The following is a 224,338-nucleotide window of genomic DNA, read 5'->3' as shown; positions in this document are numbered from 1 at the left end:
GTAGAGGTCCAGGATCGCGGGGCGCTCCGCGACTCCCGGTCCGCCTGCCCCTATCCAGTCCGCGATGTCCTCGGTGGCGTCAGCGTCGTTGACCAGGCCGAGCCACACCGGTCGTGCTCCGGCCGCCCGACCGGCGGCGGAGGGCTGTACGACGATGACATTGGCCTGATCGCAGACGTCCAGGCACTCGGAGATCCGTGTCGGCGCGATCCGGCGCAACCGCGCCGTCTGCGCGGCGTGATCACCGTCGACCTTGACCGTTCCGCAGCAGCAGTCGCGGCACACGACCACGCGGCACGGAACCGCCCGGTCCGCCGCGGGGGCCGTCGCTTCGGCTTCGGCGAGCCGTTCGGGCATGCCGCATCCTCCCTCTCGCCGGGGAGTTCCGCCCCGGATCGCTTCGAGGGGGCGACAGCGTGAGTCTCCTGGCTCTCGGGTCCGTGCTCGTCCCGGCCTTCCCACCCTCGCGGGGGCAGTGGCTCTCCGGGATCCGCTCGCCGATCACAGTGGCGGTACCGCACCGGATTCGCACCGGTTTCCTCGGGCCGCCGTCGCCCGTGTTCACCGTCATCATGCCATCCGGCGAGGAGCTGCCGACGGGCCGGACGTTGTGGCGCCTCCCGGGCGCGGACCCGTAGGGTGAACGACGTAGCTGGTTCGCCCCGCCCGCCAGACGGGGTGTCGTAAGAGGGAACCCGGTGGGATTCCGGGACTGCCCCGCAGCGGTGAGTGGGAACGACCGCCGTCATACGCACTGGGCCCCGGAAGAGGGGTCTGGGAAGCGACGGTCACTAGGTGTCCGCCCTTTCGGGTGGGCGTGCCCGCAAGTCCGAAGACCTGCCAACTGCCCGTGCACGGACGACACGTGCGCGGACATCTCGGTGACCTCGAGGGCGGGTCGGCGTACACATACCGGCGAAAAGATCGTGCCTCGCAGCGCGCGGTCACCGCTCCGGTGGTGTCACTCCTTCGCGCCGCAGAGGCCTTCCGGGATCTCAGGGATACGTCTCTCGAAGGAGAATTCCGTGACCACCAGGACCGCGGACACCACGACCGCGCACACCGGGACCGAGCCCGCGCGGGCCACCGTGTACGGCTACCCTCGCCAGGGCCCGGACCGGGAACTGAAGAAGGCGATCGAGGGCTACTGGAAGGGCCGCGTCGACGCCGACGGTCTTCGCTCCACCGCCGCCGAACTCCGCCGTGCCAACTGGCGGGAACTGGCCGCGTCCGGCATCGACGAGGTGCCGACCGGCGACTTCTCGTATTACGACCACGTCCTGGACACGACCGTCATGGTCGGTGCGGTGCCCGAGCGCCACCGGGCCGCCGTCGCGGCGGACGCCCTGGACGGGTACTTCGCGATGGCACGCGGCACCCAGGACGTCGCCCCGCTGGAGATGACCAAGTGGTTCGACACCAACTACCACTACCTTGTGCCGGAGTTGGGCCCGGACACGGTGTTCACCACCGATTCCACCAAGCAGGTCGCGGAACTCACGGAGGCCCTCGCCCTCGGCCTGGACGCCCGCCCCGTACTGGTCGGACCGGTCACCTACCTTTTGCTGTCGAAGCCCGCTCCCGGCGTGGCCGACGACTTCGATCCGCTCACCCTGCTGGACCGCCTGCTGCCCGTCTACGCCGAGGTTCTCAGCGACCTGCGGGCCTCGGGCGCCGCCTGGGTGCAGCTCGACGAGCCCGCCCTGGTCCAGGACCGCACTCCGGCGGAGCTGAACGCCGCCGCCCGCGCCTACCGTGACCTCGGCACGCTCGCCGACCGGCCGAAGCTCCTGGTCGCCTCGTACTTCGACCGACTCGGCGAGGCCCTGCCGGTGCTCGCCAAGGCGCCCGTGGACGGTCTCGCCCTCGATTTCACCGGTTCCGCCACCGCCAACCTGGAGGAACTCGCCGCCGCCGGAGGCCTGCCCGGCAAGCGTCTCGTCGCCGGTGTGGTCAACGGCCGCAATGTGTGGGTGAACGACCTTGAGCGGTCACTCGCCACGCTCGGCACTCTGCTCGGACTCGCCGACCGCGTCGACGTGGCCGCTTCCTGCTCGCTGCTGCACGTTCCGCTGGACGCGTCCGTGGAGCGGGACATCGAGCCGCAGGTCCGGCGCTGGCTCGCCTTCGCCCGCCAGAAGACCACCGAGGTCGCCACCCTTGCCAGGGGCCTCACCCGAGGAACCGGCGTGGTCGAGGCCGAACTCGCCGCCAACCGCGCCGCGTTGAGTTCCCGGGCCACCTCGCCCATCACCCGTGATCCGGCGGTGCAGGCCCGCGCCGCCGCCGTCACCGAGGCGGACCTGCGCCGCTCGCAGCCGTACGCCGAGCGGACCGCCGCCCAGCGTGCCCTGCTGAACCTGCCGCTGCTGCCGACGACGACCATCGGCTCGTTCCCGCAGACCGGCGAACTCCGCGCCGCGCGCGCCGATTTGAGGGCCGGACGCATCGACAGCGAGGGGTACGAGTCCCGCATCAGGAACGAGATCCGTGAGGTCGTCTCCTTCCAGGAGAAGGCCGGTATCGACGTGCTCGTGCACGGCGAACCCGAACGCAACGACATGGTCCAGTACTTCGCCGAGCAGCTGGACGGCTACCTCGCCACGCAGCACGGCTGGGTCCAGTCCTACGGCACCCGCTACGTCCGCCCGCCGGTCCTCGCGAGTGACATCTCCCGCCCCGCAGCGATGACCGTGCGCTGGACGACGTACGCCCAGTCCCATTCCAGCCGTCCGGTCAAGGGCATGCTCACCGGCCCGGTCACCATGCTCGCCTGGTCCTTCGTCCGCGACGACCAGCCGCTGGGTGACACCGCCCGGCAGGTCGCCCTCGCCCTGCGCGACGAGGTCGACGACCTGGAGGCGAACGGCACTTCGGTCATCCAGGTCGACGAACCGGCACTCCGCGAGACCCTCCCGTTGCGCGCAGGCGACCACGCCGCCTACCTCGCCTGGGCCACCGAGGCATTCCGCCTCACCACCAGCGGCGTCCGGCCGGACACGCAGATCCACACCCACATGTGCTACGCCGAGTTCGGTGACATCGTGCAGGCCATCGACGACCTCGACGCCGATGTCATCAGCCTGGAGGCCGCCCGCTCCCACATGCAGGTCGCACACGAGCTGGCCGAGCACGGCTACCCGCGTGAGGCCGGTCCGGGCGTGTACGACATCCACTCGCCACGCGTCCCGAGCGTCGACGAGGCAACCGCATTGCTACGTAAGGGACTTGAGGCCATCCCCGCCGAGCGGCTGTGGGTCAATCCGGACTGCGGGCTGAAGACCCGCGGCTGGGCCGAGACACGGGCCTCCCTGGAGCACCTCGTCGCCGCCGCACACGCCGTCCGTGAGGAGCTCGGGACGACCGCGTAGCTCTTGAGGCCTCGCCTCTGGTGCCGATACTCCGGCACCAGAGGTGAGGCGCCCACTCCACCTACGTCAGTCGATCGGCGCGTACGTGCGCCTGCCCCTCCGGTACGCGATCTCGCCGAGCGCGATGTCGCAGAGCATGAACGCCGCGAGCGGGATGCCACTACATGCGGTACCCCCACACGACGAGGAGCACCACGTCCGTGACCTCGCCGCTCATCGGGTCGACGGCGACGGCGTCCTGCTTCTCCGGCCAACTCCGCTGGATCTGCTGGACGACGTACCCCGAGGACGCGTCGGCGGGCGGGACGATCTCGACGGGGTTCGAGAGACCCTCGGCGCGGGCCGCTTCCAGCCTGTAGTCGGGGCTACCCGCAGAGCAGCCAGACCGATGCGGGAATCCGCTTGGGTGCCCGCCGCGTTGGATCGACAGCCGGCCGCACGCCCCCGCTTCGTCCCCCCCATCCGCTTCAGCCGCTCCATCCGCTTCATCCGGGAGACACCCCTCATGTCAGAGCCAGAGATCGATGCCCTTGTGTTCGACGTGCTGGGCACACTCGTCGACGAGCCCGCCGGAATCCGCACCGGAATTCGTCAACTCTCCCCAGCGCAGGCCGACTCCGAGGTCGACAAGCTCTTGGCGCTGTGGCAGCAGCACGTCGAGCACGAGCAGCAGCGGGTACTCGACGGTGGCAGGGCCTACCTCGCGAGCGACGTGCTCGACCGGGAGGCCGCCCGGCTCGTCGCCGACGCCGCCGGGGTCGACGATCCGGCCGCGGTGGCGGAGTTGGCCCTGGCCGGGCGCAGGCTCCCGCCGTGGCCGGACACGGTGGCGGGGCTCGCCCGGCTTGCCGAACGGTTTCCGTTGATCGGGCTGTCCAACGCGAGCCGGACCGCGCTCCTCGGCCTCAACGCGCACGCGGGGCTGCGCTGGCACCAGGCGCTGTCCGCCGAGGACGCCCGGACCTACAAGCCGGACCCGGCGGTCTATGCGCTGGCCGTCACCGTCTCCGGACGGCCGCCGGAGCGACTGCTGATGGTCGCCACGCACGCCTGGGACCTGCGCGCGGCCCAGGCCCTCGGCCTGCGCACCGCCTACGTCGCCCGTCCCGTGGGCGACCCGCCCGTCGCCTCGGACCGGTTCGACCTGTACGCCGACGACCTGGCCGGGCTGGCCGCCCAGATCGGGGCGTGAGCGGCCCCGCTTCAGGAGTGCGTCAGGAAGTCGGCGATCTCCGCCGCCACAGTGTCGGGGACGAACGACGGCGCGAAGTGCATCTGGCCGGGGATCGCCGTGTACGTGACGTGCGGCAGCGCGGTCGCGAGCCGGTCGAGGGTCGCCGGCATCGGCTGCCAGGTGTCGGCGCCCCGCATCAGCAGGGTCGGGACGGTGACATCGGACCAGCGCTCCACGTCCGCCGAGTCGGCGATCAGCGATTCGAGGTCACGACACCAGCCGGGCGTGTCATCGGGTTCAGCGCCTGGTTCGGTGTCGCTGGTGTCTCCCGACTCCATCAGGTCCAGGAGCGCGGCCGGGACCCGGGCCACCTTTTCGGCCAGCAGTCGGTCGGCGCGCCGCCGATCGCCGCGCGCGGTCAGCTTCTTGAACTCCTCCAGTACGGGGGCTAGTTCGGGGCCCGCCGCGTACAGCGGCGGCTCCCACAGCACCAGCGAGCGCACCGGCAGACCGGCCGCCGCCGCGTGCAGGGCGACGTTGGCGCCGTAGGACATGCCGACCAGGTGGACGGGACGGCCGATCTTCGTGATGAGCGCCTCGATGTCCGCCACTTCGTCGGCGAAGCGCTTGGGCGCGTGGCCCGGCCCGCTCGGGGCGTAGCCGCGGCGGGCCGGCGTCCAGAGTTCGAAGCGGTCCGCGAGGCATTCGGCCACCGGCTGCCAGGAGTGCAGCCCACCGCCGGAACCGTGGACCATGACGACCGGTGGGCCGGCGCCGAACTGCCGGTAGGCGACGGCCGTCCCGTCGGCGGACTCAAGTGACGCGATGGGCCCGAGGCGGGATTCGGGTGACTGGAACTCGTTCGGCATGCCAGGACCCTCGCACGCCACGTCGGAACCGGGCCACCCCATTTCGCCGCTCGCGCCGAGCAGCGCAGGAAGCGACACGGCCCCGCGCCGCCCTCCCCCACGGGACCCGTAGGTGACACTGAACCGACCATACGAAGCGGAGAGGTTGGATCATGACGCACACGGTTGTCGCAGAGCTTGACGGAATTCGGGACGACCTGGCCGATCTCTACCGGGACCTGCACGAGCACCCGGAGCTGTCCTTGCAGGAGAAGCGGTCGGCCGAGCTGCTCGCGCGGCGGCTGCGGGCCGCGGGTGTCGACGAGGTCGTCGAACACGTCGGGACGACCGGCGTGGTGGGTGTGCTGCGCAACGGCGAAGGACCTGTGGTCATGCTGCGCGCGGACTTCGACGCGCTTCCGGTGGAGGAGAAGACCGGGCTGTCGTACGCCAGTGTCGCCCGCGGTGTGGACCACGAGGGCAAGGACGTGCCGGTGATGCACGCGTGCGGGCACGACATGCACGCGGCCTGTCTGATCGGGGCGGCGAGCCTGCTGGCCGGGGCGCGCGACCAGTGGCGGGGCACCGTGCTGCTGGTCTTCCAGCCCGCGGAGGAGCTGGGGTGCGGCGCCCGCGGCATGATCGACGACGGGTTGTTCGAGCGCTTCCCCACGCCGGAGGTCGTGCTGGGCCAGCATGTGGGGCCGCTGCCCGCCGGGTTCATCGGCCACGGCAGCGGTCCGGTGATGGCCGCCTCGGACTCCCTCGATGTCACCCTGCACGGTCGCGGCGGGCACGGCTCGCGCCCGGAGGCAGCCATCGACCCGGTCCTGATGGCCGCCCACGTCGTGACCCGGCTGCAAGGTGTCGTCGCCCGCGAGGTGCCCCCGGCGGAGACGGCGGTCGTCACGGTGGGCCGACTTCAGGCCGGCACCAAGGACAACATCATTCCCGACGCCGCAGAGTTGGGCATCAACATCCGCTCCACGACGGCGGCCACCCGCGACCTTCTCCGCTCGGCGACCGAACGCGTCGTCCGCGCCGAGGCCGCGGCAGGCGGCGCCACGCGCGAACCCGACCTCGACTGGACCATCAGCGTTCCCGCCCTGGTCAGCGACCCGGATGCCACCGCCACCACGCTGGCGGCGTTCGTCGGTCACTTCGGCGAGCAGCGTGTCTTCCCGCTGCCGCCGGTCAGTGCCAGCGAGGACGTGGGGGTGTTCGGCGAGGCGATCGGGGTGCCGACCGTCTTCTGGTTCTGGGGCGGCCTCGACACCGGGACCGCCCTCGCCGCGCTCCAGGCCGGCAAGCTCGACGACCTGCCGGCCAACCACTCCCCGCACTTCGCCCCCGTGGTTGAGCCGACCCTGAGCACGGGCGTGGAGGCGCTCACGGTCGCGGCGCTGACCTGGCTGGGCACTCCGTGACACGGGCGCTGGCGGGACCCGCTAGTAGTACCCCTTCGACCCGTCGATGAGTTCCCGCACGATGTCCGCGTGGCCCGCGTGCCGGCCGGTCTCCTCGATGAGATGGATGAGCATCCAGCGGAGGTCGATCTTGCCGTCGCCGTACTTGGGGTGGCGGCCGGTGGCGTCGAGGGAGGCCGTGGCGGCGATCTCGTTGCTGCGGGTGCACTGGGACTCGTAGTCGAGCAGCAGTTGTTCGAGGGGGACGCCGTCTGTGCGCCAGTCGGCGTCCTCGTCGTCCGACTCGCCGAAGGACGGGTTCACCTTCTCGTCGCCGCCGAGGAACAGCACCTCCAGCCAGGTGTGTTCGACCCAGCGCATGTGGCTGATGAGACCGGCCATGGTCATCGCAGGCGATGTCGGGACGACACTGCGGCGCGCGTCCTCCTCGCTCAGTCCCGCGCACTTCCATCGCAGGATCCGCCGCTGGAGGTCCAGCCATCCGATGAGTGCCGTGCGTTCGTCCGCCTGGAACGGAGGGCGTTCAAGTGAAGGGGCCATGCCCATCGACGCTAGCGCGCCGCGCCCCGGGCGTCTTCGGGTTTTCGGCGGGAGCATGAAAGCGGCTGGGCAGGGTGCGGCGCGTGCATGTAACACCCACCGGTCGCTCGGCGCTGTCCCCCACAGGGACTCCTCGGCAGTCGGCGGCCGAGGAGTCCCTTTCGTTGCTCGGACTTGGGTGCGGGGCGGGTGGTGGGCCGCCACCGACACGTCGGCCGACCACCCGCCCCGCTCATGCTCGCGTCCACCGGCCCGCGGGGGAGGGCGGGCTCGGTGGAGCGAGCAGCTCGGAGGAAGTCCGAGGCGTTCTAGGGCGTGTATCGAAAGTCCCGTCGTCCGCCCGAAGGGCGGGCCACGCGGCGTCCGGTGCGTGCGATCGCAAGGCGCCGGAGCGCCCTAATAGCGGAGCTATTCGGGCGTTTCGGCAACGCCGCGAGCGTGCGTGCCAGACGCCGCGTGACAGGCGGGACTTTCGATACACGCCCTAGGGCAGTCGGGGCCGCGCGGCGCCCTGAGTGCCGGGGTGACGGCTTCCGCCCGTGGTGCGGGACGACGCGGCACGCACGGAACGAGCCCTTCTGCGGGTCCAGTTGGCCGTTCGCGCGGTGAACTGCTGCCAGGCGCGGGCGCGTCGGGAGGCGCGTAGGTCCTCGAAGAGGGTGTCGTAGCGTGCCACGACCGGTTCGGGGTCGTAGCGGTGCGCGGACTCCAGGGCGGCGGCGCTCATCTCCTTGCGGCCCGCCTCGTCCCCGATCAGGTCGAGCATCGCCGCGGCCAGGGCACGCGCGTCGCCGACGGGGACGAGCCGCCCGTCGACGCCGTCCGTGATGATCTCGGCGGGGCCCAGCGGCGCGTCCGTGGAGACGACGGGGACGCCGCAGCGCATCGCCTCGACCAGCGTCATCCCGAAGGACTCCGCATCGGAAGCGCTGACCACCAGCGAGGCACGGGCGAACTCGGGCTCCACCGGCGCGACGGCGCCCATCAGTCGGGCCCGGCCGCCGAGCCCGAGGGCGGTGACCAGCTCGCGCAGCCGCTGGTCCTCTCCCCCGGCCCCGTAGATCCGCAGCTCCCAGTCGGGCGCCTGCGCCGATACCTCGGCGAAGGCCTCGAGGAGCAGGTCGTAGCGCTTGCCCGGCGCCAGCCTGCCCGCCGCCGCGATCACCTTCGACGTGCCGTCAGAGGCCGGCACGGGCACCGACGGCACGATGTTCGGCACGCACCGCACGCCGACACCGGGCAGCGGCATCCGCTCCCGGTACACCCGCGCGTCCGCCTCCGTCATCGTCACCACCGCGTCGAGCGAGCGGTAGTGGCGGCGCAGCACGGCCCGCAGCTTCTTGCTGTGCGCGTCGTGGCGGAGGTGCTCCTGAGCGATCCGCAGCGCGCGCTTCGGGCCCCACAGCGACACGTACACATTGATGCCGGGCCGGGTGCCGATGACGACATCCGCGTCGCAGTGCCCCTCCAGGTACTCCCGTGCGCGCTGGTCGTGCAGGAGCGTGTACTGCTTGTGGCGCTTCTCGGCGGCCGGGAAGTCCCGCGCGGGGCTGCCGAACGCGGCCAGTCGGGTGTCCTCGCTGTCCGCGCGCGTGTCCACCAGCGGTACGAGGGTGATCCGGGGGTCGACCGCGAAGCGGGGGTTGGCCCGGTGCCGGGACATCGAGACGATCTCCACCTCGTGGCCGCCGTGCTCGGCGAGCGCGGCGGCGAGGTTGAGCGTGGTGCGCACCGTTCCGCCTATGGCGTACGCGTTGTGCAGCAGGAACGCGATCTTCATGTGCAAATGCCTTCCTCGGCGGGCGCACGGCGCGGGCCCGTACGGCTCCCGATGTCCCTCGACATCGGTGACAGCGTGCGCGGCGCGGGTAACGGAGCCGCCCCTCGCCGGTGAGAGGCGGGTAAGAAGCCCTCCGGTCGGCGGCCGAGCGGTCGATCCGGGCAGGCCACGGGGGCAGACTGGGGAATGTGTCGCCACAAGCCGTTTCACCAGCCGCCCGGCCGTCCGAGGCGCTCGCGCCCGCGGTGCTGCTCGCCGAGGACGACCGGGCGATCCGGCACGCCCTCGAACGCGCCCTGACCCTGGAGGGCTACACCGTCACCGCCGTCGCCGACGGTGTCGAGGCCCTGGCCGCCGCACACCGTGCCCGCCCCGACATCCTCGTCCTGGACGTGATGATGCCCGGCATCGACGGCCTGCAGGTGTGCCGCGTGCTGCGCGCCGAGGGCGACCGCACGCCGATCCTCATGCTCACCGCTCTCGTCGAGACCCCCGACCGGATCGCGGGGCTCGACGCGGGCGCGGACGACTACGTCGCCAAGCCCTTCGACGTCGAAGAGGTCTTCGCCCGCCTGCGCGCCCTCCTGCGCCGCACCGCTCCCGTCCCCGACGAGCCGGCCGACCACCGGATCACCGCCGCCGACCTGCGCATCGACCCCGCCGCCCGGCGTGCCTGGCGCGGCAGCCGCGAACTCGAGCTCACCCGAACCGAGTTCGACCTCCTCGAACTCCTCGCCCGCAACAGCGGCATCGTCCTCGACCACGCCACCATCTACGACCGGATCTGGGGCTACGACTTCGGGCCGGGCTCCAAGAACCTCGCCGTGTACGTCGGCTATCTGCGCCGTAAGGTCGAGGAACCGGACGGCCCGCCCCTCATCCACACCGTCCGGGGCGTCGGATACGTCCTGCGGGAGGCGTGAGATGCGGGAGCCCGAAGGCACCGGGGAGAGAGCTGTGCCCGTGGGCCGGCGGCCCAAGCGGTGGCGGGCCCGCAGCCTGCGCACGACGCTCGCCATAGCGTTCGCCCTCGTCGCGGCCGGTGTCACCGCACTGGTCGGCGTCCTGTCCTACGACTCCGCCGCCCGCCTCGTCCGCGTCGACCAGGAGGCCGTGTTCGACGAGGTCGTGCACGATCTGCGCTCCCAGGTGCGCCAACAGGCCCTCACACCAGGCGACTTCACCTCCGCCGACCCGGACCACGACGGCCCCCGCGACGACCTGACCCGCCCCGTAGGCACCGACGTCCAGATCCTCGGCCCCGGTGGCACACTGATCGACAAGGGCAGTCCGCCGCTCCCGGTCGACTCCGATGCCCGCCGGATCGCCGACGCGGACACCGCCGGTTCCCACGTCGAGGACGACGACGTGCCGGTCGCCGACGACGAGTACCGGATGGCGACGGTCGCGCTGGGTGACGGACGCGGCGCGGTGCAGGTGGCGCAGGAGTTCAGCGACACCGAGGACCTGCTGCGGGAGCTGCAGAAGCGCACGTTGCTGTTCGCCGCCGCGGTCGTCCTCGCGGCGGGCCTGTTCGGCTGGTGGCTGGCGCGCCGCATCACCTCGCGCCTCGTGCGCCTCGCCGAGACCGCCGAGCGCGTGGCGTCGACCGGGCGCCTGGACGTCGCGGTGCCGGTGACCGGCAGGGACGAGGTGGGCAGCCTGGGCCGCTCCTTCGACCGGATGCTCGGCCGGCTCGCCCGTTCCAAGGACGACCAGCGCCGCCTGGCGCAGGACGCCGGCCACGAACTGCGCACACCGCTCACCTCGCTGCGGACGAACATCTCCCTCCTGCGCCGCATCGACGAGCTGCCGCCCGCGTCCCGCGACGAGCTGGTGACCGACCTGACCGACGAGTCCCGCGAACTGACCGATCTGGTCAACGAGTTGGTGAACCTCGCGGCGGGCCACCAGGACGACGAGTCACCCGTCGACGTGTCGCTCGCGGAGATCGCCGAGGACATCGCGGTCCTGGCCCGCCGCCGCACCGGCCGCACGGTCACCGTAGGCGCCGATCCGGACACGACGATCACGGGCCGCCCCGCCCAGTTGCAGCGCGCCCTGACCAACCTGGTGGAGAACGCAGCCAAGTTCGACGCCGACGGCTCCGCCCCGATCGAGATCACCGTCACCCGCATTCCGGGCGCCGGGGTCCGTATGGAGGTCCTCGACCGGGGCCCCGGTCTCGCCGAGGTCGACACGGAGCGCATCTTCGACCGCTTCTACCGGGCCCCCGCCGCGCGCAGCCACCCCGGTTCGGGGCTCGGGCTCTCCATCGTGCGGGAGGCGGCGGCGGCCCACGGCGGCGTGCCGTTCGCGGCGCGGCGGGACGGCGGCGGCGCGGTGATCGGCTTCACGGCCCGCGAGGCGGCACCGGACTGAGCCGTGGGGCGGCGCGCCGCCCTCTCACAGGCTTTGGTGCTCCTTCTGCCTCAACTGGTCGGACGAACTCTCGGCCATCGGTGTCCAGTTGGGCTCCTGCTGCCGGACGTGTGCGCTGCCGGAGTTGATGGCCCAGCGGGCGATGACGAACGAGAGGGGCGTGGCCAGTACGCCCGCGACCAGCGCCGTGATGTTCTTGTCCGTCCCCAGCGAGTGCACGCCGAGGTAGAGGAGAGCGCCGCTGCACACCATGTTCACGAGGCTCGACAAGGGGAAGCGGAAGAAGCCCTGCCAGGTCGGCTTCGTGCGGCAGGTGATGTAGCTGTTCAGCAGGAAGGAACCGACGACGCTGACCATGAACCCGATGACGTGCGCGATCAGATACGGGATCAGGCGGTTGAGCGACACGTAGACGGCCATGTACACGGCGGTGTTGACGATGCCGATCAGGCCGAAGACGACGAACTGCCGGAAGGTCCGCAGACCGGCCGTTGACCGGACCGGCTCCGTCGGCCGGACGATCACGTCCACGGTGAGCGGGAGTTCACTTCCGGGAGCGGGCACGGTACCGCCCCCGCTCACCTTCTCCTCGGTCTCGCGCACCACATAGGGCGGGCGGCGCTTTGTCTCACCGTAGATCCGGCCCACGTATTCACCGATGACACCGAGCGTGGCGAGCTGGATTCCCCCCAGGGCCACAATGGCGATCAGCAATGTGGCGAATCCGGGTACGTCCACTCCGTGCATGACCACATTGGCGGCGATCCACAGCGCATACGCGAACGCGGCGAAAGCAAGCCCAAGGCCCATGTAGATGACCACGCGCAGCGGACGGCTGTTGAAGGAGATCAGTCCGTCGATCCCGTAGTTGAGGAGGCGCCGTCCGCCCCATTTCGACCGGCCCGCGGCGCGGTTGACATTGTGGTAGGTGAAACTGACGGTGTCGAAGCCGATCCAGGAGAAGATTCCCTTGGAGAACCGGTTGGTTTCCGGCAGGGCGAGCACCGCGTCGACGGCACGCCGCGACAGCAGTCTGAAGTCCCCCTCGCCGTCGACGACATCGACGTCCATGCAGCGTCCCATGGCCTGGTAGTACGCCGAGCTGACGGTCCTTCGCAGCAGTCCCTCGCCGGACCGGTCCCGGCGGGCAACGACCTGGTCGTAGCCGTGTCGGCGCAGTTCCAGCATCCGGTACAGGAGACCTGGGGGGTGCTGCAGATCGGCGTCCATGAGGGCCACGGAGGCACCGCGTGACATGCGAAGGCCCGCGAGCATGGCCGCTTCCTTGCCGAAATTCCTACTGAAGGATGTGTAGCGGACGCGATGGTCCTCGGCGGCCAGGGCGCGCAGTTGGGCACGGGTGGTGTCGCGGCTCCCGTCGTCGACGTAACAGATCTCGAAGGAGCGCCCCGTTCCTTCCAGGACATCCATCAACGCACAGTGGAATGTGTTGATCACTTCTTCCTCATTGAAGCACGGCACAACAACTGAGATCTGGCACGCTTCCATTCGCCACCCCGGCAGGTGTGATTCCAGCATTTGCGACTACGGCCACCACCATGACCCATCAGGTCAAGACAACGGTAAGAAGGCAGGCCGAACGCGCCGGGAGCAACCCGTACCGCGTTATCTTTCGATCAGGCGGACCGGCGAAACCGAACGCCAGCACACTGCAAACCGTATTTTCGTGCCGCGGGAGATTCTTTCCCGGCACCGACCGAGAAGGGGCGGCCTGTGGTGCACGCACCGGAGAAGGCTGTTCGAGACGAGCGAGCCGATGTCGCTCCGGAGGAACGGACGGCATGGTGGCGGACGGCCGCACCGCTGGGGATTCTCTCCCTGCTGCCGCTGGCCGCGCTCGGCTACGCCGCGTGGAACGCACGCCTGGTGCGCACCGGCGGGGACGACTGGTGTTTCCTGCCGGTGGTCCAGGACGGCGGACTGCCCGCCATAGTGGAGAAGTTCTACCTCCATGACAACGGACGGATCGTCAACGCCGTGCTGGTGTGGGCGTATGCGCGTTTCGGTGAGGCGGGCCAGCAGTGGTTCGCGCCGGTCAGTGGTGTGCTCGTACTCGTGCTCCTGTGGGCCTTCACGGCCGCCGTGCTGCGTGCCGCACGGCTGCGAGTCCCCCGGGGTGTGCCGCTTCTGGTGGCGGCCATGGTGACGGCCTTGTTCCTCTTCGGCTCCCCCAACACGTACAAGACGTTCTACTGGCCGGCCGCCTCCGTCTCGCACACCCTGCCGCCGGTGTTCGTCTGCGCGGCGGCCGTCCCCGTGCTGCGCGCGACATCACGGCGCGGCAAGTTTCTCGCGCTGGGCACGGTCGCCCTCGCGGGGGTGTTCCTGGGGCTCGTGTCGGAGGAGACGAGCGTCGTCGCGCTGACTGTCCTGGCGTGCGCGTTGCTGATCAGCGGCCGTGTCTTCCCTGGAGCACGGCGGCGGTTCCTGCGCCTGTGCTGCACGGCCGGCATCGCAAGCATCGTGCTCGGCACGCTGATCCTCTACACCTCCCCCGGTGCCACGCGCCGCCGCGAGCGCAAGCACGCGTCGACGATGTTCACCCCCGACTCGCTGCTGGGCGCCCTGCACGGCTTCCTCGAGATCGCCGCCACGGTGCTCACGACCTGGTGGTACCTGGGAGCCGTCGTGGTGGGTGTCGTCGTGGGCGTGGTGTCCCCCGGCGTCATGGGCCGGGTCGCGCCCGCAAGGAAGCAGCTGCCGGTCCTGGCCGCGGGTGTCGGCGCGCTGCTCGTCTCCGGCTACGTGTGCACGGTCATCACGTACCCCGTGTTCAAGCACCACATGGTGTCGTCGACCCGCCTGTGGAACGACTACCTGCTGCTGTACCTCCTGTTCCTCGTCTTCGTCGGCGCCCTCGCCGGGCACGGCGTGCGGGGCCGGGTGCGGCGGACGGCGCCGGTTCTGGCCGCCGGGGGCGTGCTGTACGCCGTCGTGTGCGTCGCCCTGACGGCGTCACTCGCGGGCCTCGGGACCACGATGCAGGCGCATGCCCAGGACTGGGACCGCCAGGACCGCTGGATGCGCGGTCTGGCCGCGACCGGCGCCGAGGTCCTGCCGTACAAGCGGCTCCCCCAGAGCAGGATGACCGAGCCGTTCCGGCACGGCGGGAGGGCGACGTGGCCCGCTTCCTGCATTGCCACCTATTACGGCGTGCAACGCATCGAGCAGGCCCACGAGTTGCCGTGACTCAGCCCGTCCGCCCGGCCCGGCCCAGGAGGCGTCGGGCCCGTTCCAGGACGGGCTTGTCGACCATCTGTCCGTCGACGGTGGTGACGGTGTCTCCCACGGCAAGTACGGAGCGCGCCCAGGTCAGTTCGGCTTCGGTGGGCGCGAACCCTGCCGCCACGGCAGGGAGTTGGGCCGGGTGGATGCACAGCTTGCCCGCGAATCCGAGACGGCGCCCGTGCGTGACATCGGCGGCGAGGGCGTCGGCGTCCCGTACGCCGGTGGTGACTCCGTCGATCGGCGGGCACAGGCCGGCGGCCGCTGCCGCGAGCACCACCTGTGAGCGGGCGTGTGCCAGCGCTAGGTGGTCGTCGTGCGCGACGCCGAGGTCGGCGGCGAGATCCACGTTGCCGAAGGCGAGACGCACCACGCCCGGCACCCGGCTCACCTCGTGGGCGCGCAGCACCCCGCGCGCGGTCTCGATGAGGGCGACGAGCGGGCAGCGCCCTGCGGTCCGCGCCGCGATGTCCGAAAGGGCCTCCGGATCCTCGGACTTGGGCACCATCACCGGGCAGCCGTGTTCCGCCGCCATGGCCAGGTCGTCCTCGGACCAGGGGGTGCCGGGGGCGTTGACGCGCACGACCGGGCGGCGGCCCGCGATCAGCCAGGCGGCGGCATGTGCGCGCGCCGCGTCCTTGTCGGCAGGGGCGACCGCGTCCTCAAGGTCGATGATGACCAGGTCGGCGCCGGAGGCGTGCGCCTTGGCGTAGCGGTCGGGGCGGTCGCCGGGGACGAAGAGGAGGCTGCGCGCGGCTGTTGTCGCCGCGCGGCCCTCGTCGAATGCGTCGGTCATACGAAGGTCACCTCCGCGGAGGCGTGCCGCGCCTCCCGGTGCGTGGCGACGGCGAGTTGGGCGTGCTCGCCCTCAGGGACCCCCGTGGCCAGCAGGTGTTCCCCCGCGAAGGCGGGGCGGTGCAGGCGGTAGGAGAGTGAGCTCACCTGCCGCTGCGGCGCGTTGCGACGCACCAGGTCCAGCATCAGCAGCGCGAGGAGCGGGCCGTGGACGACGAGGCCCGGGTAGCCCTCGACGTCGCGGCAGTAGGGGGCGTCGTAGTGGATGCGGTGGGCGTTCGCGGTCAGGGCGCTCACCCGGAACAGCTGGCGCTCGTCCGGCTGGGCGCGTAGTTGCCACGGCGCCTCGGAGTGCGGGAGGGTCGCGGCGTCGACCGTGGTGGGGTGGCCGGCCGCCGCGCTGCGGCCCGAGCGGTAGACGATGTCCTGCTCCTCGACGAGGCAGGTGCGGCCCGCCTGGCGGAACTCGCGGCGCTCCGTGACGAAGAGCAGCTCGCCGCTGCGGCCGCTCTTGGGTGTGACGGAGGCGAGGCTGCAGATGCGTTCGGCCGGTTCGCCGAGGCGCAGCGGCTCCTCTACGTTCACGCGGCCGCCCGCGAACATGCGCTGCCGGTCGGGGATCGGCGGCAGGAAGCGGGCGTCGGCGAGGTGTCCGTCGGGGCCGAGTTCGCTCTGCGCCGGCCACTCCAGGAAGTACAGCCACTGCCACAGCGGGGGCAGCACGTCCCCCGACTTGGCGGCCGGTTCGGGCAGGTCGAGGACGGCCGAGAGGGCGGCGGCCGGGCCCGGGGGCAGGGTGTCCTCGTCCGTCGTCGCGGAGGGCGCCCAGGACTCCACGTAGGAGCCGAGGGACGGTGTGGAGGCGGCGGGTTCCATGGCGGGGCTTGCCTTCCGTTGAGGGGCGGATGTCACGCGGGGGTCGTGGCGGAGGGCTTGGCGGTGGCGGCCGGTTCGGTCTCCAGCTGGGAGTCGCGGGACGGTTCGCGCACGAGGAACGTGGCCAGCAGTGTGAGGCCGACACACCCGGTGACGTACCAGAAGAAGACGGTCTCGTGCCCGTTCTGCTTGAGGGCCAGCGCGATCGGCTCGGTCAGTCCACCGAAGGTGGCGGTGACAAGGGCGTGCGGGAGGCCGACGCCCAGGGCGCGCACCTTGGTGGGGAACATCTCGGCCTTGACGATGGCGGCGAGGGCCGAGTACCCGGTGACGAAGGCGAGGGCGAGGGTCATCAGGAGGAAGGCGACCCACGGGTTGCCGGTGTGTCCCAGGAAGGTCATCACGGGGACCGTGAGCACCATGCAGCCGATCGAGAAGCCGAACATGACGGGCCGCCGGCCCACCCGGTCGGACAGCGCGCCGATCAGCGGTTGCAGCAGCATGTACACGAAGAGGGCGGCGAAGCCGATGACCGTGACGGTCGACTGGGGGATGCCCGCGGTGTTCACGAGGTACTTCTGCAGATAGGTGGTGTACGTGTAGAAGGCGACGGTGCCGCCGATGGCGAGGCCGAACACGGCGAGCAGTTGGCGCGGGTACTCCTTGAACAGGGCGAAGAGCCCCTTGCGTTCGCCCTCGGTGGCGCGGGCCTGCTCCTTCTGGAAGTGCGCGGACTCCTCCATGGTGCGCCGCAGGTACATGACGGTGAGTCCGGCCACCGCCCCGACGACGAAGGGGATGCGCCAGCCCCAGTCGGCCAGTTGGGCTTCGGTGAGTGAGTTCTGCAGGACGATCGCCACGAGCAGGGCGGAGAGCTGGCCGAGCACGATGGACACGTACTGGAAGCTGGAGTAGAAGCCGCGCCGTCCGGGAGGCGCCACCTCGGAGAGGTAGGAGGCGCTGGAGCCGAACTCGCCGCCGACAGAAAGTCCCTGGGCCAGCCGCGCCACGACGAGGAGGGCGGGCGCCCACAGGCCGATGACATCATGTCTCGGCGACAGGGCGATGACGAGGGACCCGGCGCTCATCAGCAGCACGGAGAGGGTCAGTGCCCGGCGTCGACCGAACCGGTCCGCGTAGGCGCCGAGCAGCCAGCCGCCGAGCGGGCGCATCAGGAAGCCGACCGCGAACACCACGGCGGTGGACAGGAGTTGGGCGGTCCGGCTGCCCTCAGGGAAGAACACCGGTGCGAAGTAGACGCTGAAGGTGGCGTAGGCGAACCAGTCGTACCACTCGATGAGGTTGCCCAGACAGCCGCGCACGACGTTCGCGGTGACGCGGGAGGGTGGGCTCGATGCTGGTGTCTGACTCATCCGTGGCGTCTCCGTACTCAGTGCTCGATACGCGGTGGTCGGGCGGCTCAAAACGCCACTCATCATGAGCGCTGATGTGGGATGCGGAACAATAGAAACTCGTGATGCGTCCATGCTGTCGGCGCATGGGAGTCGGCGGGCACGGCGGTCCACCGGGTTCCCTTACATCGGAGCCCCCTTGAGAAACGCGAGGACCATCTCCCCGGCCTCCTCACGGCACTCCTCGAAGTAGGCGTGGCGCGCGTCGGGGAACAGTCGCGTCGTGGCGTCGGGGATGCGGGAGGCGAGCAGCGGCACATTGTCCGGCGGGGTGAGCCGGTCCTGTTCGCCGTGCAGGATGAGGGTGGGCGCCATGATGTACGGCAGCGCGTCCCACGCGTCGTGGCCGGTGCTGGCGCGGAGGTGGCCGCGGCGGGCGTGCGGCGGCATGCCGGGGTCACCGAGCGTGCCGTACGGGCCGGGGTGGGCGGCGCGCCAGGCGGGTGTGTACATGAGGTCGGTCAGCGCCTCCTCGGCGGCGCCCGGTTCGGTGCGGGTCAGCGCGCGGCGCACCTCCTGGTCCCGCTCCACGGCGTGCAACCCGCCGGGCGACGTGCAGCCGAGGACGAGCCGCCGGATCCGCCCGGGGTGCCGTGCGGCGGCCCACTGCGCGACCCGGCCGCCCATGGAAGTGCCGTACAGGTCGGCGCGCTCGATGCCCAGCGCGTCGAGCACGGCGATCACGTCGTCCGCGAACTGCCAGGTGGAATACCCGTCTTGGGCCTCGGGCTTGCCACTGTCACCCGTGCCCCGGTAGTCGACGGTGATGGTGCGACGGGCCTGGTGGAAATCGTCGCGCACCGCGTCCCACCAGTGGTGGTTGTTGGCCTGTCCGGCGAGGAGGACGAGCGGGTGTCCGGTGCCACGTGTCTGGTAGGCGAGGGTGGTGCCGTCGGCGGCCGACGTGGTGGCTTCGAGGCGGTCGGTGTCCGGCATGGTTCTCCTGGGTTGCTGATCGTGGAAGGTTTCGTGGTCGTCTGGTGTCATCGTTTCGCCGCCTCGTCCTCCGCCTCGGGAAGCCGCGCCGAGGGCCATCTGCCGCTCTTCACGGCGGCGTTGACCTGGCGCACGAGCTCCAGCGCGACGACGTTCACCGCGGGTGGTGTGCGCCCGGTGCGGGGTGTGCCCAGCACGATGGAGCGCCATGCGGCGGGCTCGCACAGCGGCGCCGCGCTGAGCTCACCGGCCGCGACATCCTCGGCGACGCCCACTCCGGGCAGTACGGTCCAGCCGTGTCCGGCCCGCGCGAGCTGCTTCTGTACGGGCATCGAGTTGGTCTGCGCCGCCACCTCGATGCGGACGCCGGCGCGGGCCGCCGCCGATTCGATGAGCGCGCGCAGCGCGTGCCCGGACGTCGGCATCACCAAGGGGCGCGCCGCCGCCTCGGCGAACGGGACCGGGCGCTCGGCGCTCAGCCCGGCCGACGGCGGGGCCGCCACCCACAGCCGCTCGCGCACCAGGGGCCGTACGTTCAGGGAGGGCGCGCTGTCGAGGTTGTAGAGCAGCGACAGATCGAGGTCGCCGTCGTCGAGCCACTGCTGCAGATGGCCCGAGTACGCGGTCAGCACCCTCAGCTGCACCCCCGGATGGGCCTCGCGCATGGCCGTCACCAAGGGCTCCGCGAGCAGTCCGAGGGTGCTCTCCAGCAGGCCGACGGTCACGATGCCGGACACCTCACCGGGCGTCGGCCGCACTTCCGCGCGGGCCCGCTCCAGCTCGTACAGCGCCCGCCTGGCCCGCCCCACGACGACCGCCCCGGCCTCGGTCGGCCGCATGCCCTGCCGGGTCCGCTCGAAGAGCGGCACACCCAACTCCTCCTCCAGGGTGCGGATCTGGCGGGTGACGGCGGGCTGCACGAGGTGCAGGACCGTCGCGGCCCGCGTGACACTGCCCACCTCGGCCACCGTCACCAGCGCCTTGAGCTGTTTGATGTCCAACTCGCCCCGCCCCTCCCCTGCCATCCGCGCCACGCATGACGGCATCACGATTTGCTATTTCCCGAGCATTGCCATGAAGACCCATGATGTTAGTCGTCACGGAGCTGCCGCCGCCCGGCGCCCCGTGCACCCCACATGACCACCCTCGCACCTGGAGGTCACCGCATGACAGGGCCGACCGATCGCGCCGCCGCGCCGCCGCAGCACCCGCTGTCCGGGATCACCGTCGTCAGCCTCGAACAGGCCGTGGCCGCCCCCTACGCCACCCGCCAGCTGGCCGACCTCGGCGCCCGTGTCATCAAGGTGGAGCGGCCCGACGGCGGCGACTTCGCCCGCCGCTACGACACCACCGTGCACGGCGAGTCGAGCTATTTCGTCTGGCTGAACCGCGGCAAGGAGTCGCTGACACTGGATGTGAAGTCACCGGCAGGACGCGAGGTCCTCGACGAACTCCTCGCGGACGCCGATGTGTTCGTGCAGAACCTCGGACCGGGCGCCGCCGCCCGCCTCGGCCTGGACACGGCCGCGCTGGCCGCGAAGTACCCGCGCCTGATCCCGTGCACCGTCTCCGGCTACGGCACCAGCGGCCCCTGGGCCGACCGCAAGGCGTACGACATGCTGGTGCAGTGCCAGACCGGCCTGGTCTCGCTCACCGGCACGGCGCGGGAGGCCGCGCGGGCGGGTGTGTCGATCGCCGACATCGCCGCCGGGATGTATGCGTACACCGGCATCCTCACCGCCCTGTTCACCCGCGCGACCACAGGTGTCGCGCGCGCGGTGGAGGTGTCGCTGTTCGAGGCGCTCGCGGAGTGGATGGGCCAGCCCGCCAACTACACCCGCTACGGCGGGACGCAGCCGCCGCGCATCGGCACCCAGCACGCCACCATCGCCCCGTACGGCGCCTACACCGCCCGCGACGGCAAGCAGATCCTGATCTCCGTACAGAACGAACGCGAGTGGCAAGCGCTGTGCGAACAGTTCCTTGAGCAGCCGGAGTTGACCACGGACCCGCGCTTCGCCACCGGCTCCGAGCGCGTCACCCACCGCGACGAGCTGAACGTCATCATCGCCGAGCGCTTCCTGCGGTGCGACGGCGCCGACGCCGCCGAGGCGCTCGACGCGGCGGGCATCGCGAACGCGGGCGTCAACGACGTCGCCGAGTTCCTCGACCACCCGGTTCTCGCGGAACGTGGGCGCTGGCACGAGGTCGGCACGCCCGGCGGCGCCGTCCAGGCGCTGCGTCCCCCGGCGGACCTGGCCGGAATCGCCCCGCGGATGGACCCGGTCCCCGCCCTCGGCGAGCACACCGAACGACTCCTGGCGGAGCGGGGACGCACCGCCGAGCAGATCGCGAGCCTGCGCGCGGCAGGCGCGATCTGACACCGCGGGCACGATCGCACGCCGCCCCTCCCCGGACACCGCGACAAGACAGCAAGCAGAGGAGAAGAACCCGTGAGCACCCTGGACGCCCTGGACACCGACGAACGGTTCGTCGTCGAGACCGTGCACGACTTCGTCGACAAGCACGTCAAGCCGGTCGCGCAGGAGTTGGACCACTCCAACACCTATCCGGAAGCCCTCATCGAACAGATGAAGGAGATGGGCATCTTCGGGCTCGCCGTCCCGGAGGAGTTCGGCGGCACCCCGGTCTCCATGCCCGCCTACGTCCTGATCACTGAGGAGCTCGCACGCGGCTGGATGAGCCTCGCGGGCGCCATGGGCGGCCACACCGTCGTCGCCAAGCTGCTCACCCTGTACGGGACCGAGGAGCAGAAGGCGGCGTATCTGCCCCGCATGGCGACCGGCGAGCTGCGCGCCACGATGGCGCTGACCGAGCCGGGCGGCGGCAGCGACCTCCAGGCGATGCGCACCACGGCCCGCCGCCAGGACGACGGCACGTATGCCGTGAACGGTTCCAAGACGTGGATCACCAACTCCCGCCGCTCCGGCCTCATCGCCCTGCTGTGCAAGACCGACCCGGACGCCGCGCCGACCCACCGGGGCATCTCGATCCTGCTCGTCGAGCACGGTCCCGGCCTGACCGTCTCCCGTGATCTGCCCAAGCTGGGCTACAAGGGCGTCGAGAGCTGCGAGCTGTCCTTCGAGGGGTACGTCGCCGCCGCCGGCAGTGTCCTCGGCGGGGCGGAGGGCCAGGGGTTCGGCCAGATGATGAAGGGCCTGGAGACCGGCCGTCTACAGGTCGCCTCACGCGCACTCGGCGTCGGCCGTGCCGCTCTGGAGGACTCGCTCGCCTACGCGCAGGAGCGGGAGTCGTTCGGCAAGCCGATCTGGCAGCATCAGGCGATCGGCCACTACCTGGCCGACATGGCCACCAAGCTGACCGCGGCCCGCCAGCTGACCCTGCACGCGGCCCGGGAGTACGACGCGGGCCGTCGGGTCGACATGGAGGCGGGGATGGCGAAGCTGTACGCGTCCGAGGCGGCGATGGAGATCGCGCTCAACGCCGTGCGTATTCACGGCGGTTACGGCTACTCCACCGAGTACGACGTCGAACGCTACTTCCGCGACGCGCCGCTGATGATCGTCGGCGAGGGCACGAACGAGATCCAGCGGAACGTGATCGCGGCTCAGCTCGTCAAGCGAGGGGGCCTGGACTCGTAAGAGGGGCCCAGGTGTAGCGGACGCGCACGCCGTGGTCCTGGAGCCAGCTGGTCTCTCTGTGCCGCAGTTCGTGCGCGGACTCCGGGGCGATGGCGCTGGGCCACCGGACCAGGACCGCGGTGACGTCGCCGGTCTGCACCAGCTGCCGCACCCGGCGCCAGCCGGTGCGGCGGGCCGGGTCCGGCTCGCCGTAGGTGTCGGTGACGACCTCGGCGATCGTCAGGCCGCGCTCCTGGGCGAACGCGCGGCCTTCGGTCTGCGCGCACTGCACGGCCGCCCCGGAAGCGCCCGGGGCCCGGTCGGCACATACGTACAGCACGGCCGGTGAAGCGGTGTCGACGTGGGGGGTCATGGGCGCCTCCTGTAGATGGATCGAGGAGAATGGATTCCTCGCCGCGCGAAGGTGAAAGGGCGGGGCCGGGCGGCCCCTGCCGGTCTCCATGGGCTCAGGAAAAGGCCGTCAACTCGGCCCAGACGACCTTTCCTTCGGCCCGTGTCGAGCGCGCCGAGCCCCAGCGGTCCGCGAGCTGCTGGACGAGGAACAGGCCCCGCCCGCCCTCCTCGCCGGGTCCGGCACGGCGCTCGGGCTGCTGGACCGGAGTCGGGTTCTCGTCGTGGAGTTCGATCCGCAGACTCCGCTCGTCCCCGGTCAGTTTGAGGCCGCACAGGACCTGGTCGCTGTCGGTGTGCAGCAGCGCGTTCGTGGTCAGCTCGGACACCAGCAGCACCGCGTCGCAACAGGTGTCGCCGGGCACCTGCCAGGATCGGAGCCGCTCCCGCACGGTGTCGCGGGCCGATCTCGCGCTCGTGCGCAGCGCGGGCAGCCCGAACCAGAACTCCCGGCCGGGCGCGGTGGTGGCTAAGGCGGGGGACGGTGCCGGGGCCAGGGGCGTGGGGAGAGTCACGAATGTCGCCTTCCAGTGCCTTCCGCGGGGCGGGCGCGGTGTGGGGGTGCGGGCTACAGCTCGAGCTGTGAGCGGCGCAGGCCCAGGCGGGCACCCCGGGGTGGGACGCCCACGACGGCATCGGCATCGCGGGTCCCCGCAGGGGCGGATGCTGCGTCAGAGCCGTGACTTGACCGCTCACAGTGCAACTATGCGCGTGATCGTGCTCACGCTGCAACCGACTCCCTGATAATTTCATCTTGCGGGGTATCACTCTGGCGTCATCATCAAGTCGCTGCAAGAATGGTCTTGTTGATGAACTCTCAGGAGGTTGGGCGTGAGTGAGGCCCGTTCTGGTACCAGCGCACCGACAGTGCTGCGCATGATCCTCGGCCGCCGGCTGCAGGACATGCGACTGGCTGCCGGTGCCTCGTTGGAGGACGCGGCAAGAGCTCTACGTGTGAAAACGCTGACGATCCGTCGGCTCGAAAAGGCCGAAGTCGCCCTGAAGCCTCTCTACGTGGAGAAGCTCCTGGAGACCTTCGGCGCGGACCGCCAGGAGATAGACGAGTTCGTCGACCTGGCCGAGCGGGCCAACGAGCCGGGCTGGTGGCACTCCTACCGGGACGCCGTCCCCGGCTGGTTCACCGCCTACGTCAGCCTGGAGACCGACGCCAAGACTCTGCGCACCTACGAACCCCAGTACGTCACGGGCCTCTTGCAGACCCCCGACTACGCGCGCGCGGTGCTGCGCGGCGGACTGCCGAACGGCAGCGAGGAGGACCTCGATCGCCGCGTGGAGCTGCGGCTGCGCCGCCAGGGCCTCCTGGACAAGGAGGACGCCCCCACGCTGTGGGTGGTCATGGAGGAGGCCGTCCTGCACAAGGAGGTGGGCAGCGCCGACGTGATGCGGGAGCAGATCGAGCGCCTCCTGGACTTGTCCGAACTCGCCCACATCAGCCTGGACGTCGTGCCCTTCTCCGCGGGCGCGCATGTGGGGGCTTGCGCCCCGTTCACGTACTTCCGGTTCGAGGAACCCGAGCTGCCCGACATCGTCTACAGCGAACTCCTGTCCGCATCCGTCTATTTGGACCAGCGCGCGGACGTGGTCGCCCATCTTGAGGCGCATTCGCGTATGTCGCTGCTGACGTCGTCGGATGACAGCAGGGCGCTCTTGAACCGTATGCGCAAGGAGTACTCAACATGACGGTCGTCGAAGAGGGCGTCTACAACGGGATGCCGGCCCGCCAACTCGGCGAGCAGGGCTGGGAGCGTCCCTGGAGCGGGCCCAACGGTGGGCAGTGCGTCGAGACGAAACTGCTCGCCGACGGCCGCGTGGCCGTACGGCAGTCGACCGATCCGGCCGGCCCCGCACTGATCTACACGCCTGACGAGATCGCCGCGTTCGTCCGCGGCGTCAAGCAGGGCCTGGCCGATCACCTGGCCGCCGGATGAACGGGCGGGCGGCGACGGGGACGCCGACACCGGTCGCGTTCCCGGCCCGCGGATCGACCGACATACAGCCGACAGTCACACCTATGAAGGGGAGCACATGACCACCAGGCAGTCCGGCCGGGACCTCGACACGAGCAAGGCCCACTCGGCCCGGATGTACGACTACTTCCTCGGTGGCAAGGACCACTTCGAGGTCGACAAGGAGGCGGCCATGGTCGCCGCCAAGGCCCACCCCGGCCTGCCTGTCACCGCCCGCGAGAACCGCGCGTTCATGCACCGCGCCACGCGCGTGCTGGCGCGGGAGCACGGCATCCGCCAGTGGCTCGACATCGGCACCGGCATCCCCACCGAGCCCAATCTGCACCAGGTCGCCCAGTCCCTCGTCCCCGAGGCCCGCGTCGTGTACGCCGATAACGACCCGCTCGTCCTCAAGTACGCCGAGCGCCTCATGCGCAGCACCATCCAGGGACGCACGGCCTACGTCGAGGCCGATGTCACCGACCCGGACTCGCTGATGGACGCCGTGCAGGACGCCGAGGTCCTGGACTTCGACCGGCCCATCGCCCTCACCCTCAACGCGCTGATGCACTTCGTCACCGACCCGCACGACCCGTACGCCATCGTGCGCCGGCTGCTCGAGCCGCTCGCGCCGGGCAGCGCCCTGGCCATGAACCACTGCACGCCCGACTTCGACCCCGAGACGTGGAACGGGGTGGCGGAGGCGTACACCAACTCCGGGACGCCGGTGCAGTTCCGCTCGCACAGCGACGTCCGCCGGTTCTTCGACGGGCTCGACCTGATCGAGCCGGGCATCATCTGCTGCCACCGCTGGCGCCGCGACAACCCCGAGGACGGCACGGAGATCGCGGACGCCGAGATCAGCCTGCTGGCGGGCGTGGGCATCAAGCACTGAGCGGGACGGGGGGGCGGGGCCGCGTGTGCGGCCCTCAGCCGCGCCGGTTCCTCACGTACCGGCGCGCCAGCACCGCACCGGCCGCGAAGACCACGACGCCGCCCGCGACCGCCCCGCCGATCGCCAGCGGGGAGGTCCGCTCGCGGCCGTTGATGTCGGTCGACAGCGTGACGCTGTCGTTGCCATGGGTTCGGTCGTACTTGCCGATGACTCGGACTGTGCCGCGCGCACCGGGCATGTTGTCGTCGATACGGATGCGGACGGTCACGGTCGTGCGCGCGCCCTTGCGGCCGTCGATCTGCTCGAACGCGTCACTGCTCAGGCCGCACCGCCACGCGCGCGATCCCTTGGCCGGGCGCTTGCACCCGTTGTCCATCGGATCGCCGTCCACCGTGTAGGGCGTGCCGGTGATCGTGGTGCCCTCGGGCGGGACGATCTCGAAGCGGTCCGGGCTGATGCCGGGCAGCTTGCCTCCGTTGACGTTGCGTGCCCCGATGCGCACCGTCACGGTCTGTCCGACCTTGCCGCGGACGGCGCCCTCGACGACGGGGGCGTAGTCCAGCTGCGCGGTGCCGCGAACGATCAGTGAGCCCGAGGTGGTGTCCGACGTGATGTCGCCCGCGGGAACGCGTTCCAGCTTCAGCTCGGGACCGCTCCCTCGCCGCGAGTAGGTCGCCTTGTCCCGTACTTCGTAGGGCAGTTGATAACGGACACTCTCCGCAGGCATGTCCTTTTGCAGGTGGCCGATCATCGGCTGGGCGATCCGCCAGGCGCTGTGCGGAGGCAGTGGTGTGTCGAACTCGCACCAGGCGAGGTCATTCCCATGGGGCTCCTCGTCCACGGGCCCGTCGTTGCCGGCGGTGTACCAGCAGTTGCGATACTTCCGATCCACTGTCATGTGGCCGCCATAGGTGCCCAGCTTCAGCGCGAACCGGTCGGCCCGCCGGCTGCTCTCGTTGGCGAGGCCCGGCCGCAGTTCGATCGGCTCCCCGGGCTTGACGAGACCGGGCACCCGCTCCACCCCGGCGGAGGTCAGGTCCGGAGGCTGGACCTCCATCCGCACGTCCGCCCGCACCGCTTCGGCGTTGTCGGCGCGCGCGGTGAGGTGCACGGTCCCGCCGTCCCCCGGGGCGGCGCCGTCCTTGCCGCGCAGATGGAACGGGCTGAAGTGCGTCGCGTAACGCAGGGAGCGCGGGTCGAAGCGGCAGCGGAACACGTCGTCGTCACCTGTGCACCGGTGCCCGGGAGTCATCGTGCCGGCGTCCCTCAGTTCCCGGGCGTCCACGGTGATCTCGACGTTGCGGGCCACGCCGCCGTGCGGCTCCACCAGCATCTTGGGAGCGTCGAATCTCGCGTCGGCGCCTTCGTCCGCGTCGTACAGTCGGGACGCCTCGGGCACGTCGAGCGTGAGCCGGGCCCGGCCGTCCGGGCTCTCCGCGGCGAGGACCGGTGCCACCGCCGCGGTCGTGGCCAGCAGCGCCCCTGTGACCAGTGCCGCGGCCCGGGCCCCGAAGCGTCGGCCATGTCCGCGTATCCGCAATGCCACTCCCCCCGTGCTCACTCCTTCAACAGCCCTGTTGATCCACGAGGCTTCAGAGCACCCTACGAGACACCGTCCGGGCAACCGATGACTTTCGGCGCACCGGACGGTCCACACCTTCGAACGACTGGAACGCGCGACAGCGCCCGCATCCTCCGGAGGTCCCATGTCCACCACCACCGGCAACGCCCTGCCGCCCGTCGTCGACCGCTCCACGTGGGAGAAGGAACTGGCGGCGCTGCGGGTCCGTGAGAAGGCCGCCACACGGGAGCTCGACGCCATCGCCGCGCAGCGGCGCCGACTGCCGATGATCGAGATGCCCGACTACGTACTGGAGGGCGAGGACGGCCCGGTGCGGCTCGCCGACGTCTTCGGTGAGCACCCGCAGTTGATCGTCTACAACCACATGTGGCACGAGGGCGAGGAGTGGCAGTGCGGCGGCTGCACCGGCTTCACGTCCCAGTTCACGCGGCTCGCGGGGCTCGAGAAGTTCGACGCCCGCTTCGTGATCGTCACGCAGGGGCCGATCGACGAGGCGCTCGCGTACCGGCGCAAGGTCGGCAACACGATGGACTGGTACTCCACCGCGAACAGCCCGTTCGGCGCCGACGTCGGCGCACCGCCGAACGCCGGGTTCGCGGTCAACGTGTTCCTGCGCGACGGCGACACCGTGTACCGCACCTGGCACACGGACGGTCGCGGCACCGAGCAACTGAGCTATCTGTTCGGCCTGGTCGACCTGCTGCCGTACGGCCGGCAGGAGGAGTGGCAGGACTCCCCCGCGGGTTGGCCCAAGTCACCGACGTACAGCCGGTGGGCTTCACCGCAGGAGATCGCGGCGGCGTACGGCGAGCACGCCTGAAGCCGGGCCGACGTCAGGCGTCCTCGACACCGAGCACGCGGTGCACGGTCTGCTGGGCTTCGTAGAAGTCGGTGTCGGAGACGTCCGGGTCGTCCTCGGTCTGCTCGAGCCAGTCCGACATCTCGTCGGGCGACCAGCGGTCGAAGTCCTTGGGGATGTCCAGTGTCGTGGTGTTCATGCGCAGCCGGGCGACGGCTGTCGCTTCCTCGACGCTGATGGTGTTCACTTCGGTCATCGCGCCCCTCCCATCGGGTCTTCACGGGATCGGACGGGTGACCTTGCCAGACGCGCCCCATGAGTGTCCAACTGTGACGTCACGCACAGTGAGGAGCGTCCGCCGAGTCCCGGCCCGGAGTGCCCGGTTGACCTCCACAAAGCCCGTTGGCAGCCCTGCCCGTGATCATCCGCGCAGATAGCGCGTGAGCATGGCGGCCAGCTCGTTCTCCAGCCGGTCGACCGGTACCGGGTGCGGGTCGGCCATGAGCTGATGCGTATTCAACTCGACCGTTCCCACCACCAATTGTGCGGCCACGTCGAGGTCCAGTACGCAAACGTCCGGGTGCCGGTCGAGCACGTCACGGATCTGGGCGACCCGCGCCTCGCCGTGCCGGTCCATCGCCTCGATCAGCTCGCTCGAGACCGGCGCCTGCTCGATCATGATGCGCAGCAGTTCCGGGTCGTCGCGATGATGGTCGATGGCGTCGCGGACCAGGGCCCGCACCGTCTCCTCCAGGCTGCCGGGGGCGAGGTCGAGCTCATCGGCCCCCGTCCAGGCGCCTCGGTCGATGTGCCGCACCAGAAGCTCGGCGAGGATCGCGTCCTTGTTGGGGAAGTACTGGTACAGCGAGCCGATGGACATACGGGCGTGGTCGGCGATGCGGTTCGTGGTCCCCGCCGCGTAGCCGTACTCCGCGAAAACGTGAGCAGCGGCGGCGAGGATGCGCTCGCGGGTGAGCTCGGCACGCACCTGGGTGGGCCTGCGACGTGGGGTGAGACGGCGGTCGGAGGACGACATCCACTGATCCTTCCGGGGCGCGAAAAGCGAGTGGCGAAAGAGGTGAGCTTTTACTCAGAATACTGCCATGACCTGCGAAAACAAGAACATCAGCGCAACCGGGCCCCGGCCGTGAACCCCACCGAGCGCCCCCGAACCGGCGACGTCCCTCCACCGCACCCCACGCATCGCCTCACCTCCGCCGAAGAGGTCGAGGCCGTCATCGGCCGGCCCGCCGCGATGATCCTGCGCAAGGAGATCGGCGCCCTGGACGAGGGCTGCCGCGCCGTCCTCGCCCACAGCCCGATCGCCGCCTTCGGCTACCGGGACGCCGACGGCGCCGCCCGGACCACCTTCGTCGGTGGCACGCCCGGGTTCACGCGCGTCCACTCCTCGGCCCGGATCTCCTTCGCCGTCCCTGGACCGCGTGTCTCGCGCGGCCCGGTCTCGCTGTACTTCCTGCTGCCGGGCGTGGGGGAAGTGCTGCGCGTCAACGGCACGGCGACGGCCGGCAGGGGCGCGGAGACGACCGTGAGCGTCGCTCAGGCCTATGTGCACTGCGCGCAGGCGGTCATCCGCTCCGGCCTGTGGGAGCCGCCCTCCGGCGCCGCGGTGGCCGCACCGGTGTCCGGGGAGGGCCCGTTGAGCAGTCCCGGCGTGGCCGACTTCCTGGCGGCCTCCCCCTTCCTCGCCCTGTCCACCTGGGACACCCGTGGAGGCAGCGACACCAGTCCGCGCGGGGACCGGTCGGCGGTGGCCCGCACCCTGGACGGCCGTACGCTCGTCCTCGCCGACCGCAAGGGCAACAAGCGCGCCGACTCCCTGCACAACCTGCTGGAGGACGACCGGCTCTCCCTCGCCGCGCTCGTGCCCGGCCGCAGCGGCGTGCTGCACCTGCGCGGACGCGCCGCGATCACGGACGATCCCGCTCTGCTCGAGACGATGGCACTGCGCGGGGCGCCGCCCCATCTGGCGCTCCTCATCGACGTCGAGCACGCCGAGGTCGGGACCAGCGAGGCCGTGGCGGCGGCGCGCCTGTGGGCCCCGGAGGGACGGCGCGGTCGCGGCCCGGCGCTCGACATGATGGCCGTGGGCAGCGCCCACCTCTCCGCCAACTCCGGCCGCACGTCCGCACGCCTGGTCGGGCTCGTCACCTCCCTCCCCGGCGTCAACCGGCTGCTCCGCAAGGCGATCGACCGCGCCTACGTCGCCGGTCTGCGCAAGGAGGGCTACGACGGCGTCCGCTCCCCCATGGGTGCCGGGCACGGCGACGGCGCACCGGAGGCCGGGACACCCGAGAGCCCGCTGCGGCAGGTGCGCATCGCCGAGGTCCGTGAAGAGACGCCGAGTGTCCGCACCCTCGTACTGGAGGACGCGGCCGAGGACCGGAAGCCGTTCGACTTCCGTCCCGGCCAGTACTTCACCCTCGTCACGGACATGGAGGGCACTCCGGTGCGGCGCGCCTACTCGGCCTCCTCGGCTCCCGGCAGCACGCGCCTGGAGATCACCGTCAAACAGGTCGAGGGCGGCCGGGTCTCCACCCACGTACACCGCGCTCTACGCACCGGGGACCGCCTCGCCCTGCGCGGACCCTCCGGCACCTTCCACACTCCGGAACGGCCCGCCGGACAGCTCGCCCTCATCGCGGCGGGAAGCGGCATCACCCCCATGATGAGCATGCTGCGCGCCCACCTGTCCGCCCCAGAGGCCGACGCCCGCATCGCCCTCCTGTACAGCAGCCGCACCTCCGAAGATGTCGTCTTCGCGGCGGAGTTGGCCCGCATGGAGCGGGAACACCCCGACCGGCTGACGGTCACCCACGTGCTGAGCCACCGGGACGGCCGCCTCGACGCCGACAGCGTGTGCCGATGGGTCATCGCCCTGCCCCCGGACAAGGACACCCACCACTACGTCTGCGGACCCGAACCGCTGATGGACACCGTCCGCGACGTGTTGCAGAACCTCGGCGTACCGGACGAGCGCATGCACCGAGAGCGGTTCACGGGTGCCGCAGCCGTCGCCCCAGCGGAAGCCACGACACCACAGGAGTTGACCATCGAGCACGATGGCGACCTCGTGGGCACCGCCGTGGTCGAGCCCGGCCAGACCCTGCTGGACGCGGGCCTCGCCGCAGGACTGTGGATGCCGTACTCCTGCACGATCGGCAACTGCGGCGAGTGCCTGGTGCGCCTGCTCAGCGGGAAGGTCACGCAGCCCGAAACCACGAGTCTCACAGCGGAGCAGCGGGCAGCGGGGTACGTGCTCGCGTGTGTCGGCTGCCCGCTGACGAGCGTGACCCTCGACGTGGCGGACCCGTCGGGCTCCGACTGACGGCGGACCCGCGCTCCTGCCGAGTGCCGACCTCACACACTCGACAACCAGGCGCAACTGCCAAGGCTTGTGCACCGATCGAGGTGTCGGCGCACCGCCCTGGGCGACCCCATCGCCCCGCACGACGCGGTCACCGTCGAACAGGCCCTGTACGCCCACACGGTGGGCTCAGCGCACGCCGTCCGCGAGGAGCACCGTGGGGCGCCCTGCGTCGCGGCATGCTCGCCGACTTCGCGGTCCTCGACGACGACCCACGCGTCGCGCCCGAACGCATCCAGGCCGTGGGGGTCGTGGGCGACGGTGGTCGGGCGGGGAGGTCGCGTACGCGGAGGAGCGGCTCGCTACGGGGGGACGCAAGGACCGTGGCGTTGGGGCGTGCCCGCGCTGCCGGGTCAGCGGTGCTTGATGCCGGGCCGGGCGTTGGGGGCGAGGGTCGGCCGGGTGACGGGCGCGTCGCCGAGGGCCTCGTCGACGGCGACCAGCAGGTCGGCGGACAGGTCCACGCCGGAGGCCGCGGCGTTTGCGTGGACCTGTTCCGGGCGGGAGGCGCCGGTGATGGCGGACGCGACCTCGCCGCGGCGCAGGACCCAGGCCAGGGCCAGGGTGGGCATGCTGATCCCGGCGTCCTCCGCGATCGGGACGAGCCGCTGGACGGCTTCGAGGATGGCGTCGCTGTAGACGAGGTCCTGCGAGACGGCCATGTCCGCGGAGGCGAACCTGCTGCCCTCGGGGACGGGCTGTCCGGGCTTGTACTTGCCGGTCAGCACGCCTTGGGCGAGCGGCGACCAGACGATCTGGGAGATGCCGTTGCCGGCGCACAGGCCGAGGACCTCGGTCTCGGGGGCCTGCCAGAGCATGGAGTACTGCGGCTGAGAGGAGACGAACAGGTCGGGTCCCGCGATGTCGATCGCGGCCTGGATCTGCTCGGGGGTCCACTCACTGAAGCCGAGGTGGCGCGCCTTGCCCTGTTCGACGACCTTCTGCAATGCCTCGATCGTGTCCTCGATCGGAACGTCGGGGTCGAAACGGTGCGCCTGGTAGAGGTCGACGTAGTCGGTCTTCAGGCGGGTGAGGGAGGCGTCGATCTGCTTGGCGATCTGCGCCGGGGACAGCCCCTGGTCGGCCGGGTCGTCGGACATCCGGCCCCACACCTTGGTTGCCAGGATGTACGAGTCGCGGGGGTGGCCGGAGAGGATCTCGCCCCAGGCCGTCTCCGCGGCGCCCTGCCCGTAGACGTTGGCGGTGTCGAAGAAGTTGATGCCCGCGTCGAACGCCGCCTCCGTGCAGGCACGGGTCTTGTCGGCCTCGATCCCACCGGCGAAGGTGAGCCAGGATCCGAGCGAGATCTCCGACACCCGGAGGTCCGAATCGCCGAGCTTGCGGTACTGCATGGTTGCTCCTTCTTACTTGTGCAATGGCGCGGTGGCGGTGCGGTGCCGTGCGGTGGGAAGAGTCGGGCCGTGAACCCGTCCAGCGACATCGCCCTGTTCATGACCACTTTGCCGGTGCCTGGTGCAGGGCGAGCATCGCCTCGCCGACCGCACCGACGTCCGCGTCGCGGATCGCGGTGGCGGCCTCATCGAGGACGAGTAGCCGTGCCCCGGGAATCTCGCGCGCGATCGCCTCACCGTTGCCCACAGGGAAGAACGGGTCGCAGCGGCCGTGGACGACGAGCGTGGGCACCTTGATCTCCGGCAGGCGCTCGCGCCAGCGGGGTGTGCAGTCGAGCCGGGAGAACACCATGCCCAACTGGTTGGCCATCTGGACCTGGGGCGCGGTGCCGGGCGTGCGGTCCCAGACACGCGCGGCTACTGCGCGCGCGGCGGCGGGGTCATTGCCGAGGACCTCCGCTCCTGCGGCGGCGAACTCCGCGACCGCCTCCCGGTCGGCCCAGTCGGGCATCGGACTGGAGAACATCCGGCCCATCGTCGCCTGGTCGTGATCGGGGAGGTCGTCGTCGACCGGTCCGGGCGCGACCGCGCGGGTGCCTACCAGGGTGAGCGCCGAGAACGCTTCCGGATGGTCGAGCGCGCCGACCTGCGCGACCATTCCGCCGACACCGATCCCCGCGAGGTGCGCGGGGCCGCCGCGTCGGCTGCCAGGTCACGCAGCGTGTAGGCGGGCGCTTCCGGGTCCCCGGTCGTGGACTCGCCGCTGTCGCGCAGGTCGTAGCGCACCGCACGGCGCCCGCCCGCGGCGAGGCGTTCGCACAGCGCGTCGGGCCAGGACAGCATCGTCGTGCCGCCCACGAGCAGGACGAGTGGCGCGTCGTCGGCCCCGAACGACTCGATACCCAGGGTGATGTCATTGGCGTTGACAGTGGTCATACCAGGGCAGACCCCGTCCGATGCCCGAAATCATCGCTCGGTGTCGTACTGACCCTTTGACCTAGGTCTTCGGGCCTCGTCCGGAAGTCCGCGGCCATCGTTCACGGGGCCGATGCAGTGCGCGGCCGGAGCGGGCAACCTTGCGGTGGATCGGACCTGCCGACAAGGAGCACACCATGTCGTACTTCCCGAACATGCAGTACCCGGAGCCCCGCTACCACGGCGACAAGGGAGAGGTGAGCGCGTCCTTCCGCCCGGCCGACACCCCGCCGGAGGTCTCCTCACCCGGCGGATCCACCGGCTACCTCGCCACCCAGGAGTCGACCGGCGGCGAATTCGGGCTCTACAAGGGCGTGTTGGGCCCGCGGTCCGCGGGCGCGAAGACCCACTTCCACCGGGCGATGTCGGAGTCGTTCTATGTCCTGTCCGGCGAACTCGAGCTCTATGACGGCGACAAGTGGGTGACGGGCCGGGAGGGCGACTTCCTGTACGTACCGGCCGGCGGTCTGCACGCCTTCAAGAACGTGACCGACGACCCCGTGTCCATGCTCATGCTCTTCGCCCCCGGCGCTCCGCGCGAGGACTACTTCGAGCGGGTCGCGGAGATGTCGCAGCGCAGCCCCGAGGAGCTCAAGGAGTTCCGCGTCCGGCACGACAGCTACTTCGTGGAGGACTTCGACTTCGGGGCAGGGCGGGCGCCGTCCTGAACCGCGCGCGGTGAGCGCGCATGGCGTAGGCAGACTGGCCCGCCCGGGCGACGGCACGGAGGCTGAGGGGCACCGACCCCGTCGCGCACAGGAGGCACTCCCCCGTATGGACGCCACCTCACCGGTGCCCGACGCCCGCACACACCTGGCGCTCCAGTCCATCCGGGAACTCCTGCGGGCCCAGCGACGACGGATCAGGAAGTACGCGGAGTCGTATCAGGAACATGCGCAGGACCAGGAGCAGGAGCAGGAGCAGGAGCACGACCGGGATCGGGACCAGGGCCACGGCCATGAGCACGACACGGTCGCGTCGACCGCCCCCGTCTCGTCCACCCCCCTGCCGCCCTCCCCCTCCGACCGCGAGGTCCTCGACGCCATGCCCGTGCCGACGCTTCTGGTGGCCCCGCTCCGGGACGGCGAAGGCCGCATCCGAGACGCCCTCTACGTCGCCCAGAACGCGGCGGCCCGCACCTACGCCGCCGACCGCCTCCCCCATGGGGGTCTCCCACGGTGGCAGGGCCCCTTGTCGCTGTTCGAGCGGTTCCCCTCCCTGGCCGGGACTGCGCTGCCCGGCATGCTGGCCGATGCCCTGAACGAGCGTTCCCCGCAAGGGCCCACATTGATCGAATGGGTCGTGAGCACGTCGCGCGGGCCGGTCCGGGTCAATGATCAGGTCCGGGTCGCCCCGTGCGGAGAGCAGCACCTGCTGATCACCTGGGACCGCGGCCACCGCGTACACATGGCGGCCGCCGCCCAGCAGCTGGTGCGGACCTGCTGGGCGGAGTGGAACCTGGGTGACGGCGGCGTCGACCCCTCGCGCGGATTCCGGCGGGTGCTGGGCCTCGGCAGTCAGGCGGCCGTCCCCACGCTGTCCGGCCTGGCGGCGGCCGTGGCTCCGGACAGCCTGCCCGACCTGTACCGGACGCTCTACGACGTCATCCTGCGCAAACGCACGGGCGTCTGTGAGCTGCGCCTGAACGGAGCCGGTTCCCGCGTGATCCGGATGACCTCCGAGCCCGTGAGCATCGCCCCCGGCAGCCTGGTGTGGGCGCTGCGGGCCGTGCTCACCGACGTGACCGCCGAGCGGCGCCGCCGCGCGAGCGCCGAGCGTGCGGAACGCGAGGCGCGGCGCCAGCGCGAGCGCGCCGAGGCCGTCGCCGAGGTCGCAGGCGTGCTGCGCGAGGCGATCCTCCCGCATTTCCAGGGCGAACCGGCCGCCTCCGGCCTCGAGGCCACCGCCGTGTACCGGCCCGACGCCCGGGAGGCCGGGGTCGGCGGCGACTGGTACAAGGCGCGCACGCTCCCCGGCGGTCGCCTGCTCGTCGCGCTCGGCGACGCCCGTGGGCACGGTCTGGCCGCGGTCACCCTCATGGCGAAACTCCGCTACGCGCTGGCGGGCCTCGCCTACACCGAGCAGCGCGTCGAACAACTCACGCAGTGGCTCAACGAGTTGGCCTGCGCCGACGGCGTCGAGTCCACCGCGACCGCGATCATCGCCAGCTACCACCCGGAGCGGGCCCTGCTGCGCTGGACCTGCGCGGGCCATCCGCGCCCGGTCCTCGTCCGCGACGGTACGGCCTGCCAACTGCCGGACCCCGAGGGCGGCCCCGGCCTTCCGCTGGGTGTCCTGCCGGGTACGCCGTACACGGCGGCGGGGGCGCACCTGCGCGTGGGCGACATCGTCCTGATGTACTCCGACGGGCTGACCGAGCGCCGCGACAGCGACCCCGACCTCGACACGCGCCGCTTCCTCGACGCGGCGCAGCGGTGCCTGGACGGCGCCGCTCCCGGTGCGGGGCACGAAGCGCTCCAGGAGTACGCGGAGTGCCTCGTCGGCGAGCTCGACGGCCCGCACCGGTCCGACGACGCGACACTCCTGGTCCTCCGGCGTACGTCGACGTCCCCCTCGGCGCCTTAACGACCGCTCAGCACCCACCCCCGCGACGTCGGCCCACCTGGCCGGAACAACCACCTTTCGCGCCATGGGGGTTGTCGGGGGGCCGTGGGCCTCTTAACGTTCGATCAGTCCTGGATCGGGCCCCCGCACAGGCCGTCGCGGCGGGGTGACCCGGGCCGTCCGGCAGCCGTCGACGGGAGACCGCGTGTCCTTCGTGCCCGACACACGTGACGCAAGTGCCGCAACTCATGCAGCCGACGCAACCGACTCCTCAGGTTTCACGACTTCGCTCAACGCCGGTCGCCGCCTCTCCCTCGCCCACCAACTGGCGCGCCAGGCGCGGAGAACGCCCACCGCCCCCGCCTTGCGCCACCGCGGCCGGGAGATCGTCTACGCCGCCCTCGACGCGCGGGTGAACCGCCTCGCGCGCGCCTACGCGGCGCGTGGCGTCGGGCGAGGCGATCGGGTCGCAGCGCTCACCACCAACCGGATGGAGACGGTGGAGGTGTGGTTCGCCGCGCTGCGGCTCGGCGCGATCGCCGTGCCGATCAACTTCCGCCTGGTGCCCGCCGAAGTGGCCCACGTCCTCGTCGACTGCACGCCGACCGTGTTCGTGGTCGACGAGCAGCTGACCGAACTCGGCCTTGAAGCGAGGCGCCTGGCGGGCTCCGACGACTGCCGCGTGCTGCACCTCGGGGACGGCGAGGACAGCGCGCCGGACGGCACGGAGAGCCTCACCGCGGTGCGCGACGCGTACGACGACGGGCCCGTCGAGGCCGACGTCGACGAGAACGATCCGGCGTTCCTGATGTACACCTCGGGAACCACGGGACGTTCCAAGGGCGCCGTGCTCAGCCACCTCAACCTGATCGTGAACACCCTGCACATGGTGGAGGTGCAGGCACCGCAGCCCACCGACCGGAGCCTGCTCAACATCCCGATGTTCCACATCGCGGGCGTCGACTCGGTCGTCGCTTCCATGCTCTACGGCACCTGCACGGTCATCGGCGCCACCGTCGGCTTCGACGCCGCCGAGACGGTCGACCTGCTGGAGCGGGAGCGGATCACCGGCTGCTTCCTCGTGCCGAGCCAGTGGAAGGCGATCTGCGAGGTGCCGGGCATCCGGGACCGCAAACTCGTGCTGAACAGCCTGAGTTGGGGTGCGTCCGTCGCCCCGCCGTCCGTCCTTGAGGCGATGAACGAGACCTTCCCCGGCGTCGTGATCCGCAGCGCCTTCGGCCAGACCGAGATGGCTTCGGTCACCTGCTACCTCGGCGGCGAGGACGCGGTGCGCAAGCTCGGCTCCGTCGGCAAGCCCGTGCGCCACGTGGACGCGCGGATCGTCGACGAGGAGATGCGGGACGTGCCCGTGGGCGAGGTCGGCGAGATCGTCTACCGTGGCGGCAACCTCATGCTGGGCTACTGGAACAACCCGGAGGCCACCGCCGAGGCCTTCGAAGGGGGTTGGTTCCACTCCGGCGACCTGTGCCGGATGGACGACGAGGGCTACATCTACGTAGTCGACCGCAAGAAGGACATGATCATCTCGGGCGGCGAGAACATCTACTCGGCGGAGGTCGAGTCCGTCATCGACCGGCACCCGAAGGTCGCCGAGGTGGCCGTCGTGGGCGTGCCGCACCCCGAGTGGGTGGAGACCCCGCGCGCGTACGTCGTGCCGAGGGATCCGGCCGACCCGCCCACCGAGGCGGACATCACCGAGCACTGCCGCGAGCGGCTCGCCTCGTACAAGAAGCCGACCTCGGTCGCCGTCATCGAGGCACTCCCGCGCAACGCCGCCGGGAAGGTGCTCAAGGTGCGGCTGCGCGAGGCCGCCCGCGACTGACGGCACATCCCCTCCCTCTTCCCGGCTGATGGGAGGCACCCGCCCCCGCTCCCGCCCTCCGACTGGACGGATCCGCATGCCTGACCGGACACATGAAGACCTGACGGAACTGCGCTCCCGCATGGCCGCCTTCATCAACGACGAGGTGATCCCCGCCGAGAAGGCCCTCGGCGGCCGCACCCCCGAGGCCCGCGCCACGCTCGCCACCTTGCAGGAGCGGGCGAAGAAGCTGGATCTGTGGATTCTCGGCCACCCGGTCGAACTCGGCGGCAAGGGACTGCCGTTGTACGACTTCGCGCTCCTCAACGAGATCATCGGGCGCTCCGAGTACGGGCAACTGGCCGTCGGCACGTACACCATGCAGGACTCGATCATGCTCGACCTGTACGCCTCGCGGGCGCAGCGCGAGCGCTGGCTGGGGCCACTCGCCAACGCCGAGCTCAGTCCTAGCGTCGGCCTCACCGAACCGGAGGTGGCCGGGTCCGATCCCACCCGGATCGCGACGACCGCCGTGCTCGACGGCGACGAGTGGGTGATCAACGGCCACAAGTGGTTCACCACCGGGGCCAGCCGGGCCGCCTTCACCACGGTCTTCGCGCGCACCGACGAGGACGCCGCGAGCCCGCACGGCACGGTCTCCGCGATCATCGTGCCGGCCGGTACACCGGGCCTGGAGATCTCCCGCGTTCTGGAGACGATGGGTGACACCGAGGGTGACCACTGCGAGCTGCGCCTGACGGATGTGCGGGTGCCCGCCGACCATCTCCTCGGCGAGCGCGGCGAGGGGTTCACCATCGCGCAGCGCCGGCTCGGGCCCGGCCGCATCTTCCACTGCATGCGCTGGCTGGGACAGGCCCAGCGCGCCTTCGAGTTGATGGTCGCGCGCGCCAACACTCGTTACGCGCACGGCTCGTTGCTCGCCGAGAAGGGCGAGATCCGGCGTTACGTCGCCGAGTCGGCCGCCGAGATCCAGGCGGCCCGGCTGATGACCCTGGACGCGGCACGCCGCTACGACCAGGACGGGCAGGCCCGCCTGGAGATCAGCATGGTCAAGTTCTGGGGCGCCCAGGTGCTGCACAACGTCGTCGACCGTGCCATCCAGGTGCACGGTGCGCTCGGTGTCACCGCCGACACACCGCTGGAGGCCATGTACCGGCGGGCCCGCTACGCGCGCATCTACGACGGTCCCGACGAGGTGCACCGCATGGTCGTCGCGCGCAAGCTGCTCGCCGATGTGAGCAGGGCGCCGTGGGCGGGGCTGCCCGCGTGAGTGAACGGTTGGAGGAGGGACTGCGGGCCAGGCTGGCCGATTTGTGGGGCGAACCCGTGTCCGTGGAGGGCTGGCGGCGCCTGTCCGGTGGCGCCAGCCGGGACACCTTCTCCCTCGATGCCACGGTGGCCGACGGCGCCTCGCACCCTCTGATCCTGCGCTGCGACCCGCCGGTCAAGCCGAGTCCCGAGGTGATGGCGCGCGAGGCCGCGGTGCTGACCGCCGCGGCGGAGGCGGGGGTACCCGTGCCCCGCCTCGTCGACCATGGCACGGGGCTCGGTCGCGCCTACCTGGTCATGGAGCGCGTCGAGGGCGAGACGATCCCGCGCCGCCTGCTGCGGGACGCCCGGTTCGCGGCCGTGCGACCGAAGCTGGTGCGGGAGCTAGGCCGGATCCTCGCGCGCATCCACACGATCCCGGCCACGTCCGTCCCCGATCTGCCCGAGGTCGACCCGCTGAACCAACTCACCGACCTCTACGGCCAGTTCGACGACCCGCGTCCGGCGGTCGAACTCGGCCTGCGTTGGCTGGCCGACCACCGCCCACCGAACGCCCGCCCCACCTGCGTCGTGCACGGGGACTTCCGCAACGGCAACCTGATGGTCGACGAGACCGGCGTACGCGCCGTCCTCGACTGGGAGCTCACCCATCTCGGCGACCCCGTCGAGGATCTCGGCTGGCTGTGCGTGAAGGCCTGGCGGTTCGGCTCCGCCGAGCCGGTGGGCGGCTTCGGACCGCGCGAGGAGCTGCTCGCCGGGTACGCCGAGATCGCCGGGACCCGCCCGAGCGAGGCCGAACTCCACTGGTGGGAGCTGTACGGCACGCTCCGCTGGGCAGTGCTGTGCCGCATACAGGCGGAGCGGTTCCTGTCCGGCGCCGAACAGGCCGTGGAGTGGGCCGTGTTGGGGCGCAAGGTCTGCGAACAGGAGTACGACGTGCTGCTCGCGCTCGGCGTCACCGAACCCGCCCCCGTACCCGACGTCCTCACCGGCCGCGACGGGACCGCCGCCGCTCCCCCGCACGACCGGCCCGGCGCCGACGCACTGCTGCGCTCCGTCCAGACCTTCCTCACCGAGGAAACGGCGGGCGATCCCCGACTGCGCTTCCTGTCGAAGGTGGCGGGCAACGCGGTCGCCATCGCCCGCCGCGAGGCCCTGCTCGCGCCCGCCCAGGCCGAGGCGCACGCCCGCCGCCTGTCCGCGCACGGCCTCGCCGACGATCGCGCCCTCGCCGAGGCGATCCGCGACGGCGCCGTGGCGGCGGACGACGCGGCGGTGGTCGACGCCGTACGCGGGGGCGTCCTGGACAAGCTGACGGTCGCCAACCCGGCGTACGCGGCACAGACGGCCGGGTGAGCACACATACCCGTACACGCACAGAGAGCTTGAGGACCCACGCATGACAGACACCCACCAGGCCGCCACCGCGACCGGCACCGAGCCCGACTTCACGGAGATCCGGTTCCAGGTCGCCGACCACATCGCCACCATCACCCTGCACCGGCCCGAGCGCCTGAACGCCTTCACGCACACCATGGCCGCCGAACTCATCACCGCCTTCGACCTGACCGACGCCGACGACGACGTGCGGGCCGTGGTCCTGACCGGGTCGGGGCGTGGCTTCTGCGCGGGCGCGGACCTGGCGGGCGGCGCGGCCACGTTCGACCACGACGCCGCCGGGCGCGCCGGCGGGCGCACGGACTTCGGCACCATCGACGGCGTGCCGCGTGACGGCGGCGGGTGTGTGGCGCTGCGCATCGCCGAAAGCGTCAAGCCGGTCGTCGTGGCGGTCAACGGCCCGGCAGTGGGCGTCGGTTCGACGATGACGCTGCCCGCCGACATCCGCATCGCCGCAGAGTCGGCCCGCTTCGGCTTCGTGTTCGCACGGCGTGGCTTGGTGCCGGAGGCGGCGTCGAGCTGGTTCCTGCCGCGGGTCGTGGGGATCTCGCAGGCGATGGAGTGGGTGGCGACGGGCCGCGTCTTCGACTCGGCGGAAGCCCTTGCCGGGCGCCTCGTCTCACGCGTCGTCCCCGACGCCGAACTCCTCACCACCGCCTACGCGTTGGCTGCGGAGATCGCCGAGAACACCTCGGCCGTCTCGGTCGCGCACTCACGCCGGCTGATGTGGTCGATGCTCGGCGCGTCCTCCCCCTGGGACGCGCACCGTCTCGACTCGGCGGCCATGCAGCGACTCGGCCAGGGGCCCGATGCCGCCGAGGGCGTCATGTCGTTCCTGGAGAAGCGGCCCGCGAAGTTCCCTGCGATGCTCGCCGACCACGAGGACACCCTGCCGTCCTGGCCCGGCCGCCCGGAGGACGTGCGGTGAGCGCGGCACCGGAGCGGTGACCTACCGGCCGTCGAGGTCGCGCACCGCCTCGTGCGCGGCCTCGCTCTGCCGCAACACCTGCCGCCGCAACTCCCCGACCGGAAGCTCGTTCTCGCCCATCACCCCGGCCGCGAACCGGGCCGCCACCCCGGATCCGATGCACGCCGAACGCCACCGTGAGAACGCCACGTAGTACGGCAGGTCCGACACATCGAGCCCCGACAACTTGGCGTAGGCGTCGACGAGTTCGGCCCGGTCGCAGAAGCCGGGCGCCGCACTCGGCCCGTCCGTCGTAGGCGGCACCGTGTCGCCCGGCTGCTCCCACGTGGAGACGAGCCAGCCGAGGTCCGCCAACGGGTCGCCCAGCGTGGCCAGTTCCCAGTCGAAGACGGCGACCACCGTGCCGTCGGGACCGAAGGACAGGTTGCCGGGCCGGAAGTCACCGTGCACGATGCCCGAGCGCTGCTCCGGCACCCGGGCGAGCAGCGCGTCGTGCACCGTGTCGAGGAGCTCCAGGTCGGGTGCGCCGGAGCGGTGCACCTGCCTTTGCCAGCGGTGCAGTTGGCGTTCCACGTAGCCGCGGGGGCGGGCCATGTCGCCGAGGCCGGCCGCGAGCGGGTCGATCCGGTGCAGGTCGGCGAGGACCTCGACGAGGCTCGTGCCCGCCCGGCGCCGGGCGTCTTGCGGCCAGTCCTCCACGGCGTCCCGGTCCGCGCCCACTGTGCCGTCGACGAAGTCCATGACGTAGAACTCCGCGCCGGTCACCGAGGCGTCCGCGCAGTAGGCGAGCGGTTCGGGCACCGGTACCGCGGTCGGCGCGAGAGCGGTCTGGAAGCGCCACTCGCGGCTCATGTCGTGCGCGGTGCTGAGCACGCCGCCGGTCGGCGGCCTGCGCAGCGCCCGTACGGTGCCGATGGCGTCGGTGACCCGGTAGGTGAGGTTGGATCGGCCGCCGGAGACGAGGTCGAAGGTGAGCGGTGGCACGAGGCCGGGGACGTGCGCGGCCAGCCACTCGCCGACCGCGGGCTCGACACCCGTGCTCATGAGTACCGCGCCTTGAGTTTTCCCTTGACCAGCTTGCCTGTTGGGGTGCGTGGCAGCTCGTCGACGAAGTCCACGCTGCGGGGCGCCTTGTAGTGGGCGATCCGTTCCCGTACGTACGCGATCAGGCGCTCCTCCAGGTCGGGGTCCGGTGTCACGCCGGGGGCGGGCTGTGCCACGGCCTTGACCGCCTCGCCCATCACCGGGTCGGGGACGCCGATCACCGCGACATCGGTGAGGTCGGGGTGGAGCGCGAGGACGTTCTCGATCTCCTGCGGGTAGATGTTCACCCCACCCGAGATGATCATGAAGCTTCTGCGGTCGGTGAGGAAGAGATAGCCGTCCTCGTCGAGGTGGCCCACGTCGCCGAGGGTCACCCAGTCCGCGTGCTGCGGGTGCTGCGCGCCCTTGGTCTTGTCGGGGTCGCCCAGGTACTCGAAGCTGCCGTCGCCCTCCCGAGCGAAGTAGACGGTGCCGGTCTCCCCCGCGGGCAGCACGTGCCCCTCGTCGTCGCAGATGCGCGGCTGTCCGAGGATGGGCCGGCCGACCGAGCCCGGTTTCGTGAGCCACTCCTCGGAGGTGATCAGCGTCATGCCGATGCCCTCGGTCGCGGAGTAGTACTCGTACAGCTTCGGGCCCCACCAGTCGATCATCGCGCGCTTGACGTCCGGCGGGCACGGCGCGGCGGCGTGCACGACGACCTTGTGGCTGGAGAGGTCGTAGGCGGTGCGGGTCTTTTCGGGAAGCCGCAGCAGACGGATGAAGTGGGTCGGCACCCATTGGCTGTGCGTGATCCGGTAGCGCTCGATGGCGCGCAGCGCGTCCTCGGGGTCGAAGCGCTCCATCATGACGACCGTGCCGCCGAGCGCGTGCACGGAGGCGCCGTAGCGCAGCGGCGCGGCGTGGTAGACGGGCGCGGGCGACAGGTACCTCGCGTCCTGGTCGAAGCCGTAGAACAGGCGCAGGAGTTCGACGAGCGTGTCGCCGGGCTCGCCGACCTGGCGGTCCGGGAGTTCGGGGCGGATGCCCTTGGGGCGGCCCGTGGTTCCGGAGGAGTAGAGCAGGTCGGCGCCGCGCGGCTGGTCGGCGGGCGGTTCGGCGGATGCCCCGGCGAGGGCGGTCGCGTAGTCGTCGTAGCCTTCGACGGCGCCGCCGTAGGCGAGCCGTACGCGGACGGAAGCGGGGACCTGCCCGGCGACGTCCCGGGCGAGGTCGGCCAGGGCGCCCGACACCACCAGGGCCGCGGCTCCCGAGTCGCCCACGATGTACGCGATCTCGGGCGCGGAGAGGTGATGGTTGACGAGGGTGATGTAGAAGCCGGAGCGGACGGCCGCCCAGTACACCTCGTACGCGTGGATCGAGTTGTCGGTGAGCAGAGCGACCGCGTCGCCGCGGCGCAGGTCCGCCTCCCGGAACACGTGGGCGAGCCGGATGGAGCGTTCGTCCAGCTCCCCGTATGTCAGCTGTTCGCCGGTCGACGCCATGACGACGGCGGGGCGCTGCGGATCGGTCTGGGCATGGGCACCTGGATACACGGGACGCCTTTCGCATGGACGTGAACGCCGGTGGCCGTGGACTCTTTCTAAGTCACCCCGCGAGGCGGCAGCAAGACATGCGACGCAATGAATTGATCGTTCGTTCAGGGCGGACGCGCGGGTCTCAACTCCCGTCGGAGCGGCCGGAGTCCGCGGCCGTCCAGCGGCGGAAGGCCCGCATGAAGCTCGACGGCTCCGAGTAGCCGAGCCGGTGTGCCAGCTCGGCGGCGGACAGCCGCTCGTGCCGCAGCCCGTCCTGTACGAGGGTGAGCCGTACGTCGTCGAGCAGCCGCCGGTAGGTGGTGCCCTCGGCGGCGAGTTTGCGGCGCAGGGTGCGCGAGGTGACGTTCATGCGGCGGGCGATGTGCTCGATGCCGGGGTCGGGTCCGCCGCCCGCCAGCAGGTGTCTGCGCACCGTGCGGGCCGCGCCGCTGCCGCTCGCCCGCTGTGCCACGAGGCGCTCGCACAGCTCCTGGCAGATCTGCGCGGTGTGCGGATTGCCGTGCGGCAGCGGACTGTCGAGGATGCCGCTGTCGTAGACGAGGGCCGTCGTCCCGGCGCCGTAGCGGACCGGCGCGTCGAGCACCGTGGGCGGCGCGGCGCCCGGCGGCCCGGGGAAGGCGAGGTCGACGCGGCGCAGCGGGACGGGCGGGCCGCCCGCGAACACCTGGCGGCCGAGGACGATGTTGGCGGCGCAGTCCCGTTCGACGAGGAAGCGCCGGACGTCGGCGGGGATCCGGCCGCCGTCCATCCGGTGCTGGACGTCGCCCGCCGCGTCCACCACGGCGCTGTGCCGGGCGAAGCCGAAGGTCAGCGCCGAGTACCGCAGCCCGTACCGGAACACCTCGCGCATCGTCGGGGCGCTGAGCAGCGCGTAGCCGAACAGGCCGAACGTGGTGACGTGGTAGCGGGCGCCGACCTCGATGCCGAGCCCCGGGCGGTCGCCGAGCGCGTGCAGGAGGTTGCGGACGACGGCGATCTCCTGCGAGGCCTCGACGAGATGGTGCGGATCACGCAGCGCGGCCGTGTCGATGCCCGAGCCGGCGAGGCAGCCGGCCGCGCCCAGGCCGCGTTCCGCGGCGAAGTCGAGGAGCAGGACGACGCCCGAGGCGGCGCGCGGGAAGTCCCAGTCGGTGAAGCCCTCGGCGATGACCTTCGGCTGCGCGGCAGCCGTGTCCACCGACACGGTCATGACCGGCCCTCCGTTTCCCGCCGTCACGCTGCCAACGCCCCTATCCGTCAGGGGAGTTCATGACAGCACGGGCTCCCGGCGGCCACAACCCGGCTGCGTGTCCGAATCTGTCCCGGCGTTGTCCGCTTTGGTCATGGAGGCGGTCGGGCGTGCCGCCATAACTTGAGGCAAGTGTGTCCGGCCCTGTCCGACCGTCCGGTTTGGTGACGAGGACGCGGTCGGGCGCGGCAATGGTGCCGAGGCAAGGAGAATGCGCATGCAGACCAAGGGAGCCCTGCTCCACAAGCCCGGCGAGGACTGGACGGTCGAGCCGATCGAGGTCGGCGACCCGGTCGCGGGCGAGGTGCAACTGCGCCTGGCTGCTTCGGGTTTGTGCCACTCCGACGAACACTTCCGGGGCGGGGCGAACCTTGCCGCCACCTATCCGCTCCTCGGTGGTCACGAGGGCGCGGGCGTCGTGACGAAGGTCGGCCCCGGTGTCTCCGGCGTCGAGGTGGGCGACCACGCGGTCCTCGGCTTCATCCCGGCCTGCGGTGTGTGCCGCCCCTGTTCGCAGGGCCTGCAGAACCTGTGCGACCAGGGCGCCAACCTGCTCACCGGGCAGTCCATCGCCGACAACACGTACCGCACGCGCACGGCGGGCGGGGACCCGGTCACGCCGATGTGCCTGCTGGGCACGTTCGCCCCGTACGTCACCGTCAGCCAGTCCTCCGTCATCAAGATCGAGAAGGATGTGCCGCTGGAGACGGCGGCGCTCCTTGGCTGCGGCGTCTCCACGGGCTGGGGCTCCGCCGTCTCCATCGGCGACACCCGGCCCGGCGACACGGTCGTGATCGTCGGTGTCGGCGGCGTCGGCATCAACGCGGTGCAGGGTGCGGCGGCGGCCGGGGCGCGGTTCGTGATCGCGGTGGACCCGGTCGAGTTCAAGCGGGACAAGGCACGGGAGTTCGGCGCCACGCACACCTTCGCCTCGATGGAGGAGGCCGCGGGTCCCGTCGCCGAGCTGACCTGGGGCGCGCAGGCCCACACCGTCATCCTGACCGTCGGCGAACTCCAGGGCGACCAGCTGGCCCCGGCGCTCGCCATGACCGCCAAGGGCGGCCAGGTGATCGTGACGGCCATCGCGGACATGACGCAGATCGACGCCAAGGTCGGCCTGTTCGACCTGGCGCTGATGCAGAAGCGGATCCAGGGCGCCATCTTCGGCGGCATCAGCCCGCGCACCCAGATCCCCCGCCTCCTTGAGCAGTACCGCGCCGGGCTGCTCAAGCTGGACGAACTCACCACGCGCACCTACCGCCTGGAGGAGATCAACCAGGGCTACCAGGACATGCGGGACGGCAAGAACCTGCGCGGCGTGGTCCGCTATACCGACGCCGACTACTGAGCCACCACAGGACCGATACGGGCAGGCCGAAGTCGGCCCGCCCGCTCCCCATCCACGTACCGTTCACCACCCCGAGGGAACCCGCAGATGCCCGACACCAGCAAGCTCTACATCGGCGGCCGCCCGACCGCCTCGGCCGGCACCGGCACCATCGACGTCATCAGCTCCAGCACCGAAGAGGTCATCGGCGCCGTCCCGGACGGTGTGCCCGCCGACGTGGACCGTGCGGTCGCGGCGGCCCGCGAGGCGTTCCCCGGGTGGTGGGCCACGCCGGTCGAGCAGCGGGCGAAGTATCTGGAGGAGATCGCGGGCGGTCTGATGGCGCGCGCCGACGAGTTGGCCGCGCTGATCTCCTCGGAGATGGGCGCGCCGCTGTCCTTCGCCAAGGCGATCCAGGTGCCGCTGCCGGTCAACAGTTTCGCGCAGGCCGCGGCGGTCGCCCGCACGTTCGCGTTCGAGCGGGAGGAGGGCAGCACGACGATCGTGCGTGAGCCGTACGGCGTCGTCGGCGCGATCACCCCGTGGAACTATCCGCTGCACCAGATCGCCGCGAAGGTCGCGTACGCGCTCGCCGCGGGCAACACCGTCGTCGTCAAGCCCAGCGAGGTCGCGCCGCTGAACGCCTGGGTGCTTGCCGAGATCGTCGACGCGGCGGGCCTGCCTCCGGGCGTCTTCAACCTGGTCTCCGGCACGGGCCCGGTCGTCGGCGAAGCGATCGCCGCGCACCCGGACATCGACGTGGTCTCCTTCACCGGCTCGACCCGCGCGGGCAAGCGCGTGGCGCAGCTCGCGGCCGACACCGTCAAGAAGGTGGCCCTGGAACTCGGCGGCAAGAGCCCCAACGTTTTGCTGCCCGACACAGACTTCGGGGCCGCCATCCCACAGGCCGTACAGGCCGCGATGATCAACTCCGGTCAGACGTGCTCCGCCCTCACCCGCCTCCTGGTGCCGCGCGAACGCCTCACGGAGGCCGAGGAACTGGCCCGTACGATCGTCGAATCGATCCCGGTCGGCGCCCCTGGCGACGACAAGACCGTGCTCGGCCCGCTTGTCTCCGCGACTCAACTGGAGCGCGTACGCGGCTACATCGACCGCGGCGTCGCCGAAGGCGCTCGGCTGGTCACCGGCGGCAGCGACCCGCTCCCCGGCCTGGATGCGGGCTACTACGTCAAGCCGACCGTGTTCTCCGACGTCACCACCGACATGGTGATCCACAGGGAGGAGATCTTCGGCCCGGTCCTGTCCATCGAGCCGTACGACGACGAGGACGACGCCGCCCGCATCGCCAACGACACCCCGTACGGACTCGCCGGCGGAGTCTGGTCGGCGGACCCGGACCGCGCCCGCGCCTTCGCGCGCCGCATCCGCTCGGGTCAAGTACAGGTCAACGACGGCCAGTTCAACCCGAACGCCCCCTTCGGCGGCTACAAGCAGTCCGGCATCGGCCGCGAGTACGGCAGCCTGGGCCTCGAGGAGTTCCTGGAGGTCAAGGCGATCCAGCACTGAGCGGGCGGCCGGCGGGGCGCGCCCTGGAAGGTCACAGGCCGCCCCGTTCGCTCACCTGACGGGCCACGTCACGGAGCTTGATGTTCTTCTCCTGCGAGTAGCGGCGCAGCGTGGCGAATGCCTCCGCTTCGGTCAGGTTCTGGCCGGCCATCAGGATGCCCATGGCCTCGCCGATGACGTGGCGGGTCTCCACGGCGCGGTGCAGGGAGGCGTGGTCGCGGGCGCTGGAGAAGGCCACGGCGGCGTGCGAGGCGAGGAGCCAGCCGGCGGTCTCGCTGGCCTCCGTGAACGCTCCCGGCTTGGCGGAGTAGAGGTTGAGGGCGCCGAGGTCGCCGTCGACCTCGCCGTCGGTGTAGAGCAGGAAGCCCATCATGCTGCCGATGCCGAGATCATGGGCGCGGGGGGCGTACGAGCGCCAGCGGGTCGTCTCGGTCGACAGGTCCTTGATGCGGAACACGGGGTGCCCGGTGCGGGCCGCGTCGAAGCACGGGCCCTCGCGAACGCGGCCCTGGAGCCGGTCGCTTTCGACGACGAGCTGATCGGTGGCGACCAGCGTGTCGACCTCACCCTTGCGCAGCACGAGGATGCCCGCCGCGTCGCAGCCCTCGAGCTGGTCGACGGCCCATGCGGTGATCTTGTTCAGCGTCGCGTCCACAGACTCCTGGGCCAGGAGCTCGCGCGCCATGGACGCCATATTCAGGGCAAACTCACGCCATTCCACGTCGCGCTCCTCGGCTTCGGGGTACATGACTCACTTACGTGGGCCAAGCCTGCCATGTCCGCCCCGGCCGGAACCCGTCGCGGGTGGGATGGGTGGCTCGCACACCCTTGACAGCCCTCGCCCCGTCTTGATTGCTTGACCCCACCACGCACACCGAATGGTCGGTCGGCAGGACCGGCCGGAGAGGATGATGCCGGAGTGACGGATTCCGCCGAACCGGGCCCCGCTGAGCGCATGTTCGCCGCGGACCTGGCCTCCCAGCTCCTCGGCATCGAACTCCTGGAGCACGGCGCGGGACACGCCGAACTCCGGATGAAGGTGACACCGTCCATGGTCAACGGGCACGACATCGCGCACGGCGGCTACGTCTTCCTTCTCGCCGACACGGCCTTCGCCTGCGCCTGCAACAGCGAAGGACCCGTCACCGTCGCCTCCGGAGCCGACGTCACCTTTGTCGCCCCCGCCTACGAGGGCGACGTGCTGGTGGCCACCGCCCGCGAGGTCACCCGCTTCGGCCGCAGCGGCCTGTACGACGTGCGGGTGACGCGCGGGGAGTCCGTGATCGCCGAGTTCCGGGGGCGCAGCCGCAGCGTCGCTACAGGCCCAGCTCGCTGAGGCCCGGGTGGCCGTCGGGGCGGCGGCCGGGCGGCCAGTGGAACTTACGCTCCACCTCAGTGATGGGCAGGTCGTTGATGGAGGCGTGGCGCCTGCTCATCAGACCGTTCTCGTCGAACTCCCAGTTCTCGTTGCCGTACACGCGCTTCCAGTTGCCCGCGTCGTCGTGGCACTCGTACGCGAAGCGGACCGCGATGCGGTCGCCGTCGAACGCCCACAGCTCCTTGATCAGCCGGTAGTCGAGCTCCTGGTCCCACTTGCGGGTGAGGAACGCGACGATGTCGGCGCGCCCGGAGGGGAATTCGGCGCGATTGCGCCACTGGCTGTCGGGCGTGTACGCGAGCGCGACGCGCTGCGGGTCACGGGTGTTCCAGGCGTCCTCAGCGAGCCGCACCTTCTGCACGGCTGTCTCGCGCGTGAAGGGCGGAAGCGGCGGACGGGCGGCGGCAGGCTCGGACGCGGGGCCGGTGTGGTCGGTCATGGTGTGGATCCTCCCCCGTCAGAGCAGTTCCAGCACCGTCGCGTTCGCCATGCCGCCGCCCTCGCACATCGCCTGCAGGCCGTAGCGGATGCCGTTGTCCTTCATGTGGTGCACCAGCGTGGTCATGAGGCGGGCGCCGGAGCCGCCGAGGGGGTGGCCGAGGGCCATGGCGCCGCCGTTGGGGTTGAGGCGCGCGTAGTCGGCGCCGGTCCGGCGCTGCCAGCCGAGGGAGACGGAGGCGAAGGCCTCGTTGATCTCGTACGTGCCGATCTCGTCGAGCCGCAGGCCCGAACGCTCAAGTACCTTGGCCGTGGCCGGAATCGGGCCCTTGAGCATGGTGATGGGGTCGACGCCGGTGACGGTGCCGGTGTGGAAGCGGGCCAGCGGTGTCCAGCCGTTGCGCGCGGCCACCTCGGAGGTGGTGACGAGCAGCGCGGCGGCGCCGTCGGAGATCTGCGAGGCGTTGCCCGCCGAGATGACACCGTCCTCCTTGAACGGTGTCTTCAGCCCGGCCAGCTTCTCGACCGTGGTGCCGCGCCGGACCCCCTCGTCGGTGTCGAAGAGTGTGCCGTCGGCGAGGGTGACCGGGGTGATCTGGTTCTTGAAGCGGCCCTCGTCGATGGCGCGGGCGGCCTTCTCGTGCGAGTCGGCGGCGTGCTGGTCGAGTTCGGCGCGGGTGAGTCCGAACTCCTCGGCGATCATCTCGGCGCCGACGCCCTGGTTGAACACGACGTGGTCGTAGCGCTCGCCGACGAGCGGGCCGAACGGCTTGCCGATCTGGCCGCCCGCGCGCGTGGAACCCATCGGGACGCGGGACATGGACTCGACGCCGCCCGCGATCGCGATGTCGTACTGTCCGGCGATGACCCCGGCGGCGGCCTGGTGGACGGACTGCTGCGAGGAGCCGCACTGGCGGTCGATGGTCAGGCCCGGCACGGACTCCGGCCAGCCGGCGGCGAGCACCGCGAACCGGCCGACGCCGCCCGCCTGTTCGCCGACCTGGGACACGCAGCCCCAGATGACGTCGTCGACGGTGGCCGGGTCGAGGCCGTTGCGCTCGGCGAGGGCCTTCAGGACGTGGGCGGAGAGGTCGACGGGGTGGATGTCGGAGAGCGTGCCGCCCGGCTTGCCCTTGCCGACGGGGGTCCGTAGGGCATCGACGATGACTGCGTCACGCATGCGGGAACTCCTTGGTGAGGTACGGGGGTTGGCGTGCGGTCTACTTCGGGGCCATGCGGATCGCGCCGTCGAGGCGGATGGTCTCGCCGTTGAGCATCGGGTTGGTGACGATCGAATCGACCATGTGCGCGTACTCGGCGGGCTGCCCGAGGCGGGCCGGGTGCGGGACCTGCGCGCCGAGCGAGTCCTTGGCCTCCTGCGGAAGCCGGCCGAGCAACGGGGTCTCGAACAGGCCGGGCGCGATGGTCATCACGCGGATGTTCATGCGCGCCAGGTCGCGGGCGATCGGCAGTGTCATGCCGACGATGCCGCCCTTGGACGCCGAGTACGCGCACTGGCCGATCTGCCCGTCGAACGCTGCCACGGAGGCGGTGTTGACGATGACACCGCGCTCGCCGTCGGCCGGTTCGTTGCCGGTCATGGCCTGCGCGGCGAGGCGGATGACGTTGAAGGTGCCGATCAGGTTGATCTCGACGACCTTGCGGAAGGTGTCGAGGACGTACGGGCCTTCCTTGCCGACGGTGCGCCCGGCGGAGCCGATGCCCGCGCAGTTGACGGTGACGCGCAGCGGGGCGAGCGTGACGGCGGCCTCGACGGCGGCGGTGGCGTCCGCCTCGTTGGTGACATCTCCGGCCACGAAGGTGGCGCCGAGCTCCTTGGCTACGTTGGTGCCGTCGGAGGTGGGCAGGTCGAAGATGACGACCTTGGCGCCCGTGGCGGCGAGCCGCTCGGCGGTGGCGCGGCCGAGGCCGGAGGCGCCGCCGGTGACGAGGGCGGAGGACTGGGCGTCGAGTTGCATGGCAAGTCCCTTGTTCGTAGGGGTGGTCAGGATCGGTCGGGGTCGGTCGGGGAGGGTCAGAGGCCGAGCGACTTGGCGATGATGGTCTTCATGACCTCGTTGGTGCCGCCGTAGATGCGTGAGACGCGGGTGTCGGCGTACAGGCGGGCGATCGGGTACTCGGTGACGTAGCCGTAACCGCCGTGCAGTTGCAGGCACTTGTCGATGACGCGGCCCGCGACCTCGGTGCAGAACAGCTTCGCCTTCGCGGCGTCGGAGACGGACAGCTCGCCGTCGTCGTGCAGCTCGAGCGCCCGGTCGGCCATCAGCTGGGCGGCCTCGACCTCGGTGGCGCACTCGGCGAGCACGAACTTGGTGTTCTGGAAGTGGGCGACCGGCTTGCCGAAGACCGTGCGTTCCTTCACGTAGTCGGTGGCGAAGCGCAGCGCCGCCGCGGCCGTCCCCGAGCCGCCCAGAGCGATCATCAGGCGTTCCTGGGCGAGGTTGTGGGACAGGTAGGAGAAGCCCTTGCCCTCCTCGCCGAGCAGGTTCTCGGCCGGCACCTTGACGTCCACGAAGGCGAGTTCGGCGGTGTCGGAGGCCTTGAGGCCGATCTTCTGGAGCTTGCGGCCGACAGTGAAGCCCTCGCTCGCGGACTCCACGACGAGGATCGAGAGTCCGCCGCGGCGGTCCTCGGGATCGTAGGGCGTGGTGCGCGCGACGACGAGGACCAGGTCGGCGAGGGCGCCGCCGGTGATGAACGTCTTGGCGCCGTTGAGGACGTAGTGCGTGCCGTCGGCGGAGAGTTCGGCCCTGGTCTGGATGTTGGCGAGGTCGGAGCCGGTGCCGGGTTCGGTCATGGCGATCGCCGTCATGAGGTCGCCGGAGGCGAAGCCGGGCAGCCAGCGCCCCTTCTGCTCCTGCGTGGCGTACCGCAGCAGGTACGGCAGGATCAGGTTGGCGTGCACCGAGTAGTTGCCGAAAGTGACTCCGGCGCGGGTGGTCTCCTCGACGGCCACCGCCGCGAACTTCAGGCTGGCCTCGCCCGCGCCGCCGAACTCCTCGGGCACCTGGATGCCGAGCACCCCCAGCTCACCTAGGCGGCGGTAGAAGTCGCGCGGCGGGTGACCCTGCTCTTCCCACTCCTGGTGGACGGGGGTGACTTCCTTGGCGATGAAGTCCCGCAGCATCCGGCGGAACGCCTCGTGGTCCTCGTTGAACAGCGTACGGCGCACAGCGGCCCCTTCTGCCTGTGTAGAACGATCGTTAAGTTACGTCGGCGTGTCGAGCCCTGACAACCCTTCCGCGAGTCCGCGCGTCACCGGGGAGCGGGCACGTGGAGCAGCGCCTCCTGGGTGACGGAGGCGACCAACTCCCCTTTCCTGCTCCAGAATTCGCCGTGCGCCAGGGTCCGCCCGTCACCGGCCACGACGCTGTGGCACGCGAACAGCAGCCACTCGTCGACGCGTGCCGGGCGGTGGAACCACATGGCGTGGTCGAGCGAGGCGAGCGCGATGCCGCGCGGCCGTGGCTCGCCGTAGGTGACCAGGGCGGTGGGGGCGAGCGGGGCGTCGCAGATGTAGGCGAGGACGCAGGCGTGCGGGCCCGGCTCGTCCGGCATCGCGCCGACCGTGCGCATCCAGGCGTAGCGGTCGATACGTCCGGCATCCGGGTCCCGCTCCAGCGGCACTTCGCGGTACTCGACGGAGGTGCTCAGCGGATGGTCCTGCGGCCGGTGCGCCCAGCCGTTGCCAAGCCCCTCGGGGCCCGGCACGTCGGGCATGCCGGGCTGGCGCCAACTCCCGCCGCTCTGCGGCTGCTTGAACGAGACGCTCATGGTGAGCGACTCCTTGCCGTTCTGGAACGCGGTGACCTGTCGCATCGAGTAGCTGCGGCCGTCCCGTACGACCTCGGGCTCGTAGCGCACTGGCCGCTCAGGCGACAGGGCACGCAGGAAGTAGGCGTGCAGCGAGTGCACCACCCGGTCGGCCTCCACAGTGCGGTGCGCGGCGTCCAGGGCCTGGGCGAGGACGGCGCCGCCGTAACTGCGGGCGGCCGCGCGGCCGGAGTGGCAGTGCCCGTGGAAGACACCGCCGTCGGACGCCTCGACCTGGATGTGTCGGCCCTTCCCGAGCTCACCGAGCGCGGCAGGGGGCGCCTTCCCTACCCCCCGGGACGCACTCCGGGCCGTCGCCTCGTCGACCATGCCGCCACTCACGTTCCAGTCACTCCCGTTCCGTCGGCGGCCGCGTACCGCTGCCGCAGGTCCGTCTTGAGGATCTTCCCGGCGGCCGACACCGGCAGCGCCTCCAGGAAGTGGATCTCCCGCAGCCGCTGGTACGGAGCGACGTGCTCGGCCACGAACGCCATGAGTTTCTCGGCCAGTTCGGGCCCCGCCCGATGCCCGGCGCGCGGCACGACGTACGCGACGGGGATCTCGCCGACCCCGGCACGCGGCGCGCCGATGACACTGGCGCCCGCGACGGCGGGGTGCCGGTGCAGCAGGTCCTCCAGCGGCGTCGGATAAACGTTGTACCCCTTGTAGATCAACATGTCCTTGGCCCGTCCGACCAGGTACAGCCAGCCGTCCCCGTCGACGCGCCCCAGGCCGCCGGTGCGCAGCCAGCCGTCCTGGAACTGCTCGGCCGTCAGGTCGGGGTGGCCCTGGTAGCCGTCGGTGATCTGCGGGCCGCGCGCCCACACCTCACCCGTCTCGCCGACCGGCAGGGCGGGGCCGCAGCCGAGGTCCCTGATCTCGACCTCGGTGTCGAAGACCGGCGCACCCACGCTGCCCTCCGGCACCGGGTTGTCGTCCACCAGCGGGTGCGCGGCGAGCGCCATGGTGGCCTCGGTGAGCCCGTATCCCTCGACGATCGTCGCGTTCGGGAAGAGTGCGCCGAGACGGCGCATGGTGTCCGTATCGACGGGCGCGGCACCGGAGTTGACGCTGCGTACCGAGGACAGGTCGAGGTCCTCGACGCCCGGCAGCGCGAGCAGGGCGTGGAAGAGGGCGGGCGAGCCGGGGACGGACGTGACGCCGAACTCCTCGATGAGCCCCACGAAGCGGCGGGGTTCGAAGCGGCCCGCCATCACGACCGTGCTCGCCACCGCCACACTCACGGACTGGCCGACCAGGCCCATCGCATGGAAGAACGGCGCCAGCGCCACGGCGGTCGACGTACCCAGGTCCATCGTGTGCGCGGTGCGCGCCCCAGGCACGGAGTCGAGCGCCACCCGCCCCTCGTCGTCGGTGCCGGGCACGGCGGCGCCGCGCCAGCAGGCCATTTGCAGGGCGTTGGCGAGGACGTTGCGGTGCAGCACGCGGACCGCCTTGGAACGCCCTGTCGTGCCGCCGGTGAAGGCCAGGTGCGCCAGATCGTCCCCGCGCACAGCAACCCGCTCCCCCGGGTCGTCACCCGACAGCAGCTCCTCCAGGGGTACGCCGCCGGGGTCGGTGTCCTCGGCGGGTGCGGTGGCCGTGGCCGGGACGAGGACGGTCAGGCGGACGTCCGGCGCGGCGGCCTTCGTGAGCGCGGCTGCGGTCGCCGGGTGGGTGAGCGCGGCGACGGCGCGCGCCTCGTCGAGCTGGTCCCGCAGCGCCGTCGGTGGCAGCGCCGGGTTGAGGGGGACGACGACCGCGCCGGCCAGCAGGATCGCGTAGTACGAGACGGTGAACCAGGCCGAGTTGGGCTGGTGCAGCGCGACGGCGTCGCCCTTGCCGACGCCGCGTGCACTCAGCCCTCCGGCGAGCCGCAGCGCGGTGTCGTACATCTCGCGGTAGGTGAAGGTGAGTTCGCCGTCGCGCAGGGCGGTGCGGTCGGGGTGGCGGTGGGCGGTTCCGGCGAGCAGGTCGCCGACGGCGGCGTCGGGGTAGCCGAGGCTCTGGGGCATGCCCGGAGGCACGTAGCGCGTCGTCAACCGACGACTCCCTTCTCGCGGAGTGTGCCGATGTCGGCGGGGTCGAGCCCGGCCAGCGTGGCGAGTACGCGTGTGGTGTCGGCGCCGACGCACGGGGCGGGGGCGGGCTCGCCGGTTGGTGTGGTGGTGAAGCGCGGGGCGGGCGAGGGTTCGTGGCCGCCGTGGGCGCCGCGTCGGTAGGTCGAGCGGGCGCTGTTGTGGGGATGGTCGGGCGCCTCGTTGAGCGACAGGACCGGGGACACGCAGGCGCCCTGCCCGTCGAAGACGCGGGCCCACTCGTCGCGGGTGCGCGTGGCGAAGAGACGGGTCAACTCGTCCTTCATAACCGCCCAGTTGGCGCGGTCGTGCTGGCGCGCGAACCGCTCGTCCCCTTCGAGATCGAGGACGCGCAGCAGCGCAGCGTAGAACTGCGGCTCGATGGCGCCGACGGCGATGTGCCGATCATCGGCGCAGCGGTACACGGCGTAGAACGGGGCGCCGCCGTCGAGCATGTTGACGCCGCGGCGGTCCTGCCAGCCCCCCTTGGCCAGGAACCCGTACGTCATGGCGAGCAGCAGCGCGGTGCCGTCGGTCATGGCGGCGTCGACGACCTGTCCGACTCCGCTGGTGCTAGCGTGCAGCAGCGCGCTCACGAGGCCGAGCGCGAGCAGCATGCCGCCCCCGCCGAAGTCGCCCACCAGGTTGAGCGGCGGCACGGGGTCGCCGTCGGCGGGACCCATGGCGTGCAATGCCCCTGCCACGGCGATGTAGTTGATGTCATGGCCGGGCTCCTGGGCGAGCGGCCCGACCTGTCCCCAGCCGGTCATCCGCCCGTACACGAGTTTCGGGTTCGCGGCGAGCAGGACGTCGGGGCCGAGGCCGAGCCGTTCGGCGACGCCGGGCCGGAACCCCTCGATCACGGCGTCGGAGCGCGCGATCAACTGCCGTACGACGGCGGCCCCTTCGGCGTCCTTGAGGTTGACGGCGACGGAGCTGCGACCGCGCAGGATGACGGGGTGCGGGCTGTCCTTGCCGGCCTCGGCGGGGCGATCGACCCGGATGACCTCGGCCCCGAGGTCGGCGAGCAGCATGCCGCAGAACGGGGCGGGCCCGATGCCGCCCAGCTCCACGATCCGTATCCCGGCGAGCGGTCCGGCACTCACCGGCCGGTCCAGCGCGGGGCGCGCTTCTCGGCGAACGCACTGGCGCCTTCCCGCGCGTCGTCGGATGTCATCACCGGGCCCGCGATCTCCCGCATCCGCTGCCACTCCTCGTCGGCGGGCCAGTTGGGCGCGTTGGCGACGATCTCCTTGGTGGCGCGGACCGCGAGGGGGCCGTTCGCGGCGATGGCGCGGGCGAGCGCGAGCGCGCCGTCGAGGGCGGCGCCGGGTTCCGTGACGCGGTTGACGAGGCCGTAGGTGTGGGCGCGTTCGGCGTCGAGGAAGTCGCCGGTCAGGGCGATCTCCAGGGCGACGGAGTACGGGATGCGCCGGGGCAGCCGCAGCAGTCCGCCCGCCGCGGCGACGAGCCCCCGTTTGACCTCGGGTATCCCGAACTTGGCGTCGCGGGCCGCCACGACCATGTCGCAGGCGAGCGCGATCTCGCAGCCGCCGGCCAGGGCGTGCCCCTCGACGGCGGCGATGACCGGCTTGCGCGGGGGTGCCTCGGTGATTCCGGCGAGGCCGCGCCCCTCGACGGTCGGGGTCTCGCCCTTGAGGAACGCCTTGAGATCCATTCCGGAGCAGAAGCTGCCGCCCGCGCCGGTGATCACACCGACCACCTGGTCGTCCCTGCGGTCGAGTTCGTCGAGCGCGGCGGCCACGCCTTCCGCGACGACACGGTTGACCGCGTTGCGGGCCTCGGGGCGGTTGAGCGTGATGACGGTGATCCCGTCGGCACGGAATTCGCTGAGCACGGCGTCGGTCATTGCGGGCTCCCGGAGTGGGTCGCGGACTGCGTACGCTGCGACGGAGCGACCGTCGACCGCTCCGCCCGGCACGGCTCGGCCTCACCCACCCCGCATTGAACAATCGTTAAGCTACGAGGGTGGGAGCGGGGCTGTCCATACCCTTGATCAATTCCGGTGGGCGGCAGGGGTGTTCGCCGCGCGCATATCGGCACGTGTCCGGTCGCAGAGTCGCCCACGCCTCGGGCTCCACCCCGGACCCCGCTGCTCAATCGCCGCAGGGGCTTGACATGCCCGTCAGCGACGCATGACCAGGACCGGGCAGTCCGCGTGATGCAGCATCGCCTGGCTGACCGAACCGAGCAGCAGCCCATGGAACCCGCCCCGCCCACGCGCACCGACCACGAGAAGGCTCGCCTCCCGCGACGTCTCGATCAGGCTCTGCCGCACCCGGCCATGCACCGAGCGCCCCTCGACCTCGACATCGGGGTGCCGCCCCCGCCCCGCGGCCAACGCCCCGGACAGCGTCGCCTCACTGTCCTCGCGCAGCTTGTCCGTGTCGAACCAGAGCGGCGCGGGGCCGCCGGGCCCCGCGGGCCCCGTGCCGCTCCAGGTGTTCCACACGTGCACGGCCAGCAGCCCCGTCCCGCGGCACGCGGCATCGTCGAAGGCCTCCTCGACCGCGGCCTTCGCGGCGTCCGAGCCGTCGACGGCGACCGCCACCGGCCCTTCGGGCCCCGGCCGCCCGCGTACGACGAGGACGGGGCAGTCCGCGTGCGCGGCCAGGTGCACGGCGACCGAACCGATCAGCAGGCCGGAGAAGGCTCCCAGACCACGGCTGCCGACGACGACCAGGTCCGCGTCGCGTGACCGGGCGGCGAGGACGGTGAGCGCCTCGCCCGTGACGACCTCGCCCTGGACCGAGCCGAGGTCAGGACCCTCGGTGCGGGCCACCTCGACCGCCTCCGCCACGACGGCCTCGGCCCGGCGGCGCAGGGCAGGCTCGGCGGTGGACTCGGACGTCGAGCCGTGCCGGACCTTCAGCATCGGCCAGGTGAACGCGTTCACGATGCGCACGCCGAGCCCGCGCCGCCGCGCTTCGTGCGCGGCGACCGCGACCGCCTCCAGGCTCGATTCCGACCCGTCGGCCCCGACCAGCACGTGGCCCGCCATGTGTGCGCTCCCTCGTCGGCTCTGCCGTCCTGCCTCTGCGGCTCCACTCTCCAGACTGGCCCGACGAGCGGCCCTTCGCACGGCGGGACGGCACTGAGCCCGCCGCACGTCACACGCTCACTCGTGCCCCTCGATCTCGATGCCTCCCGCGCGCGTCGGTACGGCGTCGAGCTCGGCCAGGGTCGCCGCGTCGAGCGCGAGCGCACCGGCAGCGACGTTCGCCGCGAGGTGGTCGGGGCTGGCGGTACCCGGGATCAGGAGGACGTTCGGGGCGTGGTGCAGCAGCCAGGCGAGGCCGACCTGGGCCGGTGTCGAGCCCAGCGTCTCGGCGGCCGCGGTGACGGCGGGCTCGTCCGTGACCTTGGGCATGCCGGGGAAGGCGCTGCCCAGCGGGAAGTAGGGCACCCAGGCGATGCCCTCGGCGAGGCAGAGTCGCAGCAGCTCCTCGTCGTCGCGGGCCACGAGGCTGTACGCGTTCTGTACGCAGGCGATCCCGGCGGGCAGGCCACGGCGCAGTTCGTCGAGGCCCACATTGCTGAGCCCGATGGCGCCGATCTTGCCCTCGTCGCGCAGGGCGGTCATGACGGCGAGCTGGTCGTCGATGTCGACCACCTGGTCACCCTCGGCCCGCAGCCCGGGGCCCGTCTCGGCGCGGCGCAGGTTGACCAGCGGGACCTGGTCGACGCCGAGGCTCTTGAGGTTGTCCTCGACGCCGGCCCGCAGCTCCTCGGGCCGTTGGGCGAGCCGCAGCGGCAGCGGTCCGCCGGAGTCGGGGGTGGCGCCGACCTTGCTGACGACGAGGACGTCGTCCTCGGGGCGCAGCGCCTCGCGGATGATCTCGTTGGAGAAGCCGTCCCCGTAGAACTGGGCGGTGTCGATGTGGTCGACGCCCAGCTCGACGGCGCGGCGCAGCAGCGCGACGGCCGCGGCGCGGTCCGGGTCCAGGCGGGGCAGCTGCATCGCGCCGAACCCGACACGCGAGACGTCGCGGCCGACGAGCCGTCCGGCGCCACCGGGGCGCGGGGCGCCGTGCGCGGTGACGGCGGATGCGGATGAGGAGGAAGCAGAAGAAGACGCGGAAGAGGTCATGGGAATCCCGCCTCGTGCGAAGATGGATGAAACGGAGGAGCCTCCGTTACACCGAAGGTAGCACAACCGGAGGAGCCTCCGCTTTGCCCGCGTCACCATCCGACCCGCCTGCCGCGTCCCCGTCCGATCCGCCTGCGTCCCCACCTGCCGCGACCTCGTCGCCCAGCGGGGGCAAGGCCGACCGCCCCGCCCGCGCGGACGCGCGCCGCAACCGGGAGAGGCTCCTCGCCGCCGCCCGCACCGCCTTCACCCGGGACGACACGACGGTGGCCCTGGAGGCGATCGCCCGCGAGGCGGGGGTCGGCATCGGCACCCTCTACCGGCACTTCCCGACCCGCGAGGCCCTCGTCGAGGCCGTCTACTCCGCCGAGCTGGACGCCGTGACCTCCGCCGTCGAGCCCCTGCTCGGCGAGCTGCCGCCGCACGAGGCGCTGCGGGCGTGGATGGACCGGTACGCGGAGCTCGTCACGGCCAAGCGCGCGATGGCCGGCAGCCTCACCCTCGCCCCGGCCTCCGGGCGCGGCGTCACCGCGAACACCCGGGAGCGTCTGACCGCTTCGGTCGCCGCGCTCCTCGACGCGGGGTCGCGCACGGGCACGTTGCGCGGCGACGTGCCCGCCGACGACGTGATCACCATGCTGCTCGGCGTGTTCCTGTCCACGACGGCAGGCGACCGCGCGGACCGCGTCCGCCCGCTGCTCGACCTCGTGGTGGACGCGCTGCGCCCGCGCGAGGAGACGGAGCAGCCCCACACCCCGGAGCCGCGTGGCTGATCAGCACCGCCCCGTCCCCCGCACACGTTTCGCCCCGCACACCTCGGCAAGGCACCCCAAGAATGGTGATCACTGCGTGGGGAGGCCAGATGCGGACAGTCGGTCACGGCACCGGCCGCGACGACAGCACGGACCCCGGGGCGGGCGGTTCGCGGCGGCGGGCACTGCTCGCCGCGGGGCTCACGTCAGCGGGCGCGCTCATCGGCGGCTGCGGCAGGTCGGGGACCGACGACCGGCCCTCCGGCACCGAGAAGGCCGCACGCGGCCCCTCGGAGTCCTCGCGCTCCCCCTCACCCTCGCCGCGCCCCACCCGCCACCGCCCCGAACTGCCGCGCGGCGGGCGCCGGTTGTTCCCCAGGCACCGGCTGGTCGGCTACTGCGGGCTGCCGGGCGCGAGCGCGCTCGGCCGGCTCGGCACCGGTGACCTCGACGACCGTGTCACCGAGCTCGAACGGCGCGGGCGCGCCTACGCCGATGGCCGCCGTGTGCTGCCCGTCCTGGAGCTGCTGGCCACCGTCGCCAACCCCGGCGCGGGCCCCGACGGCACGTACCGCACGCGTACACCCGACGCGACGATCCGCACCTTCCACGAGGCCGCGCGCCGACACAAGGCGCTGCTGCTGCTCAACATCCAGCCCGGCCGCGCGGACGTCCTCGGCGAGGTCAAGGCCCTGGAGAAGTGGCTCGTCCAGCCGGACGTGGGCATCGCCCTCGACCCCGAGTGGGAGATGGATCCCGGCCAGATACCCGGCGACACGTACGGACACACCAGCGGCCCCGAACTCACCCGGGTCGCCGCCCATCTCGCCTCACTCGTGGACCGCCACGACCTGCCGGAGAAGGCCCTCGTCTACCACCAGGTCGCCGAATCGGTCGTCCACGACGAGCAGGCGCTCGACGTTCCCCAGGGCGTCGCCGTGATCAAGTCCGCCGACGGCATAGGCAGCCCGCAGCTCAAACGGCACACCTGGGACCGCCTGGTCGACCCGATACCCGACCGGCTCCACACCGGGTTCAAGCTGTTCTTCGAGGAGGACACCGAGGGCGGCACCCGCCTGATGACCCCCGACCAGGTCCTCGGCCTGCGCCCGCGCCCGTCGTACGTGATGTACGAGTGAGACCGGAGCGCGGGGCTCTAGGCCTGATCACCGCTCTCGTCCGACTCCCGGAAACGCGCGGCCAGTTCACTTCGTGAGCGGATGCCGAGCTTTGAGTAGACGTGCGTCAGGTGGTACTGGACCGTCTTGACGGAGATGAACAGTTCCAGAGCCGCCTGCTGGTTGGTGGCTCCGGCGGCGACCACCTTCGCCACCGCCCGCTCTTGCGGCGTGAGCCGTGCCAGGCCCGCGGCGGACTGCCCGGATTGCAGGCCCCCTGCCTGGAGTTCGCGGTCGCACCGTTCGACGTAGGTGCGGGCGCCCAGCGTGGCGTAGGCGTCCCGCGCGTTCCTCAGGACGGTGTCGGCCTCGCGCCGCTTGCCGACCCGGCGCAGGGTCTGGCCGTACGCGAAGTTCACGCGGGCCCGGTCGTACGGCAGCGGCAGCCCGTCGAGCTGCGCCAGGGCCCGATCGAACTGGCCCCGTGCCGCGTCGATGTCGCCGCTCGCGGCGGTCAGCCGGCCCCGCACGAGGCCGAGCCGTGCCTGCGCCGAGCGCTGTCGGCGGGCATCGGCGCACTGTTCGTGCGGGCGCAGGAAGCGGTCGGCCTCGTCGATGCGGCCCGTCATGACCAGGGCGTTGGCGTAGACGTCGGGCCAGGGCCAGAAGCCGGGTTCGTCGACGGAACCCCGCGGGTCGAGGTGCACCACCGGTGTCAGCGCCTCGACGACGCGCTCGTACTCGCCGCGCGCCTCCGCGACCTGGGCGCGTGCCAGGCACGACGGCACCAGCATGCAGGCGTACGGGTGGACGTCGGCCAGGGCCAGGCCGAGATGGTGGTCGGCGGCTGCCGCGTCGCCGCGCAGGGCGTGGATCTGTGCGGCGGTCCAGTGCACCAGCGGGCGCACGAGTTCGATACGGACGACGCCGAGCCGGTCCGCCGCGCGCTGCACCGTCTCCAGCGCCTCCGACCAGGCGCCGAGGGCGAACTGGGTGCGGGCCAGCCAGCCCTGCGCCCACAGGGAGATACGGGTCGAGCCCATCCGGTACCCGGTGGGGACGGCGGCCTCGAGCCTGCGGCGGGCGGACTCGGGGGCGTCGGTGGCGAAGTCGACCCAGCCGAGGCCCAGTTGGAAGCGCTGCGGCTGGGCGCCCGCCGGGTGTCCTGCGGCGGCCTCCTCGTAGGCGGCCGCGGCTTCCTCGTGCCGTCCCGTCATCGCGAGCCCGAGGCCGAGCACCGCTTCGGATTCGATGCCGGAGGGGTCCTGCGCCTGCGCCAGGCCGACGGCGCGCCGGGCCCAGGTGACCAGTTCCTCCCCGTCCCAGCGGGCGAGGGCGTGCAGCACGCGCCGCTGGCTGATCTTCGCCATCAGTTCCGGTCTGCGCGCGGCGTCGCAGTGTGCCTCGGCCGTATTCAGGAGGGACTCGGCCTCGGCGGGGCGGCCGCGCATGATGGCGAGGTAGGCGAGCACGGTGTCCCGCAGGGCGCTTGCCGGGAAGCTCTCCAACTCGGCGGCGAACATGGCGGCTTGGGGGATGTCGCCCGCCCCGATCATGGCGTCGACGGCGCGCAGCAGCCGGTCCTCGCGGATCGCGCGTCCGGTGCTCAGCCGTCCTGCCCGTACGAGGGTGTCGGCCACGGCGGACCACTCCCCGGCGCTGGCCCGCCGGGTCGCGTACCGGTCGAGTTCACCTGCGAGCGCCTCGTCGGGGGCCGCGAGGGCGGACACCCGGTGCAGCAGGGCGCGCCCTGTGTCCTGGACGAGGTCGGCGGCCCGCCGGTGCAGGGCGGCCCGGTCCGTCAGGCCGATTCCGGTGAGGACCGCGGCGCGTACGAGGGGGTGGGAGAAGGCGAGTTGGGCGCGCCCGGGGTCGACGGCCGCGGTGAGGAGTCCGGCGGCGCGGGCCTCGTCGACGGCGGGCAGCGGGTCGCCGGTCAGTCCCGCGAGCGCCGACGCCTCGCTCAGGGACGCCTCGTCGCCGAGCACCGCGCAGGCTTCGACGAGGCCGCGGGCGGCCGGGCCGCACCGGTCGAGCCGGTGGCGTACGGCATCGGCGCTGCGGGCGGGCGCGGGGAGTTCGGGGCGCCAGTCGCTCCAGGTGTCGCGGGGCAGTTCGGCGAGGAGCCGGGACATGTGGCGGGGGTTTCCGCGCGTGCGCTCGCACAGGTGCCGGGCCGCGGGAAGTTCCAGGGCCACACCGTGCCCCTCGCGTGCGAGGGCGCGGGCGTCATGGGCGTCGAGCGGGCCGAGAGACAGGGCGGCTCCCTCGCAACCGTCGAGGAACTCGCGGGTGCGCAGCAGGGCGGCGGGCGGCGCCTGCGTCGGCCCGCCGAGTTCGTCGGGCCGGTCGCGCGCGACGAGCACGACGAGGAGGCGCTCGTCGGACATCCCGCGCAGCGCCGAACCGACCGCCCGCAGACTCTCCACGTCGGCCCAGTGCGCATCGTCGACGACCACGACGACGGGGTCGCGCTCCTGCCGGGCCGCCCACTGCCGCCGCAGCAGGCCCGCCACTTCCAGAACGGCCGCCGAGCCCCGCGGGTCCGACTGCACGGCCGCCGAGCCCCACGAGCCCGGCAGAGCAGCCCCAAGCCCCACCGCGAGCTGGCGGGCGAGGCCGAACGGCAGCTCGCACTCCCATGGGACGCCAGAGACGGACACCGTCCGGACGCGGGCATCCCCGTCGGCGCGGAAGGCGTCCAGGCCGTGCTGGACCAGGGCGGTCTTGCCGATGCCCGCGGGTCCCTCGACGAGCAGCAGGCCGGGACGCCCGGAGCACGCCGCGGTGAGCGCCCGGGTCAGTGCCGCGGACTCGCGGGTGCGCCCGACGAGGCCGCCGTGCGGTTCCGGGCGCCCGTTCATGGTCCAAAACGCTAGCAGGGGGCTCTGATCAGCCAAGATCTCCGCCTGCGACCGGCAGGACACTGCCAGTGATATACGAGGCCTCGTCGGAGGCCAGGAAGCAGATGGCGGCGGCCTGTTCGTCGAGGGTCCCGTACCGCTTGAGGAGGCTGGAGGCGACGGTCTGGTCGATGTGCGCCCGGAACCAGGCCCTTTCCCGCTCGGTGTCGTGCGCCGGTGTGCCGCGCGGGACACGGCGGGGCGGTGCGTCGGTGCCGCCCGGCGCGGTGGCCACGACACGGATCCCCGCCTCCGCGTACTCGAGGGCCAGCGACGCGGTGAGGGCGTTGATGCCGCCCTTGGCCGCGGAGTACGGGATGCGGTGGATCCCGCGGGTGGCCGCCGACGACACGTTGACGATCACGCCGTGGCCCTGCGCCGTCATGCCGGGAAGGGCGGCGCGACAGGACCACAGGGCCGTCATCAGGGAGCGGGTGATCTCCGCCTGGATCTCGATGGCGGTGAACTCGGTGAACGGTTTGAAGTTGATCGCGCCGCCGACGTTGTTGACCAACACATCGACGCCGAAGAGGAGTTGGGCGGCCTCCGTCAGGGCGCTGTGGGCGCCGCCGTAGGTCTCGAGGTCGGCGAGGACGGCGCGCGCCCCGAGTTCGTGCGCGGCCTCGCGGACGGTGTCGGCGCGGTCGACGAGGACGACGTCCGCCCCCTCGGCGACGAGCCGACGCGCCACGGCGAGCCCGATCCCCTGGCCCGCACCGGTGACCACGGCCCGCTTCCCGGCGAACCGGTCGACGTGCACACTCACGCGGCGACCTCCTCGGTGGCACGGGCGGCCGGGGTGAACTTCTCGTAGTGGAAGCTCGCCGGTGTCACCCCGAGCGCGGCGATGTGTCCGCGGACGGCCTCGACCATGGCGGGCGGGCCGCACAGATAGACGTCGGCAGCTCCGTCGTGGAGGGTCGCCGCGTCCATCAGGCCGGTCACGAAGCCCTTGTTGTGGGCGGTGGAGCCGGCGTCGGCGACGCAGTGGTCGAAGGTGAGGCCGGGGATGACCCCGGCGTAATCCTCCAGGGAGTCCAGGTGGACCAGGTCCTCGTCGGTGGTGACACCGTAGAGCAGGTGCACGGGCTGTTCCGCCGGTTGCTGGGCGATGCGCTCCAGCATCGACAGGAGAGGCGCGAGGCCGGTGCCGCCGGCGAGCAGCAGGGCGGGGCGGACCGTCTCGCGCAGGTAGAAGCTGCCCATGGGGCCGGTGAATTCGAGGCGGTCGCCGACCCGGGCGCGCCCGCCGAGGTATCCGGACATGGCGCCGCCGTCGACGACGCGTACCAGGAAGGAGAGTTGGCGCTGGTTGGGTCCTGAGCTGAAGGAGTACGAGCGGGTCTGGTCGGTGCCGGGCACCGTTATGTTGACGTACTGGCCGGGCAGGAAATCGAGGGCGTCGCGGTCGTCGACGTCGAGGGTGAACTCGACGGTCGTGGCGGAGTGGCGCTTGAGGTCGGCGAGGGTGGCGGTGTGGGTGGCAGGTCCGGTCTTGGCGGCTGCCGACGTGGCCGGGACGCTCAGCACGAGGTCGCTCCGCGGGGTCATCTGGCAGGGCAGGCAGTAGCCGGCCGCGGCCTCGTCGTCGGTGAGGGCCTCGTCTATGTAGTCGCCGCTGTCATAACCACCCGACTCACAGCGGGACTTGCATGTTCCGCAGGCGCCGTCGCGGCAGTCGAGCGGGATGTTGATGCGGGCCTTGTAGGAGGCCTCGGCAACGGTCTCGTCGGGGCGGCACTCGATGAATCGGGTGATGCCGTCCTCGAAGTTCAGGGCGACCTGGAAGGACATACGGCGGCTCATTTCAACGGCGGGCGGGGGCGGTTCAGACGTGGTAGATGTCGACGACGTGGTGCACGAAGTCGTTCTTCAGGACGACCTTCTTGCGGGCGATGAGCGGCTCGGGCCCGGAGAAGTCGAGGGTGTAGTACGACGTGCCGAAGTAGGTGTCCGTCGTCTGATAGCGGTAGTAGAGCGTGAACCAGTTGAACCGCACGTGCACCAGGTCGCCCTCGCGGCCGGTGACCTCGACGTTGCTGATGTTGTGGCCGGTACGGGGTTCGGGCAGGCTCGTCGCGCTGGAGCGGTCGGTGCGGATGCGGAAGACGCGGTCCTCGAGGCCGGCCCGGCTCGGGTAGTAGACCAGCGAGATCTCGGTCTGCGGGTCGCGGGTGAGCGCGTCGTCGTCCGCCCAGGCGGGCATCCAGAACTCGGCGTCGGCGCGGTAGCACGCGAGCCACTTCTCGAACTCGCGGTCGTCGAGGTACCGGGCCTCGCGGTACAGGAACTGCCGGATGTCCTCCAGCGTCAACGATGCGGCTGCGATGGTCACTTGGCCGCCTCTTCCACGTCGAGCGCCTGGTTCAGGGTGTCGAGCCAATAGCGGTGCTGGATGGGGAACAGGCCCTCGTCCTCGGTGCGCACACCACTGGCGATCGGGTTAATGCCGATCTTCTTGGCGTCCTCGTCGGGGCCCTCGATCTGGTGCACGGCGCCGCGGCTGAGGTCGTTCCACGGCATGGATCCGGCGAGGTACGTCTTCTGGCAGGAGCGGAACTCCTCCAGGTCGTCGGGGGTCGCCATGCCGGTGGCGTTGAAGAAGTCCTCGTACTGGCGGATGCGCTGCGCCCGCTGCTCGGCCGGCTCCCCCTTGGGGGCGACGCAGTAGATGGTGACTTCCGTCTTGTCGACGGAGATCGGCCTGAAGTGCCGGATCTGGGAGCTGAACTGGTCCATCAGGTACACGTTCGGATACAGGCACAGATTGCGGGAGACACCGATCATCCAGTCGGCCCGCTCGGCGCCCACCTGCGCGGCGAGTTCCTCGCGCCGCTCGTACAGCGGCCGGTTCGCCGGGTCGAGCCACTGCGTCCACAGCAGCAGATGACCGTGCTCGAAGGAGTAGAAGCCGCCACGCTGCTTGGCCCAGCCGCCCGCGTCCATCGTCCTGGTGTCGTTCTCCGACTCGCCGGAGGTGCGGCGGGCCTGGGTGGCGGCGTAGTTCCAGTGGGTGGCGGAGACGTGGTACCCGTCGGCGCCGTTCTCCGCCTGCAGCTTCCAGTTTCCGTCGTAGGCGTACGTGGAGGAGCCGCGCAGCACCTCAAGGCCCTCGGGTGACTGGTCGACGACCATGTCGATGACGACGGCGGCGTCCCCGAGGTGTTCGGCCAGCGGCTTGACGTCCGCGTCGAGGCTGCCGAAGAGGAACCCGCGGTAGTTCTCGAAGCGGGCGACCTTCTTCAGGTCGTGCGAGCCGTCCTTGTTGAACTGCTCCGGATACCCGGCCTCGCGCGGGTCCTTCACCTTGAGCAGCTTGCCGGTGTTGTTGTACGTCCAGCCGTGGAACGGGCAGGTGAAGGTGGTCCGGTTGTCGGTCTTGCGCCGGCACAGCATCGCGCCACGGTGGCTGCACGCGTTGATCAGGCAGTGCAACTCGCCTTGTTTGTCACGGGAGATGACGACGGGTTGGCGGCCGATGTACGTGGTGAAATAGTCGCCTATCTCCGGAATCTGGCTCTCATGGGCCAGATAGACCCAGTTCCCCTCGAAGATGTGCTTCATCTCAAGGTCGAACAGTTCCTCGTCGGTGAAGACGCTGCGCCTGATCCGGTGGACCCCGCGGGCGGGGTCCACCCCCAGGGCGTCCGCGAGGATGCCCCGTGCGCGACTGGTGCCCTCCGCCATGTTCCCGTCCCTTCGCCTCGGCCGGGCCTGCCTGGTGGCGGCCGGTGGCGGCCGTGTTGCGGCTGCTTTTCAGCACGATGGCAGTCGGGTGAAGAGTCGGCCCCGGACATTCCCCCAGGGTTGACCCAGGGGGGTATTGATATCGCGAACATCTCAATAGCCTGCAACAAGATATTTGTGGGGTATGGGGTCAGCTCCCTACGCTGAAGCGCAACGAGGGCCCCACCGAACAGCAACAAAGGGGCAGTCGGATGGAATTGAGGCACCTGCGCTACTTCGCGGCTGTCGCCGAGACACGTCACTTCGGCAAGGCCGCGCAGGCGCTGCACATGGCTCAGCCGCCGCTCTCCCAGGCGATCCGTCGCCTGGAGACGGAGCTGGGTGTGGAGCTGTTCACCCGCACCACCCGGCAGGTGTCCCTGACGGGCGCGGGCGAGGTGTTCCGCACCGATGTGGAGCGCATCCTCACGTCCGTCGACGAGGCGGTGGCCCGCGTGGGGCGGTTCGCCACCGGCGTCGAGGGCGTACTCCGGGTCGGCCTGACCGGATCCGCCTCGTACCGCCAACTGCCCACGCTGGCCCGGCTGGTGAAACACGAGATGCCGCACGTACGGATGGAGGTGCACACGGAGATGCTGACACCCGCCCAGGAGCTCGGCCTCATCGAGCGGCGCCTCGACGTCGGCGTACTGCGCCCGCCGATCCGGCAGGAGGGCATCGCGCACCGGCTGATCGCCGACGAGCCGCTCATCGCGGCCGTCCCTGAGGGCCATTGGCTCGCCGACGCCCAGGCCATCCGCGTCGAGCAGCTGCGCCACGAGGACTTCGTCATGTACGGCGCGACGCTCGGCTCCGTCGTCAACGACGCCGTCGTCCGCTCCTGTCTGGCCTCTGGCTTCTATCCGCACCGCGCGTACGAGGTCACCGAGACCTCGGCCGCGCTCGCCCTGGTCGCCGCGGGACTCGGTGTGGCGGTACTGCCCGCCTCGATCCGCTCAGCGCCCCGCGAGGGCGTGGTGTGCCGGGACATCGAGGACGCGCTGACCGTGCCACTGGCGCTGGCCTGGCGCCACGACGACGACTCGCCGCTGATCCGGCAGCTGCTGGACGTACTGGAGCGGCACGACCTGTTTGTGAGAGAGATCGAGGGAATGCCATGAAGATCGTCAAGGTGGAGGCCATTCCCTTTGCCATTCCCTACGTCAAGCCGCTGCGGTTCGCGAGCGGCGAGGTGCACACCGCGGACCACGTCCTGGTCCGCGTGCACACCGATGAGGGCCTGGTGGGAACGGCCGAGGCGCCGCCCCGCCCCTATACGTACGGCGAGACGCAGGAGTCCGTCGTCGCGGTGATCGAGAAGATTTTCGCGCCGCAGATTCTCGGACTCACCGTCCTGGAGCGGGAGGTCGTGCACGCCCGCCTCGACCGGACCGTGGGCAACCCGGCCGCCAAGGCCGCCGTCGACATGGCCCTGTGGGACCTGCTCGGCCAGTGCGCGGGACTGCCGGTGTCCGGGCTGCTCGGCGGCTACGGCGACCGGATGCGCGTCAGCCACATGGTCGGCTTCGCCCCGGCCGACGCGATGGTCGCCGAGGCGGAGCGGGTCCGGGACACGTACGGCATCACCACTTTCAAGGTGAAGGTGGGCCGCAACCCGTACGGCGAGGACGTCGCCGCCTGCCGGGCGCTGCGGACGGCCCTCGGCCCGGACGTGGAGCTCTATGTGGACGGCAACCGCGGCTGGTCGGCGTCCGACGCGGCCCGCGCCCTGCGCGAGATGGCCGACCTGGATCTGACGTTCGCGGAGGAACTCTGCCCCGCCGACGATGTGTTGGGGCGCAGGTGGCTCGTCGCGCAGAGCCGGATCCCCTTCATCGCCGACGAGAGCGCGACCCGGGCCGCCGAGGTCACCCGCGAGCTGCTCGGCGGCTCGGCGACGGCCATCAGCATCAAGACCGCCCGCACCGGCTTCACCGCCTCGCAGCGGGTGCTGCACCAGTGCGAGGGCCTCGGCGTCGAGGTGGTGATGGGCAATCAGATCGACGGGCAGATCGGCACGTTGTGCTCGGTCGCGTTCGGCGCCGCCCACCGCACCTCCTCGCTGCACGCGGGCGAGCTCTCCAACTTCCTCGACATGTCCGACGACTTGCTCACCGAGCCGCTCACGATCGCGGACGGCACGCTGCGCGTCCGCGAGGGCGCGGGTCTCGGGATCGCCATCGACCCCGAGAAGCTGGCCCGCTACCGCCTGGACGTCTGACACACCCGACGCACTTCCACCTCATCAAGGACGGGACACACCATGACGGACACCGCCACCGAGCAGGCCACGGCCTCCGCATCAGGGAACGCGGCCACCGAGCAGTTCCGCAGCAAGCAGCGCGCCGGGGCGCCGGTCGCCGACACCGGTCGCGTGAACACGCTCGTCTCCGAACTCCTGGGCGCCACCCACGACATCATCCGCCGCCACAAGGTGACCTACGCCGAGTACGACGCGCTGAAGTCGTGGCTGATCCAGGTCGGCGAGGACGGCGAGTGGCCACTGTTCCTCGACGTGTGGGTCGAGCACGTCGTCGAGGAGGTCGCGAACGAGGAGCGGGAGGGCACCAAGGGCACCATCGAGGGCCCCTACTACGTTCCCGACGCGCCGGAGCTGCCCGCCGAGGCCACCCTGCCGATGCGCGAGGACGAGGGCGGAACGCCCCTGCTGTTCCAGGGCCAGGTCCGCACCGTGGACGGCACGCCGCTGGCGGGCGCCACCGTCGAGATGTGGCACGCCGACGACGACGGCTTCTACTCCCAGTTCGCTCCCGGCCTGCCGGAGTGGAACCTGCGCGGCACGGTCGTCGCGGACGACCAGGGCAACTTCAAGATCCACACGGTGCAGCCGGCCCCGTACCAGATCCCGACGGACGGCTCCTGCGGCAAGCTCATCTCCGCCGCGGGCTGGCACGCCTGGCGGCCGGCCCACCTCCACCTCAAGGTGTCGGCCCCCGGCCACCACCTCATCACCACCCAGCTGTACTTCGACGGCGGCGAGCACGTGTCCGACGACATCGCCTCCGCCGTCAAGCCCGAGCTGATCCTCGATCCGACGCCGGTCGCCGCGGGCGACGGGCGCGAGGTGACGTACGACTTCGTTCTCGACAAGGCGTGATGCACTGTGTTGTTCGCTGTACGTATGGATGTCGACATCCCGCGCGACCTCGCGCCGGAGGAGCGCGCCGACCTGGTGGCCCGGGAGAAGGCCTACTGCCAGGAGCTGCAGAAGTCCGGTGAGTGGGTGCACATCTGGCGGTGTGTCGGCCAGTACTCCAACCTCAGTGTCTTCGACGTCGCCGACAACGAGGCGCTGCACGGCATCCTGTGGGGCCTGCCGCTGTTCCCCTTCATGTCCATCGAGGTGACACCGCTCGCCCAGCATCCGTCGGACCTCGCCGCCGGGACCCCGGGGCGATGACGACAAGCACCGCCGCGTTGCCGCACCACGAGGTGAGCGGCCCGGCCGACGGGCCGCCGCTCATCCTCGGCCCGTCCCTGGGTACGTCCACGGCGGTCTGGTCCGACCAAGTCCCGGTCCTGGCACGGGACTTCCGCACGATCTCCTACGACCTGCCGGGGCACGGCGGCTCCCCCACCGGCATCCTTCCGGAGGCGAGGGACGGCGTGGGGGCGCACGGCACAACGGTCGCCGACCTGGCCGCTCTCGTCCTCTCCCTTGCGGACCACTTCGGCCTGGACCGGTTCCACTACGCGGGCATCTCGCTGGGCGGAGCCGTCGGGGCCCACCTCGCCGCGCACCACCCGGACCGCGTCGCGTCCCTGGCCCTGGTCTGCTCCTCGGCACACTTCGGGCCGCCGGGGCCCTGGCACGAGCGGGCCCGCCTCGTCCGCGACCAGGGCACGGCTCCGCTCCTTGCGAGCTCTCCGGGCCGCTGGTTCGGCGACGAGGCCTTCGCCGCCACCGACACCGGCCGCCACCTGCTCGACACCCTCGCGGCGACGGACCCGGAGGGTTACGCGGCCTGCTGCGACGCCCTGGCCACCTACGACCTGCGGCACCGCCTCGCGGACATCACCGCGCCGACCCTGGTCGTGGGCGGGTCCCAGGACGTGGCGACACCACTCCCCCACGCCCGCGAGCTCGCGGCCGGGATCCCCCGGGCCCGACTTGAGGTGCTGGAGTGCGGCCATCTGGCCGCGGAGGCGGGCGCGCCGCTGCTGGAGGCGGTGAGGGGGCACCTGGTGAGCGCACTCGACCGCTGAAATATGATCACGCCATGCCCCGCCGCGATCGAGACGGAGGTCGAGGCATGAAGATCTCGCAGCGAGCGCAGAACGTCGCCCCGTTCTACGCGATGGAGTTCAGCAAGCAGGCGGCGGCGCTGGAGGCCGAGGGCCACCACGTCGTCAAACTCAGCATCGGAGAACCGGACTTCGGGGCGCCTCCCGCGGTGCGGGAGGCGATGCGCGAGGCCATGGACGGACGGCCGCTGTCCTACACGGCGGCGCTTGGCCTGCCCGCGCTCAGGGAGGCCATCGCCCGCTTCTACCGCGAACGCCACCACGTCGAGGTCGACCCGTCCCGCGTCGTCGTGACCGCCGGTGCCTCCGCCGCGCTGGTGCTGGCCACCGCGGCCCTCGTCGACACCGGCGACGAGGTGCTCATCGGGGACCCCTCGTACCCGTGCAACCGGCAGATCGTCGAGAGCTTCGGCGCGCACGTCACCCTCGTACCCACCACCGCGGACACCCGCTTCCAGCTGGACGCGGCATCGGTGCGGGAGCACTGGACGGACCGGACGTCGGGCGTCATGGTCGCCACGCCGTCGAACCCGACCGGGACCTCAGTGCCGATCGACGAGTTGGACGCGATCTGCCGATTCGCACGCGAGCGCGACGCGTGGCGGCTCGTCGACGAGATCTACCTCGACCTCAGCGACCACGACGAGCACGGTCGGCCGCCGCGCAGCGCGCTGTCGGTCGACCCCGACGCCATCGTCATCAACAGCTTCTCGAAGTACTTCGGCATGACCGGCTGGCGGCTCGGCTGGTGCATCGCGCCGAAAACGCTGGTCCCCGCGATGGAGCGGCTCGCCCAGAACTACTTCCTGTGCGCCTCGGCCCCCGCCCAGCAGGCCGCTCTGGAGTGCTTCACCCAGGCGTCCCTCGCGGTCTGCGAGGAGCGCCGCGCCGAGTTCGCCGAGCGGCGCGCGCTCGTCCTCGACGGCCTGCACCGGATCGGCCTGCCCGTCCCCGTCCCGCCCGACGGCGCCTTCTACGTCTACTTCGACGTCGGCGGCACCGGTCTCACCTCCTGGCAGTTCTGCGAACGGGCCCTGCGGGAGGCGCACGTGGCCCTCACCCCGGGCCGCGACTTCGGAACGCACACGGCGGACACGCACGTACGGCTGTCGTACGCGGCGTCGGCGGATGAGCTCCGCGAGGGCATCGAGCGGTTGGGCAAGTTCGTCGACACGCTGCGGTGATCGGGCATTGCCGCAGCGTCCGCGCCCGCGCCCGGTAAACAAATGTTCCCCCGCAATACCCTTATAGGGTTCGATCATGAGCGAAAGCACATCTCCGGAGGCCGCCGGGTACGACCGTGCGGCAGTGCGCGGTGAGCGCCTGAAGGAGCGCATCTACGCTTCTTTGACCCTGCTCGCCGTACTGGTGGGCCTCGCGCAGGGCGGGCACAGCACCCACACGGGGGCGACGGTGGCGGTGGCGGCCACCGCGCTCGGCCTGTGGCTGGCGACCCTGGTCGCGGACATGCAGGCCCACCCGGTCGTGCACGGCAGCCGCCCCACCCTGCACGAGATCCGGCACGAGCTGTTCACCAGCAGCCCCCTGCTGACCAGTGCCATCGGGCCGCTGCTGCTGATCGGCACATCCGCCCTGGGAGCCGTGGGCCTCACGACCGCGCTGTGGATCGCCGCCGGCAGTGAGGTCGCCACGCTGGCCCTGTGGGGGTTCGTCGGTGGGCGCCGGGCCGGAGCCGGGGCCCTGCACGCCACGGTGACCTCGGCGCTCAACGCCGCGATCGGCCTGGGCGTGGTCTCCGTCAAACTGCTCGCCGGTCACTGACCTTCGCGCCCAGGCGGCCCGCTCAGAGCGGATACGTGACGACCTCCGAGAAGCTCATGCTGAGCGCGCCCGGTGCGACGAAGTTGGCGATGTCCTCGGCGCCCGCCTGGCCGGCCGGTGTGGCGAGCGCGGCGAGCGCCTCCTCCTTGGAGTCCCAGTCGAGCGCGGCCACCAGGAAGTGCGGCGGCCGCGAGCCGTCGGGCATCTCGGCCACGCTCCACTGGAAGGACCGCAGCCCCAGCATCTGCGAAGCCATCGGGGCGTGCACCTCCCGGTAGTGCTTCAGGAACTTCTCCGGGTCGGCGGGGTGATCGTAGATGACGGTCATCCGGTACATCGGTCGGCCTCCTCGTGGCACGGTCCGCTCAGGTCGAGGGCCGTGTCGCCCGGCCCTCCCGCACCACTGTCACCTTCCCCGGCCGCGCCAGACCAGTCCGGCTGATCCTTGCCTCCCACTTCTGCCGGCTTCTGCCTGGTTCTGCCTACTTCTGCGAACCGTCCTGACCCTTGTCCTGGTCCATTCCGAGATGCTTCCTGGCCTGCTCCTGGGCGGAGTCGACCTGGGAGCTGTACTTGCCCTGGGTCTTCTTGTCCACGGCATCACCCGCCATGTCGATCCCCTTGCCGGCCTGGGTCTCGTGCCCCTTGAGCATCTGCTTGATCTTGTCCAGAGCGGACATGGCAACCTCCTCGTGGGCCTCTACTGCCATGTCCAGGATCGCCCCTGAGGCCGCTGCGCGCATGCGCGCGCACCAGCGGGGCGGGCCGGCTCCTACGACTCGGGAGCGGCCCCGAAGAAGCGCGGGACACTCAAAACCAAGTGCCCGGGACCCGTCGGCGGCGGCACACTGCCGCCATGGATCATGTGAGGACCGCCGAGCGACTGGTACGCGACCGCTTTCCCGACGCCCGCGCCGCCTTCCTGGCGGGCAGCGTCCTGACCGCACGTCGCACGCCGCGCTCCGACTTGGACATCGTGGTCCTACTGTCCGGCCCGCCCGCGCCCTACCGCGAGAGTCTCTTGCGCGACGGGTGGCCGGTGGAACTGTTCGTGCAGACCGAGGCCGACTGGCACCGCTTCGTCGAGCGCGAGACCGCGGAGCGTCGCTCCCCGCTCCTGGCCATGTGCGCGGAGGGGCTGCTGTTGTCCGACGCGGACGGGATCGGCGCGGCGCTGCAGGCGGAGGCCCGGCGGCGGTGGGCGGCCGGTCCCCCGCCGGTCTCAGAGAGTGAACTGGAAGACAGGCGCTACGCCCTGACCGACACCCTCGACGACCTCGAAGGCTGCGCCGATCCCTTGGAACGCACCTACCTCGTCGCGCACCTGTTGGGTCGCGCCTCGGAGCTCGCGCTGCTCGCGGGCGGACACTGGCTCGGCAGCGGCAAGTGGCTGTCGCGACGGCTCGCGGACGCGGACGCGGGACTGCACAAGCGGCTGACGGCCGGCGCGGCGGCGGCCGTGTCCGGCGCCGACGACGGCGTGGAGCGCTTCGCCGATGGGGTGCGCGCGGTCCTGGAGGCGGCGGGAGGAACGTACTGGGCGGGGTACCGCCGCGGCTGAGTTTCCCCGGCCCTCACCACCATCGCCATATCGGTCATACTCGATGAAACGCTCACAACGTCGCAGATCGAGGAGTCCGTCATCACCATCACAGGACCCGTACGCGCCACGGCAGTTGACCGGGCTCACGACCTCTCCCGGCCGTGGCACGGCGTGCTGGCCGCCGTCACCGCCGCGGCACTGGTCACGCAGCTCGTGCTCGTGTTCAGCGGTCAGTCCGCCGCCGGGGCCGGGGACACCGCGGGGGATCACGCCGATGTCCTGACCCGGCTGGTGCGCATGTTCAGCTACTTCACGATCCAGAGCAATGTTCTGGTGCTGGTCTGCGCCGCGTCGTTGGTGCTTCGCCCAGCGCGGGACGGGGCGTTGTGGCGCGTGTTGCGACTGGACGCGCTACTGGGGATCACCATCACCGGCCTGGTGTACGCGATCGTCCTGGCGCCGCAGATCCACCTCGAAGGGGTCCCGATGTGGGCCACCGTGGGGCTGCACTACGTCGCGCCACCCCTGACCGTCCTGGGTTGGCTGTTGTTCGGGCCGCGCGCGCGGATCGACGCGGCGACGGCGCGGCGGGCGTTCGTGTGGCCGGTGCTGTGGATCGCGTACACGCTGGTCCACGGTGCGGTCACGGACTGGTATCCGTATCCGTTCCTCGACGTGCAAGTACGCGGGTACGGTACGGCCTTGCGCAACATCGCCGGAGTGCTGGTGCTCGCGGGCGTGCTGCTGTGCCTGTACGTGTGGATCGACCGGCGGATCACGCGGCGCCTCAAGCGGCCGCTGCCACTTGCCAGTTGATATCGGGACGTCAGCGTGCCGGAACCTCGGCCCACACGCAGTGTCCGCTCGCGAGCCTCCGGCTGCCCCACGCCCCACCGGCGAGCCGGTCCACCATCAGCAGGCCACGGCCCCGCTCGACGGAGTTCGGCGCGGAAGAGGTGCGCCGCAGGACGGCCGCGGGCAGGCCGGGGCCCCAGTCGAGGACCTCGACGCACAGCGTGCGGCTTACGGTGAGGCGCAACTGGTAGGGGCCGCGGGCGTGTTCGCAGGCGTTGGCGACGAATTCGCCGGCGACGAGGACGGCCGCGTCGACGGCGCGCGGGTCGACGGCGTACCCGTCGAGCGCCCGCCGCACCCGCTCGCGTGCCTGCGCGGCGGCGAGTTCGACCGACTGGTTCCAGGTCAGCAACGGGCGGGAGCGTTCCGCGTATGCGGGCAGCGTCTGCCGACCGTCCGCGGTGCTCTGCTCGCTCGACCCGTTCGCGCGGTAGACGTACATGACGGTTCCTCCGGATCGGTACGTGAGGGTGGCGCCCTCCCCGTGGCATTCGGCGCGACCGTGCAAGCGGCTTGGAATACGGCGCGCGACCGCTGCGCGTTCAGTGGGGGCTCCCGGGAGCAGGAACCCCCGGAACCCCCTGTCGTCACGACCCCGCCGCGTGAAAGGATGCGCGGGCACAACTCCGACACAGCACGCCCGCTGGAGGCCCGCATGCGTAGGAGGACGGGCGGGCTGATCACGACCGGTGACGGAACCGTGGTGATGCTCGCCGAAGAGCGCCCCGGCGCCGACGGTCAGTGGCGGATCACCGCCCGCACCCAGGCCGGCAGGCAGATCGCCGAGGTCCGGTTCCGGCTGTGCGAGGACTGCGCGGTCGGGCGGTTGCAGGCGATCTGGGTCGACGAGTCGTGGCGCCGCGAGGGGATCGGCCATGAGTTGCTGCGCGGCGCGATCGCCGTCGGTGACGGCTCCCGCTGGACCACCACGCTGCAGTCGTCCATGGGCCGCTGCTTCTTCGTCGCCACGGGCGCCACTGAGGGTGTGGAGCTGCTGCACGGACGGCCACTGTGCCCGCACATGATGGGGCGGTGGGGCCGGGCCTGGGCGAGACGGGCGGCGGCCTGAGCCGGTCGCCGTCGACTCCCGATCTCCCTGGCATGGACCGACACCCCCTGGGTACGCGGGGCGCCATCCGCCCGCACTCCAGAGGGGACTTCGACCATGCACGAGAACTCCATCCCGCAGAACGGCCACTCCCCCGCGCAGCAGGCGCTCAGCGCCCTCAGCCTCAATACGGAGGACCAGGGCGCGCTCGACGCACTCGCCGGCTGCGAGGTCCTCGTACCCGTGCCCGACGAGACGGGCGAGGAGCAGGATTCGGCCTCTCCCGCGCTGTCCCTGCCGGTCATCGAGCAGCCCGGCGGCGAGCAGCTCGTCCCGTTGTTCACGTCCGAGCTGCGCATGTCGGAACTGCTTCCGTTCATCTCGCGCTGCACACCGGTACCGCTGGGCGCACTCGCCTCGCGCTGGCCGACGGAGCTGTCGATGACGATCGACGCGGGTTCGCCCGACGCCCTGACGCTCAACGGAGAGGGCGTCCGGGAGCTGCTCGGCCACCGGGCCTGAGCCGGGCCGGAGCCCCGTCGTGCCACGAGCACCGCGTCACCACCCGGTGAGCACCAGGTGGTTCACGAGCAGGGCGAGTGCCACCTGTGCGGCGAGCCACGGCCTCGCCCGGGGGAGGAACGCGCAGGCGGGGACAAGCCACATCGCGAAGGGCAGCCAGATGCGTTCGGTCTCCGCCTTGCTCATGCCGGACAGGTCGGCGGCGAGCAGGGCGACGAGCGCGGCCGTCGCGAGGAGCGCGAGCCGGGCCCGGTCGCTCCCTCTGTCGTCCGGCCGGATCAACTGTCCGATGCCGTCCCGCCGGATCAACTGTCCGACCGCCCGCCGCAGCCCCGCCACCGTCGCCACACCGACGACCAGGACCGTGCACGCGAGGTTGGCCCACACCCAGTAGCCGTACGGCCGGATGCCGCCGGCGCCCTGGTAGTAGCGGGTCGTCAGCAGGTGGTACGCCTCCCACCAGTTGAACCCGGCGAGCGTGAACGCGGCCGGCACGACGACGAACCCGGCGCAGAACAGCCCCGCGAGCGACAGCGGCCGCTCCCGCACCCTCCCCCGCCCGAGGAACAGCACGGCCAGGGCGATGACCGCGAACAGCGTGAGCCCGTACGAGAGGTAGCAGGTCAGCCCGAACAGCAGCCCGGATCCCGCCGCCCACCAGAGCGAGCGCCCGCTGACCGCGAGCGCGAGGAGGGCCACCGCCCACGCCGCGACGGCGGCGAAGTACACGTCGGCCGAGACACCCATCCACACGGCGCCCGGCACGACGACCAGGAACGGGGCGGCGCGGCGCGCGAGTTCCTCCCCGGCGAGCGCGCGCACGGCGACGAGCACGGCCACGCACGCCGTCGCGCCGACGGTGATGCACCACAGGGCCGCCCATCCGCCGCCGCCGAGCCCGATGCGGTCGAGAAGGACGAAGGTGAGCGGGGCGGCGGGTGGGTGTCCGGCGGTGTGGGCGGGCCAGTGGTCGGGCGAGTCGATGAGGATGTGATGTGTGTAATCGCGCAGGGTGGCCGGGATGTCGTGGAAGCGGTCGATGACCTGTAGGTACTCGTACTTCGTGGTGAGTCGCTTCGCGATGCCGCGGTGCCAGCCGTCGATCAGGGCGAGGGAGAGGATCCAGGCGGTCGCGGTGGCCCAGGCGGAGGCGAGCAGGGCGCGCCAGCGGAGCCGGGCCGCGAGCACGGGGCCGTACACGACGATGGCGGCGGCCACCACGAGGGCGGCGGGTGTGCCGGGGCCGAGGTGCGGGAGCCACTTTCCGTACAGCGGGGGCGCGCCGACGTGCAGGGTGCCGTAGGTGTCCTCGATGTGGCGGCCGACGAGCGCGGCGGTCAGCACGAGGAGGAGCGCGGCCGCGGCGGCGTACAGGTCGCGTCGTGCGGAGGATCGGTCGGTGCGGGGGGTCACACCGGAACGTTAGGCCGCGAGGCGTCCCGCACTGCGCCGACCGGCCCTGATGTCAGCGTTTCGTCATGAGTCGTGCACACGGATTCACCCGGGTCGCGGCCTACGGTCGAGACATGCGCTCCACCCCCGCCTCGCCCTCCTTCTGGCGCAGCCCGCTGCGCGGCCCCTGGTTCACCTCCGTGCTGGGTCTGGTGCTGCTCGTCGGCATCACCGTGCTGTTCGTGACGGGCCTCGTCTCGTACGCGGCGTACAACCCGGGCCTGTCCCCGCTCAATGACAAGACGCCCGACAAGGGGATCCTCGGCTTCTACCTCTTCGCCTGGCCGACCGACCCGCACTGGCTGTACCGGCTCACGCAGGGCGTGCATGTCACGCTCGGCATCACACTGATCCCCGTACTGCTGGCGAAGTTGTGGTCGGTGGTGCCGAAGCTGTTCACGCTGCCGCCGGTCCGCTCGGTGACACACGCGCTCGAACGTGTCTCGCTGTTGCTGCTGGTCGGCGGCGGACTCTTCGAGTTCGTCACGGGGGTGCTGAATGTGCAGCTCGACTATCTCTTCCCCGGCTCGTTCTATCCGCTGCACTTCTACGGGGCGTGGGTGTTCTTCGCCGCGTTCGTGGCGCATGCGGTGCTGAAGGTTCCGGCGGCGATGCGCAATGTGCGTCGTGCACGCGAGGAGGGCGAGTTGGTGGCTCCGCGACCGGATCCGCCGACGGTTTCGCGGCGGGGTGCGTTGTGGTTCGTCGGCGGCGGGTCGCTGCTGTTGTTCGGTACGACGGCGGGGCAGAGCTTCGACGGTCCGGCGCGCCGCACCGCGCTGCTCGCCCCGCACGGCGGCGCCGACCCGGCCGAGGGCCCGAACGGCTTCCAGATCAACAAGACCGCCGCCTACGCGGGGATCGAGCGCGCGGAGACGGCCGAGGACGCGTGGCGTCTTGTCATCGTCGGACGGGCAGGCCGCACACTCCGCCTCAGCCGCGCCGAACTGTCCCAACTCCCTTTGCACAGCTCGGCGTTGCCCATCGCCTGCGTCGAGGGCTGGTCGACCTCCGACCAGTGGTGGCGCGGTGTGCGGCTGCGCGACCTCGCGGCACTGGTGGGCCACGAAGCCGATCCGCCGGATGTGCTCGTCGAGTCACTGCAACGGCGCGGCGCCTTCCGGCACGCCGCGCTGCGCGCCAACCAGGTCGCCGATCCGGGCTCACTGCTCGCCCTGTACGTCAACGGGGAGGCGCTCTCCCCCGATCACGGTTACCCGGCGCGCGTGATCGTGCCCGCCGCGCCGGGCGTGCTCAACACCAAGTGGGTCGCACGGCTCACCTTCGGAAAGGTGTGACCGTGATGTCACTCTTGCGTCGCAGCCGGTCGGGCATCCCACTGGGCAGTCCGCTTCAACTGCTGTTGCTGCTCTGCTCGTTCGCGCTCGCCGGGTACGCGGGCGTGCGTCTATTGGCCGACGACTGGTTCGGGGTGGCGCTGTGGTTGGTGGGCGCCGCCCTGGTGCACGATCTCGTGCTGGTGCCGCTGTACGCGGGTGTGGACCGGCTGCTCGTGCGCGGGTTCGCGGCGGCCGGGCGGCGGGAGCGGGTGGGGTACGTGCGGGTTCCCGCCGCCCTGTCGGGGCTGCTGCTGCTCGTCTGGTTCCCGCTGATCAGCGGGGTGGTGGACGAGCGGTACCGGTCGGCGACCGGTCGCTCCGCCGATGTGTACCTCGGTCACTGGCTGCTGGTCACGGCTGCGTTGTTCGCGGGGTCCGCGCTGCTGTTCGCGGTGCGGGTACGCAGCGCGGCGAAGCAGCGGCCGCCCACGGACCACTGATCGATGGGGCGCAGGCCGGCCCCGGCCGCGTACCGGAGCAGGGCCGGGGTGCCGAGCCGGGCCCACGGGAAGTGGTGGCCCCCGGTCTGTCCCGGCTGCTGGGCCTGTCCCGGTGAGTCGGTGACCTGCACGCTGGCGCGTTCGTCCACGTCGACGGGTGCCGACTCGGCCACCAACAGGCCGCCGGGGGCGAGGAGTTGAGCGAGGCGGGTGAGCAGGGTGTGCGGTTCGCCGCCGATGCCGATGTTGCCGTCCATCAGCAGCACGGTGTTCCAGCGGCCCTCGCCGGGCAGCGGGTCGAACACCGAGCGGCACAGCGCCTGGCCGCCGAGGCCCCGGCTGTGGGCGACGGCGGCGTCGCTGACGTCGACGCCGAGCGCGGTGCGCCCACGTGCGGCGAGTTCCGCGACGAGCCGTCCGGGCCCGCAACCGACGTCGAGCACGGCGCCCTCGCAGCGATCGAGCACCTGCCGGTCGACGGCGTCGGCCCGCGCACACCAGCGTTCGACCTCGAGTGGCAGCAGCCAGCCGTCGGCACGGCGCAGGAAGAGGGGGCCGCGCCCGGAGCGCAGGGCGGCGGAGTACGGGTCGGCGCCCGCCCAAGGGGCGGCGGGCGCGCTCACGGAGGGGCTCATGCGCGCTCTCACTGGTGCACCCCCGTCGTACATCGCGCCAGGCGTGCGGCGAACCGGCCGTGCGGCGCCTCGGCGGCCACGGCGGCGGCGTCCTCGGCGGTGTCCACGTCGCGCAGCGGCGGCAGGTCACGCACTCGCAGGCCCGCCTCGACGAGCCGGGCGCGCTGTGCGGCGCCGGTGTACGCCGTGGACATGGGCACGCCGCGCAGCAGCCCCGGGTCGGGGTCGGCCAGGCCGAGGGCCCAGAAGCCGCCATCCAGCGCCGGGCCGAACCAGGCGTCGCAGTCGGCGAAGTCGACGGTGAGCAGACCGGGGTCGACCTGCGGGGTGTCCATGCCGACGAGGAGCGCGGGCCCGGAGCACCCGGCGAAGGCGGCCGCGAGGCGTTCGTCGAGGCCGCCCGCGCACTGCGGCACGACTTCGAAGCCGGGTGGCAGCCAGGGCCCGGGCTCCCCGTCGAGGACGAGGACGCGGCGGGCGGCCGGGGCCAGGGCGACCGCGTCCAGGGTGTCGGCGAGCGCGGCCTCGGCGAGGTCCGCCGCCTCCTGGGGTGTGAACGGCGGGGTGAGGCGGGTCTTGACCCGGCCGGGGCGCGGCTCCTTGGCGATGACCAGAAGGTCGTAGGGGGCACTCACCGGACGCTCCCTTCCCGTTCTTCCCGTTCGGGCGTCTCGCCCAGTACCCGGCTCATGTCGCGCACCGCCTGCCAGGTGCCGCGCCAGGTGCCGGTCACCTTGGAGGCGCCGGTGCGCGGCAGGTACGGCACGTCGTGCTCGGCGATCCGCCAGCCGGCGTCGGCGGCGCGCACCACCATCTGCAGGGGGTAGCCGCTGCGCCGGTCGGTGAGGTCGAGTCCGAGCAGCGCCTCGCGGCGTGCGGCGCGCAGCGGCCCGAGGTCGTGCAGGCGCAGGCCGGTCCTGCGGCGCAGCATGCGGGCGAGCGCGAGGTTGCCCGCGCGGGCGTGCGCGGGCCAGGCGCCGCGCGCCGTCGGGCGGCGCCGTCCGAGGACCAGGTCGGCCTCGCTGTCGGCCACTTCGCGTACGAAGGGGACGAGCAGGCCGGGGTCGAGGGAGGCGTCGCAGTCGCAGAAGCAGACGATGTCGGCGTCGGACGCGGTCAGGCCCGCGTGGCAGGCGGCGCCGAATCCGCGCCGTTCCTCGCGCACGACCTGGGCGCCCAGGGAGCGGGCGATCCCGGCGGAGCCGTCGGTGGAGCCGTTGTCGACGACGAGGGCTCGCCAGTGCGGCGGGATCCGATCGAGGACCCAGGGCAGGGCCTCGGCCTCGTTGAGACAGGGAAGGACCACGTCGACGGTGGTGGGTGGGCTTGTCACAGGTCCCACCCTACGATCCCGATTCCGACATTTCGGGTGCTAGATCCTTACGAAACACGGACGTCGACCGCTCGGGCCCGGCCGGGACGCCTCGGATGCCCGGCGCGGTGCGAGGCTGGTGACATGCAGCAGCCATACGAGCCCACGGGTCCGGCCCCCGACGACGGCGCGAGCCGCGTCCTCGTCGTCGACGACGACCCCACCGTCGCCGAGGTGGTGGCGGGATACCTGGACCGCGCCGGCTACCGGGTGGACCGCGCAGGCGACGGCCCCGCGGCTCTGGCACGGGCCGCCGCGCACCGGCCCGACCTGGTGGTGCTCGACCTGATGCTGCCCGGCATGGACGGCCTGGAGGTGTGCCGCCGAATGCGTGAACGCGACCCCGTCCCGGTCATCATGCTGACCGCGCGCGGCGACGAGGACGACCGGATCCTCGGCCTGGAGGTCGGCGCGGACGACTACGTGACGAAGCCGTTCAGCCCGCGCGAGCTGGTACTGCGCGTGGAGTCGGTACTGCGCCGCGCCCGCCCCGCCACCGCCCGGCAGAGTCCGCTGCGCGCGGCGGGCCTCACGGTCGACCCGGCGGCGCGCCGGGTCACGCGGGACGGCGTCGAACTCGCCCTGACACTGCGCGAGTTCGACCTCCTGGCCTTCTTCCTGCGCCATCCGGGGCGGGCGTACGGCCGGGAGGACCTGATGCGCGAGGTGTGGGGGTGGGAGTTCGGCGACCTGTCGACGGTCACGGTCCACATCCGCCGGCTGCGCGGCAAGGTCGAGGACGATCCGGCGCGCCCGCGCCTGATCCAGACGGTGTGGGGCGTGGGCTACCGCTTCGAGCCGGTGGACCAGGTGGTCTGAGTGACCGTGCACGACATCCTCCTCATGGCCCTGTACGCCTTCGCGGGCGCGGCCGCCACGGGCCTTGCCGGGGCGGGTGCGCTGCGGCTGCTGCGGCGGCACTCGCTGACCGCTTCGCTCGCCGTGGTCGCCACGGTCGGCGTGGTGGCGACACTGGCGGGAACGCTCGCCGTGGCCTGGGCGATGTTCCTCTCCCCGCACGACCTGACCGTGGTGACGCTGGTGGTGGCGATGGCGGCGGCCGTCTCGCTCGTGACCGCGCTCGTCCTCGGCCGCTGGGTGGTGGCCCGAAGCCGTGAACTGGCCGTCGCCGCGCGCTCGTTCGGCGACGGCGGCGACTTCGCCGCGCCCGCCGCTCCGGCCACCGCCGAGTTGGAGGAGCTCAGCCGGGAGCTGGCGGCGACCAGTGCCAAGCTCGCCGCCTCCCGGGAGCGCGAGCGGGCCCTGGAGACCTCGCGGCGCGAGCTGGTCGCCTGGATCTCGCACGATCTGCGCACCCCGCTCGCGGGTCTGCGCGCCATGGCGGAAGCCCTTGAGGATGGCGTGGCCGCCGACCCGGACCGCTATCTGCGCCAGATGCGCACGGACGTCGAGCGGCTCAACGACATGGTGGGCGACCTCTTCGAGCTGTCCCGCATCCACGCGGGCGCCCTGCCGCTCGCGCCGGCCAGGATGTCCCTGTACGACCTGGTCAGCGACGCGCTGGCGGGCGCGGACCCACTCGCCCGCGAGCACGGAGTGCTGCTCGTTGGCGAGGAGGTGGAGCCGGTGCCGGTGGAGGTCGACGGCAAGGAGATGAGCCGGGTCCTGGGCAATCTCCTCGTCAACGCGATCCGGCGCACCCCTGCGGACGGCACGGTCGCCGTCGCCGCGCACCGCTCGCCGGAGGGTGTGGTGGTGTCGGTGTCGGACGCCTGCGGCGGCATCCCCGAGGAGGATCTTCCGCGCGTCTTCGACACCGGCTGGCGCGGCACCCACGCCCGTACACCCCCGGCGGGCGCGGGCCTGGGCCTCGCGATCGTGCGCGGCATCGTGGAGGCGCACGAAGGCCGGGCCACGGTCCGCAACATCCCGGGTGGCTGCCGCTTCGAGGTCACACTGCCGAGCACCTCCGCGCCGTTATGACCGCCGGGGGCGTGGCCTGGAACCCACCTCTGACTGGAACCCACCCCCGTCTGGAACCTCACTTGACTTAGACAAAGTCCAAGATAGGATTCGAAGCATTCCGGGTCGCGCTCCCGGCCACAGGAGCAGGCCCCGGCACTACGTAAGGAGCCAGCCTTGCCCGAGAACAACCAGAAGCCGCTGACCACGGTCGCGGGAGCACCGGTTGCGGACAACCAGAACTCCATGACCTCCGGGCCGCGCGGCCCGATGCTGCTGCAGGACGTGTGGTTCCTGGAGAAGCTCGCCCACTTCGACCGCGAGGTCATCCCCGAGCGCCGTATGCACGCCAAGGGCTCCGGCGCGTTCGGCACCTTCACGGTCACGCACGACATCACGCGGTACACGACCGCGAAGATCTTCTCCGAGGTCGGCAAGAAGACCGACATGTTCGCCCGGTTCTCCACCGTCGCCGGTGAGCGCGGCGCGGCCGACGCCGAGCGCGACATCCGCGGTTTCGCCCTGAAGTTCTACACGGACGAGGGCAACTGGGACCTGGTCGGCAACAACACCCCGGTGTTCTTCTTCCGCGACCCTCTGAAGTTCCCCGACCTGAACCACGCGGTGAAGCGCGACCCGCGCACGAACATGCGCGACCCCGAGAACAACTGGGACTTCTGGACCAACCTCCCCGAGGCCCTGCACCAGGTCACCATCGTGATGTCGGAGCGCGGCATCCCCGCCTCGTACCGGCACATGCACGGCTTCGGCTCGCACACGTACAGCCTGATCAACGCCGAGGGCGAGCGGTTCTGGGTGAAGTTCCACCACCGCACCCAGCAGGGCATCAAGAACCTGACCGACGCCGAGGCGGAGGCCCTGGTCGGCAAGGACCGCGAGTCCCACCAGCGCGACCTCTTCGACGCGATCGAGAACGGCGACTTCCCGAAGTGGAAGCTGTTCATCCAGGTCATGCCGGAGGCCGACGCGGAGAACTACCGCTTCCACCCCTTCGACCTCACGAAGGTCTGGTCGAAGAAGGACTACCCGCTGATCGAGGTGGGCGAGTGGGAGCTCAACCACAACCCCGACAACTACTTCGCGGACGTGGAGCAGGCCGCCTTCACCCCGGCCAACGTGGTGCCGGGCATCAGCTACTCGCCCGACAAGATGCTCCAGGGCCGACTGTTCTCCTACGGCGACGCGCAGCGCTACCGGCTCGGTGTCAACCACCACCAGATCCCGGTCAACGCGCCGAAGAACCCGGTGAACTCCTACCATCGCGACGGCGCCATGCGCGTCGACGGCAACCAGGGGGCCACGCCCGGCATCGAGCCCAACTCGTACGGCCGCTGGCGCGAGCAGCCCGCCTACCGCGAGCCGAGCCAGGCCGTGGGCGCCGTCGCCGACCGGTTCAACTTCCGCGAGGACGACGACAACTATTTCGAGCAGCCCCGCAACCTGTTCCGGCTGATGAGCGCCGAGCAGCAGCAGGTCCTGTTCGCGAACACGGCGCGCGCGATCGACGGCGCGTCGCAGGCGACCGTCGAGCGGCACATCGCCAACTGCACGCAGGCCGACCCGGCCTACGGCGAGGGCGTCCGCAAGGCGATCGAGGCCCTGGCCGCGGGCGAGCTCTGATCGCCTGCGCAGGAAGCCCGGCGTGCGGAACACTCCGCACGCCGGGCCCGGCACACTCATCCCGTACGTCCCTCAGGAGTGGTACGTGTGAACAGCGGCGCACTGACGCCCGAGCAGACGGAGCGGGTGGTCGCCCTCGCCCAGGACCTGGCGCGCGAGGGCAGCACGGCCGAACTCGTGGAGTTCGTGGAGCACGGTCTGCCCGTGGACGTGACCGACGCGCAGCACAACAGCCTGCTGATGCTGGCCGCCTACCACGCTCACGCCGACACGGTGCGCGCCCTGCTCCGGCTCGGCGCCGACCCGGACCTGCGCAACGCCCGCGACCAGTCACCCGTCGCCGGGGCCCTGTTCAAGGGCGCGGACGACGTGGTCGCGGTGCTGCTCGAAGCCGGCGCGGACCTCGACGTCGGCACCCCGACGGCGCGCACCGCGGCGACGATGTTCGGGCGCGAGCACCTGCTGAGCCGCTGAGCACATTACTGGCCCGCCGGTCGGCGCTCACCGTTCCATCGCGGCGCGCGCGAACTCCCGTACTCCGTCGGCGAATTGCACCTCGGGCTTCCATCCGAGCTCGGCACGGAGCCGCGCCGAGTCCGCGGTGATGTGCCGGACGTCGCCGAGCCGGTACTCCCCCGTCACGACGGGCTCGGGCCCGCCGTACGCCGCCGCGAGCGCCGACGCCATCTCGCCGACGGTGTGCGGTGTGCCGCTGCCCGTGTTGTAGGCGCGCAGCGCGCCCGGCTCGGCGTCGGCCTCAAGCGCCACCGCGTTGGCCTCGGCCACGTCCCGTACGTGCACGAAGTCACGCCGCTGGCTGCCGTCCTCGAAGACGCGGGGGGCCTCGCCGCGGGCGAGCGCGGAGCGGAAGAAGGAGGCGACACCGGCGTACGGGGTGTCGCGGGGCATCCGGGGCCCGTACACGTTGTGGTAGCGCAGCGAGAGCGCCGTCCCACCGCTCGCCCGCGCCCAGGCGGCGGCCAGGTGTTCCTGCGCGAGCTTGGTCGCGGCGTACACGTTGCGCGGGTCGACGGGGGCTTCCTCGCCCACGAGGCCGGGCGCCAACTCGGCTCCGCAGTCGGGGCACTTGGGCTCGAACCGCCCCGCGTCCAGGTCGGCGGCGTCGCGCGGTCCGGGCCGTACGACCCCGTGCCGCGCGCAGGCGTAGCGCCCTTCCCCGTAGACGACCATCGACCCGGCGAGCACGAGCCGCGACACACCGGCCTCGGCCATGGCGGCGAGCAGCACGGCCGTGCCGAGGTCGTTGCGGGAGACATACTCGGCGGCGTCGGCGACCCCGTTGCCCAGACCCACCCTGGCCGCTTGGTGACACACCGCGTCGACACCCGCCAGGGCGCGGGCGACCGCGTCGGGGTCGCGCACATCGGCGTCGGGGTCCTCCCGTACGTCGAACACGACGGGGTCGTGCCCGCGCGCGGTCAGCGCCTCGACGACATGGGACCCGATGAACCCGGCACCGCCGGTGACCAGAACTCGCATGCCGCCACGTTAGATCCCTCGGCCCCGCACACCTCGGCAACGGGCCGATGTGTCACGACTCCGTAAGACTCCCGGCGCCGTATGCGCCGATGCCCATCAGGATGAGGTCGATACCTGCGAGGAACTGTTCTCGGTCGTCGTGCTCGGGCAGTTCCGCCGCCACCTGTCGCAGGAACGGGTGGCGCGCGGCGTCGAGTTCCGTCCACCGTGCGGCGATCCCGCCGAGGAACGTCGAACGGTCGGTCCCCACAGGGAGCGGGAGGCGGGCGTTCGCGGCGTTCTGGGCGGCGGCCCCGAGGACGTAATTCAGCAGCGCGGACGCGGAGTTGAGCTGCTCGGACCGCGGAACGCCCAGTTCCTGGAGCCGGCCTCCCAGGCCCTCGAAGATCTGCAGCAGCGCGGACCCCCACGGCTCGCGGGAGAGCTGGGTCCCCACCCACGGATGCACGTCGATCGCGTCGAAGACGCCGAGCGCCAGGGCCCGGATTCCCTCCCGCGGTTCCTCGCCGCGGCCCACGTCCGTCACGACGCGCGTGACGACTCCGTCGGTGGCCGCCGCGAGCAGCTCGTCCTTGTTCGCGACGTGCCAGTAGATCGCTCCGGCGCCGGTCGCGAGCCGCGCCGCGAGGGTGCGGAAGGTGAGCCCCTTCTCGCCCTCGGTGTCGAGAATCCCGATCGCCGCCTCGACGATCCGCTCCTTGGAGAGCGCGTCGGTGCGCCGCTCTGCCCGCTGTGCCCTGGTCGCCATGCGTCCCATTTTGACACGACTGGAACATTGTTCCAAACTGGCATTGGAACGACGTTCCAGTCGCTCCTTGAATCCCGATGAACCCTCTTCCCGGACGGAGCAAGATCATGAAAACCACCACACCCACCACACCCACCACCATCGTCGGCGCGGGCCTCGGCGGACTCGTCCTCGCCCGTGATCTGCACGTTCACGGCATCCCGGCGACCGTCTACGAAGCCGATCCCTCGCCGGACTCCCGCACGCAGGGCGGCCAGCTCGACATACACGAGGCCGACGGGCAGGCGGCCCTCGCGGCGGCCGGGCTCACCGAGGAGTTCCGCGCGATCATCCACGAGGGCGCCGAGGCGCTGCGCGTGCTCGACCAGCACGGCAAGGTGCTGCTCGACGAGCCCGACGACGGCAGCGCGAAGCGCCCCGAGGTGCTCCGCGGCGACCTGCGCCGGATCCTGCTCGACTCGCTGCCCGAGGGCACGGTCCAGTGGGGACGGAAGATCACCGGCGTCCACCCGCTCGGCGACGGCCGCCACGAGCTGGCCTTCGCCGACGGTTCGACCGTCACCACCGGCCTCCTCGTCGGCGCCGACGGCGCCTGGTCCAAGGTCCGCCCCCTGGTCTCGGACGCCACCCCCGCCTACACCGGCACGACGTTCGTCGAGACCTACCTGTACGACGTCGACGAGCGGCACGAGGCCGCCGCCGGGGCGGTCGGCTCCGGCGCCCTGCTCGCCCCCTCCCCCGGCAAGGGCATCAACGCGCACCGCGAGGCCGGCGGCATCATCCACACGTACGTCCAACTGGCCCGCTCCGCCGACTGGTTCGCCGACATCGACTTCACGGACGCCGCCGCGGCCAAGGCCCGCATCGCGGCCGAATTCGAAGGCTGGGCACCGGAGTTGACGGCGCTGATCACGGACGGCGCGGCCGCCCCGGCCGCGCGCATGATCCACACGCTGCCCGACGGACACCGCTGGGACCGCGTGCCGGGCGTGACGCTCCTGGGCGACGCCGCGCACCTGATGCCGCCGTCCGGCGACGGCGCCAACCTGGCGATGTTCGACGGCGCCGAACTCGGCGCCGCGATCGCCGCACACCCCGGCGACGTCGAGGCGGCGCTCGCGGCTTACGAAGAGGCGATGTTCGCCCGCACCTCCGGCTTCTACGAGGACGCGCGTGAGATTTTGGACCTCTGCCTCGGCGACCGAGCCCCGTACGCGCTCGTCGACTTCTTCACCAGCGCCGGTGGGCCCGGAACCGGTGAGAAGGAGACGGCATACGACGCCGCGCGAGCCTGACCCCGGCGAAGCCCACCGAAGGGCGCCGGCGATGCTCCTCCCCACAGGTCCGGCGACGCCCCTGACCCCCGCGCCATGCGTGCGCCGCCCATGGTGCGGCGGCGGCCTTGGCGGGACAATGTGCCGGAACCGACCCTCTCCGGGACGGACCCGGCAGACTCGTCGAAGGCGGCGCCCGTGAACGACGACGGCTATTACGACCTGGGATCCTTCCACCGCGATATCACCACGGGGTCACCCGAGGCGCAACGGTGGTTCGACCGGGGCCTGTTGTGGGTGTACGGCTTCCACCACGAGGCGGCCGCCGACTGCTTCGAGCGGGCCATCGAGGCCGACGAGCAGTGCGCCATGGCCCACTGGGGCCTCGCCTACGCGCTCGGGCCGAACTACAACAAGCCGTGGGAGGCGTTCGACGAGCGTGATCTGACGTCGACCGTCGAGCGCACGCATCACGCCGTCCAGCGCGCCACGCTCGCCGCCGCACGCGCCACACCCGTCGAACAGGCGCTGATCGACGCCCTCGCGTCCCGCTACCCGTCGGCCGGTCCCGCGCCCGACCAGTCCGTGTGGAACGAGGAGTACGCGCAGGCCATGGGCAAGGTCTACGCGAACCATCGGGAGGACCCGGATGTCGCGACGCTGTACGCCGACGCCCTGATGAACCTCACGCCCTGGCAGCTGTGGGATCTGCCCACCGGCCGCCCCGCCGAGGGCGCCCGCACCGTCGAGGCCCGGGAAGCTCTCGAACGCGCGCTGGCACGGCCCGACGGCCGCGACCATCCCGGCCTGCTGCACCTCTACATCCACCTCATGGAGATGTCACCGACGCCCGAGCAGGCGCTCCCCGTCGCCGACCGGCTCCGGGGCCTGGTGCCCGACTCGGGCCATCTGCACCACATGCCCACGCACATCGACGTGCTGTGCGGCGACTACCGGCGCACCATCGCGGCCAACACCCGCGCCATCGAGGCGGACGAGCTGGCGCTGGCCCGCGACGGTGCGATGAACTTCTACACGCTCTACCGCTGCCACAACCTCCACTTCCGGCTCTACGCCGCGATGTTCGCGGGCCAGGCGGAGGTGGCTCTCGACTCCGTGGACCGGCTCGAGGCGGCGGTCCCCGAGGAGCTGATGCGCGTCGACTCCCCGCCCATGGCCGACTGGCTCGAGGGCTTCCTGGGCATGCGGGTGCACGCCCTGGTGCGCTTCGGCCGCTGGCAGGACCTCATCGACCTGCCGCTGCCCCACGACCCGGATCTGTACTGCGTGACGACGGCGATGACCCACTACGGCCGGGGCCTCGCCCTCGCCGCGACGGGCCGTACACGGGAGGCGGCGGCCGAACGCGCGCGCTTCACGGCGGCCGTCGAGCGGGTGCCCGAATCCCGCACCGTCTACAACAACACGTGCCTCGACCTCCTCGCCATCGCCGCGGCGATGCTCGACGGCGAACTCGCCTACCGGCGCGGCGACTTCGACCAGGCATTTACGGACCTCCGCCGCGCCATCCACCTCGACGACACCCTCCCCTACGACGAGCCGTGGGGCTGGATGCAGCCGACCCGCCACGCGTACGGGGCGCTGCTCCTGGAGCGGGGCAGGGTCACGGAGGCCGCCGCCGTCTACGCCGCCGACCTGGGCCTCGACGACACCCTCCCCCGCTCGCTGCGCCACCCCAACAACGTCTGGGCCCTGCACGGGTACCACGAGTGCCTGCTCCGGCTCGGCCGCACCGCGGAGGCCCGGATCATCGCCCCGCAGCTGACGACGGCGCTCGCGGTGGCGGACGTCCCGATCCGCTCGTCGTGCTACTGCCGCCTGGACCCGGCGAGCCCCGGGGAGAACGACGACTGCTGCTCAGGCTCCGCATAGCGACACCTCCCCCACTGATCCGCTCACTCCTGCTCCTCCAACAGGCAGAACCCGCCGCCACGGCAGTCACCGCACACCTCCCCCTCGCGCCTCCCGCTCCCGTGGCAGGCCCCGCACAGCCCGTCGTGCCACGTCGTCCCGTCCAATGCGTGGTGCGGGCGCGGATAGTGCGTGTCGGGGAGCACGCACTCCACCTGTGTGTCCGGATGCCGCCGGACACACAGGTCCCCACCAGGCTGCCGACGCCGACCTTCCTCTGTCATGACTGCTGCTTCCCCTTCCGTTACGACTCCAGGGAAGCACCCACCACTGACAATCGGGCTCCGCCGGGCCCGCATCGACGGCCCCGGGGTCAGACTTCGGCACGCTCCGCCGTGACCACCACCGCCGTGTACGGCAGGGTGAACCCGCCGCCCATCGCATCGATCGCGGCGCCCGTGCGCGCGAGCAGCCCCTCCAACTGCTCCGGCCGGTACGTGCCCGCCTCGCCACTGGTGCGCATCTGTTCCAGCCACGCGTCGCGGGTGTAGGTGGCCTCCCAGTCGAAGCGCCACTCCTCGGGTTCGCCGAACCGGGCGGTGTCGCGCAGACCGTCGGCGACCTTCGTGAAGATCGCGCCGTACGCGTCGAGGGTGGGGCGGTCCCACGGGTTGCGCGGCGAGTCGGGCAGGGCTGCGCGGTGGGCCGCGGCGAAGGCGGCCGCGAGGCCGGGGCCGGGGCGGAAGACGTTCCAGAAGAGGGCGAGGCGTCCGCCGGGCCGCAGTACGTCGGCGGCCTTCGTGGCTCCGGCGACCGGGTCGACCCAGTGCCAGGTCTGTCCCGCGACGACCGCGTCGAAGGTGCGGCCCGCCGCGTCCCAGGTCTCGAACCTGCCGACCTCCACGTCGAGTCCGCGGCCGCGGGCGTACTCCGCCATGCGCGCGTCGACGTCGACACCGAGGACGGTGCTGCCCGCCGCCCGGAACTGGCGGGACACGATGCCGGTGCCGGCCCCGACGTCGAGGACGTCGGGGCCGGGCGCGGCGGCGGCGATCCGGGCGACGAGGGCGTCGGGGTAGCGGGGCCGGGTGCGGTCGTAGCGCTCGGGGTCGGCGCCGAAGGACTCGGCCATGGCGCGCGCCTTGTGCGGTTGGTTCGCAGCGGCCTCAGTGGGCTTCACGTCACGAGTGGGCATGCGCCCACCATAGTGGGCACTCGCCCACTCTTCTACTGTTGCCGCAGTCAGACACCCGAGTCGTACGAAGGAGAAGCGCAGGTGCCGACCGGTGTGGCCATACGCGATGTGCGCGAGCAGCTCTTCGACGCGGCCGAGCGCGTCCTCATGCGGGACGGGGCCGCCGCGCTCACCAGCCGGGCGGTCACCACGGAGGCGGGCTGCGCGAAGGGCGTGCTGCACCGCCACTTCGCCGACTTCGACGCCTTCCTGGCCGACCTCGTCATCGACCGCGCGGGCCGCATGGAGGAACGGGCCGCCGCGCTCGTCGCGTCCGCCGGCACCCGTACCGTCGTCGACGTCCTCACCGAGGCGCTGGCGGACCTGTTCACCCCGGTCGTCGTCGCCATGGTCGGCCTGCTCACCTTCCGCGACGGCCTGCGCGCGCGGCTGCGGGCGGCCGGACGCCCCGGTGTGACGGTCCTCGCGGACGCCACCGCCATGCTCCGCTCGTACCTCGAAGCGGAGCGCCGGGCGGGCCGATTGGCGCCCGGCACGGACATCGACTCGCTGGGTCTCACCCTGATCGGCTCGGGCCACCTGCTGTACGCGAACCGGGAGGACGGCCCGCCCGCGGAGGCGGATGTCCGCCGCGTCGTCACGTCCGCCGTCGCCGGGGCGCTTCCCCGCTAGCGGCGGGCGGCCCGTCAGGCGCCGGCATGCACGCCGATGCCGCCGGATACCGCGAGGTTCTCGCCGGTGATGTAGCCGGCGGCGTCCGAGGCCAGGAAGGCCACGGCCTCGGCGACCTCGGAGGGAGCGCCGACGCGGCCGAGCGGGACGCCCTCACCCCATGAGTCGATCATTTCCCGGGTGACACCCAGCTTGCTGTAGGCAGGGGTGTCGATCAGCCCTGGGCTGACGGCGTTGACACGGATGCGGCGCGGGGCCAGTTCGAGCGCGAGGGACCGCACGAGGGGCAGCAGGGCGCCCTTGGCGGCCGCCATGGCGGCTCCGATCCCTTCCCCTGCTCCCACGGTGAACACGACCGACGCCCCCTCCCCGAGGAGCGGGAGCGCCTTTTGCAGGGTGAAGAAGTTGCCCTTGACATTGATGTCGAACAGGGCGTCGAAGGCGTCCTCGTCGGTCGACTCCATCGGGCCCGGCCGGGAAATCCCGGCGTTGAGGAACAACAGGTCGAGCGAGCCGAACTCCCGGCGCGCCAGATCCATCACGTGGTCGAGGTCGGCCAGGGACCGCGCATCGGCCCGAACGACCTTGATGTCTTCGGGGAGGCCGGCCCCGGCGACATTGCTGACGCCGGTGACCATGACGCGGAAGCCGCGCGAGCGGAGCAGTTCGGCGGTCGCCTTGCCGATGCCGCTGGTTCCACCGGTGATCAAAGCTGCAGGTGCAGACATGGTGCGCCCCTCTATGTGCTGCCCGAGGTAGGTAGGAACTGACAGCCTACGCCTACCTGACAGTCACTGCCAAACATCACGCGACTGCCACCCTGGCAGCGCTGGGATAGCCTGAGCCCATGAAGCAGGAAGCCAAGACGGCGGCAGGCGCACCGGCGACACTCTGGGACCGGACGCGGCAACTGGCCTCGCAGGAGATCCTCGAGACGGCCCTGCGACTCTTCACCGAGCAGGGCTACGACGAGACGACCACCGCCCAGATCGCCCGGGAGGCCGGCGTCTCCCAGCGCACCCTCTTCCGCTACTTCGGCACCAAGGAGGACCTCCTCGGCGGAGGCCAGGAACAGTTCGGGCGCGTCCTGACGGACACGATCGACGCACAGCCCGCCGAAGCCGACGTCTGGGACACCCTGCGCGCGGCCATCGTCGCCGTACTGGCGCTGCACGACAGCCGCGAGCAGGCCCTGGAGCGGTTCCGGCTCCTGCACAACACCGCCTCGCTGCGCGCCGGTTGGCTCGAGAAGCGGATGCGACTCCAGGAGGACGCACTGCCGCTCATCGAGGCACGCATGGGCATCGCCCCCGGCAGCGCGAACCCGAGGGCCCGCGCGGTGATCGCGACGGCGTTCGCCTGCCTGGACGCCGCCTCGATGACGTGGGTCGCGGGCGGCGGCAAGGGCGACATCATCGACCTGTACGACACGTCCCTGGCCGCGGTGCGCGACTGACCCCAGGTACGCGGCCAACACCTGTACCTAAACGCACGCGATGCGGCCCGGTCCCATTCAGGGACCGGGCCACATCGCCGTGTCATCGGGTCAACCGGCCAGCGCCGGCGCCCCGTTCCGGTCCCCGCTCCCCCGCTTCGCCCCGACCCTGATGGTGAGCGCGGCCAGCGCCATCATCACCGCGCCGAACACGGCGGCCACGGCGAACATCGAGAAGCCCAGGTCGGCGTGGCCCGCCGCGAGCAGCTGGCCGCCCATCCACGGGCCGAAGACGGCGCCGAAGCGGCCCATGCCGGAGACCCAGCTGAGCGCGGTGGGCCGATCCTCCTCCAGGTGGTGGGAGCCGACCGTCGCGTACACCATCGTCTGGCCGCTGAACAGGAGCAGCCCGGCGAGGAAGACGACGCCGTACAGCACGGCCACCGACATGTGCACGCCCATGAGGTAGACGAAGACCGCGGTCAGCGCGAACCAGAGGATGACGATGCGGCGCGGGCCGATCAGGTCGGCGAGGCGGCCCGCGACCAGCATGCCGACGATGCCGCCGACGTTGAGGAACGTCGAGAAGAGCAGCGAGTCACCGGTGTCGTATCCGAGGTCGCCCATGATCTTCGGCAGCCACTGGCCGACCCCGTAGACGAGCAGCAGGCCCGCGAAGGACGTCAGCCAGAAGCAGAGCGTCGTCAGCCACTGGCGGCCGCGGAACAGGGACTTGATGCTCTCCAGCTTGTCGGCGGCGTGCCCCTTGGGCTCGGGCAGTTCGAGGCCGTATCTGCCCGCGAGTGCCTGCGCGTCAGTGGTGCGGCCGCGGGTCAGCAGGTTGGTCGGCGACTCGGGCAGCAGCTTCAGGGCGAGCGGCAGGAAGATCAGCGCGGGTATCGCGCCGACGAGGAACGCGGAGCGCCAGCCGAAGTCGTCGATCAGCCACAGCGCGAGCAACGGGGCCACGGCGCCGCCTGTTTGATGGGCCGTCATGATGACACCGGTCGCGAGCGCCTTGCGGGCGCCGGTCGTGAACTCCATGCCGTACGAGATGGCGATCGGCAGCAGCGCGCCGAGGCCGAAGCCGCACACCAGACGGAAGAAGCCGAACACCCCGGCGCTCTGCGCGAATCCGCAGCCGACGGTGGCGATGGTGAAGACGACGACCGAGGTGAAGACGGTCTTGCGGCGGCCCACCCAGTTGCTGACGGTGCCGGACAGGATGGTGCCGATCAGCATGCCGAAGGTGGTGTAGCTGCCGATGTCACCGGCGGTGGCGTCGGTCAGGCCGAGCGCCTTCGACCCGAGCATGTGCGGCAGCGCGGACCCGTAGATGAACGTGTCGATGCCGTCGATGAACACCAGCGCCCAGCACAGGGCGATGACGATGGCGCGGCTGCGGCGGGAGGGGTCCTCGGCGGGTGCGGAGGCCACGTTTTTGGGCAGGGCGGAGCGGTAACGCGAGGACATCGTTGTTCCTCTCGTCCGGGCTGTCCGGTGGCGGCCCGGTCATCAATGGGTGGGTTGGGGTGTGCGGGGACGTTTGGCGGTCAGGGCTTGATCGGCGGCGTTCCGTGGGTGTGGAAGGATTCGATGGTCTTCAGACCCCAGGCCTGGCCCTTCTTGCGCTCTTCCTCGGTCCAGGTGATCAGCGGCCAGTCGGGCGCGAGGACGAGGCGGGTGAGCGGGTTGCACAACTCGATGCGGTTGCCGCCGGGTTCGTAGACGTAAAGGAAGAACGTCTGCTGGATGGCGTGCTTGTGCGGGCCCGTCTCGATGAACACGCCGCTGTCGATGGCGAGATCGGCGGCGCGCAGGATGTCCTCGCGGTTGTCGGTCGCGAAGGCGATGTGGTGCAGGCGGCCGTTGGCGCCGGTCCAGTCCTCGGTGTAGACGACGTCGTACGACTTGTTGGTGAAGGTCAGCCACTTGCCCGCGATGCGGCCGGTGTCGAGCTGGATCTGCTCGGTGGGGCGCGCGCCGAGGACGTCGGAGTGGAAGTCGGCGTTGAGGGCGACGTCCGAGGCCAGGAAGTTGACGTGGTCGAGGCGGCGGACACCGACGCCGCGGTTGGGCTTGGCCTGCGGCTGGTTCTTCAGGGCGGGCTTGAGCTCGTCGGGCGCCTGGTAGTGCTCGCTGTCCCAGTAGAGGGCGAGTTCGTGGCCGTCCGGGTCGGTGGTGACGAACAGCTTGCCGAGGCCGGGCTCGTCCTCGGTCCAGTGGCCGGTGCCGCCGGACTCCTCGACCGCCTTGACGCGGCGTTGCAGTGCTTCCTCGCTGGAGGTGCGCAGTGCGATCCGGCCGAGGCCGGGCTGGTCGCGGGCGGTGAGGACGAGGCTGTGGTGCTCGTAGTCGTCGAAGGTGCGCAGGTAGACGGTGTCGTCGCGGCGGTCGCAGACGGTCAGGCCCAGGAAGTCCGTGAAGAAGCCGACGCTGGCGTCCAGGTCCGGGGTGAACAGCTGGGCGTGGCCGATGTGCGCGATGTCGCCGAGGGGCGGGGTCATCGGGGTTCTCCTGACGTGCGTGCGGGGCGCGGGAAGACCGTGCCGTCGAAGAGTTTGCGGGCCGTGCGGACGACGGCGGTTCTGCGGGCCGCGGGAAGGCCGTCGGGGCCCGTGGTGATGCTGCTTTCGATGTCGGTGGAGCCGGTGGGGTGCTCGATGCGCAACCGGTCGCAGTCCGAGGGCGGTTGGGCGATGCCGTTCGCCACGCTGCCCTCGATACGGAGACCTGCCGCGACGCTCGCGGCGCCGAGCACCCCGATGGCGGTGTGGCAGCGCACCGGGATGAAGGTGCGGGTGGTGACAGCGCCGCCGTGGCGGGGCGAGGCGAGCAGGGTCACTTTGGGGACGGTGGTGTCGGAGACGTCACCGAGGCCCATCAACTCCCCTGCCGCGAGCCGGATGTCACGCACCCGCGAAGCCAGCTCGGCGTCCGCCTCCAGCTCCTGCGGGTCCTCGTATCCGGTGACCTTGAGGGCATCGGCGGGGACGAGCACGGTCGGCATGCCGTTGTCGACGCAGGTCACCTCGACGCCGGCGGCGGTGTCCCGGAGGTGCCCGGTGGGCAGCAATTGCCCTTCTCCCGGCGGGAATTCGATGACCACGTCGACGCCGGCCGCGGGGCTTCCCGAGAACGTGGCGGTCGCCCGGTCACCGGAGTTCACCATGCGGATTCGGACCGAGGTCCCCGTCTCCCCCGCGGGCACCAGGCCCCGCTCGACCGCGAACGGGCCGATGCCGGAGAGGATGTTTCCGCAGTTCTGACGGTCCAACACCACGGGTTCGTCGACGCCCACTTGGAGGAACAGGTAGTCGACGTCGGCGTCCGGATCCTCCGAAGGTGACACCACCGCCACCTTGCTGGTGAGGGGGTGGGCGCCGCCGATGCCGTCGATCTGGCGCGGGTCGGGGCTGCCCATCACCCGCAGCAGCAGGTCGTCACGGGCGGCCGGTTCGGCGGGCAGGTCGTCGGCGAGGAAGTAGGCGCCTTTGGAGGTACCACCGCGCATCACCATGCAGCGCAGCTCCTCGGGCCCGGTCACGAGGTGTGCTCCTCGTACGTGCGGTACTCGACGCCGAGCCGCTTGAGGGTGTCGCGCAACCCGTAGCGGTCCAGGCCGAGTTGGCCCTCCAGGAAGGCGGCGCGGGTGGCGGCCTCCTTCTCCTCGCGGGCCTGCGACTTCTCGGCGGCCTCGCGGGCGCGCTCGCGGGGCACCACCACCACACCGTCGTCGTCCGCGACGATGACATCACCGGGACGGATGGTCTCACTCCCGATGACGACCGGTACGTTGACACTGCCGCCGGTCGCCTTCACGGTGCCCTGCGCGGAAACGGCCGCCGACCAGGCATGGAAGCCCATCTCGCGCAGCTCGACGGTGTCCCGGATCCCGGCGTTGGTGACGATGCCACGCACGCCCCGCTTCTGGAGCGCGGTCGCGAACAGCTCGCCGAACATGCCGTCGGTGGACGGCGAGGTGGTGGTGACGACGAGGATGTCGCCCTCGCCGCACTGCTCCACGGCCGCGTGGATCATGAGGTTGTCGCCGGGCCAGGACAGCACGGTGACGGCGGTGCCGGCGATGCGGGTGTCCTGCTGGTTCGGGCGCAGGTGGTGGCCGAGGAGGCCGGTGCGGCCCATCGCCTCGTGGACGGTGGCGACTCCGTATCCGGCGAGCGCCTCGACGTCCTTGGCCTCGGCCTTGGGCGGGTTGGTGACGATGACGCCGGGCATCAGGAGAGCTCCTTCGCGATCTGCGGGTACGGGCGCATGTACGCCTCGGCCATGGTCTTGTGGGCGAGCCCCAGGTTGGGCCCGGCGTTGCGCTTGAGCTGCACACCTCGGCGTACGGCCAGGTCGGTGTAGTACTCCCACAGGTGCTGCTGGGCGCCCAGGCACTCCATGGCCTTGCGCTTGGTGTCCCAGACCTCGGTGATGTCGAGGAGGACCTCCGGCTTGAAGCCGCTCATCTCGGGCTGGTGCGGCTCGAAGTAGAAGACGGGCGGGGCGCCGATGATCTCGCCCTCGCCGGGGTAGCCGATGGCCTGCGCGAGGATGCGGGCCTGGAGGGCCATGCGGTTGGCGGCCGGGTGGTCGCCGTTGTACGGGTCCTCGACGGTGTGCGTGAGCACGACGTCCGGCTGGGTGTCGCGGTAGACGGCGACCAGCTGGTCGGTCAACTCGGCGCTCTCCAGCAGCGGGTAGTCACCGGCGTCGAAGAAGTGGACGTCGGCGCCGAGGGTGGCGGCGGCCCGCTCCGCCTCGTCGCGGCGCAGCGCCTTGATCTCGTCGAGCTTCTTGCCCTCCCGCCAGGCCCTGGCTGACTCGCCGCGCTCCCCGAACGTCAGGCACGCGATGCTCACCTTCTCGCCGCGGGCGGCGGCGAGCGCGATGGCACCGCCGGCCCGCCACACGAAGTCCCCGGCGTGCGCGGTGACGACCAGGGTCGATCGTGGCGGGGTGGCGGGCGCGTGGCCGTTGGTCATTGCTGCATCTCCTTGGTGACAGGTGTGCGCCCGTCCCCCGATGCGGCGTCAGTCGGCGCGCAACACGCCGATCACACTGCGGAGGTGGGCGCGGACGGCCGTCTCGGCCGCCTGCGGATCCCTGGCGCGGATCGCCTCGATCATCGCCAGATGCTCGCCCAGGGACTGCTGCGAACGCCCCGGACGCAGCGCCAACTGGAAGCGGTGTCGCACCAGTTGGGCGTTGAGCCGCTCCAGGAGGGTCACGGCCGTCTGCTGGCCTGAGATGTCCCGGATGCGGGCGTGCAGCTCGTGGTTGAGGTCGGAGTAGGTGAGCGGGTCACCATCGGCGACCGCCTTGGACATGGCGTAGCCGAGTCCGGTGAGCTCGTCGAGCTGCGCGTCGGTGGCCTCCTCTGCCGCCTTGGCCGCGCACAGCCCTTCGAGTGCCATCCGGCACTCGGTGATCTCCACGGCCTCCTCGACCGTGACGACCCGCACCCGCGAGCCGCGGTTGCGGATCCGCTCGACCAGGCCTTCCCCGGCCAGTTCGAGCAGCGCCGCACGGATGCTCGCCCGCGTCACGTCGTACTGTTCGGCGAGTTCGTTCTCCACCAGCCGCTGGGCCGGTGACATCTCGCCGCGCAGAATCGCCGCCCGCAGCTGATCGAGCGCGTACTGCTTGGCCTGCTCTCCGGAGCCCGGACGGGCTTCCTCCGGCATTTGCCCTCCCTGAGTGAGTGCGTGTCGACGCTAAATCTAGGCGAACGAAATTGTCAACGATTTTGTTTGCAACTCATTCCCACTTCACAGGAATGGAACCGCACCGCGCGTTCACCTCGCGTACGCACCCGCTTGGGGCGACACCCCCTCCTCCCTCACGCCAAGATCACAGAATGTCTCCGCCATGTACGCGACATGAAGGAGCTTTCACGTGACCACTCCACGGATGTCCCTGCTGGTCCTCGCCACCGCCGCCGCGCTCGCCGTGACCACGACGGGCCCCGCGCAGGCCGCCTCCCGGGCGCTGCCCGCCGTCGCGCCGCGCGCCGAGACCGCCGCCCTGCACGACGACGCGGCGGGCGGCGACGCGGACGCCGACGACCCGGCGATCTGGCGCAACCCCGCCGACCCCGACCGCAGCCTCGTCGTCGCCACCGCCAAACAGGGCGGCCTGCGCGTCTACGACCTCGACGCGCACGAGGTGCAGTCGCTCCCGGCGCCCGCGGGGCCCGGCGCCGACGACGCGCCCGGCCGGTTCAACAACGTCGACCTCGTCCACAGCGCCGGTCTCGGCGACCTGGCCGTGACCTCGGACCGGGGCAAACGACCGGCTGCGCCTGTACCGCATCGACCGCGACCGGACCGGCGGCCCGCTCACCGACGTCACCGACCCGAAGGCGGCCCCGGTCTTCTCCGGCTCCCAGGACGAGATCAACGAGCAGCGCACGGCGTACGGACTGGCCACCTGGACGGACCCGGCGAGCGGCCGCTCGTACGCCCTGGTGAGTCAGCGCGAGCGCACGCGCCTCGCCCTGCTGGAACTCAAGGGCAACGCCGACGGCACGGTCGGCTACACCAAGGTCCGCACCCTCGACCTGCCCTCCTCCTTCCGCCTCCCGAACGGCGCCGACTGGTCGCCGTGCGGCGAGCCCGGCGAACTGCCGCAGGTCGAGGGCATGGTGGTGGACCCGGCGACCGGCACGCTCTACGCCGGTCAGGAGGACGTCGGCATCTGGCGGCTGCGCGCCGACCTCGGCGGCACCCCGAAGCTGATCGACAAGGTGAAGGAGTTCGGGGTCCCCGGCATCTACGACGAGGCGAGCGAGGAGTGCGTGGCGGGCGCCGACCCGGGCTTCGGCGGCAAGCGCCTCACCGCGGACGTCGAGGGCCTGACCCTGGTCAACGAGAAGGACGGCGACGGTCTGTTGCTCGCCTCCAGCCAGGGCGACAGCACCTTCGCCGGCTACGACCGCGAGGTGTCCGACGCCAACGAGTACGAGGGCGGCTTCCGCGTCACACCTGCCTCGGGCCGACTGGACGGTTCCGAGGAGTGCGACGGCGCCGCCGCGCTGAACGAGCCGCTGGGCCGGCGCTTCCCGAACGGCCTCCTGGTGGTGCAGGACGGCCACGACGCGCCGGGCGATCCGGACCGCCCGTCCACCAACTTCAAGTTCGTGGACCTCGGCGCGGTCACGGACGCGGTCGCCGACTGACGGCCGCCGCGGGTCACTCCTCGTACGGCCCGCCCCACGGCGCCTCCAGCGCCGCACGCAGCGCGCCGAGCGCGTCCTCGCCGATGCGCTCGGCCAGCCTCGCCTCAAGACCGTCGAGAGCGCGGCGCGCCCGCTCGTGCGCGCGCCGCCCGCGGGCCGTGCGCCGCACCAGTCGCTGACGGGCCGAGGCGGGGTCCGGCACCTGCTCCAGGAACCCGTCCTCGATCAGCGCCCACACCGCCTGATGGACGGTCTGCCGGGTCACGCTCATGCGGCGGGCCAGCTCGGCGACGGTGGTGCCGTCCGCGTCGAGCATCGCGAAGAGCTGCATCTGGGTGGGCGTTATCGGCGCCTCCCCCTGCGCCCGGAGGGTCGCGAGCAGCCCGTCCTCGAACCAGCGCCTGGCCTCGCCCAGCAGCTGCGGCAGATCACGTCCGGGCTCGCTCGTCACTGCTTCCGTCCTTCCGGGTGGACCTCGTCACGGCCTCTTGCCTGCGGACCGCCTCGCGTGTCAGGCTACCTGACATGAACCGTCAGGCACCCTGACACGAAGTGAGGACGACATCATGACCATGGAATTCGCGACGCGCTATCGCAGCGCCTCCCGCATACCGGCCGACCCCTCGAAGCCGTACGTGATCGAGAAGGGCGAGGGAGACCGGGCCCACCTCTTCGGCGATCTCGTCACCGTCTACGCGGGCGGCGAGCAGACCGACAACACCTTCAACTTCTTCACCGTCGAGGGCCCGAAGGGCGACATCATCCCGGCCCATGTGCACGCGGACACCCACGAGGTGTTCTACGTGACGCAGGGCGCGGTCCGGCTCTTCGCCGAGGACCCCGAGGGCGAGCAGCTGGAGCGCCTGCTCACGCCGGGTGACTTCGGTTTCGTGCCGAAGAACTGCTCGCACGCCTACCGCATGGAGCGCCACCACTCCCAGGTCGTCGGCGTCGCCGCGGGCCCCGGCGGCACCTTCGAGCGCTTCTTCGAGACGCTGGGCACGCCGACGGAGGGCATGGGCCTGCCCGCCCAGCCGTTCATCCCCGAGCCGCACAAGTTCGGCACCGTGCCGCAGGAGTACGACGTGCGCTTCCTGCCCGACCACCAGTGGCGGACCTCGTGACGCCGGGCGAGCTGCGGCAGTTGATCGCCGCGCCGCACCCCGACGTCGCGCCGCTGCCGCGGGCGACCGAGTACGCGGACGGCGTGCGCGCGCTGCACGGTGTCCCGTACGCGGACCTGGACGGCGCCCGCCCACTGGAACTCGACCTGTGGCTGCCGGCCCCCGCGGGCCCGGCCCCGCTGGTGCTGTTCGTGCACGGCGGGGCGTGGCGGCGCGGCCGGCGTGGCGACATGGGTGTGCGTACGCGGGAGTGGACCCCCGGCCCGTTCGAGCAACTCGCCGCGGCGGGCCTCGCGGTGGCCTGCGTGGACTACCGGCTCAGCGGCGAGGCGACGTTCCCGGCGCCGCTGGACGACCTACGGTCGGCGCTGCGCTGGCTGGGGCTGCGTACGGCCGAGTTGGGCGTCGATTCCGAACGCACCGTCGTCTGGGGCGAGTCGGCGGGCGGCCACCTGGCGTCGATGCTCGCGCTCACGCACGACGAGCCGCGGCTCGCGGGGGCCGTGATCTGGTACGGCCCTGCGGATCTGACGACGCGGCGCGAACCGTTCGACCCGGAGAACCCGGCCACTCCCGAGGCCCTGCTGCTTGGCGGCGCGCCCGCTTTGGTTCCGGAACTGGCGGACGCGGCAAGCCCGTTGAAGCGGGTGCACGCGGACGCACCGCCGTTCCTCGTCGTGCACGGCGAGGCCGACTCGATGGTGGCGTGCTCGCACGGCCGTGAGCTGGCGGAGGCGCTGCGGGCAGCCGGGGCGCCGGTCGAGCTGCGGACGGTGCCGGGGGCCGACCACGGCTGGCACGGCGTGGACGAGGCCGAGGTCCGGCGGATCTTCACCGACTCCCTGGACTTCGTACGGCAGCGGACCTGACCACCCCTTTGCCCTGCGCCCTTGACCTGGCAGATTGGTGTGTCCCTGCCCCCTGGCGAAGAGGTGCGTGATGAGCCCGCAGTTCGGCGACTACCAATTCGAGATCTACCTCGACGGACTGCGGGGCGTCACACCCACGCAACCGATGGACTACGCCGCCCTCGAACAGCGGGCGCAGGCTGCCCTCTCCCCCTCCGTCTGGTCCTACGTGGCCGGGGGCGCGGGCGACGAGCACACGCAGCGCGCCAATGTGCGGGCCTTCGAGCGGTACGGGCTGGTGCCCCGGATGATGGTGGGCGCCACACAGCGCGACATGTCCGTGGACCTGTTCGGGATGCGGCTGGCCTCACCGCTGTTCATGGCTCCGGTGGGCGTGATCGGGCTGTGCGCGCAGGACGGGCACGGGGACCTGGCGACGGCGCGGGCCGCGGCGCGCACCGGCGTTCCCATGGTGGCCTCGACGTTGACGGTCGACCCGATGGAGGACGTGGCGGCGGAGTTCGGCGGGACACCGGGCTTCTTCCAGCTCTACACACCCACCGACCGGGCGCTCGCCGAGAGCCTGGTCAAGCGGGCGGAGGCGGCGGGCTACAAGGGCATCGTCGTCACGCTCGACACGTGGGTCACCGGCTGGCGCCCGCGCGACCTGTCGACGTCCAACTTCCCGCAGCTGCGCGGCCACTGCCTCGCCAACTACATGTCGGACCCGCGCTTCCAGGAGATCGCCGCGAGCACCGACCCCACGGACCTCGTCCGTTCCTGGGTCGGCCTCTTCGGCAACCCGCTCACCTGGGACGATCTGCCGTGGCTGCGCTCACTGACCGATCTGCCGCTGATCCTCAAGGGCATCTGCCACCCCGAGGACGTGCGCCGCGCCAAGGACGGCGGCGTGGACGGCATCTACTGCTCCAACCACGGCGGCCGCCAGGCCAACGGCGGCCTCCCCGCGCTCGCCGCGCTGCCCGGCGTCGTCGAGGCGGCGGACGGCATGCCGGTGCTCTTCGACTCCGGAGTCCGCTCGGGCGCCGACGTCATCAAGGCCCTGGCGCTCGGCGCGACGGCGGTGGGTGTCGGCCGCCCGTACGCGTACGGGCTCGCGGTCGGTGGCGACGACGGGCTCGTCCATGTGCTGCGCTCGCTGCTCGCCGAGGCCGACCTGATCATGGCGGTGGACGGCTATCCGACGCTGGCGGATCTCACGCCGGAGTCACTGGCCGGGCTGGACTGAGCCACCGGTCACGCTGGACTGAGCCCGGCGTCGCGGGTCACCGCGTCGACCAGGTTCGCGAGCGCGTCGGCGGCCTTCGCCAGTCCGTCGTGCGGGGTGACCGGTTCGTCGAGGTAGCGATCGCGGCGCAGTTCCAGCATGAGGGCGCTCACGCGGGGCTCGTTGCCGTAGTGCGCCAGGGGGACGTACGCGCCTGCGAAGGGGGTGTTCTCCGCCGTGTCCCCGTACGCCGCGAAGGCCTCGCGGGCCGCGGCGAGGAGGGTGTCCGGGGTGTGGAACGGGTCGGTGCCCAGGCAGACCGGTGGGCGCGGGTCCGTGCCGTGCAGTTCGTAGGGCAGGGCGTGGCTCGGGTAGGAGTGGACGTCGATGACGACCGCCCGGCCGGTCGCCGACAGGCGGTCGGCCACGGCCCGTGTCATGGCCTGCGCGTACGGGTGGAAGTACGTGTCCAGCAAGGCGTCCTCGTCGGCCGGGGGTTCGGGGCGCAGTGGCTCGCGGTGTGTCGTGCGTGTGTAGACCGCGCCCATGCCGACCGACCGCATCTCCTCGCGTTCGTCGGGGAACCGCTCCGGGTCGACGACCAGGCGCGAGCGCTCGTTGACGAATCGCCATGGTGTGACGGCGGCGGTACGCGCGGCGCGGTCCGCGATGACATCGGTGTGGGCGTCGGTGATGAGGTCCAGCTCACGGGCGAGTGCCTCCCCTTGGAGCAGCAGGCCTTCGCGTACGCGCGCCGGGATCTCGCGGGAGGCGTGCGGCACGTGCAGGAGCACCGGGGATGACGGGTGGCCGGGGTGCAGCCGGTACGTTTCCATGGCTTCCACTCTCCCACCCCGTCCACTTTCTGGGACAGGTGGTTTCGAGGTGTGGGAGCGGGGTAGGGAGCCCGATCGCTACTACTGAATGACCAGTGAGTAGCTGAAGTTCGACAGGAGTACCTCACCTTGCCCGTAGCACCTTCAGAACTCGTGCGTCACCTGTGGATTCCGCTCGCCGACGGCACGCGGCTCGCCGCCCGTGTCTGGCTCCCGGAAGGCACCGCACGACCGGCGCCCGCGATCCTCGAGTACATCCCGTACCGCAAGAACGACGGGACGGCCGACCGCGACAACAGCCTGCACGCCCGCTTCGCCGCGTCCGGCTACGCCGCCGTCCGCGTCGACCTGCGCGGCAGCGGCGACTCCGACGGGCTGATGCTCGACGAGTACGCGCAGCAGGAGCTGGACGACGGCGTCGAGGTCATCGCGTGGCTCGCGGAGCAGGAGTGGTGCGACGGCACCGTCGGCGTGATCGGCAAGTCGTGGGGCGGCTTCAACGGACTGCAGCTCGCGGCCCTGCGCCCGCCGGCGCTGAAGGCGATCGTGACGGTCTGCTCGACGGACGACCGGTACGCCGACGACGTGCACTTCACGGGCGGTTCGCTGATCGCCTCCGAGATGCTGCCGTGGGCGTCGACGATGCTCGCCTACAACGCGCGGCCCGCCGACCCGGCCGTGGTCGGCGACGACTGGCGCGAGCGGTGGCTGGAGCGGATGGCGGACACCCCGGTGTACGTCGAGGAGTGGCTGCGGCACCAGACCCGCGACGCCTTCTGGAAGCACGGCTCGGTGTGCGAGGACTTCGGCGCGATCGAGGCCGCGGTGCTCGCGGTGGGCGGCTGGTACGACCCGTACTGCGGGGCCGTGCTACGCCTCCTCGAGGGTGTCGGCAACGCTCCCGTGCGCGCGCTGGTCGGGCCGTGGGCGCACACGTACCCGCACCAGGCGGCGCCCGGGCCCGCGATCGACTTCCACGGTGAAGTGGTGCGCTGGTTCGACCAGTTCCTGCGCGGCGAGGACACCGGGGCCCTGAACGATCCGGCGCTGCGCGCGTGGCTGCCCGAGTGGGCGGCGCCCGGTGGTGACCGGGAGCAGCGTCCCGGCCGGTGGGTGGCCGAGCAGCAGTGGCCGTCCGAGCGCATCGAGCGGCAGGCGTTCGCGCTGGCCGGCGAGGCGGCGGGCGAGGCCGTCGGACACGACCCGCTGCGCTTCCGTGACGCACACCTCGACAGCACCCGCGTGCTCGGTACGGCGGGCGGCAGCTGGCTCCAGTTCGGCGACGCGGCCGGACAGTTCGGCCCGCAGGGCGGCGACGACGGGCTCGCGCACTGCTTCACCACGACGCCGCTCGACGAGCGCCACGAGATCCTCGGTGTCCCGTCCGTGACGCTGCGGGTGAGCGCCGACCGGCCCGCGGCACAGCTCGCGGTGCGCCTCAACGACGTCGCACCGGACGGCAGTTCACGTCTCGTGACCCGCGGCCTGCTCAACCTCACGCACCGCGAGGGGCACGAGGAGACGCTGCCGCTGGAGCCCGGGCAGGCGTACGACGTGACCGTGCCGCTGATGGCGACCGCGCACGCCTTCGCACCGGGACACCGCATCCGGGTCGCGGTCTCGTCCTCGTACTTTCCGCTGGCCTGGCCGTCGCCCGAGCCGGTCACCGTCACCCTGCACGCCTCCCCCGCCGCCGCGCTCCACCTGCCCGTACGGCCGCCGACGGACGCGGACGACGAGCTGCGCCCCTACGGGGAGCCGCAGCCGGATCTGCCGGTCGAGCTGTCCACGTCCGGTGACGGCTCCTCGCGGCGGATCGAGCACGACCCGGTCTCTGGCCGCACGGACATCGAACTCGTCGTCAAGGACGGCGAGTTCAAGGACCTCACCGACGGCCTGTGGAAGCGCGGCCACGCCGTCGACCGCTTCTCGCTCACCGAGGGCGACCCGTCCTCGGCCGTCGTGGAATGCGAGCGCACCGAGGAGGGCGGGCGCGGCGACGACTGGCACTGGAAGGTCGTCACGCACAGCCGGATGACCTCCGACAGCACGTTGTTCACCGTCGTCAACACCCTCACCGCCTACGAAGGGGACACCCGCGTCTTCGATCGCACCACGGACGCCGTGATTCCCCGGCAGGGAGTCTGAGCATGCGCAGACGCACGTTCCTCACCGGTTCGCTCGGTGTCGTCGCGGCCGCCGGGGTGGCCACGGCCACCGGGTCCGCGGCCGGCACCGGGCCCGTGATCACGGTCGGCTCCAAGCAGTTCACCGAGTCGTGGGTGATGGGAGAGCTGTACGCCCAGATCCTCCGCGCGCGCGGTTTCGACGTCGTCCTCAAGTCCAACGTCGGCAGCGCCGACCTCATCGACCGCGCGCTGCGCAACGGGCAGATCGACCTCTACCCGGAGTACACGGGCGTCGTCCTGCAGACGTTCGCGATGCCGAAGCACATGCCGACGACGGCGCACGACACGTACGTGGCGGCGAAGAAGTTCGAGGCGGGGCGCGGGATTTCACTGCTGCCGCCGACACCGTTCCAGAACCGCAACGCCGTCGCCGTGCGCACCGCCGACGCCCGTGAGCACGGGCTGAAGACGGTCGGCGACCTCAAGCGCCTGGGGAAGATGTCGTACGCCGAGTACCCCGACAACATCACGGGTCCGCTCGGCTTCGACGCCATCGTCAAGGCGTACGGGCTGCACGACATGAAGGTGCGGCCGCTCAACATCGGCCTGCAGTACCCGGCGTTGAAGAACGGGGACGTGGACGCGGCCGACGTGTTCACCACCGACCCACAGCTGCGCCGCTACGACTTCACCATCCTCGACGACGACCAGGCCATCTTCGGGTTCCAGAACGTCTCCCCCGTCGTGCGCACGTCCCTCGTCGAGAAGTACGGCGAGCGGCTCACCGAACCGCTCGACGCCGTCGACGAGTTGCTCACGGAGGAAGCCATGCAGGCCCTCAACGAGGCCGCCGCGATCATGCGGCTGAGCCCGGCGAAGGTCGCCGACCGGTTCCTGAGAGCGAACAAGCTGATATGACCGTGACCGAGGAGCATTCCACGATGCAGACCGCTGGCGCCGCCGACGACATAGTTTTCGATGCGGCGACCAAGACGTACGACGGCACGGGCGAACCCGCCGTCGACGCGCTGTCCCTGACGGTTCCGGCAGGCGAGATCTGCGTCCTGCTCGGCGCCTCCGGGTGCGGCAAGACGACCGCGCTCACCCTCGTCAACCGGCTCACGGAGCTGACGAGCGGGGACATCCGGATCGGCGGCAGCAGCATCCGTGAGCAGGACGTCATCGAACTGCGGCGCGGCATCGGCTACGTCATCCAACAGGCCGGTCTCTTCCCGCACTTGACGATCGAGGAGAACGTCGCGACGGTGCCGCAGGTGCTCGGCTGGAGGAAGCCGAAAATCGCGGAGCGCTCGCGCGAACTGCTCGAACTCGTCGGCCTTCCGCACAAGGAGTACGCCCACCGGTATCCGTCCCAACTGTCGGGCGGTCAGCGCCAACGCGTCGGCATCGCACGGGCGTTGGCGGCCGATCCGCCCATCATGCTGATGGACGAGCCGTTCGGCGCGCTCGACCCGGTGACGCGCGAGCACGTGCAGGACGAGTTCCTGAAGCTCCAGGAGCAGGTGCAGAAGACCACGCTGTTCGTCAGCCACGACATCGACGAAGCCGTTCGCATGGGCGACCGCATCGCGATCCTCGCCAAGGGCGGCAAGCTGCTCCAGTACGACACCCCGGAGCGGATCCTGCGCGAGCCGGCCGACGACTACGTGGCCCGGTTCGTCGGCACGGACCGGGGGCTGAAGGCGCTGACGCTGCGCACACTCGGCGACCTGAAGCTGGAGCCCGCGGGCAATGCGTCGGACGACGGCGCGCTGCGCACCAGTGACACCCTGCGGACCGCCCTGTCGGCGCTGATGGCGGGCGGCGCCGAGCGGCTGCCCGTCACGGACGAGGCCGGCAAGCCGGTCGGCTCCGTGACCGTCGAGCTGATACGGGAGGCAGCGTGATCTCGCTCGCCAATGGGCCCGTCATCCCCGACTTCGGCACGGTCGGTTCGTGTGTGCGCGACAACGGTGTGTTCTGCGTCGACTGGTTCACCGCGAACTTCTCCAGCGTGTTCGGACCCGCTCTCGTCCAGCATGTGCGCCTCACGGTGATCGCGGTCGGGATCGGTTTCCTGATCGCGTTCCCGCTGGCGCTGCTCGCGCACTTCCGCAAGTGGCTGGTCAGGCCGCTCGGCGGACTCACCTCGTTCCTCTACACGATTCCGCCGATGGCGCTGTTCACGCTGCTCGTCCCGGTGTCGGGCCTGTCCGTGCTCACCGCCGAGATCGCCCTGGTCTCGTACACGCTGATGGTGCTGTTCAAGTCGACGATCACGGGACTCGGTGAGGTGCCCGAGGACGTGCGCAGGGCCGGTGTCGGCATGGGGCTGACCCGGCGCGAGATCCTGTGGCGCATCGAGCTGCCGCTCGCGCTGCCCGCCGTGATCAGCGGGCTGCGGGTGGCGACCGTGACCACGATCAGTGTGGTCGAGATCGCCGCGTTCATCATCGACCAGGGCCTCGGTTCGCCGATCATCCAGGGCCTCCAGTCGCCGTTCAACACACAGTTCATCGGGGCAGGCCTGCTCGCCGTGGCGCTCGCGCTCGCCACCGACGGACTGCTCGTACTGCTCGGCAGGGCGCTCACCCCGTGGGCCAGGACGCGGAGGGCCGTCTGATGCACACCTTCCTCGCGAGTTTCTCGTTCATGGCCGACCACTTCGGCCTACTGTTCAGCCGGACCGTCGACCATCTGCTGCTCTCGGCGGCTGCCGTCGCCGTGGCCCTGGTGATCGGGGTGCCGCTCGGTGTGTGGCTCGGGCACCGCGGCAAGGGCTCGTTCCTGACCGTGAGCATCTCCAACATCGGCCGGGCGCTGCCCTCGCTCGCCCTCATCGCGATCTTCCTGGGCCTGCTCGGCATCGGGTTCGTGAACGTCATGACGGCGCTGGTCATCATGGCGATCCCGCCGGTGCTCACGCACGCGTACCTCGGTGTGGAGCAGGTCGACGCGGACCTGGTACGGGCCGCGCGCGGCATGGGGCTCACGCAGTGGCAGATCCTGTGGCGGGTCGAACTGCCGCTCGCGCTGCCGGTGTTGTTCACCGGCATCCGGATCGCCGTCGTGTACGTGATCTCCAGCGCGACCCTGGCCGCCGTCGCCGGTGGCGGTGGGCTCGGTGACATCATCCTCAACCAGGTGTCGTACGGCCTGTCCGGTGTCATCGCGGCGGCGCTGTGGGTGGCGGTGCTCGCGCTGGTCGCCGACGGCCTGTTCGGGGCCGTCGGCAACCGGCTCGCGCCGCGCGGGACCAGGCTCAAGGCCTAGCGTCCGTCGTCTGGGTCAGCGCCTAGACTCCGGCGTCGCAGCACCCTTCCCGGCGCATGAGGCGGCCCACTTCCAGCCAGTCGTCACCGGTGGCCCTCAGAGTTCTGGGGGTCACCGGTTCGAACGAGCCGACGAGGTCGGCCTGGTGGAACGGGACGCCGCCGCGCAGCACCGCCGTCGTACGGATCAGGTCGTCGAAGTCGGTGAACGGGTCGCCGTCGACGATCGTGAGGTCGGCGAGCTTGCCCTCCTCCAAGGTGCCCAGGTCGGCGTCCGCCCCGAAGACCCGGGCGGGCATCAGCGTCGCCGTGTGCAGGGCCTGGGCCGGGGAGAGGCCGCCGCGGTGCAGGGCGCGCAGCGCGAGGTGGAGGTGCAGACCGACCGGGACGAGCGGCTGGTCGGTGCCGAGCGCGATGTTCCCGCCCGCCGCGAGAACACGCCGGTAGACCGCGACCTCCCGGTCCAGCGTGGCGAGTTGGGCGGCGGTGGGCGCGGCCCCGGCGAGCTTCTCCACGGCGGCGGTGTCCCACGGTGGCATCAGCCGCGTGACCCGCGGATCGTCCGCGAGGGCCGGATCGGCGCCGATCAGCGGCTGCGCCGTGAACGGGGTGGCGATGAGATGGAAATCGCCGGTCTCCGTGTAGATCTCCTGGACGTCCTGTCCGGCGTGCCCGCTCGCCGTCGTCGCGTGCCCGAACTCCAGGCGCTGGGTTGCCTGGAGATGGGTCGTCAGGTCCTGGCCGAGCTGGATTCCCGGCGTGCACAGATGGCTGCCGCTGCGCACCCCGAGCCGCTCGTGCGCGAACTCGGCGGCCTCCTTCATCACCCAACCCGGCGCCCGCACGTAGGTCTTGACGAAATCCCAGTCCAGCGCGGCGGCCCGGTCGAGCGAGCGGCGCAGGCCCGCACGGGTGCGGTGGGCGCGGCCCATGCTGTAGGCGATGCGCGGCCCGTCGAGCAGTTCCCCGGTGGCGAGGAGCCGCGGCCCCGCGAGCGCCCCCGCGTACACGGCCTCGCGGATGCGCGCCTGCTCGTAGGCGAAGCCGCCGAGGGAGACCGCGGTCGTGATGCCGTACGCGAGTTGCAGCGCGGTCTGGCGGCCGCCGTAGGTCGACTGCCAGGGGTGGGTGTGGGCGTCGAAGAGGCCGGGGATCACGGTCCTGTCGGAGGCGTCGACGCGCTTGGCGGTCGCCTTGTTGCCCGCGCGGTGCGGGGTGACGGCGGCGATGCGGCCGCCCTCGATGGTGAGGTCGACGTCGTCGCGGACCTCGGATCCGGTGCCGTCCCAGAAGCGGCCGGCGTGCACGACGGTGTCGGCGGGGCGGGGGCGGCGGTGGTCGAGCGGGATCCGTACGGTGCGGGCGGTGCCCTTCGCCACGTCGAGGAGGCGGAGCCGGCCCGCGCTCAGGTAGAGGAGCCGTCGGCTGTCGGCGGACCAGCTCGGGTGGTCGGCGGCCTCGTCGGTGACCTGGCGGGGGTCGCCGTCCGGGGTGCCGTCGGGGCGGACGGGCAGCAGCCACAGCGCGGACTCGACGACCACGGCCATGGTGCGGCCGTCGGGCGACCAGGCGGGCCCGGAGTCGTAGCGGTCGGCGATCGAGACATGCGGGGCGACCTGGTGAACGACGGCCTTCCCGCTCTTGGTGTCGACGACGCGGATGAGGTTGTAGCCCTCGCGGAAGCGCTGGTTGAGGCGGCTGCGGTCGCACAGCGCCACGTATCTGCCGTCGGGTGACCAACAGGGTCTGCCGGGCAGTCCGCCGCTGCCCATCGGCGCGGCGAGGACACGTTCGGTGCCCGCGGCTAGTTCGCGCAGAACAAGATTGCCGGACATGTCGATGCACGCCAGGCGCTCCCCGTCGGGCGAGAGCGCGGGAAACACGCGGCCGCCCTCGGCGAGCACGGTCTCCTTGCCGCTGTCCAGGTCGTGGCGGCGTACGGAGAACAGGCCCGCCCGGTCGTCGGCGTAGACGAGCGCCTTGCCGTCGGGGGTCCAGGTCGGGGCGAGTACGTAGCGGGTCTGCGGTGCCTGGACGACCTTGCGCGGGGCGCGGCCGCCCGAAGTGGCGCCGACCCACAGGGAGTTGAGGGCGGCGAAGGCCACCTGCTTGCCGTCGGGCGACAGGGCCGGCAGGTGCGGGGAGCGGACCTGCCGGACTCCCCCGGCCTCGAAGTCGTACCGCTTGACGCGGTAGCGCGGGCGGTCGACCGGGAGCTTCGCGGTGAACGTGATCTGTTCGCCCTCGCTCGGGGCGGCGGGACGGACGAGGCGGAAGCGGCCGTCGACGGTGAGGAGCAGAGTGTCGGGACCCGTCCAGCGGGGCGGTACGGGGGCGACGTCGCCCGGGACCGCGACCGGCTTTCCGTCGACGACGAGGGTGCAGGTGGCGGTGGGTGCGGCGGTGGTCCGCAGGTAGGCGAGCGGCCCCTTGGGCCCCGGGGCCACGGCGGGCGTCATGACCTGGGCGCCGGAGTCGTCGGTGTGCTCGGTGGTGACGGCTCCGGTGCCGTCGGCGGCGACCGAGGCGAGGGTGGAGGCCTGGAGGGTCCCGGCGTCGGTGACCACTCCCCGCACGAAGAGCACGCGGGTGCCGTCGGCGGACCAGGTCGGGTCGAAGTCCTCCCAGGCACCGCCCTGCCCCGGGCCTTCCTGGCCGGGAGCGCCGGTGAGGCGGGTGAGGGTTCCGTCGCGTACGTCGATGGTCCAGATGCGGTACGGGGCGGCGTGCTCGGGGTCACCACCGCGCTCGGAGGCGAAGGCGATCCGGTGGCCGTCCGGCGACCAGGCGGGACCGCGGTCGTCCCACGGACCGTCGGTGAGCTGCTTCGGTGTGCCGCCGTCGGCGTCCACGAGCCACAGATGGAAGCCGCCGCCCTGGTAGCCGCAGACGACGAGCCGCTCCCCGTCGGGGGCGAACTGGGGGCGGGTGGGCTCGAGTTCGGGGGTGGTGAGCGGTCTCGCGGTGCCGCCCTTGCGCGGGATCGACCACAGGATGTTCTGGATCTCGGCGACGAAGCGGTCGCCAGGCGGGGCGAGGGTGGCGGCGCCGTTGGTGGCGGCGGTGAAGGAGAGCGATCCGGGGGCGGCGGTCGCGGTGGCCGATGCCGCCGCCGTCGCCGGTTCGAGAAGCGGGCCTGCGCCCGCGGCGACGGCGCCGGCCGTGGCGGTGGTGGTCTGCAGGAAGCGGCGGCGAGTGAAGGAGGGCCCGGTGGAGACGGGGGTGGTGTCGCGGGTGGTGTCCATGAGACTCCCATTGCACGGAGGGCGTGGGGCCCCACGGGGCCGAGGGGACCCGTGGGCCTTGCGGGACCGAACTGTGCGCGAGTCGAAGAAGGGACGCACAGCAACATACGTGTCACCCGCAGTGAGTCAACATGGCCGACGCCACGAACCGGGCGACGGACACCCGGGAATACCCCACCCGGTACCTCCGTTGGAGGTGTCGAGCAAGGAGGAGACAGTGGAGCAGAAGTACTACACGCACGGGACGGCCGCGGAGCGCTGGGACCGTGCCCAGATGTTCTTCGACGCGAAGGAGTACGCGAACGCCGCCCGGATCCTCGACGGTCTCGTCGAGGAGGTTCCCGAGCAGACCGGTCCCCGCCTCCTCCTGGCCCGTTCGTACTACCACTCGGCCCAACTGCGCCGCGCCGAGACCGAGTTGCGCACCATCGTGGAGCGCGACCCGGTGGAGCACTACGCCCGCCTGATGCTCGGCCGCACGCTGGAGCGCCAGGGCCGGACCGACGAGGCGGGACCGCACCTGCGAATGGCGTCGGCCCTCGCGGGCGACTTCAACTAGAAGTCACTCCGTTACGGGCACGCACTCGGCGAGCAGGTCGACGATGTCGCGCCAGGCGCGCCGCGCGTGCCGGGGGTGGTGACCTACGCCGGGGACCATGGGGTGGTCGACCGGCGGGTGGTGGAAGGCATGCAAGGCACCGCCGTAGACCGCGAGGCGCCAGTCGACGCCCGCTGCCTGCATCTCGGCGGCGAACGCTTCCCGTTGGGCGGGCGTCATGATCGGGTCTTCCGACCCGACCCCCGCCCACACGGGGCAGCGAATGTGTGCCGCCTCGCCCGGTCGGCCCGTGGTCACTGCGTTGACCGTTCCGATCGCCCGCAAGTCGACGCCGTCGCGTCCGAGTTCCAGCGCGATCGCACCCCCGGTGCCGTAGCCGACAGCAGCGATCCGGTCGGGGTCGGTCCGCGGCTCCGCGCGCAGCACCCCGAGTGCCGCGTGGCCGATGCCCCGCATCCTGTCGGGGTCGGCGAGCAGCGGCATGCACCGGGCCAGCATCTCCTCGGGGTCGCCCAGATAGCGCCCGCCGTGGAGGTCGAAGGCCAGCGCCACGTATCCCAGCTCGGCCAGGGCATCGGCTCGGTGTCGCTCGACGTCGCTGAGCCCCGTCCCCTCGGGCCCGATCAGGACGGCGGGGCGGCGGTCATCACCGGCGGGGAGTGCGAGGTGTCCGGTCATCGTGAGGGAATCGGCCGCGTACTCGACCGTACGTGTGGTTACCGTCGTCATGAGTCTGGACCGTAGTGCGCTTCCCGCCAGGTCGGGCCGGTGTTCACCGCCGGCGGACGGCGATCCGACCGCGCCGTGACTCGGCTAGCCTTGCTGAACGATGAACCGCACAGATCAGCCCGCTCAGCCCGCGCCGGCCCCCCGGCTGACCACGCCCTGGGGAGACGTCGACCTCACCCGCTTCCCGGAGAACCCCCGCGACCTGCTGCGCGCGTGGGACGCCGCGGACACGTACCTCCTGCGGCACCTCGCCGAGACGGAGACGGACCTGACCGGGGCGGTGACGGTGGTGGGCGACCGCTGGGGCGCTCTGGCCACGGCACTCACGGGGATCCCGGGCTGCACGCCGACCCCGATCTCGGACTCGTACCTCGGCCATCAGGCGACGTACGCGAACCTGACGCGGAACGAGCACGCGGGAGCGGCCCGTCTCCTCACCACGCAGGACACCCCGCCCCAGCGCATCGACGTCCTTCTGATTCGCGTCCCGAAGAGCCTCGCCCTGCTCGAGGACCAGCTGCACCGCCTGCGCCCCGCCGTGCACGCGAACACGGTGGTGATCGGCACCGGCATGGTGAAGGAGATCCACACGTCGACGCTGAACCTGTTCGAGCGGATCATCGGCCCGACGCGCACGTCACTGGCGGAGAAGAAGGCGCGCCTCATCTTCACCGAGCCGGACCCGTCCCTCACCCCGGCGCCGAATCCGTGGCCGCACACCTATCAACTCCCGTCCGGCATCGGCCCGTTGTCGTCCCGCCCGGTCGTCAACCACGCGGGCGTGTTCTGCGCGGAGCACCTCGACATCGGCACGCGCTTCCTCCTCCAGCACCTCCCCCAGGGCACCGACGCACGCACGATCGTGGACCTGGGCTGCGGCAACGGTGTCGTGGGTACGAGCGCCGCGCTCACCCACCCGAACGCGGACGTCGTCTTCACCGACGAGTCGCACCAGGCGGTGGCTTCGGCGCGGGCCACGTACGCGGAGAACGTCGGCGACCGCCCCGGCAAGGCCGACTTCCGCGTCGCCGACGGCCTCGCCGACACACCTCCCGGCTCCGTGGACCTGATCCTCAACAACCCCCCGTTCCACACCCACCAGGCCACCACGGACGCGACAGCCCACCGCATGTTCACCCAGGCCCGCGCGGCCCTCCGCCCCGGCGGCGAACTGTGGGTGGTCGGCAACCGCCACCTCGGCTACCACGTAAAACTTCGCCACCTCTTCGGCAACAGCCAACTGGTGGCCAGCAACGCGAAGTTCGTCATCCTGAAGGCAACCAAGCGCGAGCCCCGCGGCCGACGCGACTGAGGGTGTTCAGGCCCGCCCGTGCGAGACCGGCATCGGCATCAGCGGGAACAGTGCACAATGCACTCCCGTGACTGAACCGCATCCGCTCCTCGCGTACTTCACCCGCGCGTCCGACGGTGGATTCCCGCCCTGCGACGGCGGTGTGACCGTGCTGCCGCCACTGCCCGGCGGCCTGGAATGCTCCGTCGCGTTCACCGGACACGCGGTCGTCGCCACGGCCCTGCCCACCGCCGACGTACAAGGACACGCCCCCGACGGCTACGGTGCCTCCCTGGCCCCCGACTTCCTGCGGTACCTCGCCGGACCCGCCGGATGGATCGGCTGCACCGACGCGACCCTCACCGCGCGGGGCACCGGAGGCACCCCACGTCTGGCAGACCTGACGCACGACGTGACTGACCACCCACGTGTGCTCCACGCCCGCGAACTGCGGGCACATGTCGAGGTCCACGGCGACGAGCGAGGCCTCATCACCCTCGCCGACGGCCTCGCGGGACGCCGCGAGCTGAGCATCGACCTCCACGCGTCCCACGGCGGCGGCCGAGGACACGGACGCTCCCTCCTCGCCGACGCCCTCTCCCTGGTCCACGACGGCGAACCGGTCTTCGCCGCGGTGTCCCCCGGCAACGCGCGTTCCCTCCGCGCCTTCTTGGCATGCGGCTTCACGCCACTCGGAAGCGAGGTGATCCTCCGCCCAGCACGGTCGGATCGCCCCGATCACCCCGAACGCCCCGCGCCCCAAGCCTTGTAGGAACGAGGCGCTCCGGGTCACGATGCCCGCATGAAGGGTGATCTTTTCGCGAATGAGTACATGGTGCAGCCCGCCGTCGCGCCGGGCATGACCGTCCAGAACGCCAAGTCGATCCGGTATGTGATCGACGGCGAGATGATGGCCCGGCAGGGGGCGATGGTCGCGTACCGGGGGAATCTGACGTTCGAGCGGAAGGGGCAGGGCGTCGGCGGCATGCTGAAGCGCGCCGTCACCGGGGAGGGGCTTCCCGTGATGAAGGTGCGTGGTCAGGGCGAGGCATGGTTCGCGCAAGAGGCGCAGAACGTGTTCGTCGTGGACATCGAGCCCGGCGACGTGTTCACCGTCAACGGCCGCAACGTGCTCTGCTTCGACCCCACCCTGACGTACGACATCAAGACGGTGAAGGGCGCCGGGATCAGCGGCGGCGGACTGTTCAACAGCGTCTTCACCGGGCACGGCCGGCTCGGACTCGTCTGTGAGGGCAATCCGCTGGTACTGCCGGTGTCCCCGCAGCAGCCCGTGTACGTCGACACGGACGCGGTCGTCGGGTGGACCGCCGGCCTGCGCACCTCACTGCACCGTTCGCAATCGCTCGGCTCGATGATCCGCGGCGGCTCTGGGGAAGCGGTTCAACTCATGCTGGAGGGCGAGGGGTTCGTGGTCGTCCGACCCAGCGAGGCGACCCCGCAGAAGCCGCAGCAGCACTAGGGCCGTTCTGACGACATCGGAGAAGTACCGGCTCAGACGACCAGGACCCGGCGTCCTCGCGTGTGCCCGGCGTGGCTGTCGACGTGTGCCGTCGCGGCCTCGGCCAGCGTGTACGACTTCTCGACCGGGATGTGCAGCTTCCCACGCGAGATGAGTGCCACCGCCTCGGCGAGGGCTTCCGGCACGCTCCCGGCCGCGCCGGAGAACCGGACCCCGAACTCGGGCGCACCGAGGTCGGCGATGGAGATCACCTTCCGGGGGTCCCCGGTCAGTTCGACGAGTTCGGGGATCACACCCGAGCCGGCCAGGTCGAGCGCCGCGTCGACCCGGCCGAACTCCCGGACCCGCTCCACCCAGCCCTCTCCGTACGTCGTGGCGTGGGCGCCCAGACCGCGCAGGTAGTCCTGGTTCGCCGCCCCGGCCGTACCGATCACGTTGATGTCGCAGTCGCGGGCGATCTGCGACACCGCCGAACCCACTCCCCCGGACGCGCCGCTGACGAGCAGCGTCTGACCCGGCCGGACGCCGACCTCACGGATGAGGCGCAGCGCGGTCTCCACCACGGAGGGGTACCCCGCGGCCTCTTCGAACGTGAGCCCATCCGGCATCCGCGCCCAGGCCGTGAGCACCGCGAACTCGGCGTAGGTGTCTACGCCTTCACCGAACACGCGGTCCCCGACCTCGACCCCTTCGACGCCCTCGCCGACCTCGTCCACCACGCCCGCGGCGTCCAGCCCGACCCCGGAGGGCAATTCGGTCGGGTGGGCGCCCAGGACCTGCCCCTCGCGGATCCTCCAGTCGACGGGGTTCACACCGGCCGCACGCACGGCGATGCGTATTCGGCCCGGGCCCGCGTGGGGCTCCTCGGCATCGATCAGGTGCAGCACGTCCGGGCCGCCGAACTCGTCGAAGCTCACTTTTCTCATACCGTCGAACGTAGCACTAACGGTTAGGTTTTCACGACCGATAGCTTTTCAAAACTGTTCCAAGCACGCATCTGCTAGCGTGCGGGCATGACCGAGCCGCAGTCCGGACGTCGCGAGCGCAAGAAGGCCGCGACCCGCCAGAACATCGCCGAGACCGCCCTGCGGCTCTTCCTGGATCGCGGGTACGACGCCGTGGGTATCCGAGACGTGGCCGCCGAGGCCGACGTCGCCGTCACCACGGTCTTCTCCCACTTCGCCTCGAAAGAGGCCCTGGTGTTCGAGCAGGACCAGAACTTCGAGCAGCGCCTCACGCGGGCGGTCACCGACCGGGCGCCGCACGACCCGCTCGTCCCCGCCCTGCGCCACGAGATCGAGGCCCTGGTCCGGCACTGCACATCGGACAGCGCCGCACCGATCTGGCAGATGATCGAGTCGTCGTCGGCCCTGCGGGAGTACGAGGAGTCGATGCGGCTGCGGCACGCGGAGTCGCTGGCCGCGGCCATCGCCGACGACCCCGAACTGCCGTACACCACCACGGCCTGCCGGACGATCGCGAGATTCGTGATCGACGCGTTCGCGCTGGCCCGCGAGGCGGCCGATCCGGACTCCGCACTCGACGAGACCTTCCGGATGATCGACGCCGCCTGGGCGGCCTGCCGCCCCGTCACGACCTGAGCGGGCCAGGAGCCGCCGCCAAACCGGCTGGAAGTCGGCGCGCGGTGCGCTCGCGTGTTCCTCGCCAACAGCGGCTTCGTCGCCGCGCCCGAGAAGACCTGCCACGCCCGATCCGGCGCCGACGGTCGCGTACGTACGGCGGCTCCGCCAGAATGTGGCCGATGGCAGCGACGGCCGACCCCACTCCCGACGCCGCCCCCGGAGTCCGGCTCTCGTCGGCGCGCGGGCGGTGGATCCTCGCGTGTGTGGTGCTGGCCTCCGGCATGGCCATGCTCGACGGGACGGTCGTCAATGTCGCCCTCCCGACCATGGGGCGGGACCTCGGCGCCTCTCTGTCCGCGCTGCAATGGGTCGTCAACGCCTACATGTTGACGCTGTCCGCGCTACTCCTGTGGGGCGGCGCGATGGGCGACCGGATCGGCCGCCGACGGGCGCTCGTCCTGGGCGTGGCATGGTTCGCGGTCGCCTCCGCGGCGTGCGGGCTGGCGCCGAACGAGGGCGCGTTGATCGCGGCGCGGGCGCTGCAAGGAGTCGGCGGGGCGCTGCTGACACCCGGATCGCTGGCGTTGGTGCGGTCGGTGTTCCATCCCGACGACCAGGCGCGGGCGGTGGGCGCCTGGTCGGGGCTGACGGGCGTGGCGGGGGCGCTCGGACCGTTCCTCGGCGGGTGGCTGATCGATGGGCCCGGGTGGCGGTGGATCTTCCTCATCAATGTGCCGATCGCCGTGGTCGTGCTGGTCATCGCGGTGCGGTACGTGCCCGAGAGCCGGGACACCGCGGCCGCGGACGCCCCGTTCGACCAGGTCGGCGCCGTGCTCGCGGCGGTGTGTCTGGCCGGGGTGAGCTACGCGCTGATCGGGTCCTCGGGCGGCACGTTCTCCGTGGCGACCGGCCTCGCCGCGCTCGTCGGGGTCGTGGCCGGTGTCGCCTTCGTGGCCGTGGAGCGGCGGCGGGCCGCACCGATGCTGCCGCCGTCACTGTTCCGCTCGCGCCTGTTCAGCGCCGCGAACGCGATGACACTGTGCCTCTACGCGGGCATCGGCGGCATCCTGTTCATGCTGCCCGTCCATCTTCAAGTCGCCCTGGGCTACGACGCGTTGGAGGCCGGGGTGGCCACCTTGCCGGTGACGGCGCTGATGCTGCTGCTGTCGCCGAGGGCCGGAGATCTGGCTCGCCGGGTGGGGCCGACGCCGCCGCTGGTCGTGGGGCCCGCCATCGCCGCGATCGGGGTACTGCTGATGCTGCGGGTCGGTCCGGGGTCGTCGTACGCGGCCGATGTGCTGCCCGCGGTCGCCGTTCTCGGGCTCGGCATGAGCCTCTTCGTGGCCCCGCTGACGACGACGGTCCTCGCGTCGGTGGAACCGGAGCACGCCGGTCTCGCCAGCGGCGTCAACAACACGGCGGCGCGGGTCGCGCAGCTGTTGGTGGTGGCCGCGCTGCCGCTGGCCGTCGGCCTGTCGGGCGATGCCTATACGCGGCCCGAGGCCGTGGACACGTCGTTCCACCGGGCGGCGGCCGGCTGCGCCGTGCTGTTCGTGCTGGGCGCCGCCACGGCAGCCCTGTTCATCCGGCCACGTGCGGTGCGCCCACGCCTGAAGGACGCACCCCGCCCCCAGTGCCGCTCCCATCTCGGCGTCTCCGCGCCGGCGTTGGAACCGGGCAGCGAGCAACGACCGTAAATGCACGCACAATCCGGGCGCCGGCCGTCGGGAGCGGCTCACCGGTCGCTGTCCGCAGGCCTCCCCGGTCGTTCCGACAGCGGGGACGCCGCGCGGAGTTCGGGGCCGCGCAGGCTCAGAAGCTCCTCGAACTCCCGCATGCGGCCCGCCTGGTACGCGGCGATGCTCTCCGGGTCGTACGCGTAGAAACCGGCATGGTCCTGGAGGCCGCGGCGGTGGGTCGCCATGTTCTCCTCGACGACGGCCGGCGCGCGGAACCGGTCGCCGAGCTGGGCGGTCAGGTAGCGGGAGGCGTAGTACAGGATGTCTCCGCCACCCCAGTCGATGAATTCCAGCGGGCCGAGCACGGAGAAGCGCGTTCCGAGGCCCGCGCGTACCGCCAGGTCGATGTCGGCCGCGGTCGCGACGCCCTCCTCGACCATGCGGGCGGCCTCGTTCATCACGAGGGCCTGGAGCCGGGGGACGATGTAGCCGGCCGCGGGGCCGCAGACGACGGGGATCTTCCCGATCCGGCGCAGCAGTTCGGTCATCCGCTCCACCTGCGCGGGGTCGGTACGGTCGCTGCGGCTGACCTCGACGAGGGGCATGAGGTCGGCGGGGTTCAGCCAGTGCGCATTCAGGACCCGGCTCGCGTCGCCGACCAGGTCGGCGATCTCGGTGACGAGGAAGGTCGAGGTCGTCGACGCGATGAGCGCGTCGGCCGCCACATGCGCGTCGACCCACGACAGGATGTCCCGCTTGACCTCGATGACCTCGGGCACGGCCTCGAACACGACGTCCGCCTCGGCGAGCCGGGCCTGTGCCGCTTCGCGATCGCACACAGCGAGCGTCGCCGGTCGCCCGGAACCGGCCTCGCATCGCAGGCGCGCCCTCACCTGTTGCTCGGCCGCCTTCCGGTAGTGCGCCCGGTCCTCGTCCGCCTCCTTGACGTCCGCGAGGGTGACATCGAGCCCCGCGGTCAGGAAGGCACGCGCGATGCCCTGCCCCATGCGCCCGGCGCCGACCACCACCACGTCGATACGTCGCTCCGTGTCCGTCATGCCGGCACCCCTTCGTGAAGCAGCTTGGTCAGTGCAGGACGGGAGAGCCGGTCCAGGCCGAGGGACTCCAGCGTGCGTCCTTCGGCGTACAGGTCCTTGCCGGTGACGGCGGACGCGACGCTCAACAGGCCCTGCGCGACGGGGGTGTTGACGTCGGCCCAGCGCCCCACCGACACGAGGAACGACAGGCCGAGGCGGGTGTCCTCCAGCATGTAGCGGTGGCCGAGCAGGTCGATCCGCTCCCGCCAGTCGCCGCTGTCCGTGAGCCGTTCGTGGGCCGCGCGGCCGTACATCCACTCGTCGCCGTCCGCCGCGTAGTGATCGGCGAGCGGGAAGTGCGGGGCCGCGTAGCCGAGCGCTTCGCGGACCGCGACCCGTTCGGCGTCCAGGGCGTCGGTGACCCGCCGGACGGACGGCTGGGTTCCTTCGTTGTGGATGTCCCAGGACGAACTGTGCTCCAGGGGACCGGCGTTCATGAGGATGAGCGGAGGATGGATCACAGGACCGGCATTCATGAGCGCGCCGCTGAGGCTGTCCTCGACCGGCTCGACGGACGGATAGGCCTCCCGCAGCACGCGGAACGCGGCGTCGGACGAGCGGGCGGGGAAGACGCCGGTGGGCAGCCGCGTCGCATACCCGCTCACGACCACCTCGTACGGTCCGTGCGTACGCGCCAGATAGGGCAGCGTGCCGGTCTCGGCGAACGCGACGTCCGCCGTGTTGCCCGCTTGCGCCATTGCCTTCGCGAAGAGCATCGTTCCGAACGTGCCCGGCGGCAGGAACACCACCTGCCCGTCCTGGAGCAGCGGCGCCACCCGGGCCGCCAGGTCCTCGTGCACGGTGGCCGGCAGCGGTACGACGACGAGTCGCGCGCCGCGTACGGCTTCCGCGAGGTCCGCGACGGGCTGGATGACCCCCGCGCGTGCCGCGTCGCTCACCGGTACCTTCCTGCTGCCGCGGTGATCGCGAACCGCGAGGGCGCCGAGCTCGCGCAGTCCGTCCAGCGCCTTGGCGTCCCGCCGCCACCAGCGCACGGTGTGGCCGTTCTCCGCGAGTTCCGCCGCCGCGGCGAAGCATCCGTGCCCGCCGCCGAGAATGGTGATGTCCATGTGTGCTTCCGTTCCCTTCAGTTGAGCGTACGAAGCGTGGTGTCCGGTTCCTGCGCGGCGAGCCGTTCCTCGCGTGCGAGGCTGCGGCGGAAGTGTGCGCAGCCGCGCCACAGCAGCACGATGCTGCCGACCGAAGCGACGCCGTACACGAGTGACAGGGACGTACCGATGCGCTCGCTCGACCCGAGCAGTTCGTCGGTGACCAGCGCGACGAGCGTCGTGCCGAGGCCCACGGCGGTGAGGTTCGAGATGAGCAGGAAGACGGCGGACACCTGGGCGCGCATCTGGTTCGGGCTGAGCACCTGCATCGCGGCGGTGGACGCGGGCATCGGGAACGAGGCGAAGAACATCGTCACCACGAGCAGCGCCAGCGACAGCCACAGGGGTCTGACGTGCGGGAAGACGATGACCGGGACGAGCATGCCGATCGCGCCGATGACACCGGCGCGCATCGCCCCGTCCGGGTGACCGAGCTTGGTGAGCCGGTCGACCAGCCATCCGCCGAAGAGCACTCCTGAACCGTTGGCCAGCAGGACGACACCGCCCAGCACATAGCCGACCTCGGTCGCGCTCAGTCCGAACGCGCGCATGTAGAAGGCCGGCAGCCACGCCATGAGGCCGAGCAACACCATCGCGTAGCAGGAGAATCCGGCGTAGTGACAGATGAACGTCCGGGCATGGCTGCGCAGGAACGTGAACACGTCGCGCATGGCCACCTTCCGTACGGCTCCCGCGGAGTCCCGTGCCAGTCCGCGCCGCACCGGGTCGCGGACCGTCAGCAGGAACACGAGCGCGACGAGCAGTCCGGGCAGACCGATGACGAAGAACGTCAACTGCCAGGCGCGCACGTCGCCGACGAGCGGCAGGGACACCTGGTCGACGTCCTGGAGCAGCCCGATGACGTACCCGCCGATGATGAACGCGGTGCTGCCTCCGATGAACGAGCCGAGCGAGTAGATTCCGGCCGCCCGGCCCAGCCTGCTCTTCGGAAACATGTCGGCGAACATCGAGTACGCGGACGGGGTCAGCGACGCCTCGCCCACCCCCACCCCGACGCGGGCCAGGAACATGTGGGCGAACCCCTTGCTCAGCCCGGAGAGCGCAGTGGCAAGGCTCCACAGCGCGATGCCGATGGAGATGATCACGGGGCGCGAACGGCGGTCGGCGAGCGCCGCGATGGGCAGCCCCATCACCGAGTACAGGACGGAGAAGGCGAGCCCGCTCAGGAGACTGAACTGCGTGTCTGTCAGGCTGAGATCACGCTTGATGGGTTCGATCATCAGCGACAGGGCCTGCCGGTCCACGAAGGACAGGACGTAGGCGGCCGTGCAGATGCCGACGATGTAATTCTTGTACCGCTCGGACATACGGGGTGCGGGTTCGAGGTCGGTTTCGGACAGCTGCGACTGCTCGGTCATGGGACGGCGCCTCATCGGGTCTGGGTGCGACGAGTTGAACCGGATCAACGAGTTGAGAGGCTAGCCACGCCCAACTCGGCCAGCCATCCCGGGAATCCCGGTGCGGGGTCGGGGATTTCCCGCATCACGTGGGGCGGGAAAGAGCCGGCCCGCGGAGGTCCTAGAGTGGGGGCGGTCTTGAAACAGCAAGGAAATGGGGCACACGTGGTCGACATGGCAGCCGCGGCGCAGAAGGTCTTCGACCGGTACGACGTCGACGGGGACGGGCAGTTGACTGCCGAAGAGTACCGGCAGGTCGTCGCGGAGCTCGGTGACACGGGTGTCACCACGGAGGCTGCGCAGGCCCTCATCGACACCATCGACACCGACGGCGACCGGCAGGTCTCGTTCGAGGAGTTCCGGGCCTCGATGGGGCTCTGATCCCCGACACACCAGTCGCACCCACCTGTGCCCCCGTATCTGCGGATACGGGGGCACAGGTGTGTGCGGGCTTGGTGTGTCGGTCGCTGGGAGTAGGTCCTGCGCCCGAGGCGTGCGTCGCGCCTGCCTGGCTAGGGTCGGCCCGCATGGAGACCACAGGAATTGTTCGCCGCCCGAGGGCGGAGCGAACGCGCGATGCTCTGGAGCGGCTCGCCACCGAACGGGACGTATGGGTGTCGTCGGCTCACCCCGAGCACGGCCCGCACCAAGTGCCGCTGTGGTTCCTGTGGGACGGGCGGGCGGTGTGGCTGTGCACCGGCGCCACGTCCGCGACCGCGCGAAACGTCGGCGTGGAACCGCGCGTGCACCTGTCGCTGCCGGACACCTTCGACGTACTGCTCGTCCAAGGTGAGGCGGAGTGTTTCCCGGACCAGGAAGTACCGGAGGGCGCGGCGGACGCGTTCACGGACAAGTTCGGGTGGGATCCGCGCGCGGAGGACGGCGACTTTCTGTACGTACGCGTGGCCCCGCGGACGGTACGCGCCTGGCGTGGCGAGCCGGAACTGCGCGGACGCGTCATCATGCGGGACGGAGAGTGGCTGGAATAACGGCCGCCCCTCGGTCCACGCCGGGCCCGAGTTCCCCGCGAAGACCTTGACACGCTCACGACCACTTGTATGGTCTAGTCCAAGCAACGGCCGTTCAGCTCAAGGGAGTTCAGGGTTCACCCGCGCCATCCGCCGGGTGGACTCCCTCCTGCCTCCACCTTCGCGCCTCTTGGCCCCACCCTCGAGAGGCCGACCCGGGCGTGCGCCCCCACTTCACGCACGCCCCGGGAAGACCTGAAGTGAAGGAGTACGCATGAACGCCAGAAGGAAGACCGCCGCACTCATCGGCGCGGCCCTCGCCCCGGTCATCGCCATCAGCCTTCCCGCCGGTTCGGCGAGCGCCCACGGCTACATCTCCACCCCGCCCAGCCGGCAGGCGCAGTGCGCGGCGGGCACCGTCTCCTGCGGTGAGATCACCAACGAACCGCAGAGCGTCGAAGGCCCCAAGGGGCTGACGAGTTGCAGCGGCGGCAACAGCCGGTTCGCCGAACTCGACGACGACTCCAAGGGCTGGCAGGTCACTTCAGTCTCCCGTAACACCACCTTCGAGTGGAAGCTGACGGCGCAGCACGCCACCAGCACCTGGGAGTACTTCGCCGGTGGTCAGGAGATCGCCGAGTTCAACGACAACGGCGCGAAGCCCGGCGCCACGGTCACCCACGACGTCGACTTCGGTTCCCTGACAGGGCATCAAAAGGTGCTGGCCGTCTGGAACATCGCCGACACGGCGAACGCCTTCTACGCCTGCATCGACGTGAACGTGGGCGGCTGAGCGAGCACCTCGGTACGGCGGCGCCGCGGGTCTTCCCCCACGGCGGGCCCCGCCCGGCCCGTCACGGCCCACGGCGCCGCACCCCCACCCCCACCAACCCCCCACCACTCTCCCTCGATCGGAGTGCTTCGCCATGCGCTTCCGCATGCTCACTCTGCTGTCCGCGACCGCATCCGCCGCCACCCTCGGGGCACTGGCCCTGGCCGGCCCCGCGTCCGCCGAAAAGGTGGACGCGCAGGCCGACTTCGTCGTCAGCCAGAGCCAGTTCGACCAGATGTTCCCGGGCCGGAACTCCTTCTACACGTACGAAGGCCTGACCGCCGCCCTCAGCGCCTACCCGGGGTTCACCGGCACGGGCAGCGACACCGTGCGCAAGCAGGAGGCCGCCGCCTTCCTCGCCAACGTGAGCCACGAAACCGGCGGCCTGGTCCACGTCGTCGAGCAGGACACCTCCAACTACCCGCACTACTGCGACAGTTCGCAGTCGTACGGCTGCCCGGCGGGCACCGACAAGTACTACGGACGCGGCCCGATCCAGCTCAGCTGGAACTTCAACTACAAGACCGCGGGCGACGCGCTCGGCATCGACCTGCTCAACAACCCCGACCTCGTGCAGAACGACGCGGCCGTCGCCTGGAAGACCGGCCTGTGGTACTGGAACACGCAGACCGGCCCCGGCACCATGACCCCGCACAACGCCATGGTCGACGGAGCCGGATTCGGCGAGACCATCCGCAGCATCAACGGCACCCTGGAATGCAACGGGGCGAACCCCGGACAGGTCCAGAGCCGTATCGACAACTACAAGAAGTTCAGCCAGGTACTCGGTGTCGACCCGGGCGCCAACCTGAGCTGCTGAACCGAGAACACCGCCGTCGGTGAGACGGCGTCGCGCGCCCGTGGCGGAACCCCCGCCACGGGCGCGCTTGCCTCTTCGCGTCCTGGACGACACACGGCGGAAGGGTGTGCCGAAGCGGTTGTCGGGAAACCGTCCCGAAGTGCGCCGAGTGATCAATGTGCGGAGACTCGGCCCTGACGAGCAGAGATGAGGACGACAGGGAGAGGCGGCATCGGCACGTGGCCCACACACCTTCCGACGGCCCGACCGGCGGCCCGAGCACCAGAGGCCGCAAGCGTATGCCGGAGACAGTCGCGGGCATGCCCCAGCACGTACGGGAGGAACTCGCCCGCCGCCTGCGGCGCACCAAGCGGGCCTACCGCAAGCAGGACGTCCAGGTCGTCGAGAAACCGCTGCTCAAGCGGGCTGTCAGCGCCTCGGCGCTCGGCAACTGCATGGAGTGGTTCGACTTCGGCGTCTACAGCTATCTCGCCGCGACCATCGGCAAGGTGTTCTTCCCCGGCGCCTCCCCTGGCGCCCAGCTGATCTCGTCCTTCGCAACATTTGCTGCCGCATTCGTGGTGCGACCGCTCGGCGGCCTCGTGTTCGGGCCGCTCGGTGACCGCATCGGGCGGCAGAAGGTGCTCGCCACCACCATGATCATGATGGCGGCCGGAACATTCTCGATCGGACTCATCCCGAGCTACGAGACGATCGGAATGGCCGCTCCCATTCTTCTGCTCGTCGCCCGAATGGTGCAGGGCTTCTCGACCGGTGGCGAATACGGCGGAGCCACCACCTTCGTCGCCGAGTATTCGCCGGACCGACGACGTGGCTTCCTCTCCAGCTGGCTCGACTTCGGCACCTTCGTCGGGTACGCCCTGGGCTCCGCGCTCGTCACCGTGCTGAACGCGGCTCTGTCGGACGACCAGATGTTGTCCTGGGGCTGGCGCCTGCCGTTCCTGATCGCGGGACCGCTGGGGATCATCGGCCTGTACATGCGGCTGAAGCTGGAGGAATCCCCCGCCTTCCAGCAACAGCTCGACGACCACGAGAAGAACCTCGCGCAGGACTCGGTCGGCAGCGAGTTCAAGACCATCGTCCGCGCACACTGGCGCCCCCTGCTGGTGTGCATGGGCCTGGTCCTGCTCTACAACGTCACGAACTACATGGTCACGGGCTATCTACCGACCTATCAGACGGAAACGCTCAACCGCTCCAGCGGCTCGGCGGACGTCCTGGTGCTCATCGGCATGGTGTGGATCGTCATCCTCATCACCTTCCTCGGGCGCCTCAGCGACCACATCGGCAGGCGCCCCCTGTACGCGGGCGCGGCGATCGCCATGATCTTCCTCGCCGTCCCCGCCTTCCTCCTCATCAAGTCGGCGGGCACCTGGCCACCCATCTTCGGCGTGCTGATCCTGTCCACACTCCTCGCGTGTTTCGCGGCGCCGAGCGCCGCCACGCTGCCCGCGCTGTTCCCGACCGCGGTGCGGTACGGGGCGATGGGCATCGGCTTCAACTTCGCCGTGGCGGCGTTCGGAGGCACCACCCCACTGGTGACGGAGGCGCTGGTGAACGCGACCGGGAACAAGCTGATGCCCGCCTACTACTTGATGGCGGCCGGGGTCATCGGCCTGATCACCGTCAAGTTCCTGCCGGAGAGCGCACAGTTGCCGCTCAACGGCTCCCAGCCGATGGTCGGCTCGGCAGAGGAACAGAAGGAACTGATCGACACGTCACAGGACTTGTACCGATACGCCAAGGAAGAGTCCTCGACACACTGAGACGCACTGAGACGCACTGAGACGCCACTGACCGACTTCATCGCGCCCCGCCCCGTCACGCCACCGCATTGCGAGCGACGTAGACGGTGTTGGTCGAGGCCCCGCCCTGAAGTGGGTTGTCGAACTCGACGACGTGTGCGGAGGTCTCCACGAAGGCCTTCGCGAGCACCGAGCCGAACTCGTCGTCCGGCGGGTCGTTCGACCACAGCGCGAACACTCCGCCGGGAAGGAGCAGTTCGGCCAGCGCGGTCAGACCTTCCTGGCTGTAGAGCGCTGCATGGCTGGGGTGCAGCACGTGCCGCGGCGAGTGGTCGACGTCCAGCAGGATCGCGTGAAAGCGCCGACCGGGAGTCTCGGGGTCGAACCCGCGCGGGGCCGCACCGGCGCCGTCGTCCGTGCTCCCCGCCGCCATCGCGAAGAAGTCCCCGTGCACCAATCGGCACCGGGGGTCAGACGCGATGGCCTCGCCCAGGGGTACGAGCCCGCGCCGATGCCAGTCGATCACCTCCGCGAGCGCGTCGACGACGATCAGCGAACCCACCCGCGGATCGTCCAGCGCCGTACGGGCCGTGTACCCGAGCCCGAGCCCGCCCACGACGACGTCGAGCTGCCCCTCACCCGACCCGGCCAGACCGAGTCGGGTGAGTTCGACCTCCCCCTTGGTGAAGAGGCTGGACATCAGATACTCGTCACCGAGCTTCACCTCGTAGACGTCCTGGCCCGACACCGGGTCCCGCCGCCTTCGCAGGCTGATCTCGCCCATGGGCGTCGGACGCCAGTCGATCTCCTCGAAACGTGCGCTCATCCTGGGTCCTTCTCTGTCGTTGCGCGCTGCCGCCGGCGGATATGGGGTGCGCCCCAGGAACGTACCCCTGCCGCATGGTTCACCCATGCACCGCCGGCCGGAGGTTCCTCAGGCCGCCGTCAGCGACGCCAGCGCGCGGTCCATCGCGGCGGTGAACTCTTCCGGCGTCAGCGACAGCCGGGCCTTGACGTCCCGGCTCCACTGGTCGGCGAGGACCTCGGTGGAGCCCGCCTCGACGCCGTCGAGCGCCGCGTCTGCCAGGTCCGCAGGCGCGAGCTTGGCCACCGGCCAGCCGGAGGCCATGTCGGTGTCGGCCAGGCCGAGGTGCACCGCCGTCACGAGCGTGCCCTGCTCGGCCAGCTCCAGGCGGACGCCGTTGGTCATGGCCCAGGCGGCGGCCTTGGTCAGGTGGTACGCGTTGGCACCCGCGCCCCCGAACCACGACATCGCGGAGAGGACGTTGACGATCGCGCCCCCGCCGTTCCCGGCGAGCGCCGGCGCGAACTCCCGGATCATTCCCAGGTGGCCGAACATGTTGGTCTCCAGTTCGAGCCGTACCGCGTCCAGCGAACCGGTCACCAGGTCGGTCCCCGTCTGGATCCCCGCGTTGTTGACGAGCAGCGAGACGTCCGGGGCGGCCTCGGCGGCGGCCCTCACGGATGCGGGATCGGCGATGTCGAGGGGCAGCACCTCGACCCCGGGCAGGTCGACGGTCTCCGGACGGCGGGCCGTCGCGTAGACCTTGCGGGCGCCCCGTTCGAGCAGGCGCTGGGCGAAGGCGCGGCCCAGGCCGCGGTTGGCTCCGGTGACGAGGGCGACTGAGTTGTTGATGTCCATGTCCGGTACGCTAAAACCTGACGCTGACGTCAGAGGCAAGCGCCGCCCGCCAGGATCAGGGTGAGAGGGATCACATGACCGTCACAGAGTCCGCGGCCGAGCGGCTGATCCGCATCGGCGAGGTGGCACGGGGTGCCGACGTCTCCGTACGCGCCGTGCGCTACTACGAGCAGCAGGGGCTGCTCGTCGCGGAGCGCAGCCCCTCCGGCCAGCGCCTCTACCGGCAGGACGCCATCTCCCTGGTCCGCTTCTTCCAGCGGATGTACGCCGCCGGCCTGACCAGCCGAAGGATCACGGAACTCCTCCCGTGTTGGGACTCCGGGCACACCGACGCCGAGCAACGCGCCATGCTGCGCGCCGAGCGCGACCGCATCCAGGCCAAGGCCGACGACCTCCAGGCCGCCCTGGACCGCCTCGACGAGGTCATCGCGATCACGGACACGCATCCGTAGGCACGGTCGACGACCGGACGCCGCACCGCGATCTACGGCCGGAGTGCTCGCCCTCAGAACGGCCCCGAACTCACCGCACCACGACCGGCACCGTCACCCTCACCGTCTGGGGTCGGGTCCCGTGGCGCGCCTGGTGCACGTCGCGGTACGAGCCGTCAGCCCGGCGCCGCTGGTACACCAGCGTCAGCCGTGCCGCGCCCTTGCGCAGCCCGCGCAGCGTCACCGTGCCGTCCTCGACGCGTACCGACGCCTGCCCGGCCGGCCGCAGTTCGGCCCGCACCCGATTCCCCGGCGCCGACAGGTCGAACGCGGCGCCCGCGGCACTGCGCACCGCACAGGCGACGTCCACCGTCTCGCCCACGCGCACCGCGGCCGGTCGGGCGGTGAGCGTGAACGGCGCGGTTCCGGTGGGCACGGGTTCGTCGCCGGTGGACTGGTCGATGGTGAGCAGCGGGCGGCCCGCGGCGTCCACGTGGTGGTCGTCGATCCGCAGCCGCTCGGTGTAGACGACTCGGTCGGGCGACGTGGGCGACGTACGGCCGTGGTGCACGTAGTACAGCTCGCGGCCGTCCGGCGATGAGGTCTGACTGCCGTGGCCGGTGGAGTACATCCCGACGTCGGGATTCTGCGAGAGCACCGGGTTGTTCGCGTATTTGCGCCACGGGCCCAGCGGATGCTCCGCGACGGCGTAACCCACCCCGTAGTACTCGTTCTCGAAATTGTTGGCTGAGTACGTCAAGTAGTAGACGCTGCGCCGCTCACCGGCGTGGACGTACGTGTGCCGCCAGGCCGTGGAGCCCTCTTCCCAGCGGCGGTCCTTCTTCGAACCACCCGACGTCTCATGGTCGTTGACGTGTGCGTCCTCCCACGGCTGGGGGTCGGCCGCGTAGGTGAGGACCGGCACGAACCCGTCCCGGCGCCGCGCATCGGATTCGGTCCCCGCGTTGGCGTCGACGTAACGGGGCTCAACGGTTGGCATGGTGGCGCCCTCGGGATCCCGCCACCAACCCGTAGTCAGCTCGACGGCGGCGATATTGGACTCCTCGACGTACTTGCCGAGCCGGGTGTCCCAGACCCAGTTGCGGTAGGCGTTACTGGAGAAGTACAGATAGATCCGCCCTTCGTCGAAGAGCAGGTTCGGGTCGATCATCGGGATGTAGGAGCCCAGCGGCGCGGTGCGCCCCTCCTCCTCGGTGGCCGGCGGGGTGAGCTGGTCGGCTCCCATGATCAGATTGACGTCGTGGTAATCCGGCTTGTACGGGTGGTAGTCGAGCGGCCGGTCGTCGATGTTGCGGAACGGACCATCGGGCGTCCGGGAGACGGCGACCCCGATCGAGCACGGCTCCTCGAAGTCCGCGTAGCCGAAGTACTGTTCGGAAAGCGCGCTGCCCATGCGGGCCGCATAGAACAGGTAGTACAGACCGGTGTCGGAGTGCCGATACACCTCCGGCGCCCAGAACCAGTCCTTGCCCCACTGCTTCGGGTCATCGGCGCGCAACGCACCGCCGGGCAGCCGCTCCCACGTCGACAGGTCGGGCGAGCGGTGCACACCGAAGTAGAAGCCGTCGTCCGAACCGCCCGTGCAGTACGCGTAGTAGTAGCCGCTGGGCTCGTCGAACAGCACGTAGGGGTCGCCGCCCGACGTCGTCGCGTCGTTGACGTACGTGGCGTCGGTGACGGTGGACGCGTGCGCACCACGGGCGGGCCGCCGCTCGGCGGCAACGGCGGCGCCGGGCACGAGCACCGCGGCGGCGAGGGCCAGCGTCCCACCGAGGACGGCACGTCTGGCGGGCGGGAACGAGGGGCTTGCCGGCTCGCGGCTCATGACGGCACCTTCTTCTTCAACGGTACGGCGGACAAACGAGGTTGGGGCCCTCGGTCAGCAGCCGCCACAGTTGTAGAACGTCACGTCCCAGTGGTTTCCCTCGTCCGCGTACACGTTGCCGGACGTGGCCTTGTACTGCGGAGCGCCGTCGCCGCGCAGACCGATGTAGGTGAAGTGGTTCTTGACGTAGCTCGTGACGCAGGTGTTCTTACCGAAGTCCAGCTTGTAGCCGTTCCAGTGCGAGTACGTGCCGCTCGCGTGGCCGGTCTCGGTGCCACCCGTGATGTTGAGCGCGCACCCACTGGCTGTCTTCAGCGTCTGGGCTCCCTGGGCGGTGGCGAGATTGAGCTGGTCGAACGATGTGCACGTGGACACATTCCGGTCGGAACAGCCGCCGGACGACGACCAGGTGATCCCGACCGACCTGAACATCGACGTCGCCGTCGCATGCGAGATCTTCGTGGCGGCGAACGCGTCGGTCGAGTTCGCCAGTACGCCGAACCCGGGGGCGACGAGAGCGCCCGTGGTGAGGGCGAGTGCGGTGAGCGCGGAGCGGATACGCATGGGGAATCGCGGCCCTTCCTGCCAGTGCCTGAACGGGGTGTGACAACTGTGACGCAGGTGGATCGGCACAGATCGTGCCAGGGTCTACGCGCGTGCGGAAGACCCGGCAGCGGGTGGAACTGCCAGTCGGGCCAGGGCGGTTACCCCAAACCTATCGCCCTACGACCGCCACCCCGCCCTCGTCGCCGCCCGGCACGGACCCGATGGTGCCGCAAGCTGTGACGATACTCTTCGCTCGCGGGTTGCAGGTGACCTTCCACAGGTAGACCCTGTCCTGCCCGCCGTCGCCCAGCATCTGCTGCCAGCGCGGGTCTGTCAGATCGGGTACGACGTCCAGTCGCGATTGGGTGACCTCGATGTGGTAGGGGGCTCTGGTGGCGGCAAGTTCCGCGTGTGCGTGCCAGATCAGCGCGTCGCCCGCAGTACTGCCTGCCTGGGGCGGCGACAGCGGCACCTTCCTGCAGCCCGCGGACCGTGAACTGTTCGTCGAACTCCGGGTGTCCGATGCGCAGGTCGTCAGGGCCACCGAAGGCACGCGAGACGCGGCCTGCACGGCGTACGGAGAAGTCGCCGACAGAGTAGGGAAGTTGTGTGGCCCACGCGGCGACGACCATCGGTTTGCCACTGTCGTCGTCGCCCGCTCCAGGGAACGACAAACGGGGCACGGTGGCCTGGAAGGAGCAGGCAGGGCGGCCGAGGTAAGTGCCGTAGCAGTAGTCGGAGGCAAGTCGTTCCGGGGCCCCGCCGGGCGGGAACGGCTCGTCACGCATCAGCCTGGCGATGTCCCCGTTCCGGGGGCGCTCGATGAGCTGCCAGCCGAGCCGCTTCGTGAACTGGTCGTACTTGCCCAGCTCCCCGCGCCGCTTTCGGCGCCGCCAGAGCGAGGAGACGACGCCGAGCAGCACGACGAGGACCGCCGTAACCATGAACTCCTGCACGCTGTCGGACTGCGTCACCCCTCCCCTTGCCCGGCGCCGCTTCGCCCGGCGGGGCCGACGGTACGCAGAATGCCCTGGGAGTCTCAAACGCGCTCGGCGGTCCGTCGTCGATCTAGCCGCGATACGTCTCCAGCAACCGCAACCACACCTCGCTGATCGTCGGATACGCCGGTACCGCGTGCCACAGCCGGTCGATCGGGACCTCGCCCGCGATGGCGATCGTCGCCGAGTGGATGAGTTCGCCGACCGCGGGGCCGACGAACGTGACGCCCAGGAGGATCTCGCGGTCGAGGTCGACCACCATGCGGGCCATGCCGCGGTAGCCGTCGGCGTAAAGGCCGGAGCCCGCCACGTTCGCCATGTCGTAGTCGACCGCGCGGACGCGGTGGCCCGCCGCCTCCGCCTCGGCGAGGGTGAGGCCCGCGCTCGCGGCCTCGGGGTCGGTGAAGACGACCTGGGGGACGGCGGACGTGTCGGCCGTCGCCGCGTGGGCGCCCCAGCGGTCGGTCTCCAGGAGCGGGACGCCCTGCGCGCGGGCCGTGATCGCGGCGCCCGCGATGCGTGACTGGTACTTGCCCTGGTGGGTGAGGAGCGCGCGGTGGTTGGCGTCGCCGACGGCGTAGAGCCACGTGCTGTTCGTGACGCGGAGGCTGTCGTCGACGTCCAGCCAGGAGCCGGGTTTCAGGCCCACCGTCTCCAGGCCGATGTCCTCCGTACGCGGCGCGCGGCCGGTCGCGAAGAGGATTTCGTCGGCTTCGAGTGTCGTGCCGTCGTCGAGGGTCGCCGTGACCGTACCGGCGGGCGAGCGCTCCACCGATGTCACCGAGACGCCCGTGCGGAGCTCCGCGCCCGCCTCCCGCAGTGCGTCGGCCACCAGCTCGCCCGCGAACGGTTCCATGCGCTCCAGCAGGCCGCTCCCGCGCACGAGCACCGTGACCTGCGAGCCGAGTGCCTGCCAGGCCGTGGCCATCTCCGTGGCGACCACGCCGCCGCCGACCACGATGAGGCGGCCCGGCGCCCGGTCCGCGCTCGTGGCCTCCCGGCTGGTCCATGGTTTGACCGCGTCGAGGTCCGGGAGCGGGGGCAGGGCTGCGCGGGTTCCCGTGCACACGGCGACCGCGTGGCGTGCCGTGAGGGTGGTCACCGTGCCGTCCTCGGCGGTGACCGTGACGCTGCGCGGTCCGTCGATGCGGCCGTGGCCGCGGTACAGGTCGATGCCGATGGACTCCAGCCAGCCGACCTGGCCGTCGTCCTTCCAATGTGAGGTGTAGTCGTCGCGGTGCGCGAGGACCGCCGGGGCGTCGAGCGGGCCCCGGACCGCCTGGCGCAGGCCGGGCACCCGGCGTGCGTCGGCGCGGGCGATCACCGGGCGGAGCAGCGCCTTACTGGGCATGCACGCCCAGTACGAGCACTCTCCCCCGACGAGCTCGCTCTCCACGATGGCGGCGCTCAGGCCGCCCGCTCGCGCGCGGTCGGCGACGTTCTCGCCGACAGGTCCGGCTCCGAGCACTACGACGTCGTACGCGATGGCTTCCGTCATGCGCCCCAGTCTCTCAGTGTGGTCCCATGTGTGGGTGCCGAGCACATGGGTACGAGCGCGGAATACGTCCGACATCCGGACGGTTGTGAGCACAGCGGCTTTGCCCCCGACGGCTTCGCCCCGAACCCCGGAAGCAGGAAGAGGGAAAACACCATGAGCAGCACCACCACGGAGCTGACCAAGGACAACTTCGATCAGACGGTTACGGAGAACGAGTTCGTACTGATCGACTTCTGGGCTGACTGGTGCGGGCCTTGCAAGCAGTTCGCCCCGGTCTACGAGGAGACCGCTGAGGCCAATCCGGACCTGGTGTTCGGCAAGGTCGACACCGAGGCGCAGCCGGAGCTTGCCGCCGCTTTCGGGATCCAGTCGATCCCGACGCTGATGATCGTGCGTGACCAGGTCGCCGTCTTCGCGCAGCCGGGCGCGCTGCCGAAGGAGGCGCTCGAGGACGTCATCGGTCAGGCCCGCAAGCTGGACATGGACGAGGTCCGCGCGTCGGTCGCCGAGCAGCAGGCGAAGGCCGAGCAGGAGGGCCAGGGGCAGGGTCAGGAGGGCTGAGACTCCCCCCGTCACTCGACTGTCCGCGAGGCGGTCGCCCAATGGGCGGCCGCCTCGCGGCATGATCATCCCTCAACAGCGGCCGTCAGGTCAGCAGTCGTCAGGCCGATTCGCGCGCCACCAGCGTCACCGCCAGCACCTCGCGCGGTTCCGGTTCCGGTTCCGGTTCCGTGTCCTGGTCGGCGTCCCGAGCCGGGTCCCTGACCAGGCGGTCCACCAGTTCGGCGAGCTCCCGGCCCGAGGGCAGATCGAGCCGCACCGTGCTCAGGCGGGGGCGCAACAGCCGGCCCAGCATCAGGTCGTCGGCGCCCATCACGGCGACGTCGCCGGGGATGTCGACGCCCGCGTCCTGCAACGCGCGCATCAGCAGCATGGCGTACTCGTCGTTGTACGCGAACACGGCGCCGAGCCCCAACCCACTTACCTGTGCGGCGACTTGGGCCGCACCCTGCTCGTCGTACGCGAGCGGCAGCGGCACCGTCTCCGCGCCCGCCCCGCGTACGCCCTCCAGGCGCGGCACCGCGAACGTGTCGAGGCCCGGCTCCCTCGGCATGACCACGCCGATACGCCGGTGGCCACCGGCCAGGAGGTGCGATGCGGCGACGCGGCCGACCTGCCGGTGGTCCGTGAGCAGGGCGTGCGCGCCCTCGACAGGCTCCGGACCGAGCGTGATGACGGCGCGGGCGCCGGAGCGGCGGAGCACGGCGATGCCATCGGGGCCCATGCCGACAGGGCCGAGCACGGCGACGGGACGCAGTTCGGCCCAGGCGCGGGCGGCGGCGTCGCCGCTGAGGCCCACGCCGCCGTACTGCACGACGGTGTAGTCGAGGCGGCTCAGCGCCCACTGCAGTTCGTTGAGGAAAGCGCTGTACAGAGGCCCGATCGGCACGTCAGGGGACGGGACGAGGACGATCCGGGTGTGTCCCGCGCGCAGGCTGCGGGCGGCGGCGTGCGGAACATAGCCGAGTTCCTTCGCGGCCTCGTGGACCCGTCGCCGGGTCGGCTCGCTGATGCGGACCGCGCTCGTGTTGTTGAGGACGTAGCTGACGGTGGCGCGCGAGACCCCGGCGAGGCGCGCGACGTCGGCGCTCGTGGGCAGGGCGCCGGATGTGGGCTTGTGGGGCGCGGACGGCTGGGCGGACTGCTGCTTCGGTATCTGCACCATGACGTACGGCATCCTTGCAGACGCCGCCCAGCGGCCGCCGCTACCCCTGCCCAGCCGGCTGCGGCCACCCCCTGCGCTAGCCCTGCGCCAGGGTCTTCCACAGTTTCGGGTCCTCGAAGTTCAGCGCCCACAGGACCGTGTTGCGTACGCCGTATTTGCGCAGGACGGGGAGGTGTGCGGCGGTGCCGGCGGCGTCCTGGTACCAGACGGTGCGGCGGGTCGCCTTCTTGCCCTTGCCCTCCTTGTACGTGAAGTGGGGGGTGCGGGATTCGGGGTCGAGGGCGTAGCGCGCGCCGACCTTGCGGCGCAGCTCCTCGGCCGACTTCGACGTGACATGCCGGGCGCGCTCCTTGCCGCCGCGGGCGCCGCCCACCTTCCAGTTCCAGCCGTACGCGGGCAGGCCCATCTCCAGCTTGGCGCGCGGGACTTGGGCGGTCGCGAGGGACAGGATCTCGTCGTACCACTGGGGCGAGGCCAGCGGTCCCGGCTTGCCCTCCGCGGAGTGCAGGTTGTACGCCATGATCCGGATGCGGTCGGCGGCGGCACCCAGCCTCTCGTAGTCCCAAATGCGGCCCGTCGAACGGGTCTTGGGCATCACGGTCAGGAAGCACTTCTTATCGGAGGCGTGCAGGCGCGCGCAGAGTTCGGTGGCGAAGGCGGTGTAACCGGCGCGCACCGCACGGTACTTGTCGTCGGGGGCGGTGGCGATCGACTCGTAGTCGATGTCGAGCCCGTCGTAGGAGCGGCTGCGGACGACGTCGAGGAGCGCGTCGATGTGGCGGGTGCGGGATTCGCGGCTGTTCAGGACCTTGGCCAGGGCGCCCGACTTCATCGTTTCCATGACCGTGGGCACGACCTGGATGCCTCGGGCGTGCAGTCCGTTGATGATGCGGCGCTCGCCTGCGCCGGGGTGTCCTACGACGCGGGCCGCGGATTTCGTCTCGTACCAGAAGGGGCTGATGGTGCGGATCTGCGCGGCGTGCTCGAGAGCGTTCTGGTAGGCGGCCTCCTGGTCCCAGTACGGGAGCCATGCCGAGACGGTGCGCGGGGGCGCGGCTTCGGATGCGGCGGGGCCGGAGGGCGCGGCAGCCGTGAGGGCGAGGGTCCCGGCGAGGACGCAGAGGACGGTGCTGTGGCGTCGTTTCATGGGGCGAGCCTGCGGCCCATCCGGCGTACCCGCCGCAGGGATTGGGCCGGTCGGCGTCTAACGTGACCCGCGTGACTGCCTACACGGATGACCAAGCGTACGAACACCCCGGCCGCGGCGGCGCGACGGCCACGGTGGAGGCCGATCCGGCCCGGGTCGGGAAGGTGCGCACCGAGTACGCGCCCGCGCACGACGGCGACCCGGATCCCGGCGAGATCGTGTGGACGTGGGTTCCGTACGAGGAGAACGACGGGCGCGGCAAGGACCGCCCGGTGCTCGTGGTCGCCCGGGAGCCGGGCGGCACGCTGCTGGCGGTTCAGCTGTCCAGCAAGCGGCACGACAGCGACCGCGAGTGGGTGGCGCTCGGCTCGGGCCCCTGGGACAGGGACGGCCGGGATTCGTGGGTGGACCTGGACCGTGTGCTGCGCGTGCACGACAAGGGGATGCGCCGCGAGGCGTGCGCCCTGGACCGCGGCCGGTTCAACACGGTGGTGCTGCGGCTGCGGGAGCGCTACGGCTGGCGCTGATCCGCCGGACTGAAGGCGCGCTCGAACGCGGAGCGGGTGGCCGTGTCCTTCGTGCGGTCGAGGACGGCGAACACGACCTGCTCGAAGTGGTGCGCGAAGCGCCCTTCGAGCAGCGTGCCGAAGGCCTCGGCGACCTGCCCCGGGTCGTTGCGGAACACGCCGCAGCCCCAGGCCCCGAGGACGAGCCTGCGGTACCCCTCGACCGCCGCGACCTCAAGGACGCGCTCGGCGCGCACGGCCAGGGCCGCGGGTATCTCGTGGACCCGCTCGGGGGTTCGCTGCGTGATCACTCCCGCGTTCGGCGCGGGTGACGTCAGGAATCCGGCCTCGAACGGCGCCTCCAGCAGCCGGCCCTGGTCGTCGCGGAACACCGGGACTCCCGGCGTGTGGATGACGCGGTCGCTGTAGAAGGCGTCGCGGTGCTCGCGGTGGTGGGCGTAGAACTCGGGCGCCTCGATCAGGCACGTGTACAGGGCGGAGCAGCGGCAGAGCGCCTCCTCCTGGGCCTGCGCCCCGTTGAGGTAGCCGCCTCCCGGGTTGCGCGCCGAGGCGAAGTTCAGGACGGCGACCGGCTGCGGCCGCTCCCCCGCCATGCGGCGCGCCGCCTCCAGGCTGCTCTCGCCCGTGACCTCGACGTCTGTCCGGTCCACCGGCGGTATCGGTGGCACGGGCACCGGGTCGGGCCCGTACATCCCGGTGCCCGCCCGCGCCCGCGCCACCGCGGCGCCGATCGTCACCACGCGGCCCCCGTCGTCCGCGTACTCCCCCGATTCGACGATCTTCTCCGTGCTCCGCGCGAGCTCGCGCAGTCGCGCGCTCACGCGGTGTCCCCCGTGGTCTCCCCCGTCGTGTTCATGAATCCATCGTGTACGCACAGTGACCGCTCGGGCAACAGGTTTTCTCCGCGTCCGGGGAAGTCTCAGGGAAGCCCCTGAGAAGTCCCGGCAAAGTCTCCGGGTTGTCCAGAGGCACTCTTGTGCGAGCCGCCCGAACCGTCTTGGGTGGAGGGTCTGCGTCGCCCGGAAGGGGCTGATTGTCGGCGCCCGGCCGAATCGACGGGATGGCCCCCACCGGGGACCATGGAGACGTGCGAACCAGGAGGAATCCCCCCATGAGCGAGGGAGACTGTACGGCGCTCGGTGAGCTGGTCACCGAGGCCGAGGCGGAGGCCCTGGTACGGGGCATCTGCTTCAAGACCGGACCACCCCGCAAGGTCGGGGTCGAACTGGAATGGATCGTGCACGAGCCGCGCCCGATGCTGAAGCCGTGGCTCCCCTTACCACCCGAACGACTCGACGCGGCATACGTCGCACTGCGCGCCCTGCCGCTGCGCTCGGCGATCACCGTGGAACCCGGCGGGCAGCTGGAACTCAGTTCGCTCCCCGCCGACTCCCTCCCCGAATGCGTCTCGGCCATGCGGGCCGATCTCAGCGCCGTCCGCACCGTGCTCCGCGGCCACGGACTCGTCCTCTCCGGCCACGGCACCGACCCGTGGCTCCCGCCCCGGCGCGTTCTCCGTCAGCCCCGTTACGACGCCCTGGAGGCATCGCTCGACCGGGCCGGGCCCGCCGGGCGCGCCATGATGTGTTCGTCAGCGTCCGTGCAGGTGTGTCTGGACGCGGGGCACGAGGAGCCGGGTCCGCAGGGGCTCGGCAGGCGCTGGCGGCTCGCGCATCTGCTGGGCGCCGTCCTGGTGGCCGCGTTCGCCAACTCCCCTATGCTGTCCGGCCGTCCGACCGGCTGGCGCTCCACGCGGCAGCTGCTGTGGGAGCGGATCGACGTGGGCCGCTCCGGCGGCGTACCCCTCGATTTCGATCCGCGCGAGGCGTGGACGAGGCACGTGCTCGACGCGCCCGTGATGTGCGTGCGCACCGACGAGGGGCCGTGGCAGGTGCCGGAGGGGCTGACCTTCCGGGAGTGGGCGCGCACGGGCGTGCCCAGGCCGCCGACCCGCTCGGATCTCGACTACCACGTGACCACCCTCTTCCCGCCCGTGCGCCCGCGCGGGCACCTCGAACTGCGCATGATCGACGCGCAGTCCGGCGACGACGGGTGGCTGGTGCCGCTCGCCGTGACCACCGCCCTGTTCGACGATCCGCAGGCCGCCGAGACCGCGTACCGCGCGGTCAAGCCGCTCGCGGAGCGGGCGGGTCCGCTGCCCGCTCCGCACAACCCGTTGTGGCGCGACGCGGCCCGGCTCGGCCTCGCCGATCCCGAGCTGCGCGAGGCCGCCACGGCCTGCTTCACGACGGCGCTGGAGGCGCTGCCGAGGCTCGGCGCGGACCCGGAGACCCGCCAGGCGGTCGCCGACTTCACGCACCGCTATGTCGTCCGCGGCCGCTGCCCCGCCGACGACGTGCTCGAACAGCTCACGCGACAACCCGCCCAGGGGAGGACCGTCCGATCATGACCGCTGAGGAGAACGTCACCACGGACCCGGAGGCGCTCCGCGGCCGCGCCGCGGAGGCCCTCGAGGCCGCCCGGCGCCGCACGACGCTGCTGACGAACTGTGTCGACGAGGGCGAACTCACCTCCCAGCACTCGCCGTTGATGTCGCCGCTCGTCTGGGATCTCGCGCACATCGGGAACCAGGAGGAGCAGTGGCTGCTGCGCGCGGTCGCCGGCCAGGAAGCGATCCGCCCCGAGATCGACCCGCTGTACGACGCCTTCGAGCACCCGCGCTCGGAGCGCCCGAGTCTGCCGCTGCTCGCGCCCGAGGAGGCGCGCGGCTACGCGGCGGACGTCCGCGGCCGGGCCTTCGACGTACTGGAGAAGGCCTCGTTCGAGGCGGTGGGGACGCAGCGTCTGACGCGCTCGGGCTTCGCGTTCGGGATGATCGCCCAGCACGAGCAGCAGCACGACGAGACGATGCTGATCACCCATCAGCTGAGGCTTGGTGGCACGGCACTCACCGCGCCCGATCCCGAGCCCCTGGCGCGTCCGTACGACGGCCCCGCCGAAGTGCTCGTGCCCGGCGGCCCGTTCACCATGGGCACGACGGCCGAGCCGTGGGCCCTGGACAACGAACGGCCCGCGCACACCCGCCTGGTGCCGCCGTTCCACATCGACGCGACGCCGGTGACGAACGCCGCCTACATGGAGTTCGTCGAGGAGGGCGGCTACCGCCAGGAGCGGTGGTGGGCTCCGACCGGCTGCGCGATGGTGCGCGAGCACGACCTTCGGGCGCCGCTGTTCTGGCGCCGCGAGGGCGGGCAGTGGCTGCGCAGGCGGTTCGGGGTGACCGAGCCCGTACCGCCGGACGAGCCGGTGCTCCACGTGAGCTGGTACGAGGCCGACGCCTATGCCCGGTGGGCGGGGCGCCGCCTGCCGAGCGAGGAGGAGTGGGAGAAGGCGGCCCGGCACGACCCGGCCACCGGGCGTTCGATGCGCTACCCCTGGGGCGACGCGGACCCGACGCCGGAGCGCGCCAACCTGGGCCAGCGCCACCTGCGCCCGGCGACCGCGGGCAGCTACCCGCTGGGCGAATCCCCGCTGGGCGTACGGCAGTTGATGGGCGACGTGTGGGAGTGGACGTCGAGCGACTTCCTGCCCTACCCGGGGTTCGTGGCGTATCCGTACCGCGAGTATTCGGAGGTGTTCTTCGGGCCGGACCACAAGGTGCTGCGCGGTGGTTCGTTCGCCGTGGACGCGGTGGCGTGCCGGGGCACGTTCCGCAACTGGGACCTTCCGGTCCGGCGGCAGATCTTCTCCGGGTTCCGCACGGCCCGCGACGCCGAGCCCCAGGAGCGCGCCTGATGTGCCGTCACCTGGCCTACCTGGGGCCGCCCGTACCGCTCGGCGAAGTCGTCGACCGACCGCCGCACAGCCTGTTCCGCCAGTCGTGGGCACCGCGCAGGCAGCGCCACGGGACGGTCAACGCCGATGGTTTCGGGGTGGGTTGGTACGCGGACGGCGACCCGGTGCCCGCCCGCTACCGCCGCGCCGGACCCATCTGGGGCGACGCCGCCTACCAAGATCTGGCCCGCGTCGTCCACTCCGGGGCACTGCTCGCGGCGGTCCGCGACGCGACGCTAGCCGGGGCGGACGGGGAGGCGGCAGCGGCCCCGTACGCTTCGGGACGCTGGCTGTTCAGCCACAACGGGGCGGTGCCGGGCTGGCCGCAGTCCCTGACCTCTCTGGCACCCACCCTGCCGCCGGCGGACCTGCTCTCCATGGAGGCCCGCTGCGACGCGGCATTCCTGTGGGCGCTCGTCCTGCACCGGCTGCGGGCGGGCGACGCCGCGGGGCAGGCGCTCGCCGACACCACCCTGGAGGTCGCCGAGGCCGCGCCCACCGCCCGCCTCAACCTCCTGCTCACCGACGGCGAGACGATCACCGCCACGGCCTGGGGCGACACCCTCTGGTACCGCACGGAGCCGGGCCGCGCCGTCGTCGCCTCCGAGCCCTACGACGACGATCCGCACTGGATCGAGGTCCCCGACCGCACGCTGCTCGCCGCGAGCCGCACCGACGTCCTGTTGACCCCGCTCAAGGAGCCCTCCGCGTGAGCCCGTACCGCATGACCCGCACCCTGCCCGAGGACGCCACCGACGCAGCGCTCCGGTCCGACGTCCTGCACGGCCTGACCCAGACGCCGAAGACCCTCCCGCCCAAGTGGTTCTACGACGCGCGCGGCAGCGAACTCTTCGACGAGATCACCCAGTTGCCCGAGTACTACCCGACCCGCGCCGAGCGCGAGATCCTCATCACGCGCGCCCACGAGATCGCGGCGGCGACGGGTGCGCGCACACTCGTCGAGCTGGGCTCCGGCTCGTCCGACAAGACGCGCCACCTCCTCGACGCGCTCACCGACCTCACGACTTACGTACCCGTGGACGTGAGCGACAGCGCGCTGCGCGGCGCGGCGGACACGCTCCTCGCCGAGCGGCCCGCGCTCGACATCCACGCCATGGTCGCCGACTTCACGGCCGCGTTCGACCTGCCGGAGACTCCGGGGCCGCGCCTGGTGGCCTTCCTCGGCGGCACGATCGGCAACCTGCTGCCCAAGGAACGGGCCGCTTTCCTGACGGCGGTGCGGGGCCTGTTGGCCCCGGGCGACTTCTTCCTGCTCGGCACGGACCTGGTGAAGGACGAGGCGACGCTGGTGGCGGCGTACGACGACGCGTCGGGTGTCACGGCCGCGTTCAACAAGAACGTGCTGACCGTGATGGCTCGCGAGCTGGGCGCCGACTTCCACCCCGACGCGTTCGAGCACGTCGCCCTGTGGAACGCCGACTGCGAGTGGATCGAGATGCGGCTGCGCTCCACCACGGCGCAGACGGTGAAGATCCCGGCCCTCGACCTGGAAGTCGACTTCGCGGCGGACGAGGAGGTGCGCACAGAGGTCTCGGCGAAATTCCGCCAGGAGGGCGTGAAGGCGGAACTGCACGAGGTCGGGCTGGAGTTGGGGCACTGGTGGACGGATGCGGAGGGAAGGTTCGCCCTGTCGCTGAGCAGGGCGTCGGCGCACAAGGCCTAATTGCGCTCGTCGAGCCGATCCGTGATCTCGCGGGAGGCGCGCTCCGCCTCCGTGGACGGGTCGCCGCCGGCGAGGACCTTGGACATGTACTCCTTGATGGGATTGTCGCCGGCCTCCACGTTCGGCCACAGCGGTGAGCGGGGCGTCGCCTTGCCGTGGGCGGCGCCGACGGCCATCGCGGCCACGCCCGGCTCACCGGCGACCGCGTCGGCGAGGGTGGCCTTGTTCGGCACGTAGTTCATGGTGCGGGCCAGTTCGGTGTTCCACTTCTCGCCGGCCAGCGCCTTCACGACCTCGACGGCGCCGTCCCGGTCGTCGGTGTTCGCCGGCACGACCAGGTCGGAACCGCCGGTGAACACCGTGCCCGGCCTGCTCGACGTCTTGCCGGGGATCGGGAAGTAACCCAGCTTGCCCTTCAGTTCCGGGTTCTTCTGGAGGATGCGCTGGGCGGCGCCCGGCACGGAGATGATCTGCGCGATGTCACCGCGGGCGAACTGCTCGGCCTGGGGCGGGTGTTCCTCGTCGGCGTCCTTGGGTCCCCCGCCGAGCGCCTGGAGTTGCCGGTAGAAGGCCATGCCGCGCAGCGCGGCGGGCGTGGCCAGGGTGCCGGACCAGACGCCCGAGGACTCCTTGGCGAGGTGGCCGCCCTCGTCCCAGATGAACCCGGAGAGCGTGTACCAGTCCTGGCCCGCGAGGTAGATGCCCTGGGTGTCGGCGGAGTTCAACTTCCTTGTCGCGTCCAGCCATTGGGCGCGCGTGGTGGGCGGGTCGTCGATGCCCGCCTGCCGGAAGAGGTCCTTGTTGTAGATGACGACGCGGTTGGCCGCGTACCAGGGGATGCCGTACTGCCGGGAGGCGTCGACGCCAGGTTCGGCGAGGCCGGGCAGCCAGTCGTCCATGCCGAGGTCGCGCGCGGACTCCAGGGAGAGGTCGAGCAGGCCGTCCTCCTCGACGTACTGCGGGACCTGGGTGTTGCCGACCTCGATGACGTCGGGCGCGCCGGACTCGCCGCTCCCCTCGTCGAGTGCCTTGGTGACCTTGGCGCCGATCCCGGTCCAGTCCTGGATGCGGATGTCGAGCGTGATGCCGCCGTGCCCGGCCTCGAAGTCCTCCGTGAAGCGTTTGAGGAAGTCCTCCGACGCGCTGCCCCGCATCAGCCACACGGTGACCGCCTCCTCCCCCTCCCCCGTGCCCGGCAGGACGCCGCATCCGGTGAGGAGTACGCCGGTGGCGAGGAGGGATCCGTAAGTCAGGGCAAGGCGGCGGGAGTTCACGTGGGTCACTTTCTGCCTGCGGACAGGGAAGTTCGGCCCGACGTGGGGGAAGAGCACACGGCTCATACGGGTGTTCAGGGAGTTTGGTATAGACCAACGGAAGGGTCAAGGGGTGTGTCACGGACTCCGCAGCGCCCGCCGCCCTCGACCCTCCCTTCATGAAGTGCCCGGGGTCAGGCGACCGGCCTGGCCAGGCAGGTCGCGAGCCGCTTCTCGGCCGTGCCCAGCAGCTTCTTGGCGCGGGCGCGCTCGGCGAGCAGCTGCGGGTCGACCTCGACGCCGTTCAGCGCCGCGGACGCCGCGCGCGCCTCCTCACGTGCCTGCGCGAGCTCCCGCTCGGCGGTGTCGCGGTCCTGGACGGCCTTCAGGTAGTCGGCGCTGTTGGGGTCGAATCCGTCCTCGCGCTCCAGCTCCCGCACCCAGTCGCGCGCTTCGGTGTACACCGTGGACCGGTACTCCACCGCGCCGTGCGCCGAGTCGTAGTCGTGCTCCAGCGCTTCGATCCGCGCCTCCACCGGAGTGATCCGGGCGTCAAGACCGTCGACCGTGTCCTGGTGTCGGTTGACGGTCGCCTGGTAGCGGTGGCACGGAGCCGGTTCGGCCGTCGCCGCGATGGCCTGTGCGGCGCCGGTGGCCCCGAAGGCCATCACGGTCAGGGTGGTCAGGACGGCGGCACGGGTGAGTCGGCGGTGCATCAAGATGAGCCTCTTTCACGGACGCGCGCGCGGGCGGGCCGCGCGCGAAGAATTGGTTCGACCGAGACCATGAATGACCGGGCGCCCGGGTCGGCTACGCGAAGTGAGCGGCGATGTCATACGGATGGCGGGCCACGCCGCGCTGGGGCACGGTGGAAGCATGTCGAACCACACGTATCGCGTCACCGAGATCGTCGGCACTTCTCACGAAGGCGTGGACGAGGCGGTCCGTAATGGGATCGCGCGTGCCTCGCAGACCGTGCGCAACCTCGACTGGTTCGAGGTCACGCAGGTCCGGGGGCAGATCGTCGACGGCCAGGTCGAGCACTGGCAGGTCGGCCTGAAGGTCGGTTTCCGCATGGAGGACGACGAATCCTGAGCCTCCACGGGTCGGCCCCGGGGATCCCTGGGGCGCCACGGCGTTGAACCAAGGTGTGAGCACCGTGATCGAATCGACCCGCTTCTCCGTCCTGGACCGCTCCCGCACCCGCACGGGCCACTCGGACCAGGACGCGCTGCGCGACACCGTCGCCCTGGCCCAGGACCTGGAGCGGCTCGGCTACCACCGGCTGTGGGTCTCGGAGCACCACGGTGTGCCGGGCGTCGCCGGTTCCGCGCCGACGGTGCTCGCGGCGGCCATCGCCGCGGCGACGCGCACCATCCGCGTCGGCACCGGCGGCGTGATGCTGCCCAACCACCAGCCACTGGTGGTGGCCGAGCAGTTCGGGGTCCTGGAGTCGCTCTTCCCCGGCCGCATCGACATGGGGCTCGGCCGCTCGGTCGGCTTCACGGGCGGGGTCCGCAAGGCGCTCGGCCGGGACAAGGACGATGCCGACGACTTCGCGGAACAGCTCGACGAACTCCTGGCGTTCTTCACCGGGACCTCGTCCACGGGCGTGCACGCCCGCCCCTCCGAGGGCCTGGCCGTCCCGCCGTTCGTCCTCGCGATGGGCGAGGGCGCCTCGATCGCCGCCCGCGCCGGTCTGCCGATGGTGATCGGCGACTTCCGCGCCCGCGAGAAGATGCTGCGCGGCATCGACCGCTACCGCGCCGATTTCCGCCCCTCCCCCTGGGCCGCCGAGCCGTACGTCCTGATCTCGGGAACCGTCGCCGTGGCGGGCAGCCGGCCTGAGGCGCACCGCATCCTCGCCCCGGAGGCCTGGTCGATGGCGCACTCGCGTACGCACGGCACGTTCCCACCACTGCCGCCCGTCGAACGCATCGCGGGTTTCGAGATGACCGAGAAGGAGCGGGAGCTGTACGAGTCCGGGCTGCTCGGCCACATCGTGGGCACGGAGCAGCAGGTCACCGACGAGCTGGAGATGGTGATCAAGGAGAGCGGGGCGCAGGAGGTGCTGGTGACGACCAGTACGTACGACCGTGAGGCCCTGCTGGAGTCGTTCCGCCGCCTGGCCAGGATCGCGCGCCTGACACCCCGCTGATACGTCAATCGAGCCCGAGGCCGCGCAGCAGCATCGGCAGCGACGCGTGCAGTTCGCGCTGCCAGTACGGCCAGGTGTGGGTGCCGGGGCCGTAGAAGTTGGTGGTGAGGTGTCTGGCTCCCGCCTTCTTCAGCCGGTCGGCGAGGGCGTGGTTCTGCCGGTTGAAGTCGGCCTCCAGGGCGTTGGTGGTGCCCGGCGGGTCCAGGGGGCCCGCGGTGCCGTCGCCGCAGGAGAGGTACAGGGGCAGCGACTTGAGGCGCTTGGCCAGGTAGTACGGGTCGTGGGCGGCCCAGATGTCCCGCTGCGCGACCGGGTCGCCCCAGACGCGCCGGGGATCGTTGCCCTGGTCGGCGAAGAAGCCCATGATCCGGCCCGTCGACTCGTCGTTCAGGAGTGGGTGTGCGGAGCCGGAGTAGGCAGCGGCCGCCTTGAACATTCCCGGGTGCCGGGCCGCGTACAGGAGCGCGCCCTGGCCGCCCATCGAGAGGCCCGCGACGACGCGGCGGGAGCCCGCGCCCCAGTCGCTCTCCAGGAGGCGGCGCAGGTCGCGGGTGTGGAAGGTGTCCCAGGCCGGGTCGCCGCCCTTGCCGTGGTTCCACCAGTCGCTGTACCAGCCGTTCCGGCCCGCCTCGGGCATCACGACGAGGACGTCGCGCAGGCCCTCGACGGAGGCGACGTCCGTCTGGTTCGTCCAGGACGTGTAGTCGCCGCAGCAGCCGTGCAGCAGCCACAGGGTGGGCCAGTGTTTGGTGCGGTCGCCGGGCTTCCAGCCGTCCGGCGTGAGCAGGCGGACCTTGACCGTGCGGCCGCCCAGGGCCGATGCGCGTACGGAGAGGTCCACCTGGCGGTCGGCGACCCGGGTGACGTCGACGACCTCGGCGGCGGGTCGGGCACGTGCGGCGGCGACCGCGGACGGGGCCGAGCTCAGCATGAGCAGCAGGGTGGCGAGGACGAGTAGCAGGCGTCTGGTGCGGAGGGTCAGGGCGGCGGTCACGGCGGCTCCCTCGAATCGGCCGGTTCGCATCGTCCGGCGCTTGCGTCAGTGTGTGCGGGGAAGCACCAGCAGGCCATCTCCAACAGGGCGTTCGCCGGACGCGTCCGACGGGTCGTTGATCACCTGGTCGTCGACGACCATCGTGGTCGATCCGCCGCCGTCGAGGTTGATGGCGTCCCGCAGACCGAGGGCCTTGGCGACGTCGGCGCTCTCGTTGATGCTCAGGCCGAGGGAGCCGGTGCCACGACCGTCGGCGGTGATGAGCACGGTGCGGCCTGCGGCATCCGTGCCCGCGAGGGTGCGCGGGTTCCGCTTGTGCACCCAGCCGTAGTAGAAGCTCGGGTTGCCGGGCTGCACCATGCCGTCGGTGGCCGGGGTGACGTGGCGGCGGCCGTCGCGGACGAGTTCGGGGCCACCGTTGAGGATGCTGGTCGAGCGGGAGGCGGTGAAGGGCCGACCCTTGATGTCCTTCAACCCGCCCTGGATGCGCAGCGGTTGGCCGACCTTGGCGAGGGCCGTCAGTCTCGCCGCGTACGCGCCCGTGGCCTGGACGCTGCGGCCTCCGGCGGGCAGTGCGCCGCCGCGCGGCGAGCGCACCTCGACGACGTGGCCGGTCCGGTCCAGGACGGCTTCGACGCCGTCGCCCTTCGGGGTCTGCTTACCGAACTCCGGGGTGAACGCGACGAGTTCGTCGGGGTCGGTGCAGGTGGTGTCGTGCAGCGGCCGGGCGGTCGGGGTGTCGTCGGCGGTGCCGCCGCAGTTGCGGATCAGGCCGGGGACGCGGTCGATGCCGTCGAGCGGCAGCTCCGTCCCGTCGACGCGGACGCTCCCCCGCCAGGTGAACCGCCCCACCTCGGTGCCGCGCGCCGAGTCGTGGACGACGAGGCCGGGCCGGCCGTTCACCGCCTCGCTCAGCAGGCGGCCGTTGTAGACGCCGGCGCCGGCCGGGTCGCCGGGGGCGCCCGCCTTGGGGTCGAGGACGAAGAAACCCGCGTTGACCCCGGCCGTCGCGCCCTCTGCGGCGGCCAGCGCGCTGGTGGTCTCGCGGTTCTCCAGGTCCGGTCCGTACGTGGCCTTGAGATCTCCGTCGAACCGCTTCGGGTCGATGGTGAGGACGTCGAAGCGCCAGGGGCCGCGGTCCCCCGCGTTCCCGTCCCAGCCGGTGTACCAGGCGGCTCCGGTGTGTCCGGCGGCGCGCAGGCGGGTGCGTTCGGCGGTGGCGGCGGCCTCGGTCGGGAACGTGCCGACGCGGACCCGCCAGCCGAGGGTGCCGCCCGCGTAGTCGGCGGTCGCCGCAGTGGTGACCTTCTCCGAACGGGCATCGAAGCCGTCCGTACGCAGGTCGGAGGCGAGTTCGGCGGCGCTGGCCTCGTCGTTCAGGGCGGTCGGCGGCGCGTCCGGGTCGGGCGAGCCCGCGCCGCCCGGTATGGACACCTCCACGGTCCACGCCATGGCGGGAGCGTCCGCGCCGCGCACGATCCGGGTGAGCGTCACGCCCGGCTGCAACGTGCGCGTCGTCCGCGTCTCGGACAGGTCGGCGGCGCCGAGCGGCAGGCCGCCGTGCCGAGGCACGGACGGGGCCGGTGACGGCGAGGCCGGTGCGGGTGCCGCACCCACGAGGGCGAGAGCGCACAACACCGCGCTCACGCCGAACAGTCTGCCGTTCACGAACCCCCCACTGCTCGAAGGACGACCTCCGTAACGGTGCGTGAGCCCATGACCACCAGTCAAGGCGTGTGCACATCATTCATCGGACGTTCTCCGTGCCGCCGCCGCGGCGACGTGGGTGGATCATGGAGTACGACACCGTGCCCACAGAGCCGTCCGTACGACCGGGAGCCCGCCCCATGCACCACCCCACCTCGCCCTACCCCCGCCACGACGGTCTCGTGCGGGTGCGCGGCGCCCGCGAGCACAACCTCCAGGGCGTCGACGTGGACATCCCGCGGGACGTGCTCGCGGTCTTCACGGGGGTGTCGGGATCGGGCAAGTCCTCGCTCGCCTTCGGCACGATCTACGCGGAGGCGCAGCGCCGCTACTTCGAGTCGGTCGCCCCGTACGCGCGCCGGTTGATCCACCAGGTCGGCGCGCCGAAGGTCGGCGAGATCAGCGGGCTGCCGCCCGCGGTGTCACTTCAGCAGAGCCGTTCGGCGCCGACCTCCCGCTCCTCGGTCGGCACGGTGACGACATTGTCGAACTCGCTGCGGATGCTGTTCTCGCGGGCCGGTACGTACCCGGCGGGCGCCGAGCGCCTCGATTCCGACGCGTTCTCCTCCAATACGGCCGCCGGGGCGTGCCCTTCGTGTCACGGACTCGGTCAAGTGCACCGCACCACCGAGGAGTTGCTGGTCCCGGCCCCCTCGCTGTCGATCCGCGAGGGGGCCATCGCGGCGTGGCCGGGGGCCTGGCAGGGCAAGAACCTGCGCGACGTCCTCGACGCGCTCGGGTACGACGTCGACCGGCCCTGGCGGGAGCTTGACCGGGCGGACCGGGAGTGGATCCTGTTCACGGACGAGCAGCCGGTGGTGACTGTGCACCCGGTGCGGGACGCGGGCCGCATCCACCGCCCGTACCAGGGCACGTACATGAGCGCGAACCGGTACGTACTCAAGACCTTCTCCGACTCCAAGAGCCAGTCGCTGCGCGCGAAGGCGGAGCGCTTCCTGGAGAGCACGCCGTGCCCGGTCTGCGGCGGCGCCCGGCTGCGCGCGGAGGCGCTGGCCGTCACCTTCGCGGGCCGTACGATCGCGGAGCTCGCCGGTGTGCCGCTCGCGGACCTCGCCGACCTCCTGTCCACCGAGGGCGACACGTCCGAGACGGCGCGCGTGCTCACCGAGGATCTGCGGGCCCGCATCGCCACGGTCACGGAGCTCGGCCTCGGCTACCTCAGCCTCGACCGGTCGACTCCCACCCTGTCGGCCGGTGAGCTCCAACGGCTGCGCCTGGCAACCCAGTTGAGGTCGGGACTCTTCGGAGTCGTCTACGTCCTCGACGAACCGTCGGCCGGACTCCACCCGGCCGACACCGAGTCCCTGCTCACCGTCCTGGACCGGCTGAAGGCGTCCGGCAACTCCGTGTTCGTGGTCGAGCACCACCTGGATGTGATGCGGCACGCCGACTGGCTGGTCGATGTCGGCCCGCAGGCAGGCGAGCACGGCGGCAAGGTGCTGCACAGCGGCGCGGTGGACGGGCTGCGCGAGGTCGCCGAGTCGGCGACGGCCCGCTACCTCTTCGACGACGGACCCGCCGTCGAGCGCCAAGTCCGCACGCCCACCGGCTGGTTGAAGTTGGGTCCGATCACCCGGCACAACCTGCGCGAGGTCACCGCCGCGTTCCCCCTGGGCGCGTTCACCGCCGTCACGGGGGTCTCCGGGTCCGGGAAGTCGACGCTGATCGGCGAGATCACCGAGGAACTGGAGGGTGTCGGACGGCTCGTGGTCGTCGACCAGAAACCGATCGGGCGCACCCCGCGCTCCAACCTGGCCACATACACGGGCCTGTTCGACGTCGTCCGCAAGGTGTTCGCGGCCACCGACGAGGCGAAGGCGCGCGGATACGGCGTCGGCCGCTTCTCGTTCAATGTCACCGGCGGGCGCTGCGAGACATGTCAGGGCGAGGGCTTCGTCAGCGTCGAGCTGCTGTTCCTGCCGAGTACGTACACACCCTGCCCGGACTGCGCGGGCGCCCGCTACAACCCCGAGACGCTCCAGGTCAGCTACCGGGGCCGGAACATCGCCGAGGTACTCGATCTGACGGTGGAGTCGGCGGCGGAGTTCTTCGAGGCGGCGGACGACGAGACGGCGCGGCCCGTGCTGCGCAGCCTGCGCACGCTCCTCGACGTCGGCCTCGGCTATCTGCGGCTCGGGCAGCCGGCCACCGAACTCTCGGGCGGCGAGGCCCAACGCATCAAGCTGGCCAGCGAGTTGCAGCGAGTGCGGCGCGGCCACACCCTGTACCTCCTAGACGAGCCGACAACCGGCCTGCACCCGGCCGACGTGGAGGTGCTGATGCGACAGCTGAACGGCCTCGTCGACGCGGGGCACTCCGTGGTCGTCGTCGAGCACGACATGGCGGTGGTCGCCGGGGCGGACTGGGTGATCGACATGGGACCCGGCGGCGGGGCCGAGGGCGGGCAGGTCGTGGTCGCGGGACCGCCCGCCGTCGTGGCCGCCGATGCCGCGAGCCGGACCGGGGTCTACCTGCGGCGCGTGTTGGGGTCCTGAGGGCTCGTGGCTGCCCGTGGTCGGTGCGGGGAGATGTGGTTGGCGACCACCAGCAGGTGGTCGCAGTGGGCGTCGAACGTGTCGACGTCGAGTCCGGGGTGCGGGGTGTCGAGGCGGGCGCCCATTTCCAGGGCGAAGACATCGTGGCGCAGCCGTGGGGCGGCGCGGACGTCGGGGGGATGCCAGGGGTGGCCCTCCCCGGACGCCCGGCGTGTACCGGAAAACGATGACGGGACCGGGGGTTGAGCACCACATCCGGTCCCGCCCACCCCGCGCTCTTCGCGGGACGATCATTGAAGGGTCAGCGGCTGACCTTGCGGTTCGCGCGCAGCCACTCCTTGTTCATGCTGGTGATGGAGAACAGCGGGATGCCCTTCGGGCAGGCCGTCGCACACTCGCCCGCGAGGGTGCAGCCGCCGAAGCCCTCCTCGTCCATCTGCCCCACCATGTCGAGGACGCGGGTCTCGCGCTCGGGCGCGCCCTGCGGCAGCACGTTGAGGTGGTTGATCTTCGCCGAGGTGAACAGCATCGCCGCGCCGTTGGGGCAGGCCGCGACGCAGGCGCCGCAGCCGATGCACTCGGCGTGCTCGAAGGAGAAGTCCGCGTCGGGCTTGGGAACGGGTACGGAGTGCGCCTCGGGGGCGGCGCCCGTCGGGGCCGTGATGTAGCCGCCGGCCTGGATGATCCGGTCGAAGGCCGAGCGGTCCACGACCAGGTCCTTCACGACCGGGAAAGCGGAGGCGCGCCACGGCTCGATGTCGATCGTGTCGCCGTCCTTGAAGGACCGCATGTGCAGCTGACAGGTGGTGGTGCGCTCCGGGCCGTGCGCGTCGCCGTTGATGACGAGCGAGCAGGCGCCGCAGATGCCCTCGCGGCAGTCGTGGTCGAAGGCGACCGGGTCGTCTCCCTTGAGGATGAGTTCCTCGTTGAGGGTGTCCAGCATTTCGAGGAAGGACATGTCCTGGGAGATGCCGTCCACCTCGTACGTGGACATGGTGCCTTCGGCGTCGGCGTTCTTCTGGCGCCAGACGCGCAGGGTGAGCTTCATGCGTAGCTCCGCTGAGTGGGGTGGACGTACTCGAAGACGAGGTCTTCCTTGTGCAGGGTGGGGGCTTCTCCGGTGCCGGTGAACTCCCAGGCCGCCGCGTAGGAGAACTCCTCGTCGACGCGCGCGGCCTCGCCGTCGGGGGTCTGCGACTCCTCGCGGAAGTGGCCGCCGCAGGACTCGGCGCGGTGCAGCGCGTCGAGGCACATCAGCTCGGCGAGCTCGATGTAGTCGATGATGCGGTTGGCCTTCTCCAGGGACTGGTTGAACTCCTCGCCGACGCCGGGCACCTTGATGCGCCTCCAGAACTCCTCGCGGATCTGCGGGATCCGGTCGAGGGCCTTGCGCAGGCCCGCGTCGGTGCGGGCCATGCCGCAGAACTCCCACATGAGCTCGCCGAGTTCACGGTGGAAGGAGTCCGGCGTGCGGTCCCCGTCGACGGCGAGCAGCTTGGCGAGCCGCTCCTCGGTCTCGCGCACGACCTCGACGGTGGCGGGGTGCTCGGCGTTCACCTCGTCGGTGTGCGGGTGCTTGGCGAGGTAGTCGTTGATGGTGGCCGGGAGGACGAAGTAGCCGTCCGCGAGGCCCTGCATCAGCGCGGAGGCGCCGAGCCGGTTGGCGCCGTGGTCGGAGAAGTTGGCCTCGCCGACGGCGAAGAGGCCGGGGATGGTGGTCTGCAGGTCGTAGTCGACCCAGAGTCCGCCCATCGTGTAGTGCACGGCGGGGTAGATGCGCATCGGCGTCTTGTACGGGTCCTCGTCGGTGATCCGCGCGTACATGTCGAAGAGGTTGCCGTACTTGGCCTCGACGGCCTTCCTGCCCATCCGCTTGATGGCATCGGCGAAGTCGAGGTACACACCCTGCCCGCCGGGGCCCACTCCCCTGCCCTCGTCGCACACGTTCTTCGCGGCGCGCGAGGCGATGTCACGGGGCACGAGGTTGCCGAACGCCGGGTAGATGCGCTCCAGGTAGTAGTCGCGCTCGTCCTCGGGGATCTTGTTCGCCGGGCGGTCGTCGCCCTTCGCCTTCGGCACCCAGATACGGCCGTCGTTGCGCAGCGACTCCGACATCAGGGTCAGCTTGGACTGGTGGTCGCCGGTGCGCGGGATGCACGTCGGGTGGATCTGCGTGAAGCACGGGTTGGCGAAGTAGGCGCCGCGCCGGTGGGCGCGCCAGATCGCCGTCGCGTTGGAGTTCATGGCGTTCGTCGACAGGTAGAAGACGTTGCCGTAGCCGCCGGAGGCGAGCACCACGGCGTCCGCGAAGTGCGTCTCGATCTTGCCGGTGATCAGGTCACGGGCGACGATGCCGCGCGCCTTGCCGTCGACGATGACGAGGTCGAGCATCTCGGTGCGCGGGTGCAACTCGATGTTCCCGGCGGCCACTTGGCGGCTCAGCGCCTGGTAAGCGCCGAGGAGGAGCTGCTGGCCCGTCTGGCCGCGGGCGTAGAACGTACGGGACACCTGAACGCCGCCGAAGGAGCGGGTGTCGAGGAGACCGCCGTACTCGCGGGCGAACGGCACACCCTGCGCGACACACTGGTCGATGATCTCGACGGAGATCTGCGCGAGGCGGTGCACGTTCGACTCGCGGGCGCGGAAGTCGCCGCCCTTGACGGTGTCGTAGAAGAGGCGGTGCACTGAGTCGCCGTCGTTGCGGTAGTTCTTCGCGGCGTTGATACCGCCCTGCGCGGCGATCGAGTGGGCGCGGCGCGGCGAGTCCTGGTAGCAGAACTGGACGACGTGGTAGCCCTGTTCGGCCAGCGTGGCGCCGGCGGAGCCGCCGGCGAGACCTGTGCCGACGACGATGACGGTGTGCTTGCGGCGGTTGGCCGGGTTGACCAGCTTGGCCTCGAAGCGGCGGGTGTCCCAGCGCTCATTGACCGGGCCGGCCGGGGCCTTGGTGTCGACGACCGGTTCGCCGGTGGTGTATTCCGCGTACGTAGACATCTTCCTCAGCTCACCAATCCGGTCATGACGCCCACGGGCACGGCGATGAAGCCGAGCGTGAGCAGTACGGCGAGTACGTTGCCGACGGCTTTCAGGACGCGGTCCCGGGTCCGGCTGCCGACGCCGAGGGTCTGCGCGGCGCTCCAGAACCCGTGCTGGATGTGGAGGCCGAGGGCGAGCATCGCGACGATGTAGATGACGCTGCTGTACCAGGTCGAGAACGTGTCGATGATGTTCTGGTACGGGTGCAGGTGCTCGTAGCCGCCGGGGTGCACCGTGCCGGTCGTCAGGTCGAGGATGTGCCAGACGATGAACAGGCCGAGGATGATGCCGCCCCAGCGCATGGTGCGCGTGGCGTAGTCGGAGCGCGGCTTCTTGTGCGCGTACTTGCTGGGGCGCGCCTTGTTCCCGCGGCGGCTCAGTTGGTACGCGGAGGTGGCGTGCGCGACGACGGCGACGACCAGCACCACTCGGGCGATCCACAGGCCCCACTCGTAGTGCAGGACGGGCCCGCCCATGGTGCGCAGCCAGGAGGCGTAGTGGTTGATCTCGTCGGGGCCGAAGAAGATCTTGAGGTTCCCGATCATGTGCGCGACCAGGTAGAGCAGCATGACGAGGCCGCTCACCGCCATCACGGTCTTCTTGCCGACGGAGCTGTCCCAGATCGTACGGGGCATGGACGGCCGTCGGTCCGTCCGCGTTGCCAGAGCCATGGGTCAAGACGCTAGAGCCCAAAGGCCCGATCGGTCCAAGACATGGTGCGCCTCATTTCGATAGTCAGTCTCTATCGAAGGGTTATGGTGGCCGATATGCAGTTCCAGCAGCTTCAGTACTTCGTCGCGGTCGCGGAGACCCGGCACTTCACCCGCGCCGCCGAACTGGTGCATGTCGCCCAGCCTTCGCTGTCCCAGCAGATCCGGACGCTCGAGCGGGAGCTGGGGGTCGATCTCTTCCTGCGGGCCCGGGGCAACATCTCGCTGACGGATGCGGGCGAGGCGCTGCTCCCGCTGGCGCGGCGCATCCTCGCCGACGCGGACACGGCGCGGCACGAGGTGCAGGAGCTGGCGCAGCTCAAGCGGGGGCGGGTGCGGCTCGGGGCCACTCCGTCGCTGTGCACGGGGCTGCTGCCGGACGTGCTGCGGTCCTTCCACGACCGGTACCCGGGGATCCAGCTGATGATCGAGGAGGGCGGCTCCCACGACCTCGTACGGGAACTCGCGCGCGGCGCCCTCGACCTCGCGCTCGTCGTGCTCCCGCTGCCGGCGCCCGCGCCCGCCCTGACGACGGTGGAGCTGCTGCGCGAGGAGTTGGTGGTGGTGTCTTCCAAGGACTCGCCCGCGCCGGGGCGGGGCGGGCGGAGGTCCCTGCGGATCTCCGACCTGGAGGGCGAGCGGCTCGTCATGTTCCGGCACGGGTACGACCTGCGGGAGCTGACCGTCGCGGCGTGCCGGGGTGAGGGGTTCGAGCCGGACTTCGCGGTGGAGGGCGGTGAGATGGACGCGGTGCTGGGGTTTGTGCGGGCGGGGCTCGGGGTGGCGGTGGTGCCGTGGATGGTGGCGCATCGGGGCGGGGCGGATCTGCGGGTCACCCCGCTGGCCAAGCCGGGGCTCCACCGCACGATCGCGCTCGCACACCGCTCGGACGTGGCGCCACCACGCGCTGCGCGTGAGCTTCAGCGGATACTTTTTGAGAGGCCGGCCTGAAGGTTCACGCCCCCCCGGCGCGCGGTTTCGGGGCTCTGCCCCGGACCCCGCGCCTCAATCGCCGGCGGGGCTTGATGTGTCCCGCCGGCGGAGCTTGAAGCGCTCAGCCCGTCGCGTCCGCCAGGGCCAGGTCGTGGAGGCGGTCCGGGGGGCCGGGGCGGGCGTAGTACCAGCCTTGGGCGGTGTCGCAGGCGAGGTGGCGGAGTTGCTCGGCCTGTGCGCCGGTCTCCACGCCCTCGACGGTGACCGACAGGCCGAGGCTGTGGGCGAGCGAGACGATGCCCTCGACGATCTTCAGGTCGACGGGGTCCGCGGGGAACTGCTGCATGCCCTGTGTGAACGAGCGGTCCAGTTTGAGGACGTTCACGGGCAGGCGGCGCAGGTTGGCCAGGTTCGAGTAGCCGGTGCCGAAGTCGTCGAGGGCTATGTCGACGCCCATTTCGGAGAGGCGTCGCAGGGGCTTGAGGAGGTCGTCGTCCGCGCCGATCAGGGCCGACTCCGTGACCTCCAGGCACAGCGCGTCCGGTTCGAGGCCGAAGCGCTCCAGGATGTCGACGGTGTCCGCCACCAGACCGGGGTGGGTGAGCTGCATCGGGGACAGGTTGACGTTGATGCGGAACGGGCCCGCCTCCTGGTACCGGTCCTGCCAGATCCGCGCCTGCCGGACCGATTCCTCCAGGACCCAGCGGCCGAGCGGCACGATCAGACCGGTGTGCTCGGCGAGCGGGATGAAGCGGTCGGGGCCGAGCACGCCGTGCTGCGGGTGCAGCCAGCGGACCAGGGCCTCGGCGCCGCGCACACTGCCGTCGCCGAGGTGCACCAGGGGCTGGTACTCGATGAAGAACTCGCCGCGGTCCAGGGCGGCGGGCAGCGCCGTCGTCAGGCCGTGCCGGGTGATGGCGCGGGCGTCGGCCTCGGGGTCGGCCAGCTCGTAGCGGTTGCCGCCCGCGGACTTCGCCCGGTACATCGTGATGTCGGCGCTGCGCAGCACCTCGGCGGGGCTGCGCTCGGCGGCCGGGCCCTCGACGATGCCGACCGAACCGCGCACGGTCAGCTCGCGCCCGTCGATGCGGATGGGGTCGGCCAGGGCGTGCATGATGCGCCCGGCCAGCTCGTCGACCTCGGCCTCGGTGTCCTTGCCGGTGGTCAGCGCCACGAACTCGTCGCCGCCGAGCCGCGCGACCATCTCTCCGGGGCCGGTGGCGCAGGCCTGGAGGCGGTCCGCAACCTCGACGAGGAGCCGGTCGCCCGCCGCGTGGCCGAGGCTGTCGTTGATGGTCTTGAAGCCGTCGAGGTCGAGGTAGCACAGGCCGAAGCGCATGCCCCCGCCCGCACTGAGCACCTTCTCCAGGCGCTCGAAGAACAGGGTGCGGTTGGGGAGCCCGGTGAGCGCGTCATGGGTGGCTTCGTAGCGCAGCCGCAGGTTCAGCAGGCGGCGCTCGGTCACGTCCTCCATGAGCGCCAGCTGGTACTGGGGCGCGCCGTCCGCGTCGCGCAGCAGTGACACCGTCAGGTTCGTCCACAGGGCGGTGCCGTCCGGGCGCGAGTAGGCCTTGTCCACCCGGTAGTGCTCGCGCTCTCCCTGCACCAGCTCGTGGTACTTGCGCCAGATGTGCGGGGCGTCCTCGGGGTGTGTCAGCTCGTGGGCCTTGCGCTTGAGCAGCTGCTGCCTGCTGCCGCCGAACATCCGCACCATCGTTTCGTTGACCTCGACGATGGTGCCGTCGAGGTCGGCGATCCCGATGCCGATCGCGGCTCCGTGGAACACCGCGCGAAACTTGGCCTCGCTCGCGTGCAGGGCCTCGGCGACGGCGCTGCGGGCATCGAGCGCGGCGCGCGATATGGCCTCCTGTTCAGCGCGGGTGCGCTCCCGCAGCCCGGCCGCGAACCCGGCGGCCATCGCGTGCTGGATACGGGCGCAGCGCGAGCGCAGCTTCTCCGCGTGCTCCACGCGCTCCGCCTCGCCGGAGGGTGCCGCTTCGCCGCAGTGCCGGACGAGGTGTGTCTCCACCACGTCGAGGGTCTGCGTGAGCGCCTCGGGGTCGGTGCAGTGGGCGTCGACCAGGGCCGCGCCGACGGCCTGCGCCTCCGCGCCGTCCAGGGCCTGCGCGCCGAGCGCGGTGCGCAACCGGCGTACGAGCGGCACGAGTTCCGCCTCGAACTCGTGCCGGGTCAGCGAGGTCGCCGTGACCGGGAAGATCGCCCGGCTCCAGAGCACGGCGAACTCGCGCACTCTGTCCTCGGGACCGCCCGACGCATCACCGCCGATGCCGTCGTCGGTCCGTGCCGACCTGCCCGTCCGGCCGGCTTTTCCGGCCGTGGATCCGGGGTTCGTGCCCCGGGAGGATGCAGCAGTCACGCCTTGCGCCCCACTCCCACATAGCCCGCGAAGGTGTACGGGTCCTCGTCCTCTGGGGCGGTGTCGGGCCGCCACACCGGCATCGCCACGATGCCCGGTTCGACCACCTCGTACCCCTTGAAGAACCGTTTGACCTCGTCGCGGTTCCGCATGATCAGCGGATTGCGGACATCGTTTCGATAGACGTCGACCATCCCGTCCGCCCGCTCCGTCTCTATGGGCATGCCCTCATTGGAGGCATGCGTCACAATGAGCAGGCTGCCCGGTGCGAGCGCCTCGCTGAGTTCGGCCACGGCCGCGTACGGGTCGTCGGCCTCTTCGATGAAGTGCAGTACGGCGACGAGGAGCAGTGCCACCGGCCGCTCCAGGTCGATCAGTTCGGCGACTTCGGGGCTCCCCAGGATCTCCCGCGGCTTGCGGAGATCCGCCGTGACGACTCCCGTGTGCGGGACGTCCTCGAGGACCGCCCTGCTGTGCGCGACGGCGACCGGGTCGTGGTCGACGTACACCACGCTCGCCCCGGGGCTCGCCTGCTGGGCCACCTCGTGCACATTGCCGAACGTCGGGATGCCGGAGCCGATGTCGAGGAACTGCGTGATGCCGAGCCCGGCGGCGTACCGCACGGCCCGGCGCATGAACGCCCGGTTCGCCTGCATGATCTTCGGCAGCCCCGGCAGGAACTCCATGGCCTTGCGGGCGGCCTCCCGGTCGACCTCGAAGTTGTGCGAACCGCCCAGGTAGAAGTCGTAGATACGGGACACACTGGGCACCGAGATGTCGATGCCCAGTGGGGCCCAGGCGGGACGCTGCATCAAGGTCTCCATGGCGTAGGCGTGCCGGTGTTCGAGCAGAGGCTACTGATCCACCGCCAATGGAGCGAGTCAAAACGGAAATTGACCGTCCGTTCCCGGTCACTGCCTCCGTCACGTGCCAATCGGCAACGATCAGAAACCATCCCGAAACCTTCTCTTTCCCCGACTTCCCCGACGAAAAGAACCGGCCCGCTCCCTCCACACGGCCTGACCTGGCCATGCGGGGAACGGACCGGCGACGAGCCAATTCCGTTGACGACTCTACTGTGAGCGCCTCACTGAACGCGCTTGCCCCTCCTGGTTGTTACTTCGGAGCGCCTACCGGCTTTCCATTCGGAGCCGCCGCGTACCAAGTACCTCCCACGCCCTGTCCGTTGGTGTCACCTGGCTTTTTGTCGCCCGAGAAGGTGTAGACGGGCCAGCAGTTCAGGGTCTGCTGCTTGGTTCCGTCGGGCCTTGTGAAGGTCATGTATCCCTTCAGTGGAATGTTCCTCGTGTCGTTCTTCGCAACCGGAGCGAGCGCGGGCCACTTCTCGGCGCAGGCGCCGACACAGTTCGACTTGATGGGCCACGCCGAGTCCTTGAGGAAGCGGTAGACCGTCATACCGTTCTTGTCGACGACGACCTCGCCGAGCTTCGGGGCGTTGCGCGTCGACAGGCCTTCGAGGTCGGCGGGCACGGCCCCGGCCTCCTGCTCCGCCTTCTTGTTGGCCTTCTTGCCGTCGGGGGCCGCGGCCCACCAAGTGCCGCCCACGCCCTGGCCCTTGACGTCGCCGGCCTTCTTGTCCATCGCGTAGTGGTACATGGGCCAGCCGTCGACCGTCAGCTGCTTCGTGCCGTCGGCGGCGGTGACCTCGCCGAGCAGCGAGGCGTCGACCCCGGGCGCGGCCTTGGCGCCGCTCGCCGGCACGACCGGCCACGCCTTCAGGCAGGCCGCGTCACAGTTCGACTTGGGCGGTTCGGCGGTGTCCTTGTCGAAGCGGTACAGGGTCATACCGTCGCTGTCGGTGAGCACCTTGCCGAGTTCCTTGCTGTCCCACGAGGCCAGTTGTCCGGCCGACTTGGCCTTGGCGGCGCTCTTGTCGGTGCTGCCCGACGAGCCGTAGCCGTCGGAGGACCCGTAACCGCCCTGCGCGTCGGCCGCGCTGCCCACGTTCTGGCCCGTGGATGCCTGGTCGCCCTGGTCCTGACCGCACGCCGTCGTGAGCGCCAGCAGGGCCGCAGCTGTCGCTACGAGCGAGGCGCTCCGCCAGGAGGTCTTCATCTCAACTCCCGCACATTGCTTGGGTGTTGTGCGATCCGGGGTGGGCCGCACATGGCCCTAGGTACGCGCGGCGGTGACGGCTGTGTTCAATGCGCGGGAAGATTTCTTCGGGTGCGGCAGCGGCCTGCGCCCTGGGGGCGCAGCTCCGGTGGCAGGCCCGCGTACGTCCGCAAACCCGAATGCTCCCGCGCCCCACCATCGGGGCATTCCGGGCCCGTGTCGGCGTGCCGGGGCCCGCCACTGCTCAGGATCATGGTCGTGCATCGAACCAAGCGCTCCGGATCGGCCCTGGTCACCCGCGTCATCGCGGTGCTCGCCACCGCGTGGCTGTGCGGCGCGCCGAGCGCGGCCGCCACCGCCGCACCGGTCGCCGTCCCGGCCGACAACTGCGCGTACGCCTCCGTGGACGGCGGCTCGTCGGGCCACGCGGTGGCGGTCTCCGGCAGCGGCGTCTGCCGCGCGGGCCCCAGCACGCCCCCGCCGAAGAAGCCCGCGCCCAAGCCTCCGCCTCCGAAACCGGCACCCCCGCCACCGCCGCCCCCTCCGCCGACACCGACGCCTCCCCCGCCTCCGCCACCGCCCCCTGCTCCCGAACCACCCCCGAAACCCCGGCCGAAGCCGACGCCGACCCCGACCCATACGAAGCCCCCACCACCAAGTCCGAAGCCGGTGCACTACCCGGCCTACCGCCCGACCGCCCACCGCGCCCCACCGCGCGACGGCCCGTCCCTGGTCACGCTCACCCTGCTCATCACCGCACCCGCGGTGCTCGCTGTCGCCGCACTGCGTCCCCGCTGAACTTGTTGAACATTTGTGGAGTTGTCGATGTCGGAATGGCTTGTTCTCGCCCTCGCGATGCTCGCGGTCTGCGGTGTCGTCCTCGTCGTCCAGGTCCTGCAGCAGCGCAGGATCGGCGATGACGACGATCCGTCCGAGACCCCCGACGTCATCGAGTACATGACGATGATGATCGGCGTGGTCTACGCGATCGTCCTCGGCCTCGCCATCGCGGGTGTCTGGGAGGGCCGCAGCGCGGCCGAGGACCACGTACGCAACGAGGCGCAGGCGCTGCACGAGATCCATGAGCGCGTCCGGGTCTACCCGGCGGACGTACGCGACCGGATTCGCACGGATGTCGACAGGTATGTCAGCCATGTCGTCACCACCGAGTGGAACTCGATGCGCACCAAGGGCGAACTGACCGCGAAGGGCGACGCGCTGCTGAAGACGGTGCGCGAGGACGTCACGGACTTCGAGCCGAAGAACGACTTCCAGGCGCAGGCCTATCAGCCGCTGCTCGACCAGGTGACGGCCGCCGACGAGGCGCGCGGCGCGCGTTCGGACTCGACCGGCGCCACGATGCCGGGCGTCGTCTGGTTCGGCCTGGTCGCCGGCGCCCTGGTCACCATCGGCATGATCTTCGCGCTGCAGATCAGGCGCACCAGGCGCGAGCTGGTCCTCGCCGGGCTCTTCTCGTCCCTGATCGCGTTCCTGCTCTTCCTGATCTGGGACCTCGACGCCCCGTACAGCCGGGGCGTCGCGGCCACGGCGGAACCCTTCCTGATGCTGTTCCCCGGCGCCCACTGACCGGAAGCCACCTGACCGGCCCACACGTGTGCCCCGTTCGTACGACACGGATCGCGGCCGTACGGGGGTGTCCTTAGCGTTTCCGGCATCGAGGTGCCCGTCCCCTGCGCGCGGAACCGATCCGCTGCCGCTCCTCGTGAACTCCGGAGGAACCCCCATGCACGCGATACGTGCCGCATCCGCCGTTGCGCTCTCGCTGGCCGCTCTGACCTTGACCGCACCGTCGGCCGCTGCCGAGGACCCGGGCCCTGGCTCGTTCCGGCCGAGCATCTCCCCCACCACGATCGCCGCGGGCGGCACGGTGTCCCTGTCGGCCACCGGCTGCGAGGGAGTTACCGAGGTTTCGGCCGAGGTGTTCGCCACCGTCACGATTCCGCCCCGGCAGGGCCCTCACCCCGCGAAGGTGGACTGGGACGCGAAACAGGGCAACACCTACCCCGTGACGTTCATCTGCAACGGCGGCAAACCCCACACGGCCCAGCTCACCATCGCCACCGGCCGCCCCGACGCCTCCCCCAGCCCCGTCCCGCAGGGCGTCAAGGCCGGGATCGGTGGCAGTGCCGGAGGGCTCGATCTGCAGGAGGTCGCCCTCGGTGGCGCCCTGATCGCGGGCGCGCTCGGCACCGCATACGTCGTGGCCCGCCGCCGCACCGGCGACAAGCGCGCCTGACCCGCCCCGCCACCCCATGTCGAACTGGCGCTTCGCGGACGAGGAACGGCCCAGAAGGCGCGCCCCGTGGGGCGTGCTCGCACTGGTGCTGCTCACGGGGCTCGCGCTCGTCCGCAGCGGGTCGGGGCAGGTCGACTCCGGCCCCCCGCAGCCCGCCTCCGCCGCGACCGCCGAACGGCGCACCCCCGAGCAGGCGCGGGCGGAGGCCGTCCGTCCGCTGCCCTTCTCGCCGGTCGAGCGGGTCCGGGTTCCGGCGATCCGGGTCGACGCCCCGGTGGCGGAGGTCGGCCTGGACGCGGAGGGCTGGATCGACGCGCCGCCGCCCGAGGAGGCGAACCTGGCGGGCTGGTTCACGGGGGCCGCGGCGCCAGGTGAGCGGGGCACCGCGGTCGTCGTGGGCCATGTCGACAACGCGCGCGGCCCCGCCGTCTTCTACGGCCTGGGCTCACTGCACGAGGGCCACCACGTGGAGATCCGGCGCAAGGACGGCAGGACGGCCGTCTTCCGGGTCTACGGGGTCGAGGTGTTCGCGAAGTCCCGCTTTCCGGGGCGCAAGGTCTACCGCTCGCGCGGCACGCCGGAGCTGCGGCTCATCACGTGTGGCGGCCACTTTTCGAAGCGCGACGGATATGAGGGCAACGTCGTGGCGTTCGCCCGCCTGGTGTCGACGCGCTGAGGCCATGTCACACCCCGTAGGGGCGCGGCACCGTCATCCGGTATCCCGCGTCGAGCAAGCGTGGCAAATAGGTACGCACCGCCGTGAGCGTCTGGGAGCGGTCGCCTCCCGCGTCGTGGTTGAGCACGATCACGCCGGGCGCGGCTCGGTGCACCACTCGCGAGATCACCGTCGGGGCTCCGGGGTTGTCCCAGTCGAGCGAGTCCACGGTCCAGGCCAGCGGCTCCATGCCGAGTTCGGAACCCAGCTCGAAGACGTTCCGGTTCCACGCTCCGTAGGGTGCCCGGAACCAGAGCGGCGGCTCGCCGATGGTCCGCTCGACGAGCTCGCTGGTGCGCTCGATCTCGGCACGGATCCGCGTCCGGTCCAGCTTCAGGAGCAGGGGGTGCGTCCAGGTGTGGTTGCCGATGACGTGTCCTTCGCCGGCCATCCTGCGCAGCAGGTCGGGGCTCTCCCGCGCCCTGTCACCGCACACGAGGAACGTCGCGCGCACGTCGTGCTCGCGCAGGATCCGCAGGATCTCGGGGGTGTACGCGGGGTCGGGCCCGTCGTCGAAGGTGAGCGCCATGGCGCGGTCGCCGGGCTCGGTGTCCAGCCTCAGGACGGGCTCGGTGCGCACCTTCAGTGCCGCGCGCCGCGGGCCGCCGGGACCGGCCATCGGGCGCAGCCGGTACGTGGACGGTTCGCGCACGGGACGGGCGGCCCCGCCCGCCGGGGCCGGGGCGGCGAGCTGCCGGTCGGGGCCGGTACAACCGGTGAGCGCGGCGAGTCCGACGACGGTGAAGCCGCGCAGCAACGCGCGCCGTCCGGGGGTGTCCTGATGCTTTGTCATGATTGATGCGTGACACGGCACGCGGGCGCCGCGCACGGAACCACCGGATGGGACGCGGGAAAGCACCTGATCGGCGGCTTCTCGGTTAACCTCTGCCGCGTGACCGAAGATCAGCCACATCAGTTCGAACGCGGCACCGACGGACCGAAAGTGATCGTCGTCGGCGTCGACGGTTCCGATTCCTCGTTCCGCGCGGCGGCCTACGCGGGGGGCCTGGCCCGCAGGCAGCGGGCGCTGCTCGCCGTGGTCTATGTGCAGCCCCTGATCACGGGCGGGGCCGCGCTCGGGGTACCCGTCGCCGAGACGACCGACGAGATCGCGGAGGGGCTCATCGCCTACATCCGCGAGGCCACGGAGCGGGTCAAGGGCATATACGACGTGCGCTGGGAGTTCCACACCTTCCGCGGCGACCCGTTCAACGGTCTGGTCACGGCCGCCGACGAGTTGACGGCGGACGCGGTGGTGGTCGGCGCGTCGGAGCAGGCGGGTCACCGCATCGTCGGCTCGGTCGCCGTACGTCTGGTGAAGGCGGGCCGCTGGCCGGTCACGGTCGTCCCGTAAAGATTTCCGTGGGTGCCTCTACGGCGCTGCTGTCTTCCGAACCCGCTGCCACAGGGGCATCATGATCGGCCGTCAGCCGTCGTCGCAGCAGCGAAGAGGTGAGGTCCCCATGGCCGTCCCCCCAAAGATCTCGAGAGGGCATGGCGTACTGCGCCGCAAGCCCATCGAGCAGATCGAGGACACGGAGTCCGGAGGGAAGCTCACCCGTTCGCTCGGCCTGTGGCAGCTCACCTCGATCGGTGTCGGCGGCATCATCGGCGCAGGCATCTTCACCCTCGCCGGCACCGTCGCGAACGGCACGGCGGGGCCCGCGGTCCTCGTCTCGTTCCTCATCGCGGGCATCGCGAGCGCGGCGGCCGCGCTGTCGTACGCGGAGTTCGCCGGGATGATCCCGAAAGCCGGGTCCGCGTACACGTACGGCTACGCGGTGCTCGGTGAGCTCGTCGGCTGGTTCATCGGCTGGGACCTGCTCCTGGAGTACACGGCGATCGTCGCGGTCGTCGCGATCGGCATCTCCGGCTACTTCAGCTTCCTGCTGGGCGAGATGGGACTCGACCTTCCCAGCTGGATGCTGGGCGCGCCGGGCACCGGCAGCGGCCACAAGGTCGACCTGTTCGCCGCCGCGCTGTGTCTGCTCATCGCGTGGCTGCTGAACATGGGCATGAAGAACGCGGCCCGCTTCGAGACCTTCGTGGTCGTGCTCAAGGTCCTCGTGGTGCTGCTCGTCATCGGCGTCGGCGTCTTCCACATCAACTCGGGCAACTACACGCCGTTCTTCCCGTTCGGCGTCAGCGGAGCGTTCACCGGCGCCGCCACGGTCTTCTTCGCGGTCTTCGGCTACGACGCCATGTCGACGGCGGCCGAGGAGTCGAAGGACGCGCAGCGCCACATGCCGAAGGCAATCATCTACTCGCTCATCATCTCGATGATCCTTTACGTGCTTGCCTGCCTGGTCCTGACCGGCATGCAGAACTACAAGGACATCGACCCGGAGAGCGGATTCTCGACCGCGTTCAAGTCGGTGGGCCTGGGCGGCCTCGCGGACGTCATCGCGGTGGGCGCGATCATCGGCATCCTCACCGTGATGTTCACGTTCATGCTGGGCGTCACGCGCGTGTGGTTCGCCATGTCGCGCGACGGTCTGCTGCCGAAGTGGTTCGCGAAGACCCACCCGACGCGGAACGTGCCGACCCGTGTGACGTGGATCGTCGGCTTCTGCTCCGCCGCCATCGCCGGTTTCCTGCCGATCGGCGAGGCGGCCGAACTCACCAACATCGGGATCCTGTTGGCGTTCGTCGTGGTCTGTGTGGCGATCATCGTGCTGCGCTACCGTCAGCCGGAGCTGCCGCGCACCTTCCGCACGCCGGCCATGCCGTTCGTGCCCGCCGTGGGCATCGTCTTCTCGATCTGGCTGATCACGTTCCTGCAGTGGCAGACGTGGGTGCGGTTCGCCGTGTGGTTCCTGATCGGTCTGGTCATCTACTTCACCTACTCCTACAAAAAGTCCGAATTGGCCCGCACATCCGACTGATTCCGCACTGGCCACCGGGGCTCCGCCCGTCCCGCTCACCGCACCGCTCGTCGAGGGCTTCGCCCCGCCCGCCGCAGATCCCCGCGCGTCCCCTGGGCGCGCGGGACGGGCTGCGTTGGCATACGCCCATGACGACGGCGCTCACGACACCCACGACGACGGAGGAGGACCTCGCCCAGGTCCAGCGGGAGCACGGCGGTCCGCTCTTCTCGTTCCTGCTGCGCCTGTGCGACGGTGACGCCCAGCGCGCGGAGGACCTGGTCCAGGAGACGTACGTACGCGCCTGGCAGCATCCGGAGGCCCTCGACCCACGCTACGAGTCGGTGCGGCCCTGGCTGTTCACGGTCGGGCGGCGGCTCGCCATCGACGCCCGCAGGGCGCGGCTCTCGCGGCCCGCAGAGGTGGGCGACGCCGTCCTGGAGAACGCCCGGGTGTGCGCGGACCACGCGGAGCGCTCGGCGGCCGCTCTCGACGTGCGGGAGGCGGTGGCGACCCTCTCCCCCGAACACCGTGCCGTCCTGCTCGAGGTCTACTTCAAGGGCGCCAGTGTGTCGGAGGCCGCACACGCGCTCAACATTCCCACCGGTACGGTGAAGTCCCGTGCGTATTACGCGTTGCGGGCGTTGCGGCGCGTCCTTCCGGGTTACGCATCCGACCTGCGGTGAAACCGTAGGCCGGGTCAAGCATCGGTAAAGCGCCTTGCTCCGCACCCCCTTTCCTCGGTTGAGTAATCCGCTGTCCTCCCCGTTGAGTTGAGGCGGGTGGGTCCGGGGGCCGAAGCAGCACGCGGACCGGAGGAAGGCAGGAAGGCGATGCGGTACGGGAGCGATGAGGGCACGGACGGCATGTCCGGCGCCGAGGGTGGACCGGGCGGCGGACTCGTCGTCCCCATGGCGTGGTTGTACGCGGAATACATCGCGGACGAGTTGCTGCGGACGGGCGACCTGATGCCGCCCACGTCCTTCGAGTTCAAGGCGGGCCGTGACGCGCTCGCGCTGACGATCTTCCTGTCCGACGCGGGCGACGAACTCTCCGGGATCCGCGTCGTGTCCCAACTGGAGAACTGGCTGTCGCTGACGGCGTACGACCAGCCGTGGCAGTCGTGGGTACGGGACCGCTTCGCGGAGCGGCTCGACCGGGACGCGAGGGCCCGGCGGCCCTCGCCCGACCTGCTGCTCGCCGAGGCGGCGTGGAGATGGCTGGAGGAGACGGAGCTGCTCGCCCCCGACCTGGACGCGGTGCCCGTGCCGGACGAGGAGGACGGGCCGCAGGTGTGGACACCTGCGTGGCAACTCGGCTTACCGCTCGGCCACTTGGCGATTTCGCTTTTCTGAGCGGGCCGCGGACCCTACGGCGCGTACACGCCCGCCCGGTACTTCGGGATCCGGATCGTGATCTTCATGCCCGCGCCCTCCGCGGTCTCGATCACCAGGCCGTACGCGTCGCCGAAGACCTGGCGCAGGCGTTCGTCGACGTTGGAGAGGCCGATGCCGTGGCCCTGGCCGCCCTCGCCGCGCAGGATCGCCCGGAGTTCGCCGGGGTTCATGCCGACGCCGTCGTCCTCGATGACGACCTCGGCCTCGGCGCCCGCGTCGGTGGCGCCGATCGAGATGCGGCTGCGGGCGGCGGCGCCCTCCAGGCCGTGCTTGACCGCGTTCTCGACGAGCGGCTGGAGGCACAGGAACGGCAGCGTCACCGGCAGGACCTCCGGGGCGATCTGCAGGGTGACGGAGAGGCGGTCGCCGAAGCGGGCGCGGACGAGGGCCAAGTACTGGTCGATGGAGTGCAGTTCGTCGGCGAGCGTCGTGAAGTCGCCGTGCCGGCGGAAGGAGTAGCGGGTGAAGTCGGCGAATTCCAGCAGGAGTTCGCGGGCCCGCTCGGGGTCCGTGCGGACGAACGAGGCGATCGCCGCGAGGGAGTTGAAGATGAAGTGCGGTGAGATCTGCGCGCGCAGCGCCTTGATCTCCGCCTCGATGAGGCGGGTGCGGGAGCGGTCCAGCTCGGCGAGTTCGAGCTGGACCGAGACCCAGCGGGCGACCTCGTCGGTGGCGCGGGCCAGCACCGCGGACTCCCGGGCCGCGTAGGCGACGACGGCACCGAGCACCCGGCCGTCCGCGACCACGGGCGCCGCCACCGCCCACCCCAGCGGGCAGTCGTCGTCTCCGCATCCGCAGTCGAACGCGGCGCTGCGGCCTCCCGTGAGCACCGTGTCGACGCGCTCCATCACCTGGGCGGCGTGGGCGTGTTCGGCTGCCCCGTCCCACGCGAGGACCGTGGAGCGGTTGGTGACGGCGAGGGCGTCAGTGCCGAGCAGCGTACGCAGGCGGCGCGCGGACTTGCGGGCGGTGTCCTCGGTGAGCCCCGCACGCAGCGCGGGGGCGGCGAGCGAGGCGGTGTGCAGGGTCTCGAAGGTGGCGCGCTCCACGGGCGTGCCGACGTCGCTGCGCCCATCGGGGTGCGCGGTGCGCCGTCCGAGCAGGAACCCTGCGCCGAGCAGGACGGGGCACAGGGCGATGAGAACCGCGGTGACGGTACCGCTCACTGCGACCCGCCTCCCGTCTCCCCCGCACGTGCCCGCGACGTCCGGCCGTCCAGTCCCTCGCGGCCCCGCCCGGCCGCGCCCAGCGACTCGGGGAGGTGCAGGCGCGTCATCGTCGCCGTCGTGTGCGGCGGGATCGCGGCCCGCGTGGCCAGGGACACGAGGATCATCGCGAGGAAGCCGACCGGCACCGACCACACGGCCGGCCAGGCCAGCAGCGTGTGCAGCCAGCCCGAGGTGTCCGGCCCTGCCACCGTCAGCGTCACCGCCACCAGGGCCGAGCCGCCCCCGAGGAACAGGCCCGCGAGCGCGCCGGGCGGGGTGAGGCGGCGCCACCAGATGCCCAGGATGAGCAGGGGGCAGAACGAGGACGCCGACACCGCGAACGCCATGCCGACCGCGTCCGCGACCGGCACCCCGTCCACCAGGAGCGCCCCGCCGAGCGGCATCGCGATCGCGAGCAGCACGGCGAGCCGGAAGTGCCGTACGCCGCGCGCCTGCAGCACGTCCTGGCTGACGACTCCTGCGACCGCCATGGTCAGCCCCGACGCGGTGGACAGGAACGCCGCGAACGCGCCGCCCGCGACCAGTGCGCCCAGGAGGTCGCCCGCCACCCCGTCGAAGACGCGCCCCGGCAGCAGCAGCACGGTGGCGTCGGCGTCCTGGGTGGCGGTGAGTTCGGGCGCGTACAGGCGGCCCAGCCAGCCGTACACGGGCGGCAGCAGGTAGAAGAGGCCGATCAGTGAGAGGACCACGACGGTGGTGCGGCGGGCCGCGCGGCCGTTGGGGCTGGTGTAGAAGCGGACGACGACGTGCGGCAGGCCCATGGTGCCGAGGAACGTGGCCATGATCAGGCCGTACGTGGCGTAGAGCGGGTGGTCGGCGCGGCTGGTGGCGAGCGGCCGGCCCGCGCCGACGCCGGCGGTCGGCGGGGTGAGGGTCGCGGCCTCCGGTGGCGGGGCGCCCTGGCCGTGCCAGGCCAGCAGGAGGAAGAAGGCGGGCACCAGGAGGGCCGTGAGCTTGAGCCAGTACTGGAAGGCCTGGACGAAGGTGATCGAGCGCATGCCGCCTGCCGCGACCGCGAGGACCACGACCGCGGCGACGAGCGTCGCGCCGAACCAGCGGGGCGCACCCGTGAGGATCTGGAGCGTGAGCCCCGCGCCCTGGAGCTGGGGCACCAGGTACAGCCAGCCCGCCCCGACCACGAACAGGCTGACCACGCGCCGCACCTGGCGGGATTCGAGGCGTCCTTCGGCGAAGTCGGGCAGCGTGTACGCGCCCGAGCGGCGCAGCGGGGCCGCGACGAAGACGAGCAGGACCAGGTAGCCGGCCGTGTAGCCGACCGAGTACCAGAGCATGTCCGGGCCGTGGATGAGGAGCAGGCCCGCGATGCCGAGGAAGGACGCGGCCGAGAGGTACTCGCCGCTGATCGCCGCCGCGTTGAGGCGGGGGCCCACCGTGCGGGACGCGACGTAGAAGTCGGACGTCGTGCGGGAGACGCGCAGGCCGAAGCCGCCGATGAGGACGGTGGCGAGGACGACGACGGCCACCGCGGGGATCGCGTACGCCTCGTTCACGGCGTTCCATGGTCGTGCGCGTCGGCCGGGCGGCCGCGTACGAGGTCGGCGAAGTCGCGTTCGTTGCGCTCGGCGCGGCGGACGTACCACCAGGCGATGAGCACGAGGAACGGGTAGCAGCCGAAGCCGAGGACGAGCCATTGGACGGGGGCGTTGCGCAGGGCGCCGAAGAAGAGGGGGAGGGCGGCGACGGGGACGGCGAGGAGCATGAACGCGGTGATTCCGGCGCGGAGTTGGCTGCGCATGAGGGAGCGGACGTAGGCGGCGCCGAGTGTGGTTTGTTCGTCGATCTCCCACTGCGTGCGGGGGCCTGCCGGGCCGGGGGGTCGGCGGGGTTCGCCGGTCACGGTTTCGCGTTGCGGGGGATCGTGCACGGGCGGAGTTTAGGCAGGTGGGGTTGGATCGGGGAAGGGGTGGCTCGCGGTTCCACGGGGGTGCGGTCGCGGGGCGCTGCCCCGGACCCCGCTGCTCAATCGCCGCAGGGGCTTCAGTGGCGCATCAGTAGTTCTCTCACTCGGCTTGCGTGGCGGCGGCTCACCGGGATCTCCGCCGTGCCGATCCGGACCGTCATTCCCGCGCCGTCGAGGCGGAGTTCGTCGATGCGGTGGAGGGCGACGAGGTGGCTGCGGTGGACGCGGACGAAGCCGAGTTCCTGCCAGCGTTCCTCCAGGGTGCTGAGCGGTATCCGTACCAGGTGGCTGACGCCGTCGTCCGTGTGCAGGCGCGCGTAGTCGCCCTGCGCCTCGGCGTAGGTGATGTCGGCGATGGCCACGAGCCGGGTGATGCCGCCGAGTTCGACGGGGATGCGGTCGGCGACGGTGGCCGGCGGCGCGCTGCTCGCGAGGCGTTCGGTGACCCGGCTGACGGCCTCCGCGAGGCGCTCGCGGCGCACCGGCTTGAGGACGTAGTCGACGGCCTTCAGGTCGAAGGCCTTGACCGCGAAGTCCTCGTGGGCGGTGACGAAGACGACGAGTGGCGGGCGGGCGAAGCCTGCGAGGAGGCGTGCCACGTCGAGGCCTGTCAGGCCCGCCATTTGGATGTCGAGGAAGAGGACGTCGATCGCGCCGTCCCCGCCCTCGAGTGCGCGGCCGATGCGGCGCAGCGCCTCGTTGGCGTCGGTGGCGCCCTCGGCGGTGCGGACGCGCGGATCGGCCCGCAAGAGGTACAGGAGTTCGGCGAGGGCGGGTTCCTCGTCGTCGACGGCCAGTGCGCGCAGCATGCGGCGGAGTGTAATCGCGCGGTCGCTTGAATGAATCAGCCGCCTCCTGCGTACCGGTAACCGACAGCAGGAGGAAGGCATGTGGTCCCTGGAACGGCATCGCGACGTAGGCGCCTACGCGCTCGGGGTTCTCGACCCCGCGGAACGCTTCCGCTTCGAGGACCACCTGCCCGAGTGCGCCACGTGCGCGGCCCTGGTCGGTGAACTGGCGCCCACGACGGGCGCGTTGGCGCTGTACGCGCGGGCGACGCCGCCGTGCGTGGAGGTGCTGGCGCGTCCGGCTCCGAACCTTCTCGACCGGTCCGTTGACCGGCTCGGGGCGCTGCACCGCAGGGCGCGGCGCCGGCTGTGGGGTGCGGCCGTCGCGGCGGTGCTCGTGCTCGCGGCGGCGGGGCAGGGAGTCGCGATGGTCACCGGGGTCGGTGCGGGCCCATCCCGGCACACGGCGACCTTGAGCGGGCACGACAACGGGAGCGGTGTGGCGGCGACGGTGACGGCGGACGACCAGGACTGGGGCACGCAAGTGGGCCTGGACGTCCGGGATCCGGGCGGGCCGCGGGTGTGCGAGCTGGTCGCGGTGGGCCGGGACGGCTCGGAGCAGACGGTGGCGACGTGGACGGTGCGCGGGGACCCGGTGACACTGGACGGCGGGGTGGCGGCGCGGCCCGCGGACCTCGCGCGGTTCGAGGTGCGGGCGGCGGACGGACGGCCGCTGCTGTCGCTCCCCATGCGCTGAGCGACTGGCCGAGCCGCTACTTGAGCAGCCTCGACATCCTGCGGTCCGCGAGCGGCTTGCCGCCCGTCTGACAGGTCGGGCAGTACTGGAGCGCGCTGTCGCTGAAGCTGACCTCGCGGACCGTGTCCCCGCACACGGGGCACTTCTCCCCGGCCCGTCCGTGCACGCGAAGCCCGCTCTTCTTCTCGGCCTTGAGCTTCCCGGCGGCGACTCCACGGGAACGCTCGACGGCATCGGTCAGTGTCGTCCGCATCGCCTCGTACAGGGTGTGCACGTCCTCGGCGCCCAGCCCGGCCGTCGGCTTGAACGGTGACATGCGGGCGGCGTGCAGGATCTCGTCGCTGTAGGCGTTGCCGATGCCCGCGATGAGTGACTGGTCGCGCAGGGCGCCCTTGATCTGGCGCCGCTCCCCCTTCAGCAGGCGCGCGAAGGCCGCCTCGTCGAAGTCGTCCGCGAGCGGGTCGGGGCCGAGGCGGACGATGCCGGGGACATCGCCGGGGTCCCGGACCACGTACACGGCGAGTTTCTTCGTGGTGCCGGCCTCGGTGAGGTCGAAGCCCTCGCCGGTCTCCAGGGCGACGCGCAGCGCGAGCGGTCCCTTGCCGGGCTTCGGAGGGCCGTCGGGCAGCCGCTCCTTCCACTGCAGCCAGCCCGCGCGGGCCAGATGCGTGACCAGGTGGGGCCCGCCCTCGGTGCTCACGTCCAGGAACTTGCCGTGCCGCGCCACGGCCGCGACCGTGCGGCCCTCCAGGGCGGTGAGCGGCGGGTCGTACGTCTTCAGGACGCTCACCGCGACCGGCAGGACGCGCACGATGTCGCGGCCCACCAGGTGCTCGGTGAGGAAGTCCTTGAGCGCTTCGACCTCGGGGAGCTCCGGCATGTCCTCCAGCCTCTCACCCGCGCGCGGGCACCACGAATTCGCACCAGACGCATTTGCCCGCGCCGCGTGCCTCCACGCCCCACACGTCGGCGAGCTGGTCGACGAGGAACAGTCCGCGTCCCGAGACGCCGTCCTCGCCCGCCTCGCGGCGGCGCGGCAGGGCGCTGGAGGTGTCCTCCACGTCGACCCTGAGTCGGCGGTCGGCGCCGGTGAGGACGCGCAGGGTGACGATCGCGGGTCCTTCGGTGTGCAAGAGGGCGTTGGTGATCATCTCGTCGGCGACGAGTTCGATCTCGTCGGCGCTCTCCGTCGCTCCCCAGGCGCGGACGGCGTGCCGGACCATGTGGCGGGCGGCCGTGAGCGCCTCCGGGTCGCCCGGCGGCACGTGTTCGGTGAGCCGGCCGCCGCGCTGCACCGCGCCCGCGCCGCGGCGGCGCAGGAGCAGCAGCGCCACGTCGTCCTCGACGTCGCGTTCCTCGCACGAAGCGACGAGCCGGTCGGCGAGTTCGTCGAGGTCGTCGGGCCCCGTACCGATCAGGGTGGTGAGGTCCTGGAGCCCGTCGGCGAGGTCGGTACCGGGCTGTTCGACGAGCCCGTCGGTGCACAGCACCAGCGCCTCACCGGGGTCGAGTTCGGCGGTGGTCACGGGGTATTCGAGCCGCCCGAACTCGGCGGACAGGCCGAGCGGGAGCCCGCCCTCCACCGGCAGCCTGTGGCAGTTGCCGCCGGGCAGGCGGAGCAACGGGTCGAGGTGTCCGGCCCGTACGAGCTGGACGACGCCGGTCGACAGGTCGGCCTCCGCGTACAGACAGGTCGCGAAGCGGTCGGTGTCGAGTTCGTGCAGGAAGGAGGAGGCGCGGGCGATGACGGTGGCGGGTGTGTGGCCCTCGGCGGCGTAGGCGCGCAGCACGATGCGCAGCTGCCCCATGACGGCGGCGGCGTGCGTGTCGTGTCCCTGTACGTCGCCGATGACCACGCCGACGCGGCCGCCGGGCAGCGGGATCACGTCGTACCAGTCGCCGCCGATGTCCCGGCCGAGGGAGGCCGCGCGGTAGCGCACGGCGAGGTCGGCGCCCGGCACGTCGGGGATGGTGCGCGGCAGCATGGCCTGTTGCAGGCCCTGGGCGAGGTCCTTCTCCTGCTCGTAGAACATGGCGCGCTGGAGGCTCTGCGCGATGCTGCTGCCGAGCGCGACCATGACGTTGCGCTCGGATTCCGTGAAGCCCTGGCGGTCGTGGAAGAGCAGGCCGACCACGCCGATGGGCTTGGCCTGCGCGATGAGCGGCAGGTAGGCGGCCGAGGTGATCTGCATGTGGGTGAGCCGCGCCCACAGCTCGGGGTACTGGGCGGCGAACTCCTGCGGCGACCCGATGAAGCGGGGCTGGAGGGTGCGCACGGCCTCGCTCATCGGGTACGGGTCGTCGACGCGGGTGGCGTGGATGCCCGGCACGAACGCACCCTCGGGGCCCTCGGCGACGAGGTGGATGCGCCCGGCTCTGACGAGGCCCATGACGAAGCTGGTCGCGCCGCGGTGGTCGACGCCGTGGGTGTCGCGCAGCACGTCGATGACGTCCTGGACGGTGCGGGCGTGCGCGAGGGCGGCCGTCGTGTACTGCACGATGCCGGTGTCGCCGTGCCGGAGGACGCGCCGGGCATCGCGCTCGGCCTGCACGGTGGCGTCGTTCAGTTCGTCGGTGGCGTCGCGGACGATGCCCAGGATGCGGCGCGGTCGGCCCTGCTCGTCGCGGCGGATGTAGCCGCGGGTGTGGGTCCAGCGCATCTCGCCCGTGCGGGTGCGGATGCGGAAGTACGTTCCGTAGGTCTCGTCGCCGCTCTTGAGAGCCCGGGACACGAGGGCGTCGAGCCGTCCGCCCTCACTGGGCGGAACCCGCAGGCCGAGGGTGGTCGGCCGGTCGTCGTACTCCTCCGGAAGGATGTCGAAGACCTCGTGGGCCTGGCTGTCCATGGCCATGAGCCCCGTGTCGAGGTCCCATTCGAAGCTGCCCATGCGCAGGCCGCGGCCGTACGCTTCCAGAAAACCCCGCGAGGAGTCCTCCGGGCTCTCCCCTCCTGGGGCGTTCCCGGACTCCTCGCCGCCCCCGTCACCCGCGCCCATGATCCCCACGCTAGGGCGAGCCCCCGTCGCCCGCACGTCAGACCCTTGCCGCGCGGCGGGGCACACACTGGAGGCATGGACTGGTTCGGCGCCTCGGACTACTGGCTCGCCCGCCTGGTGTTCCAGCGGGGCCTCGCGGCGCTCTACCTCGTGGCGTTCGTGGCGGCGGCGCTCCAGTTCAGGGCGTTGCTCGGGGAGCGCGGGATGACGCCGATCCCCCGGTTCGTGGCGCGCGTGCCGTGGAAAGCGGCGCCCTCGCTGTTCCGGCTGCACTACTCGGACCGGTTCTTCGCCGGGTGCGCGTGGGGTGGGGCGGTGCTGGCGGCCGGGCTGCTCGCCGGGGTGGACGGGTTGTTGCCGCTGTGGGCGGCGATGCTGCTGTGGCTGGTGCCGTGGGCGCTGTATCTGTCGATCGTGAACGTCGGCCAGACCTGGTACGGCTTCGGCTGGGAGTCGCTGCTCCTGGAGGTCGGTTTTCTGGCGGTGTTCCTCGGGAACGACGAGGTGGCGCCGCCGATCCTGGTGCTGTTCCTGCTGCGCTGGGTGCTGTTCCGCCTGGAGTTCGGGGCCGGGCTGATCAAGCTGCGGGGCGACGAGTGCTGGCGGAAGCTGACCTGCCTCGACTTCCACCACGAGACGCAGCCGATGCCGAACCCGCTGAGCTGGTTCTTCCACCACCTGCCGCGCCCGCTGCACCGGGTGGAGGTCGCGGCGAACCACGTCACCCAGCTGGCGGTTCCGTTCCTCCTCTTCACGCCGCAGCCGGTCGCCACGTGGGCTGCGGCCCTGATGATCGTCACCCAGCTGTGGCTGGTCGCCTCGGGCAACTTCGCGTGGCTGAACTGGCTCGCGATCGTCCTGGCCGCCTCCGCGCTCGACCTGTCCGCCCTGCACACACCACCGGCGCTGCCCGACGCACCGCTCTGGTACGAGGTGGTGGTCATCGCCGTCACGGTGGGGGTCGCGGCGCTCAGCTATCGGCCGGTGCGCAATCTGCTCTCCCGCCGCCAGTCCATGAACCGCTCCTACGACTCCTTGCACCTGGTCAACACGTACGGGGCGTTCGGCTCGGTCGGGCGGGTCCGGCAGGAGATCGTGATCGAGGGCACGGCGGACGAGGTGCCACGCCCCGAATCGGGCTGGCTGGCCTACGAGTTCAAGGGCAAGCCCGGTGATCCGCGCCGCCTGCCGCGCCAGTTCGCGCCGTACCACCTGCGGCTCGACTGGATGATGTGGTTCGCCGCGCTCTCACCCGCGTACGCCAGGCCCTGGTTCGAGGGCCTGGTCGAGCGGCTCCTTGAGGGCGACCGGGACACGCTGCGGCTGCTGCGCCGCTCCCCGTTCCCCGCCGACGCGCCGCCCGTGCACATTCGGGCTCGCGTGTACCGCTACCGGTTCACGTCGTGGCGGGAGCTGCGGGAGACGGGTGCGTGGTGGGAGCGGACCTACGTACGGGAGTTCCTGCCGCCGACCCGGCTGAGGTAGACGCGGCGGGCCGTCTCGCCGAGGACGTGCGGGTCCGCGCCGCCGACCAGCTCCTTTGCCGTGTCGATGACTTGGCGGTAGGTGGCCGCGAGCGTGCACACCGGCCAGTCGGAGCCGAACATCACGCGGGCGGGGCCGAAGGCGTCGATGACCGCGTCGGCGTACGGCCGCAGGTCCTCGACGGTCCAGCCCGACGGGTCGGCCTCGGTGACCATGCCGGAGAGCTTGCAGACCGTGTTGGGCAGCGCGGCGAGCGCGCGGATGTCGTCCCGCCAGGGTGCGAGGCCACCCGAAGCGATCGGCGGCTTGCCCAAGTGGTCGAGCACGAAGCTGAGTTCGGGGTTCTCGGCGGCGGCCTTGGCGCAGGCCGGCAGTTGGTGCGGCAGCACCACCAGGTCGTAGACGAGCCCGGCGTCCGCGACGGCGGCGAGCCCGCGCCGCACATCGGGACGGAGCAGCCACTCGGGGTCGGGTTCGCCCTGCACCTGGTGCCTGATGCCCACCAGGTGCCGCCCGCCCGGCAGTTCGCGCAGCCGCTCCAGGGCCTCGCGGGCGTCCGGCCGAGTGAGGTCGGTCCAGCCGACGACCCCCTCGACGATTTCGCTGCGATCGGCGAGTGCCAGGAGCTCGGGCGTCTCCTCGGCGACCGTCACCGTCTGCACGAGCACGGTGGCGTCGACACCGGCCGCCCGGAGCTCGGGGGCCAGGTCGTCGAGGGTGAACGTGCGGCGGATCGGGGCGAGTTCGGGACCGGTGATCCAGTCCTGGTCGCGTACGGAGAGGTCCCATACGTGGTGGTGCGCGTCGACGATGCCCGGCGCGCCGCTGTCCTCCGGTGTCACGGCAGCTCCCATACGACGGGCAGCCCGGCGTCCGCGCCCTCGGCGGAGTAGTCGTGGACGACGTCGAGGAGTTCGTCCATGCGGGCCTGCCAGGCGATGTTCACGGGGAGCTTGTCGAGTTCGGCGAGCATGCGGGCGTAGTCCTCGCACTCGATGAGGTGGAACAGCTCCGTCCCGCTGCGCCAGATCGTCCACTGCCGCGCGCCCGCCGCGCGGATCGCGGCGACGAGTTCGTCCGGCACCTCGCGGTGGGCTGCCTCGTATGCGTCGATCAGGTCGGCGCGGACCTTGGTGTGCAGGGCGATTCTCACGCGTGCGGCTCCTGTTCCAAGGGGACGGGCACGTCGGCCGGGAGGAGGCGCCGTTCGCGGGCCTCCTGCCAGAACGCGGCGGGCACCTTCGCGGTGAACTGCTGTGCCGTGTCGGCGACTTCGGCCGCCGAGCGGGTCCCGACGAGCACGCTCGTGACGCCCGGGTGCCCGAACGGGAAGGCGAGCGCAGCGGCGCGCAGAGTGATGCCGTGGCGTTCGGCGAGGTCCTTCAGTTGCCGGGCGCGGGCAAGGACCTCGGGTGGGGCCAGGGCGTAGTCGAAGGTGCCGCCCTGCCGGGGGTCTGCGAGCAGTCCGGAGTTGAAGACGCCGCCGATGACGACGGAGACGCCGCGTTCGGCGGCCGCGGGCAGCAGATCCTTCAGGGCGCGCTGGTCGAGCAGGGAGTAGCGGCCGGCGCACAGCACCACGTCCACATCGGTGTCGCGGACGAAGCGGGTGAGCATCGCGGACTGGTTCATGCCCGCGCCGATGGCACCGACGAGCCCCTCCCCGCGCAGCCGCTCCAGCTCGGGATACGCCTCACCGAACGCCTGCTCCGCGTGGTCGTCGGGGTCGTGGAGGTAGGCGACGTCGATGCGGTCCAGGCCGAGGCGGCCGAGGCTCTCCTCGATGGAGCGGCGCATGCCTGCCGCACTGAAGTCCCACACCCGGCGCGTGGTGGCGGGCACGGCGAAGCCGTGGGCACTGTCGTCGCCGCCCGCGTCGTGCGGTTCGAGCAGCCGGCCCACCTTGGTGGACAGGGTGTACGAGCCGGTGGGCCGGGTGCGCAGGTACGCGCCGATCCGGCGCTCGGACAGGCCGAGGCCGTAGTGCGGCGCGGTGTCGAAATAGCGCAGGCCCGCGTCCCAGGCCGCGTCCAGGGCGAGGTGGGCGTCGTCGTCGCGGACAGGCGTGTAGAGGTTGCCGATGCCCGCGCCGCCGAAACCGAGTGCGGTGACCGGGACGTCGCCGCGGCCGAGTGTGCTGGTGCGCATGCGGATCACTGTTCCACGGGGCGCAGCCGCAACCCCTGCATGCCGCCGTCCACGGCGACGGACGTGCCGGTCGTCGCCCCGGACAGTGGACTCGCCAAGTGGGCGATGGCGCCCGCGACTTCGGCGGCGGAGACCAGGCGCCCGGTGGGCTGGCGGGCTTCGAGGGCGGCGCGCTCGGCGGCCGGGTCGTCCGCCTTGTCGAGGAGCCGGCCGATCCAGGGGGTGTCCGCGGTGCCGGGGTTCACGCAGTTGACGCGGATGCCCTCACGGATGTGGTCGGCGGCCATGGCGAGCGTCAGGGAGAGGACGGCGCCCTTGGACGCCGCGTACAGGGCCCGCTGCGGGAGCCCCGCCGTGGCGGCGATGGAGCAGGTGTTGACGATCGCGGCGTGCTCGGAGTCCCGGAGCGTGGGGAGCGCGGCCCTGGCCACGCGGACCATCCCGATGACGTTGACGTCGAGGACCCGGTGCCATTCGGCGTCGTCGTTGTCGGCGACGGTGCCCTGGGCGCCGATGCCCGCGTTGTTGACGAGTACGTCGAGGCCGCCGAGCCCGGCGACCGCCGCGGCCACGGCGGCGCGCACGGCGGTGTCGTCGGTGACATCGGCGGCGTACCCGCGCAGCGGCTTGTCCACGTCGGTGATGTCACGGTCGAGCACAGCGACGTCGGCGCCACGCGCGGCGAGCAGTTCGGCCGTGGCCCGGCCGATGCCGGAGGCGCCGCCGGTGACGAGGGCCTTGAGGCCTGCGAAGTCCTGAACACTGTGGACGCTGGCATCGCTCATACGGCGGCTCCGTTCGGGTCGGTGGTGCCCTGTTCCTGTGCGGTGGGGCCCGCGAGGTCCTTCGCCCAGAACTCGCCGTCCGGGTAGGTGAATTCGACGATGGACGAGGGGTGCATGGTGGCGGAGAATCCGGGGGCCGTCGGGGCTGTGTAGTGGCCCTGGCGGACGACGACCGGGTCGACGAAGTGCTCGTGCAGATGGTCGACGTACTCGATGACGCGGTCCTCGGTGGTGCCCGACAGGGCGACGTAGTCGAACATCGACAGGTGCTGGACGAGTTCGCACAGGCCGACTCCGCCCGCGTGCGGGCAGACGGGGACGCCGAACTTCGCGGCGAGCAGCAGGATCGCGAGGTTCTCGTTGACGCCGCCGACGCGCGCGGCGTCGATCTGCAGGATGTCGATGGCGCCGGCCTGGAGGAGCTGCTTGAAGACGACCCGGTTCTGTACGTGTTCGCCGGTTGCCACCTTCACGGGTGCGACGCCCTGACGGATCGTCGCGTGTCCCAGGATGTCGTCGGGGCTGGTGGGTTCCTCCACCCAGTAGGGCTCGAACTCCGTGAGGGCGTTGGTCCATTGGACGGCGTCGCCGACGTTCCAGCGCTGGTTGGCGTCGATGGCCATGCGGATGTCGGGGCCGACGACGGCGCGGGCGGTGCGGCAGCGGCGGATGTCGTCGTCGAGGTCGGCGCCGACCTTCAGCTTGATCTGAGTGAAGCCGTCGGCGACGGCCTGCCGGGCGAGGCGGGTGAGCTTCTCGTCGCTGTAGCCGAGCCAGCCGGGCGACGTGGTGTAGCCGGGGTAGCCGCGCTCGACGAGGCGCGCGGCACGGTCGGCGGCGCCCTGCCGCCCGGCCCGCAGCAGCTCCAGGGCCTCTTCCGGGGTGAGGGCGTCGGCGATGTAACGGAAGTCGACCTGAGACACCAGCCACTCGGGGTCCGCCTCGGCGAGCAGCCGCCACAGTGGTGTGTCGGCCCGCTTGGCGGCGAGGTCCCAGGCCGCGTTGACGACGGCTCCGATCGCCATGTGCATCACGCCCTTCTCGGGCCCGAGCCAGCGCAGTTGGCTGTCACCGATCAGGTCGCGGTTGAGGCTGCCGGGATCGGCGCACAGCTCGTCGAGCGGGCGGCCGACGACGTGGTGGCTCAGCGCGCGGATCGCGGCGACCTGGACGTCGTTGCCGCGCCCGATGGTGAAGGTGAACCCGTGCCCCTCGTGTCCGCCCGGGTCGTCGGTGCGCAGCACGACGTACGCGGCGGAGTAGTCGGGGTCGGGGTTCATGGCGTCGGAGCCGTCAAGCTCCCGGGAGGTCGGGAACCGGATGTCGTACGTGTCGACGGCGGTGACGCGGGCCGGTGTTGAGGACAACAGGGTGCCTTTCGGGCGGGGTGGGCGGGGGCCGTTCCTGAGCGCGGGTCAGTCCTGGGCGCGGCCGGTGGTGACGCGGGCGACCATGAGGGCGAGCAGGATGATTCCGCCGTAGATGGCCTGGATCCAGAAGGACGGCACCTGGGCGAGGGTCAGCATGTTCTGTACGACACCGAGCAGCAGTACGCCGGTCAGGGCGCCGAACATGGTGCCCTTGCCGCCGTCGAGGCTGATGCCTCCGATGACCGCGGCGGCGAACACCGTGAAGATCATGTTGTTGCCCTGGTTAGCGCTGATGGCACCCACGTATCCGGTCTGCATGATGCCGCCGACGGAGGCGAGGACGCCCGCGACCACGAAGACACCGAGCATGACGCGCTCGACGCGGATGCCGGCGGCGCGGGCGGCCTCGGCGTTGCCGCCGATCGCGTACAGGGCGCGGCCCACGCGGTGGTACTTGAGGACGAGCCCCGCGACCCCGAACGCGATCGCGGCCAGCCACACCGACATCGGGACCCGCAGGAACGTGGAGGTGGCGAGCGCGAAGAACGCGTCGGGCATCCCGAACAGCGTCTTGCCCTTGGTCGCCCCGACGAGCAGTCCGCGCAGCACGATCAGCATCGCGAGCGTCACGATGAACGCGTTGAGCTTCAGCTTGACGACGAGCACACCGTTGAAGGCGCCGATGCAGGCCCCGGCCACGAGCACCGCCAACAGCGATACGGCGACTGGGAATTCGGTGCCGAACCCGGACTGCGCGACGGGCAGGACGAGCAGGGCACCGAAGGCGGGCGCGATGCCGACGACCGATTCCAGTGACAGGTCGAACTTGCCGCTGATCAGCACGAGGGACTCGGCGAGCACCACCATGGCGAGGGCGGCGGAGGAGCCGAGGATGGAGATGATGTTCTGCTCGGTCAGGAACGAGTCGTTGAGGACGGCGCCGAGGACGAGGAGCAGCAACAGGGCGGGTACGAGGGCGAGTTCGCGTGCGCGGCGGAGGAGGACGTTTTTGGCGGGAGCCGTGGTTGACGTCGCGGGGCTCTGCCCGCCCCGCGGCCTCTCGTCCAAAAGGCGGGCTTGATTACTGGACGTCACTGGAAACCCCCTCGATAGACGCGATCAACGCATGGTCCGCCCACCCGGCCGGGTGCTCCGCGGTGACGCGACCGTGGAACAGCACAAGGACCCGGTCGCAGCGCCGCAGATCGTCGAGCTCGTCGGACACGACGAGGACCGCCGTCCCGTCGTCCCGCGCACTGTCGACCCTCCGCAGCAGCGATTCCTTGGACTTCACATCGACCCCGGCCGTCGGATTGATCAGCACGAGCAGCCGCGGGTCAGAGGCGAGCGCACGGGCCATCACCACCTTCTGCGCATTGCCACCGGAAAGATCGGACACGGGCTGGTCGGGCCCCTCCGCATGGATGTCGAGCCGCTCGATCAGCTCGCGGGCGAACCGCCGGCGGCTCTCCGTGCCGATGAACCCGCGCCTGCCGAGCCGCCCGAGCACCGACAGCGTGGAGTTGTCACCGATGGACATCCCGGTGACGAGGCCCTGGTCGTGCCGATCACGCGGCACACACCCCACACCCGCGGCGAGCGCGGCGGACACATCACCGAAGGGCAGCGGACGCCCGTCGAGCCGGGCCGTGCCGGAGGTGGGTGTGTGCAGTCCGGCGAGGGACTCCGCGAGCGTGATCTTTCCGCTGCCGCTGGAGCCCGCGAGCCCGACGACCTCACCGCGTCGCACGGTCAGGTCCACGTCCTCGTACGTGTCGGAGGTCAGCCCCGCCACTTCGAGTACGACGGGCGCGGCCGCGTCGTCGGCCGCCTGCTCGACGACCGCCTCCGCCGCGGCCGCCGCCTGTTCCGCGACGGCCTCCCCCGCCATCGCCTCGACGAGGGCGGGCCGCGGCAGTTCGGCGACCGGGGCGGTGGTGATCCAGCGAGCGTCACGCAGGACGGTGACCGTCTGGCACACCTCGTAGACCTCTTGGAGGTGGTGCGAGATGAACAGGAAGGTCACGCCCGAGTCCTGGAGGGCGCGCATGCGGGCGAAGAGGCGGTCGATCTCGCGGCTGTCGAGCTGTGCGGTCGGCTCGTCGAGCACGATGAACCGGGCTCCGCCGCTCAACGCCCGTGCGATCTCGACCATTTGCCGGTCCTCGACCTTGAGCTCGGCGGTGCGCGCGCCGGGGTCGACACGCACGTCCCACGTATCGAGCAGCTCCCGGGCCTCGGCGTCGAGTTTCCTCCAGCTGAAGAAGCCGCGCCGGGCGCCCGGCTGCCGGTTCAGGAACAGGTTCTCCGCGACGCTCAACTCTGGGATGACAGTGGGCTTTTGGTACACGCAGACGACTTTTGCGCGCCACGCCTCCCGGTCGCCGAGCGGCGGCGCGGGCTCCCCGTCGAAGGTGAGCGTGCCCGCGTCGGCGCCCTGCAGCCCGGTGAGGACCTGGACGAGCGTGGACTTGCCCGCGCCGTTGCGCCCGACGAGCGCGTGGGACTCGCCCGCGTGCACGGTGAGCCGGCCGTCGGCGAGGGCGACCGTGGGTCCGTAGCGTTTGACGATGCCGCGGGCCTCGACCAAAGGCGGTGTGGCTGCGGTCATTTGGCGGTGTTTCCCCACAGCTCGGGGTCGTCGACGTTCTTCTTGGTGACCAGCGGGGCGGGCAGCTGGTCCTCAAGGGTGCCGCTGGGCAGCTTCACGATCTTCGAGCCGTGGTCGGTGGGACCGGGCTTGAACTTCTTCCCCTGCATGGCCGCCTTGACGTAGTACATGCCGTACTTGGCGTACGTGTCGGCGGGCTGCGAGACCGTCGCGTCGATCTGGCCCTTGCGGATGGCGGCGAACTCCTGCGGGATGCCGTCGTTCGACACGATCGTGATGTGCTTGGCGGACCCCGCCTTCTCCAGCATCCCCTTGGACTTGAGGGTCTGCAGGGTCGGCGCGAGATAGACGCCGCCCGCCTGCATGTAGATCCCCTTGATGTCGGGGTTGGCGTTGAGGAGGGTGTCGAGCTTGGAGGCGGCCGTGTCCGACTCCCACTTCGCCGGAATCTCCAGGACCTTGAGCTTCGGATACTTCTCCTTCACGCAGTCCCGGAACGCCTTGGACCGCTCACGCCCGTTCACCGACGCGAGGTCGCCCATGATCTGGACGACCTTGCCGGACTTCACGTGGTCGCCGAGGTACGTACAGGCCTTCTTGCCGTACGCGACGTTGTTGGCCCGTACGACCATGGCGACCTTGCCCTTGTCGGGCGCGACGTCCACGGCGACGACCGGCACGCCCTTGCGCTCGGCCTGGTCGAGCCCGGCGCCGATGGCGGCGCTGTCGAGCGGCGCGACGACGAGGCCCTTCACGCCCTGGTTGAGCTGGTTGTTGATGTCCGTGATCTGCTGCGAGGGGTCACTGTTGGAGTTGACGGTCTTCAGCGCGTCCACGCCCTCGGACTTCGCCATCTTCGGCACGTAGTCGTTGTACGACTGCCAGAACGGCGAGGTCAGCAGCGGCAGGATGACACCCACCTTGCCCTTGCCATCGCCACCCGCGCCGCCACCGCCCGCACCGGCCGCGGTGTCCTTGGTGCTGCCGCAGGCGGCGAGGGTGAGAGCCGCGCAGCCGAGCAGGGCCACAGCGGCCAACCCCCGCCTTCCGGAACCGCGGGCGCGTGCCGCCCTGTTCCTCCCGGTCGTTCCCTTCGGGTCCATCGTGGTGCCAGTCGTGCCAGTCATCGGACTGCTCCTCGGCTCCTGAAGTCATGGGCACGGCCGGTCCCCGCCCCTCCGGTTCCGGCCCGCGCCGAGATATTTATCAGACCACTTCGGTGCGCCAACACCCTTCGTAGGCAAGTTTTCCCGGTATTTACGCCCTCTGGTGTCGCGAAGAGGTCCGACTTCCCTGGTAGTGGTCGGACCACCTGGCTGGTTACACTGCGCGGCATGCAGAAGGCCACGGTCACCCAGCGGGCCATCGACCAGCTCAAAGCGATGATCGGCAGCGGCGAGCTCCAGCCGGGCCAACGGCTGCCCACCGAGCGAGACCTGGCGGTGCAGCTCGGCATCTCGCGCAGCTCCATGCGGGAGGCGATCCGCGCGCTCACCGTGCTCGGCGCCCTGGAGGCGCGGCACGGATCCGGTATCTACGTCACGCAGTTGGAGGCGGGCGACCTCCTGGAGACGTTCGGGGTGGTCGCCGACCTGTCGCGCGGGCCCCAACTGGTGGAGCTCCTGGAGGTGCGCCGCATCCTGGAGTCGACGGCCACGGCGCTCGCCGCGGCGCGCATCACCCGTGCGCAACTCGCTGAGGTGGAAGACCACTTGGCGGCGATGGAGGCGACGGACGACCCGGACGAGATCCTCTCCCACGACCTGGCGTTCCACCGAACGATCGCCGCGGCAGCCGGCAACGACACGATGGCGGCGATCCTGGAGGGGCTGTCCTCCCGGACCTTCCGGGCGCGGGTGTGGCGCGGCTACGAGCAGGAGGGGGCCTTCGAACGCACCCGCCGAGAACACGCCCGCATCCTGCGGGCCCTCGCCGCGCATGACCCGGAGGCGGCGAGAGCCGCGGCGGCGGCGCATGTGGGTGAGGTGGAGGAGTGGTTGCGGGGGCAGTTGGGGTGAGCGGTCCGGTCGGCCGGGGTTGACGTCGCGGGGCTCCGCCCCGGACCCCGCGCCTCAATCGCCGGCGAGGCTTGATAGGCGTACTCAATCGCCGGCGGGGCTTGAAGTGGCCGCGGCCTCCAAGGCTGTCAGCAGCAGTTCCAGCGCCACCTCGAATGAGCTTCCCGTCATCAGCGGCAAGTGATGGCGCACTGAAGCGAGTTGGGGATGCGTGTCCGCCGACAGGGTCGCGTACTCGCCCGTCCATGACCTGTCGTCCGCCTCCCGGCGCTCCGCGGGGAGTGCCAGGTATGCCGCGTCGAGGGCCGCGTGGCCGAGGACGGTGTCGACGAAGGCGGAGTAGTGCCGCACCGCGTCCTCGTCGCCGAAGCCGGCCCGCCTGAGCAGGCCGATCCCCGCGTCGACCGCCCGGAACTCGTGCGCCCGCCGCGTCACCCGGTACGCCGCGAGCGCCGCCACCCGCGGGTGCGCGCGGTACCCGCGGTGGATGCGGAGGCCGAACTCGCGGAGCCCGTCGCGCCAAGCCGTCCGCTCGGGGTGGAAGCCGTCCATCGCCTCGCCGATGATCCGGTCGGAGACGGCGAGCAGCAGGTCGTCCGTGCTGTGGAAATAGCGGTACAAGGCGCTCGGGTCGCAGCCCAGGGCCGCGCCGAGCCTGCGCACGCTCAGCGCGTCGCCGCCGTGCTGCCCGACCAGGCGCAGCGCGCAGTCGACGATCACGTCTTCGGACAGCAGCACCCCCGACTTCGTCGGCTTGCGGCGCCGCCGCTCCACCGGGATCCGCCCTTCCGACATGACCGTCACCTCCTCCTCGTCCAACACTTCCTCCTTATGACAACACCATTGACGCAAGCAGGCAAGGCCGATTTGATCGCGGTCACCGCCCCTCGCGCACCCCTCTCTCCCCCGCCTCCCCTGCCGCCAGGAGATCCATCATGAGTAGCGAACCACCAGGCCTGCGCCGCTCCCTCGGCATCGTCGACGGCATCGCCATCGCCGCGTCGAGCACCGCCGCGACCACGAGCATCGGCATCGGGATGGGTTCCCTCGCCGCCACGGTCGGGCTGCACGCACCGGCCGTCCTGCTCGTGGCGTTCCTGCCGATCCTGGGGATCGCGGTGGCCTACGCGCGCCTCAACCGCCAGGAGCCGAACATGGGCAGCGGCTACGTCTGGGTGGGCCGTTCACTCGGCCCGTGGCTCGGCTTTCTCACGGGCTGGGTCACGCTCGTCGGCACGCTGATCTTCATGGCGTACACGAGCGCGGTGACGGGCTCGGTCTTCTTGCAGTTCGCCAACAAGGCCCACCTGCATACAGTGTTGGGGCTGGACCTCGATCCGAATTCGACGGCGCTGTCGACGGTCGTCGGCCTGCTCGTGCTCACCGCCGTCACCGTCACCGCGGTCACCGGCGTCCGCAAGGCGACCCGCCTCCAGGCCTGGCTGCTCGTCTTCGAGTACGTGGTGCTGCTCGGGTTCTGCGGCTGGTCGCTGGTCACCGGCGCGCACGCCTTCCAGTGGTCGTGGTTCAACCCGTTCGACATCCACGGCGGCACGGCCTTCGCTCAGGGCCTGGTCCTCGCCGTGTTCTTCTTCTGGGGCTGGGACGCGGCGTTCACGGTGACCGAGGAGACGAAGGACGTGCGGGACGCGGGGCGCGGCGGCCTGATCGCCCTCTTCGCGATGCTCGCGCTGTTCCTCTACGGTTCCGTCGCCTTCCAGCGCGAGATGTCGCTGCACGAGCTGGTCGAGCAGGGCCCACAGGCCCTCACCTACCTCGGCGCGAAGCTCGCCGACGAGCCGGTGGCCAGCCTGCCGCTCCTCGCGCTGCTGTTCTCGGCGGTGGCATCCCTGCAGGCCAGCGTGATCCCGACGGCGCGCGGACTGCTCGCGATGGGCCGGGACAGGACGATGGGGCAGGTGTGGACGCGGGTGAGCCCCCGCTACGGTTCGCCGGCGGCAGGTACCGTCGTCGTGATGTCGATCGCGGCGGTGATGGCCCTACTGGCCCTGGCGATACCGAAGTTGAACGAGATGATCCTCGCCGCCGTGAACTCCATCGGGCTCACCGTCGCCCTCTACTACGGCCTCACGGCCCTCGCCTGCTCGGTCCGCTTCCGCTCACTGCTGCGCACCGCACCCCGGGAGGCGGTGCGCGCGGTCCTCGTGCCGGGGGTCAGCGCCCTCGCGCTGCTCGGCATCGGGGCGTATCTGGCCTACTCGTACGCCACGATGAGCGACCACTTCCAACTGTCGCCGGACAATGGGTGGTTCATGCTTGCGGTGCCCGGGGCGATCGTCGTGTCCGGCCTGGTGATGGCCGCTGTCGCCAAGTACGGGCGCCGCTCCCCCTACTTCACAACCGGGCGCGGCACGAACGCCGCCGCCGTCGAACTTGCCGGGCCGCCGACGGCCAATTGACCGACACCCCGCCTCGTAACACCCGCACATGCACTAGGAGTTGAGACCATGCCCGCACCCGCCGACCTCGTCTTCACCGGCGGCCCCGTCCACACCGGCTCCCCCGCCCGCTCGCGCGCCACCACGGTCGCGGTGCGGGGCGAGCGGATCGTCGCCGTCGGCCACGACGAGGTGCGTGAACTGATCGGCCCGCGTACCGAAGTGGTCGACCTGGCCGGGAAGTTGCTGATCCCCGGCTTCCAGGACGCGCACGCGCACCCCGTCGGGGCGGGCATGGAGATGGGGCAGTGCGACCTGAGCGGTTCGACGACGCTGGCCGAGTACCGGGAGCGGATCGCCGCGTACGCGAGCGCGCATCCGGACGTCGAGTGGATCACCGGGGGCGGCTGGGCGATGGAGGCGTTCCCGGGTGGTCTGCCGACGGCGGCCGAGCTGGACGCCCTGGTGTCGGACCGGCCGGTGTACCTGGTCAACCGCGACCACCACGGCGCCTGGGTCAACTCCCGCGCCCTGCGGGCCGCCGGGCTCGACGCCCGCACCCCGGACCCTTCGGACGGCCGCATCGAACGCGACAGGGACGGCGCGCCGACGGGCATGCTCCAGGAGGGCGCCGCGAACCTCGTCGGACGGCTGCTCCCCACGGTCACCCGCGAGGAGAAGATCGCGGGGCTGCTCCGCGCCCAGGAACACCTGCACTCCCTCGGCGTCACGGCCTGGCAGGACGCCATCCTCGGCGACCACGCCAACCTCACCGACCCCACGGAGGCGTATCTCGCGTGCGCCGACGACGGGCGGCTCACCGCACGTGTCGTGGGCGCGCTGTGGTGGGACCGGGCGCGCGGCACCGAGCAGATCCCGGAACTGCTCGCCCGGCGCGAGGCCGGCACCCGTGGCCGGCTCCGCTCGACGACCGTGAAGATCATGCAGGACGGGGTCGCGGAGAACGGCACGGCGGCGCTGCTCGGCCCGTATCTCGACGGCTGCGGCTGCCGCTCGGACAACAGCGGCATCAGCTTCGTACCGCCCGAGGCGCTGAAGAAGTACGTGACCGAACTGGACGCCCACGGTTTCCAGGTGCACTTCCACGCGCTCGGCGACCGGGCCGTCCGCGAGGCACTCGATGCCGTGGAAGCGGCACGGGGGGCCAATGGTTGGACGGATACGCGTCCACACCTCGCGCATCTTCAGGTGGTGCACCCCGATGACATCGGCCGGTTCCGGGAGCTGGGCGCGACGGCGAACATGCAGGCGCTGTGGGCCGCGCACGAGCCGCAGATGGACGACCTGACGATCCCGTTCCTCGGGGCGGAGCGCTCGGCCCGGCAGTACCCGTTCGCGGCGCTGCTGCGGGCCGGGGCGACGCTTGCGGCGGGCAGCGACTGGCCGGTGAGCAGCCCGGATCCGCTTCAGGGGATCCATGTGGCGGTGAACCGGGTACTGGCCGACGCGCCCGCGGGCACGCCGGTGTTCCTGCCGGAGCAGCGCATCGGTCTGGGCGACGCGCTCGCGGCGTATACCTCCGGTAGCGCGTATGTGAACCATCTGGACGCGGAGACGGGGGTCGTCACGGCGGGCCACCTCGCGGACCTCGCAATCCTGGACCGGGACCCGTTCGCAGGGCCGGTCGAGGAAATCGCCGCGACTCGAGTCGAGCAGACTTATGTGGGTGGCCAACGGGTGTTCGCAGGCTGAGTCTCCACAATCAAGCCCCGCCGGCGATTGAGGCGTGGGGCCCGGGCAGAGCCCCGCGGCCCCAGCCCCGGCCCAGCGAAACTAATCCACGCTCGGCAGAATGTGCGGCTCCGCCAAATCGTCCTCGTACCCCGCGAGGCGAATCGGCGCCGACCTCGCCCACACGTCGAGACTTCCGAGCTTCTCCGGCCTACGACGGCCGGCCCGCTCGGTTCGGTCCTTCGGGCTCTGTTCGCGATTCGTCTTCTCTGGTGTCACCGCGCACTCCTTGTGTGTCGGGTAACCCGCTTCGGCAGTCCGGCCCAGCGTCGCGCGGGGTCCGGCGCCCGATCGGGCTTGTGTAGAAGGCCAGTTCGGGCGCGGTGGCGCCGGTTGTCGCTGGTGGGGTCGGCCGTGGTTCTCGGTCTCTCCCTGTACGGCCACCATGGGTCAAGGTGTCGGACCCACTTGCGGTAACCGTGCGGCTACAGCCTAACCATATGAGCGGGAGCCCGCTCACTGGGGCTGGAATCGCTGCGTCTTTCGGAGGTCGCCCGGCGTTCATTCAGCCACGGGTGGTCGGCCCCGCGCGACAGGTTTTCGCTCGTACGGGGGCACTTCAGGACAACACGGCGTGTCACCGTGCGGTGTTGACGCGGCCCCGGGCGTCGCCCGGGGCCTGCGGGGCGCGTGGGGCGGGGCGGTCGCCGCCGGAGATTGGCGTCAACTCGCCCACTGCCACCGGGCGCTATTCGCTCTCGACGGGTACGTTCTCCGCTCGCCCGCGCAGGGCCCGTACGAGGAAGAACGCGCCGACCAGCACGACGACCGCGACGAGCACGAGCAGGTCCGGGACCCGGTCGCCGATGCCGCGCGCCCACTGCTCGGCGGCGAACGAGTTGTCGACGTCGAGGAGTCCGGGCAGCGCCGTCGTCCCGTCGAAGACGAGGAACAGCGTTCCGAGCGCCAGGAAGAACAGGCCGGAGGCCAGCGACGTCGAGTGCGTCTCGAAACGGCCGATACGGACCGGGCGCCCGCGCAGCCACCGCTTCCCGCCCAGTTCGAACCGGTCCCACAACAGGGCAAGCAGGAACAGCGGCACGGCCATGCCCAGGGCGTACACCGCGAGCAGCGCCCCGCCGTACACCGGGTGCCCGCCGAGCGCGGCGACCGTGAGGACGCTGCCGAGGATCGGTCCCGCGCAGAAACCGGCGAGGCCGTAGACCGCGCCGAGCGCGTACACGGACACGGCCTTGGTGGGGCGGATGCGGCCGGAGAGTTCCGACATGCGGCGGGAGGCGAAGCCGCGGCCCGCGATCTGGAGCACCCCGAGCGCGATGATCAGCCAGCCGCCGACGGAGACGAGCAGGTCACGGTTGCCGTAGAAGAAGCGGCCCGCGTACGAGCCGGCGGCGCCGAGCGGGACGAGTGTGGTGGCGAGCCCCAGGTAGAAGACGCCGGTGCGGGCGACGAGCCGGGTCGGGCTGTCGATGGAGTACGCGAAGAAAGCCGGCAGCAACAGGGCGCTGCACGGGCTGAGCAGAGCCAGCAGGCCGCCGAGGAACGCCGCGAAGTAGCCGATGTCGATCACTTGCCGCCGCCGGACTTCGCGGACTGCGCCTTCGCCGCGTCGATGACCTGCTCGAACGCGGCCTCGGGCTGCGCGCCCGCGAGGGGCTGCCCGTTGATGAGGAAGGACGGCGTGGAGGTGGCACCGAGTGCATAGGCCTCGTCACTGTCCTGCTTCACCGCTGCCTCCGCCGCCTTGCCGGCGTGGTCGGTGCGGAACCGGTCGAGGTCCTTTACCCCGGCCTCGCGGGCGAGCGCGTCGAGGCGGTCCGCGCCGAAGCCCTTGTCCTTGGCGCCGTCGGCGTAGGCCGCCTTGTGGAACTGCCAGAAGCGGCCCTGCTGTCCGGCCGCCCACGCGGCGCGCGCGGCGGACTGCGAGTCGGCGCCGAAGATGGGGAAGTTGCGCCACTCGATGCGCAGCGTGCCGTCGTCGACGTACTTCTTCACCAGGTCGGGTTCGGTGTCGCGGGCGAACTTCCCGCAGTAGCCGCACTTGAAGTCGGCGTACTCGATGAGGACCACGGGCGCGTCGGCGCGGCCCTGTGCGAGGGGGTCCTTGGCGTCGCGCCGTGCGAGCTTCGCCAGTTTGTCGGTGAGCTCGCCGTTGGCCTCGGTGGTGTCCGCCTGCTGATCGGACGCATCGGCCGCGTCCGTACGGGCCTCGGGCCTGGTCGCGGTGTACGAGACGGTGCCGAGGAGGATCGCGGCCACGGCGACGGCCGCGGCGATCGCGGCGGCGCGGCGCTGCTTGGTGCGGGTGGAGGTGTTCTTGGGCATGACGAAGTCGTCCTTGCGTGCGTGAGGAGTGCGTGATGACGGGTGGGGCTGGGCGTCATCTACACGCGCAGGACGGACAGTTCGACCGGTGAGGGCGGATCGTTGGGCGGCGGCGGGCCACGGCCCACCGGGGGCGGCGGCACGATGCCGGTGAGCGGCGCGGTGGCGCCGTGCCCGTGTGCGTACGCGAGCGGGGCGAGGAGTTCGTGGGCGCTCGCGCCGCGCGTGGGCACGCCCTGGCGGCTGTCGGGGGCGTGCTGTCCCTGCGGGTCGCAGTCGGGGGTGCCGGGCGACGACAGGTGGTGCACGGATGCGAGGGCCGGGGCCGGCTCGACGGGCGCGCCGCGGAAGTCGCTGCCCCATGCCGCGCCCACCACGGTGACCAGGAGGGTCACCAGGAGAGCGGGAACGGTGAGGCGGCGCATGCGGCAATTCTGCACCATGGGAGAAAGGGGACAGCGTTCACGTCCTGTTGACCGGTGGGTCGACTCGGCCTCGGTTCACCATGGTCTGCTTCCGGGCAGGCTGCGGAAGAGCTTCGGGAGGAGTCGTCCATGGAACACGTCGAACTGCGCACCGTCGAGGAGTTGATGGCCTCGTTGAACGCCTGCCGGGGCGCCTGGGACACCCCGGACCGCAGCGGCGACCCCGTCGATCTGCACGATCACGCACTGCAGACGGCGGCGCTGCTGCGCCGCTCCCGGCCCAGCGACAAGGAGTTGCAGGTCGCGGGGCTCGTCCACGACATCGGGCATCTGCTGTGCCCAGGGGACGACGCGGGGCACGCGGACCGGGCGGCGGACGCGGTGCGCGGGCTGCTCGGCGAGCGGGTGGCGCGGCTCGTACGGCTGCATGTGCCGGCGAAGCGGTATCTGGCGACGACCGAGCCGGGACGCGGCCTGTCCGCGCAGAGCGCGCTGACGCTGGGCGTTCAGGGTGGCCCGATGACACCTCGGGAGGTCGCGGCGTTCGAGGCGGACCCGCACGCGGAGGACGCGGTGACGGTGCGGCATGCGGACGACGCGGGCAAGGTGGTGGGCCTGGACGCCGGGGACCTGGAGGACTGGCGCCCGGTGCTCGAACTCGTGGCGGCCACCCACGCCTCGTACGTGCGCTAGCCCCACCTCCACAAACGACCCACGAATCATGCACTGCTGACGCATCGTCACACACTGGTCGCTCATGAGACCGTACGCCCATGGCAGCGTCCTCGATGACCTCCACGGATCAACCGCGTGTGCTCGACGGCAGGGCGGCCGTCGTGACTGGCGCCTCGCGAGGCATCGGTCGCGCGATCGCGGAGGAACTCGCCGACTGCGGGGCCCTGTTGTGCGTGACGGCCCGGGATCCGCACGGGGTGCGGGAGGTGGTCGCGGCGCTGCGGGCGCGCGGCGCGCGAGCGGTGGGTGTGCCCGGGTCCGTGGCCGATCCGGCGCATCTGTGGGAGGTGACGGAGCGGGCGATGGCTGAGTTCGGCCGGGTCGACATCGTCGTGAACAATGCCGCGACCAACCAGCCGTACGGCCCGCTCATGGACGCCGACCCGGAGATCTGGCGCGCGGCCTTCACGATGAACGTGGAGGCGCCGCTGCGTCTGGTGCAGTGCGCGTGGCGGGCGTGGATGAGCGAGCACGGCGGCGCCGTCGTGAATGTGTGCACGGAGGGCGCGGGCCATGTCGGCCCGAACGTCGGCGCGTACGGCACGAGCAAGGCGGCGCTGCTGCACCTGACCGCTCAACTGGCGGGCGAGATGGGCCCGTTGGTGCGCGTCAACTCCGTCTCCCCCGGCCTCGTCCGCACCGAGATGGCCCGCTTCGTGTGGGAGCGGGCCGAGGAGTCGGTGGCGGCGGGGCTCCCGGCCGGGCGGATCGGGGAGCCGGAGGACGTGGCGCGCGCGGTGCGCTGGCTGGTGTCGGACGAGGCGTCCTGGATCACCGGCGCGGAGCTGCTCGTGGACGGCGGTACGCGGGTGCGCGCCGCCTCAGCGGGCGGCGCGTCGAACGACGCCGTCCACCAGCAGCTGCGTCACCACTTGCCGGGCTCGTAGTCCTTGAGGAAGACGCCGTACACGTCGTCGCCCGCCTCGCCGCGCACGACGGGGTCGTAGACGCGGGCCGCGCCGTCGACCAGGTCGAGGGGGGCGTGGAAGCCCTCCTCGGCGAGGCGCAGCTTGTCGTAGTGCGGGCGCTCGTCGGTGATCCAGCCGGTGTCGACGGAGGTCATGAGGATGCCGTCTGCCTGGAACATCTCGTGGGCGCTGGTGCGCGTCACCATGTTCATGGCCGCCTTGGCGGCGTTGGTGTTCGGGTGGCCCGCGCCCTTGTAGCCGCGGCCGAAGACGCCCTCCATCGCCGAGACGTTCACGACGTAGGCGCGGCCGCTCTCCGCCTTCTTCGCGGCGTCGGACATGGCCGGGCGCAGCGCGCTGATCAGGATGAACGGCGACGTGTAGTTGCACAGCTGGGTCTCGAGCAGCTCGACCGGCGAGATCTGGTCGATGGTCTGCACCCACGTGTTGGACTCGACGACGTCGGGGACGAGGCCGCCCGCGTCGATCGCGGAGCCGTCGAGGTGCCGTGCGACGCTCGCGTTGCCCGCGACGAGCGCGAGGTCGGCGACCTTCTGGGCGTCGATGCCGCTGGTGCCGATGGGCAGCGCGGCGATGCCGTCGACTGATCCCGAGTTGAAGGCGCCGATGACGTGGTGCGGCGGCAGCTCGCCCGCGGGCAGCGGCGCGCCCTCGCCGTCGACGAGGGCGGCGTAGGCGGAGGGCAGGCGGCGCACCGTCTGCGTCGCGTTGTTGATGAGGATGTCGAGCGGGCCCGCGGCGGCGACCTGCTCGGCCAGGGCGACGGCCTGGCCCGGGTCGCGCAGGTCGAGGCCGACGACCTCCAGGCGGTGGATCCAGTCCGCCGAGTCCTCCATCGCCTTGAAGCGGCGGATGGCGTCCTTGGGGAACCTGGTGGTGATCGTGGTGTGCGCGCCGTCGCGCAGCAGCCGCAGCGCGATGTACATGCCGATCTTGGCGCGGCCACCGGTGAGCAGGACGCGCTTGCCGCTGAGGTCGGCGCGGGCGTCGCGCTTGGTCCGGTTCAGGCGGGCGCAGTCCGGACAGAGCTGGTGGTAGAAGTAGTCGACTTCCACGTACCGGGTCTTGCAGGTGTAGCAGGAGCGGGGGCGCTGGAGTATCCCCGCGACCCTGCCCTCCTCGGTCTGCGAGGACGGCAGGATGCCCTCGGTCTCGTCGTCGATCCGCTGCGCCGAGCCGGTCGCCGTAGCCTCGGTGACCGCCTTGTCGTGGGCGGTCTTGGCGGCGCGGCGGTCCTGGCGGCGGCGCTGCTTCACGGTCCGGTAGATGCCGGCGGTGGCGCGGCGGACGGTGATCGCGTCGGGGTGGTCGACGTCGATCTCGTCGAGCTCCTTCAGCACGCTGAGGCAGACGGCGAGCCGCTCGGGGTCGATGCCGGGGCCGTACGCGACGACGTCGCCGCTCTCGGCGGACGCCGTGGCCTCGGCGGGCTCGGCGGCCTGGTTGTCCTCTGTCACGGTCATCGCCGCTGCTGTTCCTCGCGTCGCTCGTGCCGCGAGGAATCCTTGAGTGCCGCGCGGCTGCCAAAAGGCGGCACCTTACAGGTCACTCGGTTGATCCCGCCAGATCCGGAGGATACTGGCGGGATCGGGGTCGACCAAATGACGGGCGTCACTGCGCCCTGGTCATGGGTCTCATACACGTGTCTCAGACAGGCGTCTCAGACACCCGCCTCGCAGACCGCGGCGAGCTGGGCCACCTCGTCCCGCACCGCCCGAGCCAACACATCCAGATCCGGCACGGCCGCCGCGTCCGCGACGAGGCCGTAGTGGACCCGCCCGCGGTACGTCGACACGGCGACCGCGAGGGACTGGCCCTGGGCCAGGGGCGCCAGCGGGAAGACCTCGGTGAGCGGGCAGCCGCCGAGTTTCAGGCCGAGGCTGGGCAGCGGGACGCTCGTGACCAGCAGGTCGAAGAGGAGGCGGGCGTTCTGGCCGACCAGCCCACCGCCGAGCCGGAGGCCGAGCGGCGGCACGTGGTCGGCGAGGAGGGCCACCGCACCGGCGCCGCGCGAGGGCCCCGCATCCTTGTGGCGGTCCATGGAGCCACGCACGGAGCGCAGCCGTTCCACGGGGTCCGGCTCGGAGACGGGCAGCCGGACCAGGTAGCCGGACAGCCGGTTGCCCTGCGGGTGGGCCGTGCGGGGCCTGCGCCGGGAGACCGGGACGAGGGCGCGGGGCTCGACGCCGTCGCTGCCGTCGCCGCGCTCGTCGAGCCAGCGCCGCACGGCTCCGGCGACCACGGCGATCAGCACGTCGTTGACCGTGCCGCCGACCGTCTTGCGGATGCGGTGCACATCGTCGAGGTCGAGCACGACACCGGCGGTGCGCCGGGTGCCGCTGGCCTTCGAGGTGAGCGCGGGTGACGTGCGTACGCCCCAGGTGGCGCGGGCGACGGAGGCGCCGATGGACGCAGCCTGCGTGGCGCTGCCCACCAGCGTGCGCACATGGTCGGGGTAGCGGCGCGGGTCGAGGTCGCCGAGCGTGATCTCGCGCAGGCCGGGGACCGGCAGGCGCAGGCCGCGGCGTGCGGCGGGCGCTTCCTTCGGGGTGCGCCGGGCGGGCAGGTCGATGGGGTCCATGACGCCTGCGGCGAGGGTCAGGGCGCGCAGCCCGTCCGCGAGAGCGTGGTGGAACTTGAAGAGGACGGCGAACGACGCGCCGTCGGCGGCCGACAGCACGTGCGCCTCCCACGGCGGGCGGCCGCGGTCCAGCGGGCGTTCCATGAGCGCGCCCGCGGCGGCGTGGAAGTCGTCGACGGCCCCGGCCATCCACACGTGGTCGAGCGGGTCGAAGTCGGCCGCGGGCACGCGGGCCGCGCCGCCGACCGGCACGAGCACGCCGGCGATCCGCATCCGCAGGCCCGGCACGCCCGCGGCGCGGGTGGCGAGCAGCTCGAAGGCGTGCCGGGCGGCGCCGGGGTCGTCGGCCTCGAAGACGCCCAACGCCCCCAGGTGCATGGGGTGTTCGGCGGTCTCGATGTTCCAGAAGGTCAGGTCGAGTGGAGCGAGCAAGTCCGAACTCAGAGAGGTCATGGAGGGCTCTCGCGTCGACGACGGTGAGAGCGCAGTCAATCGCCAGCAGTCGATTACGGTCAAGTACGATCATGACACTCTGCGTTAACAACTGATGAAGACCCGCCCCTCTGGGAGAGGCGGGTCTCATGTGACACAGAAGGCGACTCAAGTGGCCTGTCGGTTACGTCACTTGAGGGCCGGCGGCGCCGCGTCGGGACCGGTCCCCCACGCCGACGGCTCGCCGCCGACGGTGAAGGACAGGTTCCGCAGGCCCCGCAGATCCTTCGTGGTCAGATACGTCTTGTCGTACGCGGCGCCGTCCGTCCGCGCCGACTGGATGTACCGGTTGTCGTCCGAGGTGCCGGGCGCCCGGACGGTCAGCCCGCCCTTCGGGTAGTAGCGCCGGTCGAGCGTGACGTCGACCCGCTCGAAGACGGGCGTCGACAGGCTCCACGTGTCCGTTCCGGGCTGCACCGGGAAGATCCCGATCGACGACAGGACGTTCCAGGCGGACATCGTGCCCAGGTCGTCGTTGCCGGTCATGCCGGTCGGGGTGTCGGTGAACAGGGTCAGCGCGGCGTGCACCACATCGGTGGTCTTCCACGGCTGGCCGGTGGAGAGATACGTGTACGGCGCGATCAGGTCGGGCTCGTTCTGCGGGTTGTACTTGTCGGCGTTGTAGTAGTCGTACGGGCCGTTGACCCACACCTCGCGCGCCGTCTTCGCCGGGTCCTTCACCAACTGCTCGTAGGCGAAGAACGAGTCGAGCCGCTTGTTCGCGGCTTCCTTTCCGCCGATCAGGTCGACCATGCCCGGCAGGTCCTGCGGCACGAGCCACTGGTACTGCCAGGACGTGCCCTCGTGGAAGCCCTCGCTCTTGGCCGGATCGGCCGGGCCAGTGAAGGCGCCGGACGCGTCGCGCGCGCGGAAGAATCCGGTCGAACCGTCGAAGATCTTCCGGTAGTTCTGCGCGCGCTCGGCATAGCGGGCGGCGTCCTCGTCGTGCCCCAGCTCCTTCGCCATCTGGCCGAGCATGGCGTCGGACAGGGCGTACTCCAGGGTGGCCGATGCCCCGTGGTCGTAATCGGAGTCGCCGGGCTTCACGTGCTCGCGGTCCTTGATGTACGGCGCGAACCCGTCGGCCAGGTACTCCTTGTTGGCCTCGCGGCCCACGGGGGCGGAGTCGGCCGGCGGCACGCCGTCGGCGTTCTTCTTCAGCGCCCGGTAGGCGTCCTCCTCGTGCCCCTTGAGCAGGCCCTGCTGGTAGGCGTTGGTGAGGAACGGGGTGACCGGGTCACCGGTCATGATGTTCGTCTCGACCGTGCCGTAGCCCCACTTGGGCAGCCAGCCACTGTCCTTGTCGATACGGATCACCGACAGCGCCATGTCTCGCGACTCGCGCGGGGCGAGCAGCGACAGCAGCTGCGCCTGGGTGCGGTACGTGTCCCAGAGCGACCAGTTCTGGTAGTACGTGAACCCGTCGGCACGGTGGATCTTCTGGTCCCAGCCGGTGTAGCGGCCGTCGACGTCGCTGCCGATGTTCGGCGCGAGGAACGAGCGGTACAGCGAGGAGTAGAAGGTACGGCGCAGTGTCTCGCTGCCGCCCTGTGCCCTGACGTCGTCGAGCCGGCCCTCCCACGCGGACTGTGCCGCGCCGCGCACGGAGTCGAAGGAACGGCCGCCCTCCTTACGGAGGTTGAGCGCCGCGCCGTGCGCGTCTACGTAGGAGATCGCGGTGGTCGCCTCGACGGTGCGGTCCTTGCTGGTGTCGAAGCGGAGATACGCGCCGTTGCGCTCGGCGTCCGCGGCCGAGGACGTGGAGCCCTCGGTGACGGTGTCGTCCTTCCAGGTGCCGCTCGTCTTGAACGGCCGGTCGAACCTGGTGATCGTGTGGAGCGTGTACTGCTTGGTGTCCTGGCAGAAGCCGCTGCCGGTGATGGAGGTGCGTACGGTCCGGCTGTCGAGGATGTCGACCTTGGTGTGCACGGTCTTGTGCAGCGACTGGCCGGCGTTGATCATCACGTTGGCCTTGTCGGTGGCCGGGAACGTGTACTTCTGTACGCCGGTCCGCTTCGTGGCGCTCAACTCGGCGTCCACGCCGGACTTCAGGCCCACCTTGTAGTAGCCCGGCGACGCCTTCTCGTCGTCGTGGCTGAACTCGGCCGCGTACTTCGCGTAGTCCGTGCTCCCGATGTCGCCCACGGTCGGCAGCACCGGCAGGTCGCCGCCCAAGCCGCAGCCCACGCCGGACAGATGGACGGCGGAGAACCCTCGGATGTGGTCGTCCGAGTGGTCGTAGCCGGTGTTGTGCCCGGTGTCGGGCGAGAACTGCACCATCCCGAAGGGCACGGCGGCGCCGGGATAGGTGTTCCCCTCGTTCTCGGTGCCGATGAACGGGTTGACCAGATCGGTCAGGCGCTCGTGTGGTTTCGCGGCCTGCGCCGCTGGCGCCGCGAGACCGGTACCGAGCAGCACGGCGGCCGCGAGCACGCCCAGCGCGCGTGATCCGGGCCTGCGGGTGCGTCTTATCATCGTGGGCCTTCTCATCCTGCGCCTCTCGACAACGTTGTCAGCATGCGCGGTCATTCTTCGTCCGCCCCGACGGCCCGTCAAGGCTTCACGCGCCACAGGTGATCCTCCGTCCCGTTGTCGGCGAACTGGACGACCTGCGCGCTGTCTTCGGTGGACATGCCGTCGACGCCGAGCACCTTTCCGCTGTGCTTGTTGCGCAGCAGGAACCAGCCGTCGCCCTTGTCCTCGCACGTCCACAGCAGGTCGGGGCGCCCGGAGTCCTCGTACTGCACGGCGAGAGCACTGTCGTCCGTCGAACTCCCCTTGACGGCAAGGAACTTACCGCTCTGACCGTTGCGCAGACGCAGCGTCCCGTCGCCCGCCGGCAGCAGCTGCCACGCGTGGTCGCCGGTGCCCGCGTCGCGGAACTGCACGACACGTGCGTCGTTGTCCGTGGACATTCCGTCGACGGCGAGGACCTTGCCGCTGTGCTTGTTGAGGATGCGGTGGTACGCCGGTTCGGGTGTCCAGGCCCGGCCCTGCGGCGTCGCCGTCGGGAACGTGGTGATCCGTAGCCGGGCGGCGCCCATGGGCACCAGCGTCACATCCTCCACGGCGGCCCTGCTGCGTGCCGGACTCGACTGGAGCGGTGCGACGACGTGCTCGTCGTCGGCCACCCACTCGGGGATGCGACGGGCCTTCACGGTGAGCGTGAGGGGCGTACCCTCCAAGGTGAACGGGTTGGCGGCGAGGGGCCCGGACTTTCGGTGCACCACTGCCGCGCCGCCCGGCACCAGACCGTAGTTCCAGGCTGTCGTAGCGTGCACGTCGTACTCGGGGAACGTGTCGCTGCCGCCCGTGCGCACATACCGTTCGCCGATCCTGAGCGAATAGGTCAGCGGCCCGTGGTCGACGCTCACGCTGTCGTGATTGCCCTCCCAGGTGCGCAGACCGGTCCGCTGCGGCAGCCGCAGGCGCACCACGTCGCCGTCGTGCCACGTGCGGCGGATCTCGGCGAACGAGGGGCCTCCGCCGACCTTGACGGGGCGGCCGTTCACGGTCAGGCGCGGCGACGCACACCAGCCGGGCACGCGCAGCCGCAGCGGGAATTCCGCGGCCCGCTCGACGCCGACGGTCAGGGTGACGGTCTCGTCGAACGGGTAGTTCGTCTCCTCCCGCACGTGCACCGCGACGTCGCCCACCTTCGTGCGCACCTCGCAGTCGGCGTACATGGCGGCGACGAGCCCGCCGTCGGCGCCCGCGAGCCACAACTCCTCGGTGAAGTAGGGCCAGCCCATGCCGTAGTTGTGCGGGCAGCAGCGGTACTGGTCCACGCCCGGCCGGTACGACTGAAGGGCGAAGCTGTTCTGGAACTGCCCCTGCGATTTGGGGCTGTTGTCGAGGTCGACGCTGTTGGCGCTGGTGACGTAGTGGATGCCCTTGCCGCTCGGGTCGAGAGCGGCGGGCAGCATGTTGAACGCGAGGTCCTCGCAGCGGTCCGCCCACACCGGGTCACCGGTGATACGTGTGAGCAGCTCGTGGCTGGCCATGAACTCGACGATGCCGCAGGTCTCGAAGCCCTGGCGCGGGTCGCCGAATCCGGGCCGGTAGTTCTCGTCGCCGGCCATGCCGCCGCCCGGGAACTGCCCGTAGGTGTCGAGGACTTGGTCGTAGGTGCGGTACGTGGCGCGGGTCAGGGCGTGGGCCCCGGAGTCTGTCCACTGGGCGTACTGGGCGGGTTCGCGGAAGCCCTGGGCGATGTTCACGTTGTGCGGGGTGGGGAGCTTCCCGGTCCAATCGGCACCGTAGCGGTGCATCTTCTCGACGAGGCCGACGAGGAACGCGTCACCCGTGCGCTCGTAGAGCCAGCGGGCGGTGTCGATGCCGTCGCCCCAGCGAACGGAGACCCAGCTGGAGTCGAAGGCTCCCTTGCCCTGCGCCGCCATGTACGTCATGAAGCGGGTGAGGAAGGGCACGATGCGCTCGTCGTGCGTGTACTCCTGCCAGGTGCGCAGCGCCATGAGGAGCGGCAGGTACGGCCAGAAGTCGGGGCCGTCGTTGAGTGCGGTGCGCAGGGCGCGCGGTCCGAAGAACCCGTCGGACTCCTGGGTGGCGAGGATGGCGTCGAGCCAGCGCTCGCTGGTGGCGAGGGCGTCGGCGTCCTGCGTCGTGATGGCCAGCGGGACGAACCCTCTCAGCCAGTAGGGGACTTCCTCCCAGGCGTCTCGTTCCGGGTGGACCCAGCCGCAGGTGTCCATGTCGAGGAAATGGGACTTCTCCTCGTAGCGGCCGAACAACCCGTCGAGTTGCAGGCGGAGTTGGCCCGCCAGCCAGCCGTGGGCGGTGACGCTGCCGACGGGCAGCCTGGTGAAGGCGTCGCCGGCCACGGCCGTCCTCCCTGCCGCCGTCGCGGCGCTTGCTGTGCCTGTGACGCCCGCCGTGCCGCCGATCAGCGTGGCGGCGGTGACCACGGTGCCGGTCCGCAGCACACCTCGTCGTGTGACTGTCATCGATGTCCTCCGGGGACGTGGGGGAACGCGAAGGGGGCGGGCCCGGTGTTCGGGCCCGCCCCCGCGAGCGGTCGGATCAGGAGCAGTTCGCCACGGTGTCCTGCGAGGCGTCGCGGATCAGCGCCTGCTGGGCGTCGTGTACGCGCTTCACGTCCGGCTTGACGACCCTGCGGTCGTACGTCAGCAGGCCGTTGAGCTCACCCTCGACGTCGGAGATCTGCGTGTAGACGGCGCCGTTGCCGCCCTTGCAGGCGAGCTTGTACACCTCGTCGAGCTTCTCCAGGTAGCCGTCCGTGTACGTCGTCGGGTCGACATCGACGTAGGACTGCTGCACCGCCCAGGCGTGGCCCGGCACCGCGAGGCCGAGGCCGCCGTACTCGCCCGCGACCAGGGCCCGCTTGCCGTCGGGGTTCGGTGGCAGGGCGGGGCTGGGGTAGCCGTGTTCGTCGAGGATGTCGCCCGTGCCGCCGTCCTTGCCCAGGTTGATCCCGGACATGGAGTTGATCAGGCGGGTGGGGTCCCAGGACTTGGCCTGGTCGGCGAGGCGTGCCTCGTCGTACTGACCCCAGCCCTCGTTGAGGGTGACCCACATGACGACCGACGGGTGGTTGGAGTGCTGGTCGATCATGATCTTCATCTCGCGCTCGAACTCGGTGCGCGCGGACTGGCTCGGGTTCACGCCTGCCGTCATGGCGGGCATGTCCTGCCAGACCATGAGGCCCAGCTTGTCGGCCCAGTAGAACCAGCGGTCGGGTTCGACCTTGATGTGCTTGCGGACCGAGTTGAAGCCCATCTGCTTGTGCATCTTCAGGTCGTACGCGAGCGCCTCGTCACTGGGCGCGGTGTGCAGTCCGTCCGGCCAGAAGCCCTGGTCGAGGGTGGCCATCATGAACGTGGGCTTGCCGTTGAGCATGGTGCGCGGGGTGCCGTTCACCTTCTCGACGGAGATCGAGCGCATACCGAAGTAGCTGCCGACCCTGTCGGCGCCGACGCTCACCTTGAGGTCGTAGAGGAACGGGTCGTCCGGCGACCACAGGTGCGGCTTGGCGATCTTCAGGGTGAGCGGTCCGCCGGAGGTGCCGGTGGCGGTGGCGACCTTCTTGCCGTCCGCGTACGCGGACGCCGTGACGGGGACACCGTCCCGAACTCCCGTGGCGGAGACGGCCACTTCGCCCGTCTTCACATTCGGCGTGACCTTCAGGTCGGTGGCGTGGTCGGTGGCGACCGGCTCCATCCACACGGTCTGCCAGATGCCGGAGGAGGGGGTGTACCAGATGCCGCTGGGGTCGAGGCGCTGCTTGCCCATGGGCGGGTTCTCGCCCTTTTCGGCGTCGGTGGGGTCGTAGACGCCGACGATCAGTTCCTGGGTGCGGCCCGGCTTGAGGGCGTCGGTGACGTCGGCGCTGAACTTGTCGTAGCCGCCCTTGTGATCGGCGACCTTCTTGCCGTTGACGTAGATCTCGGACTTCCAGTCCACGGCACCGAAGTTGAGGTTGAGGCGCTGTCCCTTGCCGACCTTCCAGTCGGCGGGCACGGTGAAGGTGCGCCGGTACCACATGCGGTCCTCGTGGCGCTCGACGCCCGAGAGCTGGGACTCGACCGGATAGGGTACGAGGATCTTCTCGTCGAGCTTCTTGCCGACCGGCGGCTTGTCCCCCTCCTTGGCGGCGGCGAACTGCCACCTGCCGTTGAGGTTCCGCCACTTGTCGCGGGTGAGCTGGGGACGCGGGTACTCGCGGTGGGCGTTGGCCGGGGTGACGTCGTCGCCCCACTTGGTGGTCAGCTCGTGCGTCGAGTGGTTCGGCCCGCTGGACCAGAACCTGCCGATGGCCGTTCCGTCACTGCCGGCCAGTCCGCCCTGGCCGTCGTAGGTGAGGTCGGCCTCTCCCGAGGCGTCACCCTTCTTGTTTCCGACGACCGGCTGTTCCAGGCCCACGAGCAGCGCCCGCGGGTCCTTCGGGTCCGCCTTGACGCTGCTCAGCGGCCACTTGGCGCCTCCGATGACGGCGGACATGTGCTCGTTGACGCCGCCGGGCAGCGCTCCGAGCTTCTGCGCGAAGTCAAGCTTCAGGGTGCGGCCGTCGCCGAGCACGGTGGTGCCGATGGCTCCGTCGTACTTCCAGTCGGCAGGCAGCCGGAACGCGGACGACGGGATCGCTTCCTTCGTCCCACCCCGCTCGGTCCAGCGCAAGTGGAGGTTGGAGCCGCCCTCGTGCTCGAAGTACTCGACCTTGATGTCGACGGCGTCGTCGGCGGTCAACTCGACGGGCTGGGAGGTCTGTTCCTTCTCCCAGTCGTCGGTCCAGTGGTCGATCACCAGCTTGTCGTCGACCCACAGGCGGAAGCCGTTGTCCCCGACCATGGAAAACGTTGTCATGCCGGACTTCTCCGGGACGACCTTGCCGGTCCAGCGCACGCTGGCGTTGTCCGCCTGGCCGGTCGCGGTCTGCAGTCGGGATTCCAGGCTATTGAAGTCGATCTTCGGGTCGAACCCGGTGGCCTTCAACGAGTCGAAGTCGAAGGCCCCTTCGGCGGACTGCGTGTAGTACTCGCCCTTGAGACCGTGCGGAACGGCCGGGTCGTCTTCGGCCGAGGCCGCTCCTGAGGGGGCGACCGTGAGCGCGGTGAGTCCGAGTGCCGTGGTCAGGAGCAGTGCCAGATGTCGCCCGTGACGTCTGAGGTGGGTGGTGCGCACGGATCCTCCTATGCAGGAACTGCAGGAACGCTTCGAGGAAGGGTGGCGGCTCGCCGCTCCAGTCGGTACAACGAGTCTGTACAACGTTGGAAGGAACGACAGTTGGCATGACAGCACGCGCACAGCATGCTGTCCAGAGCATGGACACGAACACTGCCAGGATCCGGATCGGGTTGGCCGATCACGGCTGCTTACGGGCCAACGTCCGCCCCCGGCCCATCAATCCACGCCGACCCAGGGAGTTTTCGTGCGGGTGAGCCTCAAGGATGTCGCGGAGCACGCCAGCGTCTCGATCAAGACCGTGTCGAACGTCGTGAACAACTACCAGCATGTGACCCCGGCGATGCGCTCCCGCGTCCAGGAGGCCATCGACGAGCTGGGCTACCGGCCGAACCTCACCGCCCGCAATCTGCGCAAGGGCCGCACCGGCATCATCGCGCTCGCCGTGCCCGAGCTCGGCAACCCGTACTTCGCGGAACTGGCCGGCGCCGTCATCGACGCGGCGGCGGAGCGGGACGTGACGGTGCTGCTCGACCACACCCGGGGCGAGCGCGAACAGGAGGTTCTGGTCAGCCAGGGTTTCCGGGCCCGGGTGATCGACGGCCTGATCCTCAGCCCTCTTGAGCTGGAGGCGGAGGACTTGGCGGGGCGCGAGGACGACGTGCCGCTGGTGCTGCTCGGCGAGCGCGAGTACGACCTGCCGTACAACCACATCGCGATCGACAACGTCGCCGCGGCCCGCACCGCCGTGCGCCATCTGATCGGCCGGGGCCGCACGAGGATCGCCTACCTGGGCGCCCGCACGGATTCCGCGAACCGTCCGGCGCATCTCCGACTCGCGGGCTGGCGCGACGAGTTGACGGACGCGGGGCTGCCGGCACCGGACACCCTGGTGGGGCCGACCGGCGGCTGGGACCGGGGCGACGGGGCCGAGGCCATGGCGCGCCTGCTGGACTCCGGGGTGCGCCCCGACGCCGTGTTCGCGTACAACGACCTGGTGGCGATCGGCGCGATGCGCGTGCTGCACGAGCGGGGGCTCAGGGTGCCGTGGGACGTGGCGGTGGTCGGGTTCGACGACATCATGGAGGGGCGCTTCGGGGCCGTCACACTCACCACCGTCTCCCCGGACAAGCGGGCCATCGCCCGGCTCGCGGTGACGTCGCTGCTGCGCCACCTCGAGCATCCGGAGGGGCCCGTGGGACGCGAACTCACGGCGGAATTCCGGCTGGTGGAGCGGGAGAGCACGCTGGGACGACGGTGAACCGTGCCACGGTCACGTGGCGGCCAAGTCTCTGCGCAAAGCCTTTACAGCGCCCTTCCAACGATGTAAAAACCTGGCCTGTACCACCGATCCGACTGGTCGAACACATTCACCCCGTCAGCGCGTTCACGCGCCGGGCCGTGCCGTTTTGGGGACCACCAATGACGCAGACCGCACTTCGCCGTACCACCACCAGGGCCCTGCTCGCCACCGGCCTCGTCGCGAGCCTCGCGCTCGCCACCGGTTGCGCGAAGTCGGAGGACGACAACAGCTCGACGGACAAGGGGAGTTCGAGCGCAAAGAGCGATAACGCCGGGCAGGAGGTCGCCTCGCCGGGCGGCGGCAAGACCTGTGACGTCACCACCTACGGCGGCAAGAAGCTCGACCTGAAGAACGCCACCGTCGGCTTCTCGCAGTCCGAGAAGGAGGCCAACCCGTTCCGCATCGCGGAGACCGCCTCCATCAAGGCCGAGGCCAAGAAGCGTGGCGTCAAGCTGCTCACCGCGAACGCCCAGTCGCAGTTCTCCAAGCAGATCAGCGACGTCCAGGACCTCATCTCCAAGGGCGCGGACCTGCTGGTCATCGCGCCGCTCAACTCAGACGGCTGGGAGCCGGTGCTGCGCGCGGCGAGCGCCAAGAAGATCCCGATCGTCACCGTCGACCGCAAGATCAACTCGACGGCGTGCAAGGACTACGTCTCTTTCATCGGCTCGGACTTCGTCGAGCAGGGCAAGCGCGCCGCCGACGAGATGATCAAGGCCACGGGCGGCAAGGGCGAGATCGCGATCCTGCTCGGCGCCGCGGGCAACAATGTGACCACCGAGCGCACCAAGGGCTTCCAGGACCGGATCAAGGAAAAGGCGCCGGACCTCAAGGTCGTCTTCAAGCAGACCGGTGAGTTCGCCCGCGAGAAGGGCCAGCAGGTCACCGAGCAGCTGATCCAGTCCAAGCCGGACATCAAGGGGATCTACGCCGAGAACGACGAGATGGGTCTCGGCGCGGTCAACGCCCTCAAGAGCGCGGGCAAGAAGGCCGGCGCCGTGAAGATCGTGACGGTGGACGGCACGCGCAACGCGGTGCAGGGCATCGTCGACGGCTGGATCTCCGGCGTCATCGAGTCCAACCCGCGCTTCGGCCCGCTCGCCTTCCAGACCCTGGACTCCTTCACGAAGGGCGACAAGGTCGGCCAGGACATCGTCATCAAGGACAGCGCGTACGCGAAGGACAACGCCAAGTCGGATATCGACAAGGCGTTCTGACATGTTGTCCGCACAGAATCTCAGCAAGACCTTCCCCGGCGTGCGCGCCCTCGACGGTGTCGACTTCACCGCGCGCGGCGGGGAGGTGCACGCCCTCATCGGGGAGAACGGGGCGGGCAAGTCGACGCTGATCAAGGTCCTCACGGGCGTCTACCAGCCGGATGCCGGCGCGGGCACGCTCATGTTCGACGGCCGACAGATCACGTTCTCCACGCCGCTCGAGTCACAGCACGCGGGCATCTCGACGATCTATCAGGAGGTCAACCTCGTCCCCCTGATGAGCGTGGCCCGCAATCTGTTCCTGGGCCGCGAGCCGCGGGGACGGCTCGGCCTGATCGACTTCCGGCGGATGCACCGGGACGCCGACGCGGCACTGCGCGACCTCGGCGTACACGTCGACGTGCAGCGTCCGCTGCGTGAACTCGGCGTCGGGGCGCAGCAGATGGTGGCCCTAGCGCGCGCGGTGTCGGTCGACGCCAAGGTCGTCGTCATGGACGAGCCGACGTCGTCACTGGAGCCGCGCGAGGTGCGCACGCTCTTCGGCGTGATCCGCATGCTGCGCGACCGCGGCATCGCCGTCGTCTACGTGAGCCACCGCCTCGACGAGCTGTACGAGGTGTGCGACGCGGTCACGGTGCTGCGCGACGGCAAGCTGGTGCACACCGGCCGCCTCGCCGACCTGGACCGGCTGCGGCTCGTGTCACTGATGCTGGGCCGCGACGTCGGCGACGTACAGGACGAGGGCCTGACCAAGTTCTCCGGCGAACACGACACGTCGGCAGAACCCGTGCTGAGCGCCGAGGAGTTGACGGTCCGCCACCAGTTGCACGGCGTGACGCTCGACGTGCGTCCCGGCGAGGTCGTCGGCCTCGGCGGACTGCTCGGCTCCGGCCGCAGCGAGACCGCCAAGGCCATCGCGGGCGCCCTGCCCACGGACAGCGGCCGGGTGACGGTAGCCGGGTCCCCGGTGCGTACGGGCTCCACGCCTGCCGCGATCCGGGCCGGCATCAGCCTGCTGCCGGAGGACCGCAAGGCGGAGGGCATCGTGCCGGGCCTGTCGGTGCGCGAGAACATCGCGCTCGCGGCGCTGCCGGGGCTGTCCCGCTTCGGCCTGGTCGACGAGGCCCGCATCGACCGCATCGTCGACACGTTCGTGAAGCGGCTGCGCATCAAGTCGGCCGGCCCGCACCAGAAGGTCGGCGAGCTGTCGGGCGGCAACCAGCAAAAGGTGCTGCTCGCACGGTGGCTCGCGATGAACCCGAAGGTACTGCTGCTGGACGAGCCGACGCGCGGTATCGACGTGGGCGCCAAGGCCGAAGTGCAGAAGCTCATAGACGAGTTGGCGGACGACGGGCTCGGCGTCCTGCTGATCTCCTCCGACCCGGAGGAGCTGATCGAGGGCTCGGACCGGGTCGTCGTCCTGAAGGACGGCGCGGTGGTCGCCGAGCTGACCGGCGACGCGGTCACAGAGGACCGGCTGATGCGCGCGATTGCCGCGACTCCCGCTGGAGGGACGTCCGTTGAGTGAAGCAACCCTGGGCAGCACCGGTGTCGACAAGGCCCGGATGCTGCGCCTCCTCCAGGACTACGGCGTCTATGCGGGCGTCGCCGTCCTCCTCCTGGCGAACATCGTCTTCACCCCGCACTTCCTGTCCGCGGAGAACTTCCGCACGCAGGCCGTGCAGGTCGCACCCGTCCTGATCGTGGCGCTCGGCATGGCCCTCGCCATCGGAACCGAGGGCGTGGACCTCTCGGTGGGCTCCGTGATGGCGCTCGCCACCTCGCTGGTCGCGCTGTATCTCGGCTATGGGCCGCTGTTCGCGGTTGTCGCCGCGCTGATCGGAGGCGCGCTCGTCGGTGTCGCGAACGGCGCGCTCGTCGCCTTCATCGGGGTCCAGCCCATCGTCGCCACACTGGCGTTGATGGTTGGGGGCCGTGGCCTGGCGCTCGTCCTGCTGCCCCAGCTCAAGGACGTGCGGGACCCCGGGATGCGGGCACTCGGCACCGGCGATGTGCTCGGCATCCCCTATCTGGTGCTGATCGCGGCGGCGCTGGCGCTGATCGTCGCGTTCGTGGTGCGGCGCACCACGTTCGGCCGTCAGCTCCTCGCCATCGGCGACAGCCGTCCGGCGGCCAAGCTGGCAGGGCTTCCGGTGCGGCGGGTGCTGATCCTCGTCTACGTACTGTCGGGAGTGCTCGCCGCCGTCGCCGGTGTACTGGCCACGGCGCGGCTCACCGCGAGCGACCCGACGTCGCTCGGCACGCTGATGGAGCTGTCCGCGATCACGGCCGTCGTGGTCGGCGGCACTCCGCTGACCGGCGGGCGGGTGCGCATCGGCGGCACGGTCGCGGGCGCCGTCCTCATCCAGCTGCTCACAGCCACACTCATCAAGCACGACCTGCCGCCGTCGTGGACGCAGATCGCCCAGGCCGTGGTGATCGTGCTCGCGGTGTACGCGGCGAGGGAGCGGGGGAAGCGATGACGGTGACGGACATAGGGACCTCTCAGCCGGCGGGTCCGGCCCACGAGGACGAGCCCCAGGGCGCGACGCGCGCGGAGCGGCTGAGCGCGCTGGCCCAACAGCACGGCGCGCTGGTCACGTTGGTGATCGCGGTGATCGTCGCCTCGCTCTCCTTCGACACGTTCCTGACCGGGGACAACCTGGAGAACATGGCGCTGTCGTCCGCGTTCCTCGCGATCGTCGCGCTCGGCATGACGTTCGTGATCGTGACCGGTGGTATCGATCTGTCGGTGGGCTCGCTGTTCGCCCTCGGCGGGGTCCTCGCGGCATGGGGTTCGCGGTACGGGACGGTGGTGGCGCTGCTCCTGCCACTGGCGGTGTGCGGGCTGATCGGCCTGGTCAACGGGTTGCTGATCGCGCGCTCGCGGCTCGCACCGTTCATCGTGACGCTCGCGGCGATGCTCGGGGCGCGCGGCATCCTCCTCTCCATCACCGATGAGGGTTCCGAGACGTATCTCGTCGACAAGTCCACGTTCTTCGCGACGCTCGGCCAGGGGAAGCTGTTCGGTATCGGCGCCCCGGTGTGGATCACGCTGGTGCTGTTCGGCATCGGCGCCCTGGTGCTGCGCCGTACGCGCTTCGGGCAGTACGTGTACGCGGTCGGCGGCAACGAGGACGCGGCGGCGCTGATGGGCGCGCCGGTGGCCCGCACCAAGATCAGTGTGTACACACTGTCAGGGTTGTGCGCGGGCCTGGCCGGCGCGCTCAATGCCGCCTGGCTGGTGTCGGGCGTGACGATCCTCGGCTCCGGCATGGAGCTGGAGGCGATCTCGGCGGTCGTCATCGGCGGCACGCTGCTGACGGGCGGGTTCGGGTTCATCAGCGGTTCGCTGGTCGGTGTCCTCCTGCTCAAGGTCATCCAGAACGTGATCAATCAGATCGGCTCGCTGGACTCCGCGTACCAGCAGGTGGTCAGCGGTGCGTTCCTGGCCCTCGTCGTGATCGCGCAGACGTGGCTGGGGAAGCGTCGGCGAGTGCTGTGAGGGCTGGAGCTAATGCACCGCCTGACCCTTCCCCAGCGCGATCACGCCCGTCTTCGACACCGTGTACAGCTCCGCGTCCCGGCTCGGGTTGACGCCGATGGTCGCGCCGACGGGGACCTCGACGTTCTTGTCGAGGACGGCGCCGCGCACCACCGCTCCCCTGCCGACCCGCACGTTGTCGTGCAGGACGGAGCCCTGGACGACCGCGCCGTCCTCGACGACGACGCCCGGTGAGAGCACGGAGCGGGTCACCTGGCCGCGGATGACGCAACCGGGGCTGACGATCGACTCACTCGCGATGCCGCCCGCGCAGAACTTGGCGGGCGGCAGCTGGCCGGGGTGGGTGTAGATGGGCCAGCGCCGGTTGTCGAGGTTGAAGACCGGGGTGTCCGAGATGAGGTCCATATGAGCCTCGTAGTAGGCGTCGAGGGTGCCGACGTCGCGCCAGTAGCCGTGATCGCGGTCCGTCTCGCCCGGCACGTGGTTGCCGTCGAAGTCGTAGAGCTGGGCGACGCCGCGCTCGGTGAGCATCGGCACGATCGAACCGCCCATGTCGTGCGCCGAGTTGGTGTCTTCGGCGTCGGCCTGAAGCGCGTCGACGAGGACCTTGCTGGTGAACAGGTAGTTGCCCATCGAGGCGAAGACCTGGTTCGGGGTGCCGGGCAGCGGCGGCGGGTCGGTGGGCTTCTCCAGGAAGGCGTCGATGCGTGTGCCGTCGCGGGCCGGGGTGATGATGCCGAAGGACGGGGCCTCCCGGCGCGGCACCCGGATGCCCGCCACCGTGACGCCCGCGCCCGACTCGATGTGCTGGGCGAGCATCTGCCGCGGGTCCATCCGGTACACGTGGTCGGCGCCGAACACCGCGATGTAGTCGGGCTGTTCGTCGTGGACCAGGTTGAGGGACTGCAGGATCGCGTCGGCGCTGCCCGAGTACCAGCGCGGGCCGAGCCGCTGCTGGGCCGGGACCGGCGTGACGTAGTTGCCGAGCAGGCTCGACATCCGCCAGGTGGTCGTGACGTGCCGGTCGAGGGAGTGCGACTTGTACTGCGTCAGGACGCAGATGCGCAGGATGTCGCCGTTGACGAGATTGGACAGGGCGAAGTCGACCAGGCGGTACGTGCCGCCGAACGTCACCGCGGGCTTCGCCCGGTCCGCGGTGAGCGGCATCAGCCGCTTGCCCTCCCCGCCTGCCAGTACGATCCCGAGCACCGAAGGTCCACCGCGCATCCCAACCCCCCTGTGATTCACGTGCCGTTGAGGATCTCCTCGTACACGTCGACCGTGCGCCGGGCGATCGCGTCCCAGCCGAACTCCGCCGCCGCCCGCTCCCGGCCCGCCTCGCCCATCACCCGCGCCGCTCCGGGATCGGCGACGACCCGGTTCAGGGCGTCCGCGAGCCCCGCCTCGAAGCCTTCCGGGTCCTCGGCCGCGTACGGGACGAGCAGCCCCGTCTCGCCGTCCGCGACGACCTCGGGGATGCCGCCGACCCCCGAGGCGACCACCGCGGTGCCGCAGGCCATCGCCTCCAGGTTGACGATGCCGAGCGGTTCGTACACGGAAGGGCACACGAACGCCGAGGCGTGTGTGAGCAGTTGAATGACATCGGTGCGCGGCAGCATCGACGGAATCCAGCGCACCCCGTCACGCGTGGCCTTCAACTCGTCGACGAGTTCCCGGAATTCGCGGCCGATCTCCGGGGTGTCGGGCGCGCCCGCGCACAGGACGATCTGCACGCCTTTCGCCACCTGCTTGGCCGCGCGCAGCAGATGGGGCACGCCCTTCTGCCGGGTGATGCGGCCGACGAAGAGGATGTAGGGGCGCTGCGGGTCGATGTCGTAGCGGCTCAGCACGTCCGTGTCGGCGTCGGCGTGGTAGAGCGAGACGTCGATGCCGTTGTGCACGACACGGACCTTCTTCGGCTCCAGGGCCGGATAGCAGGCGAGGATGTCCTTGCGCATCGCGTGCGACACCGCGATGACGCCGTCGGCGGCCTCGATCGCGGTCCGTTCCGCCCATGCCGACAGCGCGTAGCCGCCGCCCAGCTGCTCCGCCTTCCAGGGGCGCAGCGGCTCCAGGGAGTGGGCGGTCAGCACGTGCGGGATTCCGAGGTGCAGCGCCGCCAGGTGCCCGGCCAGGTTCGTGTACCAGGTGTGGGAGTGGGCGATCTCGCGGCCTTCGAGGGCCGCGGCGATGGCCAGGTCCACGGAGAGCGTGCGCAGCGCGTCGTTCGCCCCGTCGAGCGCGGGCCAGGCCCGGTGCCGGCGCACGCCGTCGGCCGTCCCCTCGCCCCACGTGTGCACCTCGAGGTCGACGAGCGGGCGCAGCTCGCGCGCCAGGAACTCCACGTGCACTCCGGCGCCGCCGTAGACATCCGGCGGGTACTCCCTGGTCAGCAGTCCCACACGCACGCGCGGCCCCCGTAGTCGTCGGTCGGCGACACTCGCTCTGGATCGCTGTTCGAAAGCGCACCTCATGGTCACCCATGGACGGCCCGTGCGGAAGGGCGCGGACGCCAACTCGGCCCGAGTCTCCCCCGGGTCCCCGGGGCACCCGCCCTGGGGATGAATCAGGACGCGGCCTACTCCAACGGGAGTAGGACCCAATGCGTGCTCAAGTCGGACGACGCGGAGGGCAGGGAAGCGCCATCGTGGAGGGTATGAGAAGCGACCGTGCGCCACGCCGCACCTCCAGGGGCGCCACATGAGCGACCTGGTGCTTTCCGTGCTGCTCTCGCTCGTCTCCGCCGTCGCGTACGCGGGCGGGGCGATCGTGCAGGAGCGCGTGGCCGCGACGTCGCCCAAGGCGGCGTACGCCCCGCTGCGCAGGCCCGCCTGGTGGGGCGCCGGAGGGCTGAACGGCCTGGGCGCGTTGCTGCACGTCGCGGCGCTGGCCTTCGGCCCGCTCAGCGTCGTGCAGCCGCTGGGAGCCCTCACGATCGTGCTCGCGCTGCCGATGTCGGCGCTCCTGGTGCGTCGCAAGGCAGGGGCGACAGCCTGGCGCGGCGCGATCATGGCGACGGTCGGGCTGGCGGGACTGCTCTCGCTGACCGGTTCCACGACCGAGCAGTCCCTGGACGGGACGCAGCGCCTGTTCGTCGGCCTGATCACGGCAGGCGGTGTGCTGGCCCTGATGTCGACTGCCCGCGTGGCGCACCGGCACCCCGTGGTACGCGCGGTGCTGCTGGCGGTGGCGGCCGGCGGCGCGTTCGGCATGGCGTCGGTGTTCACGAAGTCCGTGACCGAGGACTGGACCGGGCAGCCGTTGGAACAGCTCGCGACGCTCCTGGCGATCGCGGGCCTGGCCGTGACCGGCATGCTGCTGTCGCAGGCCTCCTACCGGGGCGCCGGGCTCGCCGCGCCGCTGGCGACCGCGACGGTCGTGAATCCGGTGGTGGCGGCGACCATCGGCCTCACGATGTTCGGCGAATCGTTCCGGTACAGCACGATCGGCACGGTGCTCGCGCTCGGCTGCGGCGTCGTGGCGGCGGGCGGCCTGATCCTGCTGACGACGGAGCGCATCGGGCGGGGCCGCCGGGCGGGCGCCTCGGTCGTCGCCGCCGTCCCGCACGGAGCGGCACAGCCGATCCCGCCCGTGGTGCCGGACAGCCCGGCCGGGCTCGACTCGGTGCCGCTGCCGCCGCGCGCGCCGGGGGCCCGGCAGGAACCTCCGTGCGGGGGCTGGACGACCGAGGACATCCGGTCCTGACGCCTGCTTTCAGGCCGGATGCGGGGTTCAGATCCTGACGCCGCGGGCCCGCAGGTACGCCAACGGGTCCACGTCGCTGCCGAAGCCGGGCCCGGTCCGCACCTCGAAGTGCAGATGCGGGCCCGTGCTGTTCCCGGTGGAACCGGAGCGGGCGATGCGCTGGCCCGCCACCACGCGCTGGCCGCTCTTCACGGACAGCGCGGACAGGTGTCCGTACTGGCTGAACTTGCCGTCGGCGTGCCGGACAACCACTTCGTAGCCGTACGCGCCGCCCCAGCCGGCCGAGACGACGTGTCCGGCGGCGACGGCCTTCACGGACGTCCCGGTGGGCACCGCGAAATCGACGCCCGTGTGGTACCCCTTCGACCAGGAGGAACCGGCGGCGCGGTAGGGCGTGCCGAGGGACGCGGCGACGGGGGCGACGACGTGGTGCGTGGTGGCCTTCGCCGTGTCGGACTTCTTGGCGACGGGTTTGGCAGCGGCCTTCTTCTCGGTCTTCTTCGCGGCTTGCGTCCCCGGCACCGCGAGGCGCTGCCCGGGGGTGATCAGGTCCGGGTCGGCGCCGATCGTGGCGCGATTCGCCGCGTACAGCGCACGCCAGCCGCCCTTCACGGACCGCTCGGCGGCGATGCCGGAGAGGCTGTCGCCGCTGACGACGCGGAACATCTGGGCGCGTCCGGCCCGGGACTGCGGCGTGGTCTGCGGCCGTACGTCGGGTGTCGCGGCCTCGCGGGTGAGGCCCGCGCGCTGCGAGCACACCGGCCAGGCGCCGGGCCCCTGCCCCTTGAGCACCTTCTCCGCCACGGCGATCTGCTGGCCCCTGGTGGCGAGGTCGGCGCGCGGCGCGTAGGCGGTGCCGCCGTACGCGGCCCAGGTGGAGCGGGTGAACTGGAGGCCGCCGAAGAAGCCGTTGCCGGTGTTGATGTTCCAGTTCCCGGAGGACTCGCACGCGGCGACCTTGTTCCACGTCTGCGTGTCGGCGGCCTGCGCCGTGCCCGCGCCGATGATCGGGATGGCCATGCCCACGCCGCCCACGGTCACGGTGAGCGATGCCCGGTTGACCCGGCTCGGCTGGTACCGGCGGTGCCGGCCGCGTAACGCCATGAATGCCCCCTCAGCCACACGTAGGAGCGGCAAATTAGCCGCTCCTACGGAAGTGGACAAGAGCGCCCTGAGCCACCTTGGCGGGATTCAGCCCCTCAAGTACCCGGGAATCCAACGGAGTTGTGCGGCCTGCTGGAAGGGGCCGCCGCCCTCGTGGTCGTTGAACGCGTACACCTCGATCGACTTGTCGGCGCCCGCCCAGTGGTTGTACGCGCCGAAGACCGTGGACGGCGGGCACGTCAGGTCCTCCAGGGCGGCGGAGAACAGGGTGGGCGCCGTGGCGCGCGCCGCGAAGTTGATGCCGTCGAAGTAGGAGAGCGTGCGGAAGGCGCGCTCGTCCTCGCCGATGTGCGCCTTCAAGTAGAGCGCGATCTCGCGGTACGGGTGACGCTCGGTGAGCGTGGCGGCGCGCCGGAAGTCGCACAGGAACGGCACGTCAGGGGCTGCTGCCACCAGGTCGGGCACGAGTCCGGCGACGGCGATGGTGATGCCGCCGCCCTGACTTCCACCGGTGACGGCGACCCGGTTCGCGTCCACGAGCGGGTGCGAGCGGGCGGCGTCGACGGCGCGCACGGCGTCGGTGTACACGCGCCGGTAGTAGTACTCGTGCGGGTCCTGAATGCCCTTCGTCATGAAGCCCGGCTGGGACGGCGTGGAGCCGACCGGGTCGGGGGTGTCGCCGACGGTGCCGCCGCTGCCCTGCCCGCGGGTGTCCATGACGAAGTGCGCGAACCCGGCGGCCGCCCAGCGCAAGTGGGTGTGCGCGAGGCCGCGGCCGCCGCCGTAGCCGACGTACTCGACGACGGCCGGAAGCAGCTCGTTCGCGCCTGCCGGAAGGACCAGCCAGCCCTTCACGGGATGCCCGCCGAAGCCCGCGTACGTAACGTCGAACACGTCGACCGCCGTGTACGGGACGTCGACGGGCTCGAAGCGTGCGTCCAGGTCGCGCTCCCTGGCCTCGACGAGGGTCTTCTCCCAGAAGGCGTCGAAGTCGTCGGGCGCCGTCAACTCCGGCTGATAGGTGCGCAACGCGTCGAGTGACAGGTCGAAATGAGGCACGCACGGCTCCAAATTCGTAGAGAGTCCACGATGGGGATCGGACGCAAACCTAACCCGGGCCCCTTTCCCGTCTGAACAGAATCTTTCAACTTCCCAATCCAGGAGCGACACACATGAGCACAACAGCCCAGATCGGTGTCACCGGCCTCGCTGTCATGGGGCGCAACCTCGCCCGGAACTTCGCCCGCAACGGCTACACGGTCGCCCTCCACAACCGCACGGCGTCCCGCACGCACGCGCTGGTCGAGGAGTTCGGCGAGGAGGGCATCTTCGTACCGACCGAGAGCGCCGAGGACTTCGTGGCCGCGCTCGAGCGGCCGCGGCGCCTGGTCGTCATGGTGAAGGCGGGCGAGCCGACCGATGCGGTGATCAAGGAGTTCGCGCCGCTCATGGAGCCGGGCGACATGATCATCGATGGTGGCAACGCGCACTTCGCGGACACCCGGCGCCGCGAGAAGGAGCTGCGCGAGCAGGGCATCCACTTCGTCGGCACGGGCGTCTCCGGCGGCGAGGAGGGCGCGCTGCACGGCCCGAGCATCATGCCCGGCGGCAGCGTCGAGTCGTACAAGTCCCTGGGCCCGATGCTGGAGAAGATCTCCGCCAAGGCGAAGGACGGCGCGCCCTGCGTGACGCACGTCGGCCCCGACGGGGCGGGCCACTTCGTGAAGATGGTGCACAACGGCATCGAGTACGCCGACATGCAACTCATCGGCGAGGCCTACCAGTTGCTGCGCGACGTGGCCGGGTACTCCCCCGCGCGGATCGCCGACATCTTCCGCACCTGGAACACCGGACGCCTCGACTCCTACCTGATCGAGATCACGGCCGACGTCCTCTCGCACGTGGACGAGGCGACCGGCAAGCCCTTCGTGGACGTCGTCCAGGACCAGGCCGAGCAGAAGGGCACCGGCCGCTGGACGGTGCAGATCGCGCTCGACCTGGGCGTGCCGGTGTCCGGGATCGCGGAGGCGGTCTTCGCGCGCTCCCTGTCCGGGCACGCGGAACTGCGCACCGCGTCACGGGAGTTGGCGGGACCCACGGCCGTGACGCTGGGCGAGTCGGAGGCCGCGGCCTTCGCCGACCGCGTCGAACAGGCCCTGTACGCCTCGAAGATCGTGTCGTACACCCAGGGCTTCCACGAGATCTCCGCGGGCAGCGAGGAGTACGACTGGAACATCGACTCGGGTGCGGTGGCCCGGATCTGGCGCGGCGGCTGCATCATCCGCGCCGCGTTCCTGGACCGGATCACGGCGGCGTACGAGGCGGAGCCGAACCTGGTCTCGCTGCTGTCCGACAAGGGCTTCGCCGACGAGATCGCCGCGGCGCAGGACGACTGGCGCTCGGTCCTGGTCGCGGCGACCACGCAGGGTGTGCCCACGCCCGGTTTCGCGGCGGCGCTCGCCTACTACGACGCGCTGCGCGCCGAGCGCCTGCCGGCCGCGCTCACGCAGGGCCAGCGGGACTTCTTCGGCGCGCACACGTACCGCCGCGTCGACCGGGAGGGCTCGTTCCACACGCTGTGGGGCGGTGACCGCTCCGAGGTCGACGCGTAAGCGTCCGCTAAGCGGGTGACGGCTCGGGCTCCGGCGGATGTGGGTCGGGGTCCGGGTCCGGCAGCGGCGGCGTCGGGGACGGCGAGGGCCGGGGCGTGGGCTCGGGCACCGGTGTCGGGAACGGGTCCGGCATCGGGCCGGGCTCGGGCCGGTCGGGCCCGGGGCCCGGGTCAGGTCCGGGACCCGGACCGGGGCCGGGTGTGGGGGTCGGCGGGACGGGGTCGGGGAACGGTTGGGTCATCGTTGGTTCCTCCAACGGTTCGGAGGGGACCTGTCCACTGTCTCCCGGCTCGCGTGCCCACGCCCGACGAGTCCACGCCTGCGGCCGGGTCTCAGCCGTCGGTGCGGCGCAGCCGTACGACGGGAATGTCACGGCTCGTCTTCTTCTGGTACTCCGCGTACGGCGGGAACAGCTCCACCAGGGAGTCCCACACCCGCGCCTTGTCCTGCGCCGACAGGGTCTCGGCGCGCGCCGCGAACCTCTCGGTCCCCACGCGCAGCCGGACCTCGGGATTGGCCTGAAGGTTCAGGTACCACTCCGGATGCCGGTCCGCGCCGCCGTACGACGCCACGATCAGCTGGTCGTCACCGTCCGTGCCGTAGATCAGGACGGTGCGCCGCCACTGGCCGCTCTTGCGGCCCTCGTAGTCGAGGAGCAGGCACGGGGCGCCCTGCATGGTGGTGCCCTTGGTGCCCCCGGACTCCTCGTAGGTGCGGGCCTGCTCGGCGACCCAGCCGGTGGGGCTGACGACGGTCTCGGTGTCATGGTCGGTCATGTGCGCTGCCTCCTGTTCGGGATTCCTGTCCGGGGCTCCTGTGCCGGTTCGGACAACTCCCTCCAACCTAAACGCTCTTGGAGCGCGCGCATTCCGTGGCGGCGGCGGAGAGTCCGGGGCGTGGGCTGGAGAGCACGGGCAGGGTGGTGGTTCGGGTCCGCTCGGCGGCGTCGGCCAGGGATGCCTGGGCGAGGACGACGGCATCGGCGTCGGTGATGCCGTCGACGGCATCGGCGACGAGCGCGAGATAGCCGTCCCGGTCACCCGCGAGGAAGCGCTCCCAGGCGCCCTCGACGAACACGGTCCGCACGTCCACCGGGCGCCCCGCCCGCGCGGCTTCCTCCTCGACCAGCTCGGCCGTCGGCCCGAGGGTGCTGCGCAGCGTGGCGACCACGGCGATCCGCTTCCCCTCGGCGACGGCCCGCGCGGCCATCGGCCGGTCCACG

At 71.1% G+C, this 224,338-nt stretch carries 208 protein-coding genes, 3 pseudogenes and 2 riboswitches (2 of these 213 running past the window's edge); of the genes and pseudogenes, 98 read left to right on the top strand and 113 right to left on the bottom strand.

Annotation, left to right across the window (positions count from 1 at the left end):
* Positions 1–357 carry the 5' portion of a (2Fe-2S) ferredoxin domain-containing protein gene (locus tag ACWD2L_RS04600; protein ID WP_351336182.1) on the bottom strand. It extends 36 nt beyond the left edge of the window, so the window shows 357 of its 393 coding nt (coding positions 1–357); the start codon lies at positions 355–357; its stop codon lies beyond the left edge, outside the window.
* Positions 358–418: 61 nt separating this feature from the next.
* A riboswitch (cobalamin riboswitch) is annotated at positions 419–542 on the bottom strand.
* 93 nt (positions 543–635) lie between these two features.
* Positions 636–859: riboswitch (cobalamin riboswitch) on the top strand.
* A gap of 166 nt (positions 860–1,025) precedes the next feature.
* Between ACWD2L_RS04600 and metE the strand changes: the two genes are divergently transcribed.
* Positions 1,026–3,371: a 5-methyltetrahydropteroyltriglutamate--homocysteine S-methyltransferase gene (metE, locus tag ACWD2L_RS04595; RefSeq protein ID WP_351336185.1), complete on the top strand. Its 2,346-nt coding sequence runs from the start codon at positions 1,026–1,028 to the stop codon at positions 3,369–3,371.
* Positions 3,372–3,437: 66 nt separating this feature from the next.
* Here the strand turns inward: metE and ACWD2L_RS04590 are convergent.
* Positions 3,438–3,786: pseudogene (locus tag ACWD2L_RS04590) on the bottom strand (hypothetical protein); the annotation flags it as partial.
* 90 nt (positions 3,787–3,876) lie between these two features.
* On the opposite strand from ACWD2L_RS04590, the gene ACWD2L_RS04585 reads away from it, so the two are divergent.
* The gene (locus tag ACWD2L_RS04585) at positions 3,877–4,563 is read left to right on the top strand and encodes a haloacid dehalogenase type II (RefSeq protein WP_351336187.1); all 687 of its coding nucleotides are present in this window, start codon (positions 3,877–3,879) and stop codon (positions 4,561–4,563) included.
* Positions 4,564–4,574: 11 nt separating this feature from the next.
* On the opposite strand, the gene ACWD2L_RS04580 is transcribed toward ACWD2L_RS04585, so the two are convergent.
* Positions 4,575–5,414 (bottom strand): alpha/beta fold hydrolase, encoded by an 840-nt coding sequence (locus ACWD2L_RS04580; protein ID WP_351336190.1) that lies wholly within the window; start codon positions 5,412–5,414, stop codon positions 4,575–4,577.
* 152 nt (positions 5,415–5,566) lie between these two features.
* Between ACWD2L_RS04580 and ACWD2L_RS04575 the strand changes: the two genes are divergently transcribed.
* Positions 5,567–6,820 (top strand): amidohydrolase, encoded by a 1,254-nt coding sequence (locus ACWD2L_RS04575; RefSeq protein ID WP_351336193.1) that lies wholly within the window; start codon positions 5,567–5,569, stop codon positions 6,818–6,820.
* 21 nt (positions 6,821–6,841) lie between these two features.
* On the opposite strand, the gene ACWD2L_RS04570 is transcribed toward ACWD2L_RS04575, so the two are convergent.
* Together ACWD2L_RS04570 and ACWD2L_RS04565 are read right to left on the bottom strand one after the other, a co-directional pair.
* The gene (locus tag ACWD2L_RS04570) at positions 6,842–7,360 is read right to left on the bottom strand and encodes a DinB family protein (RefSeq protein WP_351336195.1); all 519 of its coding nucleotides are present in this window, start codon (positions 7,358–7,360) and stop codon (positions 6,842–6,844) included.
* A gap of 484 nt (positions 7,361–7,844) precedes the next feature.
* On the bottom strand, positions 7,845–9,140 hold the full coding sequence (locus ACWD2L_RS04565) for a glycosyltransferase family 4 protein (protein ID WP_351330661.1): 1,296 nt from the start codon (positions 9,138–9,140) through the stop codon (positions 7,845–7,847).
* A gap of 245 nt (positions 9,141–9,385) precedes the next feature.
* Here ACWD2L_RS04565 and ACWD2L_RS04560 point away from each other — a divergent pair, with 245 nt between their 5' ends.
* Together ACWD2L_RS04560 and ACWD2L_RS04555 are read left to right on the top strand one after the other, a co-directional pair.
* Positions 9,386–10,063 carry a response regulator transcription factor gene (locus ACWD2L_RS04560; RefSeq protein WP_351330955.1) on the top strand — a complete coding sequence of 226 codons (678 nt, stop codon included), beginning with the start codon at positions 9,386–9,388 and terminating at the stop codon, positions 10,061–10,063.
* A gap of 1 nt (position 10,064) precedes the next feature.
* Complete coding sequence (locus tag ACWD2L_RS04555; RefSeq protein ID WP_351330663.1) at positions 10,065–11,522, top strand: sensor histidine kinase; 1,458 nt, start codon at positions 10,065–10,067, stop codon at positions 11,520–11,522.
* A 24-nt stretch (positions 11,523–11,546) separates the two neighbouring features.
* Here the strand turns inward: ACWD2L_RS04555 and ACWD2L_RS04550 are convergent, their stop codons facing one another.
* Positions 11,547–13,031, bottom strand: coding sequence for a glycosyltransferase (locus ACWD2L_RS04550; protein ID WP_351330664.1), 1,485 nt, complete (start codon positions 13,029–13,031; stop codon positions 11,547–11,549).
* Positions 13,032–13,256: 225 nt separating this feature from the next.
* On the opposite strand from ACWD2L_RS04550, the gene ACWD2L_RS04545 reads away from it, so the two are divergent.
* Positions 13,257–14,732: a DUF6056 family protein gene (locus ACWD2L_RS04545; protein ID WP_351330666.1), complete on the top strand. Its 1,476-nt coding sequence runs from the start codon at positions 13,257–13,259 to the stop codon at positions 14,730–14,732.
* Between the two features lies 1 nt (position 14,733).
* Here the strand turns inward: ACWD2L_RS04545 and ACWD2L_RS04540 are convergent, their stop codons facing one another.
* From ACWD2L_RS04540 to ACWD2L_RS04520, 5 genes are all read right to left on the bottom strand, one after another.
* On the bottom strand, positions 14,734–15,564 hold the full coding sequence (locus tag ACWD2L_RS04540; RefSeq protein WP_351330668.1) for an HpcH/HpaI aldolase/citrate lyase family protein: 831 nt from the start codon (positions 15,562–15,564) through the stop codon (positions 14,734–14,736).
* Positions 15,561–16,439 (bottom strand): hypothetical protein, encoded by an 879-nt coding sequence (locus ACWD2L_RS04535; protein WP_351330670.1) that lies wholly within the window; start codon positions 16,437–16,439, stop codon positions 15,561–15,563. The genes ACWD2L_RS04540 and ACWD2L_RS04535 overlap by 4 nt, the downstream gene beginning before the upstream one ends.
* Before the next feature lie 32 nt (positions 16,440–16,471).
* Complete coding sequence (locus tag ACWD2L_RS04530; protein WP_351330672.1) at positions 16,472–17,812, bottom strand: MFS transporter; 1,341 nt, start codon at positions 17,810–17,812, stop codon at positions 16,472–16,474.
* Positions 17,813–17,974: 162 nt separating this feature from the next.
* Complete coding sequence (locus tag ACWD2L_RS04525; protein WP_351330674.1) at positions 17,975–18,787, bottom strand: alpha/beta fold hydrolase; 813 nt, start codon at positions 18,785–18,787, stop codon at positions 17,975–17,977.
* A gap of 47 nt (positions 18,788–18,834) precedes the next feature.
* On the bottom strand, positions 18,835–19,833 hold the full coding sequence (locus ACWD2L_RS04520; protein ID WP_351330676.1) for a LysR family transcriptional regulator: 999 nt from the start codon (positions 19,831–19,833) through the stop codon (positions 18,835–18,837).
* Positions 19,834–19,953: 120 nt separating this feature from the next.
* On the opposite strand from ACWD2L_RS04520, the gene ACWD2L_RS04515 reads away from it, so the two are divergent.
* Positions 19,954–21,168 carry a CaiB/BaiF CoA transferase family protein gene (locus ACWD2L_RS04515; protein ID WP_351330677.1) on the top strand — a complete coding sequence of 405 codons (1,215 nt, stop codon included), beginning with the start codon at positions 19,954–19,956 and terminating at the stop codon, positions 21,166–21,168.
* 72 nt (positions 21,169–21,240) lie between these two features.
* A complete protein-coding gene (locus ACWD2L_RS04510; protein ID WP_351330679.1) occupies positions 21,241–22,410 on the top strand; it encodes an acyl-CoA dehydrogenase family protein in 1,170 nt (389 codons plus the stop codon).
* Here the strand turns inward: ACWD2L_RS04510 and ACWD2L_RS04505 are convergent.
* Both ACWD2L_RS04505 and ACWD2L_RS04500 read right to left on the bottom strand, forming a co-directional pair.
* Entirely contained in the window at positions 22,385–22,762 is a 378-nt protein-coding gene (locus ACWD2L_RS04505; protein WP_351330681.1) for a recombinase family protein, read from the bottom strand. The two genes, ACWD2L_RS04510 and ACWD2L_RS04505, sit on opposite strands and share 26 nt — an antisense overlap.
* A 94-nt stretch (positions 22,763–22,856) precedes the next feature.
* Positions 22,857–23,315 (bottom strand): ATP-binding protein, encoded by a 459-nt coding sequence (locus tag ACWD2L_RS04500; protein WP_351330683.1) that lies wholly within the window; start codon positions 23,313–23,315, stop codon positions 22,857–22,859.
* A 316-nt stretch (positions 23,316–23,631) separates the two neighbouring features.
* Here ACWD2L_RS04500 and ACWD2L_RS04495 point away from each other — a divergent pair, with 316 nt between their 5' ends.
* The 3 genes from ACWD2L_RS04495 to ACWD2L_RS04485 all read left to right on the top strand — a co-directional run bounded on the left by ACWD2L_RS04495 (position 23,632) and on the right by ACWD2L_RS04485 (position 25,662).
* Positions 23,632–24,501, top strand: coding sequence for a helix-turn-helix domain-containing protein (locus ACWD2L_RS04495; protein ID WP_351330684.1), 870 nt, complete (start codon positions 23,632–23,634; stop codon positions 24,499–24,501).
* Positions 24,498–24,749, top strand: a complete 252-nt coding sequence (locus tag ACWD2L_RS04490; RefSeq protein WP_351330686.1) for a DUF397 domain-containing protein — start codon at positions 24,498–24,500, stop codon at positions 24,747–24,749. The genes ACWD2L_RS04495 and ACWD2L_RS04490 overlap by 4 nt, the downstream gene beginning before the upstream one ends.
* Positions 24,750–24,846: 97 nt before the next feature.
* Positions 24,847–25,662: an SAM-dependent methyltransferase gene (locus tag ACWD2L_RS04485; protein ID WP_351330688.1), complete on the top strand. Its 816-nt coding sequence runs from the start codon at positions 24,847–24,849 to the stop codon at positions 25,660–25,662.
* Between the two features lie 34 nt (positions 25,663–25,696).
* On the opposite strand, the gene ACWD2L_RS04480 is transcribed toward ACWD2L_RS04485, so the two are convergent.
* Complete coding sequence (locus ACWD2L_RS04480; protein ID WP_351330689.1) at positions 25,697–27,208, bottom strand: hypothetical protein; 1,512 nt, start codon at positions 27,206–27,208, stop codon at positions 25,697–25,699.
* A gap of 160 nt (positions 27,209–27,368) precedes the next feature.
* Here ACWD2L_RS04480 and ACWD2L_RS04475 point away from each other — a divergent pair, with 160 nt between their 5' ends.
* Positions 27,369–28,064, top strand: a complete 696-nt coding sequence (locus tag ACWD2L_RS04475; protein ID WP_351330691.1) for a DUF899 domain-containing protein — start codon at positions 27,369–27,371, stop codon at positions 28,062–28,064.
* A 13-nt stretch (positions 28,065–28,077) separates the two neighbouring features.
* Here the strand turns inward: ACWD2L_RS04475 and ACWD2L_RS04470 are convergent, their stop codons facing one another.
* Both ACWD2L_RS04470 and ACWD2L_RS04465 read right to left on the bottom strand, forming a co-directional pair.
* Positions 28,078–28,299: a hypothetical protein gene (locus tag ACWD2L_RS04470; RefSeq protein ID WP_326016114.1), complete on the bottom strand. Its 222-nt coding sequence runs from the start codon at positions 28,297–28,299 to the stop codon at positions 28,078–28,080.
* Between the two features lie 165 nt (positions 28,300–28,464).
* Positions 28,465–29,079 (bottom strand): TetR/AcrR family transcriptional regulator, encoded by a 615-nt coding sequence (locus ACWD2L_RS04465; RefSeq protein ID WP_351330693.1) that lies wholly within the window; start codon positions 29,077–29,079, stop codon positions 28,465–28,467.
* Positions 29,080–29,190: 111 nt separating this feature from the next.
* Between ACWD2L_RS04465 and ACWD2L_RS04460 the strand changes: the two genes are divergently transcribed.
* Positions 29,191–31,389, top strand: coding sequence for a 2Fe-2S iron-sulfur cluster-binding protein (locus ACWD2L_RS04460; RefSeq protein ID WP_351330695.1), 2,199 nt, complete (start codon positions 29,191–29,193; stop codon positions 31,387–31,389).
* A 392-nt stretch (positions 31,390–31,781) separates the two neighbouring features.
* Here ACWD2L_RS04460 and ACWD2L_RS04455 read toward each other — a convergent pair whose 3' ends face one another.
* The 3 genes from ACWD2L_RS04455 to ACWD2L_RS04445 form a co-directional block, all read right to left on the bottom strand.
* A complete protein-coding gene (locus tag ACWD2L_RS04455; protein WP_351330697.1) occupies positions 31,782–32,780 on the bottom strand; it encodes an aldo/keto reductase family protein in 999 nt (332 codons plus the stop codon).
* Positions 32,781–32,877: 97 nt separating this feature from the next.
* Complete coding sequence (locus ACWD2L_RS04450; protein WP_451187199.1) at positions 32,878–33,438, bottom strand: alpha/beta hydrolase; 561 nt, start codon at positions 33,436–33,438, stop codon at positions 32,878–32,880.
* Positions 33,378–33,716, bottom strand: a complete 339-nt coding sequence (locus ACWD2L_RS04445) for an alpha/beta fold hydrolase (protein ID WP_451187198.1) — start codon at positions 33,714–33,716, stop codon at positions 33,378–33,380. The genes ACWD2L_RS04450 and ACWD2L_RS04445 overlap by 61 nt, the downstream gene beginning before the upstream one ends.
* Positions 33,717–33,892: 176 nt before the next feature.
* On the opposite strand from ACWD2L_RS04445, the gene ACWD2L_RS04440 reads away from it, so the two are divergent.
* From ACWD2L_RS04440 to ACWD2L_RS04415, 6 genes are all read left to right on the top strand, one after another.
* A complete protein-coding gene (locus ACWD2L_RS04440; RefSeq protein WP_351330698.1) occupies positions 33,893–34,423 on the top strand; it encodes a cupin domain-containing protein in 531 nt (176 codons plus the stop codon).
* A 106-nt stretch (positions 34,424–34,529) separates the two neighbouring features.
* Complete coding sequence (locus tag ACWD2L_RS04435) at positions 34,530–36,341, top strand: PP2C family protein-serine/threonine phosphatase (protein WP_351330699.1); 1,812 nt, start codon at positions 34,530–34,532, stop codon at positions 36,339–36,341.
* 145 nt (positions 36,342–36,486) lie between these two features.
* Entirely contained in the window at positions 36,487–38,163 is a 1,677-nt protein-coding gene (locus ACWD2L_RS04430) for an AMP-binding protein (protein ID WP_451187195.1), read from the top strand.
* Between the two features lie 76 nt (positions 38,164–38,239).
* A complete protein-coding gene (locus ACWD2L_RS04425; protein ID WP_351330703.1) occupies positions 38,240–39,433 on the top strand; it encodes an acyl-CoA dehydrogenase family protein in 1,194 nt (397 codons plus the stop codon).
* Positions 39,430–40,788: a phosphotransferase family protein gene (locus ACWD2L_RS04420; protein WP_351330705.1), complete on the top strand. Its 1,359-nt coding sequence runs from the start codon at positions 39,430–39,432 to the stop codon at positions 40,786–40,788. Before ACWD2L_RS04425 ends, ACWD2L_RS04420 begins: the two co-directional genes overlap by 4 nt.
* A gap of 43 nt (positions 40,789–40,831) precedes the next feature.
* Positions 40,832–41,758 carry an enoyl-CoA hydratase-related protein gene (locus ACWD2L_RS04415; RefSeq protein ID WP_351330707.1) on the top strand — a complete coding sequence of 309 codons (927 nt, stop codon included), beginning with the start codon at positions 40,832–40,834 and terminating at the stop codon, positions 41,756–41,758.
* A 21-nt stretch (positions 41,759–41,779) separates the two neighbouring features.
* On the opposite strand, the gene ACWD2L_RS04410 is transcribed toward ACWD2L_RS04415, so the two are convergent.
* From ACWD2L_RS04410 to ACWD2L_RS04400, 3 genes are all read right to left on the bottom strand, one after another.
* The gene (locus ACWD2L_RS04410; protein ID WP_351330709.1) at positions 41,780–42,802 is read right to left on the bottom strand and encodes a phosphotransferase family protein; all 1,023 of its coding nucleotides are present in this window, start codon (positions 42,800–42,802) and stop codon (positions 41,780–41,782) included.
* Positions 42,799–44,334, bottom strand: a complete 1,536-nt coding sequence (locus ACWD2L_RS04405; protein ID WP_351330710.1) for an acyl-CoA synthetase — start codon at positions 44,332–44,334, stop codon at positions 42,799–42,801. The genes ACWD2L_RS04410 and ACWD2L_RS04405 overlap by 4 nt, the downstream gene beginning before the upstream one ends.
* A gap of 124 nt (positions 44,335–44,458) precedes the next feature.
* Positions 44,459–45,526, bottom strand: coding sequence for an AraC family transcriptional regulator (locus ACWD2L_RS04400; protein ID WP_351330712.1), 1,068 nt, complete (start codon positions 45,524–45,526; stop codon positions 44,459–44,461).
* Positions 45,527–45,782: 256 nt separating this feature from the next.
* Here ACWD2L_RS04400 and ACWD2L_RS04395 point away from each other — a divergent pair, with 256 nt between their 5' ends.
* Together ACWD2L_RS04395 and ACWD2L_RS04390 are read left to right on the top strand one after the other, a co-directional pair.
* Positions 45,783–46,913: an NDMA-dependent alcohol dehydrogenase gene (locus tag ACWD2L_RS04395; RefSeq protein WP_351330714.1), complete on the top strand. Its 1,131-nt coding sequence runs from the start codon at positions 45,783–45,785 to the stop codon at positions 46,911–46,913.
* An 87-nt stretch (positions 46,914–47,000) separates the two neighbouring features.
* Complete coding sequence (locus ACWD2L_RS04390; protein WP_351330715.1) at positions 47,001–48,419, top strand: aldehyde dehydrogenase family protein; 1,419 nt, start codon at positions 47,001–47,003, stop codon at positions 48,417–48,419.
* A gap of 31 nt (positions 48,420–48,450) precedes the next feature.
* Here the strand turns inward: ACWD2L_RS04390 and ACWD2L_RS04385 are convergent, their stop codons facing one another.
* Positions 48,451–49,113 carry a GAF and ANTAR domain-containing protein gene (locus tag ACWD2L_RS04385; RefSeq protein ID WP_351330956.1) on the bottom strand — a complete coding sequence of 221 codons (663 nt, stop codon included), beginning with the start codon at positions 49,111–49,113 and terminating at the stop codon, positions 48,451–48,453.
* A 261-nt stretch (positions 49,114–49,374) separates the two neighbouring features.
* On the opposite strand from ACWD2L_RS04385, the gene paaI reads away from it, so the two are divergent.
* Complete coding sequence (gene paaI / locus ACWD2L_RS04380) at positions 49,375–49,755, top strand: hydroxyphenylacetyl-CoA thioesterase PaaI (RefSeq protein ID WP_351330957.1); 381 nt, start codon at positions 49,375–49,377, stop codon at positions 49,753–49,755.
* On the opposite strand, the gene ACWD2L_RS04375 is transcribed toward paaI, so the two are convergent.
* The 10 genes from ACWD2L_RS04375 to ACWD2L_RS04330 form a co-directional block, all read right to left on the bottom strand.
* A complete protein-coding gene (locus ACWD2L_RS04375) occupies positions 49,736–50,236 on the bottom strand; it encodes a nuclear transport factor 2 family protein (RefSeq protein ID WP_351330716.1) in 501 nt (166 codons plus the stop codon). The genes paaI and ACWD2L_RS04375 overlap by 20 nt on opposite strands.
* 18 nt (positions 50,237–50,254) lie before the next feature.
* Complete coding sequence (locus ACWD2L_RS04370; RefSeq protein ID WP_351330717.1) at positions 50,255–51,415, bottom strand: thiolase family protein; 1,161 nt, start codon at positions 51,413–51,415, stop codon at positions 50,255–50,257.
* Positions 51,416–51,455: 40 nt separating this feature from the next.
* Positions 51,456–52,214, bottom strand: a complete 759-nt coding sequence (locus tag ACWD2L_RS04365) for a 3-hydroxyacyl-CoA dehydrogenase (protein WP_351330719.1) — start codon at positions 52,212–52,214, stop codon at positions 51,456–51,458.
* Positions 52,215–52,270: 56 nt separating this feature from the next.
* Positions 52,271–53,428 carry an acyl-CoA dehydrogenase family protein gene (locus ACWD2L_RS04360; RefSeq protein WP_351330721.1) on the bottom strand — a complete coding sequence of 386 codons (1,158 nt, stop codon included), beginning with the start codon at positions 53,426–53,428 and terminating at the stop codon, positions 52,271–52,273.
* Positions 53,429–53,511: 83 nt separating this feature from the next.
* Positions 53,512–54,411 carry an acyl-CoA thioesterase gene (locus ACWD2L_RS04355; protein ID WP_351330723.1) on the bottom strand — a complete coding sequence of 300 codons (900 nt, stop codon included), beginning with the start codon at positions 54,409–54,411 and terminating at the stop codon, positions 53,512–53,514.
* A complete protein-coding gene (locus ACWD2L_RS04350) occupies positions 54,408–56,111 on the bottom strand; it encodes a class I adenylate-forming enzyme family protein (RefSeq protein WP_451187192.1) in 1,704 nt (567 codons plus the stop codon). The genes ACWD2L_RS04355 and ACWD2L_RS04350 overlap by 4 nt, the downstream gene beginning before the upstream one ends.
* Positions 56,108–57,253, bottom strand: coding sequence for a CaiB/BaiF CoA transferase family protein (locus ACWD2L_RS04345; protein ID WP_351330726.1), 1,146 nt, complete (start codon positions 57,251–57,253; stop codon positions 56,108–56,110). Before ACWD2L_RS04345 ends, ACWD2L_RS04350 begins: the two co-directional genes overlap by 4 nt.
* On the bottom strand, positions 57,250–58,017 hold the full coding sequence (locus ACWD2L_RS04340; protein WP_351330728.1) for a crotonase/enoyl-CoA hydratase family protein: 768 nt from the start codon (positions 58,015–58,017) through the stop codon (positions 57,250–57,252). The genes ACWD2L_RS04345 and ACWD2L_RS04340 overlap by 4 nt, the downstream gene beginning before the upstream one ends.
* Before the next feature lie 276 nt (positions 58,018–58,293).
* Positions 58,294–59,169, bottom strand: a complete 876-nt coding sequence (locus ACWD2L_RS04335; protein WP_351330730.1) for a universal stress protein — start codon at positions 59,167–59,169, stop codon at positions 58,294–58,296.
* A gap of 117 nt (positions 59,170–59,286) precedes the next feature.
* Positions 59,287–60,258, bottom strand: coding sequence for an aldo/keto reductase (locus ACWD2L_RS04330; protein ID WP_351330731.1), 972 nt, complete (start codon positions 60,256–60,258; stop codon positions 59,287–59,289).
* A gap of 83 nt (positions 60,259–60,341) precedes the next feature.
* Here ACWD2L_RS04330 and ACWD2L_RS04325 point away from each other — a divergent pair, with 83 nt between their 5' ends.
* On the top strand, positions 60,342–61,031 hold the full coding sequence (locus ACWD2L_RS04325; RefSeq protein ID WP_351330732.1) for a TetR/AcrR family transcriptional regulator: 690 nt from the start codon (positions 60,342–60,344) through the stop codon (positions 61,029–61,031).
* 89 nt (positions 61,032–61,120) lie between these two features.
* Entirely contained in the window at positions 61,121–62,149 is a 1,029-nt protein-coding gene (locus ACWD2L_RS04320) for a hypothetical protein (RefSeq protein ID WP_351330734.1), read from the top strand.
* Between the two features lie 17 nt (positions 62,150–62,166).
* Here the strand turns inward: ACWD2L_RS04320 and ACWD2L_RS04315 are convergent, their stop codons facing one another.
* From ACWD2L_RS04315 to benA, 5 genes are read right to left on the bottom strand one after another with little or no spacing between them, the layout of a single operon-like run.
* A complete protein-coding gene (locus tag ACWD2L_RS04315) occupies positions 62,167–64,992 on the bottom strand; it encodes a helix-turn-helix transcriptional regulator (RefSeq protein WP_351330735.1) in 2,826 nt (941 codons plus the stop codon).
* 28 nt (positions 64,993–65,020) lie between these two features.
* Positions 65,021–65,797 carry a benzoate diol dehydrogenase BenD gene (benD, locus tag ACWD2L_RS04310; protein WP_351330737.1) on the bottom strand — a complete coding sequence of 259 codons (777 nt, stop codon included), beginning with the start codon at positions 65,795–65,797 and terminating at the stop codon, positions 65,021–65,023.
* The gene (benC, locus tag ACWD2L_RS04305) at positions 65,794–66,825 is read right to left on the bottom strand and encodes a benzoate 1,2-dioxygenase electron transfer component BenC (protein WP_351330738.1); all 1,032 of its coding nucleotides are present in this window, start codon (positions 66,823–66,825) and stop codon (positions 65,794–65,796) included. Before benC ends, benD begins: the two co-directional genes overlap by 4 nt.
* Positions 66,826–66,859: 34 nt before the next feature.
* Positions 66,860–67,366 (bottom strand): benzoate 1,2-dioxygenase small subunit, encoded by a 507-nt coding sequence (gene benB / locus ACWD2L_RS04300; protein WP_351330739.1) that lies wholly within the window; start codon positions 67,364–67,366, stop codon positions 66,860–66,862.
* Positions 67,363–68,718 (bottom strand): benzoate 1,2-dioxygenase large subunit, encoded by a 1,356-nt coding sequence (gene benA, locus ACWD2L_RS04295; RefSeq protein WP_351330740.1) that lies wholly within the window; start codon positions 68,716–68,718, stop codon positions 67,363–67,365. Before benA ends, benB begins: the two co-directional genes overlap by 4 nt.
* Positions 68,719–68,969: 251 nt before the next feature.
* Between benA and ACWD2L_RS04290 the strand changes: the two genes are divergently transcribed.
* The 7 genes from ACWD2L_RS04290 (at position 68,970) to ACWD2L_RS04260 (ending at position 74,805) form a co-directional block, all read left to right on the top strand.
* The gene (locus tag ACWD2L_RS04290) at positions 68,970–69,878 is read left to right on the top strand and encodes a LysR substrate-binding domain-containing protein (protein ID WP_351330741.1); all 909 of its coding nucleotides are present in this window, start codon (positions 68,970–68,972) and stop codon (positions 69,876–69,878) included.
* Positions 69,875–70,978, top strand: a complete 1,104-nt coding sequence (locus tag ACWD2L_RS04285; protein ID WP_351330743.1) for a mandelate racemase/muconate lactonizing enzyme family protein — start codon at positions 69,875–69,877, stop codon at positions 70,976–70,978. The genes ACWD2L_RS04290 and ACWD2L_RS04285 overlap by 4 nt, the downstream gene beginning before the upstream one ends.
* A 42-nt stretch (positions 70,979–71,020) precedes the next feature.
* Positions 71,021–71,875, top strand: coding sequence for a catechol 1,2-dioxygenase (gene catA / locus ACWD2L_RS04280; RefSeq protein ID WP_351330744.1), 855 nt, complete (start codon positions 71,021–71,023; stop codon positions 71,873–71,875).
* A 24-nt stretch (positions 71,876–71,899) separates the two neighbouring features.
* Complete coding sequence (locus ACWD2L_RS04275) at positions 71,900–72,178, top strand: muconolactone Delta-isomerase family protein (RefSeq protein WP_451187186.1); 279 nt, start codon at positions 71,900–71,902, stop codon at positions 72,176–72,178.
* Entirely contained in the window at positions 72,175–72,984 is an 810-nt protein-coding gene (locus ACWD2L_RS04270; RefSeq protein WP_351330748.1) for an alpha/beta fold hydrolase, read from the top strand. The genes ACWD2L_RS04275 and ACWD2L_RS04270 overlap by 4 nt, the downstream gene beginning before the upstream one ends.
* 47 nt (positions 72,985–73,031) lie before the next feature.
* Entirely contained in the window at positions 73,032–74,207 is a 1,176-nt protein-coding gene (locus ACWD2L_RS04265; RefSeq protein ID WP_351330750.1) for a pyridoxal phosphate-dependent aminotransferase, read from the top strand.
* Positions 74,208–74,283: 76 nt separating this feature from the next.
* A complete protein-coding gene (locus ACWD2L_RS04260; protein ID WP_351330751.1) occupies positions 74,284–74,805 on the top strand; it encodes a hypothetical protein in 522 nt (173 codons plus the stop codon).
* A 22-nt stretch (positions 74,806–74,827) separates the two neighbouring features.
* On the opposite strand, the gene ACWD2L_RS04255 is transcribed toward ACWD2L_RS04260, so the two are convergent.
* Together ACWD2L_RS04255 and ACWD2L_RS04250 are read right to left on the bottom strand one after the other, a co-directional pair.
* On the bottom strand, positions 74,828–75,142 hold the full coding sequence (locus ACWD2L_RS04255; protein WP_351330753.1) for an EthD family reductase: 315 nt from the start codon (positions 75,140–75,142) through the stop codon (positions 74,828–74,830).
* Positions 75,143–75,287: 145 nt separating this feature from the next.
* A complete protein-coding gene (locus ACWD2L_RS04250; RefSeq protein ID WP_351330754.1) occupies positions 75,288–75,485 on the bottom strand; it encodes an antitoxin in 198 nt (65 codons plus the stop codon).
* 176 nt (positions 75,486–75,661) lie between these two features.
* Here ACWD2L_RS04250 and ACWD2L_RS04245 point away from each other — a divergent pair, with 176 nt between their 5' ends.
* Positions 75,662–76,366, top strand: a complete 705-nt coding sequence (locus ACWD2L_RS04245; RefSeq protein WP_351330756.1) for a nucleotidyltransferase domain-containing protein — start codon at positions 75,662–75,664, stop codon at positions 76,364–76,366.
* 153 nt (positions 76,367–76,519) lie between these two features.
* Positions 76,520–77,164, top strand: coding sequence for a Pr6Pr family membrane protein (locus ACWD2L_RS04240; protein ID WP_351330758.1), 645 nt, complete (start codon positions 76,520–76,522; stop codon positions 77,162–77,164).
* 10 nt (positions 77,165–77,174) lie between these two features.
* On the opposite strand, the gene ACWD2L_RS04235 is transcribed toward ACWD2L_RS04240, so the two are convergent.
* Complete coding sequence (locus tag ACWD2L_RS04235; RefSeq protein ID WP_351330759.1) at positions 77,175–77,645, bottom strand: ATP-binding protein; 471 nt, start codon at positions 77,643–77,645, stop codon at positions 77,175–77,177.
* Positions 77,646–77,858: 213 nt separating this feature from the next.
* Here ACWD2L_RS04235 and ACWD2L_RS04230 point away from each other — a divergent pair, with 213 nt between their 5' ends.
* Positions 77,859–78,272 carry a hypothetical protein gene (locus ACWD2L_RS04230; protein ID WP_351330761.1) on the top strand — a complete coding sequence of 138 codons (414 nt, stop codon included), beginning with the start codon at positions 77,859–77,861 and terminating at the stop codon, positions 78,270–78,272.
* Between the two features lie 96 nt (positions 78,273–78,368).
* On the top strand, positions 78,369–78,773 hold the full coding sequence (locus ACWD2L_RS04225; RefSeq protein ID WP_351330763.1) for an SseB family protein: 405 nt from the start codon (positions 78,369–78,371) through the stop codon (positions 78,771–78,773).
* Between the two features lie 36 nt (positions 78,774–78,809).
* Here the strand turns inward: ACWD2L_RS04225 and ACWD2L_RS04220 are convergent, their stop codons facing one another.
* Complete coding sequence (locus ACWD2L_RS04220; RefSeq protein ID WP_351330764.1) at positions 78,810–80,186, bottom strand: hypothetical protein; 1,377 nt, start codon at positions 80,184–80,186, stop codon at positions 78,810–78,812.
* A gap of 113 nt (positions 80,187–80,299) precedes the next feature.
* On the opposite strand from ACWD2L_RS04220, the gene ACWD2L_RS04215 reads away from it, so the two are divergent.
* Both ACWD2L_RS04215 and ACWD2L_RS04210 read left to right on the top strand, forming a co-directional pair.
* A complete protein-coding gene (locus tag ACWD2L_RS04215) occupies positions 80,300–81,523 on the top strand; it encodes a molybdopterin-dependent oxidoreductase (RefSeq protein WP_351330766.1) in 1,224 nt (407 codons plus the stop codon).
* Positions 81,524–81,528: 5 nt separating this feature from the next.
* Positions 81,529–82,005 (top strand): hypothetical protein, encoded by a 477-nt coding sequence (locus ACWD2L_RS04210; protein ID WP_351330768.1) that lies wholly within the window; start codon positions 81,529–81,531, stop codon positions 82,003–82,005.
* On the opposite strand, the gene ACWD2L_RS04205 is transcribed toward ACWD2L_RS04210, so the two are convergent.
* The 3 genes from ACWD2L_RS04205 to ACWD2L_RS04195 are packed head-to-tail and all read right to left on the bottom strand — an operon-like array spanning position 81,903 to position 83,973.
* Positions 81,903–82,640: a class I SAM-dependent methyltransferase gene (locus ACWD2L_RS04205; RefSeq protein ID WP_351330770.1), complete on the bottom strand. Its 738-nt coding sequence runs from the start codon at positions 82,638–82,640 to the stop codon at positions 81,903–81,905. The genes ACWD2L_RS04210 and ACWD2L_RS04205 overlap by 103 nt on opposite strands.
* A gap of 8 nt (positions 82,641–82,648) precedes the next feature.
* Positions 82,649–83,275 carry a TIGR04282 family arsenosugar biosynthesis glycosyltransferase gene (locus tag ACWD2L_RS04200; protein WP_351330771.1) on the bottom strand — a complete coding sequence of 209 codons (627 nt, stop codon included), beginning with the start codon at positions 83,273–83,275 and terminating at the stop codon, positions 82,649–82,651.
* Complete coding sequence (locus tag ACWD2L_RS04195; RefSeq protein WP_351330773.1) at positions 83,272–83,973, bottom strand: glycosyltransferase family 2 protein; 702 nt, start codon at positions 83,971–83,973, stop codon at positions 83,272–83,274. Before ACWD2L_RS04195 ends, ACWD2L_RS04200 begins: the two co-directional genes overlap by 4 nt.
* A gap of 123 nt (positions 83,974–84,096) precedes the next feature.
* On the opposite strand from ACWD2L_RS04195, the gene ACWD2L_RS04190 reads away from it, so the two are divergent.
* The 4 genes from ACWD2L_RS04190 to ACWD2L_RS04175 all read left to right on the top strand — a co-directional run bounded on the left by ACWD2L_RS04190 (position 84,097) and on the right by ACWD2L_RS04175 (position 88,050).
* Positions 84,097–84,831 (top strand): response regulator transcription factor, encoded by a 735-nt coding sequence (locus tag ACWD2L_RS04190; RefSeq protein WP_351330775.1) that lies wholly within the window; start codon positions 84,097–84,099, stop codon positions 84,829–84,831.
* A gap of 6 nt (positions 84,832–84,837) precedes the next feature.
* Positions 84,838–85,956, top strand: coding sequence for a sensor histidine kinase (locus tag ACWD2L_RS04185; protein WP_351330958.1), 1,119 nt, complete (start codon positions 84,838–84,840; stop codon positions 85,954–85,956).
* Between the two features lie 156 nt (positions 85,957–86,112).
* Positions 86,113–87,576 carry a catalase gene (locus ACWD2L_RS04180; RefSeq protein ID WP_351330777.1) on the top strand — a complete coding sequence of 488 codons (1,464 nt, stop codon included), beginning with the start codon at positions 86,113–86,115 and terminating at the stop codon, positions 87,574–87,576.
* Between the two features lie 87 nt (positions 87,577–87,663).
* A complete protein-coding gene (locus tag ACWD2L_RS04175) occupies positions 87,664–88,050 on the top strand; it encodes an ankyrin repeat domain-containing protein (protein ID WP_451187181.1) in 387 nt (128 codons plus the stop codon).
* Positions 88,051–88,077: 27 nt separating this feature from the next.
* Here the strand turns inward: ACWD2L_RS04175 and ACWD2L_RS04170 are convergent, their stop codons facing one another.
* Complete coding sequence (locus ACWD2L_RS04170; RefSeq protein ID WP_351330781.1) at positions 88,078–89,076, bottom strand: NAD-dependent epimerase/dehydratase family protein; 999 nt, start codon at positions 89,074–89,076, stop codon at positions 88,078–88,080.
* 52 nt (positions 89,077–89,128) lie between these two features.
* The gene (locus tag ACWD2L_RS04165; protein ID WP_351330783.1) at positions 89,129–89,824 is read right to left on the bottom strand and encodes a TetR/AcrR family transcriptional regulator; all 696 of its coding nucleotides are present in this window, start codon (positions 89,822–89,824) and stop codon (positions 89,129–89,131) included.
* A 107-nt stretch (positions 89,825–89,931) separates the two neighbouring features.
* Here ACWD2L_RS04165 and ACWD2L_RS04160 point away from each other — a divergent pair, with 107 nt between their 5' ends.
* Both ACWD2L_RS04160 and ACWD2L_RS04155 read left to right on the top strand, forming a co-directional pair.
* On the top strand, positions 89,932–91,119 hold the full coding sequence (locus tag ACWD2L_RS04160; protein ID WP_351330785.1) for an FAD-dependent oxidoreductase: 1,188 nt from the start codon (positions 89,932–89,934) through the stop codon (positions 91,117–91,119).
* Between the two features lie 177 nt (positions 91,120–91,296).
* The gene (locus ACWD2L_RS04155; RefSeq protein ID WP_351330959.1) at positions 91,297–92,991 is read left to right on the top strand and encodes a tetratricopeptide repeat protein; all 1,695 of its coding nucleotides are present in this window, start codon (positions 91,297–91,299) and stop codon (positions 92,989–92,991) included.
* Between the two features lie 352 nt (positions 92,992–93,343).
* Here the strand turns inward: ACWD2L_RS04155 and ACWD2L_RS04150 are convergent, their stop codons facing one another.
* Complete coding sequence (locus ACWD2L_RS04150) at positions 93,344–94,165, bottom strand: class I SAM-dependent methyltransferase (RefSeq protein WP_451187178.1); 822 nt, start codon at positions 94,163–94,165, stop codon at positions 93,344–93,346.
* A gap of 81 nt (positions 94,166–94,246) precedes the next feature.
* Between ACWD2L_RS04150 and ACWD2L_RS04145 the strand changes: the two genes are divergently transcribed.
* Positions 94,247–94,837, top strand: a complete 591-nt coding sequence (locus ACWD2L_RS04145; RefSeq protein WP_351330786.1) for a TetR family transcriptional regulator — start codon at positions 94,247–94,249, stop codon at positions 94,835–94,837.
* Between the two features lie 14 nt (positions 94,838–94,851).
* Here ACWD2L_RS04145 and ACWD2L_RS04140 read toward each other — a convergent pair whose 3' ends face one another.
* On the bottom strand, positions 94,852–95,565 hold the full coding sequence (locus ACWD2L_RS04140) for an SDR family NAD(P)-dependent oxidoreductase (RefSeq protein WP_351330788.1): 714 nt from the start codon (positions 95,563–95,565) through the stop codon (positions 94,852–94,854).
* Between the two features lie 119 nt (positions 95,566–95,684).
* Here ACWD2L_RS04140 and ACWD2L_RS04135 point away from each other — a divergent pair, with 119 nt between their 5' ends.
* Positions 95,685–96,293, top strand: coding sequence for a TetR/AcrR family transcriptional regulator (locus ACWD2L_RS04135; protein ID WP_351330790.1), 609 nt, complete (start codon positions 95,685–95,687; stop codon positions 96,291–96,293).
* Between the two features lie 90 nt (positions 96,294–96,383).
* Here the strand turns inward: ACWD2L_RS04135 and ACWD2L_RS04130 are convergent, their stop codons facing one another.
* The 6 genes from ACWD2L_RS04130 to ACWD2L_RS04105 form a co-directional block, all read right to left on the bottom strand.
* Positions 96,384–97,745: an MFS transporter gene (locus tag ACWD2L_RS04130; protein ID WP_351330792.1), complete on the bottom strand. Its 1,362-nt coding sequence runs from the start codon at positions 97,743–97,745 to the stop codon at positions 96,384–96,386.
* An 80-nt stretch (positions 97,746–97,825) separates the two neighbouring features.
* Positions 97,826–98,779, bottom strand: coding sequence for a catechol 2,3-dioxygenase (locus ACWD2L_RS04125; protein ID WP_351330794.1), 954 nt, complete (start codon positions 98,777–98,779; stop codon positions 97,826–97,828).
* The gene (locus ACWD2L_RS04120; protein WP_351330796.1) at positions 98,776–99,819 is read right to left on the bottom strand and encodes a PrpF domain-containing protein; all 1,044 of its coding nucleotides are present in this window, start codon (positions 99,817–99,819) and stop codon (positions 98,776–98,778) included. Before ACWD2L_RS04120 ends, ACWD2L_RS04125 begins: the two co-directional genes overlap by 4 nt.
* On the bottom strand, positions 99,816–100,511 hold the full coding sequence (locus ACWD2L_RS04115; RefSeq protein ID WP_351330798.1) for a 4-carboxy-4-hydroxy-2-oxoadipate aldolase/oxaloacetate decarboxylase: 696 nt from the start codon (positions 100,509–100,511) through the stop codon (positions 99,816–99,818). The genes ACWD2L_RS04120 and ACWD2L_RS04115 overlap by 4 nt, the downstream gene beginning before the upstream one ends.
* Complete coding sequence (locus tag ACWD2L_RS04110) at positions 100,511–101,263, bottom strand: PIG-L deacetylase family protein (RefSeq protein ID WP_351330800.1); 753 nt, start codon at positions 101,261–101,263, stop codon at positions 100,511–100,513. Before ACWD2L_RS04110 ends, ACWD2L_RS04115 begins: the two co-directional genes overlap by 1 nt.
* 48 nt (positions 101,264–101,311) lie before the next feature.
* On the bottom strand, positions 101,312–101,965 hold the full coding sequence (locus ACWD2L_RS04105) for a GntR family transcriptional regulator (RefSeq protein WP_351330801.1): 654 nt from the start codon (positions 101,963–101,965) through the stop codon (positions 101,312–101,314).
* Positions 101,966–102,191: 226 nt separating this feature from the next.
* On the opposite strand from ACWD2L_RS04105, the pseudogene ACWD2L_RS04100 reads away from it, so the two are divergent.
* Positions 102,192–103,458 (top strand): annotated as a pseudogene (locus ACWD2L_RS04100) (phytase).
* 13 nt (positions 103,459–103,471) lie between these two features.
* Here ACWD2L_RS04100 and ACWD2L_RS04095 read toward each other — a convergent pair.
* Entirely contained in the window at positions 103,472–103,909 is a 438-nt protein-coding gene (locus tag ACWD2L_RS04095) for a MarR family winged helix-turn-helix transcriptional regulator (protein WP_351330803.1), read from the bottom strand.
* A 115-nt stretch (positions 103,910–104,024) separates the two neighbouring features.
* Here ACWD2L_RS04095 and ACWD2L_RS04090 point away from each other — a divergent pair, with 115 nt between their 5' ends.
* The 3 genes from ACWD2L_RS04090 (at position 104,025) to ACWD2L_RS04080 (ending at position 106,679) form a co-directional block, all read left to right on the top strand.
* Positions 104,025–104,582 carry a quercetin 2,3-dioxygenase gene (locus ACWD2L_RS04090; protein ID WP_351330805.1) on the top strand — a complete coding sequence of 186 codons (558 nt, stop codon included), beginning with the start codon at positions 104,025–104,027 and terminating at the stop codon, positions 104,580–104,582.
* Positions 104,579–105,451, top strand: a complete 873-nt coding sequence (locus ACWD2L_RS04085; RefSeq protein ID WP_451187174.1) for an alpha/beta hydrolase fold domain-containing protein — start codon at positions 104,579–104,581, stop codon at positions 105,449–105,451. Before ACWD2L_RS04090 ends, ACWD2L_RS04085 begins: the two co-directional genes overlap by 4 nt.
* A gap of 70 nt (positions 105,452–105,521) precedes the next feature.
* The gene (locus ACWD2L_RS04080) at positions 105,522–106,679 is read left to right on the top strand and encodes an alpha-hydroxy-acid oxidizing protein (RefSeq protein ID WP_351330807.1); all 1,158 of its coding nucleotides are present in this window, start codon (positions 105,522–105,524) and stop codon (positions 106,677–106,679) included.
* Positions 106,680–106,687: 8 nt separating this feature from the next.
* Here ACWD2L_RS04080 and ACWD2L_RS04075 read toward each other — a convergent pair whose 3' ends face one another.
* Positions 106,688–107,494: an N-formylglutamate amidohydrolase gene (locus tag ACWD2L_RS04075; protein ID WP_351330809.1), complete on the bottom strand. Its 807-nt coding sequence runs from the start codon at positions 107,492–107,494 to the stop codon at positions 106,688–106,690.
* 129 nt (positions 107,495–107,623) lie between these two features.
* On the opposite strand from ACWD2L_RS04075, the gene ACWD2L_RS04070 reads away from it, so the two are divergent.
* From ACWD2L_RS04070 to ACWD2L_RS04050, 5 genes are read left to right on the top strand one after another with little or no spacing between them, the layout of a single operon-like run.
* Positions 107,624–109,642 carry a CocE/NonD family hydrolase gene (locus ACWD2L_RS04070; RefSeq protein WP_351330810.1) on the top strand — a complete coding sequence of 673 codons (2,019 nt, stop codon included), beginning with the start codon at positions 107,624–107,626 and terminating at the stop codon, positions 109,640–109,642.
* Positions 109,643–109,644: 2 nt separating this feature from the next.
* On the top strand, positions 109,645–110,541 hold the full coding sequence (locus ACWD2L_RS04065; protein WP_351330812.1) for an ABC transporter substrate-binding protein: 897 nt from the start codon (positions 109,645–109,647) through the stop codon (positions 110,539–110,541).
* Positions 110,542–110,564: 23 nt separating this feature from the next.
* Positions 110,565–111,530 carry an ABC transporter ATP-binding protein gene (locus ACWD2L_RS04060; RefSeq protein WP_351330814.1) on the top strand — a complete coding sequence of 322 codons (966 nt, stop codon included), beginning with the start codon at positions 110,565–110,567 and terminating at the stop codon, positions 111,528–111,530.
* On the top strand, positions 111,527–112,246 hold the full coding sequence (locus ACWD2L_RS04055; RefSeq protein ID WP_351330816.1) for an ABC transporter permease: 720 nt from the start codon (positions 111,527–111,529) through the stop codon (positions 112,244–112,246). The genes ACWD2L_RS04060 and ACWD2L_RS04055 overlap by 4 nt, the downstream gene beginning before the upstream one ends.
* Positions 112,246–112,896: an ABC transporter permease gene (locus ACWD2L_RS04050; protein ID WP_351330818.1), complete on the top strand. Its 651-nt coding sequence runs from the start codon at positions 112,246–112,248 to the stop codon at positions 112,894–112,896. Before ACWD2L_RS04055 ends, ACWD2L_RS04050 begins: the two co-directional genes overlap by 1 nt.
* Positions 112,897–112,918: 22 nt before the next feature.
* On the opposite strand, the gene ACWD2L_RS04045 is transcribed toward ACWD2L_RS04050, so the two are convergent.
* Entirely contained in the window at positions 112,919–116,140 is a 3,222-nt protein-coding gene (locus ACWD2L_RS04045) for an amidohydrolase family protein (protein WP_351330820.1), read from the bottom strand.
* Between the two features lie 274 nt (positions 116,141–116,414).
* Between ACWD2L_RS04045 and ACWD2L_RS04040 the strand changes: the two genes are divergently transcribed.
* Positions 116,415–116,699, top strand: a complete 285-nt coding sequence (locus ACWD2L_RS04040; protein ID WP_451187729.1) for a tetratricopeptide repeat protein — start codon at positions 116,415–116,417, stop codon at positions 116,697–116,699.
* 3 nt (positions 116,700–116,702) lie between these two features.
* Here the strand turns inward: ACWD2L_RS04040 and ACWD2L_RS04035 are convergent, their stop codons facing one another.
* Complete coding sequence (locus tag ACWD2L_RS04035; protein ID WP_351330824.1) at positions 116,703–117,428, bottom strand: dienelactone hydrolase family protein; 726 nt, start codon at positions 117,426–117,428, stop codon at positions 116,703–116,705.
* 100 nt (positions 117,429–117,528) lie between these two features.
* Here ACWD2L_RS04035 and ACWD2L_RS04030 point away from each other — a divergent pair, with 100 nt between their 5' ends.
* The 3 genes from ACWD2L_RS04030 (at position 117,529) to ACWD2L_RS04020 (ending at position 120,199) form a co-directional block, all read left to right on the top strand.
* The gene (locus ACWD2L_RS04030) at positions 117,529–118,740 is read left to right on the top strand and encodes a methyltransferase (protein ID WP_351330826.1); all 1,212 of its coding nucleotides are present in this window, start codon (positions 117,529–117,531) and stop codon (positions 118,738–118,740) included.
* A 67-nt stretch (positions 118,741–118,807) separates the two neighbouring features.
* Positions 118,808–119,491: a hypothetical protein gene (locus ACWD2L_RS04025; RefSeq protein WP_351330828.1), complete on the top strand. Its 684-nt coding sequence runs from the start codon at positions 118,808–118,810 to the stop codon at positions 119,489–119,491.
* A gap of 30 nt (positions 119,492–119,521) precedes the next feature.
* The gene (locus ACWD2L_RS04020; RefSeq protein WP_351330830.1) at positions 119,522–120,199 is read left to right on the top strand and encodes an AIM24 family protein; all 678 of its coding nucleotides are present in this window, start codon (positions 119,522–119,524) and stop codon (positions 120,197–120,199) included.
* Between the two features lie 32 nt (positions 120,200–120,231).
* Here ACWD2L_RS04020 and ACWD2L_RS04015 read toward each other — a convergent pair whose 3' ends face one another.
* The gene (locus tag ACWD2L_RS04015; protein ID WP_351330832.1) at positions 120,232–121,125 is read right to left on the bottom strand and encodes an NADP-dependent oxidoreductase; all 894 of its coding nucleotides are present in this window, start codon (positions 121,123–121,125) and stop codon (positions 120,232–120,234) included.
* 87 nt (positions 121,126–121,212) lie between these two features.
* Between ACWD2L_RS04015 and ACWD2L_RS04010 the strand changes: the two genes are divergently transcribed.
* On the top strand, positions 121,213–121,800 hold the full coding sequence (locus tag ACWD2L_RS04010) for a TetR/AcrR family transcriptional regulator (protein ID WP_351330834.1): 588 nt from the start codon (positions 121,213–121,215) through the stop codon (positions 121,798–121,800).
* A 161-nt stretch (positions 121,801–121,961) separates the two neighbouring features.
* Positions 121,962–123,479, top strand: a complete 1,518-nt coding sequence (locus tag ACWD2L_RS04005) for an MFS transporter (RefSeq protein WP_351330836.1) — start codon at positions 121,962–121,964, stop codon at positions 123,477–123,479.
* A 38-nt stretch (positions 123,480–123,517) separates the two neighbouring features.
* Here the strand turns inward: ACWD2L_RS04005 and ACWD2L_RS04000 are convergent, their stop codons facing one another.
* Genes ACWD2L_RS04000 through ACWD2L_RS03990 form a run of 3 tightly spaced genes read right to left on the bottom strand, consistent with a single transcriptional unit; the run spans position 123,518 to position 127,046 of the window.
* Positions 123,518–124,519, bottom strand: coding sequence for a 3-hydroxyacyl-CoA dehydrogenase NAD-binding domain-containing protein (locus tag ACWD2L_RS04000; RefSeq protein WP_351330838.1), 1,002 nt, complete (start codon positions 124,517–124,519; stop codon positions 123,518–123,520).
* Complete coding sequence (locus tag ACWD2L_RS03995; protein ID WP_351330840.1) at positions 124,516–125,628, bottom strand: NAD/NADP-dependent octopine/nopaline dehydrogenase family protein; 1,113 nt, start codon at positions 125,626–125,628, stop codon at positions 124,516–124,518. The genes ACWD2L_RS04000 and ACWD2L_RS03995 overlap by 4 nt, the downstream gene beginning before the upstream one ends.
* Positions 125,629–125,645: 17 nt before the next feature.
* Positions 125,646–127,046 carry a spinster family MFS transporter gene (locus ACWD2L_RS03990; RefSeq protein WP_351330842.1) on the bottom strand — a complete coding sequence of 467 codons (1,401 nt, stop codon included), beginning with the start codon at positions 127,044–127,046 and terminating at the stop codon, positions 125,646–125,648.
* A 213-nt stretch (positions 127,047–127,259) separates the two neighbouring features.
* Here ACWD2L_RS03990 and ACWD2L_RS03985 point away from each other — a divergent pair, with 213 nt between their 5' ends.
* The 5 genes from ACWD2L_RS03985 (at position 127,260) to proP (ending at position 131,471) form a co-directional block, all read left to right on the top strand.
* Positions 127,260–127,466: an EF-hand domain-containing protein gene (locus ACWD2L_RS03985; protein ID WP_351330961.1), complete on the top strand. Its 207-nt coding sequence runs from the start codon at positions 127,260–127,262 to the stop codon at positions 127,464–127,466.
* A 146-nt stretch (positions 127,467–127,612) separates the two neighbouring features.
* Positions 127,613–128,074, top strand: coding sequence for a pyridoxamine 5'-phosphate oxidase family protein (locus ACWD2L_RS03980; protein WP_351330844.1), 462 nt, complete (start codon positions 127,613–127,615; stop codon positions 128,072–128,074).
* A 253-nt stretch (positions 128,075–128,327) separates the two neighbouring features.
* Entirely contained in the window at positions 128,328–128,846 is a 519-nt protein-coding gene (locus ACWD2L_RS03975) for a lytic polysaccharide monooxygenase auxiliary activity family 9 protein (protein ID WP_351330846.1), read from the top strand.
* Between the two features lie 133 nt (positions 128,847–128,979).
* Positions 128,980–129,705 carry a chitinase gene (locus ACWD2L_RS03970; RefSeq protein WP_351330848.1) on the top strand — a complete coding sequence of 242 codons (726 nt, stop codon included), beginning with the start codon at positions 128,980–128,982 and terminating at the stop codon, positions 129,703–129,705.
* A 299-nt stretch (positions 129,706–130,004) separates the two neighbouring features.
* Positions 130,005–131,471 (top strand): glycine betaine/L-proline transporter ProP, encoded by a 1,467-nt coding sequence (proP, locus tag ACWD2L_RS03965; protein WP_351330850.1) that lies wholly within the window; start codon positions 130,005–130,007, stop codon positions 131,469–131,471.
* Between the two features lie 55 nt (positions 131,472–131,526).
* On the opposite strand, the gene ACWD2L_RS03960 is transcribed toward proP, so the two are convergent.
* Together ACWD2L_RS03960 and ACWD2L_RS03955 are read right to left on the bottom strand one after the other, a co-directional pair.
* Positions 131,527–132,276, bottom strand: coding sequence for a polyamine aminopropyltransferase (locus ACWD2L_RS03960; protein WP_351330852.1), 750 nt, complete (start codon positions 132,274–132,276; stop codon positions 131,527–131,529).
* A gap of 108 nt (positions 132,277–132,384) precedes the next feature.
* On the bottom strand, positions 132,385–133,113 hold the full coding sequence (locus tag ACWD2L_RS03955) for an SDR family oxidoreductase (RefSeq protein ID WP_351330854.1): 729 nt from the start codon (positions 133,111–133,113) through the stop codon (positions 132,385–132,387).
* A gap of 74 nt (positions 133,114–133,187) precedes the next feature.
* On the opposite strand from ACWD2L_RS03955, the gene ACWD2L_RS03950 reads away from it, so the two are divergent.
* Positions 133,188–133,565, top strand: coding sequence for a MerR family transcriptional regulator (locus ACWD2L_RS03950; protein ID WP_351330856.1), 378 nt, complete (start codon positions 133,188–133,190; stop codon positions 133,563–133,565).
* Between the two features lie 70 nt (positions 133,566–133,635).
* Here the strand turns inward: ACWD2L_RS03950 and ACWD2L_RS03945 are convergent, their stop codons facing one another.
* From ACWD2L_RS03945 to ACWD2L_RS03930, 4 genes are all read right to left on the bottom strand, one after another.
* Positions 133,636–135,390 (bottom strand): family 43 glycosylhydrolase, encoded by a 1,755-nt coding sequence (locus ACWD2L_RS03945; RefSeq protein WP_451187168.1) that lies wholly within the window; start codon positions 135,388–135,390, stop codon positions 133,636–133,638.
* Between the two features lie 54 nt (positions 135,391–135,444).
* Complete coding sequence (locus tag ACWD2L_RS03940; RefSeq protein ID WP_351330860.1) at positions 135,445–135,954, bottom strand: hypothetical protein; 510 nt, start codon at positions 135,952–135,954, stop codon at positions 135,445–135,447.
* Between the two features lie 151 nt (positions 135,955–136,105).
* A complete protein-coding gene (locus ACWD2L_RS03935) occupies positions 136,106–136,480 on the bottom strand; it encodes a hypothetical protein (protein ID WP_351330862.1) in 375 nt (124 codons plus the stop codon).
* Between the two features lie 524 nt (positions 136,481–137,004).
* Positions 137,005–138,432 carry a dihydrolipoyl dehydrogenase family protein gene (locus ACWD2L_RS03930; RefSeq protein ID WP_351330864.1) on the bottom strand — a complete coding sequence of 476 codons (1,428 nt, stop codon included), beginning with the start codon at positions 138,430–138,432 and terminating at the stop codon, positions 137,005–137,007.
* A gap of 153 nt (positions 138,433–138,585) precedes the next feature.
* On the opposite strand from ACWD2L_RS03930, the gene trxA reads away from it, so the two are divergent.
* Positions 138,586–138,993, top strand: coding sequence for a thioredoxin (gene trxA, locus ACWD2L_RS03925; RefSeq protein WP_351330866.1), 408 nt, complete (start codon positions 138,586–138,588; stop codon positions 138,991–138,993).
* Positions 138,994–139,093: 100 nt separating this feature from the next.
* Here trxA and ACWD2L_RS03920 read toward each other — a convergent pair whose 3' ends face one another.
* Both ACWD2L_RS03920 and ACWD2L_RS03915 read right to left on the bottom strand, forming a co-directional pair.
* Positions 139,094–140,158 carry a LacI family DNA-binding transcriptional regulator gene (locus ACWD2L_RS03920; protein ID WP_351330867.1) on the bottom strand — a complete coding sequence of 355 codons (1,065 nt, stop codon included), beginning with the start codon at positions 140,156–140,158 and terminating at the stop codon, positions 139,094–139,096.
* A 76-nt stretch (positions 140,159–140,234) separates the two neighbouring features.
* Positions 140,235–141,305: a glycosyl hydrolase family 18 protein gene (locus tag ACWD2L_RS03915; protein WP_351330868.1), complete on the bottom strand. Its 1,071-nt coding sequence runs from the start codon at positions 141,303–141,305 to the stop codon at positions 140,235–140,237.
* A 71-nt stretch (positions 141,306–141,376) separates the two neighbouring features.
* Between ACWD2L_RS03915 and ACWD2L_RS03910 the strand changes: the two genes are divergently transcribed.
* Positions 141,377–141,832, top strand: a complete 456-nt coding sequence (locus tag ACWD2L_RS03910; RefSeq protein ID WP_351330869.1) for a type II toxin-antitoxin system PemK/MazF family toxin — start codon at positions 141,377–141,379, stop codon at positions 141,830–141,832.
* Here the strand turns inward: ACWD2L_RS03910 and ACWD2L_RS03905 are convergent.
* Positions 141,817–142,653, bottom strand: coding sequence for a TIGR02452 family protein (locus tag ACWD2L_RS03905; protein ID WP_351330870.1), 837 nt, complete (start codon positions 142,651–142,653; stop codon positions 141,817–141,819). The two genes, ACWD2L_RS03910 and ACWD2L_RS03905, sit on opposite strands and share 16 nt — an antisense overlap.
* A 290-nt stretch (positions 142,654–142,943) precedes the next feature.
* On the opposite strand from ACWD2L_RS03905, the gene egtA reads away from it, so the two are divergent.
* From egtA to egtD, 4 genes are read left to right on the top strand one after another with little or no spacing between them, the layout of a single operon-like run.
* Positions 142,944–144,242, top strand: a complete 1,299-nt coding sequence (egtA, locus tag ACWD2L_RS03900; protein ID WP_351330871.1) for an ergothioneine biosynthesis glutamate--cysteine ligase EgtA — start codon at positions 142,944–142,946, stop codon at positions 144,240–144,242.
* Complete coding sequence (egtB, locus tag ACWD2L_RS03895; protein WP_351330872.1) at positions 144,239–145,588, top strand: ergothioneine biosynthesis protein EgtB; 1,350 nt, start codon at positions 144,239–144,241, stop codon at positions 145,586–145,588. The genes egtA and egtB overlap by 4 nt, the downstream gene beginning before the upstream one ends.
* Entirely contained in the window at positions 145,588–146,340 is a 753-nt protein-coding gene (gene egtC / locus ACWD2L_RS03890; protein WP_351330873.1) for an ergothioneine biosynthesis protein EgtC, read from the top strand. The genes egtB and egtC overlap by 1 nt, the downstream gene beginning before the upstream one ends.
* Positions 146,337–147,311: an L-histidine N(alpha)-methyltransferase gene (gene egtD / locus ACWD2L_RS03885; RefSeq protein ID WP_351330874.1), complete on the top strand. Its 975-nt coding sequence runs from the start codon at positions 146,337–146,339 to the stop codon at positions 147,309–147,311. Before egtC ends, egtD begins: the two co-directional genes overlap by 4 nt.
* Here the strand turns inward: egtD and ACWD2L_RS03880 are convergent.
* Positions 147,308–148,585 (bottom strand): extracellular solute-binding protein, encoded by a 1,278-nt coding sequence (locus ACWD2L_RS03880; protein WP_451187164.1) that lies wholly within the window; start codon positions 148,583–148,585, stop codon positions 147,308–147,310. The genes egtD and ACWD2L_RS03880 overlap by 4 nt on opposite strands.
* A gap of 173 nt (positions 148,586–148,758) precedes the next feature.
* Positions 148,759–149,280 carry a hypothetical protein gene (locus tag ACWD2L_RS03875; RefSeq protein WP_351330876.1) on the bottom strand — a complete coding sequence of 174 codons (522 nt, stop codon included), beginning with the start codon at positions 149,278–149,280 and terminating at the stop codon, positions 148,759–148,761.
* A gap of 160 nt (positions 149,281–149,440) precedes the next feature.
* Between ACWD2L_RS03875 and ACWD2L_RS03870 the strand changes: the two genes are divergently transcribed.
* The gene (locus ACWD2L_RS03870) at positions 149,441–149,659 is read left to right on the top strand and encodes a dodecin (protein ID WP_351330877.1); all 219 of its coding nucleotides are present in this window, start codon (positions 149,441–149,443) and stop codon (positions 149,657–149,659) included.
* A 55-nt stretch (positions 149,660–149,714) separates the two neighbouring features.
* Positions 149,715–150,722 (top strand): LLM class flavin-dependent oxidoreductase, encoded by a 1,008-nt coding sequence (locus tag ACWD2L_RS03865; RefSeq protein ID WP_351330878.1) that lies wholly within the window; start codon positions 149,715–149,717, stop codon positions 150,720–150,722.
* Positions 150,723–150,726: 4 nt separating this feature from the next.
* Here the strand turns inward: ACWD2L_RS03865 and ACWD2L_RS03860 are convergent, their stop codons facing one another.
* On the bottom strand, positions 150,727–151,746 hold the full coding sequence (locus ACWD2L_RS03860; protein ID WP_351330879.1) for an alpha/beta hydrolase: 1,020 nt from the start codon (positions 151,744–151,746) through the stop codon (positions 150,727–150,729).
* Positions 151,747–151,761: 15 nt separating this feature from the next.
* Entirely contained in the window at positions 151,762–153,384 is a 1,623-nt protein-coding gene (locus ACWD2L_RS03855) for a phosphodiester glycosidase family protein (protein WP_451187162.1), read from the bottom strand.
* Positions 153,385–153,563: 179 nt separating this feature from the next.
* On the opposite strand from ACWD2L_RS03855, the gene ACWD2L_RS03850 reads away from it, so the two are divergent.
* Positions 153,564–155,939 carry an excinuclease ABC subunit UvrA gene (locus tag ACWD2L_RS03850; protein WP_351330962.1) on the top strand — a complete coding sequence of 792 codons (2,376 nt, stop codon included), beginning with the start codon at positions 153,564–153,566 and terminating at the stop codon, positions 155,937–155,939.
* A 47-nt stretch (positions 155,940–155,986) separates the two neighbouring features.
* Here the strand turns inward: ACWD2L_RS03850 and ACWD2L_RS03845 are convergent.
* The 4 genes and pseudogenes from ACWD2L_RS03845 to ACWD2L_RS03830 form a co-directional block, all read right to left on the bottom strand.
* Positions 155,987–156,208, bottom strand: a pseudogene (locus ACWD2L_RS03845) (GNAT family N-acetyltransferase); the annotation flags it as partial.
* Between the two features lie 32 nt (positions 156,209–156,240).
* On the bottom strand, positions 156,241–156,987 hold the full coding sequence (locus ACWD2L_RS03840; protein WP_351330881.1) for a succinate dehydrogenase/fumarate reductase iron-sulfur subunit: 747 nt from the start codon (positions 156,985–156,987) through the stop codon (positions 156,241–156,243).
* On the bottom strand, positions 156,984–158,933 hold the full coding sequence (locus tag ACWD2L_RS03835; RefSeq protein ID WP_351330882.1) for a fumarate reductase/succinate dehydrogenase flavoprotein subunit: 1,950 nt from the start codon (positions 158,931–158,933) through the stop codon (positions 156,984–156,986). Before ACWD2L_RS03835 ends, ACWD2L_RS03840 begins: the two co-directional genes overlap by 4 nt.
* A gap of 5 nt (positions 158,934–158,938) precedes the next feature.
* The gene (locus ACWD2L_RS03830; RefSeq protein ID WP_351330883.1) at positions 158,939–159,610 is read right to left on the bottom strand and encodes a succinate dehydrogenase; all 672 of its coding nucleotides are present in this window, start codon (positions 159,608–159,610) and stop codon (positions 158,939–158,941) included.
* Between the two features lie 132 nt (positions 159,611–159,742).
* Between ACWD2L_RS03830 and ACWD2L_RS03825 the strand changes: the two genes are divergently transcribed.
* Positions 159,743–160,636 (top strand): LysR family transcriptional regulator, encoded by an 894-nt coding sequence (locus tag ACWD2L_RS03825; protein ID WP_351330884.1) that lies wholly within the window; start codon positions 159,743–159,745, stop codon positions 160,634–160,636.
* Positions 160,637–160,739: 103 nt separating this feature from the next.
* Here ACWD2L_RS03825 and ACWD2L_RS03820 read toward each other — a convergent pair whose 3' ends face one another.
* From ACWD2L_RS03820 to ACWD2L_RS03810, 3 genes are all read right to left on the bottom strand, one after another.
* Complete coding sequence (locus tag ACWD2L_RS03820) at positions 160,740–162,905, bottom strand: putative bifunctional diguanylate cyclase/phosphodiesterase (RefSeq protein ID WP_351330963.1); 2,166 nt, start codon at positions 162,903–162,905, stop codon at positions 160,740–160,742.
* An 86-nt stretch (positions 162,906–162,991) separates the two neighbouring features.
* Positions 162,992–163,807, bottom strand: coding sequence for an SAM-dependent methyltransferase (locus ACWD2L_RS03815; protein ID WP_351330885.1), 816 nt, complete (start codon positions 163,805–163,807; stop codon positions 162,992–162,994).
* A 304-nt stretch (positions 163,808–164,111) separates the two neighbouring features.
* On the bottom strand, positions 164,112–165,071 hold the full coding sequence (locus tag ACWD2L_RS03810; RefSeq protein ID WP_351330886.1) for an SCO0930 family lipoprotein: 960 nt from the start codon (positions 165,069–165,071) through the stop codon (positions 164,112–164,114).
* 252 nt (positions 165,072–165,323) lie between these two features.
* Here ACWD2L_RS03810 and ACWD2L_RS03805 point away from each other — a divergent pair, with 252 nt between their 5' ends.
* The 4 genes from ACWD2L_RS03805 (at position 165,324) to ACWD2L_RS03790 (ending at position 168,004) form a co-directional block, all read left to right on the top strand.
* Positions 165,324–165,869 (top strand): hypothetical protein, encoded by a 546-nt coding sequence (locus ACWD2L_RS03805; protein WP_351330887.1) that lies wholly within the window; start codon positions 165,324–165,326, stop codon positions 165,867–165,869.
* 27 nt (positions 165,870–165,896) lie between these two features.
* Positions 165,897–166,658 carry a bestrophin-like domain gene (locus ACWD2L_RS03800; protein WP_351330888.1) on the top strand — a complete coding sequence of 254 codons (762 nt, stop codon included), beginning with the start codon at positions 165,897–165,899 and terminating at the stop codon, positions 166,656–166,658.
* A gap of 157 nt (positions 166,659–166,815) precedes the next feature.
* On the top strand, positions 166,816–167,328 hold the full coding sequence (locus tag ACWD2L_RS03795) for a hypothetical protein (RefSeq protein ID WP_351330889.1): 513 nt from the start codon (positions 166,816–166,818) through the stop codon (positions 167,326–167,328).
* 16 nt (positions 167,329–167,344) lie between these two features.
* Positions 167,345–168,004 carry a class F sortase gene (locus ACWD2L_RS03790; RefSeq protein ID WP_351330890.1) on the top strand — a complete coding sequence of 220 codons (660 nt, stop codon included), beginning with the start codon at positions 167,345–167,347 and terminating at the stop codon, positions 168,002–168,004.
* Positions 168,005–168,011: 7 nt separating this feature from the next.
* Here the strand turns inward: ACWD2L_RS03790 and ACWD2L_RS03785 are convergent, their stop codons facing one another.
* Positions 168,012–168,836, bottom strand: a complete 825-nt coding sequence (locus ACWD2L_RS03785; protein WP_351330891.1) for a polysaccharide deacetylase family protein — start codon at positions 168,834–168,836, stop codon at positions 168,012–168,014.
* A 99-nt stretch (positions 168,837–168,935) separates the two neighbouring features.
* On the opposite strand from ACWD2L_RS03785, the gene ACWD2L_RS03780 reads away from it, so the two are divergent.
* The 4 genes from ACWD2L_RS03780 (at position 168,936) to ACWD2L_RS03765 (ending at position 172,262) form a co-directional block, all read left to right on the top strand.
* A complete protein-coding gene (locus tag ACWD2L_RS03780) occupies positions 168,936–169,397 on the top strand; it encodes a universal stress protein (protein ID WP_351330892.1) in 462 nt (153 codons plus the stop codon).
* Between the two features lie 109 nt (positions 169,398–169,506).
* Positions 169,507–170,928 carry an amino acid permease gene (locus ACWD2L_RS03775; RefSeq protein WP_351330893.1) on the top strand — a complete coding sequence of 474 codons (1,422 nt, stop codon included), beginning with the start codon at positions 169,507–169,509 and terminating at the stop codon, positions 170,926–170,928.
* Positions 170,929–171,056: 128 nt separating this feature from the next.
* Positions 171,057–171,593, top strand: coding sequence for a sigma-70 family RNA polymerase sigma factor (locus ACWD2L_RS03770; protein WP_351330894.1), 537 nt, complete (start codon positions 171,057–171,059; stop codon positions 171,591–171,593).
* 147 nt (positions 171,594–171,740) lie between these two features.
* Positions 171,741–172,262, top strand: a complete 522-nt coding sequence (locus tag ACWD2L_RS03765; RefSeq protein WP_451187158.1) for a hypothetical protein — start codon at positions 171,741–171,743, stop codon at positions 172,260–172,262.
* 14 nt (positions 172,263–172,276) lie between these two features.
* Here ACWD2L_RS03765 and ACWD2L_RS03760 read toward each other — a convergent pair whose 3' ends face one another.
* The 4 genes from ACWD2L_RS03760 to ACWD2L_RS03745 form a co-directional block, all read right to left on the bottom strand.
* Entirely contained in the window at positions 172,277–173,470 is a 1,194-nt protein-coding gene (locus tag ACWD2L_RS03760) for a sensor histidine kinase (protein WP_351330895.1), read from the bottom strand.
* Positions 173,467–175,044, bottom strand: a complete 1,578-nt coding sequence (locus tag ACWD2L_RS03755) for a sodium/solute symporter (protein ID WP_351330896.1) — start codon at positions 175,042–175,044, stop codon at positions 173,467–173,469. The genes ACWD2L_RS03760 and ACWD2L_RS03755 overlap by 4 nt, the downstream gene beginning before the upstream one ends.
* Positions 175,041–175,391 carry a DUF485 domain-containing protein gene (locus ACWD2L_RS03750; RefSeq protein WP_351330965.1) on the bottom strand — a complete coding sequence of 117 codons (351 nt, stop codon included), beginning with the start codon at positions 175,389–175,391 and terminating at the stop codon, positions 175,041–175,043. The genes ACWD2L_RS03755 and ACWD2L_RS03750 overlap by 4 nt, the downstream gene beginning before the upstream one ends.
* A 140-nt stretch (positions 175,392–175,531) precedes the next feature.
* A complete protein-coding gene (locus ACWD2L_RS03745) occupies positions 175,532–176,263 on the bottom strand; it encodes a LytR/AlgR family response regulator transcription factor (protein ID WP_351330897.1) in 732 nt (243 codons plus the stop codon).
* A 79-nt stretch (positions 176,264–176,342) separates the two neighbouring features.
* Here ACWD2L_RS03745 and ACWD2L_RS03740 point away from each other — a divergent pair, with 79 nt between their 5' ends.
* On the top strand, positions 176,343–176,999 hold the full coding sequence (locus tag ACWD2L_RS03740) for a zf-HC2 domain-containing protein (protein ID WP_351330898.1): 657 nt from the start codon (positions 176,343–176,345) through the stop codon (positions 176,997–176,999).
* A gap of 16 nt (positions 177,000–177,015) precedes the next feature.
* Here the strand turns inward: ACWD2L_RS03740 and ACWD2L_RS03735 are convergent, their stop codons facing one another.
* Entirely contained in the window at positions 177,016–177,879 is an 864-nt protein-coding gene (locus ACWD2L_RS03735) for an Fpg/Nei family DNA glycosylase (RefSeq protein WP_351330899.1), read from the bottom strand.
* Positions 177,880–177,892: 13 nt separating this feature from the next.
* Entirely contained in the window at positions 177,893–179,995 is a 2,103-nt protein-coding gene (locus ACWD2L_RS03730) for a SpoIIE family protein phosphatase (protein WP_351330900.1), read from the bottom strand.
* A gap of 75 nt (positions 179,996–180,070) precedes the next feature.
* Here ACWD2L_RS03730 and ACWD2L_RS03725 point away from each other — a divergent pair, with 75 nt between their 5' ends.
* Positions 180,071–181,480 carry a lipase maturation factor family protein gene (locus tag ACWD2L_RS03725; RefSeq protein ID WP_351330901.1) on the top strand — a complete coding sequence of 470 codons (1,410 nt, stop codon included), beginning with the start codon at positions 180,071–180,073 and terminating at the stop codon, positions 181,478–181,480.
* Here ACWD2L_RS03725 and ACWD2L_RS03720 read toward each other — a convergent pair.
* From ACWD2L_RS03720 to ACWD2L_RS03685, 8 genes are read right to left on the bottom strand one after another with little or no spacing between them, the layout of a single operon-like run.
* A complete protein-coding gene (locus ACWD2L_RS03720; RefSeq protein WP_351330902.1) occupies positions 181,441–182,334 on the bottom strand; it encodes an amidohydrolase family protein in 894 nt (297 codons plus the stop codon). The genes ACWD2L_RS03725 and ACWD2L_RS03720 overlap by 40 nt on opposite strands.
* The gene (locus ACWD2L_RS03715) at positions 182,319–182,633 is read right to left on the bottom strand and encodes an L-rhamnose mutarotase (RefSeq protein WP_351330903.1); all 315 of its coding nucleotides are present in this window, start codon (positions 182,631–182,633) and stop codon (positions 182,319–182,321) included. Before ACWD2L_RS03715 ends, ACWD2L_RS03720 begins: the two co-directional genes overlap by 16 nt.
* Positions 182,630–183,628 (bottom strand): aldo/keto reductase, encoded by a 999-nt coding sequence (locus ACWD2L_RS03710; protein ID WP_351330904.1) that lies wholly within the window; start codon positions 183,626–183,628, stop codon positions 182,630–182,632. The genes ACWD2L_RS03715 and ACWD2L_RS03710 overlap by 4 nt, the downstream gene beginning before the upstream one ends.
* 5 nt (positions 183,629–183,633) lie before the next feature.
* Entirely contained in the window at positions 183,634–184,413 is a 780-nt protein-coding gene (locus ACWD2L_RS03705; protein WP_351330905.1) for an SDR family NAD(P)-dependent oxidoreductase, read from the bottom strand.
* The gene (locus tag ACWD2L_RS03700; RefSeq protein WP_351330906.1) at positions 184,410–185,780 is read right to left on the bottom strand and encodes an L-fuconate dehydratase; all 1,371 of its coding nucleotides are present in this window, start codon (positions 185,778–185,780) and stop codon (positions 184,410–184,412) included. The genes ACWD2L_RS03705 and ACWD2L_RS03700 overlap by 4 nt, the downstream gene beginning before the upstream one ends.
* Before the next feature lie 48 nt (positions 185,781–185,828).
* Positions 185,829–186,851 carry an ABC transporter permease gene (locus ACWD2L_RS03695; protein WP_351330966.1) on the bottom strand — a complete coding sequence of 341 codons (1,023 nt, stop codon included), beginning with the start codon at positions 186,849–186,851 and terminating at the stop codon, positions 185,829–185,831.
* A 13-nt stretch (positions 186,852–186,864) separates the two neighbouring features.
* Positions 186,865–188,394, bottom strand: a complete 1,530-nt coding sequence (locus tag ACWD2L_RS03690) for a sugar ABC transporter ATP-binding protein (protein ID WP_351330907.1) — start codon at positions 188,392–188,394, stop codon at positions 186,865–186,867.
* Positions 188,391–189,521, bottom strand: a complete 1,131-nt coding sequence (locus ACWD2L_RS03685; protein WP_351330908.1) for a sugar ABC transporter substrate-binding protein — start codon at positions 189,519–189,521, stop codon at positions 188,391–188,393. The genes ACWD2L_RS03690 and ACWD2L_RS03685 overlap by 4 nt, the downstream gene beginning before the upstream one ends.
* Before the next feature lie 207 nt (positions 189,522–189,728).
* Here ACWD2L_RS03685 and ACWD2L_RS03680 point away from each other — a divergent pair, with 207 nt between their 5' ends.
* A complete protein-coding gene (locus tag ACWD2L_RS03680; RefSeq protein WP_351330909.1) occupies positions 189,729–190,412 on the top strand; it encodes a FadR/GntR family transcriptional regulator in 684 nt (227 codons plus the stop codon).
* An 84-nt stretch (positions 190,413–190,496) separates the two neighbouring features.
* On the opposite strand, the gene ACWD2L_RS03675 is transcribed toward ACWD2L_RS03680, so the two are convergent.
* Positions 190,497–191,207: a TetR/AcrR family transcriptional regulator gene (locus ACWD2L_RS03675; protein ID WP_351330967.1), complete on the bottom strand. Its 711-nt coding sequence runs from the start codon at positions 191,205–191,207 to the stop codon at positions 190,497–190,499.
* A gap of 140 nt (positions 191,208–191,347) precedes the next feature.
* On the opposite strand from ACWD2L_RS03675, the gene ACWD2L_RS03670 reads away from it, so the two are divergent.
* Positions 191,348–192,832, top strand: coding sequence for an APC family permease (locus ACWD2L_RS03670; RefSeq protein ID WP_351330910.1), 1,485 nt, complete (start codon positions 191,348–191,350; stop codon positions 192,830–192,832).
* 48 nt (positions 192,833–192,880) lie between these two features.
* Positions 192,881–194,524: an amidohydrolase gene (locus tag ACWD2L_RS03665; protein ID WP_351330911.1), complete on the top strand. Its 1,644-nt coding sequence runs from the start codon at positions 192,881–192,883 to the stop codon at positions 194,522–194,524.
* A gap of 727 nt (positions 194,525–195,251) precedes the next feature.
* On the opposite strand, the gene ACWD2L_RS03660 is transcribed toward ACWD2L_RS03665, so the two are convergent.
* The 3 genes from ACWD2L_RS03660 to ACWD2L_RS03650 are packed head-to-tail and all read right to left on the bottom strand — an operon-like array spanning position 195,252 to position 197,274.
* Positions 195,252–196,094: a cytochrome c biogenesis CcdA family protein gene (locus tag ACWD2L_RS03660; protein ID WP_351330912.1), complete on the bottom strand. Its 843-nt coding sequence runs from the start codon at positions 196,092–196,094 to the stop codon at positions 195,252–195,254.
* A complete protein-coding gene (locus ACWD2L_RS03655; protein ID WP_351330913.1) occupies positions 196,091–196,849 on the bottom strand; it encodes a DsbA family protein in 759 nt (252 codons plus the stop codon). The genes ACWD2L_RS03660 and ACWD2L_RS03655 overlap by 4 nt, the downstream gene beginning before the upstream one ends.
* Before the next feature lie 59 nt (positions 196,850–196,908).
* Entirely contained in the window at positions 196,909–197,274 is a 366-nt protein-coding gene (locus tag ACWD2L_RS03650) for a hypothetical protein (RefSeq protein ID WP_351330914.1), read from the bottom strand.
* Positions 197,275–197,403: 129 nt separating this feature from the next.
* Between ACWD2L_RS03650 and ACWD2L_RS03645 the strand changes: the two genes are divergently transcribed.
* Positions 197,404–197,967, top strand: a complete 564-nt coding sequence (locus ACWD2L_RS03645) for an HD domain-containing protein (RefSeq protein WP_351330915.1) — start codon at positions 197,404–197,406, stop codon at positions 197,965–197,967.
* 80 nt (positions 197,968–198,047) lie between these two features.
* Positions 198,048–198,896 (top strand): SDR family oxidoreductase, encoded by an 849-nt coding sequence (locus ACWD2L_RS03640; RefSeq protein ID WP_451187152.1) that lies wholly within the window; start codon positions 198,048–198,050, stop codon positions 198,894–198,896.
* Here ACWD2L_RS03640 and ACWD2L_RS03635 read toward each other — a convergent pair.
* The 5 genes from ACWD2L_RS03635 to ACWD2L_RS03615 form a co-directional block, all read right to left on the bottom strand.
* The gene (locus ACWD2L_RS03635) at positions 198,875–200,401 is read right to left on the bottom strand and encodes an SDR family NAD(P)-dependent oxidoreductase (RefSeq protein WP_351330916.1); all 1,527 of its coding nucleotides are present in this window, start codon (positions 200,399–200,401) and stop codon (positions 198,875–198,877) included. The genes ACWD2L_RS03640 and ACWD2L_RS03635 overlap by 22 nt on opposite strands.
* A 197-nt stretch (positions 200,402–200,598) precedes the next feature.
* Positions 200,599–201,963, bottom strand: a complete 1,365-nt coding sequence (locus ACWD2L_RS03630) for a wax ester/triacylglycerol synthase family O-acyltransferase (RefSeq protein WP_351330969.1) — start codon at positions 201,961–201,963, stop codon at positions 200,599–200,601.
* Between the two features lie 177 nt (positions 201,964–202,140).
* Complete coding sequence (locus tag ACWD2L_RS03625) at positions 202,141–204,486, bottom strand: GH92 family glycosyl hydrolase (protein ID WP_351330917.1); 2,346 nt, start codon at positions 204,484–204,486, stop codon at positions 202,141–202,143.
* A 77-nt stretch (positions 204,487–204,563) separates the two neighbouring features.
* A complete protein-coding gene (locus ACWD2L_RS03620) occupies positions 204,564–206,975 on the bottom strand; it encodes a beta-L-arabinofuranosidase domain-containing protein (RefSeq protein ID WP_351330918.1) in 2,412 nt (803 codons plus the stop codon).
* A 76-nt stretch (positions 206,976–207,051) separates the two neighbouring features.
* Positions 207,052–209,670, bottom strand: a complete 2,619-nt coding sequence (locus ACWD2L_RS03615) for a PA14 domain-containing protein (protein WP_351330919.1) — start codon at positions 209,668–209,670, stop codon at positions 207,052–207,054.
* Between the two features lie 247 nt (positions 209,671–209,917).
* Between ACWD2L_RS03615 and ACWD2L_RS03610 the strand changes: the two genes are divergently transcribed.
* From ACWD2L_RS03610 to ACWD2L_RS03590, 5 genes are all read left to right on the top strand, one after another.
* Positions 209,918–210,931, top strand: coding sequence for a LacI family DNA-binding transcriptional regulator (locus tag ACWD2L_RS03610; protein WP_351330920.1), 1,014 nt, complete (start codon positions 209,918–209,920; stop codon positions 210,929–210,931).
* Positions 210,932–211,092: 161 nt separating this feature from the next.
* Positions 211,093–212,190, top strand: coding sequence for an ABC transporter substrate-binding protein (locus tag ACWD2L_RS03605; protein ID WP_351330921.1), 1,098 nt, complete (start codon positions 211,093–211,095; stop codon positions 212,188–212,190).
* A gap of 1 nt (position 212,191) precedes the next feature.
* Positions 212,192–213,718: a sugar ABC transporter ATP-binding protein gene (locus tag ACWD2L_RS03600; protein WP_351330922.1), complete on the top strand. Its 1,527-nt coding sequence runs from the start codon at positions 212,192–212,194 to the stop codon at positions 213,716–213,718.
* Complete coding sequence (locus ACWD2L_RS03595; RefSeq protein WP_351330923.1) at positions 213,711–214,673, top strand: ABC transporter permease; 963 nt, start codon at positions 213,711–213,713, stop codon at positions 214,671–214,673. Before ACWD2L_RS03600 ends, ACWD2L_RS03595 begins: the two co-directional genes overlap by 8 nt.
* On the top strand, positions 214,670–215,695 hold the full coding sequence (locus ACWD2L_RS03590) for an ABC transporter permease (protein WP_351330924.1): 1,026 nt from the start codon (positions 214,670–214,672) through the stop codon (positions 215,693–215,695). The genes ACWD2L_RS03595 and ACWD2L_RS03590 overlap by 4 nt, the downstream gene beginning before the upstream one ends.
* Before the next feature lie 9 nt (positions 215,696–215,704).
* Here ACWD2L_RS03590 and glgC read toward each other — a convergent pair whose 3' ends face one another.
* Together glgC and glgA are read right to left on the bottom strand one after the other, a co-directional pair.
* Positions 215,705–216,922, bottom strand: coding sequence for a glucose-1-phosphate adenylyltransferase (gene glgC / locus ACWD2L_RS03585; protein ID WP_351330925.1), 1,218 nt, complete (start codon positions 216,920–216,922; stop codon positions 215,705–215,707).
* A gap of 17 nt (positions 216,923–216,939) precedes the next feature.
* Positions 216,940–218,097: a glycogen synthase gene (gene glgA, locus ACWD2L_RS03580; RefSeq protein ID WP_351330970.1), complete on the bottom strand. Its 1,158-nt coding sequence runs from the start codon at positions 218,095–218,097 to the stop codon at positions 216,940–216,942.
* Positions 218,098–218,395: 298 nt separating this feature from the next.
* Here glgA and ACWD2L_RS03575 point away from each other — a divergent pair, with 298 nt between their 5' ends.
* Complete coding sequence (locus ACWD2L_RS03575; protein WP_351330926.1) at positions 218,396–219,400, top strand: DMT family transporter; 1,005 nt, start codon at positions 218,396–218,398, stop codon at positions 219,398–219,400.
* A 27-nt stretch (positions 219,401–219,427) separates the two neighbouring features.
* Here ACWD2L_RS03575 and ACWD2L_RS03570 read toward each other — a convergent pair whose 3' ends face one another.
* Both ACWD2L_RS03570 and ACWD2L_RS03565 read right to left on the bottom strand, forming a co-directional pair.
* Positions 219,428–220,504, bottom strand: a complete 1,077-nt coding sequence (locus tag ACWD2L_RS03570; RefSeq protein ID WP_351330927.1) for a transglycosylase family protein — start codon at positions 220,502–220,504, stop codon at positions 219,428–219,430.
* An 87-nt stretch (positions 220,505–220,591) separates the two neighbouring features.
* Positions 220,592–221,563, bottom strand: coding sequence for an acetylxylan esterase (locus tag ACWD2L_RS03565; RefSeq protein WP_351330928.1), 972 nt, complete (start codon positions 221,561–221,563; stop codon positions 220,592–220,594).
* A 113-nt stretch (positions 221,564–221,676) separates the two neighbouring features.
* On the opposite strand from ACWD2L_RS03565, the gene gndA reads away from it, so the two are divergent.
* Positions 221,677–223,116: an NADP-dependent phosphogluconate dehydrogenase gene (gndA, locus tag ACWD2L_RS03560; protein ID WP_351330929.1), complete on the top strand. Its 1,440-nt coding sequence runs from the start codon at positions 221,677–221,679 to the stop codon at positions 223,114–223,116.
* Between the two features lie 332 nt (positions 223,117–223,448).
* Here the strand turns inward: gndA and ACWD2L_RS03555 are convergent, their stop codons facing one another.
* A complete protein-coding gene (locus tag ACWD2L_RS03555) occupies positions 223,449–223,892 on the bottom strand; it encodes a nitroreductase family deazaflavin-dependent oxidoreductase (protein ID WP_351330930.1) in 444 nt (147 codons plus the stop codon).
* A gap of 67 nt (positions 223,893–223,959) precedes the next feature.
* A protein-coding gene (locus ACWD2L_RS03550) for an aspartate/glutamate racemase family protein (RefSeq protein WP_351330931.1) crosses the window boundary here: on the bottom strand, positions 223,960–224,338 show its 3' portion. Its footprint extends 275 nt past the window's final position; only the last 379 of its 654 coding nucleotides appear in the window; its start codon lies off the right edge, out of view; its stop codon occupies positions 223,960–223,962.

The sequence above is a fragment of the Streptomyces sp. NPDC002754 genome (assembly GCF_053592315.1).
This window is presented reverse-complemented; position numbering and strand designations above follow the sequence as displayed.

Coding starts and splice junctions, on each gene's coding strand:
- trxA (WP_351330866.1), top strand. CDS start 138,586: ATGAGCAGCACCACCACGGAGCTGACCAAGGACAACTTCGATCAGACG.
- ACWD2L_RS03930 (WP_351330864.1), bottom strand. CDS start 138,432: ATGACGGAAGCCATCGCGTACGACGTCGTAGTGCTCGGAGCCGGACCT.
- ACWD2L_RS04435 (WP_351330699.1), top strand. CDS start 34,530: ATGGACGCCACCTCACCGGTGCCCGACGCCCGCACACACCTGGCGCTC.
- ACWD2L_RS04040 (WP_451187729.1), top strand. CDS start 116,415: ATGTTCTTCGACGCGAAGGAGTACGCGAACGCCGCCCGGATCCTCGAC.
- ACWD2L_RS04150 (WP_451187178.1), bottom strand. CDS start 94,165: ATGCCCACTCGTGACGTGAAGCCCACTGAGGCCGCTGCGAACCAACCG.
- ACWD2L_RS03990 (WP_351330842.1), bottom strand. CDS start 127,046: ATGACCGAGCAGTCGCAGCTGTCCGAAACCGACCTCGAACCCGCACCC.
- ACWD2L_RS03685 (WP_351330908.1), bottom strand. CDS start 189,521: ATGACTGGCACGACTGGCACCACGATGGACCCGAAGGGAACGACCGGG.
- ACWD2L_RS04530 (WP_351330672.1), bottom strand. CDS start 17,812: ATGAGTCAGACACCAGCATCGAGCCCACCCTCCCGCGTCACCGCGAAC.
- ACWD2L_RS04415 (WP_351330707.1), top strand. CDS start 40,832: ATGACAGACACCCACCAGGCCGCCACCGCGACCGGCACCGAGCCCGAC.
- ACWD2L_RS03745 (WP_351330897.1), bottom strand. CDS start 176,263: ATGCTGCGCGCACTGGCCGTCGACGACGAGGAACCCGCCCTCGCCGAA.
- ACWD2L_RS04045 (WP_351330820.1), bottom strand. CDS start 116,140: ATGGACACCACCCGCGACACCACCCCCGTCTCCACCGGGCCCTCCTTC.
- ACWD2L_RS04275 (WP_451187186.1), top strand. CDS start 71,900: ATGGATGTCGACATCCCGCGCGACCTCGCGCCGGAGGAGCGCGCCGAC.
- ACWD2L_RS03740 (WP_351330898.1), top strand. CDS start 176,343: ATGTGGTCCCTGGAACGGCATCGCGACGTAGGCGCCTACGCGCTCGGG.
- ACWD2L_RS04035 (WP_351330824.1), bottom strand. CDS start 117,428: ATGACGACGGTAACCACACGTACGGTCGAGTACGCGGCCGATTCCCTC.
- ACWD2L_RS04330 (WP_351330731.1), bottom strand. CDS start 60,258: ATGACCTCTTCCGCGTCTTCTTCTGCTTCCTCCTCATCCGCATCCGCC.
- ACWD2L_RS03950 (WP_351330856.1), top strand. CDS start 133,188: ATGACCGTCACAGAGTCCGCGGCCGAGCGGCTGATCCGCATCGGCGAG.
- ACWD2L_RS04105 (WP_351330801.1), bottom strand. CDS start 101,965: ATGCCGGAGGAAGCCCGTCCGGGCTCCGGAGAGCAGGCCAAGCAGTAC.
- ACWD2L_RS03775 (WP_351330893.1), top strand. CDS start 169,507: ATGGCCGTCCCCCCAAAGATCTCGAGAGGGCATGGCGTACTGCGCCGC.
- ACWD2L_RS04160 (WP_351330785.1), top strand. CDS start 89,932: ATGAAAACCACCACACCCACCACACCCACCACCATCGTCGGCGCGGGC.
- ACWD2L_RS03770 (WP_351330894.1), top strand. CDS start 171,057: ATGACGACGGCGCTCACGACACCCACGACGACGGAGGAGGACCTCGCC.
- ACWD2L_RS04010 (WP_351330834.1), top strand. CDS start 121,213: ATGACCGAGCCGCAGTCCGGACGTCGCGAGCGCAAGAAGGCCGCGACC.
- ACWD2L_RS04290 (WP_351330741.1), top strand. CDS start 68,970: ATGGAATTGAGGCACCTGCGCTACTTCGCGGCTGTCGCCGAGACACGT.
- ACWD2L_RS03985 (WP_351330961.1), top strand. CDS start 127,260: ATGGCAGCCGCGGCGCAGAAGGTCTTCGACCGGTACGACGTCGACGGG.
- ACWD2L_RS03570 (WP_351330927.1), bottom strand. CDS start 220,504: ATGGCGTTACGCGGCCGGCACCGCCGGTACCAGCCGAGCCGGGTCAAC.
- egtB (WP_351330872.1), top strand. CDS start 144,239: ATGACCGCTGAGGAGAACGTCACCACGGACCCGGAGGCGCTCCGCGGC.
- ACWD2L_RS04050 (WP_351330818.1), top strand. CDS start 112,246: ATGCACACCTTCCTCGCGAGTTTCTCGTTCATGGCCGACCACTTCGGC.
- ACWD2L_RS04385 (WP_351330956.1), bottom strand. CDS start 49,113: ATGGCGTCCATGGCGCGCGAGCTCCTGGCCCAGGAGTCTGTGGACGCG.
- ACWD2L_RS04245 (WP_351330756.1), top strand. CDS start 75,662: ATGGATCATGTGAGGACCGCCGAGCGACTGGTACGCGACCGCTTTCCC.
- ACWD2L_RS04540 (WP_351330668.1), bottom strand. CDS start 15,564: ATGACCGACGCATTCGACGAGGGCCGCGCGGCGACAACAGCCGCGCGC.
- ACWD2L_RS04135 (WP_351330790.1), top strand. CDS start 95,685: ATGAAGCAGGAAGCCAAGACGGCGGCAGGCGCACCGGCGACACTCTGG.
- ACWD2L_RS04575 (WP_351336193.1), top strand. CDS start 5,567: ATGACGCACACGGTTGTCGCAGAGCTTGACGGAATTCGGGACGACCTG.
- ACWD2L_RS04410 (WP_351330709.1), bottom strand. CDS start 42,802: ATGAGCACGGGTGTCGAGCCCGCGGTCGGCGAGTGGCTGGCCGCGCAC.
- ACWD2L_RS03970 (WP_351330848.1), top strand. CDS start 128,980: ATGCGCTTCCGCATGCTCACTCTGCTGTCCGCGACCGCATCCGCCGCC.
- benC (WP_351330738.1), bottom strand. CDS start 66,825: ATGTCCTTCCAGGTCGCCCTGAACTTCGAGGACGGCATCACCCGATTC.
- ACWD2L_RS04395 (WP_351330714.1), top strand. CDS start 45,783: ATGCAGACCAAGGGAGCCCTGCTCCACAAGCCCGGCGAGGACTGGACG.
- ACWD2L_RS03945 (WP_451187168.1), bottom strand. CDS start 135,390: ATGAGCCGCGAGCCGGCAAGCCCCTCGTTCCCGCCCGCCAGACGTGCC.
- ACWD2L_RS03705 (WP_351330905.1), bottom strand. CDS start 184,413: ATGAGCGATGCCAGCGTCCACAGTGTTCAGGACTTCGCAGGCCTCAAG.
- ACWD2L_RS04375 (WP_351330716.1), bottom strand. CDS start 50,236: ATGACCGACCACACCGGCCCCGCGTCCGAGCCTGCCGCCGCCCGTCCG.
- gndA (WP_351330929.1), top strand. CDS start 221,677: ATGAGCACAACAGCCCAGATCGGTGTCACCGGCCTCGCTGTCATGGGG.
- glgC (WP_351330925.1), bottom strand. CDS start 216,922: ATGCGCGGTGGACCTTCGGTGCTCGGGATCGTACTGGCAGGCGGGGAG.
- ACWD2L_RS03805 (WP_351330887.1), top strand. CDS start 165,324: ATGGTCGTGCATCGAACCAAGCGCTCCGGATCGGCCCTGGTCACCCGC.
- ACWD2L_RS04550 (WP_351330664.1), bottom strand. CDS start 13,031: ATGGAAGCGTGCCAGATCTCAGTTGTTGTGCCGTGCTTCAATGAGGAA.
- ACWD2L_RS04580 (WP_351336190.1), bottom strand. CDS start 5,414: ATGCCGAACGAGTTCCAGTCACCCGAATCCCGCCTCGGGCCCATCGCG.
- ACWD2L_RS03825 (WP_351330884.1), top strand. CDS start 159,743: ATGCAGTTCCAGCAGCTTCAGTACTTCGTCGCGGTCGCGGAGACCCGG.
- ACWD2L_RS04440 (WP_351330698.1), top strand. CDS start 33,893: ATGTCGTACTTCCCGAACATGCAGTACCCGGAGCCCCGCTACCACGGC.
- ACWD2L_RS04535 (WP_351330670.1), bottom strand. CDS start 16,439: ATGGAACCCGCCGCCTCCACACCGTCCCTCGGCTCCTACGTGGAGTCC.
- ACWD2L_RS04210 (WP_351330768.1), top strand. CDS start 81,529: ATGTCACTCTTGCGTCGCAGCCGGTCGGGCATCCCACTGGGCAGTCCG.
- ACWD2L_RS03725 (WP_351330901.1), top strand. CDS start 180,071: ATGGACTGGTTCGGCGCCTCGGACTACTGGCTCGCCCGCCTGGTGTTC.
- ACWD2L_RS03800 (WP_351330888.1), top strand. CDS start 165,897: ATGTCGGAATGGCTTGTTCTCGCCCTCGCGATGCTCGCGGTCTGCGGT.
- ACWD2L_RS03665 (WP_351330911.1), top strand. CDS start 192,881: ATGCCCGCACCCGCCGACCTCGTCTTCACCGGCGGCCCCGTCCACACC.
- ACWD2L_RS03710 (WP_351330904.1), bottom strand. CDS start 183,628: ATGCGCACCAGCACACTCGGCCGCGGCGACGTCCCGGTCACCGCACTC.
- ACWD2L_RS04335 (WP_351330730.1), bottom strand. CDS start 59,169: ATGGCGGGCCACGTGCTGGTCGGGGCCGACGGGTCGGAATCGAGCCTG.
- ACWD2L_RS04315 (WP_351330735.1), bottom strand. CDS start 64,992: ATGAACGGGCGCCCGGAACCGCACGGCGGCCTCGTCGGGCGCACCCGC.
- ACWD2L_RS03680 (WP_351330909.1), top strand. CDS start 189,729: ATGCAGAAGGCCACGGTCACCCAGCGGGCCATCGACCAGCTCAAAGCG.
- ACWD2L_RS04265 (WP_351330750.1), top strand. CDS start 73,032: ATGAAGATCTCGCAGCGAGCGCAGAACGTCGCCCCGTTCTACGCGATG.
- ACWD2L_RS04425 (WP_351330703.1), top strand. CDS start 38,240: ATGCCTGACCGGACACATGAAGACCTGACGGAACTGCGCTCCCGCATG.
- ACWD2L_RS04080 (WP_351330807.1), top strand. CDS start 105,522: ATGAGCCCGCAGTTCGGCGACTACCAATTCGAGATCTACCTCGACGGA.
- ACWD2L_RS03600 (WP_351330922.1), top strand. CDS start 212,192: ATGTTGTCCGCACAGAATCTCAGCAAGACCTTCCCCGGCGTGCGCGCC.
- ACWD2L_RS03790 (WP_351330890.1), top strand. CDS start 167,345: ATGTCGAACTGGCGCTTCGCGGACGAGGAACGGCCCAGAAGGCGCGCC.
- ACWD2L_RS04255 (WP_351330753.1), bottom strand. CDS start 75,142: ATGTACCGGATGACCGTCATCTACGATCACCCCGCCGACCCGGAGAAG.
- ACWD2L_RS03835 (WP_351330882.1), bottom strand. CDS start 158,933: ATGTCTACGTACGCGGAATACACCACCGGCGAACCGGTCGTCGACACC.
- ACWD2L_RS03730 (WP_351330900.1), bottom strand. CDS start 179,995: ATGGGCGCGGGTGACGGGGGCGGCGAGGAGTCCGGGAACGCCCCAGGA.
- ACWD2L_RS04130 (WP_351330792.1), bottom strand. CDS start 97,745: ATGTCCTCGCGTTACCGCTCCGCCCTGCCCAAAAACGTGGCCTCCGCA.
- ACWD2L_RS04215 (WP_351330766.1), top strand. CDS start 80,300: ATGCGCTCCACCCCCGCCTCGCCCTCCTTCTGGCGCAGCCCGCTGCGC.
- ACWD2L_RS03980 (WP_351330844.1), top strand. CDS start 127,613: ATGGAGACCACAGGAATTGTTCGCCGCCCGAGGGCGGAGCGAACGCGC.
- proP (WP_351330850.1), top strand. CDS start 130,005: ATGCCCCAGCACGTACGGGAGGAACTCGCCCGCCGCCTGCGGCGCACC.
- ACWD2L_RS03620 (WP_351330918.1), bottom strand. CDS start 206,975: ATGACAGTCACACGACGAGGTGTGCTGCGGACCGGCACCGTGGTCACC.
- ACWD2L_RS04555 (WP_351330663.1), top strand. CDS start 10,065: ATGCGGGAGCCCGAAGGCACCGGGGAGAGAGCTGTGCCCGTGGGCCGG.
- ACWD2L_RS03975 (WP_351330846.1), top strand. CDS start 128,328: ATGAACGCCAGAAGGAAGACCGCCGCACTCATCGGCGCGGCCCTCGCC.
- ACWD2L_RS04445 (WP_451187198.1), bottom strand. CDS start 33,716: ATGACCACTGTCAACGCCAATGACATCACCCTGGGTATCGAGTCGTTC.
- paaI (WP_351330957.1), top strand. CDS start 49,375: ATGTTCGCCGCGGACCTGGCCTCCCAGCTCCTCGGCATCGAACTCCTG.
- ACWD2L_RS04060 (WP_351330814.1), top strand. CDS start 110,565: ATGCAGACCGCTGGCGCCGCCGACGACATAGTTTTCGATGCGGCGACC.
- ACWD2L_RS04370 (WP_351330717.1), bottom strand. CDS start 51,415: ATGCGTGACGCAGTCATCGTCGATGCCCTACGGACCCCCGTCGGCAAG.
- ACWD2L_RS04390 (WP_351330715.1), top strand. CDS start 47,001: ATGCCCGACACCAGCAAGCTCTACATCGGCGGCCGCCCGACCGCCTCG.
- ACWD2L_RS03810 (WP_351330886.1), bottom strand. CDS start 165,071: ATGAAGACCTCCTGGCGGAGCGCCTCGCTCGTAGCGACAGCTGCGGCC.
- benA (WP_351330740.1), bottom strand. CDS start 68,718: ATGGCGGAGGGCACCAGTCGCGCACGGGGCATCCTCGCGGACGCCCTG.
- ACWD2L_RS04490 (WP_351330686.1), top strand. CDS start 24,498: ATGACGGTCGTCGAAGAGGGCGTCTACAACGGGATGCCGGCCCGCCAA.
- ACWD2L_RS04230 (WP_351330761.1), top strand. CDS start 77,859: ATGCGTAGGAGGACGGGCGGGCTGATCACGACCGGTGACGGAACCGTG.
- ACWD2L_RS04565 (WP_351330661.1), bottom strand. CDS start 9,140: ATGAAGATCGCGTTCCTGCTGCACAACGCGTACGCCATAGGCGGAACG.
- ACWD2L_RS03765 (WP_451187158.1), top strand. CDS start 171,741: ATGCGGTACGGGAGCGATGAGGGCACGGACGGCATGTCCGGCGCCGAG.
- catA (WP_351330744.1), top strand. CDS start 71,021: ATGACGGACACCGCCACCGAGCAGGCCACGGCCTCCGCATCAGGGAAC.
- ACWD2L_RS04165 (WP_351330783.1), bottom strand. CDS start 89,824: ATGGCGACCAGGGCACAGCGGGCAGAGCGGCGCACCGACGCGCTCTCC.
- ACWD2L_RS04365 (WP_351330719.1), bottom strand. CDS start 52,214: ATGCAACTCGACGCCCAGTCCTCCGCCCTCGTCACCGGCGGCGCCTCC.
- ACWD2L_RS04235 (WP_351330759.1), bottom strand. CDS start 77,645: ATGTACGTCTACCGCGCGAACGGGTCGAGCGAGCAGAGCACCGCGGAC.
- ACWD2L_RS04450 (WP_451187199.1), bottom strand. CDS start 33,438: ATGGTCGCGCAGGTCGGCGCGCTCGACCATCCGGAAGCGTTCTCGGCG.
- ACWD2L_RS04260 (WP_351330751.1), top strand. CDS start 74,284: ATGAGCGAAAGCACATCTCCGGAGGCCGCCGGGTACGACCGTGCGGCA.
- ACWD2L_RS03995 (WP_351330840.1), bottom strand. CDS start 125,628: ATGGACATCACCATTCTCGGCGGCGGGCACGGATGCTTCGCCGCGGCG.
- ACWD2L_RS04225 (WP_351330763.1), top strand. CDS start 78,369: ATGCACGAGAACTCCATCCCGCAGAACGGCCACTCCCCCGCGCAGCAG.
- ACWD2L_RS04125 (WP_351330794.1), bottom strand. CDS start 98,779: ATGACCCCGCCCCTCGGCGACATCGCGCACATCGGCCACGCCCAGCTG.
- ACWD2L_RS03650 (WP_351330914.1), bottom strand. CDS start 197,274: ATGCGCCGCCTCACCGTTCCCGCTCTCCTGGTGACCCTCCTGGTCACC.
- ACWD2L_RS03830 (WP_351330883.1), bottom strand. CDS start 159,610: ATGCCCCGTACGATCTGGGACAGCTCCGTCGGCAAGAAGACCGTGATG.
- ACWD2L_RS03955 (WP_351330854.1), bottom strand. CDS start 133,113: ATGGACATCAACAACTCAGTCGCCCTCGTCACCGGAGCCAACCGCGGC.
- ACWD2L_RS03860 (WP_351330879.1), bottom strand. CDS start 151,746: ATGCGAACCGGCCGATTCGAGGGAGCCGCCGTGACCGCCGCCCTGACC.
- ACWD2L_RS04140 (WP_351330788.1), bottom strand. CDS start 95,565: ATGTCTGCACCTGCAGCTTTGATCACCGGTGGAACCAGCGGCATCGGC.
- ACWD2L_RS04190 (WP_351330775.1), top strand. CDS start 84,097: ATGCAGCAGCCATACGAGCCCACGGGTCCGGCCCCCGACGACGGCGCG.
- ACWD2L_RS03875 (WP_351330876.1), bottom strand. CDS start 149,280: ATGCACCGCCGACTCACCCGTGCCGCCGTCCTGACCACCCTGACCGTG.
- ACWD2L_RS04115 (WP_351330798.1), bottom strand. CDS start 100,511: ATGCCCGGCGTCATCGTCACCAACCCGCCCAAGGCCGAGGCCAAGGAC.
- ACWD2L_RS03720 (WP_351330902.1), bottom strand. CDS start 182,334: ATGGGAGCTGCCGTGACACCGGAGGACAGCGGCGCGCCGGGCATCGTC.
- ACWD2L_RS04110 (WP_351330800.1), bottom strand. CDS start 101,263: ATGACCAACGGCCACGCGCCCGCCACCCCGCCACGATCGACCCTGGTC.
- egtA (WP_351330871.1), top strand. CDS start 142,944: ATGAGCGAGGGAGACTGTACGGCGCTCGGTGAGCTGGTCACCGAGGCC.
- ACWD2L_RS03735 (WP_351330899.1), bottom strand. CDS start 177,879: ATGCCGGAGCTCCCCGAGGTCGAAGCGCTCAAGGACTTCCTCACCGAG.
- ACWD2L_RS04470 (WP_326016114.1), bottom strand. CDS start 28,299: ATGACCGAAGTGAACACCATCAGCGTCGAGGAAGCGACAGCCGTCGCC.
- ACWD2L_RS04065 (WP_351330812.1), top strand. CDS start 109,645: ATGCGCAGACGCACGTTCCTCACCGGTTCGCTCGGTGTCGTCGCGGCC.
- ACWD2L_RS04075 (WP_351330809.1), bottom strand. CDS start 107,494: ATGGAAACGTACCGGCTGCACCCCGGCCACCCGTCATCCCCGGTGCTC.
- ACWD2L_RS03555 (WP_351330930.1), bottom strand. CDS start 223,892: ATGACCGACCATGACACCGAGACCGTCGTCAGCCCCACCGGCTGGGTC.
- ACWD2L_RS04320 (WP_351330734.1), top strand. CDS start 61,121: ATGCGGACAGTCGGTCACGGCACCGGCCGCGACGACAGCACGGACCCC.
- ACWD2L_RS04485 (WP_351330688.1), top strand. CDS start 24,847: ATGACCACCAGGCAGTCCGGCCGGGACCTCGACACGAGCAAGGCCCAC.
- ACWD2L_RS03795 (WP_351330889.1), top strand. CDS start 166,816: ATGCACGCGATACGTGCCGCATCCGCCGTTGCGCTCTCGCTGGCCGCT.
- ACWD2L_RS03815 (WP_351330885.1), bottom strand. CDS start 163,807: ATGCAGCGTCCCGCCTGGGCCCCACTGGGCATCGACATCTCGGTGCCC.
- ACWD2L_RS04475 (WP_351330691.1), top strand. CDS start 27,369: ATGTCCACCACCACCGGCAACGCCCTGCCGCCCGTCGTCGACCGCTCC.
- ACWD2L_RS04285 (WP_351330743.1), top strand. CDS start 69,875: ATGAAGATCGTCAAGGTGGAGGCCATTCCCTTTGCCATTCCCTACGTC.
- ACWD2L_RS03675 (WP_351330967.1), bottom strand. CDS start 191,207: ATGTCGGAAGGGCGGATCCCGGTGGAGCGGCGGCGCCGCAAGCCGACG.
- ACWD2L_RS03840 (WP_351330881.1), bottom strand. CDS start 156,987: ATGAAGCTCACCCTGCGCGTCTGGCGCCAGAAGAACGCCGACGCCGAA.
- ACWD2L_RS03635 (WP_351330916.1), bottom strand. CDS start 200,401: ATGACCGTGACAGAGGACAACCAGGCCGCCGAGCCCGCCGAGGCCACG.
- ACWD2L_RS03670 (WP_351330910.1), top strand. CDS start 191,348: ATGAGTAGCGAACCACCAGGCCTGCGCCGCTCCCTCGGCATCGTCGAC.
- ACWD2L_RS04015 (WP_351330832.1), bottom strand. CDS start 121,125: ATGAGAAAAGTGAGCTTCGACGAGTTCGGCGGCCCGGACGTGCTGCAC.
- ACWD2L_RS03920 (WP_351330867.1), bottom strand. CDS start 140,158: ATGGTGCAGATACCGAAGCAGCAGTCCGCCCAGCCGTCCGCGCCCCAC.
- ACWD2L_RS04030 (WP_351330826.1), top strand. CDS start 117,529: ATGAACCGCACAGATCAGCCCGCTCAGCCCGCGCCGGCCCCCCGGCTG.
- egtC (WP_351330873.1), top strand. CDS start 145,588: ATGTGCCGTCACCTGGCCTACCTGGGGCCGCCCGTACCGCTCGGCGAA.
- ACWD2L_RS04270 (WP_351330748.1), top strand. CDS start 72,175: ATGACGACAAGCACCGCCGCGTTGCCGCACCACGAGGTGAGCGGCCCG.
- ACWD2L_RS04515 (WP_351330677.1), top strand. CDS start 19,954: ATGACAGGGCCGACCGATCGCGCCGCCGCGCCGCCGCAGCACCCGCTG.
- ACWD2L_RS03690 (WP_351330907.1), bottom strand. CDS start 188,394: ATGACCGCAGCCACACCGCCTTTGGTCGAGGCCCGCGGCATCGTCAAA.
- ACWD2L_RS03590 (WP_351330924.1), top strand. CDS start 214,670: ATGACGGTGACGGACATAGGGACCTCTCAGCCGGCGGGTCCGGCCCAC.
- ACWD2L_RS04505 (WP_351330681.1), bottom strand. CDS start 22,762: ATGACCCCCCACGTCGACACCGCTTCACCGGCCGTGCTGTACGTATGT.
- ACWD2L_RS03625 (WP_351330917.1), bottom strand. CDS start 204,486: ATGATAAGACGCACCCGCAGGCCCGGATCACGCGCGCTGGGCGTGCTC.
- ACWD2L_RS03940 (WP_351330860.1), bottom strand. CDS start 135,954: ATGCGTATCCGCTCCGCGCTCACCGCACTCGCCCTCACCACGGGCGCT.
- ACWD2L_RS03850 (WP_351330962.1), top strand. CDS start 153,564: ATGCACCACCCCACCTCGCCCTACCCCCGCCACGACGGTCTCGTGCGG.
- ACWD2L_RS03645 (WP_351330915.1), top strand. CDS start 197,404: ATGGAACACGTCGAACTGCGCACCGTCGAGGAGTTGATGGCCTCGTTG.
- ACWD2L_RS04525 (WP_351330674.1), bottom strand. CDS start 18,787: ATGCCGGACACCGACCGCCTCGAAGCCACCACGTCGGCCGCCGACGGC.
- ACWD2L_RS03785 (WP_351330891.1), bottom strand. CDS start 168,836: ATGACAAAGCATCAGGACACCCCCGGACGGCGCGCGTTGCTGCGCGGC.
- ACWD2L_RS03655 (WP_351330913.1), bottom strand. CDS start 196,849: ATGCCCAAGAACACCTCCACCCGCACCAAGCAGCGCCGCGCCGCCGCG.
- ACWD2L_RS04005 (WP_351330836.1), top strand. CDS start 121,962: ATGGCAGCGACGGCCGACCCCACTCCCGACGCCGCCCCCGGAGTCCGG.
- ACWD2L_RS04585 (WP_351336187.1), top strand. CDS start 3,877: ATGTCAGAGCCAGAGATCGATGCCCTTGTGTTCGACGTGCTGGGCACA.
- ACWD2L_RS04090 (WP_351330805.1), top strand. CDS start 104,025: ATGACCATGGAATTCGCGACGCGCTATCGCAGCGCCTCCCGCATACCG.
- ACWD2L_RS04455 (WP_351330697.1), bottom strand. CDS start 32,780: ATGCAGTACCGCAAGCTCGGCGATTCGGACCTCCGGGTGTCGGAGATC.
- ACWD2L_RS04340 (WP_351330728.1), bottom strand. CDS start 58,017: ATGACCGACGCCGTGCTCAGCGAATTCCGTGCCGACGGGATCACCGTC.
- ACWD2L_RS03605 (WP_351330921.1), top strand. CDS start 211,093: ATGACGCAGACCGCACTTCGCCGTACCACCACCAGGGCCCTGCTCGCC.
- ACWD2L_RS03915 (WP_351330868.1), bottom strand. CDS start 141,305: ATGAAACGACGCCACAGCACCGTCCTCTGCGTCCTCGCCGGGACCCTC.
- ACWD2L_RS03575 (WP_351330926.1), top strand. CDS start 218,396: ATGAGCGACCTGGTGCTTTCCGTGCTGCTCTCGCTCGTCTCCGCCGTC.
- ACWD2L_RS04170 (WP_351330781.1), bottom strand. CDS start 89,076: ATGCGAGTTCTGGTCACCGGCGGTGCCGGGTTCATCGGGTCCCATGTC.
- ACWD2L_RS04400 (WP_351330712.1), bottom strand. CDS start 45,526: ATGACCGTGTCGGTGGACACGGCTGCCGCGCAGCCGAAGGTCATCGCC.
- ACWD2L_RS04000 (WP_351330838.1), bottom strand. CDS start 124,519: ATGACGGACACGGAGCGACGTATCGACGTGGTGGTGGTCGGCGCCGGG.
- ACWD2L_RS03960 (WP_351330852.1), bottom strand. CDS start 132,276: ATGAGCGCACGTTTCGAGGAGATCGACTGGCGTCCGACGCCCATGGGC.
- ACWD2L_RS04205 (WP_351330770.1), bottom strand. CDS start 82,640: ATGAGCCCCTCCGTGAGCGCGCCCGCCGCCCCTTGGGCGGGCGCCGAC.
- ACWD2L_RS03870 (WP_351330877.1), top strand. CDS start 149,441: ATGTCGAACCACACGTATCGCGTCACCGAGATCGTCGGCACTTCTCAC.
- ACWD2L_RS03640 (WP_451187152.1), top strand. CDS start 198,048: ATGGCAGCGTCCTCGATGACCTCCACGGATCAACCGCGTGTGCTCGAC.
- ACWD2L_RS04020 (WP_351330830.1), top strand. CDS start 119,522: ATGAAGGGTGATCTTTTCGCGAATGAGTACATGGTGCAGCCCGCCGTC.
- ACWD2L_RS04250 (WP_351330754.1), bottom strand. CDS start 75,485: ATGTCCGCTCTGGACAAGATCAAGCAGATGCTCAAGGGGCACGAGACC.
- ACWD2L_RS04570 (WP_351336195.1), bottom strand. CDS start 7,360: ATGGCCCCTTCACTTGAACGCCCTCCGTTCCAGGCGGACGAACGCACG.
- ACWD2L_RS04520 (WP_351330676.1), bottom strand. CDS start 19,833: ATGCCGTCATGCGTGGCGCGGATGGCAGGGGAGGGGCGGGGCGAGTTG.
- ACWD2L_RS04465 (WP_351330693.1), bottom strand. CDS start 29,079: ATGTCGTCCTCCGACCGCCGTCTCACCCCACGTCGCAGGCCCACCCAG.